167 protein-coding genes and 3 tRNA genes (1 of these 170 only partly in view) are annotated in these 217,251 nt (G+C 57.9%); 88 read left to right on the plus strand and 82 right to left on the minus strand.

The window, feature by feature from the left end:
* From ROI90_RS01430 to uxuA, 6 genes are all read right to left on the minus strand, one after another.
* Positions 1-1,563, minus strand: partial view of a sialate O-acetylesterase gene (locus tag ROI90_RS01430; RefSeq protein WP_315996557.1) — the 5' portion only. 429 nt of this gene lie to the left of the window's left edge; the window shows 1,563 of its 1,992 coding nt (coding positions 1-1,563); it begins with the start codon at positions 1,561-1,563; its stop codon lies beyond the left edge, outside the window.
* Positions 1,564-1,655: 92 nt separating this feature from the next.
* Complete coding sequence (locus tag ROI90_RS01435; protein WP_315996558.1) at positions 1,656-3,422, minus strand: RagB/SusD family nutrient uptake outer membrane protein; 1,767 nt, start codon at positions 3,420-3,422, stop codon at positions 1,656-1,658.
* A 43-nt stretch (positions 3,423-3,465) separates the two neighbouring features.
* Positions 3,466-6,624, minus strand: coding sequence for a SusC/RagA family TonB-linked outer membrane protein (locus tag ROI90_RS01440; protein WP_315996559.1), 3,159 nt, complete (start codon positions 6,622-6,624; stop codon positions 3,466-3,468).
* 55 nt (positions 6,625-6,679) lie between these two features.
* On the minus strand, positions 6,680-7,492 hold the full coding sequence (locus ROI90_RS01445) for an SDR family NAD(P)-dependent oxidoreductase (RefSeq protein ID WP_315996560.1): 813 nt from the start codon (positions 7,490-7,492) through the stop codon (positions 6,680-6,682).
* A 26-nt stretch (positions 7,493-7,518) separates the two neighbouring features.
* Positions 7,519-9,621: an alpha-glucuronidase family glycosyl hydrolase gene (locus ROI90_RS01450; protein ID WP_315996561.1), complete on the minus strand. Its 2,103-nt coding sequence runs from the start codon at positions 9,619-9,621 to the stop codon at positions 7,519-7,521.
* Positions 9,622-9,648: 27 nt separating this feature from the next.
* The gene (uxuA, locus tag ROI90_RS01455; protein ID WP_315996562.1) at positions 9,649-10,899 is read right to left on the minus strand and encodes a mannonate dehydratase; all 1,251 of its coding nucleotides are present in this window, start codon (positions 10,897-10,899) and stop codon (positions 9,649-9,651) included.
* Positions 10,900-11,237: 338 nt separating this feature from the next.
* Here uxuA and ROI90_RS01460 point away from each other — a divergent pair, with 338 nt between their 5' ends.
* Complete coding sequence (locus tag ROI90_RS01460; protein WP_315996563.1) at positions 11,238-12,431, plus strand: substrate-binding domain-containing protein; 1,194 nt, start codon at positions 11,238-11,240, stop codon at positions 12,429-12,431.
* A 188-nt stretch (positions 12,432-12,619) separates the two neighbouring features.
* Here the strand turns inward: ROI90_RS01460 and ROI90_RS01465 are convergent, their stop codons facing one another.
* The 4 genes from ROI90_RS01465 to ROI90_RS01480 form a co-directional block, all read right to left on the minus strand.
* Positions 12,620-13,735 (minus strand): glycoside hydrolase family 43 protein, encoded by a 1,116-nt coding sequence (locus tag ROI90_RS01465; protein WP_315996564.1) that lies wholly within the window; start codon positions 13,733-13,735, stop codon positions 12,620-12,622.
* A gap of 377 nt (positions 13,736-14,112) precedes the next feature.
* Positions 14,113-14,186, minus strand: a tRNA-Arg gene (locus ROI90_RS01470).
* 54 nt (positions 14,187-14,240) lie between these two features.
* Positions 14,241-14,314 (minus strand) — tRNA-Pro (locus tag ROI90_RS01475).
* Positions 14,315-14,393: 79 nt separating this feature from the next.
* Positions 14,394-14,481 (minus strand) — tRNA-Ser (locus ROI90_RS01480).
* A 273-nt stretch (positions 14,482-14,754) separates the two neighbouring features.
* Between ROI90_RS01480 and ROI90_RS01485 the strand changes: the two genes are divergently transcribed.
* The 4 genes from ROI90_RS01485 to ROI90_RS01500 all read left to right on the plus strand — a co-directional run bounded on the left by ROI90_RS01485 (position 14,755) and on the right by ROI90_RS01500 (position 19,479).
* Entirely contained in the window at positions 14,755-15,657 is a 903-nt protein-coding gene (locus ROI90_RS01485) for a VWA domain-containing protein (protein ID WP_315996565.1), read from the plus strand.
* Positions 15,654-16,610 carry a hypothetical protein gene (locus ROI90_RS01490; RefSeq protein ID WP_315996566.1) on the plus strand — a complete coding sequence of 319 codons (957 nt, stop codon included), beginning with the start codon at positions 15,654-15,656 and terminating at the stop codon, positions 16,608-16,610. The genes ROI90_RS01485 and ROI90_RS01490 overlap by 4 nt, the downstream gene beginning before the upstream one ends.
* 67 nt (positions 16,611-16,677) lie before the next feature.
* Entirely contained in the window at positions 16,678-17,859 is a 1,182-nt protein-coding gene (locus ROI90_RS01495; RefSeq protein WP_315996567.1) for an acetyl-CoA C-acyltransferase, read from the plus strand.
* Positions 17,860-18,018: 159 nt separating this feature from the next.
* On the plus strand, positions 18,019-19,479 hold the full coding sequence (locus ROI90_RS01500; protein ID WP_315996568.1) for a toxin-antitoxin system YwqK family antitoxin: 1,461 nt from the start codon (positions 18,019-18,021) through the stop codon (positions 19,477-19,479).
* 112 nt (positions 19,480-19,591) lie between these two features.
* On the opposite strand, the gene ROI90_RS01505 is transcribed toward ROI90_RS01500, so the two are convergent.
* The 10 genes from ROI90_RS01505 to ROI90_RS01550 all read right to left on the minus strand — a co-directional run bounded on the left by ROI90_RS01505 (position 19,592) and on the right by ROI90_RS01550 (position 32,280).
* Positions 19,592-20,890 carry a sensor histidine kinase gene (locus ROI90_RS01505; protein WP_315996569.1) on the minus strand — a complete coding sequence of 433 codons (1,299 nt, stop codon included), beginning with the start codon at positions 20,888-20,890 and terminating at the stop codon, positions 19,592-19,594.
* A gap of 151 nt (positions 20,891-21,041) precedes the next feature.
* Positions 21,042-22,424, minus strand: coding sequence for a sigma-54-dependent transcriptional regulator (locus tag ROI90_RS01510; protein ID WP_315996570.1), 1,383 nt, complete (start codon positions 22,422-22,424; stop codon positions 21,042-21,044).
* A gap of 103 nt (positions 22,425-22,527) precedes the next feature.
* On the minus strand, positions 22,528-23,718 hold the full coding sequence (locus ROI90_RS01515; RefSeq protein WP_315996571.1) for an ABC transporter permease: 1,191 nt from the start codon (positions 23,716-23,718) through the stop codon (positions 22,528-22,530).
* A 30-nt stretch (positions 23,719-23,748) separates the two neighbouring features.
* Positions 23,749-25,008: an ABC transporter permease gene (locus ROI90_RS01520; protein WP_315996572.1), complete on the minus strand. Its 1,260-nt coding sequence runs from the start codon at positions 25,006-25,008 to the stop codon at positions 23,749-23,751.
* Positions 24,998-25,585 (minus strand): RNA polymerase sigma factor, encoded by a 588-nt coding sequence (locus tag ROI90_RS01525; protein ID WP_315996573.1) that lies wholly within the window; start codon positions 25,583-25,585, stop codon positions 24,998-25,000. Before ROI90_RS01525 ends, ROI90_RS01520 begins: the two co-directional genes overlap by 11 nt.
* 59 nt (positions 25,586-25,644) lie before the next feature.
* Positions 25,645-26,388 (minus strand): ABC transporter ATP-binding protein, encoded by a 744-nt coding sequence (locus ROI90_RS01530; protein ID WP_315996574.1) that lies wholly within the window; start codon positions 26,386-26,388, stop codon positions 25,645-25,647.
* A 329-nt stretch (positions 26,389-26,717) separates the two neighbouring features.
* Positions 26,718-27,716, minus strand: coding sequence for a hypothetical protein (locus tag ROI90_RS01535; RefSeq protein WP_315996575.1), 999 nt, complete (start codon positions 27,714-27,716; stop codon positions 26,718-26,720).
* A gap of 257 nt (positions 27,717-27,973) precedes the next feature.
* The gene (locus tag ROI90_RS01540) at positions 27,974-29,431 is read right to left on the minus strand and encodes a TolC family protein (protein ID WP_315996576.1); all 1,458 of its coding nucleotides are present in this window, start codon (positions 29,429-29,431) and stop codon (positions 27,974-27,976) included.
* Between the two features lie 48 nt (positions 29,432-29,479).
* Complete coding sequence (locus tag ROI90_RS01545) at positions 29,480-31,012, minus strand: serine hydrolase domain-containing protein (protein ID WP_315996577.1); 1,533 nt, start codon at positions 31,010-31,012, stop codon at positions 29,480-29,482.
* 20 nt (positions 31,013-31,032) lie between these two features.
* On the minus strand, positions 31,033-32,280 hold the full coding sequence (locus ROI90_RS01550; RefSeq protein WP_315996578.1) for an efflux RND transporter periplasmic adaptor subunit: 1,248 nt from the start codon (positions 32,278-32,280) through the stop codon (positions 31,033-31,035).
* 884 nt (positions 32,281-33,164) lie between these two features.
* On the opposite strand from ROI90_RS01550, the gene ROI90_RS01555 reads away from it, so the two are divergent.
* From ROI90_RS01555 to ROI90_RS01615, 13 genes are all read left to right on the plus strand, one after another.
* Entirely contained in the window at positions 33,165-35,645 is a 2,481-nt protein-coding gene (locus tag ROI90_RS01555) for an outer membrane beta-barrel protein (protein ID WP_315996579.1), read from the plus strand.
* A 209-nt stretch (positions 35,646-35,854) separates the two neighbouring features.
* On the plus strand, positions 35,855-36,325 hold the full coding sequence (locus ROI90_RS01560; RefSeq protein WP_315996580.1) for a carboxypeptidase-like regulatory domain-containing protein: 471 nt from the start codon (positions 35,855-35,857) through the stop codon (positions 36,323-36,325).
* A 235-nt stretch (positions 36,326-36,560) separates the two neighbouring features.
* Positions 36,561-37,211: a DUF2459 domain-containing protein gene (locus tag ROI90_RS01565; protein ID WP_315996581.1), complete on the plus strand. Its 651-nt coding sequence runs from the start codon at positions 36,561-36,563 to the stop codon at positions 37,209-37,211.
* A 168-nt stretch (positions 37,212-37,379) separates the two neighbouring features.
* Positions 37,380-37,766: an STAS domain-containing protein gene (locus ROI90_RS01570; RefSeq protein ID WP_315996582.1), complete on the plus strand. Its 387-nt coding sequence runs from the start codon at positions 37,380-37,382 to the stop codon at positions 37,764-37,766.
* Between the two features lie 73 nt (positions 37,767-37,839).
* Entirely contained in the window at positions 37,840-39,255 is a 1,416-nt protein-coding gene (gene hisS, locus ROI90_RS01575) for a histidine--tRNA ligase (protein WP_315996583.1), read from the plus strand.
* A gap of 271 nt (positions 39,256-39,526) precedes the next feature.
* Positions 39,527-40,021, plus strand: a complete 495-nt coding sequence (locus tag ROI90_RS01580) for a YciE/YciF ferroxidase family protein (RefSeq protein ID WP_315996584.1) — start codon at positions 39,527-39,529, stop codon at positions 40,019-40,021.
* A 314-nt stretch (positions 40,022-40,335) separates the two neighbouring features.
* Complete coding sequence (locus ROI90_RS01585) at positions 40,336-40,725, plus strand: hypothetical protein (protein ID WP_315996585.1); 390 nt, start codon at positions 40,336-40,338, stop codon at positions 40,723-40,725.
* 166 nt (positions 40,726-40,891) lie between these two features.
* Positions 40,892-41,878 (plus strand): MBL fold metallo-hydrolase, encoded by a 987-nt coding sequence (locus tag ROI90_RS01590; RefSeq protein ID WP_315996586.1) that lies wholly within the window; start codon positions 40,892-40,894, stop codon positions 41,876-41,878.
* Between the two features lie 105 nt (positions 41,879-41,983).
* The gene (locus tag ROI90_RS01595) at positions 41,984-42,193 is read left to right on the plus strand and encodes a hypothetical protein (RefSeq protein WP_315996587.1); all 210 of its coding nucleotides are present in this window, start codon (positions 41,984-41,986) and stop codon (positions 42,191-42,193) included.
* A 153-nt stretch (positions 42,194-42,346) separates the two neighbouring features.
* A complete protein-coding gene (gene hutH, locus ROI90_RS01600) occupies positions 42,347-43,849 on the plus strand; it encodes a histidine ammonia-lyase (protein ID WP_315996588.1) in 1,503 nt (500 codons plus the stop codon).
* Between the two features lie 79 nt (positions 43,850-43,928).
* Positions 43,929-45,857 carry a T9SS type B sorting domain-containing protein gene (locus tag ROI90_RS01605; protein ID WP_315996589.1) on the plus strand — a complete coding sequence of 643 codons (1,929 nt, stop codon included), beginning with the start codon at positions 43,929-43,931 and terminating at the stop codon, positions 45,855-45,857.
* A gap of 107 nt (positions 45,858-45,964) precedes the next feature.
* Entirely contained in the window at positions 45,965-46,300 is a 336-nt protein-coding gene (locus ROI90_RS01610; RefSeq protein ID WP_125419077.1) for a YbaB/EbfC family nucleoid-associated protein, read from the plus strand.
* Positions 46,290-47,366 (plus strand): glycosyltransferase family 2 protein, encoded by a 1,077-nt coding sequence (locus ROI90_RS01615; RefSeq protein WP_315996590.1) that lies wholly within the window; start codon positions 46,290-46,292, stop codon positions 47,364-47,366. Before ROI90_RS01610 ends, ROI90_RS01615 begins: the two co-directional genes overlap by 11 nt.
* 71 nt (positions 47,367-47,437) lie before the next feature.
* Here the strand turns inward: ROI90_RS01615 and ROI90_RS01620 are convergent, their stop codons facing one another.
* Positions 47,438-47,656 (minus strand): PspC domain-containing protein, encoded by a 219-nt coding sequence (locus ROI90_RS01620; RefSeq protein WP_315996591.1) that lies wholly within the window; start codon positions 47,654-47,656, stop codon positions 47,438-47,440.
* 162 nt (positions 47,657-47,818) lie between these two features.
* Here ROI90_RS01620 and ROI90_RS01625 point away from each other — a divergent pair, with 162 nt between their 5' ends.
* Both ROI90_RS01625 and ROI90_RS01630 read left to right on the plus strand, forming a co-directional pair.
* Positions 47,819-49,633, plus strand: a complete 1,815-nt coding sequence (locus ROI90_RS01625) for a tetratricopeptide repeat protein (protein WP_315996592.1) — start codon at positions 47,819-47,821, stop codon at positions 49,631-49,633.
* A gap of 208 nt (positions 49,634-49,841) precedes the next feature.
* A complete protein-coding gene (locus ROI90_RS01630; protein ID WP_315996593.1) occupies positions 49,842-50,825 on the plus strand; it encodes a pyruvate dehydrogenase complex E1 component subunit beta in 984 nt (327 codons plus the stop codon).
* A 119-nt stretch (positions 50,826-50,944) separates the two neighbouring features.
* Here ROI90_RS01630 and ROI90_RS01635 read toward each other — a convergent pair whose 3' ends face one another.
* Positions 50,945-51,619, minus strand: a complete 675-nt coding sequence (locus tag ROI90_RS01635) for a nitroreductase family protein (protein WP_315996594.1) — start codon at positions 51,617-51,619, stop codon at positions 50,945-50,947.
* Between the two features lie 73 nt (positions 51,620-51,692).
* Between ROI90_RS01635 and ROI90_RS01640 the strand changes: the two genes are divergently transcribed.
* Complete coding sequence (locus ROI90_RS01640) at positions 51,693-52,229, plus strand: DinB family protein (protein ID WP_315996595.1); 537 nt, start codon at positions 51,693-51,695, stop codon at positions 52,227-52,229.
* Between the two features lie 79 nt (positions 52,230-52,308).
* On the opposite strand, the gene ROI90_RS01645 is transcribed toward ROI90_RS01640, so the two are convergent.
* Positions 52,309-52,758: an acyl-CoA thioesterase gene (locus tag ROI90_RS01645; RefSeq protein ID WP_315996596.1), complete on the minus strand. Its 450-nt coding sequence runs from the start codon at positions 52,756-52,758 to the stop codon at positions 52,309-52,311.
* Positions 52,759-52,814: 56 nt separating this feature from the next.
* Positions 52,815-53,549, minus strand: a complete 735-nt coding sequence (locus ROI90_RS01650) for a class I SAM-dependent methyltransferase (RefSeq protein WP_315996597.1) — start codon at positions 53,547-53,549, stop codon at positions 52,815-52,817.
* Between the two features lie 92 nt (positions 53,550-53,641).
* Between ROI90_RS01650 and ROI90_RS01655 the strand changes: the two genes are divergently transcribed.
* The 3 genes from ROI90_RS01655 (at position 53,642) to ROI90_RS01665 (ending at position 56,700) form a co-directional block, all read left to right on the plus strand.
* Positions 53,642-53,809 (plus strand): DUF2256 domain-containing protein, encoded by a 168-nt coding sequence (locus ROI90_RS01655; RefSeq protein WP_315996598.1) that lies wholly within the window; start codon positions 53,642-53,644, stop codon positions 53,807-53,809.
* A gap of 68 nt (positions 53,810-53,877) precedes the next feature.
* On the plus strand, positions 53,878-54,264 hold the full coding sequence (locus ROI90_RS01660) for a hypothetical protein (RefSeq protein WP_315996599.1): 387 nt from the start codon (positions 53,878-53,880) through the stop codon (positions 54,262-54,264).
* A gap of 876 nt (positions 54,265-55,140) precedes the next feature.
* The gene (locus tag ROI90_RS01665; RefSeq protein ID WP_315996600.1) at positions 55,141-56,700 is read left to right on the plus strand and encodes a tyrosine-type recombinase/integrase; all 1,560 of its coding nucleotides are present in this window, start codon (positions 55,141-55,143) and stop codon (positions 56,698-56,700) included.
* A 111-nt stretch (positions 56,701-56,811) separates the two neighbouring features.
* On the opposite strand, the gene ROI90_RS01670 is transcribed toward ROI90_RS01665, so the two are convergent.
* Positions 56,812-57,603 carry a DUF805 domain-containing protein gene (locus ROI90_RS01670; protein ID WP_315996601.1) on the minus strand — a complete coding sequence of 264 codons (792 nt, stop codon included), beginning with the start codon at positions 57,601-57,603 and terminating at the stop codon, positions 56,812-56,814.
* 51 nt (positions 57,604-57,654) lie between these two features.
* Positions 57,655-58,500, minus strand: a complete 846-nt coding sequence (locus tag ROI90_RS01675) for a toxin-antitoxin system YwqK family antitoxin (RefSeq protein ID WP_315996602.1) — start codon at positions 58,498-58,500, stop codon at positions 57,655-57,657.
* A gap of 400 nt (positions 58,501-58,900) precedes the next feature.
* Here ROI90_RS01675 and ROI90_RS01680 point away from each other — a divergent pair, with 400 nt between their 5' ends.
* Positions 58,901-59,617 (plus strand): tetratricopeptide repeat protein, encoded by a 717-nt coding sequence (locus tag ROI90_RS01680; RefSeq protein ID WP_315996603.1) that lies wholly within the window; start codon positions 58,901-58,903, stop codon positions 59,615-59,617.
* A gap of 49 nt (positions 59,618-59,666) precedes the next feature.
* Positions 59,667-59,942: a hypothetical protein gene (locus ROI90_RS01685; protein WP_315996604.1), complete on the plus strand. Its 276-nt coding sequence runs from the start codon at positions 59,667-59,669 to the stop codon at positions 59,940-59,942.
* Positions 59,943-59,998: 56 nt separating this feature from the next.
* Here the strand turns inward: ROI90_RS01685 and ROI90_RS01690 are convergent, their stop codons facing one another.
* The 3 genes from ROI90_RS01690 to ROI90_RS01700 form a co-directional block, all read right to left on the minus strand.
* Positions 59,999-61,222, minus strand: a complete 1,224-nt coding sequence (locus ROI90_RS01690; protein ID WP_315996605.1) for a hypothetical protein — start codon at positions 61,220-61,222, stop codon at positions 59,999-60,001.
* 743 nt (positions 61,223-61,965) lie between these two features.
* Positions 61,966-62,439: a hypothetical protein gene (locus ROI90_RS01695; protein WP_315996606.1), complete on the minus strand. Its 474-nt coding sequence runs from the start codon at positions 62,437-62,439 to the stop codon at positions 61,966-61,968.
* A gap of 52 nt (positions 62,440-62,491) precedes the next feature.
* On the minus strand, positions 62,492-63,517 hold the full coding sequence (locus tag ROI90_RS01700; RefSeq protein WP_315996607.1) for an ADP-ribosylglycohydrolase family protein: 1,026 nt from the start codon (positions 63,515-63,517) through the stop codon (positions 62,492-62,494).
* Between the two features lie 267 nt (positions 63,518-63,784).
* Here ROI90_RS01700 and ROI90_RS01705 point away from each other — a divergent pair, with 267 nt between their 5' ends.
* The 5 genes from ROI90_RS01705 to ROI90_RS01725 all read left to right on the plus strand — a co-directional run bounded on the left by ROI90_RS01705 (position 63,785) and on the right by ROI90_RS01725 (position 68,169).
* Positions 63,785-64,273 (plus strand): hypothetical protein, encoded by a 489-nt coding sequence (locus ROI90_RS01705; protein WP_315996608.1) that lies wholly within the window; start codon positions 63,785-63,787, stop codon positions 64,271-64,273.
* 597 nt (positions 64,274-64,870) lie between these two features.
* Complete coding sequence (locus ROI90_RS01710) at positions 64,871-66,034, plus strand: replication initiation protein (protein ID WP_315996609.1); 1,164 nt, start codon at positions 64,871-64,873, stop codon at positions 66,032-66,034.
* Positions 66,035-66,081: 47 nt separating this feature from the next.
* Positions 66,082-66,420 (plus strand): hypothetical protein, encoded by a 339-nt coding sequence (locus ROI90_RS01715; RefSeq protein ID WP_315996610.1) that lies wholly within the window; start codon positions 66,082-66,084, stop codon positions 66,418-66,420.
* Between the two features lie 321 nt (positions 66,421-66,741).
* On the plus strand, positions 66,742-67,368 hold the full coding sequence (locus ROI90_RS01720) for a tyrosine-type recombinase/integrase (protein ID WP_315996611.1): 627 nt from the start codon (positions 66,742-66,744) through the stop codon (positions 67,366-67,368).
* A gap of 285 nt (positions 67,369-67,653) precedes the next feature.
* Positions 67,654-68,169 (plus strand): hypothetical protein, encoded by a 516-nt coding sequence (locus ROI90_RS01725; protein WP_315996612.1) that lies wholly within the window; start codon positions 67,654-67,656, stop codon positions 68,167-68,169.
* 756 nt (positions 68,170-68,925) lie between these two features.
* Here the strand turns inward: ROI90_RS01725 and ROI90_RS01730 are convergent.
* A complete protein-coding gene (locus ROI90_RS01730) occupies positions 68,926-69,642 on the minus strand; it encodes a hypothetical protein (RefSeq protein WP_315996613.1) in 717 nt (238 codons plus the stop codon).
* A 520-nt stretch (positions 69,643-70,162) separates the two neighbouring features.
* On the opposite strand from ROI90_RS01730, the gene ROI90_RS01735 reads away from it, so the two are divergent.
* The 8 genes from ROI90_RS01735 to ROI90_RS01770 all read left to right on the plus strand — a co-directional run bounded on the left by ROI90_RS01735 (position 70,163) and on the right by ROI90_RS01770 (position 80,918).
* Positions 70,163-71,137 (plus strand): DNA-methyltransferase, encoded by a 975-nt coding sequence (locus ROI90_RS01735; RefSeq protein ID WP_315996614.1) that lies wholly within the window; start codon positions 70,163-70,165, stop codon positions 71,135-71,137.
* 26 nt (positions 71,138-71,163) lie between these two features.
* Positions 71,164-73,272 (plus strand): ATP-binding protein, encoded by a 2,109-nt coding sequence (locus ROI90_RS01740; protein WP_315996615.1) that lies wholly within the window; start codon positions 71,164-71,166, stop codon positions 73,270-73,272.
* 26 nt (positions 73,273-73,298) lie between these two features.
* Positions 73,299-74,621: a hypothetical protein gene (locus ROI90_RS01745; protein ID WP_315996616.1), complete on the plus strand. Its 1,323-nt coding sequence runs from the start codon at positions 73,299-73,301 to the stop codon at positions 74,619-74,621.
* A gap of 36 nt (positions 74,622-74,657) precedes the next feature.
* Positions 74,658-75,797, plus strand: coding sequence for an AAA family ATPase (locus ROI90_RS01750; RefSeq protein ID WP_315996617.1), 1,140 nt, complete (start codon positions 74,658-74,660; stop codon positions 75,795-75,797).
* A gap of 27 nt (positions 75,798-75,824) precedes the next feature.
* Positions 75,825-77,990, plus strand: a complete 2,166-nt coding sequence (locus tag ROI90_RS01755) for a hypothetical protein (protein WP_315996618.1) — start codon at positions 75,825-75,827, stop codon at positions 77,988-77,990.
* A gap of 18 nt (positions 77,991-78,008) precedes the next feature.
* On the plus strand, positions 78,009-79,547 hold the full coding sequence (locus tag ROI90_RS01760; protein ID WP_315996619.1) for a class I SAM-dependent methyltransferase: 1,539 nt from the start codon (positions 78,009-78,011) through the stop codon (positions 79,545-79,547).
* Positions 79,519-80,136, plus strand: coding sequence for an alpha-ketoglutarate-dependent dioxygenase AlkB (locus ROI90_RS01765; protein ID WP_315996620.1), 618 nt, complete (start codon positions 79,519-79,521; stop codon positions 80,134-80,136). Before ROI90_RS01760 ends, ROI90_RS01765 begins: the two co-directional genes overlap by 29 nt.
* Positions 80,137-80,411: 275 nt before the next feature.
* Positions 80,412-80,918, plus strand: a complete 507-nt coding sequence (locus ROI90_RS01770; RefSeq protein ID WP_315996621.1) for a hypothetical protein — start codon at positions 80,412-80,414, stop codon at positions 80,916-80,918.
* A gap of 130 nt (positions 80,919-81,048) precedes the next feature.
* On the opposite strand, the gene ROI90_RS01775 is transcribed toward ROI90_RS01770, so the two are convergent.
* Entirely contained in the window at positions 81,049-82,659 is a 1,611-nt protein-coding gene (locus ROI90_RS01775) for a competence protein CoiA family protein (RefSeq protein WP_315996622.1), read from the minus strand.
* A gap of 742 nt (positions 82,660-83,401) precedes the next feature.
* Here ROI90_RS01775 and ROI90_RS01780 point away from each other — a divergent pair.
* Positions 83,402-83,854 (plus strand): nucleoside deaminase, encoded by a 453-nt coding sequence (locus ROI90_RS01780; protein ID WP_315996623.1) that lies wholly within the window; start codon positions 83,402-83,404, stop codon positions 83,852-83,854.
* Between the two features lie 318 nt (positions 83,855-84,172).
* Here ROI90_RS01780 and ROI90_RS01785 read toward each other — a convergent pair whose 3' ends face one another.
* Positions 84,173-84,484: a DUF6686 family protein gene (locus ROI90_RS01785; protein ID WP_315996624.1), complete on the minus strand. Its 312-nt coding sequence runs from the start codon at positions 84,482-84,484 to the stop codon at positions 84,173-84,175.
* A 245-nt stretch (positions 84,485-84,729) separates the two neighbouring features.
* Between ROI90_RS01785 and ROI90_RS01790 the strand changes: the two genes are divergently transcribed.
* A complete protein-coding gene (locus ROI90_RS01790; RefSeq protein WP_315996625.1) occupies positions 84,730-87,990 on the plus strand; it encodes an AsmA-like C-terminal region-containing protein in 3,261 nt (1,086 codons plus the stop codon).
* Between the two features lie 20 nt (positions 87,991-88,010).
* Here ROI90_RS01790 and dgt read toward each other — a convergent pair whose 3' ends face one another.
* From dgt to ROI90_RS01810, 4 genes are all read right to left on the minus strand, one after another.
* Positions 88,011-89,435 carry a dGTP triphosphohydrolase gene (gene dgt, locus ROI90_RS01795; RefSeq protein WP_315996626.1) on the minus strand — a complete coding sequence of 475 codons (1,425 nt, stop codon included), beginning with the start codon at positions 89,433-89,435 and terminating at the stop codon, positions 88,011-88,013.
* Between the two features lie 143 nt (positions 89,436-89,578).
* Complete coding sequence (locus tag ROI90_RS01800) at positions 89,579-90,277, minus strand: DUF1361 domain-containing protein (RefSeq protein WP_315996627.1); 699 nt, start codon at positions 90,275-90,277, stop codon at positions 89,579-89,581.
* A 309-nt stretch (positions 90,278-90,586) separates the two neighbouring features.
* Positions 90,587-91,228 carry a response regulator transcription factor gene (locus ROI90_RS01805; protein WP_315996628.1) on the minus strand — a complete coding sequence of 214 codons (642 nt, stop codon included), beginning with the start codon at positions 91,226-91,228 and terminating at the stop codon, positions 90,587-90,589.
* Positions 91,225-97,218 carry a PAS domain-containing protein gene (locus ROI90_RS01810; RefSeq protein WP_315996629.1) on the minus strand — a complete coding sequence of 1,998 codons (5,994 nt, stop codon included), beginning with the start codon at positions 97,216-97,218 and terminating at the stop codon, positions 91,225-91,227. Before ROI90_RS01810 ends, ROI90_RS01805 begins: the two co-directional genes overlap by 4 nt.
* Positions 97,219-97,760: 542 nt before the next feature.
* On the opposite strand from ROI90_RS01810, the gene ROI90_RS01815 reads away from it, so the two are divergent.
* The 5 genes from ROI90_RS01815 to ROI90_RS01835 all read left to right on the plus strand — a co-directional run bounded on the left by ROI90_RS01815 (position 97,761) and on the right by ROI90_RS01835 (position 103,636).
* A complete protein-coding gene (locus ROI90_RS01815; protein WP_315996630.1) occupies positions 97,761-99,689 on the plus strand; it encodes an ABC transporter substrate-binding protein in 1,929 nt (642 codons plus the stop codon).
* A gap of 150 nt (positions 99,690-99,839) precedes the next feature.
* On the plus strand, positions 99,840-101,162 hold the full coding sequence (gene hemL / locus ROI90_RS01820; protein ID WP_315996631.1) for a glutamate-1-semialdehyde 2,1-aminomutase: 1,323 nt from the start codon (positions 99,840-99,842) through the stop codon (positions 101,160-101,162).
* Between the two features lie 206 nt (positions 101,163-101,368).
* Complete coding sequence (locus tag ROI90_RS01825; protein WP_315996632.1) at positions 101,369-102,208, plus strand: hypothetical protein; 840 nt, start codon at positions 101,369-101,371, stop codon at positions 102,206-102,208.
* A gap of 125 nt (positions 102,209-102,333) precedes the next feature.
* A complete protein-coding gene (gene dcd / locus ROI90_RS01830; protein ID WP_315996633.1) occupies positions 102,334-102,870 on the plus strand; it encodes a dCTP deaminase in 537 nt (178 codons plus the stop codon).
* A 244-nt stretch (positions 102,871-103,114) separates the two neighbouring features.
* Positions 103,115-103,636 carry a hypothetical protein gene (locus ROI90_RS01835; RefSeq protein WP_315996634.1) on the plus strand — a complete coding sequence of 174 codons (522 nt, stop codon included), beginning with the start codon at positions 103,115-103,117 and terminating at the stop codon, positions 103,634-103,636.
* Positions 103,637-103,790: 154 nt separating this feature from the next.
* Here the strand turns inward: ROI90_RS01835 and gldC are convergent, their stop codons facing one another.
* From gldC to ROI90_RS01880, 9 genes are all read right to left on the minus strand, one after another.
* Positions 103,791-104,129, minus strand: a complete 339-nt coding sequence (gldC, locus tag ROI90_RS01840; protein ID WP_315996635.1) for a gliding motility protein GldC — start codon at positions 104,127-104,129, stop codon at positions 103,791-103,793.
* A gap of 99 nt (positions 104,130-104,228) precedes the next feature.
* Positions 104,229-105,353 carry a DNA polymerase III subunit beta gene (dnaN, locus tag ROI90_RS01845; protein ID WP_315996636.1) on the minus strand — a complete coding sequence of 375 codons (1,125 nt, stop codon included), beginning with the start codon at positions 105,351-105,353 and terminating at the stop codon, positions 104,229-104,231.
* A gap of 214 nt (positions 105,354-105,567) precedes the next feature.
* Positions 105,568-106,101, minus strand: a complete 534-nt coding sequence (locus ROI90_RS01850) for a toxin-antitoxin system YwqK family antitoxin (protein WP_315996637.1) — start codon at positions 106,099-106,101, stop codon at positions 105,568-105,570.
* A gap of 38 nt (positions 106,102-106,139) precedes the next feature.
* Positions 106,140-107,879: a gliding motility-associated ABC transporter substrate-binding protein GldG gene (gene gldG, locus ROI90_RS01855; RefSeq protein WP_315996638.1), complete on the minus strand. Its 1,740-nt coding sequence runs from the start codon at positions 107,877-107,879 to the stop codon at positions 106,140-106,142.
* A gap of 111 nt (positions 107,880-107,990) precedes the next feature.
* Positions 107,991-108,716: a gliding motility-associated ABC transporter permease subunit GldF gene (gldF, locus tag ROI90_RS01860; RefSeq protein WP_315996639.1), complete on the minus strand. Its 726-nt coding sequence runs from the start codon at positions 108,714-108,716 to the stop codon at positions 107,991-107,993.
* 38 nt (positions 108,717-108,754) lie between these two features.
* Positions 108,755-109,069 carry a hypothetical protein gene (locus ROI90_RS01865; RefSeq protein ID WP_315996640.1) on the minus strand — a complete coding sequence of 105 codons (315 nt, stop codon included), beginning with the start codon at positions 109,067-109,069 and terminating at the stop codon, positions 108,755-108,757.
* Between the two features lie 6 nt (positions 109,070-109,075).
* Complete coding sequence (gldA, locus tag ROI90_RS01870; protein ID WP_315996641.1) at positions 109,076-109,984, minus strand: gliding motility-associated ABC transporter ATP-binding subunit GldA; 909 nt, start codon at positions 109,982-109,984, stop codon at positions 109,076-109,078.
* Positions 109,985-110,030: 46 nt separating this feature from the next.
* Entirely contained in the window at positions 110,031-110,402 is a 372-nt protein-coding gene (locus ROI90_RS01875) for a four helix bundle protein (protein ID WP_315996642.1), read from the minus strand.
* 52 nt (positions 110,403-110,454) lie between these two features.
* Positions 110,455-111,147, minus strand: a complete 693-nt coding sequence (locus ROI90_RS01880; RefSeq protein WP_315996643.1) for an SDR family oxidoreductase — start codon at positions 111,145-111,147, stop codon at positions 110,455-110,457.
* 14 nt (positions 111,148-111,161) lie between these two features.
* Here ROI90_RS01880 and ROI90_RS01885 point away from each other — a divergent pair, with 14 nt between their 5' ends.
* Positions 111,162-111,944 carry a GIN domain-containing protein gene (locus ROI90_RS01885; RefSeq protein ID WP_315996644.1) on the plus strand — a complete coding sequence of 261 codons (783 nt, stop codon included), beginning with the start codon at positions 111,162-111,164 and terminating at the stop codon, positions 111,942-111,944.
* 5 nt (positions 111,945-111,949) lie between these two features.
* Here ROI90_RS01885 and ROI90_RS01890 read toward each other — a convergent pair whose 3' ends face one another.
* The gene (locus tag ROI90_RS01890) at positions 111,950-112,660 is read right to left on the minus strand and encodes an SDR family oxidoreductase (RefSeq protein ID WP_315996645.1); all 711 of its coding nucleotides are present in this window, start codon (positions 112,658-112,660) and stop codon (positions 111,950-111,952) included.
* Positions 112,661-112,774: 114 nt separating this feature from the next.
* Here ROI90_RS01890 and ROI90_RS01895 point away from each other — a divergent pair, with 114 nt between their 5' ends.
* Both ROI90_RS01895 and ROI90_RS01900 read left to right on the plus strand, forming a co-directional pair.
* Positions 112,775-113,506: an MlaE family ABC transporter permease gene (locus tag ROI90_RS01895; RefSeq protein ID WP_315996646.1), complete on the plus strand. Its 732-nt coding sequence runs from the start codon at positions 112,775-112,777 to the stop codon at positions 113,504-113,506.
* A gap of 104 nt (positions 113,507-113,610) precedes the next feature.
* Entirely contained in the window at positions 113,611-114,420 is an 810-nt protein-coding gene (locus ROI90_RS01900; protein ID WP_315996647.1) for an ABC transporter ATP-binding protein, read from the plus strand.
* A gap of 94 nt (positions 114,421-114,514) precedes the next feature.
* On the opposite strand, the gene ROI90_RS01905 is transcribed toward ROI90_RS01900, so the two are convergent.
* From ROI90_RS01905 to ROI90_RS01920, 4 genes are all read right to left on the minus strand, one after another.
* Entirely contained in the window at positions 114,515-115,066 is a 552-nt protein-coding gene (locus tag ROI90_RS01905; RefSeq protein WP_315996648.1) for a YfiT family bacillithiol transferase, read from the minus strand.
* 303 nt (positions 115,067-115,369) lie between these two features.
* On the minus strand, positions 115,370-115,996 hold the full coding sequence (locus tag ROI90_RS01910) for a bifunctional nuclease family protein (RefSeq protein WP_315996649.1): 627 nt from the start codon (positions 115,994-115,996) through the stop codon (positions 115,370-115,372).
* A 100-nt stretch (positions 115,997-116,096) separates the two neighbouring features.
* Positions 116,097-117,074 (minus strand): electron transfer flavoprotein subunit alpha/FixB family protein, encoded by a 978-nt coding sequence (locus ROI90_RS01915; protein ID WP_315996650.1) that lies wholly within the window; start codon positions 117,072-117,074, stop codon positions 116,097-116,099.
* Between the two features lie 132 nt (positions 117,075-117,206).
* A complete protein-coding gene (locus ROI90_RS01920; protein ID WP_315996651.1) occupies positions 117,207-117,947 on the minus strand; it encodes an electron transfer flavoprotein subunit beta/FixA family protein in 741 nt (246 codons plus the stop codon).
* 74 nt (positions 117,948-118,021) lie between these two features.
* Between ROI90_RS01920 and ROI90_RS01925 the strand changes: the two genes are divergently transcribed.
* From ROI90_RS01925 to ROI90_RS01955, 7 genes are all read left to right on the plus strand, one after another.
* Positions 118,022-118,363 carry a tetratricopeptide repeat protein gene (locus tag ROI90_RS01925; protein WP_315996652.1) on the plus strand — a complete coding sequence of 114 codons (342 nt, stop codon included), beginning with the start codon at positions 118,022-118,024 and terminating at the stop codon, positions 118,361-118,363.
* Positions 118,364-118,655: 292 nt separating this feature from the next.
* Positions 118,656-119,333 (plus strand): response regulator, encoded by a 678-nt coding sequence (locus ROI90_RS01930; protein WP_125419799.1) that lies wholly within the window; start codon positions 118,656-118,658, stop codon positions 119,331-119,333.
* Between the two features lie 174 nt (positions 119,334-119,507).
* Positions 119,508-120,905 (plus strand): sensor histidine kinase, encoded by a 1,398-nt coding sequence (locus ROI90_RS01935; protein ID WP_315996653.1) that lies wholly within the window; start codon positions 119,508-119,510, stop codon positions 120,903-120,905.
* A 146-nt stretch (positions 120,906-121,051) separates the two neighbouring features.
* On the plus strand, positions 121,052-122,146 hold the full coding sequence (locus ROI90_RS01940; protein ID WP_315996654.1) for an efflux RND transporter periplasmic adaptor subunit: 1,095 nt from the start codon (positions 121,052-121,054) through the stop codon (positions 122,144-122,146).
* Positions 122,147-122,381: 235 nt separating this feature from the next.
* Positions 122,382-123,665 carry a TolC family protein gene (locus ROI90_RS01945; RefSeq protein WP_315996655.1) on the plus strand — a complete coding sequence of 428 codons (1,284 nt, stop codon included), beginning with the start codon at positions 122,382-122,384 and terminating at the stop codon, positions 123,663-123,665.
* A 53-nt stretch (positions 123,666-123,718) separates the two neighbouring features.
* A complete protein-coding gene (locus tag ROI90_RS01950; protein ID WP_315996656.1) occupies positions 123,719-124,822 on the plus strand; it encodes an efflux RND transporter periplasmic adaptor subunit in 1,104 nt (367 codons plus the stop codon).
* A gap of 203 nt (positions 124,823-125,025) precedes the next feature.
* Positions 125,026-128,190 carry an efflux RND transporter permease subunit gene (locus ROI90_RS01955; RefSeq protein ID WP_315996657.1) on the plus strand — a complete coding sequence of 1,055 codons (3,165 nt, stop codon included), beginning with the start codon at positions 125,026-125,028 and terminating at the stop codon, positions 128,188-128,190.
* Positions 128,191-128,487: 297 nt separating this feature from the next.
* On the opposite strand, the gene ROI90_RS01960 is transcribed toward ROI90_RS01955, so the two are convergent.
* Entirely contained in the window at positions 128,488-129,363 is an 876-nt protein-coding gene (locus ROI90_RS01960; RefSeq protein WP_315996658.1) for an alpha/beta hydrolase, read from the minus strand.
* Between the two features lie 421 nt (positions 129,364-129,784).
* Here ROI90_RS01960 and ROI90_RS01965 point away from each other — a divergent pair, with 421 nt between their 5' ends.
* Entirely contained in the window at positions 129,785-132,253 is a 2,469-nt protein-coding gene (locus ROI90_RS01965; protein ID WP_315996659.1) for a M1 family metallopeptidase, read from the plus strand.
* A 189-nt stretch (positions 132,254-132,442) separates the two neighbouring features.
* Complete coding sequence (locus ROI90_RS01970) at positions 132,443-133,294, plus strand: transporter (RefSeq protein WP_315996660.1); 852 nt, start codon at positions 132,443-132,445, stop codon at positions 133,292-133,294.
* 184 nt (positions 133,295-133,478) lie between these two features.
* Here the strand turns inward: ROI90_RS01970 and ROI90_RS01975 are convergent, their stop codons facing one another.
* Positions 133,479-134,441 (minus strand): formylglycine-generating enzyme family protein, encoded by a 963-nt coding sequence (locus ROI90_RS01975; RefSeq protein WP_315996661.1) that lies wholly within the window; start codon positions 134,439-134,441, stop codon positions 133,479-133,481.
* 167 nt (positions 134,442-134,608) lie between these two features.
* Between ROI90_RS01975 and ROI90_RS01980 the strand changes: the two genes are divergently transcribed.
* Complete coding sequence (locus ROI90_RS01980; protein ID WP_315996662.1) at positions 134,609-135,037, plus strand: EamA family transporter; 429 nt, start codon at positions 134,609-134,611, stop codon at positions 135,035-135,037.
* A 13-nt stretch (positions 135,038-135,050) separates the two neighbouring features.
* Here the strand turns inward: ROI90_RS01980 and ROI90_RS01985 are convergent, their stop codons facing one another.
* The 5 genes from ROI90_RS01985 to ROI90_RS02005 all read right to left on the minus strand — a co-directional run bounded on the left by ROI90_RS01985 (position 135,051) and on the right by ROI90_RS02005 (position 141,339).
* Complete coding sequence (locus ROI90_RS01985; protein WP_315996663.1) at positions 135,051-135,953, minus strand: NAD(P)/FAD-dependent oxidoreductase; 903 nt, start codon at positions 135,951-135,953, stop codon at positions 135,051-135,053.
* Positions 135,954-136,076: 123 nt separating this feature from the next.
* Positions 136,077-137,024, minus strand: a complete 948-nt coding sequence (locus ROI90_RS01990) for an NAD(P)-dependent alcohol dehydrogenase (RefSeq protein ID WP_315996664.1) — start codon at positions 137,022-137,024, stop codon at positions 136,077-136,079.
* Positions 137,025-137,320: 296 nt separating this feature from the next.
* Positions 137,321-138,928 carry a SulP family inorganic anion transporter gene (locus ROI90_RS01995; protein WP_315996665.1) on the minus strand — a complete coding sequence of 536 codons (1,608 nt, stop codon included), beginning with the start codon at positions 138,926-138,928 and terminating at the stop codon, positions 137,321-137,323.
* A 201-nt stretch (positions 138,929-139,129) separates the two neighbouring features.
* Entirely contained in the window at positions 139,130-140,533 is a 1,404-nt protein-coding gene (locus tag ROI90_RS02000; RefSeq protein ID WP_315996666.1) for a sensor histidine kinase, read from the minus strand.
* Positions 140,534-140,664: 131 nt separating this feature from the next.
* Complete coding sequence (locus tag ROI90_RS02005; RefSeq protein ID WP_315996667.1) at positions 140,665-141,339, minus strand: response regulator transcription factor; 675 nt, start codon at positions 141,337-141,339, stop codon at positions 140,665-140,667.
* A gap of 268 nt (positions 141,340-141,607) precedes the next feature.
* Here ROI90_RS02005 and ROI90_RS02010 point away from each other — a divergent pair, with 268 nt between their 5' ends.
* From ROI90_RS02010 to ROI90_RS02080, 15 genes are all read left to right on the plus strand, one after another.
* Positions 141,608-142,393, plus strand: coding sequence for a polysaccharide biosynthesis/export family protein (locus tag ROI90_RS02010; protein ID WP_315996668.1), 786 nt, complete (start codon positions 141,608-141,610; stop codon positions 142,391-142,393).
* A gap of 55 nt (positions 142,394-142,448) precedes the next feature.
* A complete protein-coding gene (locus tag ROI90_RS02015; RefSeq protein ID WP_315996669.1) occupies positions 142,449-144,845 on the plus strand; it encodes a polysaccharide biosynthesis tyrosine autokinase in 2,397 nt (798 codons plus the stop codon).
* A 150-nt stretch (positions 144,846-144,995) separates the two neighbouring features.
* Positions 144,996-146,618, plus strand: a complete 1,623-nt coding sequence (locus ROI90_RS02020; protein ID WP_315996670.1) for a lipopolysaccharide biosynthesis protein — start codon at positions 144,996-144,998, stop codon at positions 146,616-146,618.
* Between the two features lie 2 nt (positions 146,619-146,620).
* A complete protein-coding gene (locus ROI90_RS02025) occupies positions 146,621-147,778 on the plus strand; it encodes a glycosyltransferase family 4 protein (protein ID WP_315996671.1) in 1,158 nt (385 codons plus the stop codon).
* Positions 147,775-149,073, plus strand: a complete 1,299-nt coding sequence (locus ROI90_RS02030; protein ID WP_315996672.1) for an O-antigen ligase family protein — start codon at positions 147,775-147,777, stop codon at positions 149,071-149,073. Before ROI90_RS02025 ends, ROI90_RS02030 begins: the two co-directional genes overlap by 4 nt.
* A gap of 33 nt (positions 149,074-149,106) precedes the next feature.
* Positions 149,107-150,135: a nucleotide-diphospho-sugar transferase gene (locus ROI90_RS02035; protein WP_315996673.1), complete on the plus strand. Its 1,029-nt coding sequence runs from the start codon at positions 149,107-149,109 to the stop codon at positions 150,133-150,135.
* 5 nt (positions 150,136-150,140) lie between these two features.
* Positions 150,141-151,442, plus strand: coding sequence for a glycosyltransferase family 4 protein (locus ROI90_RS02040; RefSeq protein WP_315996674.1), 1,302 nt, complete (start codon positions 150,141-150,143; stop codon positions 151,440-151,442).
* A 66-nt stretch (positions 151,443-151,508) separates the two neighbouring features.
* On the plus strand, positions 151,509-152,807 hold the full coding sequence (locus ROI90_RS02045; protein ID WP_315996675.1) for a glycosyltransferase family 4 protein: 1,299 nt from the start codon (positions 151,509-151,511) through the stop codon (positions 152,805-152,807).
* A 30-nt stretch (positions 152,808-152,837) separates the two neighbouring features.
* On the plus strand, positions 152,838-153,677 hold the full coding sequence (locus ROI90_RS02050; protein ID WP_315996676.1) for a glycosyltransferase family 2 protein: 840 nt from the start codon (positions 152,838-152,840) through the stop codon (positions 153,675-153,677).
* Positions 153,678-153,714: 37 nt separating this feature from the next.
* Positions 153,715-154,896, plus strand: a complete 1,182-nt coding sequence (locus tag ROI90_RS02055; RefSeq protein ID WP_315996677.1) for a hypothetical protein — start codon at positions 153,715-153,717, stop codon at positions 154,894-154,896.
* Positions 154,897-155,523: 627 nt separating this feature from the next.
* On the plus strand, positions 155,524-158,190 hold the full coding sequence (locus ROI90_RS02060) for an Ig-like domain-containing protein (protein ID WP_315996678.1): 2,667 nt from the start codon (positions 155,524-155,526) through the stop codon (positions 158,188-158,190).
* A 235-nt stretch (positions 158,191-158,425) separates the two neighbouring features.
* Positions 158,426-159,538: a GDP-mannose 4,6-dehydratase gene (gmd, locus tag ROI90_RS02065; protein ID WP_315996679.1), complete on the plus strand. Its 1,113-nt coding sequence runs from the start codon at positions 158,426-158,428 to the stop codon at positions 159,536-159,538.
* A gap of 136 nt (positions 159,539-159,674) precedes the next feature.
* Complete coding sequence (locus ROI90_RS02070) at positions 159,675-160,631, plus strand: GDP-L-fucose synthase family protein (protein WP_315996680.1); 957 nt, start codon at positions 159,675-159,677, stop codon at positions 160,629-160,631.
* 38 nt (positions 160,632-160,669) lie between these two features.
* Positions 160,670-161,905, plus strand: a complete 1,236-nt coding sequence (locus ROI90_RS02075; protein WP_315996681.1) for a glycosyltransferase family 61 protein — start codon at positions 160,670-160,672, stop codon at positions 161,903-161,905.
* A gap of 28 nt (positions 161,906-161,933) precedes the next feature.
* Entirely contained in the window at positions 161,934-163,886 is a 1,953-nt protein-coding gene (locus ROI90_RS02080; RefSeq protein ID WP_315996682.1) for a glycosyltransferase, read from the plus strand.
* A 126-nt stretch (positions 163,887-164,012) separates the two neighbouring features.
* Here the strand turns inward: ROI90_RS02080 and ROI90_RS02085 are convergent, their stop codons facing one another.
* The 8 genes from ROI90_RS02085 to ROI90_RS02120 all read right to left on the minus strand — a co-directional run bounded on the left by ROI90_RS02085 (position 164,013) and on the right by ROI90_RS02120 (position 173,819).
* Positions 164,013-165,380, minus strand: coding sequence for a glutamate-1-semialdehyde 2,1-aminomutase (locus tag ROI90_RS02085; protein ID WP_315996683.1), 1,368 nt, complete (start codon positions 165,378-165,380; stop codon positions 164,013-164,015).
* 282 nt (positions 165,381-165,662) lie between these two features.
* A complete protein-coding gene (locus ROI90_RS02090; RefSeq protein WP_315996684.1) occupies positions 165,663-167,009 on the minus strand; it encodes a class I SAM-dependent methyltransferase in 1,347 nt (448 codons plus the stop codon).
* A 47-nt stretch (positions 167,010-167,056) separates the two neighbouring features.
* Positions 167,057-168,397 carry an NAD(P)H-dependent oxidoreductase gene (locus ROI90_RS02095; RefSeq protein WP_315996685.1) on the minus strand — a complete coding sequence of 447 codons (1,341 nt, stop codon included), beginning with the start codon at positions 168,395-168,397 and terminating at the stop codon, positions 167,057-167,059.
* Between the two features lie 140 nt (positions 168,398-168,537).
* Positions 168,538-169,089: a dTDP-4-dehydrorhamnose 3,5-epimerase gene (gene rfbC / locus ROI90_RS02100; RefSeq protein ID WP_315996686.1), complete on the minus strand. Its 552-nt coding sequence runs from the start codon at positions 169,087-169,089 to the stop codon at positions 168,538-168,540.
* A gap of 47 nt (positions 169,090-169,136) precedes the next feature.
* Positions 169,137-170,225, minus strand: a complete 1,089-nt coding sequence (locus ROI90_RS02105; RefSeq protein ID WP_315996687.1) for an NAD-dependent epimerase/dehydratase family protein — start codon at positions 170,223-170,225, stop codon at positions 169,137-169,139.
* A gap of 132 nt (positions 170,226-170,357) precedes the next feature.
* Positions 170,358-171,251, minus strand: coding sequence for a glucose-1-phosphate cytidylyltransferase (gene rfbF, locus ROI90_RS02110; protein WP_315996688.1), 894 nt, complete (start codon positions 171,249-171,251; stop codon positions 170,358-170,360).
* Positions 171,252-171,518: 267 nt separating this feature from the next.
* Positions 171,519-172,301, minus strand: a complete 783-nt coding sequence (locus tag ROI90_RS02115; protein ID WP_315996689.1) for a WecB/TagA/CpsF family glycosyltransferase — start codon at positions 172,299-172,301, stop codon at positions 171,519-171,521.
* Between the two features lie 114 nt (positions 172,302-172,415).
* Positions 172,416-173,819 carry an undecaprenyl-phosphate glucose phosphotransferase gene (locus tag ROI90_RS02120; RefSeq protein ID WP_315996690.1) on the minus strand — a complete coding sequence of 468 codons (1,404 nt, stop codon included), beginning with the start codon at positions 173,817-173,819 and terminating at the stop codon, positions 172,416-172,418.
* A gap of 672 nt (positions 173,820-174,491) precedes the next feature.
* On the opposite strand from ROI90_RS02120, the gene ROI90_RS02125 reads away from it, so the two are divergent.
* The 4 genes from ROI90_RS02125 (at position 174,492) to ROI90_RS02140 (ending at position 179,721) form a co-directional block, all read left to right on the plus strand.
* On the plus strand, positions 174,492-174,917 hold the full coding sequence (locus ROI90_RS02125) for a Fur family transcriptional regulator (RefSeq protein WP_315996691.1): 426 nt from the start codon (positions 174,492-174,494) through the stop codon (positions 174,915-174,917).
* A 338-nt stretch (positions 174,918-175,255) separates the two neighbouring features.
* Positions 175,256-176,050: an SDR family oxidoreductase gene (locus ROI90_RS02130; protein ID WP_315996692.1), complete on the plus strand. Its 795-nt coding sequence runs from the start codon at positions 175,256-175,258 to the stop codon at positions 176,048-176,050.
* A gap of 144 nt (positions 176,051-176,194) precedes the next feature.
* On the plus strand, positions 176,195-177,028 hold the full coding sequence (gene purU / locus ROI90_RS02135) for a formyltetrahydrofolate deformylase (RefSeq protein WP_315996693.1): 834 nt from the start codon (positions 176,195-176,197) through the stop codon (positions 177,026-177,028).
* A 140-nt stretch (positions 177,029-177,168) separates the two neighbouring features.
* The gene (locus tag ROI90_RS02140) at positions 177,169-179,721 is read left to right on the plus strand and encodes an alpha-amylase family glycosyl hydrolase (protein ID WP_315996694.1); all 2,553 of its coding nucleotides are present in this window, start codon (positions 177,169-177,171) and stop codon (positions 179,719-179,721) included.
* A gap of 292 nt (positions 179,722-180,013) precedes the next feature.
* On the opposite strand, the gene ROI90_RS02145 is transcribed toward ROI90_RS02140, so the two are convergent.
* The 5 genes from ROI90_RS02145 to msrB all read right to left on the minus strand — a co-directional run bounded on the left by ROI90_RS02145 (position 180,014) and on the right by msrB (position 184,337).
* Entirely contained in the window at positions 180,014-180,301 is a 288-nt protein-coding gene (locus ROI90_RS02145) for a hypothetical protein (protein WP_315996695.1), read from the minus strand.
* A 39-nt stretch (positions 180,302-180,340) separates the two neighbouring features.
* Positions 180,341-180,682 (minus strand): hypothetical protein, encoded by a 342-nt coding sequence (locus ROI90_RS02150; protein ID WP_315996696.1) that lies wholly within the window; start codon positions 180,680-180,682, stop codon positions 180,341-180,343.
* A 33-nt stretch (positions 180,683-180,715) separates the two neighbouring features.
* A complete protein-coding gene (locus ROI90_RS02155) occupies positions 180,716-180,982 on the minus strand; it encodes a hypothetical protein (RefSeq protein ID WP_315996697.1) in 267 nt (88 codons plus the stop codon).
* 225 nt (positions 180,983-181,207) lie between these two features.
* Positions 181,208-183,745, minus strand: a complete 2,538-nt coding sequence (gene uvrA / locus ROI90_RS02160; protein WP_315996698.1) for an excinuclease ABC subunit UvrA — start codon at positions 183,743-183,745, stop codon at positions 181,208-181,210.
* A 151-nt stretch (positions 183,746-183,896) separates the two neighbouring features.
* Positions 183,897-184,337 carry a peptide-methionine (R)-S-oxide reductase MsrB gene (msrB, locus tag ROI90_RS02165; RefSeq protein ID WP_315996699.1) on the minus strand — a complete coding sequence of 147 codons (441 nt, stop codon included), beginning with the start codon at positions 184,335-184,337 and terminating at the stop codon, positions 183,897-183,899.
* Positions 184,338-184,429: 92 nt separating this feature from the next.
* On the opposite strand from msrB, the gene ROI90_RS02170 reads away from it, so the two are divergent.
* On the plus strand, positions 184,430-184,822 hold the full coding sequence (locus ROI90_RS02170) for an STAS/SEC14 domain-containing protein (protein WP_315996700.1): 393 nt from the start codon (positions 184,430-184,432) through the stop codon (positions 184,820-184,822).
* Between the two features lie 86 nt (positions 184,823-184,908).
* Here the strand turns inward: ROI90_RS02170 and ROI90_RS02175 are convergent, their stop codons facing one another.
* Positions 184,909-186,516 (minus strand): protein adenylyltransferase SelO, encoded by a 1,608-nt coding sequence (locus tag ROI90_RS02175; RefSeq protein WP_315996701.1) that lies wholly within the window; start codon positions 186,514-186,516, stop codon positions 184,909-184,911.
* A 321-nt stretch (positions 186,517-186,837) separates the two neighbouring features.
* Here ROI90_RS02175 and ROI90_RS02180 point away from each other — a divergent pair, with 321 nt between their 5' ends.
* A complete protein-coding gene (locus ROI90_RS02180) occupies positions 186,838-187,683 on the plus strand; it encodes a universal stress protein (RefSeq protein WP_315996702.1) in 846 nt (281 codons plus the stop codon).
* A gap of 18 nt (positions 187,684-187,701) precedes the next feature.
* On the opposite strand, the gene ROI90_RS02185 is transcribed toward ROI90_RS02180, so the two are convergent.
* Entirely contained in the window at positions 187,702-188,994 is a 1,293-nt protein-coding gene (locus ROI90_RS02185) for a hypothetical protein (protein ID WP_315996703.1), read from the minus strand.
* A 363-nt stretch (positions 188,995-189,357) separates the two neighbouring features.
* Here ROI90_RS02185 and ROI90_RS02190 point away from each other — a divergent pair, with 363 nt between their 5' ends.
* The 4 genes from ROI90_RS02190 to ROI90_RS02205 all read left to right on the plus strand — a co-directional run bounded on the left by ROI90_RS02190 (position 189,358) and on the right by ROI90_RS02205 (position 195,633).
* The gene (locus tag ROI90_RS02190; RefSeq protein WP_315996704.1) at positions 189,358-190,893 is read left to right on the plus strand and encodes a SulP family inorganic anion transporter; all 1,536 of its coding nucleotides are present in this window, start codon (positions 189,358-189,360) and stop codon (positions 190,891-190,893) included.
* A gap of 323 nt (positions 190,894-191,216) precedes the next feature.
* On the plus strand, positions 191,217-192,239 hold the full coding sequence (locus tag ROI90_RS02195; protein WP_315996705.1) for a 2Fe-2S iron-sulfur cluster-binding protein: 1,023 nt from the start codon (positions 191,217-191,219) through the stop codon (positions 192,237-192,239).
* Between the two features lie 10 nt (positions 192,240-192,249).
* The gene (locus tag ROI90_RS02200) at positions 192,250-193,287 is read left to right on the plus strand and encodes an FAD binding domain-containing protein (RefSeq protein WP_315996706.1); all 1,038 of its coding nucleotides are present in this window, start codon (positions 192,250-192,252) and stop codon (positions 193,285-193,287) included.
* A gap of 93 nt (positions 193,288-193,380) precedes the next feature.
* Complete coding sequence (locus ROI90_RS02205) at positions 193,381-195,633, plus strand: xanthine dehydrogenase family protein molybdopterin-binding subunit (RefSeq protein WP_315996707.1); 2,253 nt, start codon at positions 193,381-193,383, stop codon at positions 195,631-195,633.
* A gap of 177 nt (positions 195,634-195,810) precedes the next feature.
* Here ROI90_RS02205 and ROI90_RS02210 read toward each other — a convergent pair whose 3' ends face one another.
* The 3 genes from ROI90_RS02210 to ROI90_RS02220 form a co-directional block, all read right to left on the minus strand.
* On the minus strand, positions 195,811-197,610 hold the full coding sequence (locus tag ROI90_RS02210; RefSeq protein WP_315996708.1) for a M61 family metallopeptidase: 1,800 nt from the start codon (positions 197,608-197,610) through the stop codon (positions 195,811-195,813).
* 96 nt (positions 197,611-197,706) lie between these two features.
* Positions 197,707-199,911, minus strand: coding sequence for a right-handed parallel beta-helix repeat-containing protein (locus ROI90_RS02215; RefSeq protein ID WP_315996709.1), 2,205 nt, complete (start codon positions 199,909-199,911; stop codon positions 197,707-197,709).
* Positions 199,912-200,174: 263 nt separating this feature from the next.
* Entirely contained in the window at positions 200,175-201,401 is a 1,227-nt protein-coding gene (locus ROI90_RS02220; protein ID WP_315996710.1) for a glycoside hydrolase family 2 TIM barrel-domain containing protein, read from the minus strand.
* A 371-nt stretch (positions 201,402-201,772) separates the two neighbouring features.
* Between ROI90_RS02220 and ROI90_RS02225 the strand changes: the two genes are divergently transcribed.
* Entirely contained in the window at positions 201,773-204,163 is a 2,391-nt protein-coding gene (locus tag ROI90_RS02225; RefSeq protein ID WP_315996711.1) for a glycosyltransferase, read from the plus strand.
* Between the two features lie 113 nt (positions 204,164-204,276).
* Here ROI90_RS02225 and ROI90_RS02230 read toward each other — a convergent pair whose 3' ends face one another.
* Positions 204,277-205,368: an SMP-30/gluconolactonase/LRE family protein gene (locus tag ROI90_RS02230; RefSeq protein WP_315996712.1), complete on the minus strand. Its 1,092-nt coding sequence runs from the start codon at positions 205,366-205,368 to the stop codon at positions 204,277-204,279.
* A gap of 140 nt (positions 205,369-205,508) precedes the next feature.
* Between ROI90_RS02230 and ROI90_RS02235 the strand changes: the two genes are divergently transcribed.
* From ROI90_RS02235 to ROI90_RS02245, 3 genes are all read left to right on the plus strand, one after another.
* The gene (locus ROI90_RS02235) at positions 205,509-206,522 is read left to right on the plus strand and encodes an SMP-30/gluconolactonase/LRE family protein (protein WP_315996713.1); all 1,014 of its coding nucleotides are present in this window, start codon (positions 205,509-205,511) and stop codon (positions 206,520-206,522) included.
* A 222-nt stretch (positions 206,523-206,744) separates the two neighbouring features.
* On the plus strand, positions 206,745-207,827 hold the full coding sequence (locus tag ROI90_RS02240) for a fatty acid desaturase family protein (protein ID WP_315996714.1): 1,083 nt from the start codon (positions 206,745-206,747) through the stop codon (positions 207,825-207,827).
* 269 nt (positions 207,828-208,096) lie between these two features.
* Positions 208,097-209,392, plus strand: a complete 1,296-nt coding sequence (locus tag ROI90_RS02245) for a flavin monoamine oxidase family protein (protein WP_315996715.1) — start codon at positions 208,097-208,099, stop codon at positions 209,390-209,392.
* Positions 209,393-209,474: 82 nt separating this feature from the next.
* Here ROI90_RS02245 and ROI90_RS02250 read toward each other — a convergent pair whose 3' ends face one another.
* The 6 genes from ROI90_RS02250 to ROI90_RS02275 all read right to left on the minus strand — a co-directional run bounded on the left by ROI90_RS02250 (position 209,475) and on the right by ROI90_RS02275 (position 217,036).
* A complete protein-coding gene (locus ROI90_RS02250) occupies positions 209,475-209,864 on the minus strand; it encodes a hypothetical protein (RefSeq protein ID WP_315996716.1) in 390 nt (129 codons plus the stop codon).
* Positions 209,865-210,142: 278 nt separating this feature from the next.
* The gene (asnA, locus tag ROI90_RS02255; protein WP_315996717.1) at positions 210,143-211,150 is read right to left on the minus strand and encodes an aspartate--ammonia ligase; all 1,008 of its coding nucleotides are present in this window, start codon (positions 211,148-211,150) and stop codon (positions 210,143-210,145) included.
* A 459-nt stretch (positions 211,151-211,609) separates the two neighbouring features.
* Positions 211,610-212,326, minus strand: coding sequence for a PD-(D/E)XK nuclease-like domain-containing protein (locus tag ROI90_RS02260; RefSeq protein WP_315996718.1), 717 nt, complete (start codon positions 212,324-212,326; stop codon positions 211,610-211,612).
* Positions 212,327-212,547: 221 nt separating this feature from the next.
* Entirely contained in the window at positions 212,548-213,543 is a 996-nt protein-coding gene (locus ROI90_RS02265) for an NADP(+)-dependent, decarboxylating phosphogluconate dehydrogenase (RefSeq protein WP_315996719.1), read from the minus strand.
* A gap of 119 nt (positions 213,544-213,662) precedes the next feature.
* Positions 213,663-214,280 (minus strand): cyclase family protein, encoded by a 618-nt coding sequence (locus ROI90_RS02270; protein ID WP_315996720.1) that lies wholly within the window; start codon positions 214,278-214,280, stop codon positions 213,663-213,665.
* Between the two features lie 110 nt (positions 214,281-214,390).
* Complete coding sequence (locus ROI90_RS02275; protein WP_315996721.1) at positions 214,391-217,036, minus strand: MGH1-like glycoside hydrolase domain-containing protein; 2,646 nt, start codon at positions 217,034-217,036, stop codon at positions 214,391-214,393.
* Between the last annotated feature and the right edge of the window lie 215 nt (positions 217,037-217,251).

Here is a 217,251-nt window from a genome sequence, read left to right on the forward strand (position 1 = left end):
GCCGGCGTCGGTAATTACGGCCATGCCGGTGTGGGGCACAGCCAAAGTGCGGCGCTGGGCGTCGCGCACGGCGGCCCAGCCACTCTCGCCGGGCTCCGGCTTTGTGGCCATGAAGTTGGCCAGCTGCACATACAGGAAGGGCAGCTTGGGTTGCTGGAAGTGAATGCGCCAATCGGCAATCAGGCTGGTCATGAGGGCCTGGTAGTCCTGGGGGCGGCCGGTGTTGCTTTCGCCCTGGTACCAGAGCACGCCCTTGATGGCGTAAGGCAGCACGGGCGCAATCATGCCGTTGAACAGGCCGCCGGGCTGGTACTGAAAGGTGGTGGTGCCGGGCGTGGGCGGCATGGTAGCGCCCAGCTTGTACTGCCAAGGCCCGCGCAAATCCAGGGTCTGGCCGCCGGCCGTGAGCTGGTAGTTCTTATCCAGCGTAAAGCCGCCGCGCCCGCCGTTGCTGATCAGGCGCACCGTAATGACGTTCTTGCCCGCCTTCAGCACGCCCGGTTTCACCTCGTACTTGCGGGGCGGATACTGATAGCCGGTAGTGCCCACCAACTGCCCGTTGATGTAGGTAGAGTCGGCATCCACCAACGTGCCCAGCTCCAGCCGGGCCGGTTGCCCCACCATAGCGGCCGGCACCTCCACTTCCTTGCGGAACCACACCACGCCGTTCACGGGGCCGAGGGGCGTCTGGCCGGCCCAGTAGCCGGGCACGTTCATGGTGGCCCAGACACTGGCGTCGTAGCCGGGGGCCGACCATTTTTGCTGGCCCCGGGCTTCGCCCTGGTCGGTTTGGTAGAGCTGCTTGTACCAGTTGGCTACGGCGGCACTTTCGCGCTGCTTGGTGCTGGCCACCAGCAGGCTGTCCTTGTATTTCGCGCCCTGCTGCTCGTAAGTGGGGAACTGGCGCAAGGCTTCCGCGCTCAGCCAGGCTTCGGCCGGAGAGCCGCCCACGGCGTCCTTGATCAGACCCACCGGCACTTGGTATTTGGCGTTGATTTCCTTGGCGAAGAAGTAGCCCACCCCCGAGAACTGCAGCACTGTTTGCGGGTCGGCGGCAATCCACTTGCCGCCCGTTACGTCGGCGCGGGGCTTCTGGAAGGCGTAGCTCATGGGCACCTCAAACTGCCGAATACGGGGGTTGGCAGCCTGGGCAATAACGGCCGGGTATTTGTCGCGCAGGCGGCTCATGGGCGTTTCCATGTTCGACTGGCCCGAGAGCAGCCACACGTCCCCCACCAGAATATCGGTCAGCTCCAGCTGGTTACTGGCCTTGATGCTCATAGTATGGGGGCCGCCGGCTTTCAGCGCGGGCAATTGCACCTGCCACTGGCCATTGGGGCCGGTGGTGGTGCGGTATGTCTTACCCCTGAAGCTTACCGTAACGGCTTCGGCCGGCTTGGCCCAGCCCCACACGCGCACCTCGGCGTCGCGCTGGAGCACCATGCCGCTGCTTACCAGGCGCGGCAGGCGCACCTGGGCCGTGGCACCATTGACGGCAGCCAGCAGGCCGGTCGTCAGCAGCGCGGAACGGAACAATGTGGTAAGCGGGAACGGGTGGTGCATTGGAGGGTAGGAATCAGGTAAGACGAAGGAACACCGCAGAACGGCCTGGGGGCCTCTCTCCCGAGCGGAAAGAGGCCCCGTCCGAGCCGGATCTAGTAGCCGGTGTTCTGGGTGATTTTGCCGCTGGTGCGGTCAATTTCCTGCTGTGGAATGGGCCGCAGCACGTGGAAAGACTGGATGTTACGGGCCGCGTTGGAGCCGTATTGGTCGGTGCCGCCGGGAATGGGCGAGGGTTTAGAGCCCACATAAGCCGGCACGTAAAGCTTTACGCGCTCCACCAGCTTGCCGGTGCGTACTAGGTCATACCAGCGCGTAAACTCGCCGCACAGCTCGCGGGTGCGCTCTTCCAAAATGAAGTCGATGTTCAGCTGCGCGGCCGTAATTTCCATCTGGGCGGTGCGGCCTGATGCTGCGGCCCGGCGGCGAATGATGTTGAGCTGGTTAACAGCCTCGGTAGTGCGGCCCAGGTACATATTGGCCTCGGCCGCAATGAGGTAGGTTTCCGACAGGCGGTAGAAAATCAGCGGTCGGTCGGAGCTGTTGTTGAGGGCTGGGCGGGTGGCGTCGTCGTACTTGTTGATGTAGGGCGAGAAGTTGGTGGTGTAGGTACTGGGCGTGCCCACCACGTAGCGGCCATTGGGGCGGGTATTGATGCGCGCCTGCTCAGCGGCCGTCAGCTCGCGGCCGGCGTACCAGGCGGCGGTGTCGCCCACCACGGCGCGGGGGTTGAAAGCCGTGCCGCCGTTGCCACCGGGCGAGTTTACCAGCCACAGTGTGGAAAACCACTTGGCGTAGCGGGTATCAGTAGTGCGCCACTGACGCGGGTTAGTTTCCGAGGCCAGCTTGTAAGAGTCGAGCAGGTAGGGCGTGGAGCCCAGACGGCCGAAGGGGCGGCCGTACTGGATGCTGCGGGTCATGTTCGGCAGCAGGTCGTAGCGGACGCGGAACAGGAAGTTGGTCTGGTTCTGGCCGGCCCCACCAGCCCCGTTGTCGGAAATGCCCGTGAACACGGGGTCGGCGTTGAACTGCACGTTCATCAGCACTTCCTTGCCGTTTTCATTGCCTTCGGCGAATACCTGGGCCGGGTCGGCTTCCAAACCTTTGCCGTACTTGGAGGCATCCCTAATCAGCTCCTCGGCAAACTGGGCGGCCTTGGCGTAGTCGTCGGCGGCGCGGGCCGTGGAGGTGGCGCGGGTCAGGTGCACTTTGGCCAGCAGGTGCAGGGCCGTGGCGCGCGTCACGCGGCCGGGCTGGGCCGCCGTATTGGCAATGCCGGTAGTGGGGTTCAGGGCGTCGTTCAGGTCCGTAATAATGGCGCTGTACACCTCAGCCAGCGGGGCCCGCGCAATGTCCTTGGTGGGCGTATCTACAAACTTGAGCATCAGCGGCACATCACCGAACGACTGCACCAGGTAGAAGTAGTTCCAAGCGCGCAGCACCTTGGTTTCGGCCACAATCTGGTTCACGGCGGCGGGAGCTAATCCCTGCACCGTGCCGGCGTACTGCAACACGCCATTGGCCGTGTTGATGTTGCCATAGAAGGCGTTCCAGAGGTTGGTAGCCGTGCCGTTGGTGGAGCTCATCTCGCCCGCGTTGTAGTCCTCAAAGCCGTTGGAGGCCCCGAAGCCGCGCATGAACTCATCGGTACCCTGCGACATGAAGTTCGAGCCGCCCTGGTCGGCGGTGATGTTGCGCAGACCCGAGTACACGCCCACCAGGCCGGCCTGAATGCCGTCGGGGGTACCAAAGAAGCTGGGCACCAGTACCGAGCGGGGCTCTTCCACCAGGGTGTCCTTATCGCAACCGGTAGCCGCCAGGAGCAACGCCAGGGCCGTGCCGGTAAATAGTATCTTTTTCATAGGAAAAGAGGCGCCGGAGCGCCGGAAAAGTTGAGGGAAGAAATTAGAAGCCCACGTTGACGCCCACGACGAAGGCGCGGGTGGTGGGGTAGTTCACGCCCCGGCCGGCCAGGCCGTTGTTCACACCGCTGTTCAGGTCGCCTTCGGCGAAGGCAATGCCGTTGTTGACGGAGGTGCTGCCGCTGAAGCGCGTGGAGTACGACAGGGCGTCGGGGTCGATGGCCTTGTTATTTTTGAAATACTCTTCCGGCGACCAGATCAGCGGGTTCTGCACCTGCACGTAAATGCGGGCCGTGCTCATCTTGGCCCGGCTCACGAGGCCTTTCGGCAGGGTGTAGCCCAGGTCGATACTGCGCACCTTGATGAAGGTGCCGCTCAGGTAGGCCAACGACTGCGCGTTGGGCACAAAATCACCAAAGTAGCTCTGGTTGGGCTGCGGGTAGCGGTTGGTGGGCGTAGCGGGCGTCCAGTACGGCAGGTTCACTTGGTTGCGGCGGCCGCTGTAGGTAGTGAAGTAGCCAGGCGAGTAGAGCACGGGGTCGATGATGGTGGCGCCCACCCGGGTCAGAGCCACGGCGTTCAGGTCGAAGCCCTTGAAGCGGAAGCGCTGCGTGGTACCGGCCTCAAACTTAGGCTGGCGCGAACCAATGATCTGCCGGTCGCCGGCGTCTACCAGGCCGTTGCCGTTCAGGTCCTGAATCTTTACCTGCCCGACTTTGGTACCGGCTTTGGTAGCGCCAGCAGCCTCATCGGCTTGCCAGATGCCGTCGTACTTATAGTCGTAAAATACGTAGAGGGGCTGGCCGATAAAGCGCTGGTTGCTGATGTCGCTGCGCTGGTTGCCATTTTCATCCTTGCCCAGCCCCAGGTCCAGCACCTCCTCGCGGTTGCGGGTAAAGTTCCAGTCCGACGACCACTCGAAGCCGCTTGCCGTGCGCACGTTCACCGTGGTCAGGCTTATTTCCAGGCCGCGGTTCTGGGTTTTGCCAATGTTGCGCGTGAACGAGCCGTAGCCGCTGGACGTGGGCAGCGCGTCGGGCAGCAGCAGGTCGTTGGTGCGCTGCTGGTACACCTCCACCGAGCCGCTCACGCGGTTGTCGAAGAATCCGAAATCGAGGCCGAAGTTGGTGGTGCCGGTGTATTCCCAGCCCAGATTGGGGTTCGGGATGCTGGCCGGGCGCACACCTGCCACGCCGGTAGCACCAAAGTTATAGTAGCCGTTGCCTAGGCCGGTGCCTAGGGAGCCCAGCGTCTGGTAGGGGTTCACGGCGGTGCTGCCGGTGCGGCCATAGCTGGCGCGCAACTTCAGGCCGCTGATCCAGCTCTGGCTTTGCATAAACGACTCATTGGCCAAGTTCCAGGCCACGGCCGCCGAGGGGAAAGCCCGGTAAATGTTGCTCGACAGGCGCGAGGAGCCATCCACGCGCACCGTAGCCGTGATGGAGTAGCGGTTGTCGTAGGCGTAGTTCAGGCGGCCCATGTAGGAAATAATATCCCAACGGCCCTCGAAGCTGGTGGCCGAGGTGGGGGTGCCAGTGCCCAGGTTGGAGGCCAGCTGGTAGTTGGCCAGCAGGTTCTGCGCACCAGTGCCGAAGCCGTCGTTGCGGAAGCCCTGCCAGCTGTAGAGGCCGGTAAAGTTCACGTCGTGCTTTTCGGCAAACGTGCGGTTGTAGAGCAGCAGGTTTTCGGCCAGCAGGTTGAAGGCAGTATTGGTGGAGCGCCCCGCCGCGCTTTGCTGGTTGCCACGGATGGTAGTACCATTGGCACCGAAATTCTCGTTGAACTCGGCGCGGGCATCCAGCCCCAGATTGAAGCGGTAGTCCAGGCCCTTGAGCAGGTTCACCTGCGCATACAGGCTGTTGAACGTGCGGATGCGCCGGCGCTGGTCCAGGCGGCCGTTGGGGATGTAGTTGGTCAGTGGGTTGGCGTAGGCGGTTTCACCATCCACCGGGTACAGCTTGGGCGTACCGTCGGCGTTGTAGGGCGTAGCCAGCGGACTGGAGGTCAATATGTTGTACATATTGTTCAGGCCCGGGTCTTTCTGCTGGGTGAAGGTATTGAGCGTGTTCAGGCCCACTTTCACCCGCTTGCCCACCTGCTGGTCGAGGGTGCCGCGCAAGGAGTAGCGCTTAATGCCTTGCACCGGCACAATGGCGGTTTCATCGTAGTAGCCCAGCGAGGCCGAGTACTGGGTTTGCTCGGTACCGCCGCTCAGGCCCAGCGCGTGGTTCTGGATGCGGCCGTTTTGGTACAGCAGGTCCTGATAATCGAAGTCGCGGCCGGCGGCGAGGTTGGCCTTTTCGTCGTCGGTGAGGAAGCCGGCGGCCGTATTCGGGTCCAGGCCGGCGGCCCGGTAGGCCTCCGAGCGGAAGTTGAAGTACTCCTGGCCGTTCTGCAGGTCGTACTGGCCGTATGCTTTCTTCACACCGTAATAGGCGCTGTACGTGGCGCGGGGGGCACCGGCCTTACCGCGCTTGGTGGTGATAAGGATAACGCCGTTGGCGCCACGCGCCCCGTAAATGGCCGTTGAGGAAGCATCTTTCAGCACTTCCAGCGAAGTGATATCGTCGGGGTTCAGGTCATTCAGGCTGCCGTCGAAGGGCACACCATCCACTACCAGCAGCGGGTCGTTGGAGCCGGCGAAGGAGCGGTTGCCCCGGATGCGAATAACCGGGGCCTGCCCAGGCGTGGTGTTGGCGCTGCTGATGTTCACGCCCGCCGCGCGGCCCTGCAGGGCCTGCCCGATGTTGGCCACCGGCACGTCGCGCAGGGCCTGCTCATTCACCGAGGAAATGGCCCCGGTTACCTGGCTTTTCTTCTGCACCCCGTACCCCACCACCTGCACCTCGTTCAGGGCGGTAGTGTTGGTGCTCAGACGCGCGTTGAGGGTGCTGCCCGTCACCGTCAGCTCCTGGCTGTTAAAGCCAATGGCGCTAATTACCAGCACGCTGCCCTGGGGGGCGGTCAGCGTAAAGCTGCCGTCAGCCCCCGTCGAAACGCCATTGGTAGTGCCCTTCTGCACAATCGTCACGCCCGGCAGTCCTTCCCCGGATTCCTGACTGGTAATTTTACCGGAAACGGTTTGCCCCGTTTGGGCAAATGCACTGCCCGCCGGCAGCACCGACGTGGCAAGGGGAAATCCTACGGCCGCAAGCAGCGGCCAGCTCAGGCCCAGGGCCGTTTTGCGTAGTGGTGTGTACATGGACTGTGGGAATTAAACTGTGGGAAGTATGCAGGTAGCCCGGTTAGAGCGGGCACTAAAAACCAATGGAGTTGCCGCCATCCACGGGCAGGGAGGCCCCGGTGATATAACGGGCGGCCTCGGAGGCCAGGAACACGGCGGCGTGGCCAATGTCCTGGGGCTGGCCGAACCGGCCCATGGGCGTGCGGCGCATGGCCCGGTCGCGGCGCTCGGGGTCGGAGTTCATGGCGGTGCGGCTCATCTCCGTTTCAATGAAGCCGGGAGCAATGGCGTTGATGCGCACGTTGTCCTTGGAAAACTCCGAGGCCAGCACCTTCACCATCCCCTCCACCGCCGACTTGGACGCGGCGTAGGCCACCACCCGATCAATGCCATAATAGGCGGCCATGGAGGAAATCATCAGAATCACGCCGCTTTTGCGGGCCACCATGCGCCGGGCGCAGGCGCGGGTGAGGGCGAATACGGCGTTCAGGTTGGTGTGCAGGATGCGACTGAAATCCTCATCCGTCACTTCCAGCGCCGGTTTCTTCATATTGATACCGGCGTTGTTCACCAGAATATCCAGCGGCCCAAAGGTGGTTTCGATGTGGGCTACCAACTCCTCCAGCCCGGCCAGGTCGCCCACGTCGTTGGTGAGGTAGTGCACCGAGTTACCGAGGTCGGCCACGGCCTCCTGCAGCACGGCCTCGCGGCGGCCGGTGATGACCACCGCAGCGCCGGCCACGCTCAGGCAGCGGGCAATTTCGAGGCCGATGCCGGTGCCGCCGCCCGTTACCAGGGCCAGCTTGCCGGCCAGGGAAAACGGGTTGGCCGAAGCCGGAGCAGTCTGCGGGTGAGCAGCGGGAAGAAGCGAATCAGGAGAAGCCATGCGGAAAGCGGAAAAGCGGCAGAGGATTAGCGGAGCTGGTAGATATCCACCAGAGTTTTGATTTCGGGGAGGGTGCGGGTGGGCGGGGCCAGCCCGGGCGGCAACGGACGCCGGGCAAACGTCTGGAAGTAGAGCACGCAGGCGTCGCGCCACCACAGGGCCTCGTGGTGCTGAATGCGCAGGCGGGCGGCCACGTCGGCGTGCAAAGCGGGGTCGAGGGCCGGCTTGGCCTGCTCCCACTGCTGCTGCATCCACTGCACCGAGTCGGTGCCGGTATAGTAGCGGGTAGTCAACTCATCCCAGAGGGTGCGGCCGGTGCTCAGCTGCTGCCCCCAGCCCACATGATGAAACCAGAGCAGATAATCGGGCGGGCAGGTGGCGGGGTTGGCCCAGCGCTGCCGCGCGCCGGGCGCGTACAGCGCCAGGGCATCGGAGCCGGCGGCAGTGCGGTCGAAACCCAGACCAGCGGCATCGGCCTTGTGGTAGTACACGGCCGTCCAGTCGGGGCGGGCGCTACGGGCAAGCCAGGGCTCCGGTCCGTAGTGAATATCCTGGCCCATGATGTGGTGCAAACCCAGCGGCGTGGTATAGCGCACGTAAATGCTGCGCGACTGATTAAGCACCGGCAGCACGGCGGCCAGCGCAACGGGCTCCCGGGTGAGGGTCATGCGCGCCCACTCCTGGGCAATATCCTCGGAGCGCAGGGTGTGGTCCCAGGCCAGCCGCCCGAAGGCGTACCAGTTGGCCTGCCCTACGAGGTGGCCGGTCCAGTTGCGGTCGGAGCCGATGTTGGCCACGCCCGCAATGCCGCTGATGCTATGTTTTTCGAGGGAGCCATCCACCACTTTCGCCACCGTAGAGCCGGGGCCCTGGCTGTGCGTATCGGCTTCCAGACACTCCTTAATAAGCGGCCCCAGGTACACGAGGTGAGTGGCGAAGCCCAGGTACTCCTGGGTGAGCTGCACTTCCAGCACCAGCGGGGTGCGCGGCATGGCTCCGAACAGCGGGTGAAATGGCTCCCGGGCCTGGAAGTCAATCGGACCGTTTTTTACCTGCACCAGCACCTTGTCGGCAAACTTGCCATCCAGCGGCTGGAACTCCTCGTAGGCCTGCCGAAACCGGTCACCGCTGCCGGCTTTGTACACGAAGGCGCGCCACATCACAATGCCGTCGTGCTCACCCAAAGCCCGGGCTAGCATGTTGGCCCCGTCGGCGTGGTTGCGGCCGTAGTCCTGGGGGCCGGGCTCACCCTCGGAGTTAGCCTTCACCAGAAAGCCGCCGAAGTCGGGAATAGCCTTATAGATTTCGTCGGTGCGGGCTTTCCACCAGGCTTGCACCTGCGGGTCGAGCGGGTCGGAGGTTTTCAGGCCTCCGATTACCTTGGGCGCGGCCCACAGCACCGAGAGGTACACCCGCTGGCCGTACGGCCGTAGCACACCGGCTACGGCCGCTACTTTGCGCAGGTACTCGGGCGTGAGGTAGCGGGCCGAGGCATTCACGTTATTCAGCACCACGCCATTGAGGCCGATGGAGGCGTTAGCGCGGGCGTAATCCTTGTAACGGGGGTCAATACGCTCGGGCAGCTCCAGCCACTTCCAGATACTAGAACCGGCGTAGCCCCTTTCCACGGTGCCATTGGGGTTGTCCCAGTGGTTGAGCATGCGGTACTGAATGCGGGGCTGGCTGCTAAGGTTGAGCTGACCGGGCAGCTGGCCGGTTTGCACCTGCCGCAGCAGGGTAAAGCAGCCGTAGAGTACGCCTACCTCAGTAGCAGCGGTAATTTCCAGCCCACCGTTCTGGCTGCTGATGCGGTAGCCTTCCCGGCCCAGCTCGGGCACGGCGGCCACCCGCAGACGAATGGAACCCTTGCCGCCCGGTGCCGCCCCTAACGGCACCGGGCGTCCCAGCAAACCCTGCAGCCCGAGTTGCAGCTCCTGGGCGGCGGTTTGCAGGGTGGGTCCCCCATTTTTATCAACGTTGATACTCTTAGCCCGCGTCAGCCACGCCTTGCGCAGTCCTGCTTCCGGCAGCTGGTCGTACTTCAGCCACAGGCGGTAGCCATCATCGGCCCGCGCCGCGGTTTGGAAACCGATAACCAACAGGAGCAGAAGAAAAGACCGAAGCAGCATGGGTGGAAGAGGCAGAAAGCGGAGCGGTTAAACGAAGCGAGTGGCGGTCATATCCCGGTAGTCGGCGGCCACGGGCGGCGTTTCGGCCAGAGCCCGGCGGATGCCCAGCTCTAGGCCCCGCAGCTCGGCCAGCCCCCGCAGCCGCCCGATGGCAGAGTAGCCGGGGTAGGTGCGCTTTTCCAGGTCGTCGAGCATCTGGTGGCCGTGGTCGGGGCGCATAGGCAGGTTGGCATTGCCCGCGCCACTGGCGGCGCGGCGCAGCTCTTCCTGCACCAGGGCCTGCACCACGGCGTACATGTCCACGTCGCCGGTCAGGTGGTCGGCCTCGTGGAAGTTGCGCGGGTTTTCCTCGCGCTTGGTGGCCCGCAGATGCACAAAGTGGATGCGGTGGCCCAGCCGCCGCACAATGCCGGCCAGGTCGTTATCGGGGCGCACGCCTAGGGAGCCGGTACAGTACGTGAGGCCGTTGGCGGGCGAGTCGTAGGCCTGCAGCAACCCCAACAGGTCGGCCTCGGTGCTCACAATGCGGGGCAGGCCCAGCAGCGGAAACGGCGGGTCGTCGGGGTGAATACACAGGTTAACGCCCACTTCCTCGGCTACCGGCCCCACCTCCCGCAGGAAGTGGTAAAGGTTCTCGCGCAGCGCGGCGGCATTCACGGTGGCGTACTCGTCCAGCACCCGCTGAAAATCGGCCAGCTTAAAGGTTTCCTCCGAGCCGGGCAGCCCCAACAGCACATTATTGGTGAGGCCGGCCACTTCTTCCGCCGACATAGCCGCAAACTGAGCGCGGGCAGCGGCGGCTACCTCGGCTTCGTAATCGGCCTCCGCGCCGGGGCGGCGCAGGATGCACAAGTCAAATACTGCGAAATCCTGCCACACGAAGCGCAGAGCCTTGGAGCCGTCGGGCATTTGGTAGCTCAGGTTGGTGCGTGACCAGTCCAGTACCGGCATAAAGTTGTAGCACACCGTGCGGATGCCGCAGGCGGCCAAATTGCGCACCGACTCCTTATAGTTGGCAATGTGCTGCGCCCGCTCGGGACGGCCCTTCTTGATGTCCTCGTGCACCGGCAGGCTTTCCACCACGGCCCAGTGCAAAGGCGCGTACTGCGCGTTGTCGGCCTCAATCAGCTGCTGCCGCGCCCGGATTTCCTCCTGGGGCCACACCGCGCCCACGGGCAGCTGGTGCAAGGCCGTAACCACGCCGGCGCAGCCGGCCTGGCGAATGGAGTGAAGCGAAACCGGGTCGTGGGGCCCGAACCAGCGCATGGTGTGCAGCATGGCAAACGCAGGAGTTTGGATTAAAAAAATTCAATTATATAGCCGACACCATCAGGCAGCTCGACGTTTTCGCTGCCTATTGCCTGTTGGCAGTTAGCAAGTACTTACTCCCGAAGATAGCACAACCTCTCCGATAGGTGGAAGCCGAAAAAGGCCTTCAAATCATTGCATTAGAAGAAAAAATACCGGAAACGTTTTCGAAAACGTTTCCGGTAGGTATTGATATTCGGTGCATCAGCAAAATATTTTCCGTAGATTATCCTGTAACACGAAAAACACCCTGGTCTTTGGGTTTTAGCGAGGATGTACTCACCTTTGGAATAATTCAATTCCTGGTTATGATCAAATGCACCAAATGCCACTTGGCCGATTCGGTGATGCGCGCGGGCTTCATTCGGGGGCGGCAGCGCTACCACTGCAAGGCCTGCAACTACCACTTCACCGATGATAAAGGCGTGGTGGTGCCGGAGAAAAAGCGCCGGCAAACTACTATCAGCGACGTGGCCCGGGAGTTGGGCGTGGCCCCCTCCACGGTATCAAGGGCGCTCAACGGCCATTCCGATATCAACATCAACACCCGTCGGGCCATTATGGAAGTGGCGCGGCAGCTTGATTACCAGCCCAACCTGCTGGCCCAGAGCCTAAAAAGCAGCGAGACCAAGACCATTGGGGTGGTAATTCCGGATATTGAGCGGCCGTTTTTTGCTACCGCCGTCAGCGGCATTCAGCAGGTAGTGGGCGAGGCCGGCTACCGCGTGATGATCTGCCAGTCAAAAGAATCCTACGACATCGAAGTCAGCAATGTGCAGGCCCTCATCGGGAGCCGCGTAGATGGGCTGCTGATCTGCCACTCGCGCGAGACGGAGAATTTCGACCACGTAAAACCGGCCGCCACGCGCGGTATTCCCATTGTGCACTTTGATAGGGTATGCAACGAGGTGGATTCGGCTAAGGTAATTCTCGACGACTGGAACGGAGCCTTCAATGTAACTGAACACCTCATTGAGCAGGGTGCGCGCCACATTGCCATTCTGGCCGGCCCCGAGGGATTACTCATCAGCCAGAACCGGCTGGCGGGTTACCGTAGTGCCCTCCTCAAGCATGGCTTGCCCCTACGCAATGAGCTGCGCGCCCACATCAACTTCCGGCCCGAGTCGGCGGTGGAGGCCCTGGATGCCTGGCTGGCCCTGCCCGAGCCGCCCGACGCTATTTTTGCCGTCAATTATACCAATGCCTTCGATTTGCTGGTGGCCCTGAAAGCTCGCCACATCCGGGTGCCCGAGGACGTGGCCGTGGTTGGGTTTGGCGACGAGTTTATGGCCTCCATGATTGAGCCCGGCCTGACCACCGTGAACCTCCACCCCTACCGCATCGGGCAGCAAGCGGCCCGGTTATTCTTGGAGCAGGTGCAGCAGAAAGAAGCTTTCCAGCCCCGCACCTTCGTCATCACCGGTGACCTAGTTATCCGCCAATCCTCTTTAAAGGCCAAAAGCGAGAAGCAGAAATCAGAGTTTTTTAAGCTGGATATTTGATTTTTCGGCAGGCGCAACGGCTTCGGGGACAGCGCGCCCGCTTGGCGGCAAGCCGTCGGTCCGCCTGCCGTAAGCTGATGGTGTTGCGCCATCGTGCGGATGCCCCAAATGACAACCGGCCCGACGGCTTTCAGCCGCCGGACCGGCAGGCCCGCTTCATTAATTGCGCAGAAGGTATAGCCTCTGTACTATGGATTGATGGTTTCAATACGGCCGTCGGGAGTGCGCTTGAGCTCGGTTACCTTCACGTTGCGCAGCCAGGTTTTGCCCGACAGTTGGGTATCGTGGTAGAAGATGTACCACTTACCTCCTACCTCCACAATGGAGTGGTGAGTGGTCCAGCCTTCTACCGGGTTCATGATGACGCCCTGGTAGGTGAAGGGGCCATAGGGCGAAGTGCCGGTGGCGTACACCAGCAGGTGGGTGTCGCCGGTGGAGTAGGAGAAGTAGTACTTCCCGTTGTATTTGTGTAGCCAGCCGCCCTCGAAGAAGCGGTGGGTGTTGTCACCGGAGAGAAAGGGCTTGCCATCCTGCCCCAGAATCTGCACTTCCTTCACGGGCTCCGCTAAGCGTAGCATATCGTCCGTGAGGCGGGCCATCTTAGGCCCCAGGGCCGTTTCCTTAGGCCCGGGCTCCTGCATTTTAGGGTTGCTGGCGTCGTACTGGCCGGTGCGCCACCGTTGCAGCTGCCCGCCCCAGATGCCCCCCATGTACATGTAGGTTTTGCCGTCAGTGTCGGTAAACACGGCCGGGTCGATGCTCAGGCTACCCGCCATGGGTTGGGGCTGGGCCTTGAACGGACCAGTGGGCGACTTGCTGGTGGCTACCCCAATGCGGAACACATCCTGCTTATCCTTGAGCGGGAAATACAGGTAGTACGTACCGTTTTTATAGGCCGCGTCCGGGGCCCAGAGCTGGCGGCCGGCCCAGGGAATATCCTTGGTATCGAGGGCCACGCCGTGGTCGGTTACCTTGCCGCCAATGCTGTCCATCGACAGGATGTGGTAGTCGCGCATGGCGAAATGGTCACCGTTGTCATTCTCCGGCATCTCCGTCTCAATATCATGGGAGGGGTAGATGTAGATTTTGCCGTTGAAGACGTGAGCCGAGGGGTCCGCGGTGTAAATATCCTTGATGAGCGGCTGGGCCAGATACTTGCTACCGGTGGAATCGGCGGCCGGCGCGGCGGTAGTGGTAGCGGCAGTTTCTGTTTCAGCGGTTTTGTTCTGGCAGGCGCTAAACAGGGCCACGGGCAATACGGCCACAGCCAAGGAGGCAGAAACGATGGATTTGTGGAGTAACAAGGGGCGGGAAATTTAAGGGTTAGCAGGCAGCAAGCCGCCCGGAGCGGCGGTGGAACTCAGAAGCAGTACGGATGTATGGTGGGCCTCGCAACCGGTAGCCGGCAGCGGCTTAATGTGCGTACTAAAGTGGCCCTGATGGCACCAAATATATGCTCTCCCGTACCGGCCTGCTAGCACCTACCCAGCCTTCCTCCGAAAATAATCTCTGTAAACGATTGTGGTAGGAGGCTATTCTAACAGCCCCGGCGCTACTCCTGCCCATTTTGCGCCAAGGCCAGAAAACCGCCAACAGCAAAACGACAATTATGGGCTCAGGGGGTAGGCACCAGACACAAAAAAACCACTCAGCGCGTGTGCCAAGTGGTTGATCCTGAAAGTGGCCCCGATGTGATTCGAACACATGACCGGCTGCTTAGAAGGCAGCTGCTCTATCCAGCTGAGCTACGGGGTCAAAAACACAAAAGCCGTCCACCCAAGAGGTGGGCAAACGGCTTCTTGTGCAACGTCGGGGTGGCAGGATTCGAACCTGCGGCCTCCTGCTCCCAAAGCAGGCGCGATACCGGGCTACGCTACACCCCGAAAAAATTTCTGAAGTATGAATGTGGGGCTATGAATAGCTGCTTCACAACTCATCATCTATACTTCAGAACAATACATGCGGAGAGGGGGGGATTCGAACCCCCGGAAAACTTTAGATCTTCGGCAGTTTAGCAAACTACTGGTTTAAGCCACTCACCCACCTCTCCAGGTGGCATACTTTCCGGCTGAAAGGTGTGCAAATATACAAGGAGAATGGAGAAACAAACCTTTTCAGTAAAAAAATATCTCTCATCTTGCCAGCCCAAATCACGCTTGGCAGGTGGTAGTGTGCCTGGGGGCACACTACCACCTGCCCCACGAAAAGCGGGTTGTATTTTGATCATGAAGAAGTTACCCTCGTGTTAAGTTGGGCTTACCAGCCTACCTGGTTTGAGGCCCTGGCAGCGCTACTTTTTTTTCTATTGTACCTCGGCTTCGGTTTGCGCACCCGCCGTTTGGCGGCTCCGCTGGGCCAGACCGGGTGGCCACTGGCCTGGAAGCTGCTGTTGCGGGTGCTGTACGTGGGACTGCTTGGCGTGGCCCTCTGGGGTCCGGCTTACGGCCTTACGCAAACTCCCGTGCGCACCGCCGGGAAGGATGTGTGGCTGCTGGTTGATTTGTCGCGCTCCATGGACGCCCCGGATGTAGCGCCTTCCCGCCTGCAAAAGGTGAAATCAGAACTAGCCACGCTCATTAGCCGGTTTCCGGCCGACCGGCTGGGCCTCATCGTATTTGCCGGAGAGGCTTACGTGCAGTGCCCGCTCACCTACGACCAGGCCGCACTGCAGCTCTTCACCAGTACCCTGCAAACCTCCCTGGTGCCTCCCGGCAGCACCGACCTTGTGCCGCCCCTGGAACTGGCCTTGGCCCGATTGGGCAACGCTACCGATACCAGCACCATTACCCCACCCCGGGCCACGGCCCTGGTGCTGGTAACGGACGGGGAAGATTTTGGCGAGAACCTGGAGCCAACCGTGCGGGTGCTGGCTCGCTCCGGGGCGCGGGTGTTTACGGTGGGTGTGGGCACCGCTGAGGGCAGCCGGATTCCGCAGACGGGGGGGCGCGGGTACGTGCGCGACGCCCGGGGCCGGGAAGCTGTGACCAAGCTGGTAGCGGCTCCTTTGCGTCAGCTGGCCGAACAAACCGGCGGGCAGTATTTTGAGTTATCGGATCAGCGCAACGAGTTTGCCTTATTACTGAATGCGCTGAACCGCGTGGAAGGCCTGATGCAACAGGTGCGGACGGTGTCGGTGGCTGATAACCGCTACCGTTACCCCTTGCTGCTGGCCCTCGTTTTGATTGCCCTGGATATTGTGCTGACCGTAAAAGTGATTCGACCATGAAAAGTGTGGTACTGGCAGGCGTTGTGCTGCTGAGCGCTTTTGGCGGCCTTACGCGCATCTACAACCACAACGCGGCCCTGCAGCGGGGAGCCACGGCTTACGCCCGCCAAGAGTGGAGCGTCGCGGCGGCAGCCTATAAACAAGCCGCCAACACCCTGAAAAACCCAGACGAAGCCGTGTGGCTGAACCTTGCGCACGCAACGCTACGGGCTGGTCGGCCGGCCGAGGCGCGTGGATACTACAGCCGCTTGAGCACTAGCCCAGCGGGCTCCATGCGAAGCGTGGCGTTTCAGCAACTGGCCATTATTGCCGCCCGCAAAGCCGACTATGCCCAAGCTATTGGCCTTTGCCGACAGGCCCTGCTGGCAGACCCAGCCAACGCGGCGGCCCGCTATAACTATGAGCTGCTCCGCACGATGATGGCCCAACCCGCTACCCCGCCGCCACCGGGCACCGATGGCGGGCCCGGCAATCAGCCACAGAACTCATTCGGCCCCGGAGCCAAGGCCGACACCGATAAACCCGGCCAAGTAGATGAAGAGCGCCCGACTTCCACCGCCGCAGCCCAAGCCCGGCCTAGCACCGCCGGACAATCCGACCCGAATCAGCCTTCTAACCAGCCGGGCGCTGCGGCGAGTGGGGGGTTCCGGCCGGGTGCGGGCGCGGAGCGTAACGTGGCTTTGGGCAACTCTCCGGGTAATGTGCGGGGCCTGAGCAGCCAGGAAGCCAACTTCGAAGGATTGGGAAGCAGCAGCCGGCGCGGTGGCACGGAAACCGCCACCAACGCCGAGGCCAACTTACAGACCCAGCAGGCCCGCCTAGAGCAAATGAACCTTAGCCCCGGCCAGGCGCGGCAGTTGCTGGAGGCTCTGCACGCCTCGGAGCAGCAATACATTCAGCAACTGCCCCGTAAAGCCACCAAACCCGCCACCAAAGGCCGGCCAGGCTGGTAAACGGCACCATCAGCCCAAACCTTGCTACCTTTAACCCTGATTTCACTCATTCCCACCCAACCCCATCATGCAAATCAAAGAAGTTGTTATTGTAGCCGCCGTACGCACGCCCATCGGGTCGTTCGGGGGTAGCCTCGCGTCGTTAACGGCCGTTGAGCTAGGTGCCATTGCCTTGAAGGGGGCCCTGGACAAGGCCGGCGTTGAGGCCAAGGAAGTAGAGCAGGTGATTATGGGCAACGTTATTTCGGCCAACCTGGGCCAGGCCCCGGCCCGGCAGGCGGCTAAAAAGGCCGGCTTGCCTGATACCGTAGAGTGCACTACCGTAAATAAAGTGTGTGCTTCGGGCACCAAGGCCATCATGTTCGGGGCCCAGGCCATTATGCTGGGCCAGGCCGAGGTGGTACTGGCGGGCGGCATGGAAAGCATGTCGAATGTGCCCTACTACCTTGATAAAGCTCGTTTCGGAGCCAAATACGGCCACGGCCAGATGATTGACGGCCTGATGAAGGACGGCCTCTGGGACCCGTACCACGACTTCGCTATGGGCGTAGCCGCCGACCGCACGGCCACGCATTACGGCATCACCCGTGAGGAGCAGGACCAGTTTGCCCAGCAAAGCTACGAGCGGAGCGCCGCCGCAGCCCAGGCCGGCAAAAAAAAGGATGAAATTGTACCCGTAACCATTTCGGTACGGGGCAAGGAAACTGTTATCAGCGACGACGAAGAGTACACCAAGGCTGATTTTGCCAAATTTGGTGGACTTAAGCCTGCTTTCGGTAAGGAGGGCACCGTAACGGCGGCCAACGCCTCTACCCTCAACGATGGCGCTGCCGCCGTGCTGCTCATGAGCCGCGAAAAGGCCGAGCAGCTGGGCGTGAAGCCGCTGGCGCGCATCCGGGGCTTTGCCGATGCTGAGCAGGCACCCGAGTGGTTCACGACAACCCCTGCCCTGGCCATTCCGAAGGCCCTGAAAAATGCCGGCGTAGATGCTTCGGAAGTCGATTTTTACGAAATCAACGAGGCTTTCTCGGTGGTATCCCTGGCCAACAACAAGTTGCTGAACCTGGAAGGCACCAAGGTAAACGTGTACGGCGGAGCCGTGAGCCTGGGCCACCCCCTGGGTGCCTCCGGAGCCCGCATTGTCACTACGCTGCTGAACGTGCTGCAAAATGAAGGCGGCAAAATTGGCGTAACCGGCATCTGCAACGGCGGCGGCGGCGCTAGCTCCCTGGTAGTGGAGAAGCTGTAAGGCCGGTTGCTGATGGCTACTCGTTGATTGTTTCGTTGTACAAACAATCAAATCAAAAGCCCTGCTGCACTAGTTGCGGCAGGGCTTTTGTGTGGGTGAGTATCTCAGGGCGAAACCCTGGGAGAATACTACTTGCTGATTTCCCCCGTTCTTGCACCCATGAAACGATTGACTTTTGCCCTGCTCCTGCTGTCGGCCGCCTCGGCCCAGGCCCAAAAGCTGCGGCGTTTTACCACCTACTACGATTCTACCACCGCCCAGCGGCGCGAAATCTACTCCGCCCTGGTGGGAGCCGATACGGTTATGCAGGGCACGTACAAGCGGTTCTACCGCTCGGGTAAATTAGAGTCGCAAACCAGCTTTCGGGAGGGGAAGCGTGATTCGGCGTACGTGGAGTTTCATCCGAACGGGGGACATCGGCTGGAAGTAACCTACCAGGATGGAGTGCGGCAAGGACCCTTCAAAACCTACTACGACAACGGCAAGCTGGCCCAGGAAGGCTCCTACGCCGACGACCAGCCCACTGGCCTGCTGCGCTACTTCCACCCCAATGGGGAAATCAAGCTGGAAACTACGCTCACCAACGGGCAGCCAGCCGGCACCATTCGGGAGCTGTACCCCTCGGGCAAGCCCCGGGCCGAAATTACCTACCAGAACGGGCAGGCCACCGGGCCAGTGAAAACCTACTACGAGAACGGCCAGCTGCAAAGTGAGGGCACCTTCAACAAAGGCCTGCTGGCCGGGCCGTACAAAACTTACTACGACAACGGCCAGGTAGAAACCGATGTGCAGGCCGATAAGAGCGGCAAGGGTAGCTACCGCAGCTACTACCGCTCGGGTAAGCTACGCACCGAGGGCACCTATGCCCCCGCCACGCTGGTAGGCCGGGCCGTGAGAAACCCCCTGGCCGACGACCTCACCAAGCAGGCCCGCAACCTAGCCGGCGGCACCAGCAACCTCGATGGTCCGGCCAAATCCTACTATGAAAGCGGAGCCCTGAAAAGCACCCAAACCTACCGGCAGGGTGTGCTGACGGGCACCCAGCAGGATTTCTACGAGAGCGGTAAGCAGGAGCAGAAAATCGAGTACAGCAACCAGGGCCGCGACCGGCGCATCACGCTGTACTACGAGGACGGCATGGCCAAAGGCGAACAGCAGTACAAGAACGGGCAACCGGCCGGCGTGTGGCGCACTTTCCATGTGGGCGGCAAGCAGGTGGCCACCCAGGAAACCTACGTGAACGGTAAGCTGGCCGGTGAGCAGCTGACCTATTACCCCACTGGCACGCTGCAAAGCAAGCTGCTGCACGAGGCCGGCAAACCCGTCGGGTTGGGCCAGGAGTTTTACCCCTCGGGCAAGCTAAAGGCGGAAACCACGTATCTGAAGGGCCTCAAAACTGGTGATTACCGCCGGCTCCGCGAAGATGGCACCGCCGAGGTGACCGGCACTTTCCGCAACGGCAAGGAAAGCGGGATATGGAGCTATTTCGAGCCGGATGGCAAAACCGTGCAGGACAAGAAAACTTTCCGCAACGGGCAGGTAGTACCCGCCGGGGCGCCTGCGCCGGCGGTTCGGCCCATGCCCAGCCGCAAACCCGCGGCCCCGATAAAGCGCAAGTAGCCGCCAGTGCAACCTGTGCTGGTTCGGGCTGGCGGGGCAGGTTGTTAGGCTGGCTTGGTTGGCCACTGTGGAGTTGATGAATCCGACCTCAGCCGGACTGGCCCAGGTGGCGCTACAACCAAATGGTGAAGGCGGTGCGGCCGTTTTCCTGGGTTGCCAGCTGAAACCGAAAGTTGTGCTGCAGCAGAATGTCGCGTATGAGCGTGAGGCCTATGCCCTGCCCGTCGCGCTTGGTGCTGAAAAAGGGCGTAAACAGGCGGCGCTGCACCTGTGGGTCAATCCCCGGGCCGTCGTTTTCGATGCAGATGCTGGGCGGGCTCAGGCTGGTATGCACCCACAGGTTACCATCCTGGCCAATGGCTTCCAGGGCATTTTTGCAGATGTTGAGCAGGGCCTGTTCCAGCTGCAGCGGGTCCAGGGTGGCTACCAGGGGCGCAGTAGCCAGCTCCTGCTGCCACTGAATGCGCCGGTGAGTTACCTGCACCTGCAAAAGCCGCTCAATGGACCGTAGCAACTCGTGCACATCGGTGGGCTGGAGCTGGGGAGGCGGCAGGCGTACCAGGTTGGCAAAGCTGGCCGTGAAGTTGGCCAGGTGAGTGTTGCGGGTGATGGCCACGTCCAGGGCCTCCCGAAAATCGGTTTGGTCGTCGGGCGTGAGCTGGGGGGCGTAGTAGTGAAAACTCTGCAACAGGGAGTTAATGGCCCCAATGGAGTTATTCACCTCGTGCGACATCATCCGGATCAACTTCTCATAAGCCTTTTTCTCCTGCTGAATCAGCTCCTGCGTCAGCTCTTCCAGCACAATAAACTGGCGCTGAAAACCCCGGTCGATGAAGTGGGAGCAGCTGGCCCGGTAGGTTTGGAGCCCGGAGAGCTGCACCACGCGCGGCTCCTGGCTGGTGAGAGTGGCCAGCGCCGGCCCCCAATCACCGGGCAGGTGGGCCGGCGGCTGCCCCAGCAATTTTCCCGCGGGCTGCGCCAAAATTCGCTCGGCAGCCGGATTAACGCCCTCAATCCGCCCCTCAAACGAGAGCAGCAGCACCCCGGCCGGCGAGGCCTGAATGAGGCTTTCGAGCAGGTAGCTTTTCTCGTGCTGGGTTACGCGCTCCTTGCGCAGCTCCTCAATCATGTGGTTGTACACGCCAATCAGCTGGTCCATTTCCTGTTGACCCACGGGCACGAATTTCATGGAGAAGTCCCGGGCCCGGATAGCCTCCGTACCCGCCGCAATGAGCTGAAACGGCCGCACAAAGCCGCGGTACAGCTGCACCGTCAGCCCGATACTAAGCAGCAGCAGTGCTTCCAGCCCCACGAACAACGGCGCATTCGTGCGCATCACCTGGGCCGCCAGCACTAGCAGCACGGCATGAATGATGACGACAAACAGCAGAAACTTAACGCGCAGGGTCATGCACTCTGAGGAGTTAGGAGCTGGAAGTTAGGAGTAAAAGAATGTCATGCAGAGCCGGAGGCGAAGCATCTCGCGCGCTGATGTTGCAGGACTAATCTGACAACCGCACGCGAGATGCTTCGCCTCCGGCTCTGCATGACGTTCACTTACATCATTCTGCATCAAAGGGAATGGCGTATTTCTCCAGCCGGCGGTACAGAGCGCCCCGGCTGAGGCCCAGGGCTTTGGCTACGCGGCTGATGTTGCCGTTGTAGTGCTCCAGACTTCGCCTAATCATGTGGGCCTCCAGCTCATCCAGGGTAATGGTGCCGGGCTCGGGCAGCTCTCCGGCCTCGGCGGGGCGCGCGGGCAGGCGCTGAAACTGGGCCTGGAAGTCGTCGGGGCCCAGCTCATCCTTCCCCGATACCAGCACGGCGCGCTCCACCAGGTTTTTCAGCTCCCGGATGTTGCCAGGCAGCGGCTGTTCCTGTAGCCAGTGCATGGCGCGGGTGTTTACCTTCAGGGCGGGGCGGTTGTAAGTGGCCCGCAGTCCATCCACGAAGTGCTGCACCAGCAGCGGAATATCCTGGGGCCGCTCCCGCAGGGCGGGCAGGCGCACCGTTATCAGGTTGATGCGGTAGAATAAGTCTTCGCGGAAGCGGCCCTGCTGCACCATTTCGGCCAGGTTGCGGTTGGTGGCGCAAATCACGCGGATATCCAGGCGGCGGGGCTTACTGTCGCCGAGCACCTCGTAGGTGCGGTCCTGCAACACCCGCAGCAGCTTCACCTGGGAGGCCAAGTCCAACTCCCCGATTTCGTCCAGAAAAATGGTGCCGCCGTTGGCCAGCTCGAAGCGGCCTACCCGGTCGGTTTTGGCGTCGGTGAAGGCTCCACGGCGGTGCCCAAACATTTCACTCTCAAATAAGGAAGCCGAAATGCCGCCCAAATTCACCTTCACAAAGGGCTGGCGGCGGCGCTGGCTGTTCTGGTGCACGGCCTCGGCAATCAGCTCCTTGCCCGTCCCCGATTCGCCCTCAATCAGCACCGACGCATCGGTGGCGGCTACCTGACCCACATTGCGCAGCACTTGCAGCAGGCGCGCATCCTGACCCACAATGCCGCGTAGCTCGTACTGCTTATCAAGCTGGCGGCGCGAGAGGGCGGCGGGGTCGGTTTCCACGTCGGGCTCGTGCAGGGCCAGAATGGTGCGGATGGTTTGCAGCAGGGAGTCGTTTTGCCAGGGTTTGGTCACGAACTCAGCGGCTCCGGCCTTCATGCCTTCCACGGCCAGGGTGATGCTACCCCAGCCGGTAATCAGAATAACGGGCACAACCGGGGCCAGGCGCTTCACCTGAGCCAGTAGCTGCAGGCCATCGTGCCCGCTGGTATCCAGGGAGAAGTTCATATCCATGAGCACCAGGCGCGGCAGGGCATCCTGCACCAGGCGGAGCGCCTCGGCGGGCGTGGCTACGCTTTTGGCCGCGTAGCCGGCCTGCTTCAGCAGCAGCCCCAGCGAAGTGCGGACTGCTATATCGTCGTCAATAATAAGGATCATAGCTCAGCGTGGGCGAAGGACGGAAAAGCGGCAGAGAAATCGAGGAATCTGGGATGATTTCTTCTGCATAAGTGGACGTACTGAGTGCGTCCGATCAGCAAAGCTACTCTTCGCGCAAGGATACGGCCGGCTGAATACTCGCTGCAATCCGGCTGGGCTGAAACGCGCAGATGGCCGTGAGCAGAAAAATAAGCACGGTAGCCACCAGCATAGCCACCAGATACACCGGCGCCGCTAGGCCAAACACGCCCATCAACGGAAACTGCACGGCCAGCAGTAGCCCACCGGCCACGCCCAGCGTGGTAACTACCAGCATTTCGCCCAGAAACTGACGGCTGATGGCATTACCGGTGGCCCCCAAGGCCCGGCGCAGCCCAATTTCGGCTTTACGCTGGTTGATGTTGTACCAGAGCACTCCAAACAGGCCCAGTGCCACATTGAGTATCAGAAACAGGCCCACCAGTCCCAGTGCAATCAGGGGCGTCATCATGAACTTGAGCTTGTCCTTGCGGTTCTCGGCCAGGGTGTTCACGTTGGCATCCCAACCCTTGGTCACCTGCTTGATTTTGCGCACCAGCTGCTGCTCCAGCACCGCTCCGCTGCCAGGCTGCACCCGCACCAATAGCGTGGGCTGCTCGGAGTTACCCAGCCGGGCCGTATCCTGCAGAGCCCGCCGGATGAAGATGGTCGGCTCGTTAGAGGCAAAGTCGCTGCCGGCCCGGAAGGCATTTACCACGCCCACAATCTGCCACTGCGCATCGTGTTTGTCGTTGGTCATCACCTTGCCCACGGCCGATTCTCCCCCGAACATTTCGTCGGCGAAGCGCTGGTTTACCACCACTGTGAAGCGCGTAGTGGCATCGTCGCGCCGGTCATACCAGCGGCCGGCGGTTACGTTCAGGCCCAGCACGCCCACCGTCTCATCATCAGTGTCGTAGATTTCAGTGACGGGGGCACCTTTGCCTTTGTAGCGGTACTCGTCCGTGTTGTTGTTGCTGAAGGAAAAGGGCGTATTGCTCATCCAGGTAACGGCGGCCACGCCGGGCGTGGCTTTCAGCTCCCGCACCAGCAGCTGCAGCGTTTCCCGGCGGTTGGTGGTATCCTGGCCGGGGTTGATGTTGAACTCCCACACGTTATCCGCTTTAAAGCCCATAGGCTGGCGGTAATTGTAGTAATTGCTCACCAGCAGCACGCTCACCACAAACAGCACGAAGAACGACAGCAGAATTTCAGCCATCAGCAGGAAGTTGGACCGCTTACGGTTCCAGATCAGGGTAAACAGGTGACGTATCATAAGGCTACTTTTCTATTCTTCGTGCTCGAGTTATTTGCTGTCACTGCCCCCTTTCAGGGCCAATACCGGCTGCAGGCGCGACATTTTAAAGGCCGGATACACGCCCGAGAGCACCCCAAAAATCAGGGTAATGAGCATGGCCCAGCCAAAAATCCGCCAGTTAAGCCCGAAATGGGCGTAGGCCAGTACCTCAGCTCCCCCAATCAGCTGCAGGGCCACGTAGGCCAGTAGCAGCCCCAACAAGCCACCAATGGCCGTGAGGAAGATATTCTCGACCAGGAATTGCCCGATGAGTGTGCGGCTGGTGGCCCCGAATGCCTTGCGCACCCCAATTTCGGAGGAGCGCTCCATGATGCGGCTCACATTGATGTTCACCAGGTTCAGGGCCGGCAGCAGCATAAACAGCAGCGCCAGACCCGACAGAATGGAAAGTAGCAGCGCCAGACCATCGGAAGTATAGTTGGTAAACGGATTCATGAGTTGCCGCGAAAACGAAGCCAGCAGCGAGTCGGCGTACATCTGCAGGTACTGCATATTCTTCGGGTCGGGCAGGGGCACGCGCTTTACCATCTGGTTGAACTCGGCCTGCACGGCCGGAATATCGGCCTCCGATTTTGCTAAAATAATGGCGCCGCAGTCACCGTTCAGCTGCGCATTCTGCAGGTCATTGGGGCTGGTGGTTAGGGGCACCCACACATCGGCGTAGGAACTGATGCGCATGACGGGCACATCCTCTACCACGCCCTGCACGCGGTAGTTGGTTTGGTTTACTGCAATGGTGCGGCCCACCACACCCTGGTCGGTACCGAAATACTTGCGGGCCGTGGTGCGGTTGATAACGGCCACGTGCGCGGCCGATTTTAACTCGGCAGGCCCAAAGGGTTTGCCCTCGTGGAACGAGAAGTTCAGTACCTGCCAGAAGACATCATCCGTGTACTTCAGGTCTAGGTCGATGCGCTGGTTGCCCACGTAGCTGGGCGTGGCGTGGAAGTTGATGTAAACGGCCACTTTCTCCGGCGTTTTGAGCGGGCGCACATACTTATCCAGCAGGTAGTAGCTGGGAAACGAGTTCTGGTTGCCGCCGCTCGTCCACCGGATGTGGATGAAGTTGACGAACAGCATGCGGTTGAGGCGGGTTTCGGGGGCGTGGGCACCCACCGCGTGGTCGAACAGGGCCGCCACCACCAGCAGTACCATCAGGGTAAACGAAATACCGAACAGGCTGATGAAGGTGAAGAACTTGCGGCGCAGCAGCACCTTCCAGGCAATTTTAAGGTAGCTAAGCAACATGAGCGTAGGCGTAGGAAGTGGGGAGAGAAGAGTGAAGCGCCGTTACCTGCCGTTGCAGCAGAGCCCGGGCCTTGCTAAGCTGCGACTTGCTGGTGCCTTCCGTGATACCCAGCAGCGCGGCCACTTCGGGATGGGTGTAGCCCTCCAGGGCGCAGAGGTTGAACACCGCGCGGTAGCCAGTGGGCAGCGCCTGCACAAGCCGGAGCAGGTCGGCGGCCTGCAACTCCACATCGGCGGAGGGTTGCGGGGCAGACAGGTGGCGCACGTCGGCGGCTTCCAGGCTAAGCGTAAGATTTTCGCGGCGGCGCAGGAAGCTCAGGCATTCGTGCACCAGTATGCGCCGTACCCACCCGGCTAAACTGCCGGTGCCCGCAAACTGGTGCAGCCCCCAAAACACTTTCACAAAGCCCCGGGCCAGCACGTCTTCGGCATCAAACTGGTGGCGGACGTAGCGCAGGCACAGGGCCAGCATGCGGGGCGCAAACCGCTGGTACAGCTGCTCCTGGGCCGCAGCATTACCCTGGCGGCAGGCGGCTACCAAAGCAGCATCAGATAAAGGAAAGGCAAGCGTTTTCATAGCCGAAGGGGAATCCTGAACAGACTGGCAACTCGAAACGGGCGACTGGTAACTCAAGCCTAGCTCACCTGGCTGCCGTCGAAGAAGCGGATGAGGCGCTGGGTTTTGTGGGCCTGCTGCTCGTCGTGGGTTACCATCACAATGGTGGTGCCCTCCTGGCGGTTAAGGCTGAGCAGCAGCTCCATAATCTCCTCTCCCATCACCGAGTCCAGGTTGCCGGTGGGCTCATCGGCCAGGATAATTTCGGGCCGGCCGGCCAGGGCCCGGGCAATGGCCACGCGCTGGCGCTGCCCTCCCGAGAGCTGGCTGGGAAAGTGGCCGGTACGGGCACTTAAGCCCACTTTATCGAGGGCGGCGTAGGCCCGTTCGCGCCGCTCCTTGCCGCCCACGCCGGGCCGGTACAGCAGCGGCAGCTCCACGTTATCCAGCACCGAGAGGTCGTTGATAAGGTGGTAGCTCTGAAATACAAACCCGATTTTTTGGTTGCGCAGCGAGGCCAGCTCTTTATCGGAGTACGACTGCACCGGGCGGCCATCCAACTCAAGCAGGCCACCCGTGGGTTCATCCAGCAGCCCCATAATGCTCAGCAGCGTTGATTTTCCGCAGCCCGAAGGCCCCATAATCGATACAAACTCGCCCTTGTTGATGGTCAGGTTTACGCGGTTCAGGGCTACCGTTTCAATGGTCTTGGTCTGGTAGATTTTCTCAATGTCGCGCAGCTGGATAACGGGCTGAGTGGTAGCTACCGGCGCGGTACCGTTGGCATGGGGCCGGGTTGCGGTTGGGGTCAGAATGTTTTCCATGAGAAGCAGAGGAAGAAAGCGTGGAGGGCTAGAGAAACAAGGGGGTGTCCGGTTTTGGGCAATCCGATACTGGGGTTACAGTAGTATTGCCAAGTCGCGTGCCATTTGTATAAACACTTGTATTTCAGATATTTATTTACAAATAACTTTCTAATCACTTCGCATAAGCTGTCCAATTCCGGACAATGTGTTCGGAATTGCCAGTTATGGGTGCTACACCTGATCATTTTCCACTGAAAATGCTGGAGCTGCATCTGCCGGACAGCAAAAAAGCCGGACCTAAGGCCCGGCTTTTTCCATGTGTTAGTTGCGTTGGTGCTGGTTGGCTTCTAGTTGCAGTGTCCCGGGCCAATGATGCCGTTATTGTACGAATCCAGCTTGCCGACCAGGCCGCTGGTTTGGTTGGGAGCCAAGCTACCCGTAAATAGGTTCTTACTACCAATCAGCGCATCGGCCGCCGCAACATCGGCCTGCACAACCGTACCACTGCTGCCGTTGGCAATGTTTAGCTTGGCCGCAATCAGCTGGTGCGCCAGCGAAATGAGCCCGTTGCCGCGTACCGGTGTGTTCAGCACCGTCAGCAGTTGGGCTTTCGTGTAGGTGGTGGCACCAATTTGCAGGCTGGCTACCGGCCAGCGCTCCGAATGATTTTTCCAGTACCCGATGGTGTAAGTGCAGCGGCTGGTGGTAGGCGGCGTAACGCAGAAAGCGAGGTTATCAATGCCAATTGACCCATCCAGCACAACTTCAATGTACCCGACTCCAGCTGTGTTCTTTAAATCCACAATGCCCACCCCATCCGCGCCGGTATCGGGGAAAGTCGCGCTGCCAAGCAGCGTTCCGCCCTTGGCAGTATACATATTTACTGTCCCAACCTCTTGCTCCGAGGCTGTTTCTACATCGATGACGGTTAAGGAAGTAGCCGTGATGGTACCCACGTTTTTAAAATCGAAGGTGATATTGCCCTTCACGTCGTCATCGTTCGGGGTCAGGCCCCAATCAATGAAGTTTTGAATCACCAGAATATTGCCCAGCGGAACGCTGTTGGAGAGCGTGCCGCCAGCACCTACCCCGGGGCCACCGAAGGCCTCATTCGGGGTGCCCAAATCCAGATCCTCCCAGTGCGGTACTGCCGAATTAAACACCATGGCCGCTATTGGCTCACTGGAAGAGCGGGAGTTGTAGCTGGTCATCAGGATGGGGCCGCGGCCACCGTCGCTATATACCTGGCTTAGCAGGCCGGTGGCTTTTGTGAAGCTAATTACATCACAGGCCGGTTCTGCAACGGCATCTGCGTGTTGCGCTTCTTCCAGTTGAGAGGTAGGCACAACCTCCTCCCGTTGACAGCCCACCATGAGTATACACGCGGTGGCAAAAGCAAGTAACTGGTTATTTTTCATAAGTGATGATTGAAAAATTGGTGGAAATACTGACTGTCCCCCCAGTCCTATTCTCAGCTCCGACACAACTGTAGCTAGGCCTATGACACACATAATATATAAATTATTTACTAAAAATTTATACTTTTCTACCAACAGCACTGTGTGCTATACGTACTGGGCTTTGCGCACATGGCAACATACTCTCACCGCGTGGCCAAGGGCTGCTGGCGCTCAAAATCGTAGAGGGTGAGGGCGCGGATGCGGTAGTGGGCTACCCAGGCTGCACGCAGGGCCTGAATGTAGGCGCGGCGGGCCTGGTCCTTTTCGGCCAGGGCAATGGTGAGGTCGGTGAGGCTGATGCGGCCCACTTTGTAGGTGGCCTGGGCAATGGCGTAGCGCTGCTGGGCCAGGGAGTCGGCGCGGGCAGCCAAATCTAGCTGCTCGCCCAGGGTTGCCAGTTGGGTGGCCTGTACTTGCACGCTTAGCTCGAAGCTGGTTTCCTCCTGGGCCACGTCCGTCTGCACCTGCCGGCGGGTCAGCTCGGCGGTTTTTGTGACGGATTTCTGCCGGCCCCAATCGAGTAGCGGCATGGCAAACGTGAGCTGCACCTGCTGCTGGTTCTGCAGGGCAAGGTAGGTGTCCCAGAGGTTGCCGGCCTGGTTTACGTAGCCCAGATTGGCCGACAGCATGGCCTGCAGCCCGGTGGTACCGCGGGCCAGAGCCACTTCTCGCTCGGCCTGCAACAGCCGCCGCCGGAAGGCCAGCACCACGCTCCGATTCTGGCGGGCTTGTACCAGCGCCTGCTCGGCGGGCACCACCAGCCGGGGCGTGGGGGCCGGCACCGCGAGGCGCAGGGCATCGGCGCGCAGCCCGGTGTAGCTCTGCAGGCTTACGGCGGCGTTCTGAGCATCCAGTTGGCCCTGGGCCCGGGCCTGGCGGGCGTTCAGCAGGTTGAGTTCCAGCCGCAGCAGGTCGCTCTGGGAAAGGCGGCCGAGCCGGTACCGCTCCTTGCCAATGCGCAGCAGCTCCTCGTTGGCCTGCACATTCTGGCCGGCAACCTCAGCGTTTACCTGCTGCTCCAACACATCAAAATACAGCTCCGTGATGCGCTGGGCAATGGTTTCGCGCTCCTCCGTGTACTGGCGCTGGCTTTCCTCGTAGCGTAGGGGCTCAATCTGCCGGTCCCATTTCAGGCTATTGAATTTGCCGATGGGCTGGGTGAGGCCAATGGACACGGGCTGGTTGTTGTAGCGCTTCAGCCGGCCATTGAAATCATCAAACCGCTGCACCTCCGAGGCCACAAATACCTGCCCGCCCGTGAGGCCAATGTTCTGACTGACCGTGAGGGCCAGGTTGGAGTTGTTGATGCGCACGGCCCGGAAGTCGGTGGTACCATCAGGCTGCACCACGGGCGTAATGACGCGGCTGAAGCCCGGCACCGTGCCCTGCAGCCCCAGCTGGGGCCGGTAATTGGCCTGGTAGGTGCGCCACTGCCAGTAGCTTTTGTCGCGGGTGGTTTGGGTTTGCTGGGCCGCCGCCGACTGCGTGAGGGCCAGCTCAATTACCTGGTGTAAGGATAGCGGCGCCGGCGGGGTTTGCGCGAAGGCTGGCTGGCAGAGCAGCCCCAGCAGGGGCGCAACCAGCCGCATGAAAGGTTTCATGGCGTTGAGGTAAGCATACAACATGGCAACTGCGGGGAAGTGCGCGGGCTACTGTCCCGGCGTTGGGCGGGTGGCGCGGGCCACCGAGGGCAGCTCCCGTTTCAGGCACTGCTCCAACTGGGTCAGGCGGCTCTGGCTGATGTTTTCGTTTACCAGCAGCACCACGGCCACGTCCTGGGCCGGGTAGAGCACACAGCGGGTGTTGAAGCCGATGGACTGCCCATCATGGTAAATCCGGCGCTGGCCTTCCGAATCGGTATCCAGCATCCAGCCCAGCCCCATCCCAAATCCGGTATCAGCCCCGTAGGTGCGCTGGTGGGCCAGGCGGACGGCCGGCTCCCGCTCCTTGAGATTGGCGGCGGCGTACTTCAGCAGGTCGGCGGCGGTGGAGCTCATGTTCGGACCACCCCAGTAGCCCGTGTAGTTGGGATGCTGCTGGGGCTGCCGGCGCTTGTCGTAGCCGGTAGCGAAGCGCGGGTGCTCGGTGGCGGAAAGCACCCGCTTGGTGTCGGGCATACCGAAACGAGTGCGCACATACTTCGTCACCAACTGCTCATAGGGCTGCTGGTACACGCGCTCCAGCACCAGCTGCAGCACCAGCATGGCCACGCCGTTGTAGCGGTAAGTAGTGCCGGGCTTGGTTTCCAGCTGGAACCGGTGCATATCCTGCAGTAGGCTGTCGGCGGTGTATTGGTTGTAATAAGCTGTTCTTTCTACCAGACTCATGTTGCCTTGCCACTCCTTGCGGGCGGGGCTGTACACCTGGGCCACGCCGGGCATGCCGGACGTATGGTTGGCCAGGTGCAGCACCTGAATCGGCTGCCCTTCAAACGCCAGGTTCGCATACTGGCCCGGCAGATACTGGCGGATATCATCGGTCAGCTTCAGCTTTTTGTCGAGCACCGCCTGGGCCAGCAGCGTCCCGACAACCGTTTTGGCTACCGAGCCTAAGTCGTAATACGTGGAGGAAGTGGGCAGCCGCCCCGCGCCTTTCTCCACCTCGCCGTAGTTGTAAAACGCCATCTTGCCGCCCTGATAGATACCAATGGAAAGGCCCGCCGCATCCGGGTGTTGCATATAGAGGGTGGCGGCGCGGTGCACAGCCTGGTCCAGCACGCTTTTCTGCTGGTTGTCCGTTAGCGCCGGGGTAGTACGGGCCGTGGGCTGGGCAATGAAGTCGGAAATAATATAATCATCCAGCACGCCCGGGGTGGCGGCCACCAGCGTCACGCGCAGGTTCTGCTTTTCGCCGCGCCACTCAAACTCGTGCTGCTTGCCCTGGTCGCGCAGCGGCACGATGGCCGTAATTTGGCCGGTTTGGGCTTTCAGCTTTGCCAGGAAGTTGCGCATGCTGCCGGCCGACTCCAGCTGCCGCAGGGCCGCGCTGCTATATGCCTCACTGGCGGTAAAGTCGCCCCGGTTGAATTGCGCCACCAGCGTGTCGTTGAATTGCTGGTGAGAAGTAAAGCCGGGAGCCTGGGCCTGGGCGGATACGTTAGCCAAAGCAGCCGCCGAGAAAACGAGAGCAGCGGAAAGGGAGCGAAGCAGTAGCATGGGATAAATGGAAATAGAAGGAGACATGAAATAAGTGAGTGAAGGGGTTAGTCTTGAATGGTGAGCTCCGGGGTATCGAGGTAGTCTTTCATATCCGACACCACAATTTTCTCCCCCACCCTTAGGCCGCCGGTTACCTGCACAAAATCAAAGTTACTGTCCCCGAACTGCACGGTGCGGCGCACGGCCTTCCCGTCCTTCACCACAAACACCGGCTGCTCCTTGCCACCCTGGTAGAAAGGCCCATTCTTCACCCGCACCACGTTGCGGTGGGCTTTCGTTACCACAAACACATCGGCCCGCAGGTTGGCGCGCAGGGCCGGGTGGTGGTCCTGCTGCAGCGTGGCGTAGAAGGTTACCACGCCCTTTTCCACGGCCGGGCTGATGGTGCTGATGGTGCCGCGCAAATCGGTACCGTTGATGCGGATAACCACAGCATCCTGCAGGTGCAGGGCGTCGGCGTAGGCATCCGATATAGTGGCCCGCACCCGGAAGCGGCTCAGGTCGGCTACGCGGGCCAGCGGGTCGCCGGCCTGCACGGTGGTGCCCAGGTCCTCGTTCACCCAGGTGAGCACGCCGGGCTGCTGGCTGCTGATGTTGGCCTGCTGCAGCTTGCCGGCCAGCTCGGCAATGCTGCGGTCCTGAATCTGCATGGTGAAGCCCAGTTCCCGCACGTCGGCGGCGTTGGCAGCCCGCTGGTTCCGGATTTGCTCGCCCAAGCGCCGCAGTTCCAGTTGGGCCACCCGCAGGTTCAGCTCAGCCTGGCGGACGCTTTCGGCGGTGCCGCCCCCAATTTTGAGCAGGTACTGCTCGTCGCGGAGAGCCGACTGCAGGCTGCGCACTTTCACCTGCTGCACCTGCTCCTGGGAGCGAAGGTCGTTGAGGGCTTTTTCTAGACTGAGCTGCAGCTGGCCGTTCTTGTTGCGGTTCTGCTGCTGCTCATCCTGGAGCTTGGCCAGGGCCGTATTGGTTAATTCCCGGTCCAACTCCAAAATCGTCTGGCCCGGCTGCACCTTGCTACCCACGGCCACGGCCACCCGCCGAATGGTGCTGGGGATGGGGCTGGTAATGACGGCTTCGTGGGCCGGAATAATTACGCCGGCTGCCGTGAGGGCCGCTTCTACGTCGCCGGTTTCGGTGCGGGCCGTCAGGATGCTGCTTCGGTCGAGGCTGGGCTTAAGCACGCTTCGGAAAGCCAGCAAGCCAGCTACCAGCGCCAGCAGAACACCCGCCCCGAGCAACCAGCGGCGGCGCTGACGGCGGTTTTGGGTAGAAGTAGGTATAGCTCTGTCCATTTTCGCACAGGTAGAAGGAAGGTTCTACCCAACGTAGCCAATGGCCGTGCCATTTTTGCAAACGCCTTATTATCATCAATATACAAGTTCGTATACCTTCACAGAAAGTTGAAAATCTGTCCATTTCCGAACAGGCTGTCCGGTACTGTCCGGGGCTGATGGCCTGCTGCGCAACTGCGCACAGATAAAGCCCCGCGCTGACGCAACGGCTCCGGAAGCAGTATCAACTGATTGCGGACTTTATGGGTAGCTGGCGGGCACTCGGCATTTCGGTCCTGGCACGTTCCCGTGATGAACAAGCGTGCGGGGGTTTGAAAGCCGCATTATCGGCCGTTAGTGCTCATGAAAGCGGTTTGGCTGGCGACCAGCTACCGCCAGGAAGAATATGGTAAAAAATATATACCGCCGGGCAACCCCTTGGAGTTGGCTATCATCTACCCCCCTGTCAGCCAGCAATTCCTGGTAGGCGGACTTTGATAACTGAGCGTTGTTTTCGAACAACTTCGAAGCACTAAAACACAAGACTTTCGAGGAAACATAAAATTAATTTCATCAGTACCTTGCGTTACATAGTACCTTTGCTTACCTTTGAAACGTTGATTAGATAAAGTACTGGCCGCGCCGCTGCTCCCTCACCGGGGCTAGACGCGACCCGCCCCGAAAACCACCTTGCGCCAACCGGGCCGGGTGTTGGGCCCCGGCCGGAAGCGCCTGCTTCCCTGCTGCCGCCCAGCGTTTTTCGGTTATCTGGCACCCGCTTTTCCGGCGGTTTGTGCCCCTGCTCATCACGCTTGAATTTCTGGCAACCATGCTACCTCCGGCGGAACCGCGGCCACCGGACCCAGCCTCTCCTTGCCCGATTTTTCCTCAACCACTCCCTTCCTATGACTTCCTTCCTGCCTTCTGGCCGGGCCCTGCGGGGCCTGGGGTTCCTTGCTATGCTCTTTCCGCTGGCTGCCGCGGCCCAGCAGCAACCCACTGGCACCGTAAGCGGTATCCTGCTCGACCAAGCCAACAGCCAGCCCCTGCCATTTACCAACGTTATCCTGCTCCGCGCTCAGGATTCCAGCTTTGTGGCCGGGGCCGAAACTCTCGAAAACGGCTCGTTTGCGCTGGAGAAGCTGGGGTTGGGCTCCTATCTGCTCAAGGCGTCGGCGGTGGGTTACCAGAACTGCCGCCGCTCGGTGCAGCTCACGGCCACCTCACCCGCCCTGCGCCTGGGCACCGTAAAGCTGGCTCCTATTGCTACTCAACTGAAAGGCGTGACGGTAACGGGGGAGCGAGCTACCGTGGAAAATGAGCCCGGTAAGCGCGTTATCAACGTGGAGAAAGACCTGGCCAGCGTGGGCGGCATGGCCACCGACGTGCTGCGCAACGTGCCCTCGGTGGCCGTGGATGCCAACGGCGCAGTGAGTCTGCGCGGCTCGGCCAACCTCACCATCCTCATTGATGGCAAGCCCTCGGGGGGCAGCAACGGCGGCACCGGCCTGCGCCTCGACCAGATTCCGGCTTCCCGCATCTCCCGCATTGAGGTAATTACCAACCCCTCGGCCAAGTACGATGCCCAGGGCACGGCCGTGCTGAACGTGATTCTTAAAAAGCAGACCAAAAACGGCGTAAATGGCCAAGCCAGCCTGCTGGGCGGCACCGGCGACAAGTACAACGCCAGCCTGAGCCTGAACAAGCACCAGGGCAAAAGCAATCTGAGCCTGAGCTACGACCGGCAGGATGAGTATTACCGCAACCGCAGCAACAACCGCCAGACCTCCGGCGACGTGACCACCCGCCAGGATGGCACCGGCCGGGAGCGGAACGACTCCCACTCCCTGCGCCTGGGCCTGGATTATGAATTGACGCCCGAGCAGAGCCTGAACCTGAGCGTGTCGCCGACCTGGCAGCACGAGCGGGACCTGAGCCTGCAGCAGCTCAGCACCGAGCGAACCGGCCAGCCCACCACCACCCAGCTAGGCCGCCAGGAGCTGAACGTGGATGTGCGGGTGCTGGAAAACGTGGGCAGCTACCGCCGCACCTGGGAAGCCCACAAAGGCCGCGAGCTAACGGCCGTGGGTGGAGCGGTTCTCATTGATGCCGAAGTGCCCGTAACTCAAACGCTGGAAGCTGGTGCCCTCAGCGGCTGGCGGCAGCAGATGGATGTGCAGGCCCGGGTGTATTTCGCCCAGCTCGACTACACCCACCCACTGGCCGGCAACAAGGGCAAGCTGGAAACCGGCCTGAAAGTGCAGCAGCAGCGCAGCAACGGCACCGCCGACCTGTTCGCCTTCCAGCCCGACGCCCCCGGCCAATACGTGCGGGACCCGGCCCGGTCCCTGGCCTACAATTTCCGCGAGACGGTGCCGGCTGCTTATGCCAACTTCCAGCGTGGCTGGAACGGCTGGAACACCCAGGCCGGCCTGCGCACCGAGTATACCAACACCAGCGGGGCCGTAAACGGCGGCCAAGGCAAGTTTCAGCTCGATTACCTGGGCCTGTTTCCCACCGCCAGCATCAGCCGGGGCCTGGGCCGCGCCGACTCCACCAAGGGCGGGGCGCAACCCCAGCAGATTTCCTTCAGTTACGCCCGCCGCCTCAACCGGCCCAACTTCATGCAGCAGCTGGCCGTGCCTCTGTACCAAGACCCGCGCTTCTACCGCCTCGGTAACCCGGCTTTGCGCGCCGAGTTTAGCCACAATCTGGAAGTGGGCCACCAGCTGAGCCTGCCCGGCGGGGCCGAAATTACCACTACCCTGTTCGGCCGCTTCACCAACAACGCCATTCAGCGCCTGCGCAACGTGGATACGGTGGCTACCAACCGCAACCCGGCCGCCGGGCTGGTGCTGGTAGAAACCTACCGCAACGCCGGCACCACCGCCAACGTGGGCCTTGAGCTAACCTGGGCCCAGCCCCTCACGGCCTGGTGGCGCGTGCAGGCCAGCGGCTCGCTCTACCGCACCCAGTTCCAGACCAACGCCGAAAACACCGTGGACCGCCGCGCATTGGCCGGCAACGTGCGCCTCAACCAAAACTTCACGCCCACGCCTTCCCTGGATGTGCAGCTGACCGGCCAGTACAACTCGGCCATCCTCACGGCCCAGGGCCGCCGCCTGGCCTATGGGGGCATTGATGTGGCCCTGCGCCAGCGCCTGTGGCAGAACCGCGCCGCCCTCACCCTACGCGTATCCGATGTGCTCAATACCCAGGTGCGCCGATCCATTGTCGATTCGCCAGAGCTTACCGCCAACCTCTACACCAAGCCCGAAACGCGGGTGGGCTGGTTGGGCTTCACCTGGTACGTGGGTGCCTCCAAAGCCAAAGCCGGCCGCATTGACGGCGCGCCCAAAGGCGGAGGAGGGGGCTTCGGTGGGTAATTCGTAAGCAGCCTGCGGTTGTACTCGCTCCTTGGTTTCCACTCGCTTTGTGGTGGAATTACGCCCCGAAAAGCACTACCTGGTATTGGCTTCGGGCTCGATTAACCTTGTTTTTTCAGACCGCCCTCGGGGCTTTCAGGCGTGCGTTGCGCCGGTTTCCCAGGCTTCGGCAGCGGCCATTTTTCGCCATCCTTTTTTTCCGTACTGCCATGAAAACGTCCTTTGCTTTCCGCGCCCTGCTGGGCTTCTCCCTCCTGCTGGCTACCGCCGCCCACTTGCCCGCTCAGGCCACCGATACCGCCCCGCGCCGGGGTACCGTATCGGGCCGCTTATTCGATGGGCAAACCCAGGAGCCCATTCCCCACTCCTACGTGGTAGTGCTGCGCGCCGCCGATGGCCGCTTTGTGAAGTCGGTAGAAACCGATGCCAACGGGCATTTCCGGGCCACCGGACTACCGCTGGGCACCTACACGGTGCGTACCACGGTGCTTGGCTACCACAAGGTTGGGCCGGTGCTGGCCTTGCGCGCCGGCCAGCCGGCTCACGCCCTGGGCACCGTGGTGATGGTGCCGCTTAACATGCCCCTGGTTGCCCGCGCCGACAAAAAAGCCTGGGCTAAGCGCAGTGCGCCGGTTGCGGAGCTGGAACCCCGCCGCCCCGCGGTGCGCGTGCGTTCCTAGCCAGTTAACGCTTCCGGTAGTCCCGGCCCGGTTATCTGCTTGCTCCCGGAGTAAGTAGGTAGCCGGGCCGGTTTTTATTGCCCGGAGTAGCACGAGCTTTGTAGTTCGCGTCCCTGCGCTGTTAGAGCATTAGCTTATAGGGTAATAACATCGTTCCGGGGCGCGAACTGCAAAGTTCGCGCTACTGCTCCGGCGTAGGCGCTTACCTTCGCAGCATTCTGCTTCCCGAATTTCTATGTCGGCTTTCGTTGCTTTTATTCTGCTGCTGATGAGCGGGACGCTGGTACCCGTTAACCGCCGGTTTCAGCAAACGCCGGGCGGGGTACGCATATTTGTGGTGTCCAACGGCTTCCATACCGACGTGGTGCTGCCGCTGCAAGAACCCCGCACCGGCCACAACTGGCTGGGTGCGCTCAGCCAGCCTACCCTTACAACGCAGTTTGCACGCTACCCCTACGTGGCGTTTGGCTGGGGCAATGAGCGGTTTTACCTGGGTTCCATGGGTGGTAAGTTTCCGGGACCCAGGGCCATTGCCGGAGCAGTTTTTCCCTCGAGGACGCTCATGCACGTCAATTTCTATCGGGCTGCGCCCGATTCTGGCTCTCACGTAGTGCCCCTGCGGATTTCGGTGGAGCAATACCGCCAACTCACCGCCTACGTGCAGCAGGGTTTCCGGCCCGATAGCCTGGGCCGGGTGCAGCTGCGCCAACCCGCTGGCTACACCCCCAAAGACTTCTTCTTTCTGGGCACCGGCCGCTACCATGCGCTGCGCACTTGCAACGACTGGACCAACCGGGGCCTGCGCCGGTCTGGGCTCCGGGCTGCCCTCAAAGCGCCGCTGGCAGGCTCCGTGTTGTTTCAGGTGCGGCGGGCGGCCCAGCGCTAATGGTTGGAACGGCTTTGAGTAGCCCGTAGCTATACTATCCGAAGAAGGGCTTGTAATACTCTAATAAAAATAGAAGTAGCCTCCTTTTACTACAATTTGGGCGCAACCCTCAGCTAGGTAGGCAGTGTATGCATCTCACTCGCTCCGCTCTGCCTAATCTGTGAAAACATGCTTGATGTCCACCGTGAAGTTTTACCAAACGGCTTCCTGTTAATTCTTTCCCCCGACGCTGCTTCCTCGGATGAGGTAAAGCTGACCCGGGCCCTGCACCGGGCCAGCCGCAGCGAAAAATCGGCCATTCTGGTTGACTTGAGTCTGGTTGATTCCTTGACAAGTGAAGCCATTGACCTGCTGCTGGCTTACGCCTTTATCCTGCACGCCCAGCACCGCCGCCTGATTTTGTGCCACGTACCGGAGCCGGCCCAGCACCATTTTCTGTACCTGGATGCTGCCTCCCAGCCCCTGCTAGTGCCCTCCTTGCTGGATGCCATCCAGGAAATTGACTTTGAATCGGGCCAGAATCGGGCGGGTACACCCAGCCTGTGGCCGAGTTAAGCAGCCAAGAGCCGAAAACTCGGCAGAATCCGCGAATTTTGCGGCCGTATTTCCGCATTTCGTTACCCTCCTGATGAGCGCCCAGAAACCCAGCATTCCGCAAGGCACCCGCGACTTTGGCCCGGCCGTAGTGGCCCGCCGCAACTATATTTTCGGTGTAATCCGCCGTGTGTTTGAGAAGTTCGGCTACGCTCCACTCGAAACGCCCACGCTCGAAAACCTCTCGGTGCTGACCGGCAAGTACGGGGAAGAGGGCGACCAGCTGCTGTTTAAAGTATTGAACTCGGGCAACTTCCTGAAAAAGCAGAAAGGCGAGGTTATCAAGGAAGAAGTGACCCCCGACGACCTGCTGGCCGGCCCCAAAAAGGTGCTGCCCAAAATTGCCGAAAAGGGCCTGCGCTACGACCTCACCGTGCCCTTCGCCCGCTACGTGGTGATGAACCGGGGCACCCTTACCTTCCCCTTCAAGCGCTACCAGATTCAGCCGGTGTGGCGCGCCGACCGGCCCCAGCGCGGTCGGTACCGGGAGTTTTACCAGTGCGACGCCGATGTGGTGGGCACCGACTCGCTGCTCTGCGAGGCTGAAATTGTGCTGATGATGTCGGAAGTGCTCAATACGCTGGGCCTCACCGACCACACCATCAAAATCAACCACCGGGGCGTGCTGGGCGCGTTCTACAAAGCCCTGGGCGGCGAAGGCACCGAAACCGACCTGTTTACGGCCATCGACAAGCTCGACAAAATTGGGCGGGAAGGTGTGGAAAAGGAGCTGCTGGAACGCGGCTTCTCGGCCGCCGCCACCGAGCGTTTGTTCGACCTGCTAAGTGTGGGCGGCGACTTTGAGGAGAAGCTGGAGCGGCTGCTGGCGGCTTTCGTCACGGCCGGCGTGGCGCCCGATAATGCCGACGGCTACAAGGGCCTGCAGGATTTGCAGCGGGTGCTGGCTTACCTGCGCGGCTTCGGCTTCGAGAAGTGGCAGAACCTGGAGTTTGATGTGACCCTGGCCCGGGGGCTGAGCTACTACACGGGCTGCATCTTCGAAATCAAAATTAACAACGTGAACATGGGCAGCGTGAGCGGCGGGGGCCGCTACGACAACCTCACTGGGGCCTTCGGGCTGCCGGGCGTGTCGGGGGTGGGCTTCTCCTTCGGGGTTGACCGCCTCTACGACTGCCTGGAGGAGCTGCAGCTGTTCCCCGAGGCCGTGGCCACCACCACCCGCTGCCTGCTGGCCAACTTTGATGCGGAGAGTGAGCTGGTTGTGCTGCCTGTGCTGCGCCACCTGCGGGAGGCGGGTGTTGCCAGTGAGCTGTACCCTGAGCCGGGCAAGCTGGGCCGGCAGTTCAAGTACGCCGATGGTAAGGGTATCCCCTACGTGCTCATTCAGGGTCCCGAGGAGCGCGCCGCCGGCCAGTTCAAGCTCAAGACGCTGGCTACCGGGCAGGAACAGGTGGTAACGCTGGCCGAGGCCACCCGCCTGCTGGCCTAGCTGCCCCCGCGGCCTAACGGCATGTTAATTGGTGCGTGAATTACGGATTTTCCTTTCCGTGATTCACGCACTTTTTGTTGCGCTGCAGGACAGGTATTGCACGCCCGTGGCGCCGCAGGAGGCAAATAGCGGTTGTGGGGGCTTGGGTTGGAACCGGGAAATAAGTACGCAGCGGCCGAAACTCGTCCTTAACTCCCAGTTAAACAGGCGCGTACGGAAACCGGGGCTGCTTAGCCTAGTTACCCGTACCACTCACCCAACTACTACCGCTATGTTTGACAAACTCGAAACCCTGGACGACCTGCTGGAAATGCAGCTCGAAGATCTGTACAGCGCCGAAAAACAGCTGGTAAAAGCACTACCCAAAATGGCTGCCAAAGCCAACGACCCGCAGTTGCGCCAGGGCTTTGAAACCCACCTGCAGGAAACCGAAAATCACGTAGCCCGCCTGGAGCAGATTGGCGAGGCGCTGGATATTAGCCTGGGCGGCCACACTTGCAAAGCCATGGAAGGCCTGATAGCCGAAGGCCAGGAAACGATGTCGGAGCGGGCCACCGATGAAGTGATGGATGCCGCCCTGATTGCCGCTGCCCAACGCGTGGAGCACTACGAAATTTCGGGCTACGGCACGGCGGCTCACTATGCTGAGCGCCTGGGTCACAGTGAGGCGGCTGCCCTCCTGCGCCAGACCCTGGCCGAGGAGCAGAACACCGATACCAAATTGAATACGCTGGCCAAGAGCTATATCAACGCAAAGGCGCTGTAAAACTGCCATAGGGGGCCTTATAACTCGGCCAAGTCCCTGCTTCTGACGGCAACTGCGTGGCCGGAGTGGATAGTCTACCTCCGGCCACGCAGCTTGCGGACTATCTCAGGGAATAGTAGAATAGCACTAAAGCAGCTCTACGTAGTAATCCGAAGGATGTACTCACGTAAAATCAGTATTTGTTTCTGCCCGAACAGCTTATCAAATACTTGTTGCACCCTAAAATAACATCATTACGCCTCTGAGCATGAATACTGGCCAGGGGCATAACCGCCTGGCGCATTCATCATTTCACCCCACTCACTTTCTTTCTTATGTACAATTACCGCATTCTTTTGCCCGTTCTGGGTGCCATAGCACTTAGCGCCTGCAACCCACAAAGCAATGACTCAGGTAGTGGCAATGGCTCCAGCTCTACTAATGGCTACGAATCTGGGGAAAACGGAGGCAACGAGGCTGGCAACAACTCCGGCACGGGCGCACCTTCCACCGGAGGCTCTGAAGATATGACGAGCGGCTCCGACTCAATGGGTGGCACGGGCACTGGTGCCGGCGGAACCGGCAGTGGAACTGGCACGGGTACCGGCTCTAATGGTAGTACTAGTGGTGGTACCGGCGGAACTGGTACTGGCACAGGCGGAACCGGCTCGGGCACGGGTGGTACGAGCGGAACCGGCTCGGGCACCAATGGCTCCAACCGCTAGCTTTTACGCTGGTACTGGGTCCCTCTTGCTGAGCTATCCGCGCACTTGAAACGGCGGCTACCTGGGTCCACCTTGCTGGTGCCGGGGAGCCGCCGTTTCGCCCTGTCGCTGGCCTAAACCCGCGCGGCCACTTTCCGGCCGCTAACGACTATCACATTACACGCCCATGGCCGTTTCCCCATTACCTTCTACCCCCAAGGCTACCCGCGCTAACACCTCTGCCCTGTTTGAGGTGCGGCCCGATATCTGGGGGCTCCGCAACGTGTTTGCCAATCTGTATTTCCTGCGCACCTCGGCTTCTTCGCGGCAGTGGGTGCTGCTGGATGCTGGCCTGCCGGGTTCAGCCAAGGAGGTGCAGAAGGCAGCAGAACAGCTGTTCGGCGCCGATAACCCACCCCAAGCCATTATCCTCACCCACGGCCACTTCGACCACGTTGGCGCGTTGGCGCACGTGCTGGCTCTCTGGCCACGGGTGCTGGTATATGCGCATGCATTGGAATTGCCCTACCTGACGGGAGCCTCCGCCTACCCCCCACCCGACCCCACGGTGGGTGGCGGAGCCATGGCCACCTTATCTTTCCTTTACCCCAAACAACCCATCAACCCGGGGGCCCGAGTGCAGACCCTGCCCGCCGATGGCTCAGTGCCCGCCTTGCCTGCCTGGCGCTGGGTAGCCACTCCGGGCCACACCCCCGGCCACGTATCCTTGTTTCGGGAGCAGGATAGCACCTTGCTGGCCGGCGACGCCTTCGTAACGGTGCTGGCCGAATCGGGACTGGCAACTTTAACCCAACGCCAAGAGGTACACGGCCCTCCCGCCTACTTCACGCCCGACTGGCAGGCCGCCCGACGGTCGGTGGCCCGGCTTGCTGCTTTGCAGCCGGAGCTGGCCGCCACCGGGCACGGCATTCCGATGCAGGGCCCCCTGTTGCAGCAGCAGCTAAACCGCTTAGTGCTGGATTTTACCGCGCTGGCCGTGCCCGCCCAGGGGCGCTACGTGCCCGAGCCCGCCGTGGCCGATGCTACTGGAGTAGTGTACGTGCCGCCCGCCCGGCGCCTGGTACCAGGCTGGGCCATTGGGGCCGGGTTGGTGCTGGTTGGGGCTCTGTTGTGGCAGCGCGCTACCCGCACTGTCGGCCCTCTTGCAACTTAGGTAATTGTCCCCTGAGCTATCAGGCAGGGCACTACCCAATTCTGATTACACACCGGGCAACTTTCTGCTGGAATTCAGCCCAGTATTCACCTTATACTTCTGCTCATGAAAACTTCCCGCTTCTCTACCTGGGCGGTAGCTGCTGTGCTGCTACTGGCTCTCACCCTCAGCTCCTGCGGACAAAACCGTGATACGGACTCTGGTAACGGCACTGGTTCCGGTGGCACCACTGAGATGTCGACCGATGATATGTCGGCTAGTGGTGATACTACGGATAGTATGATGGCCGCTGACACCACCAGTAATCTGGATTAGAACCGTTATGGCATAGGGCGCTAAAGGGCCGGAAGCTGTGGTTTCCGGCCTTTTTGCTTGGCAATCGGTACCGCTACACGGGCGGGTTTGCGGGCAAACCCTTAGCTTGGCACCCGTAAACGGCCGCAACCACCCTGGCACGCTTCCCCCTCCATGACTCAGGATTTTTCGCTCACGCCTTCCACCCAGCTTACCCTCGATACTCTGCGCCAGCTGGTGCGCTCCAAAGCTCATGTTGTTCTCAGTGAGGAGGCCCGCCAGCGCATAGCCGCGTGCTACCAGTACTTGCAGCAGCGGCTGGAGCGCACCCCGGAAGCGGCCATCTACGGCATCAACACCGGGTTTGGGGCACTCTGCGACAAGGCTATTCCGGCCAGCCAGCGGCAGCAGCTCCAACAAAACCTGATGATGTCGCACGCCTGTGGTACGGGGGAGGAAGTGCCCGCCGAGTTGGTGCGCTTGATGCTGCTTCTGAAAGCCCAAAGCCTGAGCTACGGCCACAGCGGCGTGCAAGTGGGTACCGTGCAGCGCCTCCTGGACTTTTACAACCGGGGCATGCTGCCAGTAGTGTACCAGCAGGGCTCCTTGGGTGCCAGTGGCGACCTGGCTCCGCTGGCGCACCTGTGCCTACCGCTGCTGGGCCTGGGCGAGGTACATTACGAGGGCTACCGCTTGGCCGCCGCCGACGCCATGAGCCTGTTCAGCTGGCAGCCGCTTACCCTGGAAGCCAAGGAAGGCCTGGCCCTGCTGAACGGCACCCAGTTTATGCTGGCCTACGCCGTGCATGGGCTCCTGCGGGCCCAACGGCTCCTGCGCGCCGCCGACTGCATCGGGGCGCTGTCGTTGGAGGCATTTGATGGGCGCAGTGAGCCGTTTGATGAGCGCCTGCACCGCATCAGGCCCCACGCCGGGCAGGTAGCAGTAGCGCGCCGCATTCGGGAGCTGCTGGCGGGCAGTGAGCTGCAAAGTCAGCCCAAAACCGCCGTGCAGGACCCCTATTCCTTCCGCTGCATGCCCCAGGTGCACGGCGCCTCCCACGATGCCCTGGCTTACGTGCAGCAGGTAGTGGAAACCGAGTGTAATGCCGTCACCGACAACCCCAACATCTTCCCCGACGACGACGCCATCCTGAGCGGAGGCAACTTTCACGGGCAGCCGCTGGCTTTGGCTTTAGACATGCTGGCCATTGCCACGGCCGAACTGGGCAGCATTTCCCAGCAGCGCACCACCCAGCTCATTAGCGGGCAGCGGGGCCTGCCGCCCTTCCTGGTAGCCGAGCCGGGCCTGAACTCGGGCCTGATGATTCCGCAGTACACGGCCGCAGGCATTGTCAGCCAGAACAAGCAGCTCTGCACGCCCGCCTCGGTGGACAGTGTAGTGAGCAGCAACGGCCAGGAAGACCACGTGAGCATGGGGGCCAACGCCGCCACCAAGGCCCTGCGCGTGGTGCAGAACGTGGAGCAGCTGCTGGGCATCGAGCTGCTGAATGCGGCCCAGGCCCTGGAATTCCGCCGCCCCGCCCGCACCTCCGCGCCGCTGGAGCAACTGGTGGCCGCCTTCCGCGAGAAAGTCGCCTTCGTGAGCCAGGACCGGGTGCTGTATCCCGATTTGCATGCCGCCGTCACCTTCGTGCGGGAGTATGAGTGGGAGCACTAAACCGCTAGCCTCTACCGGCCTTTCGTTACTTTAGCTCCGCCCGGGTACGCAACCGGGCAGGTGCTGCGTTATGGGGAATGTGAACCGACTATTACTGCTCGTATTGTTGCTGCTGGGCCTGCATCCGGAAATCTGGGCGCAGTGCACCCCTACTCCCAACTCGGGGGCCGATTTTAGAGCCTATGATGCTGCCACCGGACTGGAATTGCCATTTTACCTATGTGTAGGGCGCCCAGTACGGCTGCGCGACGTCAGCGGTAAAGGCCTGAATCCGGCGCAAATTTACTACCGCCAAGCTAGCACCATCGTTTGCACCGGCTTTGTTGATACCGTTACCACCTTCACGCCTACAGTTCCCGGAGTGCTGGTTGTTACCCAAAACACCCAGGGGGCCCAGGGTGGTACGCAAGGCATTATAGCATCTAAAACCTACGAAGTAAAAAGCACCCCAGCACCTACCTTCACCCTAACTACCTGCACGCCCGGCGTCGTGCAGGTAACCGTTACGGATACTAATTACGACCAGTATCTGGTACAAGTGGGCAACGCCGCGCCGGTGTCAGCCGCCCGCAATGCCACCGTCACGTTTCCGGCTCCCGGACCTTACACGGTGCGCGTAGAGGGGCGCTACAACCAGACCGGCATCTGTACTGGCACTGCCACTCAATCCTTCACGCCTGTTCCGGCCCCGCAGCGGCCACTTCTGCGCAGCCTCACGGTACAGGGTAACGCCGCAGAATTTCAGTTTGACGCGTTGCAGCCCGAGTACCAGTATAGCCTACAGGTGGCCGATGCCGCTGTCCCGGGCGGCTACCGCACCGTAGCTCCCATTGCCGGCACCTTCCGCAGCTTCACGCTAACTACTGCTACTCTACCCGGCTGCTACCGGCTGCTGCTTCAGGATAAATGCCAGCCGGCCGTGGTCAGCCTGGCTTCCCCCGACATCTGCTCTCTGACCTTAACCGGCACTTCCCCGAACGGTCGAAACCTGCTCACCTGGAGCCCCAACGAGCCCGGCAGCTATACCCTCACCCGCATCACCGGCACCACTACCACCACGCTGCCCGTGCCGGCCGGAACCACGCAGTACTTGGATACGGCCGTAACCTGCGGCACCACCTACCGCTACCGCCTCACCCGCACCGCCGGCGCTACCACCTCTATTTCCGAGGAAATCAGTGTAACCACCACCGCCGGCGCGGCCCCGGTGGCCCCGCTGCTCACGGCCACCTTCAACCTGCGCAACCAGGTGGAGCTGACGGCCGTGGTGCCGCGCAGCCCCGGCGGCGGGCAGCTCACGTACCTGCGCAACGGCCAGGAACTGCGCGCTACCACGGCCCGCTTCGTGCGCGACTCCCTGGTAACGCCCAACCTGACCGAGCCGCTATGCTACGCCGCCCGATTCCAGGATGCTTGCGGCAACCGCTCGGCCGACAGCGCGCCCGTGTGCCCCGTGCTGCTGGAAGCCCGCGCCGATAACGACGAAGGCACCAGAATCCGGTTGACTTGGACGGCTTTTCGTGGGCCGGCCGCTTCCGCGCCGGTTAGCTACCGCGTCATCACCCTTTCGCCCACGAATACCGAGCTGAGCCGCGTGCCGGTCAGCGGCCTTACCTACCTCGACTTGCAGCCGCCCCAGGACCAGCAGGCGGTGCGCTACCGCGTGGAAGCCACGGGTGGCGGGCTGCCTGCATCGTCCCCCAGCTACTCCAACGTAGTCTCGGTAGCCCGGCTGGTGAAGGTGTTCGTACCCACGGCCTTCACGCCCAATGGCGACGGCCTGAACGATGTACTGGAGTTGAAAGGCCGCTTTCTGGATAACTTTCGCTTCACTGTGCTTGACCGCAACGGGCAGCAGGTATTCCAGGCTACCACCCGCACCCAAACCTGGGACGGACGCATCGGCAGCGCGCCGCCGGTGCCGGGGGCTTACGCCTGGCGCTTCGAGGCCACCGACCAGGCTGGCAAGCGCCTGGTGCAGCACGGCACCGTGACCATCATCAAATAAGCTACGGAAAGCCGGCCGGCGGCGGTAAAGCCATAGTGGCAGCTTGCCGCTTGTGGCCTGAAGCTTGTAGCTTGCGGCTTCTTTACCACCCTAACTACCGCGTTCCGATGTTTGATATCATGGGCATGATGGGCAAAATGAAAGAGCTTCAGGAGAAAATGAAGCAGGCCCAGGACCAACTCCAGTACATTACCACCACCGCCGAATCGGGCGGCGGGCTGGTGCGCGCCACGGCCAATGGGCAGCGCCGCCTGCTCAAGCTGGAAATCGACGAGAGCCTGCTGCAACCCCAGGACCGGGACATGCTGGCCGACCTGGTAGTGGCCGCCGTGAACAAGGTGATGGAAGAAGCCGGCGACAAAGCCAAGGAAGAAATCAAGAGCAAAACCTCCGGCCTCATCCCCAACATCCCCGGCCTCGACCTCGGCGGCTTTGGCCTCTAGTACGCCCGCTGCCGCGCCCTGCGCCGATGTAGCCGTGGTTATCCTGAACTGGAACGGCCGGGCGTTTCTGCGGCAATTTCTGCCCTCGGTGCTGGCCTTTTCCGATGGCGCTACTGTATTCCTGGCCGATAACGCCTCCACCGACGATTCGGTGGCCGCAGTAGAGCAGGAGTTTCCGGCGGTGCGGATAATCCGTAACGCCGGAAACCTGGGCTTTTGCGAGGGTTATAACCAGGCGCTGGCACAGGTGGGGGCCGAGTTCCGGTACTACGTGCTGCTCAACTCCGACGTGGAAGTTACCGCTGGCTGGCTCCGGCCGCAACGGGAGCTGCTGGAAGGCAATCCGCGCATTGCCGCCTGTCAGCCCAAAATCCGGCAGTATAGCACCGTAGCCACCGGGCGGCGGCAGTTTGAGTACGCCGGGGCCGCCGGTGGCTACCTCGACCAGCTGGGCTACCCATTCTGTCGGGGCCGCCTCTTCGACACCCTGGAAACCGACCACGGCCAGTACGACGACCCGCGCCCCATTGCCTGGGCTACCGGTGCGTGTATGCTGGTGCGGACCGAAGCCTGGCACGCGCTGGGCGGGCTGGAACCAGTGTTTTTTGCCCACATGGAGGAAATTGACCTGTGCTGGCGGCTGCAGAACGCCGGCTGGCAGGTGTGGTACCACGGCGGTTGCACGGTGTTTCACGTGGGCGGCGGTACGCTGCATAAATCCAACCCCCGCAAAACCTACCTCAACTTCCACAACGGCCTCGCCTTGGTGTACAAAAACACGCATTCGGCTGAGCTGGCGTGGGTGCTGCCTACTCGCCTACTCCTCGACTGGGTGGCAGCCGTCCGGCTGTTTCTGCAAAACCACCGCGCCGACTACCGGGCCATCGTAAAGGCGCATGCCGATTTCTTTTTCCGGCGCTCCTACTGGCGGCAGCGGCGGCGGGAGCAGCCCACTAAACTCCGTAGCGCCGAGCGGGCGGGCGTGTACCAGGGCAGCTTGGTCTGGGCCTACTTCGGCCGAGGCCAGCGCAAATTCACTGATTTGCCGGCCAATAAGCTTACCTAACAGACTTGCTGAACACGTAAAAAAGCCTGCCCTTTTTCGGGGGCAGGCGGTAGTTGAGGAATCGGAGCGGCTTACAAATCCCAGACGGTGCGGCGCTGCTGGCGCAGGGCCCGGCGCATGTTCATCCAGAAGGCGAGGGCAAAGTAAAGAACAATGGGTGAGCCAAACGTAAAAAACGAGGCGTACACGAACGACAACCGCACGCTGCTGCTGCTGAAGCCCAGCCGGTTGCCCATGGCGTCGCACACGCCAAAACTTTGCTTTTCGATAAAGTCGGTTAGTCGTTTCATATCATCTGAATAACAGTTGCCAGCGAGGCTAACCAAGTTCAACTTACGATAATTAGTGGCCGTTGTCAAGCACTTACGCACGGAAGCCGCTCCAAGATACGTCGGTTCGGAAGGTTTTTCCGTTTGTTGTCTGAATTTAGCGCCACGCCTTGCCTATTGCCCATGCAGAATTCCACTTCCCGTTTTTTTTCCGGTACTATTCTACTTGGAGCCGTAGCGGGCCTCGTTGGTTGCTCACCTCTGTCTAAGGTGCTCAAGCAGGCGCAGGCCGGGCAGGAGCTGACGGTGGAGCCCACCGTGCTGGAAAGCAACGGCGAAAACGTGCTGTTTGAGGTAACGGCCAAAGTGCCTGCCAGCCACCTGCGCAAGGGCGCCGCTTACAACTTGGGCCTGGTATACCGCTACCAGAATGGCCTGCGCGAGGACACCGTGGGCCGCCTCACGTTTGTATCCGGTGAGTTTCTCTACGATGAGCAGCAGAAAGACAAGTTGGTTATCCGCAAGCAGTTCGCCTTTCCGTATGGCCCCCAGAAAAGTCCCGGCCAGCTGCTGGCCCTGACCGATGCCCGCGAAACCAAACCCAACGGCAAGCGGCTCAAGGGCCCGGAAATTCCGCTGGCCCGGGGCATTGTAACCACCAGCCGCCTGGTGGTGCGCCAGGATACGGCCATTACCCTGCTGCCCGAAACCGCCGACAACAATATGAGCGGCACCCGGGTATTGCCCTTCTTCTTTGACGCCGGCAAGGCCGAGGTGCGCAACTACTTGGGTACCAACGTGGCCGCGCTGGAAGATTTCATCGAGGCCAACCAGCACACCGAGAAGGTGATGATTGTGGCCGGCCACTCGCCCGACTCCCTGGACCGCCACGACCCGCGCCTGGCCGACAAGCGCGTGCAGGCCCTGCTGAAGTACTACAAAACGCGCGTCGATACGGACTCCTACCTCAACAAAGTCAGCAATATCGACTTCGAAACCGAGGCCTACCACCGCCGCTGGGACCTGTTCCTGAACAAGGTGCAGCAGTCGGCCCTGAAGCCGGCCCAGATTGACTCGGTGGTGCTGCTCATCAATGATGCGCCCGGTACCTATGCCCAGAAAGAGCAGAGCCTGCGCCGCCTGAGCTTCTACGATTACCTCGACCAGTACATTTACCCCGTCATGCGCTTCGGCACGGTGGCCGTGCGCTACTCCGCCCCCAAGCGCTACGACTCCGAGATTTACCTGCTGTCCAAGAAGATTGTGGAGAAGCAGACCGAGGCCGACGCCCTCACGCCCGAGGAGCTGCGCTACTCGGCCAACCTCACGCCCCTGCTGGCCGAGAAGCAGCGCATCTATGAAACGGCCGTGGCCACCACCGGCCTCTGGCAGGCCTACCACAACCTGGCCGTGGTGCTGCTGCTGCGCTCCGAGAAAGAAGTGAACCCCAAAGTGCAGAAAGCCTACCTGCGCCGGGCCGCCGTCAACTTCACGCTGGCCGCCCACCGCAACCCCACCGCCGAGCTGTTCTACCGCGTGGGCAGCGCCTACCACCGCGCCGGCGACAAGCTGGAAGCCCTCCAGAACTATGATTACGCCATCAAGCTGGGCGGCTCCCGCGCCATCCTCAGCAAGATATTCGCCGATAAAGCTGCCCTGGAAGTGGAAGCCGGCCAGCTGGATGATGCCCTGCGCAGCCTGAGCTACAGCTCCAAAACCTACCAGAACATCATGAACCGCGCCCTCATCTACGTGCTGAAGGGCAACTACACCGGCGCGGCCGATATTTATGCCCAGGCCATTGCCCTGCGCCCCCAGGACCCGCTGGTGTACTACTGCCTGGCCATTGTGGCCGCCCGCCAGCAGAATGAGCCCGCCATGGCCATGCACCTGCGCCGCGCCGTGAGCCTGGACCGCACCTTCGCCAACCGCGCCGTGGAGGACCTGGAGTTCCGCGAATACGCCAAAGGCAAGCAGTTTATGGAGTCACTGCGGTAGAAGGAGAAATTGCGAAGTGGTGAAATTGTGAGTTTGATGTTTTGCAGGCGCAGATTATAAAAATGGCGCTACCAGAATATCAAACTCACAATTTCACCACTTCACAATTTCACCGTTTGCCCGTCCCGGCTAGTCGTTGTAGCTTTACGGGCCGGACCTGCGCCGGCTTTTTGTTTCTGAGTTGACTTTTTGACTTTCCTTTTCGATTATGCGGACCATCCAATTCCGGGAAGCCCTGCGTGAAGCCATGTCTGAAGAAATGCGCCGCGACCCGCGCGTGTTTCTGATGGGCGAAGAAGTAGCCGAGTATAACGGCGCCTACAAAGTGAGCCAGGGCATGCTCGACGAATTCGGCCCGGAGCGCGTGATTGACACGCCCATTGCCGAGCTGGGCTTTGCCGGCATCGGCGTGGGCGCGGCCATCAACGGCCTGCTGCCCATCATTGAGTTCATGACCTTCAACTTCTCGTTGGTGGCCATTGACCAGGTGATTAACTCGGCCGCCAAAATCTACTCCATGTCGGGCGGGCAGTACAGCTGCCCCATCGTGTTCCGGGGGCCTACCGGCAACGCCGGCATGCTGTCGTCGCAGCACTCCCAGAACTTCGAGAACTGGTACGCCAACACCCCCGGCCTGAAAGTAGTAGTGCCTTCCACGCCCTATGACGCCAAAGGCCTGCTGAAATCCGCCATCCGCGACGCCGACCCGGTGATTTTCATGGAGTCGGAGCTGATGTACGGTGACAAGGGCGAGGTACCCGAGGAGGAATACCTCATCCCGATTGGCAAGGCTAACGTGGTGCGCCCCGGCGAGTCGGTAACCATCGTGAGCTTCGGCAAAATGATGAAAGTGGCCCTGGCCGCCGCCGATGAACTGGCCAAAGAAGGCATCAATGCCGAGGTAATCGACCTGCGTTCCGTGCGTCCTATCGACTACGACACGCTCATCGAATCGGTGAAGAAAACCAACCGCATGGTGGTAGTGGAAGAAGCCTGGCCCCTGGCCAGCATCAGCTCGGAGCTGGCCTACATGGTGCAGCGCCGCGCCTTCGATTTCCTGGATGCCCCCGTGCTGCGCATCACTTGCCAGGACGTGCCCCTGCCCTACGCCCCTACCCTCATTGAGGCTTCCCTGCCCAACATAGAGCGCACGGTAAAAGCGGTAAAAGAAGTGCTGTACGTTTCGAAGTAATCAACTTCCTAACCACGCAAAAGAGGTGCCCCTTGCAAAATGGGCACCTCTTTTCGTTTCAGTGCTAGGCTAGGGTCAGCTATGTTGCTTTTCCCTGGAGCAGGTTACTCACTTTCAATTTAGTACCACACGCTGATTTCGTCGAGCGGCTTACGGTGGATATCGGGAACGAGGGTATCGGAAACGGGGTAGCCGATAGGAATCAGCAGAAACGGCCGCTCATTTTTGGGCCGGTTCAGCAGCCGAGCCAGGAAGTTCATGGGGCTGGGTTTGTGAGTCAGGGCCACCAACCCGGCCTGGTGGGCCGCAGCCAGCAGAAACCCTACCGCCAGCCCCACCGATTCACTCACGTAGTAGTTGTTGTGCTGACTACCATCGGGCCGAAATTCGTACACGCGGCGAAACACGACCAGTAGCCAGGGCGCGGTTTCCAAGAACTCCTTATGCGTATCGGTGCCCAAGGGGGCCAAGTCCTCCAGCCACTCCGCCGACATCCGGTGAGCATACGATTCTATTTCCTCCTGCTCGGCCGCAACCCGAATCTGCTTTTTCAAAGACAAATTCTGCACCGCGCAGAACATCCAGGGCTGTTTGTTGGCCCCGCTAGGAGCCGTGCCAGCCGCTTTGATCAGGCTTTCGATAATAGAGCGGGGTACCGGGCGGCTGGAAAATTCTCGTACTGAACGCCGCTCGTTTAATTGCTCATACAGCTGAAGACTGCGGCGTTCTACTTCCTCTTCGGGCACGAGGGGCGGGCAATAGGGACGAAAGGGGTAGCTGAAGCGTAGAGGCATGGGGCGGGCGGAAAAACCCAAGATAGATTTTACGTACCTTTTGCCAACGCTCTTTCCTTACTCCCATCCTAGTATGAACCACCGGTTGCATCTTCGTCTTGAGCAGCTTGAATTAGCTACCACCCATTTATTAGACAGCGTAACGGCCCTGGGGCCCAAGGCAAACCAATCACCGGGGCCAGGGCAATGGTCGGCGGCGCAGGTAGTCCAGCACCTTATTGTGGCCGAAACGGGCATTGGGCAATACATGGAAAAAAAATTGCTGCAGTCGGATTCCTTGGCGAAGGCCGGCCTCGGCTCCTTTCTGAAGTCGCGGCTGCTGCGGGTGTTGCTGCGGTTGCCATTTACCCGGTTTAAAGCTCCCGGATATTTAGCCAAAGCCACGCCCACTGAACTGCCCCCTTTACCCGAAATGCAGGCTGAGTGGGCGGCAGTGCGCCGGCGGCTGGAGCGGCTGCTCAACGAGTTTCCGGGTAACCTGCTCAACCGTGCCATCTTCAAGCACCCGCGCTCCGGTATACTCACCATCTATCAAACCCTGGATTTTATGCTCGACCACATTCTGCACCATCAGAAGCAAGTGGAGCGCATCACCCGGGCCGTGAAGTAAGCTGTTTCATAAATAAAAAAAGTCCCTCGCACCATACGGCGCGAGGGACTTTTTTCGGGGCGGCAGCTTGCCTGACTTACTACCGGGGTTCCCGCACAATATCCTGGTAGGAGGCGTGCCGGGGCAAGGCACGCATAAGGGCCGTAATTTCGGCGGGTGGCACGGTGAGCTTGCGGGCCCGCAAATCCAGCCAGGCGCCTTCCACGGCCACCGTAGCCGCCGGGCGACCATCGGGCTTGTAGAGTGTGTGCACAATATTCCAGCGGGAGCCGTCCTCACTCAGTCCCGACAGCTCACCCGTTACGCGCAACTGCTCATTGATGTGCAGCTCCTTCAGGAACCGGGTGTCTTCGCGGAAAAGAATGGGCCCCAGGCCGGCTTTGGCAAAGAAGGGTAGCGTGAAGCCGTGCTCGGAGAGGTACTCAATACGGTGCTGGGCCGCATAGTCGGTGTAGGCGGAGTGGCGCATGTGGCCGTTGGGGTCCATATCAGCCCAGCGTACGGTATAGGTTCGTTCGAATGCAGACATACAAAAGCAGCGTAAGGAGAGGTAACCGCCAGCGGCGGCCCCAGGTTTGAGCGGGGTTAGGGAAGCGTGAGGCGTACTAAGTATTGCTGCTGGTCGTCCTCTTCCAGAAACTCTACTGCGTAGCCCGCCGCTTCGGCATAATCCTGCAGCAAAGCCGGGTCGGCAAAAATCCAGTGGAAAGCAGCACCGGTTTGGTTGGCGTAGTGCATGGTGTATTCTACCTCGCCGTAATAGGGGCCGTTCAGGTCAAATACCAGGGCCCCTTCCTCGTCCTCGTACAGGTAGCTGATGTCGGAGGAGGTAGCTAGGATCTGGCCGCCGGGGGCCAGCAGGGTTTTGGCGTGCTCCAGAAACCGCTCGAGGCCCGCCAGCGTGCCCGTGAGGCCGATACCGTTCATGAGCATGAGCAGCGTATCAAACTTTTCGCCTTGCGTGAGGGCCGCGTCAAAAATATCGTGGCAGGCAACCTCGCGTACGCCCCGCTCCTGCATTACTTCTACCGAGCCCGGCGAAATATCCACGGCTTTCACACTAAAGCCGCGCTGCTGCAGCTCCAGGGCGTGGCAGCCAGCTCCGGCACCCAGGTCTAGCACGCGGCCCCGGCACTCTTCCAGGGCGGTGCGCTCCATTTCGGGCATTTCCCACAGGGAGCGAAAAAAGTAGGCGGCGGGCAGTACCTCCTCGTCGGCTACGGAGCTGTGCACGGCCAGCGTGGCGCTTAGGTGGCCGTGCTGGTACGCTAACAAAGCCTGCCCCAGAGCATCGGGAGCGGCAGAAACAGATGTTGACATAGGGCAAAGATACAGCCGGCGCCGTAGCCATAGCTCCGGTGCAACATCTGGGCCGCGGCTCAGGTTAAAGAGCAGCTTCTGCTTCTTCGCCTATGAAACCTGCAACCCGGCTCGTAAAGGGCAACTTACCCACCAAAATCTGTCAGACCTGTGGCCGGCCCTTTGAGTATCGCAAAAAGTGGCGCAACAGCTGGGAGGAGGTAAAATACTGCGGCGAGAAGTGCCAGCGCAACAAGGCCAAAGGCGCGGCGGCTGAGTAGCGGTGCATCCTTCAGGCCAGGTTTTGCGTTCTGCCAAGCATTCTTTCTACCGTCTACCTCCTGCCCTCATGGCCAGTAACCTTGATTATCTCGACCCCGCATTGCTACCCCTGGAAGAAATGGTGCAGGCCTATCTGAAAGCGGAAAAACAAATGGCTCAGGCCGAAATTACGGCTACTACCATTGCGCATGCCCCGGCTGCTCCAACGCAGCCCTTTGAGCAACGCCCCCCCACCGGCAGCTACGCCCAGGAGGAGGACGAGGCACAGCAGAACGTTGAAAACCTGCGCAACGACCTGGCCCGGCTCCGTCAGCAAATTATAGAGCAACTCCCCGTCCGCGACGAATGGGTGAAAGTAAACCTGGGCTATGGCCCCAGCCGTGTTGGCGCTTTCCGGGTCGAAAATGCCTCAGATGCTGCCCCCGGTGGCTATGAGCTACGCGTGGTATTCTAACCTGCGCTTCACCCTCTGTAATAGCCTCAATTCCCCTTGGTAAGCAGGGCGGGTTGAGGCTATTTTGTGTACACCCGGATACGTTTGGCGCTGTGGTTGATGCAAGTACTTAGAGTGAACCGAAAGCCTGGGCTAACCGCCGGGGGCAGCCCTGACTACGGCAGATAGGCTGTTGCTGCGCAGTGATTGGCACGCACTCGTATGCGGGTAACACAACGACCCGGTTGAAAATCTGGCTGTTGACTTTATTAGGACAACTAGCTTACAACGCCTGTCCAAACTTGCCAGCATACGTACAGGCACTTTAGCCAGGCTGCGGGAGCTGCGCTGAGAATCAGGAGTAGTAAAATAGGTTGCTTATCCGTGGGCATTGGCACGGCCGATGTAGCACAACCCAGCGGCTGGTGCTTTCTGCCGTTGCTCCTTTACCAAGGAAAAGCGAGGTTGACCGGATAGCCTGTTTACATCCAGAAAGAAACCGGCTCGTTGAGTGTAGGCAGGTACAGCATATGCTTTTAGCACACTCGCGTAGCGGGCTGTCGGCACCGTATAGCTTTTTACAACTGTAACTTGACTTGCTGCAACCAAACCCCAGCTTGTTAGCAGCACGGTAACACTCCGCATAATCACCATACTAGCATAACCTGTTGCTTGCCAAGCATAAAAAAAGGCGCGGTAGTACCGCGCCCCTTTTCCACAACCAAAACACCTAAAAAACTATTCTTTCGTTTATCAGGCTTTTAAGGCATATTACCTTAGTTTTGGTATACACATTTAGCGTTTCTGTATACAGATTCTTTCATCCCTCCTATGGGTCATTGAATTGGATGCGAAATGTTGAAACACCTACATACAGCGTATTAGCAAAGCCCTATAATGCCTCGTCCTACCAATGAAAAACCCACTCTGACAGCATTCTGTAGAGGGAGCAAGCCTATTAAGCCTGTTTATATACGATATAGCTATCGTGGCATTAGGCATCAGGGAATAGCAGTTCCTGATACTGCTGTTGACCCTCAACATTTAAGCAAGGATAACTTTGTCAAAACCGGTAAACCCGGATACCTAGAAGCAAACAGAGCAATTGAAGAGGTACTAGATTGCATTCTACAGGCTCATGATACCCTTGTCGACAAAAAAGTCCCTTTTACGGCGGTTGCCTTGTCAGCCTTAGTATCTGAACTGCTGAATAAGATTAAAGAAACTAAGATTGCAAACGCAGCTGAGGAAGCAAGGAAAGCTCACAACGCAAGATTTAATAGCAGTCTGGACAGTGCAAAGAAGATTGTAGAGATAGGAAGTATACCAGAAGATGAATTAGCTATTGAGAAGCTGGAACGTGAATTAGCCAAGAAGAAAAGAGAGCTAGCAGCTATCAAGAAGAAGCATAGCGTTGACTATGGTGACAAGCTCACTGATTGGCTGCATAACTACATGAAGCGTAATGGTGTAGGCACAACTTTATCAGCCTCGACTATTCGTACACAGACCAGTTTTATCAATACAGTAGCTCAGTTTGATGCTGATGCTAGGATTGGTGATGTTGATGATCAGTGGCTGATCAAGTTCCAACAATGGTTGAACACTACTCCTTCTAGAACCCCCATCTATAAGCAGGTAGCAAACCCTATGACTGAGAAGAGAGAGAATGGTGAATTGATACGGTATCAGATTGGTAGAGTACGGTCTAATGACACTGTAGAGAATTATGTCTCTAAGATCAAGACAATGCTCAATTATTATGATGCATATTCCGATCTGCTACCCGAAGGCATAACGGTAAACCCTAAGTATAAGCGCTACAAATTCTCTCTTCAGAAGAAGAATGATCAGGTGTTTCCTCTGTCTGAAGCTGAGATTCTGGAAGTAATGCAGATGGAAGGGTTCTCTAAAGCAAAAGAACGGGCTAGATTAATGTTGTTATTCCTCTGCGCTACATCATTTCGCTTCTCTGATGGGTCTACCATTACGAGTGATGATATAGAGGACGGTTATATCAATAAATACACACAAAAGGGTAAAAAGCAGGGCGTACAGGTTTATGTTCCTTTGAATCCTGTATCAGAGTATGTGTTGAACCGTTGTAATTTCGACATACCTTCCATAGCTATGGAAGATGATGATACGAACAAGTATATAGCTGAAATATGTAAGGAATTATCGTCGATGCATAAGAAGGTAACGATTATTACACCTGTAGGTGGTGAAGAAATCAAGGAAACCCGGTGGAAATATGAATGTATCACTACTCATTGTGGAAGAAGGTCACATATTAACATTTTGCTAGACTACAGAACACCTCTACCTGTAGTTATGAGTATTACAGGACACACTAACTTGAAGACATTACAGAGTTACGTGGATAAACGCAAAAAGAAAGTGGTAGAACATACGCTTAATATCTTCAACTTACCTATCTACAACAAGTCATATTGAAGTAAACGTTACAAAGTGAAAGCTCCAAGATAGTTGCAAAAAGCCCCTCTTATCGTGTTAAGAGGGGCTTTTGATTCTCATATGCACCGCTGTATTGAAATACCAAGAGCATTACTTTGGACTTGCACCATATCGGTTTGCTCCTTCGTCGCTAGGCGCAAATGCCATCCACATGAAGTAAAACGGAATTAGTTGATACACTCCGCTATTTCCACGGTCATGGCACCTCTTAGTTGCTTGAGCTAGATTCATCCACCAAACCGGGGCTAAAACAGCAAAGGCTATTACTATACATATTACTATATCATTCGAATCTTGTGAGAGTCTATATATGACGAATGCAGACAAGCAAGCAGAGATTACCATAGTAAGTAGTATGGTGAGCCAGTATTCGGTGCGACGTATTCTACCCTTCAATGAGAAAGGGGCTGCAAACAATTTCTTCTTGCTATCCTCTTCGTCGTCCTCATCCTCTTCGCCGTCTTTCACGCCCTTTAATGATTTCTCGAAACCATTGGGCATATCCGACTTATCAAGTATATAAATCTCGTCATCATTCGTGAATAGACATTTAGTGCTGAAAAAAGAGGCATTCAGGTTAATTAATACTTCTACGGATTCTACATCTTTCTTATGTTCAGATAGATCGACTTCAACCTCATTACGTTCTCCATCAGTCAACTCAATTATAACTTGAGTCTTATTCTGTGTGAGTTCATTAAGATTTATTTCAACATCTACATCGCCATAAGCGAATAGATACTTACACTCCTCTGCTCTTACCTCTTTACTCATAAGTTCCCAATCTCCCCCCAGTGCAGGAAGATTTTCTACAGACATACGCGCTACAATCAGCGCGTGTGGAATATCCGTTTTGTGACGAAGACTTTTTACTTTAATCATACATTATATTAACTTTCAAAAAAACAACATGATTTTATCATCTACCCACCTTCACCTAGAGCTCAGCAACTCGTTAGACGATGAATAATAATCCACCGCATTAATATCAGCGCTCATGAGATTAAGTTGTCTCCCTTCAACTGAAGCGTTGCTAAATCTAAATCGAATGTATTTGACTGGATTATCAGGATGAGTATCGCTAACTGCTCGTTTCAGCTGGTCTAATTTTTCAGCTGATTCTGCTGTTAGCTCACGAACACCCGGTATACCAAGTACACACTGTGTACAGTGGCTTAGCGCTGTTCCAGACAGAAGCCCACCTTCACCAGTACCAGCAAGGTCTTCGCCATCCATCCCGAGGTATTTAGGATTCTTTTCAAAGTATTCAGCGATATTCCCTTCCCAACCTAATTTTATTTTGCTTTTTACCTCACCGTTGTAATCATAATTTATCTCCGTCTTTATTTTACCATTCCCGTAATATTCTTGCTCTTTTTCTTTATCACCATCATAAGAATAATATATCCATTCACCTATTGGCGTTCCTTCATTATACTCGCTCTTGAGTTCAACTCTTCCATTTCTGTGATAGTCATACACGACCCCATTTAATTTATTGTTTACCAATGAGAACCGTCTTTTGACAGTTGGTCCATTGCCATAATACTGGGTGAGGTGTTGAGTTGGCAAATCATCTTCGTCCGAAGCTTCAAACTGTTCTGTGGCTGTCGTGTCAGCACTTTCTGAGTACGCTTCGAGATCAGCATCTCGCTCTCCACCATCTTCATTGTTGCTTTGTTGGGAAGTCTCAGATAATTCTTTGACAGATGACTCAACATTGTCACACCCGAAGAGGACCACAAGGGATACTACGGCACTTAAAACCCTGTTTTTCATCAATATGGAGCTAATTATTAGCTATTGAATGTATTGCAAATCAACCCTGCGGCTTCTGTGCTCCTTCAGGACGATTTGCACCATCCGGATCATTCTTCGTGATATAATTCATCCAGAGGTAGGGTGATTTGCCCATAAACTCTTCATAGAGCCACTGGCGCAAGGAAACCCCTGCATACTCCTTCTCGCTTGTACATATAGCATCAAAGCGGCGATTTTATGAATTGCGATGATATAACACGAGTAGATTCTAGCATCTGATATGATGATATGCCTAGTCATATTATTGTTATAATAAGTTTCGCAGCAAGTATAGAGGAACATCGGCACAACTTCTACTTAGCACCATACTATTTTTACACTCGTTACTGTTAATGGCACTATGCCATAGACTCCCATTATGGATGATCAGCTAGTCGTACCTACTCATTCATCTATCATTTTGAAGTATCAGATCCAGAGCACTGCGTTACCATCGATATTGATTGCTTTTTCCATACTACTAGGTAGTTGTTCACACAATAGTCCTCTCCCACAACGTGAAGCCGTGTTGAGGGCACTTGCTGAAAAGCGCTACGAAGCAGCTAGTAACAAGCTGGATACCCTGATTGCTCACCAGCCGGACAGTATACAACACTACATACTCAGGGGATACGCTCAGGACGAGTTGCAGAACTATGCAGCGGGAATTGCCGATTTCACCGCTGCTATCCAGATAGATTCATCATCAGCTATAGCTTACAACAACCGGGGGTATGCATATTACCTGTCTAACCAGTTCAAGCTAGCTGAACAGGATTATACCTGCGCGATCCAACTAACCCCTAGCTTCTCCCCTGCTTTCGGTAACCGAGCTCTGTTGTATGTGGCTACAAGCAAATACCAGCAAGCTATTCAGGATGTTGATTGTGCGCTAGCACTTGGCGACACAACAAACTCAACATATTATAACTTAAAGGGTTACTCAGAATTGCAACTTGGCTATCCGAGTCTTGCTATACGCACTTTATCATGTGCATTACGGCTCGATTCTGCATACCGTGATGCTGCGACCCACCAGCGAGATGCCCGAAAGGCTTTGACTGATTCCATCAACAACCAGAGAGTAAACAGGTAGAAACCGTTCAATCACTCAATAACCAGTATTTAACCAATACATCCATAAGGTGCACACGCCCAGCAAGCAACCCCAAACTGCCCTTGACGAGCTATCGAAACTGCGGCGTTACCAACGCAAAGGGCAGTTCTGCTTCATTGCTGGTGTAAGTCTGGTATTGCTCGACCAGCTGGTCAGCAGCGAAATATCTACTTTCAGTGGCGTAGGGATCTTGTTCGCCTCACTAGGCAGCGTCGGCTACGTCCTTGTTCGTAAAGACATCGCCAATGAACAACAGCTAATGCAGGAAACAGAATTGCGAAAGCGTATGCGATTAGACGAATAGCAGAACTCCTGATCATCATCTAATTGCATACGCTTATTGCCACTACTTACTATTCTTCAGCTTACTACCTTGATTTCAGGATGCAGCCCTAAGCTCTGAAAGGTATCAAGCATCACCCTCTTAACGGCTGCAACGTCAGCTCGCCTGATAATACAGCAATCGTGCACGGTCACGACACAGTTGATGCCCCTATCGAGCAAAGCAGGTAACAAGCAGTCGAACATGATTGCAGATTCCAGCCTCTGTGCTAGTAGACAGTTATTAGCGTATTGTTTGTGCACTCCTTGTCTATTGACTGTGAAGGACCAGTACAACGACTTGATTTCCTTGAACGAACTGTAGACGGAAGGGAAAATATCCATAAACAGCCGGAAGAAGTTTTTCTTGAGTTTACTGTGTTCGGTGTAAGATACCCTGTTTAAACCGTTGACCGCCTTTGAGTAGTCGGAAAAAAACACACCATATACCAGTCCTTTAGTTACCTCCCTCGCATCATTGTCTGCTACTCCGTAGCTACACCCGTACCTATTCTCATATTGCTTGCTCAATTCTTCGTAGATCAATCCGTTACCACACAATTTACGAAACCAGATATAGTCTGCATTTGCTTCGTACCTACGGCATATAGCAACTGCAGCTGCGCATTCGGGAACGAAGGTATCGACAAGCACGGCGCTGAGTACAGACAAGAAAAACGGTTGGCTGTTTACGATATCAAGTTCGGCTACCGGCATGGTAGGATCGTCTATAAACCGTAAGCAACGACGTAACACTTTGGGCATATTAGTAACAACGCTATGTACGCGCTTACCAAACGCATCGACTCCGCACCCTTTAAGAGGGTTAGTATTCCAATAGTGAAAATACATTTCGGCTGTATTTGGATTGCTGGTGCTACTGAAGCAATTATCAACATAGTTTAGTGCTTCCCTATCGGGCTGCAACACTAGCTCAGCAGTCATATCAATCACATGTTGCCGACCTATGCCTATTGCATCATCAACGCATTTTGACAAGTTGGTCCTAGCAATGCGCTTAATCTTCTTATGCAATACTGCGCTTTTCTTGAATATCACTGTTAGCAAAGGTTTTGATTCATCCATCAACCTAGGATGAATAGCATATGACTTGCAGATATGCAGATGCTTGGAATAGTATGGATTAACTACGATATACTGCTCTTCTATCAATACATTGATGATCTTATTGTAGTTACTACCCAGAACATTTTGAATAATATCAGAATGAATGTATACGTAATTATCTTTCCTTTCTTCCAAGGCAAGATATGGCTCACATAGAATATGAAACAACAAGTAGTATGCACTGGAACCTATTTTAAAATCATGATATCTAGAATCAATCGAAAGTTCATTTACTGATAATAGATTGGGATATAGTAGAGTTATTGGGTTAATAGTTGTCTTACGTGGCACTTCATAGGATTATTTTTTTAAGGTTTAATTCTTTAATCTTATCATTGACCAATGTATCAATTACAGTTGATTGTGGCACATTCATAATATTATTACCGAGCGCACCGCACAGGATCATCAATGCTTGCTTGGTTTCAGGTCGGATGTTGACCTGAGTCCAATGATAGTTGTACTTTGTCTTCATGTTTCATCTCATATTTCTTATTATATCATAGGGTATATTAATAGTTTTAGTTCTTGTTAAACTATTTTCCATATTACTTCACATCTCACTCATTGGTAGTTATTTACGCTAGTATACACAGAACACCTGCACTCCTTATGGGTGCACCAATGATAAATCATTGTAAAATTACTTTCTTGAATAGGTGCAAAAAAGGACACATATGGTATACCATAGGTACTGACAGGAATAACACATTATATTATGTGTCCTTTTTTCCTCAGTTAATAATTTGGCTTTACGAAATACAATGCCAGTTACCGCAGAGGCTGCCCGTAAGGAAGCAGCCTTCATACGGGTATCAACAAGGACATATTCAGGTTGACTTACCTATACAATCTTAGTACTTACTCTAACTCAAAAACTAGTATCCGTAAAGCGTTGGGATCGGCTGAAAACGCACCACAAAGTATTTCTGGCTACAACTGACTGCCACTTTGTATTTTTCTACATCCTCCTGCGCTTCGCAATGCCCTTTAATTGAAGAGTTAAAAATATTCCAGATATACAGCGCAATCCTTTTAGGATCTTGTTGCAGATTGGATATTTCCGAACTCATCCCAATGAGTTCCACTGCTTGCGCTTGATCGGAATGATATAACTTGTCACGCTCTTCCATTGATCTATTGTGCAACACTGCGTCAGGTAATAGAGCAGCAGTGAACATGACCTTCTGAGCTTTGGGATTGAGCAACTTGCGTTTTGCTTCAAGCAGCTTGACATATTCGTCATTCAACCGTTTCAGGTCACACGCAGGCTTGTAAATGTGTTGGGGGTTTTGGCTGCGAGTTACTCCTGAGAACAAAAGGGCAGCAGATAGAAAATAATATTTGATCATAAAGTGGAAACGATGATTACACTTACAATCGTGGGTCTCTGCAAATCATTATCTACCTACACCAATCCATTCTTGTGATGAACCGATCTGCTAAGTCTTCAATCTCGGCTCGTTTGGCAAGCTTGTGACGCCACTCTACCGGAATACCCGACCTTTGCTGCTCAGCTAACAAAGCCAGAGGTCCAGCAACAGCCGCTGTTGTGTCCGTGTCGAAGCCTAAGTTTACCGCAGCTAGTACCGTATCGGCATAGCTATTGTGATTTAATACACACCATAAGGCTGCTGTTAGGGTATGCAGAACATATCCTGATGAATCAATAGCATCTTCCTCAAGCTGCTGTAGTTGACCACTCAGCACTTGCGTGAAATGCGGTACCTCCCGGCGCAAGTCTTGGGTTAGATCCTCGGTACCGTGTTCACACAGGTAAGCATAGGCTTCTTGTTTGCTCCTCCCGTGCAGTAGTTGATCAGCGAATTGCAGGTACAGGTAACACGCAAGTGCGGAACGCGAATGACGGTGGGTAACGCTGGAAAGCTCCTGCACAAGTTCTTGACGCTGCATTGAATCGGCTTGCTGATATAAAGGATGCAGCAGCAGTGGCAGGATGCGCATCAACGCGCCGTTTCCGTTATCAAATTCTTTAACTCCACCCGCTTCATAAGGATCACATCCCATTTCGATGCGTTCCAAAGCCATTTGGGTAGCAATGCCGATGTCAAACACCTGATTGACTGCCCAATAACCGTAGCGATACCAGTTGCAAAATCGGTTTCCAAGATCCTGAAGGTCTAGCTTACTCGGACCCGCCGCAATCATCGACTCGACGGTACATGCCACCAGCGCGAAATCGTCCGACCATGTTCCCGCAGGTTGCCGGAACGTCCCGTACCCGCGCATTCCCCGTACCGGATCGGCTCGTCGTTCATCTCGGTCCTCAAATTCAACTGGTACGCCTAACGCATCTGCAGCAGCAACAGCAAGAAATAAGTCTTTCGAGAGAGCTACAATCCGGTCTTTGATCATGCAAGAAGATTTGGTGAACAATTTCGGTTTCGGTTTAACCTGCTCAGGAAGCATATGATATCACGAAAAATGAACGGAAAGGAATGTTCCGTTCGTGATATATAGAGTAAACGAGCCGCACAATGGAATGCAAAATAACGCACTATTTCGATGGAAATGAATATGTTACCCGCAAGCAGATTACTCAACGTTATACTTTGCCTTCCTCCTGCTTACACCGCAGATTAGCAAAGGCACAGATTTCAAAAATTGTTGAAGGAACACGTTTTTACTTTTTACTAACGGACGTTCAGCACTTACTAGAAAAAACAGAATACAATCATGAGCAATAGTCAACCACCTTATCCCTACCCTGTCCTTCAACATTTAAAGTTTTACGAGCAATTTGACACTACGCTTCGTGACGATGCTACCCAATCAGCTGTGAATGCAGGTGATAATAAGCCCACTAGCACTATCAATTATGAAGCATTATTCTACCATTTGCATGACGTGTACCAGTTTAGAAGCGCAGATACACCGGGAGGAATCGGCTTTGAGCAACACGGCGCGAAGATTTCGCTGATCTGTGGCGGGGTTCCTCCAGTCAACACCCTGCTTGCAATTTTTGCTATGATTCAAACCAAGCTTACGGCGCTGGAACTGGAGGGCATTGCTAATGTCGTCTTCAACGCATCAACGAAAGACGAAGTCACATACTATAATGTATCATCCATCTTACAACCAAACGAAAACCTTATTCCTGCGATCCTCAGCCATGTGCAGCTGATTCACAGCAACGTGTTAACTAATACACCAAATGATCATTAATAGCAGTATGCAGACCAATTTATCTAATAGTGAGTGGCACAATCCTAATCTTGTTACCACTAGTTGATTTCATTGATAGCCAATAGTAATACGGAAGAGTGTATAGACAATGACAGCTATAAGTCGACATGAGTGGCACTAATAGAGTATTGTTCCCATCATCAGTATCCTTCTTCCAGTATAAAATCTTAAAACCGAACCGAAACCGTTTAGCGCTTATTCGTTTCGGTTTTTTATAAGTTATTTTATTGTATTCATCTTATTCACAACCCCGCAAATCATTAAAAACCAATACGCTACACCCATCACTCATTCCTATAACACAACCTATTTGTACTTATTCACAAGCATCAAGCTTTATTATACAACCAATAATACCTATTCATCAAGTTCTATCCACTAGCCACCACAACAAAAAAAACGGTGTCAAATATTTTGTTCACAAACAAATACACCTTACCTTTGCATTATAATTTTCTCATACTTTTTTTAACCAAGGAGAACACAGACCTACATACTACGTTTCCATCTAATCACGCTTATCATTAATCACCGTTGGCATTAGATCTGTGTGGCTTTCTACCATGAAACCACACAATGAACGCTCACGCTTCTCTTAGTAATTATTTTATCCGCCTTCCGCAAGCAACCATGAGCTTGTTGGAAACGCGCTTGTTTACTGCAGCGCTCCGTTGCTTGCATCGTTCTACCGAGACTCTGGACCAGACGTTCCACGTCAAGGTCGCATCGCTAGTTACGCCTTCTGGTAGCGCTTACACCGCGTTGCGGGTTGCCTGCCATGAGTTGAAAAACCGCTTGTGGGATGGCGAACACTTGTTCCTAGAACTGGCTATGGTTTGTGGAACAGGTGAAATAGACGTGCGTTTCAATCCAGCTTTAGCAGAGCACTTGCTCGGGTTGAATGCAAACTTTACTTGCTTAAACTTTAAAGATCTAAAGTTTTCAAGCCCTTACACGTACCGCCTGCTTTGGCTTTTACGCAGCTATTATAACCCCAACGCAGCGAAACACCAGAAGTTTGTAGCTCCCATAGAAGCAATTCACCGCTGGTTTTTTTCTGACCAGCGGAAGTATACAGACTATGCCCGGCTGAAGCGTTGTGTGATTGATCATGCTGTGGCAGAGTTATGCGCAGCAGGGCTCCATTGCACTGCCACAACTCGCAAACGAGGCAATAAGGCAACGCATATTGTCTTTACGATTCCGGCTGTGCAACTGGAAAAGCCTCGGATGAAACGTGCATCGGTTCCAGCGACACTTACGCAGGACCACTCGCCAGATGTTATAGTGAACGAGAATATCACGTCGATGGAAACCGACGAGCTTGCACTAGGTGCTGGTCCAACTAATCTACCTAAAATACCGCTTCAGCCCACATCCCACTGCACTCCACAGACGGTTAGCACTACACTGAACCGCGAGCAGCTCAACAAAACATGGTCTGAATTAGCCTCTTTTCAACTCACTAGTCAGCAAGCGACATACGTTGTGATGGCAGTGAAGGACAATCTTATTGCTTATAAGAAGCTGCGCGCCTGTATGGCACAGATTAAACATAAGTGGGAGCACGAAGGAAACATTCACAACTTAGGTGCATTCACCCTTGCGTGTCTTAAAAAGAGCCTTGGCATTTACCAAGTTAAATCCAAAGGCTCTGCTGGAAAAGTAGCTGAGCATCGAACCCATCAGCTTCATTCCTTAACGAACCTACTCACTCATAACTACAACATGCCATCCTAGTTGGCATACTCACTCATTTATTATTACACCTTTTAACACAATAAACGATGAATACTCCTGTAGAACCAATGATTTTGACTGCTAACACCTACTACATGAAAGGGTTTGGCGGAAGTGCTGGTCGATCTAACGAACGAAAAGTTATTAAGGAAGTAGCTGATTACTTCACCGAAATCGGCTTAACCGTTACTGTGGATGAAGGCGGCTGTACTGGCACAAACGGCATCGTAGAAGCGATCTGTACGTATAGCCAGAGTTGCAAAAACGTGTACAAAACACTCACGGTTTACAACAAAGGCAAGCGTAGCAACATCACGGCACTACGAAAGTTGTCTAATCAAGCTGCTGTGCGTCGCGCAAAAATCGATGGCTTATTAGCTGCGTAGTGGCTACACATACTCATAATCGTGCTTACTGAAATCATTTGCTGATATGCTCAACAGTCTCATTGAACACATAACGAATGTTCATATTGAGCTACCCCGAAAGTAGCTTGTGTTGCACTAGCTCACCGAGCGAAGTACAAACACCCAAAGTTGTCACCAACTCTCGACCGATTAAAGTTTTGATGCTGAGATTAATTAATAGGTTTCAGATTTATCAAAAGTGAAACCTTATTGCACAAACCCCTAATTAACAGCAATTTACAAATAAAGCAAAGTTGTCTTTATCCTTTTGGTTTCACTTATGATTATATTTAATTGTTAATGAAACACATTGATCATATGGCAGTGAGAGATCTAAAGACGGAAACAGCCCCCCTTGCTTGGAGTGATTTCGAATCACTCATGAGCAAGCTTACATACACGGCTCAAGTCGGAGGCGAAACTTCATTGTACCGGATGTTACTATTTGCAGCGGTAACTACTTATGGTGGCCTGCGAGCTGGAGATGTTCTAAAACTTAAGTGGGTTGATATATTAGATAAAAAGTGTATTACAATCAAAGAGGGCAAAACTGGAAAAGTGCGAGAAATTGCCTTGAACACTAATCTTCTTTGCATTATTCAACTCTCCTATCAACTCGCTATACCCAGTAGCAACGATCACTACATAATCCCTAGCGCCTCTTCTTATGGCCGAAATCCATTGTCACTTCAGTACATGAATCGTTGGCTTAAATCCATCTTTAAACGCTTTGGTATAACTACTCAGAATGGCTCGACTCATACTTTCCGTAAAACATTTGGACGCAGAGTATTCGAAATAAACAATCGTAGCGAAGAAGCATTGATTACACTATCTCAAGTATTTAATCACTCTTCTATTGCAATTACCCGTGCTTATATTGGATTAAAGAAAGAAAAGATAGCAGATGTGTATATGTCACTCTAAAGCTGTTAAGGTGAATTACTATTATCCAAACCTCTGCTGTTATTCTATATTAATGCGTAATCACCCGTTAATATTCGTATCCCTATGACTAACAATAGCGAATTTATCTTAGCAATGATATACGATAGTATCTTAAGTGAATGTTCTATGTAAAGTACTACTTAGTAGGTGTAAAATTTAATCCTTTTAGAAGAAACAGAATCTTTTGGTACCTTGTTGATGTATATAGGTCCTCTTTTTGGTGCTACCTTTGCACTCCCATTCTCAATACACTGACTTATCACTATGACGACTGTAAAAAAGCAAGGTGTGCGGAAGGCCATCCCTATTGCATGGCAGCCGACTGAAGTGGAGACAAAGTCATTCAATTCTGATGCTGTTATAGATGCCTACCTTAAAGGTAGAGAAGACGGATTTGCGCATGAAGTAAGCGAAATGGAGCGTCTCGCAGTGCAGATTCTGAAGGATAATGCTACCAAGGCGGCATTTTCAACCAATGCTGTACTAGCATTCCTTAAAGAGAACAAGCTTGCTGCTGTGGACGCTTATCTCAAAGTTTCTTCATGGGACGAGCTGAGTGTAATGGTACTTGTTAAGCACACAAGCTTCCTGAAACCATCATTTAAGCAGGTCTATAATCTAGTAAGTGAGCTTGAAACTGCTAGTGAGCAAGAAAACCTTGCTTTGTACTTTACTTTTGCTCCTTATTCAAAAGATTTTAACATCTCTTGCCTGAATGCCGATGGTTACGCCCTGCGGTTAAAACAACAGGAAAAACAAACTGGTGTAACTGCAGAGTAGGCTTGCTTAGATGTCAACAAAAGCTCACGCTCAGCATAATAAGGAAGCCTGCGAGTTCCTGCTGGCCAATACTAAATTTCATGATTGGGTTGTAACTACAGCGTTTTACTCAGCAATGCATTATGTGCAGAGTAGAATATTCCCTTACAGCGATGGTACTAATACTTTCCAAGACATAGATACTTACGTTGACCACGTAAATGCTGAAAACCGAAAAGCGAAGCGCAATTCGATCAGTAAGCATATAGCCGTCATAAGACTAGTACGAAGTCAATTGCCATCTATACAAGCTGAGTATCGCAAGCTATTTGACACATGCATGACTGCTCGCTACTCCATGTATAAGTTGCAGAAGGCATACGCTATAGATGCTCAACAGGAGTTGCTCATTATCGAGCGGCATTGTTATCCACCTGTTGCACCAAAATCTAAGAAATAGAAAAGGCCCCTTATCTGAGGGGCCTTTTCTATTTCTTACGGGGCTTTTTAGACTCCTTCGGTTCCTCGCAGTCTGGTCTGTCGCTTTTAGGCTCTTCGGAGATGGCGGAACATTGAGCAAGCCTGGGCAATATCACAATCAGCTTTTACGGCTTAGGCAGCTGTTCAGCATCGAAGTCGGTAGCCTGTGGGCCACACTTGTACTCAAAAAATCTCTAAATACCTTAAGCAACAGATCTTAGATAGCTTTGCTAGTCGGGTTTGGTGCCATTGATGTATTCGACTTCCGAACTTCAACCTTATTAGCTTGCTTCACCCCTATTCCTCCAATTCAAACATTAAAGGATATGCTTTTCTGACGTCTTCGTTTATTTTTCCTTGTATGCCATAGTGATATATGTATAAGCCGTATGGCGTGATATCCAGATGATTGCCCCAAACGGAAATTGTACCTGAGCTACTAAGGAGATGGTAGAGCTGCTTAGTATCATCATATATAGCTCCAAAAAAGGGTTTCTTAAACTTTGCCATATCATTAAATAACGATACACCGAACATATTCATTTGATTGAGGCATAAGCTAAGGTTAATGAAGTCATCCCAGCCATAAAACTCATTCAAGTGGGCTGCGAACAGGTTTGCTAATACTTTCGACTTCTCAACTTGAAGAAAGGTATCGTTGAACACCATGATTTGTTCCATCACCTTTGCACGATATTTTGCGTCACTAGTAAACTCTTGCTGAAACTTGTAGAACTTATCCTTAGGTAATTTCCCAGAGTGAAATTCCTTCATGAAGGTCAGTATCTTTTTAGCGAAGAATATTTCCTTCACCTTCAAGCCAGATTTGACTACACCTACCACCGTCTTGACAATAGGTATTTCCTTTAAAATTCCGTCGCTGACAAAAGCATCTAAGCCGATTTCAGCATAGTCCAGAGTATTGTCAAAATTGTTGGTCACCAGTGCTATCCCAACTTGCTTGCTGGTATCTTGATGCTCTGCGTATGATTCCTCTGTTTCTTTGTTTACCACGGATTTCAGTAATGAGGGAAAGTTCTTATCAAGAATAAGCTTTCAACATGGCTCAAGTCTAAATGAAGCTCATGTTTCTGATACTAACTCTTAGTGTCGGCTTCCTATCGAACCAACTTATTAGGAATGACAATACCCCTGTAGGCTACCTGTTGGAATCTTTTTGAGATGTGTACTCCGGGGTAGGCCGCCATCCGTTGCATGTGTTATTTTGATTAATATTAGCATTATATCTATACACGGTTTACGCAGGCCCTCTTGACTAGAAGCATCCATATCAATAATTGGTGGGCTGTTAATCTACGAATGGTCATTGAGGATTAGAGCTTCTTCCAATTGCCCAGCCTCCACTTGAATAGATTACAACCTTGGTGGATGAAGTGCCGACATATGTAAGCGACTAACCGCATGCCTTTTATCTTCCTATGCCTTTATCAACAACTGTCACCACGATTACTTGTCTTATCTTGGATTTGCCTTTCAACTACCCTCGCCTAAAACATTACTCAACAGCTTGACAATGAAATCATTTTTCAATACAAAATTAGGCAAATTATATCTTGGTGAATCTGAAAGCCTATTACGTGGTAGCGTTGGTAAGTCACTGAAGGGCAAAGTGAATCTCATTATGACTTCACCTCCATTTCCACTTAACCAAAAGAAAAGCTATGGAAATAAGGTGGGAGAGTTATATAAAGATTGGTTCGTAAGCTTAGCCCCTGTTTTCGCTGACCTCTTAGCCCCTGATGGATCGATTGTCATTGAAATAGGAAATGCTTGGGAATCTGAACGTCCAGTACAGTCACTCCTCCCCCTTCGGTGTTTACTTGACTTTGCGGAGCATCCAGATGCTGGTTTGCGCCTTTGTCAAGAGTCTGTATGCTATAACCCTGCTCGATTACCTTCCCCTGCACAGTGGGTAACTATAAATAGGGTTCGGATGACAGATTCTTATACCCATGTTTGGTGGCTAGCCAAGTCCGACTATCCCAAAGCCGATAACCGCCGAGCGCTGCGTCCTTACAGTGCTAGTATGGAGCGTTTGTTGAAACGTCAATCCTACAATGCTGGTAAACGCCCCTCAGAACATGTTCTGAGCGAAACTAGCTTTCTTACCGATCATGGTGGGTCTATTGCTCAAAATCTCTTTGAAATAGAGCCTATTCATCCCGGTGATGAGCCTCGCCTCCCTAATGCATTTCGCATTGCTAACACACGCTCATCCGATGCTTTTTCGCAGGCCTGTCGCCGTGAAGGGATTACACCTCATCCAGCTAGAATGCCTGAAGGTCTAGTTTCTTTCTATACTGAATTGCTGACTGAGCCAGGGGATTTGATACTAGATCCCTTCGCAGGCAGCTGTACCACTGGTGCGGTAGCTGAGCACTTAGGCCGCCGTTGGGTTGGTATCGAAATACAAGAGAGTTACGCAAACCAAGCCAAGCTTCGCTTTGAAGATGTTCTCAAGCCAAAAAAAGCGTCGACAATCAAATAATCCTAAATCTCTTTTACAACACTCTTATGAATACAGGTTTTACATCCATTCTCAACAAGCTAGCTAGTATAGATTTATTTGAACAAGATGCAGCAACACAGATGCCTAAAACGGGAACCTTCGTAGGCAACCCATTTTACATCGACTATGACAAGGCTCGGCTATTGGTTGCTGATGCGTGGAAGATGAAAGCTGGTGGCTTGCCACAGGGCTCTTTTTTATTAGCCTATTACACTAACTCGAATGATGCCGAGGTTCAAGAAGCTATTTTGCTACGCGTACTTGGGCCTACCTCGCTACCTACTGATTCAGATGTGGTATCCTCAATGGTAGAGTTTTACAAAGAGGGGCTATCATCTGAGGGACGTAAGGTAAATGTAGATGAGTTCACCCGGTATGAATTTTCATTTTCTGGAATTGAGTGTCGTGTACTTGGCACCTTTTACGCCGATCAGAAAGCAGAAACATGCTTTGGCGCCGATGTTGAGAACTTCATGAGCGCTCATCATTACAAGGTCATCAAGCCCAACGCCAAAGTGTTGGAGAAGATTGTCAATTTCCGAAAGGGAGAAATCACAGGCGCTGCCACTGATATTGAGCTAGGCACTGTTCGGTATAGCTCCACTCGGCGATTTCAAGAAGCTGCTGCGAATGTACCAGTCTATGTGACCCCAAAAGATTTCTTGGGTAAACGCACAGCAATGTTCGGTATGACGCGAACCGGTAAGTCTAATACCGTAAAAATAATTATTGAGGCAACTGAAAACATGAGCGGCCTAGCCATCAATAGAACTTTACCTAAACTGCGTCCGGAAGGGATGAAGATTACGGATGATGAGCTAATGGCACTTGAACCGTTTGAAGCCAGTAGACCTCGATATCGTGCAGGGCAAATAATATTTGACGTTAATGGGGAGTACGCTAACCCGAATATGCAGGATAAAGGCACTGCAATATTCGAAATATATTCCAATAAGACTCAGAGATATAGTGTAATTAACAAACCTGATTTCCGCGTTATGAAAGTCAACTTTTATAACGATGTAGATTCAGGGTTTGAACTCGTAAAAACATATTTATCAGATGAATCTGGTGACTATATCAAAAGCTTCTTAGCTGTCGATATGACCCGCCCTGATACTTACGATAAGGATAGATTTGGCTCACCAGCAACTCGATATGATCGAAGGAAAGCGGCATATCTATGTTGCCTTAAGAAGGCAGATTATCAGGAGCCAGATAACTTCAAAGTTTACTTTTCAGGTAATGCTGAGTTAGATGCTCTTGCTGGAGGTATTCATCCTGCGAAAGGCATTAAGTTGGACGATGCTATAAAGTGGTGGACAACTATTTGGGCTAACTATACTACACATCCCTTCTTCTCAAATTACTTAGCAGATGAAGGCCATGAATGGGCAGATGAAGGGCTGAAGGCAATGCTGGTCATGCTCACTCAAAAAAAGACACCAACATCTGCTATCGTAAGTGGATACCAGAAATTAAATGGTATTCGTAACCAACATACTGAACAGGATGGCAAGCCATTCGAAGAAGATATTGTCAGACACTTAAGGAGAGGGGGAATAGTAATAGCAGACTTGTCACAAGGTGATCCATCGTTACAGAGAATGTTTTCCGAGCGAATTTGCCGCAGAATATTTCAGGATGCAATGGCTCGCTTTATAGCTAACGAGCCTAACAACTTTATTCAATTTTACTTCGAGGAAGCTCATAACCTATTTCCTAAAAAAGACGACAAAGATCTAGCACAGATTTACAACCGTTTAGCAAAGGAAGGAGCGAAACTTAACCTTGGTATGACCTATGCTACTCAAGAAGTTTCGTCCATTAGCTCTAACATCCTAAAAAATACTCAAAACTGGTTTATAGCGCATCTTAACAACGAAGATGAGACGCGCGAACTCCGCAAATATTACGACTTCGGTGATTTCACGGAGGGCCTCGTTCGCTTTAGTTCAAGTAGCGACCAAGGCTTCGTAAGGATGAAAACTTACTCGAATCCATTTGTCGTACCTGTTCAGGTTAAGCTATTTGGCAAGAAGACAATAACTACTGCTACTTCGCCTGATGCAGTAGAGTCCACAGATTCAGTGTATCAAACGCCAGTTGCATAATGAGTTATTCAGCTGGTCGCCGCCCTATGGAGGGCGCTTCTAAAACATCTCACCGTCACGTTATCCAAGACGACAGTGTTAAGCAGTATTTGAGCGAGGTTTCCCCTCGCGTCAAACCAGGCGCCATTGATATGTCCCAGCACACACTCTTTGATTATCAAGAGTGTATAGATAATCCCATCAAAAGCTTCATGGCTTTCGACGGGGGTTATCAGGAGATAATTGTCGAGTCAGGCCATCCATCTGCTGCCCTATGTTTCTTCCAATTCGGCGCACTCTACTTTCGGCGTGACGACTTAGATACACTGAAAACAACGCCGTTTATTGACCCGGACGATATGGCTCGTCTTCGCCAGATGGAACGGTTAAAGTTGGTTTTGCCTCTACGTAACTATGTTTTAGCAGACGAGAGTAGTATAACACATTCTATTCGCCGGACTTTGCAGCGATTCTTTGCTGCGCCACGCGAAGGCGATGCAAAGTCAATGCTTGATACGCTTCGGTGGTTCATTTTTCGTCAATACCTACCGTCTGCACAACAGCATTCTACTTATATACTCTCACAATGCCCTCATTGCCAAGAGCGCACTGAATTATCATCAGCAAAACTACACCCGATTAACTTCTCGATGCCATGCACTAGCTGTGGTCAAGAGTTACTACTTATTGATGTATTACGCCTACACGAAGCTATTGACGACGAGCTTGGAGCAGGCCAAATAATGGGCTATGTCACAACTGCTGTGGAGCAGTTAGTATTAGTACATTTTATTCGCATCATCCTGACCAATAGTCCAGCCCTTCTCAAAGAAATATTTTTCTTCAAGGATGGACCATTGGGATTTTTTGGTCAAACAGCCAACATGCACAAGCCCATGTTGGACCTGATTACTTTTGTGCAGACATACCATCACTCATTGTTCTTAGTCGGTCTAGAGAAAAGTGGCGCTTTCGTTGAGCATGCCAAGGAGATTTCTCATTTACTAAAGCCTGGACAAGTATTGTTGCTAGACAATGACTATATCTATAAGTATATAACACCTGGTAAAGCAAACAATACTCACCCATATGCTTATACTTCTTATTACGGCCAAAAACTAATATTCAAGACACCAGAAGAAGCTCTTTATGTAGTGACTGTACCAGTACAGGCTTTAGCTGTCAAGCCAGTAGCTAGCTCTATCAAGGACTTGCAAATTCTCCTTACCAACGTAGCTAAACTACGTTGCGACATGTACGATAATGCGATAATGCCCATTGCACTGGCGAATAAACTGGTGTCACTCTCCAACCGCCCCAGCGCTGGCATTTTACAACGCTTTGCCCAAGGAAGGTCCGCCAACAAGTAACAGTTCAATACTAGCACTATCAATTTTACAGGTTGTATGCCTTTCAAGTTCAACACAATTACTGAAGAAGATATACTCAAATCACCGGGCGGCCTTAATATGCTTAGTGCCATTAAATATAATGGACCTCGCCATATGCTAGTTACAGGTCCTCCTGGTAGTGGCAAGACTACTGTAACGCTGATGCGCGCTACACGTCAGTTACTTAAGGAGAAATCTGTGAGACTGTTGACTTATCAACACTTGCTCCGGTACAGCCTCATCAGTATTGCTGACCCAATACTAAAGGATCATATCCATACTATTTACCGCTGGCTTTACGATTCTTTCGAAATTTATGCTGAAAGTCATGATAAGGCTGAAATGGTGGTTCGTATGGAGAAGTCAAAGCTGAGAGTCGATGAAATTCTCATAGATGAGGGCCAAGACTTGCCGAAAACAATATTTGAAGCACTACCTACAATTGCAGCTAGAATTGCTGTTGGCGCTGATAGCGGTCAAATGTTTTATGAGAAAGGAACACAGAGCGAAGTAATTGGCAAAGTTTTAGAATCTCACCTCGATTTAATGCCAATACCATTACAGTTTAATTACCGCAATTATTTTGAAACCTATGATTTTGCGCGGCAATTTATGCCACCTGACGCACGATCTACCGTACTTCTTGAGCACATGCCAAAAGGTAAAGGGGGGACTGATCAGCGGCCAATAATAATTCAAACAACCGATGACGATGCTACTCTTGAGCGCATCATTGATTTAATGCTAGACAATGAATTTGTAAATGTTGCTATCCTATTTTATTACCCTCACGAAGTCGATAGCTGGCACCGCCGTATTCGTGCACGGCTGGAAAAAGATCGACCAGACTTATATGTGAGCAGATTTCATAGCGATATGAGCATTTATCAGCGCGATAAAGAAGCAGAGAAAATGCAAAATTTTGTTATCACTACTTACAAATACATTAAAGGACTAGAATTTCAGGTAATTATAATGCCTAGCATGCAGTATGCTATGAATAAAGAAAATATAGAGACTCCTCAGCACTATTATGTTGCCTGTACTCGTGCAACACAGAAGCTATTTTTGCTTTACTCTACACAAGAAAAACCAAAATGGCTGATTGGTTTTCGACCGGAAACCTACATCCACCAAGTTTACAAACCTCTCTAGACCACTTCGGCTCAGGCCCTTTGAAACATGCCTAAATCCTCAACTTATCCCTTTTCAAAAGCCAACCCAGTACAAGCTGAAATTCACAACTTGTGCAAGGAGCGCGGTATTGATGTTCTCAATCATAAAGGGAAATCAAGAACAAATGCGGATTTAATAAAGGCAATTAGGCAGTATGAGCAGGATATTCTTGTCAAAGCAAACAATCCCGCTGACCTCTTTTTGCAAACAAATATAGTTGCAGATACAAGCCTCGAATTAAACCAGTCGAACAAAACTGAGGAACAATCAAGCCCTATATTTGTTTCTCACGATCCTGATGATAAATTAGATGATAGGCCCGTTTACTTTTCGTCTGGCGCAGAAATAGAACTTTCTGCTTCTGATACTGCCGGTAATTCAATAAAGGATGAATCAGAAGGAAAATCTAAATCAAGCAATAAATACTTTACAGAAAACAGTATAACAAACAAAGGTAAAAACTATAGCCACAGCAATCCTAAGTTAGAAATTAATTCTAAAGATCAAGATATATCTGATTCATTACTAGAAAGAGATTCGAATATCTTTTATCTTCAAATGCAATCCGTTAATCTAGGTACTTATTTGAGTCACGGTGTAATATATCCTTTTGAATTAGAGCTAGATCAAGAATATCAATCTGTTAGACCCAGAGATTTATTAACCCAGCATCGAAGCTATTTGCCACTACTTGGTGGCCGCTTAGCAAATTTCACTGAAAAGGATGTTCTAATTGAAATTTTGCTGCTGCCGAACGAAATCAGTAGGCTGAAGATAGTTGGTTCATTATATTGCTTTAGCGAGATAATACCAATATCGCGCATTAAACGGATACTATTCACTTCAGTTGAGGCTATTAGCGAATTTCGCGTTAATGCTGAACAATTTAAAAACTATTTCTTCCCAAAAAATTTAGTTGGTGTAGTAGACAATGATTTAAAGATCATCACAACCGCAGATACTACTGCTGCTGTATCTGAATCAGATCCTGTTCTTATTCATCAACTTCGGCAATTTGATCGTCAGTTAGGCATGTTTGGCTATCTCAAACATGCGCCCCTATTGCGTGCTAACACTGAGCAGTATATTCAAGATTTTCCAACTGAATTTCTAATTGGATTGCATGAAATTAACACTGCTGTTCATACAGAAGACGGCAATGCATGGGTGATGAACACTCTTCTTCGCAGGGGACCGCAAAAGGCTACTTCTGCTGGCCAAAAGTTGTTTACTGCTATCGTACAGGCTATCTACCAAGATGAAGAGGCCTCTTATGATTGGGGAATTAAGTTGTTACAAAGAATAGAATCACTTTGCCATCAACAGCCTGAACCACCGCGTGATCTTGCCCAACTACAAGTTGCTTTAGCTCAACTTAAGCATCTAGAGCAAGGTCAGACCAACTTTTCCAAGGCATTAACCGCCATAGCTAGTAGTGACGGAACCAAACGCGACATACCGCCACTACCATTTACAGCACTAGTTCTATTATGTAACAAACCAGGCAGAGCTCGTAGTTCTGAGGATAAACAGGCCGTTCTAATAAACCTTGCACAGTATACAAATCGAGGGCTATTCAACGCTCCAATGCTGCTTGAGCAGCTCTTGGCAGTATTAGGCCTGTACTATGGTTATGCTCAATTTACTCGTCAAGATCCAAACCTTAAAATTGAGCTGTCTGAACTAAATGACGCTGCAAAACCACTACATCGACTCCGCTTCGATATTGGCCTACCGTCTGATCGCGTAGTTATTGAATCTGTTTTTCGCTATTGTATTGAAGGACATTCAATCCATGATAGACTGACATACCTAGAAGTGGATGACTTACTTGTTTCAGATCAGTTGGTTCTTCCGCAACGTGCTTTCCATGCACCAAGCCTTAAAACGATACGCTATACGACTACTAATCAAAAAGTTGATCAAGCTTCAAAAGTCATCCGTGAGTATAATAGCAGCTCAACTCGTGATCTGGAGCAAAATTCCATTCCCACGCTGCCTCTTAAGGTACACGTACCTAGTGCGGTAGACTCAGCCATCCTTGAGAGCATTATTGTTAAAATGACACGTTGGTTTTCTCCTGCACATTTCGAGCAGCAGCTATTGTCTGCGTTTACCCCTGAAGAGCAAGAGGCTTTACGTTTAGTTATAGAATCAAGAAAAGCACGCTAGACGATAGATTTTTGAATAATGAAATTAACTGATTTCGTACCGCACTTTCAGGCTTGTGGTACACCCGCTGAATTAGATTTTGTTATAACCCACTATCGTCAAGAACTAACTAAGGCCCTGTTCGCCGTAGACGTAAAGACTCCAAACGGTTTACAGGAGGTTTTACAATGCTTCTATGCTTTCAAATTGTGCTCTGCATTTGAGGAATTAGAAAGTACCGAACGCTTTTCAAATCAGATTATTCAAACCCTCGTGCTGTTCGCTACAGCCTTTGAGCGTGCTGGTAGCTTTGCTTTAATAACTCCCATAAGAGCACTTCTTCCTACTAACTCGTCTATTAACTTACGATTCCGAGCTCAAGAGCTCATTCATGGACTGCTTGACATCCGCACAGGTTACGCAACCATTTTTCCACTGGTTATGGACTTGCTGCTACAAGCTCAATTTGAGGAAGATGAAGACTACACTTCATCTGTCGTTCAAGTAGCGTATAAGTTTTTAAAGGAAGGATGCATGCATTTGCGAATGCACAACTTCCTTGCTGAAGAAACTGCCTTTGCAGCACTTTTTGCAAATTCCAGTAATATCCATACCTACTCTTTTCTAGAGCATCCAGCTATTGAGTCATTAATTACTGGTAAGGTAGCTGGGAGCCTTATCATTGTTGCCGAACATCCTGATGAATTAACGCCTGTTTTGTATCCAACAGAAGCTATACAACGAATCTTTCGTCAGTACATCACGCTACCAGTCGATAATGACCCTCGTACTCGAGGAGGAGATTATCGTTTAGGTTATTCACACACGGATATACGAGAACGGATTTTGAATTACGGACGGGCCGATTTTCGAGAGCCTTGTCTTACAGTTAGGCCAGCTGCTCAACCAGCCGACCGCGTACTATTATATTGTTATTATAATCTACGTAAACACTTCTTCACCACGCGTTATGTGTTCGGGCAGGTTATTGATTCGCTGCCTAACCTGCTGACTAGTGAAGTGGCACGCCCTGTTTTCGTTGATCTAGGTTGTGGCCCAATGACTTCTGGGTTAGCTCTAGCTGACTTATATCAGGAAAGACATGGTCAGTTGTTAGCCGTAAACTATGTAGGCATCGACATCGCTCCAGCGATGCTTGATAAGGCTAAAGAGTTCGAGCGCAGTGGTTTATTTTCGCCAACTAGCCAGTTTGCATATTACAGTGCATGGGATGACGCATTAGCTCCTATCATTGATAATCTAGTCCAAGTCACCAACCCTATAATCTTTAATGCCTCATATCTTTTTGCTAGCGACTCGTTGAACGTCTCTGAGCTGGCTTTGTTTATCAATCAACTGCGCGGTCTGTGTCCAGAATCTAAAATGTATTTTGTTTTCCAGAACCCTAATCGTGCTGATCGAAATCTTAAGTATGTGCAGTGGAAAGATGAAGTTAGGTTTACTCGAAGCATTGTACAGTCAGCACGTAAGGTGCGCTATAAGAATAACCCGGCCAGTGTATATGAGCCTACCCCTGAGGAAGTAGCCTATGAACTTCTCGCTTTTCAACCCGACTGAGCCTATTGTATCATCTAAGCCAGTAGAGCTAATACCTGGTCTTCAGTATTTGCCTGACTACGTAGATACTCGACTCCAAAGTAGACTTCTTACTTGTATTGATGAATCCCCTTGGCAAGACGACTTAAAGCGTCGTGTACAACATTACGGCTACCGCTACGATTACAAGAGCAGGCGCATTGACAGGTCGCAGTTTCTCGGCGTTCTACCCTCGTGGTGTTTATACTATGCTCAGCAGTTTTTTGCTGCAGGATACTTCGCTGACGCACCTCCTGATCAAGTTATCGTCAATGAATATAAGCCAGGCCAAGGAATAGCTCCGCATGTTGATTGTACCCCTTGTTTTGATGATACTATTATTTCGATAAGCCTGGGGTCTGCTTGCGTGATGAACCTATCACGCATTGATGACCCAACTCTAGTATTTGATCAAATACTAATGCCTGGGAGTGCAATCATCTTACAAGGTGAAGCACGTTTTAAGTGGCGCCATGGGATCCGACCAGTGAAACATGACACCATCAACGGGCGACGTGTAACACGTCAACGTCGGGTTTCGCTAACCTTTCGCAAGGTGAGGCTAGGCTAAGAACGATAAAGCCTAGTTTTATCGTTGACACCGGGAGTAATTCAACGGTTCTTGGCCATTCTAGTAAATGCAGTCGTCTCAATAATAAATTAGATGCACGTCTAATTTATTATTGAGACGACTGCATTTACTCTTTAAATAAAATCTTTCACAACCAGTCAGTTACACGTAAGTTACATTTTTATACATTCATAGTTTCAAACTACTCTGAATGATTTTATACAATATATATATTTTAAATAGACCAGAAGCAAATGCAGAGGAATAACAGCACTGTGACAGATACAGATAATTCAGAATGGTATTACTATCATACAGATTCTATCCCAGAATCTGAGGATGAAATCTATTATTGTGAAGAAGGACGAACCACCGTCTTCCTGCCTTATGATGGAATCACAACAACATATAGCAATATATACTTGGACACGATTGGTGAAATACTAGAGCAACTATATCAGTTAAATAAGTTTGATCTATCGTTGATTATCAAGCCTGACCCTACTGATTTAAACACGTTCTGGAGTTTTCATCACTGGAACGCATGTGATATAAACGAAGTATATAGCATTAATGCTTATTGGTATAATAACTTATCTGTTATTGTAGAGTATAACTTATTTATGAACAAGGATAATTTTGAGACTTTAGCTCCATTCTTTACTATCGGAACTATACCTGGATGCTCAAATAGCTATGACGAGTTATTGACAAATGTTCGCGCAGTACAACTACAGCACAATCGCAACATGAAAATCGAGGGGCTCTTTGGTTCGTTTTAATTAGAGCTGAGCAAATAAATTTGCTCAGCTCATCTGTACAAGTACCATCCTTCCATTGTGTAGAATACCCATAAACAAGTTAGGGATCTACAATGCCGATTCATTAGCCTTATTTAAGAAGTCGTCGTAGTCAAGTCCAATTTTTGTAAGCTCGCGAGCCAAAAACATCTTTAGCCTTTCGCATTCTGATAAGATTAGGGATTTCTTCTTCGATAGAGTCGATAAGTCTCCTGCTATCCAGAGTTTCTCTAATTCTCCGGTGGATACTGGATGCTCCTTGAGAATCTCTGTTCTTAATAGAGTCAGTTGATTGTCTTCCAGCTCTTTCAAAGTCATTTCGCATTCCTGCTTCACTTGCTTCAGATTGTTGTTGAAGCCGTTCTGCATCTGACTTAAACGTGAGTTCAAGGTTGATCTCAATTTGTCGATACCGTTCAGGTAGTCCTGCTCTTTCTTGTTCAAGTCGCTCTGCTTCTTCTTGTTCTCTTCTCGCAGCGCTTTCAAAAGCTGATTGTTCGTTGTGAAGATCTTCTCTAATTCGAGCTTCTTCTCCTGCAATCTCTTCTTCTCGCTCTTCAAGTGTAGCGCTACCTGCTCCCAATTCTGCCAAGTCAGTTGTAACTCGTTCAATCTCTGCTTGGCACTCTGGTTGATAGCTTGCTTGTGTTGTGACAAGCTCTGCTCCTTTTCTAAGATATCTTTCCTCCAAATCGCTACGCTGCTCTGTAAGCTCTCTGTCTTGTTCTTCAAGTCTAGCTGCTTCTCGTGCAATTCGCTCTGCTTGTGGTCTAAGCTCCTCTGCAATTGCTGTTTCGTGTCTAGCCTGAACTGCTCGCACTTCTGCTCTAGCTCTTTCTGTGTTGAGCGTAACTCGCTGGATTTCTCCAACAAGTGATTGGTAAGCGGTTCGGTACTGCTCCGAGTCCACGCACTTTCCAATTGCTCGTAAAAGGTTTCCAATTTGCGACGCTCGGCAGTGGTAAGATTCGACTGACTTAAGAAGCTGTCTTTGGAACTCATCAAGAGGTGGTATTCCCTTTCCACCTCCCTCGGGAAGTTGTAGGTAGTCAGCTTGCTCTTGCTCATCGTTATAAAGCCACTTGGTGCGAAGGGTTCTGTAAAAGGTGCTTTGAATTTCAGTTGGGGAATCCTTAGGTACTGATACCTGCACGGTATCAATTCCTAGACGCCTAATCTTGATCAGCTTTTCTCGATCAACTTTGTGAGTTGCTACAATCTCAATCAAGAGAATAGGCTTACCAGAGGCATCAAAAAAGGCAACATCAGGCTGAATCAGTAGATGCCTGCCTTTATCTTCCCCTAGCTCAACATTTCGTCCCCACATTACCACCCCATCTTCATTCTCGAAGAAAGGAAGCTCGTTTTCAACTCGGTGAGCCGATACTACCCATGAATCCCTGATTTTCCTCGGCTTACCGTCTTGTTCTCTAACATACTTGTACAAAGCAGGTACTTTGATCTGCTTGATCATCTGTAGCACGTCTTTCGCTAACCCATGACGATAAGTCTCATCAGAAAACGTGCATTTGCCCTTGAGGGCGATATCCTTAGGGTCATGAGCAAAGTGTTGCGCATATACCTCTCCCTTCTTCGCTTGCATCTCACGCCCGCAACCCATGCAGTAGTAGCCTTTTCTGCCGCTTTCTACTTCGGAGATATGCTTGATGGCATTCCTTAAATCACGAGCATATACATTATTCTCGTGGGTATCATCTTTCATTGATAGCAATTCAGAGAGGTAGTACGATGCGGCTAAAATCTATCTTGCCAAACCAAAGCAGCCTCATGTCGGCTAAGGTCCATCAGTATAGGAGAGACAAAATTCCACCAAGATCAACTAAATCTTAAGCTAGACAAAGCGTACACCCTATCTTTAGAGCTAAAAGATTAATCCAGCAATACTTTCCTGCTAGCCAAGCAACATAAATAGTGCAATTCTATAACTGTATACCATAAACCATCTTTGAAGATCATCATTGAGATTCAGTAGCTTAGTCTGTATACAAGAATATGATATATTGTATACGATAACCATTCATTATTGTATACACCTACCCTATCCTGCTCACCCATCACAACCCGAAAACAGCCTCTATAGCTCAGAAAAGGCATAAAAAAAGGCGGTCCACAAGACCGCCCCTTTTCCACAACCAAAACACCTAAAAAACTATTCTTTCGGTTTTGCCTTTCACAACTATCAGGCCAACAATTCAGCCTCCAGCACGTTGGGCTACCGAAAGAAAGCCTCTATAGTGTCTACACAATATAGAGTCGGGTTGGGGGTAGTAAGGTTGCATGAGGCTGTAAAAAAAGATCTGGCGGAGGCGAGCCTGCAGTTGGCTGTAGCTCTGGCAAGCCAAGCAAAAGCCGTATTTTGCGCAGTTTTTTGGCCGGTAGGGCCTCAGTAGCTTTTCACTTAGCGTTGTTCCTCTGTTCTTATGGATGCTCCTAATCCAGAATTTATGCGCGAAGCAATTCGCCTTTCCATCGAAAAAATGCAGGCGGGTCACGGCGGACCATTTGGGGCTGTAGTAGTAAAGGACGGCCAAATCATTGCCCGGGGCTTTAACCAGGTCACCAGTACCAACGACCCCACCTGCCACGCCGAAGTCGATGCCATTCGGAAAGCCTGCTCTGAGCTAGGCACCTTTCAGTTGGATGGCTGCGACCTGTACACAAGCTGTGAGCCCTGCCCCATGTGCCTGGGGGCCATTTACTGGGCCCGGCCCCGGCGCGTATTCTACGGCAACACCAAACAGGATGCCGCCGCCATCGGCTTCGACGACCAATTCATCTACGAGGAACTGGATAAGCCCTTGGCCCAACGCCACGTCCCAATGATAGAATTACTCCGCGACGAAGCCTCAGCCGGCTTTCGGGCCTGGGAGCAGAAAGAAGGCCGCACCGACTACTAGGCTTTCCTGAAAAGGCCTGTTGCGCAGACTCCTGGTTTCTGAAATGCCCGCTCTGGTTTCGCAACAGGGCGGGCATCTGCTTTTGCAGCCTCAGTTGACAGGCCTACTAGAAAATCTGCTCCGGGAGCTACACTTTTTACCTCTACTTCATTGACTGCCCGAAAGTTTTCGCCTTTGCAATGGAGCCGTTTCATCCTGAACTCAGGAAGCTGCCGGAGCCGACTGGCAGGGGCCCTTGGTGCCATGCGGTTCCGTACCCGATTCTTCAGCGGCTGGCCGGGCAGCGGAAGGGGTGCCTGACTGAGGGCTCTAACCCACTTATTGCAGCAGCAGCTCTACTTCCAGCAGCAAGGCCGTGTTTTCCAGGATGTCGCGTAGCTGCGTGAGTTCAATCAGGGAGAATACCAGGGCCAGCCGGGGGGCGGGAGTGCGCAGGGCAATGCTGCGGGCATCGGGGTCCTGGGTGCTGAGGCAGTAGTGCTGCCAGGTTTCGTTCACGTAGCGGCGAAACTCCTGGAACTCATCGGCGGTGGCGGCCAGTGCTAGATTGCCAAAGCAAACGTGCAAATGCTGCGTGCGGGGGCAGCGCGCACAGTAGCCAAACTCATTGTGATGAAAGAACTGCGCCATTGGAGTAAGGAGGTTGTTTACACTGCAAGTATAGTTATTTAGAATTAATATAAATAGATGTACCCAGACAGTCATATTTATTTTCTATCGACTTGAAAGACCAAAATCAGGCAATACACGTAGCTGGACAGTAGTAGCACGCGGGTGCTGTTGGGTAAAGCGAAGCCGCCGCCCGGACGGAGCCGGCCGTGCAGTCCGTATCTTGCGTAGAACCCGTTATTCCAGTCCTATCCAGCTCTGCCTGCATGAAATTGCCTGCCCTTCGCCGCGTATTTGCTCTGGCTCTGCTGGGGCTCCTACTGGTGGTAGGAACCGGCACTTGGCTGCTGGGCACGCGCTGGGGCCGTCAGCAGCTGGAGCACCTGATTCGGGAGCGGCTGGCCCGGCAGTCGGATCTAGTGCTGGGGCCCATGCACATTGATTTTTCCCTGTGGCGGGACTTTCCTCATGTTACCGCTTCCGTCGAGCATCTTTCCCTTACTGATACCTCCTTTCACCGCCGCGTAAACGTGCTGCGCATTGGCCGGGCCGATATTCGGTTGGAGCTGCGTCAAATTTGGCGGGGAGAGTTTCGGGTGCGCCACCTGACGGTGCGTGACGCCGAGTTTCGGCAGCTAACTGACTCGGCGGGCCACGACTGGGGCCTGCGCGGCAAAGGCCCCCGCCGCCAGCAGCCCTCAGCCCCCCCCCATTTTGACCTGGACTCGCTGGTGCTGGTGAACGTGCGCGTAATTGACCGTAATGAGTTGCACAACAGCGGCTTTTCGGCTTACGTGCACCAAGGCCGCCTGACGGTGCGCACCCGCCAGGGACAAGCGCAGGTACGGGGCCGGTTGCGCGGACAGCTGGAATACTTGCGCAGCAGCCGGGGCAATTTGTTTGAGCAGGAACCGGTGGTGGCTCGCATCCGCTACCAGTACAATTTCCGGCAGCGCGAGGGCACATTCGCGCGTACCCAGGCCACTCTTAATGGCGACACTGTACTGGTAAACGGTACGCACCGCGCCGCGGGCCTCAATGAGCCGCGCGGCACCCGCCTCAACCTCACCTTTGCCGGCAATCAGCCCCTGCTGGAAATTCTGCATATGGCCTTACCGCCGGGCCTGGAGCGCTACCTGCGCGGGGCCAGCAGCCCCAGCCACGCGCACATCAATTACTCCATCAGGGGGCTGAGCGGCCCTACTACCCGGCCCCGCACCGTGCTGCATTTTGCCATGCGCAACGCCCAGCTGCAGTGGGCCGACTCCGCGCGGCGCATTAACCGCTGGGACGCGCGGGGCGTATTTGATAATGGCCCGGCGCACAACTCCCACACTACTTATCTGCGGTTCGACCAGTGCCGACTGTACTCAGATGCCGGGCAGCTAGATGCGGCCATTACGGTGCGGGATTTTACCAAGCCTCACTTGCAAGGCCATATTCAGGGAAGAACGGAGTTGCAGACGGTTGCGTCGGTGGTTATTCCCGAACTCTGGAAAGCCCGGGGCGGGCAGGCCTCCATTGATTTGCAACTCAACGGTAACCTACCCGACATTCCGGCCCGGGCTACCCGCCGCAGCCTGCTGGCCGACACGCTGCTGCCACCCATTGCGGCCCGGGGCACTGTGCGCCTGGAGCAGGCTGCGTTTGATATTCCGAGCCGGCGGGCCCGCATGACGGGGCTAAATGTGCTGGTACGCCTACAGGACAGCATGTGGCGGCTGGAAAACCTGGGTGGGCAACTCAACGGTATGCACGTGCAGGCCAACGCTACCACCCGCAACCTGCTGGCCTATTTCAGCGGGCAACGCCCCATCACCACGGTAGAAGGCACCTTTGCGGTGGATGAGCTGCGTCTGCCCGAACTGCGCCGCTTGCTGGCTGCCCCCGGCAGCAGCGCCGCCCGTGCCCGGCGCAAACCTGCCCGCCCGCTCCGCCCCGGCTCCACCCGCAACCAGATGCTGGCCAGCAAAGTGCTGAACGTATTGCCCTCGGGCTTGCGCCTGAACGTGCACCTGCGCTGCGGACGTCTGGTAATAGCCACGGATACGCTGCGGGCACTGGCCGCCACCGTACTGCACGATGGCCGCCGGGTGCAGCTGCGCGACCTGCGGGCCCGTATGTGGGGCGGGCAGCTACAGGGAGTGGTTAGTTGGCCCACCGATACGCTGAACCTGCAGCCGGTGGCCGCACAACTATCGGCGCACTTCCCGGTGCTTGGCTACCAGCAACTATTGCGGCGCATCATGCGCCCCAGTGCCCGCCCTAGGCCCCGCCGCCAACCCGACCCTACCTTACGTGATGTACTACTGGCGGCCAATGGTGAAGCCTCTATTACTATTGACCGCTTGGTACTGCCGGCCAATGATGAATTGACCCAACTCCGGCTTCGGCTGAAAAAGACGGCCGGAAATTTCCAGATTCCGGCTTTCACATTCCGGACGGGAATGGGTGGGCAGGGCCGCATTAGTGCCGAGGCTCAGCTTAGCAGCGGCCGGCTGCAGCGGGCCACCGGCCAACTCGATTTACAGTACCAAACCCTGGATGTGCAAAGCCTGCTGCAACTGCTGGCGGCCCTCAGCGCCCTGCCGGCTCCGGAGTTGGGCAAGGCGGGGCAGGCCCGAACGCCCCGGCGGGAAATCCGGCAAGTTTCGCCCTTCCTGGATGGCACCATTACCGGACAGGTGCGCGTAGCGGCCGAGCACATGCGCTACGGCGCCCTGCGTGGGCAAAATTTCAAGCTTCTGAGTCAGTTAAACGCCGGGCAGGCACTGGTAGAAAACTGCTCCCTGGATGCATTTGGCGGCCATGTGCAGTTGAAAGGAGTTCTGCACACTGACTCCGGCACCACCAATCATCCTTTGCACGCGCAGGTACAGGTACAGCAGGTGCAGCTGCCGGAAGTATTTGCTTTAGCCCAGCAGCTGGGTTTTGATGTGCTGGGGCCGAGCAACATCCGGGGTACTATGCAGGCAGAAGTAGAAATGCGGACTTCCCTCGGGGCCACTTTTTTGCCGGAACTCCGCAGCACGCAGGCCGTCTTGCGGACTGATATCCATAGCCTAGAATTGCTGGAAGTAGACGCTCTGATGCAGGCCCTGCGGCTGTTCAGCCCGCGCCGGACCGGGCACTTGTACTTTGAGCCGGTGCAGCCCCGCTTTATTCTCGACCGGGGCCGCCTGCTGATTCCGAGCCTGAACCTGAGCAGCAACCTGACCGATATGCAGGTTACGGGCGAGTATCACCTAAACGGCCAAGCCAATTTGTATGTGGGCTTTAGCCCGCTGCAGGCTCTGTTAGGCAACAATCAGAAACGCATAGCCCGTATCCGCAGTGGGGAGGCCACGCGCCGGGCCAGCAAGGGGTTGGTATTTGTGAATTTGACCCGCACGCCCGGCAACCCGCGCTACAAGGTGCGCCTGTTCAAAAAGAATGAGCAAGCTGAACAGCAGGCTCAGCTCCTGCAGGAATACAAGCTGCTACTGCGCCGTCACCTGGCCGATACCTCCTCCTATATGCTGCAGTAAGCCAGCCGCTGGTGCACCGCTTAGCGAGTAGCCGGCAAGGCAATGCCCCGGATGGAGCGGTACAGGCCCAACGCGTTCTGGTCGGTGAGGCCGCCGATGAAATCAGTTAGTAGCACGATTTGCTCGTAGGCGGTGGCCTCCTGCTGGGGCCCCACAGCCCGGAACTGCTCGGGCAAGAGCTGCACCAGCTTGCGGGAATGGGCACTGCTTTGGGGGTCGAAGGTGGCGTGCAGAAACGCATCCAGCAGCCCGGCCAGCACCTCAAACCCGGCGGCTTCGGTTTCCAGCACGGGGCGGCTGTGGTAGAGGTGCTTTTCGGTGAGGCGGTTCATTTCGGCCAGCTGGGGCCAGCTTTCCAGCTGCTGCACCAGGGGTTCATCGTAACGCCCCTGCAGCAAGCCCTCCGCGCGGTCGGCAAACAGGCGGGCAGTTTGCTGCACCAGCCGGTTGATGAGGCGGGCCCGCAGGTAGCCCAGCTCCTCCCGCCAGTCGCGCCACTCCACCGAGGCCTGCCGGCCGGGCACGTCGCTGAGCATGTCCCGCAGCAGGGCCAGGCCTTCCTGGCAGGGTATCAGCCCCAGCTTCAGCCCATCTTCAAAGTCGATGATGCGGTAGCACAGGTCGTCGGCAGCTTCCACCAGAAAGGCCAGCGGGTGCCGGTAATACCCGCCGCTTTCCTCGCTGGGTTCCGCCGTTTTGGCCAGCAGCCCCAGCTCCCGGGCTACTTCCTGAAAGCGGGGCCCTTCAGTCTGAAAATAGCCGTGTTTCTTCTCACTAATACCGCTGGCCCGGTCGGCTTCGGGCACCAACGATGGGCGCGGATATTTTGTAAAGGCCCCGAGCGTAGCATAGGTAAGTCCCAACCCGGCCGAGCCGCTGCTGTGGGCCGCGTAGGTATGCGTAAGCAGCCGAAACCCGGCGGCATTGCCCTCAAACTGCTGCAAATCGGCGCGCTGGGCGGCCGTGAGCATACGCACAAACGGCTCAGCGGCGGCTGAGCGGAAATAGGCGGAAATAGCATCCTCGCCGGCGTGCCCGAAAGGTGGGTTGCCAATATCATGGGCTAAACAGGCCGCAGCCACAATGTCGCCAAAATCAGCATCCAAATGAGGCAGCTCCTTGGCTAGTCCCTCCGTTTCTTCCAGCAGCAACCGGCCGCCCAACCGGCCCAGGGAGCGGCCCACGCAAGCCGTTTCCAAGGAGTGGGTGAGGCGGGTGTGCACAAAGTCGGTAGCGGGGAGGGGCATGATTTGGGTGCGGAGTTGCAGCCGCCGAAACGCCGAGCTGAACACCACCCGGTCGTAGTCCTGCACGAAGGCCCCGCGTACGGGTGGGGCATCCGTTACAACGTGCAGCTGGGGCTGCTCGGGGTAGCGGCGGCGGCTTAGCAGGCGCGGCCAGCTCATGGCCGAGGTAGCGGACGAATCGATTTGCAGGTGCATCATGGAGAAGGCAAGGTACTACGCTCCTTGCTTATTCGGGCAACTGGTCACTACGGTTCCGGGGGCTGGCGCGCAGGCGGCGCGGGCATGCGGGCTACCGGGTTATCAGCTCGTTCGTCAAGTCAGGTCAGGCTTGGTTTACTTGGCTATTCCTCCGCGTTTGCCGCCTCGTTCAGGCGGCCCAGCAGGCGCACCGTGGCGTAGCCCAGCAGCAGAAACACACCGTAGAGCAAGGTAACACCCCAGGTGTCGCGGTGGCTGGCCGGATGCAGCAGGCGGGTTGCAATGTCATAAAACAGGCTGGCCGGGTTGGTGAGAATATCCCAGCTGTTGAAGCGCAGGTAGCGGCCCAGGTAAATTCCGAAGCTACTAAGCAACAGGGCTACCGTGGCAAACCCCCACCCTATCAGCTGACCCAGGCGGCGCGCTACCAGCTGCTGCATATCTACCAGGGAGGCGTAGCCCAGCATCAGCCCGTTCCAGGCGCAGCTCAGTATCAGGGCCAGGTCATACCAGTAGGGCACGCCGGCCCGGGGCTCCAGGTGAAACAAATCGGTGAGAATGTAGGGTGCATTCGGGAAGAACAGCAGCCACGTGGCCCCTACTGGCAGCAGCACCCGCGCCTTGAGCCGCCCGGCCGAGAGGCCCAGCATGGTACTGAGCCCAAACGGAATAAGGGCCAGAAATAAATTCCAGAGCAGAAATACAAAGGAAATTTTGTGCGTCAGGAATACCCGGAACACTACCAGCACTACGCTTAGGGCCAAAGATGCCCCCAGAACAAGTAGCAGATGCAGGCGCTGCCGCAGCTGCGGCACGGAATACGTAGTAATAGATAGGGCCATGGGAAGTAAGTTCGGAATTTTCAGCGGCCGTGGTAACGCGCAATCCGGCGCGGTAGTATCCGGCTGGAAAACGGGGCGACCTGCCCACCGCCTAGCATTCCGGCCGCATGCCCGAGGAGGTGGCCGTGCCTGCTGTCAGAGGTAGCAGCAAGGTTTCACCCAACACGCCGGCCAAGTGCCGGTGCCATCTTGTTACGCATACCGTATCCACGGCGCGCTGATGCCGTTAGCCAAAGCAAACGGGCATTTACCTGAGCAAGATAGCACTGCTTCCAGTTATCTGACTGTGAAGGTCCAAGGGCAGGCAGCTCAGGCTAGCCACCCCCTGCTAACGGCGGTTTTCACCAGAGCCGCCGTGTTTTTGGCCCCGGTTTTCTCCATGATATTCTGGCGGTGGGTTTCCACGGTGCGGGGGCTGGTAAAAAGCTTGTCGGCAATCTGGGCGGTGGTCAGGCCATCGGCCACCAGGCGCAGAATTTCCTGCTCACGGGCCGAGAGCCCACTTGTAGGTTTGGCCGGAGGCTCCGGCGTACTCACCAGCACTTTATCCAGCATGCTCAGACCCAGCTCGGAGCACAGAAAGCGCCGGCCGGCGGCCACGGTCTGCACGCCCACAAGTATTTCGTTGTGGCCCGCATTTTTGAGCACGTAGCCGCTGGCCCCGGCCGCTAATGCCTGCCCGATGGCCCGCTCATTATCCACCATGGATAATACTAGCACCCGTACATCGGGGTATTCGGCGTGCAGACGTATGGTAGTAGCCAGTCCATCAAGGCCTGGCATATGCAGGTCCAGCAGCACCACGTCGCAGGGGGTAGTGGGCAGCTGGGCAAGCAGCTGTTCACCGTCTTCGGCTTCGCCAACCACCTGCACAGTAGCTTCCTGCTGAAAGAGGGCGCGCAGCCCGTGACGAAGTACGGTGTGGTCATCGACCAGGAAGATGCGGGTCATGCGGCAGGGATAAGGGGAAGAGGAATACGAATACGCACGTACGCTCCCCCGGCAGAGGGGGAGCCTATTTCGAGCTGCCCCTCGAGCAGGGCCACCCGGTCGCGAATACTGCGCAGACCTAAGCCGGGTTTTTTGCTTGCGTCCACCGCGAAGCCTGCCCCGTTGTCTTCTATCCGCAGCAGCACCCAACCGGGCATAGTTTCCAGCTCCAAGGTAGCCTCGGTGGCGCCTTTGGCGTGCTTGATGGTGTTCAGAGCCAGCTCCTGGGCTATGCGGTAGAGGGCCAGCTGCAGGGAGGGCGAAAGGGGGGCAACGGCCTCATCCAGGTCTACGTGGCTGCGCAGGTGCAGTTTCGGGGAGCTCATTTTGGTGCAGATATCTAGCAGGGCGGCCAGCCCAAACTCTTCCAGCACCAGCGACACCAGCTCGTGGGAGAGGGAGCGGGTCTGGCGAATAGCTTCGGCCAGGAGCTGGCCTGCCTCCTGCCGAACGGCCAGCAGAACGGGGTCGGTACCCAGGGCCGGGGCGTGCAGGCGGTCAAGGCGCAGCTTAGTAGCGTATAAAATCTGGTCAATGCCGTTGTGCAAGCCCTCGGCAATGCGCTTACGCTCGGCCTCCTGCGCTTCCTGCACGGCCTCGAACAGGGCCTGCTGCTGAACTAGACGCAGCCGCAGGTTGTCGGCTTCCAGGCGCTGCAACTCGCTAATATCCAAGTCCACACCCAACACCCGCTCGGGCTGGCCGGCCTCATTGCGCAGCACCACGGCTTTCAGGCGCACGGTTTTTATCTGTTCGCCCACCCGCAGGCGAAGGATTTGCTCCGCATTTTTGCCGCTGGTCAACTGGTGCACCAGCTGTTCGGCGCGGGGTCGGTCGTCCTTCACAACCAATTGCAGGTACACGTCCGGGCTCACGGGCTGCCCCTGGGGCAGGTTCACGAGGTGGTACATACCATCGGACCAGCGCATGTGGCCGGTGGCTAGGTCATAATCCCAGGAGCCCAGGCCGGCCACGGCCTCGGCCTGCTCCAGCAAGCGCAGGTTTTTGAGACGCTCCTGCTCGGCCGCTTTGCGCTCGGTAATATCCAGATTGGTGGCCACCAGGCCGTCGCCCATTTTCACAAACTGGCAGGTGTACCACCGGTTGAAGCCTTCATAGTCATAGAAGTACTCCAGAGTCTGGGGCTCGTCGGTAGCCAAGGCGCGCAGCATCAGGTCGAAGATACCCACCTGCCGGATGCCGGGATATTCCTGGGCGTAGAGCTTACCCACCAAGTCGGTGCGGCCGGTTTCGCGTTCCAGCTCTTTGTTCACCAGGCCCAGACGAAAATCCTGTACCTGCCCAGCCTCGTCGCGCACGGCGTAGAGCACCGACATAGAAATCAGGCTGGTATCGAGCACTGATTGCAGCAGGTCGCGGCTATCCTGTAGCTGCTGGGTGCGCCGAGCCACGCGCTGCTCCAGCTGGGTGTTGAGCTCCGCCAATTGTACTTCGCTGGCGAGCAGGGCTTCCTCAGTCTGTTTACGGGCCGTAATATCGTAGCTCACCACCAGCACCGCCTCGGGCTGGCCGGCGGCCCCCAGCAGCGGCACCCCGCGTGAAATGAACGTCCGGCCGTGGGCCGTGTGCTCCAGCGAGAAGGCCTGCCCGGCCAGTGCCTGCCGGTAGTGGGCTTCGTATTTGGGCACCAGCGCGGGCGGCATGGCCTCGCTTATCGTGCGGCCCAGCAGGTCGGCGGGTGAGAGGCTGGCCGCATCGAGAGCCTCGCCGCCGGCCAGCTGGTAGCGCAGATCGGGCCCCACCACGAAGGCAGCCGCGCCGGGCAGGTTGGCAATCAGGGCCCGCAGACGCTGCTCGCTGGCGGCCAGGGCTTCTTCGGCGCGGGCGCGTTCCAGGGCCACCCAGATGCGTTCAGCCGCTTCACTCGTCAGCGCCAGCTCGGCGGCGGTCCAGCGGCGGGGGGTGGCCTGGTTGATGCACAGCAGCGCCGTAAAGCGGCCCCCTTTCACCAGCGGCACGCCAATAGCGGCGCGCAGGCCAAAGGCCGCGTAGGTGGCACGGTCGGCAGCGCTAAAGGAAGGGTCGGTTTCGCTGTCGGCCACGCTGGACATTTGCCCGGCCTGCCATTGCGGCAGGCGCTTGAGTTGGAACTCCAACAGCGGGTAGCTGCCGGTGGCGCCCGGCAGCCCGGCGGTATATTCTTCGCGGACGCTCCAGGAGATGCCGTCGGCCTGCACAGTGGCCAGGAAAACCCGGTCGGCGCCCAGGGTTTCGCCCAGCACCTGCAGGGCGGCGCGCTCCAGGGCCGCGCTATCAGCCCCCGGGCGCAGCACGTCGCTCAGCTTCAGCAGAAACTCCTGATGCTGCTCCCGGTGCTTACGTTCCGTGATGTCGGTAAAAACGGTGGATAGCAGCCGGCTGCCCGCGCCGCCCAGGCGGGAATACTGAGACGTAATCCAGCGGTTGGTATCGGAGTTGTACGCTTCAAAATTCTGCGTCTCGCCCCAGTTATACGCCCGGGTCATGGCCTCCAGCCACACCGGTGCCAGGTTAGGCACAATTTCACTGACCTTCTTCCCCTGCGCATTCTTAATGCCGGTGTGTTGTTCAAACGCCGCATTTACTTCCTGCAAAATCACGTCAATCACCTGGCCGCTTTCATCCACAACAAGCTCATGCAGGGAGAAGCCCTGGTCGATATTCTCGAAGATTCGGCGGTATTTTTCTTCGCTCACGCGTAGGGCTTCTTCGGTTTTCGCCCGCTCCACGGCGGCCCAGGTGCGCTCGGCGGTTTCCTCCACCAGCGCCACTTGCTGCGAAGTCCAGGCGTGGGGAGCGTTTTGGTTAACGACCAGCGTGGCGGCCAGACGGCCCTGCTTGAGCAGGGGCACCACCACGGCGGCCCGAATGTCGTGGCCGCGGTAGTCGGTGCGCTGCGCGTCGGGTAGGGTGGGGTCGGTGTCCACGTCGCGGCACACCCAGGTCTGGCCGTTCAGCAGCCAGGGCATGGGCCAATTACTTAGGGCGTAGCGGCGGGCATGGCTGGGGGCACCCGGCCGGTGCCAGTCGCGGGCCACTATGAACTCCTGGGTATTGTAGTTCAGGTCGACGTAATAGGCGCGGTCTACTCCTAGGTGCTTGCCAAGCAGCGCGGCCGCCGTAGCTTGGATGTCGCCCGGAGTGGTGAGCGGGCGCAGCGCGTCGCTTAGCAACAGCAAAAATTCCTGCTCCTGCTCACGGCGCTTGCGCTCAGTGATGTCGTTGAACACCACCGCTATGTACTTGTTGCTGCCAGCCAGCATCGTGAGGTAGGTATCAAACCAGCGGTCCACGTCCTGGGCGTAGTTGATGAGCCGCACGGGCTCACCGGTGCGGGCTACCTGCGCGTACACGTCCTTCCAGTGCTGCTCCAGGTGGGGCAGCACTTCCTTAACGGATTTGCCCACCACGTTGGTGAGGCCGCCCTGCCGCTCGTAGGACCGGTTCACCTGGCGGAAGATGATGTCCTCAATTTCCCCGTTGGCGTCGTACACCAGCTCTTCCAGGGCGAAGCCTTCGTCAATGGAGTCGAACAGGGTGCGGTATTTCTCTTCGGATTCGCGCAGGGCCTCTTCGGCGCGGGCGCGCTCAATGCGTGGGAAGACGCGGGCGGCCACGTCCTGCACCAGCGCCGTCTCGGCGTCCGTCCACGGCCGGGGCCGGCTGTCGGCCACGGCGAAGTAGGCCTTCCACTGCCCGCCCAAGCTGTAGGGCACGGCAATGCAGGCCGCAATCTGCGGGGCCACGGCCCCGGTTGCCAGTACCGCGCCCGTTTCACTGTCTGAAGGAAGCATGCCCGGCCCGTCGGCCACCACCGCCGGTGCCCCGCCCCGCATGCGGGCCACGGCGGACGGCGACAAGAAGCCCGCAATAGGATAGGTACCCTGGATGGAAGGCACGTTCTGGGCGTGCCAGAAGTGCCGCAGGGTAACTTCCGCCCGGGCTTCGTCCACGTCCACGAAATACCAGCAGTTGAGGTCTAAGTGCCTGGTAAGATGCGCGCCCACGGCGGCCAGCATTTCCTTCTCGCCGGCAAGCCGGTTCAGGTCTTCACTGATGGCCACGAGCAGGGCCGCAGTGGTTTCGCGGCGCTTACGCTCAGTAATGTCGTTGAAAAGTACCGCTACATTGTGGGTTTCGGGCGAACCCACCCGGAAGGCGTGCACGTCGAACCAGCGGCCCACCGCTGGCACGTAGTGCTCCACCCGCAGGGGCTCGCCGGTGCGGGCCACTTGGCCGTAGCTCTCAAACCAGAAGGGCTCCAAGTCGGGCAGCAGCTCGCGGGCGGTGCGACCATGCGCGCCCTCCGGCATGCCGGATTCTCGCACGAACACCGGATTTAACTCCTGGTAGCGGAAATCCACGGCTTGGTTGCCCGCCTCATCAAAGAGCACCTCCAGCACCGCGAAGCCCTGGTCCATACTCTGAAACAGGGCGTGATACTTGTCGGTGACGTGCTGCGCAAGCTTCTGCTGTAGCTGCAGAATCTGCTGCTGAGCCTGCTGGCGCTCGGTCACGTCTTCCCAGGTGTGCACCAGCCGCTCACCGTCGAGCGGGGTGTTGGTAATGGCAAACCACACCGGCCGGCCCCGAAAATCGGCCTCCCGCAGGTAGCTGTTGCGCTGGCCCGTGTCCAGGACGTGACAGAGCTGTTGTAGTTGCAGGCGGCCGTTCTCGCCGTGGTCGGTGAAGCGCCGGCCGGTAAAGTCCTCACCCAGCATGTCCCGGCTGGCCCGGTTGATGTACTCGTGCACAAAATCCACTACGTCGCCCGCTTCGTTGCGCACGGCCCGGTACACGGCCAGGCCGATGTGGGGGGCGTCGATGATATCTTGCAAAAGGGTTTTGCTTTCGCGCAGCTCCTGCTCCAGGCGCTTGCGGGCGCTAATGTCGTGGGTGGTGGTGGTCACCCCGTCATCCTGCTTCACAGTAGACTGGTAGAACCAGCCGTCGAACTGCTCGTGCACGTAGTGACGCTCGGTTTGGTTGGGCACGCCGGTTTTGAGCACGTGGCAGAAAGTATTGAAGATGCCTTCTGCCATCACGCCGGGGTTCCGCTCACACAGCCGCTGACCGAGTACGCTGCCGTACACCTGCTCGGCCGCGACGTTGTTGAGCACCCAGACGAAATCCACCACCGTGCCCTGCTCGTCGCGCACGGCCTGGAACACCTGCACCAAATCCAGGGAGCTGTCAATGGTGCGTTGCAGCAGCTGGTGGCTCTGATGCAGCGCCTGCTCAGCCTGCACCCGCTCAGTCACATCCTGCACTAGGCCGCGCAGCTGCCCGGCGGTGCCAGCCGCGTTGGTGCGCACTGCGCCGTGGGCCTCCAGGGTGCGCCACTGGCCGTCGGGGCGGCAGATACGGCGGCGGTAGGTGTAGGGCTGCCGAGTGCGAATGGCCTCGGCAAGTATCTGCTGAATGGCTGCCGCGTCGTCGGGGTGCGAGCGGGCCTCAATGACCTCTGGCGTGGGCACAAACGTCCGGGGCAGCTCGCCAAACAGCCGGTACATACCATCGGAGAAGTAGAGGCTGCCGGTAGTCAGATCGGCCTCGTAGGAGCCAGTGTGGGCCACGGCCTCCATGTCGAGCAGGAGTTCCACGTTACGCTGCCGGTCGGTTTCGGCCTGGTGGCGCAACGTGGCGTCTTCCCAGAATACCCACTGCTGTCCGGCCGGGGCAGGGCCAAGGCGCAAGCTCACCCATTGCTGCACATGGGGCAGCCAACTATCGTGGGGGGCCGCCGCAGCGGATTTCAGCAGCTGGTGCAGCGTGGCGGTCAGGGCCGACGGCAGCCCGACTTGGGTTAGCAGATTACCCAGCAGGGCCTCGGGTGCGGCTCCGCACCACTTGGCGGCCTGCTGGTTAATGCGCCGGATAACGTTGTGCTCATCCAGTACCAGCACCCCCCAGGGCAACGCATCAAGCAGGGCCGCGCAGTCTGACGGCACACTTTGCGGGGATGAATGGAACGGAAGTAGTGGGGTCGGGTTCATGCCAGGCAAGCGGGATTACTGGCTCCGCCACCCAAGTGTACGACTCTTTTACCGGCTCAGGTAAACGCCACAGCAGCAAGCTGAACCGTAGTGAATCCTTATGGCAGCACTGCCGCATCCTCCGGGGTGGGTGTTAACTGCAGTAGGGCCCTATGCCAGCCAGGGCACCGCGCAGTTGCCGCACAACCACGGCCGGTATCTGCAAAGCACTTCGGCGGATGGCGGGGAGCCGGCTGCGGGCGGCACGTCAGTCGGCTCCCCGCCACCCGGTCATCCTCCCCTACCCGCCGGCCTGGCGCTGGGCTTACGCGTTGTTCAGCCTTGCCCCCCCCCCCCCCCCCCCGCTGCGCACAAAATTCCTGCCCCGGATATGACTTTTGGATCTAACTTATACCCAAGGATGACCTTCCCGGTAGCAACTGCGTACCTTTGCCCCATAAGCGGTGCTGGTCACGGCCCCTTCATTTCTCCCGCCTATTCTCCTGGCCCCTCGGTATATGAGGTTATCGAATTTCCTGACAACTACAGCACTGTGGGCTAGCCTGGGGCTATTCAGCCCGGTGCTGGCCCAGCAAACAACTGCTAAAAAACCAACTACCCCGGCTACCGCTCCGGTTAAGCCGGCCGCTGCTGCCGCTAAGCCGGGCACCGCTACGCCTACCCCAATGGCCGGCACCAGCAAATCCGCTACAACTGCCCCTAAGCCCACGGCCGGCAAACCGGCTACCAAGCCAGCGGCCGCCCCAAAACCGGCCGCGCCCAAACCCAATGGCCCGCCCCTGCCCACCAACCTGGGTTCTTCGGACCCTAACATCCGCTACAAAAACGGAAAAATTCTGCTGGACCAGACCCGCTACGACCTGGCCATGCAGGAGCTGGAGCCCCTAACGGCCCCGGCTGCTCGGTTTGCCAAGGCACCGGAGGCGGCTTATTTGTACGCTGTGGCCGCTAGCCGAGCCAAAAAATGGCCGGAAGCGGAGCAGATGCTAAACCTGCTCCGCAACGAGTATCCGCAGTGGATAGGGCTACCCGAAGCCTTTTTCCTGCAAGGGCAACTGTCCTTTGAGCAGGGTGACTTTGATAATGCGCTGCGCGTACTGGCTCAGATTCCGGCGGGCCGCCTGGCCACCGAGCAGGCTAACATGAAGGCCCAGTACCTGCCCCGCATCAAGGACAAAGCCGCCTTCCAGAGCCTGCTGAAAACTTACCCCCAGGAGCCCGCCCTGGCCCGGGCCTACGCCGATAAGCTGGCCAATGGTGGCTGGTATACCGAGGCGGACAAGGACCAGTTGACCCAGCTAATTCAACAGTTTCAGCTGGAGCCGGCCCGCTATACTCCCCGCCCCCGTCCGGCCCGCAAAAGCACGTATAATATTGGCGTGTTGCTGCCCTTCGAGTTTGATGATACGAGTTGGGAAAAACGCCGCAAAAACCAGTTCGTGACGGACTTGTACGCGGGTCTGCGCCTGGCCCAGGACTCGTTGCAACGGGAGGGCCACCCGGTGCAGCTGTTCACATACGATACTGGTGCCGACACCCTACAGCTCAAGCAGGTACTGGCCCTGCCCGAGCTGGCGGGCATGGACCTCTTGATTGGGCCGGTGTACAAATCGGGCTCCAAAATTCTGGCCCGCTACGCCCAGCAGCACCAGATTGCCGTGGTCAACCCCCTCTCCCAGGATGGCGACCTGGTGCTGGACAACCCCTGGCACTACCTGTTCGAGCCCAGCACCGTTACTCAGGCCCGGCAGGCCGCGCAGTTTGCCGCCAGCCGCCTGGGCGGCCCGCGCACGGCCGTGGTGCTCTACGAGGATACCAAGGATGAAGCCGCTTTTGGCCAGGCCTACAAGCAAGCCTATGAGGCCCTGGGTGGCAAAGTATTGCAACTGCGCCGCATCAACTCCGATGTGCAGGAAAGCCTCTCCGCTGCTCTAGCCGATGTAGACCTGAAAACCATCGGGCATTTGGTGGTGGCTTCCGATGGCAAAGGCGCGGGGCCCTACGTACTCAGCGCCCTCAAATTGCAGGCAGCCCGCACGCCCCTCATCACCTACGCCTCCTGGCTAGATAATAACCGTATTGGCCTGGGCCAGCTGGATGCCCGCGACGTGTACTTTGTGAACCCTAAATTCCTGGACAAAACCAGCCCTGGCGTGCGCCGCTTCCGCCAGCTCTACACCCAGCGCCAGAACCTGCCGCCTTCCGTGTTTGCCTTCACCGGCTTCGAGCTGCTGTACTACTTCGGCAATGTGCTGCACCAGAATGGACCGGCCTTCCAGCAGCAGCTGGCCAATGGCGGCCCTGTGTCGGGCGCGGTATTTCAGGGCATCGGCTACCCCGGCGGCACCCACGACAACCAGTACGTGCCCCTTACCAAGCTGGAGCGCCTGGAAGTGGAAGTGCTGAACCCCGTGGGCATCCGGTAGGTTATCCGTGTGTCTCAGGGTTGAAACTCTGGGACACACTGTGTAAGTCCTGACATGCTCCGCTGACTAGCCCTAGGAAGCCCGGAACGTCGAACCACGCAGAATTTTTCAACAACGCGAAGCCTGATGCTTCTTGCTACCATCTTTTCCATGCCCTCATCCTCCTCCGCCCACGACCTAAACCTCTCCACCTCTGACGCGCTGTTCACCCGCGCCAAAAACCACATTCCGGGCGGAGTAAACTCGCCGGTGCGGGCCTTCCGGGCCGTGGGCGGGCATCCGGTATTTATGCAGTCGGCCAAGGGCGCTTGGCTCACCGACGTAGACGGCAACCGGTACCTAGATTTCATTAACTCCTGGGGGCCCATGATTTTGGGCCACGCCCCGGAAATTGTGCTGGAGGCTGTGCAGCAGGCCATCGGCAATTCCCTGTCGTTTGGGGCTCCTACCCGCCGCGAGGTCGAAATGGCTGAGCTTATCAAGCAGATGGTGCCCAGCATTGAGAAAGTACGGCTGGTGAACTCCGGCACCGAGGCTACTATGTCGGCCATTCGGGTGGCGCGGGGCTACACCGGCCGCAACAAAATCATCAAGTTTGAGGGCTGTTACCATGGCCACGGCGACTCTTTCCTGATTGCGGCCGGCTCCGGCGCCCTCACCCTCGGCGCCCCCGACTCGCCGGGCGTCACCCAGGGCGTGGCCCAAGATACCCTCACGGTGCCCTACAACGACCTGCCCGCCGTGGAGCGCATCATTGCCGCCAACGACGGCCAGGTGGCCGCCCTTATTCTGGAGCCGGTGGTGGGCAACATGGGCCTGGTGGCGCCCGCCGAAGGCTACCTGCAAGGCCTGCGCGACCTGTGCACCCGCCACGGCATCGTGCTGATTTTTGACGAGGTAATGACTGGTTTCCGCCTGGCCCGGGGCGGGGCCCAGGAACTCTACGGCATCACCCCCGACATGACCACGCTAGGGAAAATCATCGGGGGCGGGATGCCGGTGGGCGCCTACGGGGGCCGTCAGGATATTATGGACCAAGTGGCTCCGGCCGGCAAGGTGTACCAAGCGGGCACGCTCTCGGGCAACCCCATTGCTACGGCTGCCGGCATTGCCCAGCTCACCTACCTGCAGCAGCACCCCGAGCTCTACGAAGAGCTAAACCGCACCACCACCCGCATTGCCGACGGCACCCGCCAGATTTGCCGGGAGCTGGGCCTGAACTATACGGTAAACCAGGTGGGCTCCATGTTCAGCGTGTTCTTCACCAGCCAGCCCGTCACCGACTTGGAATCGGCCAAAGCATCCGACACGGAAGCCTTTGGGCGCTACTTCCAGGCCATGCTGCACCGGGGCATCTACCTCGCACCGGCCCAATACGAGGCCCTGTTCGTGAGCACCGCCATGACCGACGACCTAGTTGACCACTACCTCACTGCCTGCCGCGAATCCATGCGGGAAGCGCACGGACTATAAGGGTCGGGAGCAATAAATCAACTGAATACGAACCTGTCATCCTGAGCAGCGCCTAGGATCTTGTTATATCAGCACGAGTCGTTAGTACGATAATCGTTCGGGTGTAATAAGATCCTTCGCGCTGCTCAGGATGACAGGTTCTTAGTTATAATTTCTACTTCATCTCCCCTAACTGCCTACCTTTGCGCGAAATTTCTGCCGCCCGTATGTTTCGATTTCGCCAGCTGCTCCCGCTTTTTCTGTTGCTGTGGCTCGTAATGCCCGGCAGTCTGCGGGCCCAAACCGAAACGCCCGCCGCCGCCAATAAGCGCCTGTTCGACCGCACCGTGGACGAATTGAATTTCCGGACTATGGAAACGGTGTACGACAAGTCGTTTGCCCGGGGCAAGTTTCCGGCTTCGCTGCGCACCTCCAAGGCCCGGCGCGAATTTGACAACTTTCCCGGCCGCGACGACCTAAAAAAGCTGTTCCAGAACTACAACGGCATTTCTGACCGGTTTAAAAGCCGCTTCGGCAAGGGCCGCACCGATTTGGTGGAGTTCGAAAAGCAGCTGAATACCTTGCTGGTAGACCGCAACTTTGAGTTTTTTATCCGGGTGCTGCCACGCGATGAGCGGGTAGCCCTCATCCATAGCCTGCAACGGGTTATTAAGCAGGGCGCGGCGCAGTTCAATGCTTCCGAGGACCCCGCGCCCGAAGACCTGGCCGCCGACGGTGCCGCCGTGCCCCCCGCCGATGCCGATGCGTCAGCCAGCACCAGTACTGCCACCGAAGACTTACAGCCCCGGCCGGAGGTAGCGGCAGTGCCCGTTTCCGAGTATACCCCGCCCCGCTCCCTGGACGTAGCCCCCCGCCACGACTGGATGGACTACCTGAACCTGATGCTTTCCGGCGGGTCGTTTCTGCTACTGCTTTACCTGATTACCAGCGTACTGCCCGAGTTGCGCCAACGCCTTGATACCCTGGAGGAAACTGAAGACCAACCCACGCCTCGCCCGCGCCGCCGCGCTGCCCTCCCCGAAGACACCTACGAAGACGAGGAGTAACTTTTTCAATTAAAAATTGAGAATTAAAAATCAAAAGTGCTCCACCTGCTGCTGTTCAATGGTTGAGATGCGCCCCATTTTAAATTCTCATCTCAATTTTTAATTCATAATTCTTAATTCACCCCATGATTCTCACCGATCAGCAGATTCTCGCCGAAATGGAGCGGGGCACCATCGTCATCGAACCTTACGACCGGAGCTGCCTCGGTACCAACTCCTACGATGTGCACCTGGGCCGCTACCTGGCCACCTACCGCGACGCGGTGCTGGACGCGCGCAAGCACAACGAAATCGACGTGTTTGAAATCCCGGAGGAAGGCTTCGTGCTGCAGCCTGGCACCTTGTACCTAGGCGTAACTGAGGAGTATACCGAGAGCCACGCGCACGTGCCGTTTCTGGAAGGCAAGAGCAGCGTGGGCCGCCTGGGCATCGATATTCACGCCACCGCTGGCAAGGGGGACATCGGCTTCTGCAACACCTGGACGCTGGAAATCAGCGTGTCCGTGCCCGTGCGGGTGTATCACCTCATGCCCGTGGGTCAGCTTATCTACTTCATGGTACAGGGCGACGTGGAAAACTTCTACAACCGCAAGCCCAACGCCAAGTACAATGAGCGCACCACCAAACCGGTAGAATCCATGATGTGGAAGAATAAATTCTAGCCCCGGCGCTATCTGCCATTTTGGGTAAAGTAAGCAACCTGGGTGAGGCGCTGTTGGCTCACTCAGGTTCTTTTTTCGCCCGGAATGGCTGTATGTATTAAGCCAGTAGCCCTGGTGCAATCCTGCTTACTTACCACTCAGGGTAAACTACTTGGCACAGTTTTTCGTTAGAAACTAACTACCAGCGGTTTTCTGATGCGTTGAAAAGCTGCCGGTCCTTTCCTGAACCGAACTGCCTGATATCATGACCAAGAAACTTGCCGCTGCGGCTGCTTTGCTCGTTGCTTCGCTCGGGGCCCACGCCCAGCAGAAGCCCGCCCTGGCCCCGCAGGATAAAACCCAGCCCTCGCCCCGCCTCAACCCAATGCAGGAGCACGCCAGCCGCCTTTCCGATCAGATGGCCCGCGACCTGCGCCTGAACGGCTACCAGAAAACGCGTCTGCAAGCCATCAACGAGGACAAGCAGGCCAAAATTATGGCTATCAACCAGAAAAACGCTGGTAATACCAAGCTTATCAAAGAGCAGTGTGATGCCGTGTGTAAAGAGCGTGATAAGGAGTTGCAGGCCGTGCTCAGCACCGACCAGTATAGCAGCTACTACGACTCGCGCCGCACCTACAACACCTACAGCATGGATTACGGCTCCAAAGCGGCCAATGCCATTTTCGTAAACTCGGTGCAAAACCCCTTGCCGGCCAGCAGCAATGGGGCCACCATCGGGCCGGCCCGTACCACGGCCGCCCCGGCTACCCGCACCCGGCAGTAACCTCCAATTCTGTTCACAAGAAAGCCCCGTCAGAAATTTCTGGCGGGGCTTTTCTTTGTCATTCCGACCGAAGGGATAAATCTGAGGTAAGTCGTTGAATCGATAAACTCAGATTCCTCCCTTTGGTTGGAATGATACAAACTTGAAATGCCTATTAACGCTGCTTGCTCTCCTCTTCCTCGATGTGGTCCATGAGCTGGCGGCACAGGTCGCGCATTTTGGTGGCCATTACCGAGTCGTTGGTGGCGGTGATGATGCTTTCGGCCATAGCGCCCATGGTGTCCACGTAGAAACGCTTCATCTCGTCCACGGGCATTTCCTTGGTCCAGAGGTCGATTTTCATCGTGCCCCGCTCATCCCGGTCCCAGAGGGCAATGTTGATGGCCTTGGCAAAGTGAATATCGGGGCCGGCATCAGTAGCTGTCCAGCTGATGGCCTCGGGCACTTTCTGGTCGTCGAGGGCAATGCTGAAGCGGATTTCAGACTTCTTCATAAATGTGAAAAATGTGGGGAATGTGCTGAATGTAAAAAATGTGCTGAACATGGTTTCGAGCCACATTCAGCACATTTTTCACATTCAGCACACTCAAGTTTATACGTAGTTATTGAGCATCACCGGCATCACCAGCATCAGGATGCTTTCGTTGTCGTCGGCGAGGGTGGGCATGAGCAGGCCGGCGCGGTTGGGGGTGCTCAGCTCCAGGGTGATTTCCTCGGAGTCGATGTTGCTGAGCATTTCCTGCAGGAACTTGGCGTTGAAGCCGATTTCCATGTCCTCACCGTCGTACTGGCAGGCCAGCTTCTCGTTGGCTTCGTTCGAGAAGTCGAGGTCTTCGGCCGAAACCGTCAGCTCCGAACCAGCTAGGCGCAGGCGCACTTGGTGGGTGGTTTTGTTGGAGTAGATGCTGATGCGCTTCACCGAGTTCAGGATTTCCTGGCGGCTGATGATGAGCTTGTTGGGGTTGCTCACCGGAATTACATTTTCGTAATCGGGGTAGCGCTCATCAATCAGGCGGCACACAAGGCGCATCTGGTTGAAGGAGAAGAAGGCGTTGGAATTGTTGAACTCCATGCGCACGGTGGTAGCCTCGGAGGGCAGTGCGCCCTTCAGCAGGTTAAACGCCTTGCGCGGGATGATGATGTTCGAGGTCTGACCCGCGCCCACATCGGAGCGGCGGTAGCGCAGCAGACGGTGGCCGTCGGTGGCTACAAAAGTTACCTGGTTATCAGCCAGCTGCACCAGAATGCCCGTCATGGCGGGACGCAGCTCGTCGGTGCTTACCGCGAAGATGGTTTTGTTGATGGCCCGGGCCAGGGAAGTAGAAGGAATTTCTACCGGAGCCGAGCCTTTTACCACCGGCACGCGGGGGAAATCGGTGGCGTTTTCGCCGGCCAGCTTGTAGCGGCCGTTGCTGCTGGCAATTTCGATGGTGTAGGTTTCCTCGTCCAGAGTGAAGGTCACGGGCTGGTCGGGCAGGTTTTTCAGGGTATCGAGCAGGATGCGGGCGGGCGCGGCAATGCGGCCACTTTCGCGGGCCTCCACTGGCAGCTCCGTCATCATGCTGGTCTCCAGGTCGGAGGCGGTAATCGTCAGCTTGCCGTCCTCAATTTCGAAGAGGAAGTTCTCCAGAATGGGCACCACGGGGTTGTTCGTAACCACGCCGTTGATGCTCTGGAGCTGCTTGAGCAGGGCGGAAGACGAGACGATAAATTTCATACGGAAGAGTCGTTTCGGGCTTGGTTGGGTAGAGGGCAAAGATACGCAACGGCCGTGGGGTTTTCTAGCGGGCGACCGGGAGGCTTTGCGGCTATTTGTTTTGCACAGCTGATGTTGGAGTAGGACAACCGCTACATGATTGAATTACTAGCATCTACTGATTCATATACATTACTATATGTTTTGTATTGTCGTACTCTTTTCAGTATAGCAATTAAAAATCCGGTGACCTATTAAGAATTCTACCTTTTTTATCATAAAACCAATGACTCTCCGGTATTCCGTTTTCAAACCAATAAACAGATTTTACAGCTCCCTTATCCCAAAAATTTACAATAAGCCGCAATTTGCTGTTTTCATAGTAATCAATAGAAGATACATATTTATGTGTATTATATATTACCCATATTCCATCCCTTACACCATTGACTTCAGAATTAAATATCCGACTGTTATTGGTCATATTGGTGTGTATATAAACTCTCTTTGTACCAATGCTCCCAGGTATCAGAACAAAGTTGTTTCCCTTAACTAACACTTCACACTCTATCAGACTTTTTTTGAGCACAATGCCTTTTTTGTGATTAAGTATATTTTCAAAACCTTTATAATGAATATGTTTATCATTTATTAATGTATCTACTATTCTCATCTTAGTCATTAGGCGTTTCTGTTGAGCCACTGCACTTCCATCAAACAAGCACAAACAGCTTACCGAAGTAATTATTGATAATACTAATGAATTCATATAGAGCAAATTTAATTACTGTTAAATAGCGTATCCTCCTAAAACCGCGCGTACCGCCGTTTCCGCCGCCAGGCCCGCACGGCGCCGAACAAGGCCAGCAGCAGCAGCGGCGCGCCCAGGTTCAGCAGCTGCCAGCGGCGGCGCTCCTCCACTACCCGCAGCTTATCGAGGGGGCGCAGGGTGATTTGCTTGCCGCGCACGGCAATCAGGCCCGATTCGTCGAGCATGTAGTCCACGGCGTTGAGCAGCAGCTCGCGGTTGGCAAACTCGGTGCTGGCGAGGCGGTCAAAGCCCAAGCGGAAGGGCCGGCCGGTTTTGGGGTCCACCTCGTTGCGCACGAAGTCGCCATCCGACACCACCAGAATTTTGGCGGGCTTGGCTCCGGCGGGCACGGCGGGCTGGAAGTTGGTGGTGCCGGGCTCAGCGCGGTTGGCGTAGAGGGAGCCGAACTGGCCTTCGAGCAGGTAGCCTACGGGCTTGAATTGCGAAGTGTAGAGCTTGGGGTTGGGCTCCAGACGGGCGTCGTTCAGATTCACGGGCACCGGCGAGGGCAGCACCCGGGTATAGCGGGAGGTGAATAGCAGCGGCGTTTTGCGGATGCCGGTGGCCTTCACCGTATCCATGCTGCTCACGAATTTGGTGTACACCGCATCGAGGTTACGGGTGATGGGGTGCGGGCTGAACTTGTTGATGAGCGGGTAGAACTGCCAGGGCATGGGCTCCACCTTTGGCTTGTTGCCGGTCATGCCCGTTACCAGTGGAATCACGCCGGAGTTGAGGTCGAGCAGCAGATCGGGGTTGATGCGCACGCCGTACTTGAACAGCAGGTCATCCAGGTTGTGCGACTGGGGGAAGGCCAGCATGCCGCCCCGGCTGGCGCTGTCGAGATTCACGCGCATGGCGTCCACGAAGAACAGCGCGTTGCCGCCCCGGGTGATAAACTGGTCGAGCTTGAACTTCTCGGGCTCGGTGTACGCCCCGGCCGGCTTGGCCACAATGATGGCGCTGAGCGTCTGCAGCGCCTCGAGCCTTGACTGGGCCAGGTTCACCCGGAACACATCGTAGTACTGGGTCAGGGAGCCGATCAGGTCGCCGGCTTCCACGTTGGTCAGCTCGCCGTGGCCCTCCACCACCCCAATGCGCTTGCGCTGGCCGGGGTTGAGTTTGCGGATGGCCGAGGCCAGCTCATATTCCAGCCCTTCGATGCTCTGGTTGAGGCGCACGTCGGAGGGGGCAGCCTGGTTGCCGCGCAGCAGCAGCACGTTCTGCTCCTTGCCGCCGGCCGATACCACGGCCCAGGGAAAGATGATTTTCTCCACGCGCTTGCCGTTCTCGTTGGCCCCCAGGTTGGTGGGGCTCAGGCCCTTCTTGAACAGCGTCTGGTAGTACTCATTGCGGGCCTTCTCGGTGCCGGCCGCTGAGGGGTCCACAAACACGTAGTGCAGGTTGGAGCCGCTGTGCACCTGCATTTCGTTCAGGGTTTCACGCACCGACTGCTGCAGGCGGCGGAAGGCCGGCGGGAAGTCGCCATCCAGGTACACCGTGACGGTGACGGGCTGCTTGAGGCCCGAAAGCAGCGTCTGGGTGGCGGTCGACATGGTGTAGCGCTTTTCCTCCGTGAGGTCGAGGCGGAAGAAGTACAGCCCCCCGAGGAAGTTGAGCAGCAGCAGCCCCAGCAGCACCGCCCCGAAGCGCGTCAGGTCGCGGCGTTTTCTGGCGGATGCCGAATTAGCTGGTAGCTGCTGGCTAGTAGCTGATGGCTGTTGTTCTGAACTCACTTGCAAATATCTTTTTAGGTCAGGTCGGCTCCCAAATTTGGCTACCAACCCCTCACTTTCTGTTAAGAAAAGCCAACAGCTAACCGCCATCAGCTAACAGCTAAAAAACTCTTACCAGTTACGGCTTTGCAGCACCAGGCGCGTGGCCAGCAGGCAGCCGGCAATCAGGCTCAGGAAATACAGCAGGTCGCGGGAGTCGATGAGGCCCTTGGCCAAGTCGCGGTAGTGGGCGGCAATGCCCAGCTGCCCGATGTAGTAGGCCAGGCCGCCATCAAACACCGAGGCCAGTGAATCGAAGCCCGAGTACACCAGAAAGCAGCCCACCACTGCCGCCAAAAAGGCCACAATCTGGTCCCGCGTGAGGGCCGAGGCCAGCACCCCGATGGCCGCAAACACGGCAGCCAGCAGCGCCAGCCCCAGGTAGGAGCCCACCGTCGCGGCCGAGTCGATGTTGCCCGAGGGGTTGCCCAGCTGGTACACCGAGTAATAGTAGAGCAGCGTGGGCACCAGTGCCAGTAACGCCAGCAGCAGGCAGGCCAGGTACTTGCCCCCGATGATCTGGCCGTCGGTGAGCGGGCGGGTGAGTAGTAGCTCCATGGTGCCGGCCTTTTTCTCCTCGGCAAACGTGCGCATGGTGAGAGCCGGAATCAGGAACAGAAAAATCCAGGGGGCAATGTTGAACAGCGTCTGCAAATCGGCAAACCCGTAGTCGAGCACCGAGCTGTCGGGGAACACCCACACGAACAGGCCGGTAGCCACCAGAAACACACCCATCACCACGTAGGCCACGGGCGAGTTCAGGAAGCTGTTAAATTCTTTGCGAAGTATTGCGAGCATGTTGGCAACCGTGGTAATTATCTTGAAAAGGCAAACGCCTAGTCGAGTGCTGGATTGAATATTTTTTGCCCCTTGATAGGAGCTAATTCAGCAAACTTGAATGGACTCAGCACACTAATCAAGTTCACAAGATTTTCAAATGACGTAACTCTGATTACCCCTTCTATGTCATAATAATCAAGGTCATTCATCTTGGTCTCATTAGCCTTAAATAAGTAGAGCTTATATTCATTATCCCATTTCTGTACTCCTATTGACAATAAATACCTCTCGTTCTCTTCGTTGAAATAATCAGATTTTCCAACCTGTTTTCCACCTTCTATCCACTCCTTTACTCTATCGAAACTTTCCATGAAAGATTACTTCGTCAGCTCCTGGAACACCTGTTCCAGCCGCTGCTCTTCCTGGCGCAGGCCCAGCAGCACCCAGCCCTGGGCGGCGGCCAGGCGCGAAATGGCTCCGCGTTGGTCGGCGCCGGCGCGGGCCCGAATGCGGTAGGTGTGGCCGGTTTCGGCCTCCACGGCCAGCACGCCCGGCAACGCCCGCAGCGGGGCCACGTCGATGGCCTGCTCGAACTCGGCGCGAATGATGGTTTCGCCGGCGGCGCGGGCTCCCAGCTCCGATACAGGCGAGTCGGCCACGAGGCGGCCCCGGTTGATGATGACGGCGCGGCTGCACAAAGCTTCCACCTCGGGCAGAATGTGGGTGCTGAAAATGACCGTTTTGTCCTGGCCCAATTCCCGGATCAGGCTGCGGATTTCGCCGATCTGGTTCGGGTCGAGGCCGGTGGTGGGCTCGTCGAGGATGAGCACGCCGGGGTCGTGAATGAGGGCCTGAGCCAGCCCCACGCGCTGGCGGTAGCCTTTCGAGAGGGCCCCGATTTGCTTGTTCTGCTCGCGTCCCAGCCCTACCCTATCCACCAGTTGGCGCACCCGCTGGCGCAGCGCGCTGCCGCCCAGCCCGTGCACTGAGCCGATAAATTCGAGGTACTCGTGCACGTACATGTCCAGATACAGCGGGTTGTGCTCGGGTAGGTAGCCCACCCGGCGGCGCACTTCCAGCGGAGCCGTCTGCACATCAAACCCATCTACCACCACCGTGCCCACCGAGGGCGGCAGGTAGCCGGTGGCAATTTTCATGGTGGTGGACTTACCGGCCCCGTTCGGCCCCAGAAACCCCAGGATTTCCCCCTTCCCAACCGAGAAGCTGACGTTATCCACGGCCGTTTGCGGACCGAAGGTTTTGGTGAGGTTGGTTATTTCTACCATAAGTTGAGTTGCCAGTTGTCAGTTGCCGGTTGCCAGTCAGCTTGTGCTAGTTGCCTCGGGCAGGAAGCTGTTGAAAGTAGGTGATAAAGCCACTGAGCATGCGGCGGCACTCGATTAGATGCTGGATGGTTTCGTCAAACTGCGGCGTGGTTAGGTACTGCTGATCAAGGGCCAGATATAACTGGGTTTCCAACTCATATAGAGAGCCTCTGGCAATGAAAAAGAATTGCAATGATTCCCGTGTATGGTTGCGGCCGCAGCCTTCAGCCAGATTTGACGGCACCGATATGGCACAACGCCGCATCTGATTCGACAACGCAAACAATTCCTCTTTGGGAAACCCTTTAATCAACTCGTACACTATGCTGGTTAATTGCCGGGGCTTTTGCCAAACGTTGAGCTGAGTGTACTCCTTCATGATTGTTTTAAGCTCATGCTACGAACATCACAGGCAACTCACAACTGGCAACTCACTTCACCAGCGTTGGGCGCATCTGAATTTCCGAGAGCATAACGGTTTGCGGGGCTTCCAACGCGTGCACGATGGCGGCGGCAATATCTTCGGGCTGCATTTTGTGTGGGTCAGGCTCCTGGCCGGGCTCGTTGCCATTGAAGTTGGTTTCCACCGAGCCGGGCATTACACAGGTGACGCGCACGCCCTGGGGGCGCACTTCCTTGAACAGCGCATCGGAGAAGCCGCGCACGGCGTACTTGGTGGCGCAGTAGCCGGCTAGGTTAGCCGTGCCCGCCGTACCGGCCAGAGACGCCACGTTGATAATATGGCCCAGCTGCTGCTTTTTCATGGCGGGCAGCACGGCGCGGGTGCAGTAAAACAGCCCGTGCACGTTGGTATCAAACATCTGGTGCCATTGCTCCGAGGAGAAACCATCAATGGGGCCGAAGTTGCCCAGACCGGCGTTGTTTACCAGTACATGAATTTCTGGACCGGCGGCTTTCACCGTAGCTTCGTAGGCTTTCTGCACCTCGGCTTCCTTGCGGATGTCGCACTTGATGAAGTGGAAGCGCGGGTGTTTGAAGTCGGGCGGAGCGGTGCGGCCCCAGCCGGCTACCTGCATACCTTTTGCCAGCAGCACCTCCACGGCAGCCCGGCCAATCCCTTTGCTGACGCCTGTGATAATGGCTACCTTGCCGTTGAGGTCCATAGGTCCGGGGTATTATGATGTGGTCAGATTTAAAGATGCAAGTTAGCGGGCCGGGCCGGGTTTTGCGCGCCCTGTTACTTACAGGCCTCACTACTCTGCTGCTCCCTGCCTGCACTAAGGAGAACGATGCTGGCTGCTTCACCAGTACCGGCGGCATCATTACGGAGCGCCGCAGCCTGCCGCCCTTCCGGGTACTCACCACCTACGACAACGTGCGGGTTACGTTGGTGCAGGATACGACAACCTACGCCGAAGTGCGGGCGGGCAAAAACCTGCAGGACGATATCCGACTGGAAATCAAAGGCGACGAGCTGATTATCCGCAACACCAGCCGCTGCAACTGGGTGCGCCGCTACAACACACCCCGGGAAGTACGGCTACACACCCCCCGCATTACCAGCACCTTCCTGCGCGGGCAGGCCGACGTCCGCACCGAAGGCTTGTTCAGCCAGGATACCATCTTCTTCCACCTCGTCGGCTCCGGCGACTACCGGCTCAACCTGCGCAGCCGGTACGTAGGCATGAGCCAATACGAGTTGGGCGACATTTACCTAACGGGCACTTCCCAGGAGCTGCACCACACGCTGGGCGGCAGCGGCAGCCTGCACGCGGCCGAATTTCCGGTTCAAAATCTGTATCTGCGCACCAACTTTGATAGCAACGGTAACCTGCACGCACGTGCTACGGGGCTGCTGGCGGGCACGCACGCGGGCACTGGCACCGTATTTTATGCCTCCCCCACCCCAACCCAGCTGGAGTTAAAAACCACCGGCAAGGGCAAGGTGCAGGCTGAATAGCGGACCTAAATATCCCCCAGCTGCGGCCGAATCAGCAGCTCCTCCACCACCGCCTGCGACGACAGGGAAAAGGCCCCAAAAATAGCATCGGCCACGTCCTCGGCCCGGATGAAACGCTCGGCGGGTAGGTCCACGCCTTCCCAGCTGGCGGTGAGGGTGGCGCCCGGCAGCACGGCCGTTACCCGGATACCGGCGTCTTTCAGCTCCTCGCGCAGGTTGCGGGTGAAGCCTAACAGGGCGTGCTTGGCAATGCCGTAGGAGCCGCCGTTGGGGTAGGCTGTGGTGCTGGCCGTGGAGCAGATGTTGAAGATGTAGCCGCTGCGCTGAGCCAGCAGCCCCGGCAGCAGAGCCTGCGTAACATCATAGGCGCTGAGCAGGTTTACATCCAGCATCCGGCGCAATTGCGAGCCGTCCAGGGGTTCGTCCTGCAACCTTCCGGGAATAAAAGAGCCCGTATTATTGATGAGCACTTCCACCGGGCCCAGGCTGTTCACCAACTCCGTAAAGCGCACCGTCTCGGAGCGCTGGCTCAGGTCGGCGGCGTGGGTGTGCAACACGGCCCCAGGAACCAGCTCGGCAGCAGCCGTTTGCAGGGCCTCTAGGTCGGCAGCGGAACGGGCGCAGGTAACTACCGGGTAGCCGGCCCGCAGAAACCGAAACACCAGGGCCCGCCCAATTCCTTTGGTACCTCCCGTAACAACGATATTTTTTTGCATTCCTTTGATTGCTGAAGCGGTTCTTACGTAAGCACAGCGGTTATGCAGGCTGGCCGGCTGACCGTTTCTGTGTAGAAGCCGCAAGTTTCGCTTTTCCTTTTGTTTTTCGTTTGTATGGTCAAATCATTCGGTGAATTCCTGCTCTTCATTCAGAGTATGCTCACGCGGAAAGAGCGCCTGGCGGTGCTCTGGCAACGCACCCTGGATGAGTGCATTATCATTGGCATCAACTCTATTTTTATTGTTGCCATTGTCTCGGCCTTTATTGGGGCGGTAACCTGCGTGCAGATTGCCTATAACCTCACCAACCCGCTTATCCCGAAAAGCACCATCGGGTACATGGTGCGCGAAATGACCATTCTGGAGCTGGCCCCTACCATCACCAGCATTGTGCTGGCCGGTAAAGTGGGCTCCAGCATTGCGGGCGGCCTGGGCACCATGCGCATCACCGAGCAGGTTTCGGCTCTGGAGGTAATGGGTATCAACTCGGCTTCTTACTTGGTGTTTCCGCGCATTCTGGCCTCCATGCTCATGTTTCCGCTGCTCGTGATTCTGGCCATGGCGCTGTCCATTATTGGGGGCTACCTGGCAGGCTCACTTACCGGGGCCCTATCGGCGCAGGAGTACATTGAAGGCATCCGCACCGATTTTATTCCCTATAACATCGTGTTTGCCCTCATCAAATCAGTGGTGTTTGCCTTTCTGGTGTCGGCCATTTCCTCCTTCAAGGGGTTTTATACCGAGGGTGGCGCCCTGGAAGTGGGCAATGCCAGCACCACGGCCGTAAACAACTCCATTATTGCCATTCTAGTGGCCGACTTTGCCCTGGCAGCTATTCTTCTGTAATGGAATAAGAACCCAAAGGATGGAGCCAGGGACGTAAGACAGCGCAACTTCTTTTACCTCCCGTTTCCTCCCTTCTGGCTTCTCTTTCCTAGCTCCTCCAAAAAATGATTGAAGTTCATAACGTTCAGAAGTCTTTCAACGGGAACCAAGTGCTGAAAGGCATCACCTGCACGTTTGAAACGGGCAAGTGCAACCTGCTGCTGGGCGGCTCCGGTACGGGTAAATCGGTGCTGCTGCAGTGCATTGTGGGCCTGATGAAGCCGGACTTGGGCAGCATCACCTTCGATGGCACCATGTTCACCAACAACAAGGTGCAGATCCGCCAGGAAATTCGCCGCAAGATTGGGATGCTGTTTCAGGGTTCAGCCCTGTTCGATTCGATGACGGTGTACGAAAACGTGGAGTTTCCGCTGAAAATGCTGACACCGGAAATGAGCCGGGAAGAACGCCGCGACCGGGTGGAGTTCTGCCTGAAGCGGGTGGGCCTGGAAAACGCCGGCACCAAAATGCCTTCCGAAATATCGGGCGGAATGAAGAAGCGAGTGGGTATTGCCCGGGCCATTGCGCCCAACTGCACCTACCTGTTCTGCGACGAACCCAACTCCGGCCTCGACCCGCTCACCAGCATTAAAATTGATGAGCTCATTCACGAAATAACCCACGAGTACGGCATCACCACCGTAGTTGTAACCCACGATATGAACTCCGTGGTTGAAATCGGGGACCATATCATCTTCCTCTACAAAGGCCAGAAACTCTGGGACGGCAACAAGGATGAGATTTTAAATGCCCAGGTTCCCGAGCTTAAGGAGTTCATCTTCAGTAGCAGCCTGGTACGCGCCGCCAAAAAAGTGGACGACGAAACCGATGGCGGCCTCGCCGCCGCCACCACCGACGAAGCCATTAATATTTAAAGCGCAAAGTAAAAGAGGTAAAGCCTCCGCCGTCATCTTGAGCGAAACTCATAATGACGGCGGAGGCTTTACCTCTTTTACTTTGCCTGCCAGCCTACCGCCGCCAGCCTTCCCGGTGCACTAGGTTAGCAATGTGGGCCAGGTGGTGGCGGCCATGCCAGGCGTATATTACCAGCGCCTGATCGAGGGTAGAGGTGCGCTTAGACTCCGGATGGTAAAACGTGCGTTGCCATTGGGCGTCGGTCAGGTTACGCAGCAGTTTCACCCAACGGATGTGCAGCGCCTCCAGTAGCGCCAACGATACGGCCGGGGGCGTGGCAGCCACGTCGGGCAGCTCAGCCCAGGCGGCTTCATCGTAGGGCTTAATGGTGGGGTTATCTTCCGTAAGAGCCAGCCGAAACCGCGTGTACGCGTTCAGGTGGGAGTCGGGCAAATGGTGGATAAGCTGGCGTACCGTCCAGCCGTCGGGGCGGTAAGGTGTATCAAGCTGCTCGGGCGTGAGGCCGGCTACGGCTGCCCGCACTTGGTCGGGGAGGGTGGCAATTTGGGCCATGTACGCAGTGCGGGCGCCGCGGTCCAGCGTTTCATCGGGCAGCACCGCGTGCCCGATGGGGTAGCGCAGGTCGGGCGTGGCAGAATTTTCCATAATGTAAGGAACAGCAACAAATGAGGGTGGCAAGGTACGGCGGCTTCAGCTTCTGGTGGTAGTAGGGCATTGCTGGTGCCCGTATTCAATGAAGCCCAAACATTGCTTGCTCAAAGACCCGCAGCCCTTCCTGGCATTTCCCAGAGTACTTGAGACTGCCAGGGCTAAAACAGCCCCAATCAACGGCTGAACATGAATGGGCCCGATAGTTACAAATAAAAACCCCAGCTGCTACTAGTAGCGGCCGGGGCTTTTGCTTGTTCAAGGCGGTTCAGTAACCAGTATTCCGACCTGCGGCCATGGTTAGCCGTTACGCTTGTTTAGTTCGTCGCGGATTTTAGCGGCTTTCTCGTAGTCCTCGCGCTCCAGAGCCTGAGCCAACATCTTGGTCAGCTCATCCAACGACACTTGGCCGCTGGGCTCCCGAGGTTCAGCGGGCGTCGGGGCCGGCCGGTCGCCGGCATCATCGTCCTCATCGTCGTCATCATCCTCATCCGAGTCCTCGGCGTTTTCATCCAGGTCTGACAGGATGATACCTGCTTCGCTCAGCACGCTTTCCACCGTAAAGATGGGCACGCCGAAGCGCAGGCCGATGGCAATGGCATCGGAAGGGCGGGAATCCAGCTCAAAGGTGGTAGCCCCATCGGAGCACACGATTTTGGAATAGAATACGCCTTCTTTCAGGTCGGAAATCAGCACTTCCAGCACGGCCACGTGCACCTGCTCGGCAAACGACTTGAACAGGTCGTGGGTAAGCGGGCGGTTCGGGTTGATTTTCTCGATCTGAATGGCAATGCTCTGCGCCTCAAACATGCCAATGATGATGGGCAGGCGCCGGTTACCCGTCTTCTCGCCCAGAATAAGCGCGAAGGAGCCCGACTGCGACTGGCTGGAGGAAAGGCCCAGGATTTCGAGCGGTATTTTTTTCACTAGAGTCTAGGTGAATGTGCGTAGGTGAAGGTTGTGAAAAATGTGCACACTACAGGAATTGCGTGGAAGCTTTTCCTACAGCATGCACATTTACATCACCTTAATTCAACTCTTTTACCGCCTGGGTCAATTTGGGCAACACGTCGAACACGTCACCTACAATACCATAGTCGGCGGCTTTGAAGAAGGGAGCCTCGGGGTCTTTGTTGATGACCACGATAACCTTACTCGAATTTACGCCGGCCAGGTGCTGGATGGCACCCGAAATACCGCAGGCAATGTACAGGTTCGGCGACACGGTAATACCCGTCTGGCCTACGTGCTCGTGGTGGGGGCGCCAATCCACGTCCGATACCGGCTTGGAGCAGGCCGTGGCCGCACCCAAGGCTTTGGCCAAATCCTCGATGAGGTTCCAGTTTTCGGGCCCTTTCATGCCGCGGCCACCCGATACCACTTTGTCGGCTTCAGGCAACAAGATGCCGCCGGCCTGGTCCTGCATTACCACCTGCTTGGGAGCATCGGCAAAGTCCGCATCCGAGAGTTGAGCCGAGAAGGCCTCTACCTGAGCGGTTTTGCCGGCTTCGTGCAGGGCTTCGATGGAGTTCTTTTTAACAGCAATGATTTTTCGCTCACCATCCAGCTTCACGTCGGCAAAGGCTTTGCCCGAGAAGGCGCCACGCTTCACCGTGAACGAACCGCCGTCGGTTTTAGGCAGCTCTACCACGTTGGTGGCAATGCTGGCCTGCAACCGAATTGACAGGCGCGAGCCTACCGAAGCCCCGATATTGGAGTTAGCCAGCACAATGACCTTGGCATCCTCTTTCTGAGCGGCGGCGGCAATCAGCTTGGTGTAGGCACCGTTCACAAAATCCTTGAGGCGGGGCTCGGCGTCGTGCAGCACTTTGGTGATACCCTGCTCGCCCAGCTTTGCCAGGTTGGCTTCGGTGGCTTCACCCACGGCCACGGCCGTAGCCGTGGTGCCCAGCATCTGGGCTACCTGGCTGCCGTAGGAAGCTACCTCCAACGAGGATTTCTTTACCTCGCCGCCGTCACATTCAACAACTACTAGTACAGACATTTTTTTAGTATTGAGAAGTGAGTAGTTGGTATTGAGACAGAAAAAAGTCCCGCATACTACTCAGCAGTTTTTGAAAATTGGTAGCAAAGTGAGTAGCAGTGCATCTAACTACTCAGTACTAGATACCAATTACTAAATCACCTTTGCTTCGTTGCGGAGCAGTTTGATAAGCTCACCGGCGCTTTCGGCCGGGATGAGCTTCACGCCTTGCTTAGCGGGGGGTAGCGCGTAGGCGGCTACCTCGGTGCGGGCCGCGTCGGCGGTAGGCTCCACCACTTTCAGGGGCTTGGTGCGGGCCGTCATGATGCCACGCATGTTGGGAATGCGGGGCTCACACATGGGCTGCTGGCAGGAAGCCACGAAGGGCGCGTTTACCTCCACGATTTCTTTGCCGCCTTCAATTTCGCGTTCCAGCGTGGCGGTGCTGCCGCTCATATCCAGCTTCATGGCCGGGGCCACCGTGGGAATGCCGAGCAGCTCACCTACCATGCCGTGCACCTGGAAGCCGTTATAGTCAATGCTTTCCTTGCCCATCAGAATCACGTCGTAGCCGCCATCCTTGGCAATGCTGGCAATCTGCTGGGCCACGAAGAAGGCATCCTTGGGGTGGGCGTTGACGCGGATGGCGTCGTCGGCTCCGATGGCCAGGGCCTTGCGGATGTTGGGCTCGGTGTCGGCTTCGCCTACGTTGAGCACCGTTACGGTGCCGCCACCCTGGGCCTCTTTCAATTCAATGGCGCGAGTGAGTGCATACTCATCCCACGGATTTATTACGAACTGTACGCCAGCCTTGTTAAACTCCTTGTTGTCAGGAGTAAACGTGATTTTGGTGGTCGTGTCGGGTACGTTGCTGATGCAAACGAGAAACTTCATCTACGGCTGCTTATATGGAAGATACTAGGAGAAAGTGTCAAATTTGGGGCGAAGATACTCAAAACTACCACCCCATGGAAACTGCGCCGAGCCGCCTGCAACAACTCCTGGCCTTCTACCAGGATGATCCTACCGACGCGTTTACCATCTACGCGCTGGCCACCGAATACCGCGCTACGGAGCCGGAACGGGCCATGACGTACTACCAGAAACTGCTCGACGAGCATCCGGACTACGTGGGTACGTACTACCACGCCGGCAAGATGCTGCAACAGCTGGAAAAGCCCGAAGAAGCCGAAAAAGTTTACCGCAAAGGCCTCACCGTGGCCCGCAAAGCCGGCCAGCTGCACGCCGCCAGCGAAATTCAACAAGCCCTCAACCAACTGCTGGGTCTGGATTACGAAGACGAGGATTAGGGTGGGTGGTTGACCTGTTGAATGGCTGAATGGGAAAATCTGTCATCCTGAGCATTCCGCGCATCAAGCGGCGACGAAGGACCTTACCACGTTTGCCTAGATCAGCATACCTTCCGTTCCGCCACCAGCCGTTCTGCTGTCATAAGGTCCTTCGTCGCCGCTTGATGCGCGGAATGCTCAGGATGACAGTCCAACTATTCCACAGCTCACCCCGACTGCCCTTGTAGCGCCTGCTCCAGCAGCCAGATAAGAACTCACCCATTCAACAGTTCACCCGTTCAACCATTTCCCCATGAAAATTCTGCTGGTTGAAGATGAGCCCAAGGTTTCGGCCTTTATAAAGCGCGGGTTGGAGGAAGAGGGTTTTGAAGTGGAGGTGGCCTACGATGGCCGTTTCGGGCGGCAGCTGGCCCTCTCCCACTCTTACGAGCTGATTATTCTGGACGTGATTCTGCCCTACTTCAGCGGGCTGGAAGTGCTGGAAGCCATCCGGGCGCAGGACCAGCAGACGCCGGTGCTGATGCTCACGGCTTTGGGCACCACCCAGGACAAGCTGCACGGCTTCGGCGGCGGGGCCGATGACTACCTGGTGAAGCCTTTCGATTTTCCGGAACTGGTGGCCCGGGTGCGGGCCCTCACCCGCCGCCGCGGCCAGCAGGCCAAAAGCGCCGTGCTCCAGTTCGAGGACCTGACGCTGGACTCGGGGGCTAAAACCGTGACGCGAGCCGGGCAGCCGCTCAAGCTCACGGCCCGCGAATTCGGACTGCTGGAGCTGCTGCTGCGCCACCCCGGCCGCGTGCTCAGCCGCGCCGAGCTGGCCGCCGACGTGTGGGAAGATTCCTTCGACGCCGGCTCCAACGTGGTGGACGTGTACGTGAACTACCTGCGCAACAAAGTCGACAAACCCTTCCCTCGCAAGCTCATTCACACAGTGGTAGGCATGGGCTACGTGCTACGGGCTCAGGAGTGAGAAGTGAGAAGTGAGAAGTGAGAAGTGAGAAAAAGAACGTCATTCTGAGCGAAGCCGGAGGTGAAGTCGAAGAATCTCTACCGCACTAGTAATTCTGGTCGTGAGGCAGCTAAGCGGTAGAGATTCTTCGACTTCGCCTCCGGCTTCGCTCAGAATGACGTTCTTTTAGGGCCTTTGCTTCCCCTTCACAATTTCACCTTTCACAACTTCACCACCCGCCCCATGACCATCCGGAACCGATTGACGTGGCTGTTTCTGGGGCTAGTGGCCGTGATTCTGCTGGCAGCCATGACCACCGTGTACATTCTGCTGGCCACCTACACCCACGAGGAGTTTCACCAGCGCCTGCGCGACCGGGCTGAGGTGACGGGCTACGTATTTCTGGAGCAGGATGAGCTGCGGGCCGAGGCGCTCCGGGAGTTTCAGCGCCGGTACCTGCGCACCCTTACCGGCGAGGTACTCCAGATCTACGACGACCAGCTCCGTCCTCGGTTTATCGAGCAGGACACCCGCGTGACCATTCCTGACCACATTCTGGCGCGTATTCTAACCGAGAAGCGGGTGTATTTCACGCTGGGTAGCCGGCAGGCCATCGGGCTGTTCTACACCGATAACCAGGGCCAGTTTATCATTGTAGCCGCCGCCGAAAACCACTCCGGCGCCGCCCGCCTGGATCATCTGATTATGATTCTGACCAGCATTTTTGTGGTGAGCCTGGTGGTGATTTACGTGGCCGGGCGCGTATTTGCGGGCAAGGCGCTGGCCCCCATTGCCGCCGTCAACGACCAGGTGGACCGCATCACCACCCAGGATCTGCACCTGCGCGTGAGTGAGGGTATCAGCCACGAGCAGGACGAAATAACCCGCCTGGCCCGCACCTTCAACCGCATGCTGGAGCGGCTGGAAGAGGGCTTCGAAACCCAGCGCACCTTCGTCAGCAATGCCTCCCACGAGCTACGCACGCCGCTTACGGCCACCATTGGGGAGTTGCAGGTGCTATTGAACCGGGAGCGGGACCCGGCCGCGTACCGGGAAGGCGTGGCCTCGGTGTTGCACGAGCTGCAACAGCTCAAGCTGCTCATCAACAACCTACTCGACCTGACGCAAACCAACACCGGAGCCCACGAGGAAATCCGGCTGGATGAATTGCTGTCGGAGGCCCGGGAGGCAGTGCTGCCCGACCAGCGACGCCGGGTGCAGCTGGCATTCGGGCAGCTGCCGGAGGATGCTGAGGCCCTGGAAATCAAGGGAAACCGCCAGCTGCTGAGCCGGGCCCTCACCAACCTGTTCGACAATGCCCTGAAATATTCACCTTCCGATAAACTCGTGGAAGTACAGCTGGAATACCGGGCCGGCCGGCGCTACATCCAGGTGCGGGATTACGGCATCGGCATCAGCGAAAAGGCTTTGCCGCAGGTGTTTCAGCCGTTTTTCCGGGCCGATAACGCCCGGCACGTAGTGGGGCACGGTGTGGGGCTGCCGCTGGCCCGCAAGATTGTGCAGCTGCACGGCGGCGAGGTGCACATCAGCTCCTGGCCGGGCCAGGGCACGGTGGTGGAAGTGGTATTATAAACGATAGTAAGCCGACATGCACCGGTTAATTTCAGGCGTTTTCGACCAAAAACTCATAGAAACTTCACTTTCTAATCGGTTTCTAATCTACCTCTAACCCGGGGCTAATACCGGGGGCGTAAGCTTGCATCTTACCAGTTACGCCCATGAACCGCCTATTCCATTTTTCCTCCCTGCTGCTGCTGCCTACCAGCCTGTGCCTGGGCAGCTGCACCGAAGAAGCTACCGAACAACTCCCCCGCCCCGACAACACCCGGCAGCTACCTGCTGCCACCGTGGCCGCTCTGCAAACCGATAGTGTGCAGCTGGCCCCCGTGCAAACGGAACTGCGCCTGGAAGGCCGCATAACGCCCAACGCCGACCGCCTGACGCCCGTGTATGCCTTGGCTGGCGGAGTGGTAGAGCAAGCGCCCGTAGCCCTCGGCGACGTGGTAACGGCTGGGCAGCCGCTGGCCGTTTTGCGTAGCGCTCAGATAGTGGGCCTGGCTCAGCAACGCACCGAAGCCACCGTAAACCTGGGCACGGCCCGCGTGCAGCTAGAGGCCATCAGCGAAATGCACGCCGACGGAATGGCTTCCGACCAGGATCTAAGCATGGCCCGCGCCGCCCTGCAAAAAGCCCAGGCCGAGCTAACCCGCCTGCGCAAGCAAACCGACGTGTACGGCACCGCCCCCGACCACTACACCCTGCGCGCCCCCCAAGCCGGCACCGTCGTTGAGAAGCACCTAACGGAGGGGCAGCAGTTCGAGCCCGGCCAAGTGGGCAGCCTGTTCACGGTAGCCAACCTCGATGAAGTGTGGGTGCTGGCCGATGTATTTCAGTCAGATATTGACAAGGTGAAGGCAGGCCTGCCGGTGGAAGTGCACACGCTGAGCTACCCCGACCGGCAGTTTGCGGGCCGCGTGGATAAGGTGTTCAACGTGCTGGACCCCGAACGCAAAACGCTCCAGGTCCGGGTGCGCCTCGCCAACCCCGACCACCTGCTCAAGCCCGGCATGTTTGCGCGCATCCACCTCACTGAAACCAGCACCACCCGGTTGCCGGCGGTGCCTTCGGCTAGCCTGGTGTTTGCCAATGGCCGCCGCTACGCGCTGGTAGTAAAAAACAACGCCGTGGAAACCCGCCCGGTAGCCGTGCAACACGCCGGCCAGGGCATGAGCTACGTAAGCAGCGGCCTAACGCCCGGCGAGCAGGTGGTAACCCGCAATGCGCTACTTTATTACAAGGAACTCAATGACTAGCCCGCGCGCCTCCCGGCACTGGGTCCGGCACGCCATGAGTACGGCGGAACGAGAACTGCTGAAGCCGTCCTCGGCAGCAATTTCTTTGCCTGTTGACAGCGTTAGAAAGGCGCTTTCAATAGAAAGAGCGGCCTTTCTGAAAAAAATATTTCATTCTAATCCGTTTCTAATTTACCTCTAATTCGCCCCTAATACGGGGGGCGTACTCTTGCATATCTCAACACCGAATCCGGATATGCAACGCCTCTTTTTCCTGCTACCGTTGGCCCTGCTGCTGCACTTCAGCACCCACGCTACTGCCGCGCCACTCAGCGGCGACACTCTGACGCTCACGCTGCCCCAGGCCGAGCAGCAGTTTGTACAAAACAACTTACTGCTGCTTGCCCAGCGCTACAATGTATCGGCGGCCGAGGCCCAGATACTACAGGCTCGGCTCTGGGACAACCCCACCATTTCCATCGAACAGAACACCTACAACCCGCAGACGCGCAAGGTGCTCGACGTGACCAAAACCGGCAACTCCATTGTGCAGGTGCAGCAGCTATTTGCCATTGCCGGCCGCCGCAAAGCCGCCGCCAACGTGGCCCAGCAGAACGCCTTGGTGGAACAGTTCACCTTCCAGGATTTGCTGCGCACCCTGCGCTACCAGCTCCGCAGCACCTTCTACGACCTGTACTACAAGCAGCAGAGCGTAGGCGTGTACGATAAGGAAGTGGCTAGTTTTCAGCGCACCGTAAGCCTATATCAGGGCCAGTACGAGAAAGGAAATATTGCCCTGAAAGAGGTAATTCGGCTGAAAGCCTTCCTGTTTCAGCTGCGCAACGAGCGGCAGGCCTTGCTCAACGACATTGCTGCCGAGCAAGCCGACCTCCGTACCCTGATGCGCGACACCAGCGGCGCCTACTACATGCCCACCGCCGACGGCAACCGCCTCAGGGCCCTCAGCTTAGCTGATCGCACCGAAGCGCAGCTCATCGACTCGGCGCAGGTGAACCGCGCCGACCTGAAAGCCCGCCAGGCCGCCGTGCAGCAGCAAACCCAGAACCTGCGCCTGCAACGCGCCCTGGCCACGCCTGACCTGGCCGTGGGCTACGTGTACGACCGGGCCGGCAACTACATCCAGAATTACAACGCCCTCACGCTGGGCGTGGCCGTGCCCATCTTCAACCGCAACCAGGGCAACATCCGCACCGCGCAAAACCAGATTGAGGTCAGCAAGGCGCAGCTCAGCCAGCAGCAGCTGCAAGTGCAGAACGACGTGCAGGAAGCCTGGCGCCTGGCCCGCCAAAACGACCAGCTCTACCAAGGCACCGCCCGCGAAACCTCTGACTTCGACCGCCTCATGAAGGGCATCGATGAGAGCTATGCCAAGCGCAATCTCACCATCGTGGAGTTTCTGGATTTCTATGAGAGCTACAAGAACAACCTGGTGCAGCTCAACAATCTGCGCGCCAACCGGGTGCGCGCCTTCGAACAACTCAACTACGCCGTGGGCCGCCCGGTGTTCAACGCCGAATAACCATGCAGCCGATTTCCAAACTCTCGTCCTCTCCCCTCAAACGTCCTTTTTCCATGACTCGCTTTGCCACTCTGGCCACCTCGTTGGCCCTCCCGCTTGCCCTGGGACTGGCGAGCTGCTCGAAATCCGAAGAAGCCGACGCACCCCAGAAAGCAGAGGCGGGCTTCACCATGTCCAACCAGATGCTGCGGGAGCTGAAGATTGATACGGTGCGCAACGAGCCCGTGCGCGACGAGCTAAGCCTCTCGGGCCAGATTGCCACCGACGGCGACAAAACTGTGAAAGTGTACCCGCTGGTGGGCGGCGTGGTGGAGCAGCTGAGCGTGGAGCTAGGCGACCATGTGACCAAGGGCCAGGTGCTGGCCGTCATCAAGAGCGGCGAAATTGCCGACCTCCAGAACCAAAGCAGCACTGCCGGCACCGACCTCGATATTGCCCGCAAAAACCTCTCGGTACTGGAAGACCAGTACAAGGCCGGCTTGGCCTCGGAGCGCGACGTAAGCCTAGCCCGCCAGGAGCTGCGCAAGGCCCAGAGCAACGTGGGCAAAAGCCGCAAACAGCTGGGCGTGTACGGCGTGTCGGCTGACGGCACTTACACGCTGCGGGCTCCCATTTCGGGCTTCATCACCGAAAAGAACGTGACCGACCACATGCAGTTCAACGCCGACAACGTAGGCAACCTATTCACGGTCAGCAACCTTGATGACGTGTGGATTATGGCCAACGTGTTTGAGTCGGATATCAGCAAGGTGAAGGAAGGCTACACCGCCGACGTCACAACCCTCTCCTACCCCGACAAGCACTTCACCGGCCGCATCGACAAGGTGTTCAACGTGCTCGACCCCGATTCCAAGGTGATGAAGGTGCGCGTGAAGCTCAACAACCCCGGCTACCTGCTTAAGCCCGAAATGTACGCCCAGGTGAAGGTGCTCAACACCGAAAACCAGCAGATGCTGGCCGTGCCCGCCAAATGCGTGGTGTTTGATAAGGACCGCAACTTCGTGATGGTGTTCAAGGACCGGCACCACGTGGAAACTCGGGAGGTCAAAATCGCCAAAACCGTCGGCGACGTGAGCTACGTGCAAACCGGCCTCAAAGACGGCGAGCACATCATCGCCCAAAACCAACTCCTGGTGTACGACGAGCTGAATGATTAAAGCTAGAAAGCTAGCTCCCCTCCTCATCTGAGGAGGGGTTGGGGGTGGTTGACCGGAGTGTCAGCCCATCTACTAATACTAATTCTAGGAACTACCCAAACGATTATCAACCACCCCCAACCCCTCCTCATCTGAGGAGGGGAGCTAGCCTAGCCTTGTCTTCTTCTAGCTCTAGTTGTTGCCTTCTAGCTTTTTGAAAAGCCATGAACAAATTCATCCAGGGCATTATTGCCTTTTCGCTCAAAAACCGGGGGTTCGTTTTTCTGATGACGTTTGTCGTCATTGTGGCCGGGGTGATGAGCTACCGGAACACGCCGATTGAAGCCTTTCCGGACGTCACAAACACCGAAATCACCATCATCACGCAATGGCCCGGCCGCTCGGCTGAGGAGATTGAGAAGTTCGTGACGGCGCCCATTGAAATTGCGCTGAACCCGGTGCAGAAGAAAACCAGTATCCGTAGCACCACCCTATTTGGGCTGTCGGTGGTGAAGGTGATTTTCGATGATGGCGTGGACGATGCCTTTGCCCGCGTGCAAGTCAACAACCTGCTCAGCCAGGCCGACCTGCCCGAAGGCGCCGACCCCGACGTGCAACCGCCCTACGGCCCCACCGGCGAAATCTTCCGCTACACCCTGCAAAGCAAGGAAAAAACCACCCGCGAACTGAAAACCCTGCAAGACTGGGTGGTGGAGCGCAACTTGAAAGCCGTGCCCGGCGTGGCCGACGTGAATAGCTTCGGCGGCGAGGTGAAGGATTACGAAATCAGCGTGAACCCCGGCAAGCTCCAGGACCTCGGCCTCACGCCTTTGGACCTCTACAACGCCATCCAGCGCAGCAACATCAACGTGGGCGGCGACGTGATAAACGAGGGCCAGCAGAACTACGTGGTGCGCGGCATTGGCCTGCTCAACAACATCGGCGACATCAACAACACGGTTATCAAGAACGTGAACGGTGCCCCCATCCTGGTAAAGGACGTGGCCATCGTGCACGAGTCGGCGCTGCCGCGGCTGGGCCGGGTGGGCCGCGGCCTGAACGACGACGTGCTGGAAGGCATTGTGGTGATGCGCAAAGGCGAAAACCCCTCCGAAGTCATTGCCCGCCTCAAAGACAAAGTGGCCGACCTCAACGACAAGATTCTGCCTTCCGACGTGAAGATCAAAACCTTCTACGACCGGCAGCAGCTCATCGACTTCAGCACCGAAACCGTGATTCACAACCTGCTGGAAGGCATTGTGCTGGTGACGGTAATTGTGTTCGTGTTCATGGCCGACTGGCGCACGACGGTGGTGGTAAGCGTGATTATCCCGCTGGCTTTGCTGTTTGCTTTCATCTGCTTGCGGCTGAAAGGCATGAGTGCAAACCTGCTCAGCATGGGCGCCATCGACTTCGGCATTATCATCGACGGGGCCGTGGTGATGGTGGAAGGGCTCTTTGTGGCCCTCGACCACAAGGCCCACAAAATGGGCATGGAGCGGTTCAACAAAGTTGCCAAGCTGGGCCTCATCAAGAAAACCGGCCGCGACATGGGCAAGGCCATCTTCTTCTCCAAGGCCATCATTATCACCGCGTTGCTCCCCATTTTCTCCTTCGAGAAAGTGGAAGGCAAGGTGTTCAGCCCGCTAGCTTGGACGCTGGGTTTTGCTTTGCTCGGCGCGCTCATCTTCACGCTCACGCTGGTGCCGGTGCTTACTTCGATTCTGCTGAAAAAGAACGTGGTAGAGAAAGACAACTTCTTCGTACGCGGCATCAATAAAGGCGCGCAACGGTTCTTTTCCTTCACCTACGCCCGCAAAACCGCCAGTTTGCTGGTGGCCACGGTGGCCGTGGTGCTGGGCATGGGCGCCTTCCACTTCCTGGGCTCCGAGTTCCTACCCGAGCTGAACGAAGGCTCTATCTACGTGCGGGCCCAGCTGCCGCTGAGCATCAGCCTGAATGAAAGCAACAAGCTCTGCAACGAGATGCGCCGGGTGTTCCTGAGCTTTCCCGAAGTGGGCGACGTAGTGAGCCAGACCGGCCGCCCCAACGACGGCACCGACCCCACCGGCTTCTACAACAACGAGTTTCTGGTGCAGCTCAAGCACACGCCCGAGGTGGAGGCCGAAATGAAGCACAAAGACAAGCGCGAAGCCCTGATTGAGCACATGAAGGAAAAGCTGAACCGCTTCCCCGGCGTGGATTTCAACTTCTCCCAGCCCATCACCGACAACGTGGAAGAAGCCGCCTCGGGCGTGAAAGGCTCCATTGCGGTGAAGATTTACGGTACTGACCTCAAGTTGATGGAGGAAAAAGGCCGGCAGGTGTACGGCATCCTCAAGAACATCAAAGGCATCGACGACCTGGGTGTACTACGCAACATCGGCCAGCCGGAACTGCACGTGGACCTGGATGAGCAGCGCATGGCCCAGTACGGCGTAAGCAAGGCCGACGCCAACGCGGTACTGGAAATGGCTGTGGGCGGCAAGCAAGCTTCCCAGATGTACGAGGGCGAGCGGAAATTCCCCATCCGGGTGCGCTACCAGGAACAGTTCCGCCAGACGCCCCAGGAAATTGCGGCCCTGATGGTACCTACCCAAAACGGCAACACCATCCCGCTATCCGAAATTGCCACCATCGGCGACGTAAACGGCCCCTCGCTCATCTACCGCGACGACAACCAGCGCTTCGCTGCCGTGAAGTTCAGCATCCGCGGCCGCGACATGGGCAGCACCATCGAAGAAGCCCAGAAAAAGGTGAATGCCGTAGTGAGCCTGCCCAAGGGCTACACCATGAAATGGACCGGCGACTTCGAGAACCAGCGCCGCGCCACCCAGCGCCTCACGCAGGTAGTACCCGTTTCGCTCGGCCTAATTTTCTTCATTCTGTTCATTTTGTTCGGCAACCTGAAAGATGCCGGGCTGGTGCTCCTGAATGTGCCGTTTGCCATTATCGGCGGCATTGCGGCCCTGCTAATTACGCATACCAACTTCAGCATTTCGGCTGGTATCGGGTTCATTGCCCTGTTTGGTATCTGCATCCAAAACGGCGTAATCCTAATATCGGTGTTCAAGCAGAATATGGTGCGCAAAATGAGCCTCGACCGTAGCATCCACGACGGCGTCACCAGCCGGGTCCGCCCCGTGGTTATGACGGCCCTCATGGCTACTATTGGCTTGCTGCCTGCTGCGCTCAGCACTGGCATCGGCAGTGAAACTTCTAAGCCCTTGGCTATTGTGGTAATTGGCGGCCTCATCACCGGCACCATTCTCACCTTGTTCATCTTCCCCCTGATTTTCGAGCGCGCCTACCGCGCCCAGCACACCCACTACGGCGACAACCCAGCGTTGCACCCCGAGCGGCATGAGCAGGCCATGCTGGTACATTAGGCACACAAAGCAAAACGCCCGGTCAATGACCGGACGTTTTGCTTTGTGCAGGCACGATGTAGAGGCGCAATATTTTGCGTCTCGTCATTGCTGATGTTGTTCAGCAGGCTCAGTTACGCGACGTTCAACGACGAGACGCAAAATATTGCGTCTCTACACTGTTCAGGAACTGCTCCTGCGCCTACCAAATTAGCCTACCGATATAGAGGCGCGACACTTCGCATCTCCTGTTAGAACGGCCGGAACTGGGTACTTGCCCCCGCGTTATCCAACAACAAGAAGCAAAATATTGCGTTTCTACTTCACTGCTACCCCACCCTGGGTCAGCACCTGCTGAAAGAACTGCACGTGGTAGGGCAACGCGTTTTGCCAGTACTCCCAGGTATGGGCGCCGGGCCGCTCGGTGTAGTCGTGGGGCGTGTGGTTGTACACGAGGCGGCGGTGCACTTCCCGGTTGATGTCGATGAGGAAATCATCCACGCCGCAGTCGATAATGAGGGGCAGGCCGTTGGTATAGAGCTTATCGGCCATATTCACTACTGAGTTGGCGCTGTACAGGCTGGGCGCGGGCGTTTCAGGGCCGAGGATAGGGTTGAATAACGACTGCCGCTGCTGAGCTTCCTGCGGATTGAGTTTCCGATTGGTCACGCTCATATCCAAGGCTCCGCTCATGCTACCGGCCGCCGCAAATAGCTCCGGATGCCGCCCTGAGAGGTACAGCGCCCCGTGCCCGCCCATGGAAAGGCCCGAAATAACCCGGCCTTCTTTGCGCGCTACGGTACGGTAGGTCTGGTCAATTTTGCCAATAACCTCCTTGGTAAGATAGGTTTCGAACTGGCTGGCCTTGTTCACCGGCGAGTCGAGGTAGAAGCTGAACGTCTCGCCCTCGGGCATCACAATGATGAGGTTGTACTGGTCGGCGAGGCGGTGAATAAGGGTTTTGTCGGGCGTTTTGCTGCTCCAGTCGGAGAAGTGGCCGTAGGCGCCGTGCAGCAGGTAGAGCACCGGGTAATTAGCCTTCTTGTTTTTGGCGTAGGAAGCCGGCAAGGCCACTGCGGCGCGGTACGTCCGTTGCATGGCGGCACTGGGAATATCCAGCGTATCCACTTTGGCGGCAAAGGCGGCGGGGCTTAGGAGCAGCAGAAAGATTAGTAGGCGAAGAGTGTTTTTCATAGTATGGAAGATGGTGTGTGGGTACAGACCCCGATTTAGCTGCATCGTTGCGGCTGTTTAGGATGCCCCTACCCTGTAGACTAGGTCAAGCTAAGAATAGGCTGCGCCCCGAACTACTAAGCGCAACGGCCTAGGCGCTGCCTTGCAACCTATCGAAAACGAGGCAAACACAATAGCCCCGGCACCAAACTACCATGAGAACATGTGGTTTGCCTCTTGTAAGTACACGTGTACCGGCTAGGCTATCGGGCAGCGTTTAACAGCTGTGTTAAATATTTCAAAAGGTACCTTGTTTTGCATAGTACCGCTTTATACATTTGGTCAACCTTCTGCCTTGTGCTAATCATTGTGGTAGTGACTGCGCAGCTGTGGCAAAAAGTTCGCAACTAGCATCCTCAAATCTATTTTCCCTCTTCCTGCTATGACAAAAGCTTTTCTACTAAGCCTGGGCCTGCTGGCTGCGGCTCCGGCCCTGGCCCAGCAAGCTGCTCCCGCCGATACAACCACCCTGAAGATGTACCGCGAATCGGCCCGCAAGGTCAACGCCCTGGTGCACACCAAGCTGGATGTACGCTTTGATTATGCCAAGCGCCAGCTCATCGGCAAGGAGTGGGTGACGCTGCAACCCGTGGGCTACGCTACCGACTCCCTGCGCCTCGATGCCAAGGGCATGGACATCAAATCGGTAACGATGGTGGACGGCTCGAACACCAAGACGCTGAAGTACCGCTACAACAACGAGCAGTTGGACATCGACCTGGATAAGCTCTACACGCCCGGCCAGCAGTACACCGTGTACCTGGAGTACGTGGCCAAGCCCAATGAGCTGAAAGTGAAAGGCTCGGCGGCCATCAACGATGCCAAAGGCCTGTACTTTATCAACCCCGACAGCACCGAGGCCGGCAAGCCCCGCCAGATCTGGACGCAGGGTGAGACGGAGGCTTCCTCGGCCTGGTTCCCCACCATCGACAAGCCCAATCAGAAAACCACCGCCGAAATCAGCATGACGGTACCCAGCCGCTACGTAACGCTGAGCAACGGCGCCCTGGTGAGCCAGACGCCCGCCGGCCCCGGCCTGCGCACCGACACCTGGAAGCAGGAGCTGCCCCACTCGCCTTACCTGTTTATGATGGCCGTGGGCGACTTCAAGATTTACAAGGATACCTGGCGCGGTAAGGAGGTGAGCTACTATCTGGAGCCCAAGTATGCACCCTACGCTAAGCAGATTTTCGGCAACACGCCCGAGATGCTGGAGTTTTTCTCCCGCCGCTTAGGGGTGGACTACGCCTGGAATAAGTATGCCCAGATTGTGGTGCGCGACTACGTGAGTGGGGCCATGGAAAATACCTCGGCCACCCTGCACGGCGAGTTTCTGCAAAAAGATGCCCGTGAAGCCCTGGATGCCGAGTATGCCAACGGCGAATCGGTTATTGCCCATGAGCTGTTCCACCAGTGGTTTGGGGATTTGGTAACGGCCGAAAGCTGGAGCAACCTGACGGTGAACGAGTCGTTTGCCGACTTCTCGGAAGCCCTCTGGGCCGAGTACAAGTACGGCCAGGACGCCGGCGACGCCCACGCCTACATGAATATGCGCAACTACCTGCGCAGTCCCCGCGACGCCCAGAAGCAGCTCGTGCGCTTCCACTACGCCGACAAGGAGGACATGTTTGACCTGGTGAGCTACCAGAAGGGCGGCCAGATTCTGAACATGCTGCGTAGCTACCTCACCGACGACGTATTCTTCGCCGGCCTGAAAAAGTACCTCACCGATAACAAGTTCGGCAACGGTGAGGCTCACCAGCTGCGCCTGGCCCTGGAGTCCGTATCGGGCCAGGATTTGAACTGGTTCTTCAACCAGTGGTACTTTGGCAGCGGCCACCCCGTGGTAACCATTGATTATGGCTACGACGCTGGGGCCAAGCAGCAGACCGTGACCATTAAGCAAACCCAGCCCGGCCAGCCCTTCCAGTTGCCATTGGCAGTGGATGTGTACGTGAACGGTAAACCCCAGCGCCACCAAGTGATGATGCGCCAGGCCACCGAAAACTTCCGTTTCCCGGCAGCCAGCAAGCCCACGCTGGTAAATGTGGATGCTGAAAAAGTGCTGCTGTGGCAGAAAACCGATAACAAGTCCCTGGAGGAGTTTGCCTATCAGTACAAGAACGGCCCGCGCTACGTTGACCGCCGCGAGGCCATTGCTGCTGCCGCTACCAAGCCAGCTACCGACGCCACCGCCCGCCAGCTCCTCCTTTCAGGCCTCAACGACAAGTACACCGGCATTCGAATGGCCTCCATTGCTGCCCTGAAGCTAGATGACAAGGCAGTGCAGAAAGCCGCCGCCCCTGCCCTTCGCAAGCAGTTTGCTCAGGAGAAAAATACCAACGTGCAGGCGGCGTTGCTTGGTGCCCTCGGCCAGGTGCAAGATAAAAAGGACGAAAAGACGTTTACTAAAGCCCTCGAAAGCCAGTCGTACGCGGTGCAGGGCGCGGCCCTGGAAGGCCTGGCCGAAGTGCAGCCCAAAGCCGCCCTCGCGCGCGCTAAGGCGCTGGAAGCTGGCGCCAAAGGCAACGTGGCAACTGCCATTGCCAACGTGTACGCCACCCAGGGCGACGCTAGCACCTGGACTTACGTGCGCAACCAGTTCGACACGGCCGGGCCCCAGGGGCAGTTTCAGATGCTGGAAAGCGTAGCTGGCTTCATGGCCCGCCTCAACGACGCAACGGTGCTGAAAGAAGGCACGGAGCGCCTGCAAAAACTGGCCGTGCAGTACAAGAAGTACGGCGTGGACGAGCCCATTCTGGCTATGCTGGAAAAGGCCAAGCAAGGCAAGCCCGCCGACCAGCAAGCTACGGTGCAGGCCGCTATTGAGGCTATTAAAAAAGCAGAATAGCTCATTCATTTCTTTATTATACACAAAAAAGGCCGGACTCATGTCCGGCCTTTTTTGCGGGAAACGGTATGAGGGTTTCGCCTTTTTTACCCTGTTATCACATCCAGCTAGGGCAACGCAGGAATTGAGCTTGGGTTACAGCATCTTTGAAAAATCGAACTATTCTTGACCACCGGATGTCGATACTGCATGCGAAAGACCACTCTGCTGACTGCCGGAGCCCTGCTGCTTGCGGGCCCGACCTGCACCCTGGCCCAGACCACTGACCCCGGCCTCAACAACGGCGAGTCGCCTTTTGTGCGGCTTATCCGCCCCGACCGGCCCGGGCAGACAATCACCACCAATATGCTCTACCCCGGCCAGTTTCAACTGGAAACCGGCCTTACCCGCTACGATGCGGGCAGCAACGTGGGCTACGCGGGCCGCTCGGCCTGGGGCAGTACCTTGCGGGTAGGCTTTTTCAACCACATTGAGCTGCGCGCCACCCAGCACTACCTGCTCACCCCAGCCGCGCAGCTGCTACCTTCCGACGGTGCGCCTACGCCTTACGCTGGCCCGGCCGGATTTGCGCCCCTGAACGTAGGCGCCAAGTTTCTGGCCTCTACCACTCAAAACGCCCGCTCCCAGGTGGTGGTACTGCTGGATATGAACCTGCGCAACGGGGATACCAGCTTCGGGGAAAAACAATTTGAACCCGGTGGCCGCTTGCTGGTGTCGCAGCAATTAGGGCAACGGTTTGGCCTGGAAGGCAACTTTGGCTTTCGGCAGCGCGGTTTCAAGGCCGAGGGCACCAAACAGGGCCAGTACCTGACCACCCTGGCCCTCAATGGCCCCATTGGCGCAGGCACGCACGTTGGCTTCCTGGCCGAAACCTACGCTACCTGGCAGCGGCAGCAGGGCTGGCGGCCCGGCCTCACTTCGGGCCTCTACTACCGCCCCGCCCCCGGCCTGCGTCTTGATGTTACGGCGAGCCACGGCCTTACGGCCAATGCGGGCGGCTTCACCGTTGGGGCCGGCCTAGCTTTCCGGTTTGGAAAGTGAATGAGGAGAACTGAATTACAAGAGCTACGCTGAAGGGGCCATCATCCTGAGTAGCGCAAAGAACCTTACTTCGCCGGAACAAGCCACTCTTATGAGCCCGGTTCCAGCGTGGTAAGGTTCTTTGCGCTACTTAGGACAACAGCGCCCCGGCTCTTAGCTCTCCCCGCTTGTCAGCTCTTCTACCTCATTTGCGCACCATGCGCACAGTGGCTATACACCGGAAGCCCAGCCAGTTTTGCGGGCCTTGGTAGGCCTGCCGGGCACTGAGAGTAAGGCCCTGCACCGAGGTTTTGAATGAGCCTCCTTTGGCCACGCCTTTTGTTGCCGTCATTTCGGCCACATTCCCAATGACATTCTGGAGGCCGAACCCATTGGGCGGCCCGATGGTAATGGGCTGCACGGGGAATTTTTCTTTGCCCGGCGCGCAGGCAAATACCTGGTTGCTACCCGCCAGATAGTAATTTTCCCGCAGGTTGTAGGGCAGTTCGTAGGCAGTTTCGGTGGCGGGATGAGCCAGCTGCTGAGCGTCCAGGCAGGCTACCAGCTCCTCCGACTCATTGAGCTTGCAGGGCTTGGGCTTGCGCACAGAGCGGGTTTGGACCAGCTCAAAGGGTCGTGTACCCGCTGGCAGTCCACCAGCAGCAGCCTGCTCCCACTCCGCTTCCGTAGGCAGGCGGTACTGCACCGTTACCTCATAGTCGCGTAGTTCAGGGTGCTGCTTGCGAAACTCCGCGCTCCGGAAATAGCTGCGGTTTACTACGGCGCTGCGCCAGCGACAATAGGCCTGCGCCTGCTCGTAGCTTACTCCCGTGGCCGGATGGTAGCGGTAAGCCGGTGCCCGGAAGTAGGATTGGGGCGGGGTGGTCTGCTCCGGGTCGGGCACGGGCTGCCAGCCGGTGGAGTCCGGCAGCTGCGCCCGAAAGAAGGCCAGGGTGGAGTCGCGGCGGATGAAGTGGAGATACTCCAGCCAGTGCAGGTTGGCCACCTCGGTTTCGTCCATGAACAGGTTGTCGGCCACGCGGGCGGTGCCGGGCGGCTCGGGTAGCCCAGGCACGGACGCCGCCTTTGCCTGCGCCTGGCTCGTTGCCGGCCAGAACACCGCCGAACTGCCCATGCCAAGCCAACACATCCAAACAAGCTTTTTCATATACTCCAGTAGCCTAAAAAGACCCGAAACGACTTGGGAAACCTACGCAAGATACTTCAGCCGCAAGTTAGCGCCGCTACGGGTCGGCACTGGGTTTCCGGAGCGGCAGTTCGGCTACAAACCAGCAAGCTGCGTACTGCCTACCACGCATTCTTTGGCAAGCCGTTATGTGGGTAGTTTTTTCGTTGTTGGCCGCTTTGTCGGCTGCCGTAGTAGTTACGCTTTCAAAAGTAGGCGTCAAGAATATTGAAGCCAGCGTGGCCTTCGCCATCCAGTCGGTCCTGATTGTATCGGTGGCCTGGGGCGTAGTGGCCTGGCAGGGGCACCTGGGGCAGGTTGCCGAAATTGACCGCCGCACCTGGGGCTTTCTGATTGCCGCCGGCATCATTACCTGCCTATCCTCCCTGTTTTCCTTTCAGGCCCTCAAAATGGGGCAAGCTTCGCGCACATCTTCCTTCGATAAAATCTCGCTGGTGTTTTCCATCCTGCTGGCTGTGTTTTTTCTGAAAGAGAAGGTTACCTGGCAGATAATTCTGGGTGCCGCCCTCATGGCCGGCGGGGCTCTACTCATTGCCTTCACGCGGGAAAGCAGCTAGTCAACCTACTTATTTACAGCGCCAGCAGCTCATGGTTGACGAAGGCCCCGGCCTTGGTGCCGGCCGCTACGGCTACGGCTACTGTGCGCATGGGCGTAGTGGCGTCTCCGGCCGCGTACACGCCGGGCACCGAGGTTTTCTGCCAGTCATCTACCTGCAGATGGCCGCTTTCCGTGAGGGTGCAGCCCAGCAGCAACGGCAGCTCGCAGTGCTGCCGGAAAGGCACATGCGCAAACAAGGCTGCCAAGGGTACCTGCCTGCCCCCATGCAGCACCACTTGCTGCAGTTGCCCCCGCTTATGGTGCAGGGCCTGCAGTGGGGCTTCCTCCGTGCGTATTCCGGCTTCCCGCAACTGCAGGGTTTGCTGCGGGCTGAGGGTGGAAGGGCCATTAGTGAACAGCGTGAGTTGGGGGGTCCAGTTCCTGATCAGGCGGGCCTGCAGGAAGCCGGTGTCGCCGTTGCCCAGCACGCCCAGGGGCTGGCCGTGCACCTCATACCCGTGGCAATACGGGCAGTGTAGCACGCTGATGCCCCAGCACTCCGCAAAGCCTGGCAGGGCGGGCATCAGGTCCTCAATTCCCGTCGCGAAAATCAGCTTCTGGGCCGCAACGAGCTGGCCGCTGGCAGAAGTGACCAAGAACCCAGCCGGCGTTTTTTCGGCTTGCACGGCTTGCTCCTCTACCACTTGCACAGTGGGGTAGTGCAGCACCTGGGCCAGGGCTTTGGCCCGAATTGCAGCCGGCGTTTCCCCGTCCTGAGTCAGGAAATTGTGCGAGTGGGGTGTTTGGTGGTTGCAGGGCTGCCCACTATCCAGCACCAGCACCGTGCGCAACGCCCGCCCCAACGACATGGCCGCCGCCAAACCCGCGTAGCTCCCGCCAATAATTACCACTTCCACACTGCTGTTTGGCTCCATTATCAAGTAGTTAACGAATCTTATTGCAGAGGAGCCTACCCTACTGGGCTGGCCATACAACGCACGAAGGTACACAAATGCAACTAAGTTGCATTTGTGTACCTTCGTTTTACGTTCCGTTGCTTACTCTACTGCAAGCACAATCTTACCAGCGGCGCGGCCGGTTTCGCTGTAGCGGTGAGCCTCGGCCGTTTCGCTGAGCGGGAAAGTTTTGTCAATTACCACGCGTATAGTGCCCGCCTGCAGCCAGGCCGAAATCAGGGCCAGATCTGTGCCGCGCTCCTTGGCGAAGAACATATGGGCCGATTTGGTGGTAAGGGCAGCGGCCAGCTTATCGGTGATGAGCAGGGCCGGCTCGGGCGTGGTGGTTACGTAGCGGCCGTTGCGGCGCAGGGCCAGCTGGCTGGCCGAAAAGCTACTTTTGCCCACGGCATCAAACACAATATCGTAGTGGCTGCGGTTTTTGGTGAAGTCCTGCTCCTCGTGGTTGAGCACCGTATCGGCCCCCAGGCTACGCACCAGTTCCTGGTTATCGGGGCCGCACACGCCAATTACCTCACCGGCCCCCAGGGCCTTGGCTATCTGCACCGCAAACATGCCCACGCCCCCCGAAGCGCCGTTTATGAGCACCCGGTCGCCGGAGAGCAGTTGCCCGTGGTCGTGGAGGCCCTGCAGAGCCGTGAGGGCGGCCAGCGGCACGGCTCCGGCTTCCTCAAAGCTGAGCTTTTCCGGAATAAACGCCGCCACCGACTCCGCCAGTACCGCGTATTCCGCATTGGCGTTGCCCACGCCCTCATTGGGCATTCCGTACACCCGGTCGCCCACCTTAAAGCGCGTTACGTGGTTGCCCACGGCGGCAACCTCCCCGGCCACATCCCGACCCGGAATTTTGGGAAAGCGCTGGCCCGTTACCAGCTTCATGTCGCCGTTGCGCACTTTCCAGTCGATGGGGTTGATGCTGCTGGCCCGCACCCGCACCAGAATCTGGTCGGATTTGGGCGTAGGGGTGGGTTGCTCGCCGTAGCGCAGCACATCGGCCGGGCCGTATTCAGTGAAATAAATGGCGTTCATAGGGGGCAAGTTCGATAGTTGAGCTTCTGCCTACGCAATAACAGCGCAAGGGGGCCGGCATTGGTCAGGGTTTTGGGCAGCGTTTTAGCTTATACCAAGGTGAAGCTACTTCCTGAGACGCAAAAAACCGCCCTATCCAATGAATAGGGCGGTTCCACACATCGAAAGCGCACTCCCCTCAGACTACGCCCGATGATAGTGTGCAGCGGTGGCGGTAACCCTCGCTGCGGTATCGTGATTCTTTAGTGTAATAACTCAAGTGAGAAAATGAACGGAACCAACTACACCATTTTGCCCTAATGCCCGAGCACCTGTACCTGCGGAATAGCTCGTAGCTCCAGCTGAATACCTCGCTCAGGGGCAGCCAGGCGAAAGTTTTCAATGGCTTCCAGCACGTCGTAGTCAATGAAGGAAGAATTGGAGCCATCAATTAGTACCTGCGTATCATCGGGCAGCTCATCCAGCACCTTCACGATGCTGGCTTTATTGAGAAAGGAAACCTGCTCGGATAACTTGAGGTGAATGGGGCCGGCCTGCATAGCGGCCGGTTTGCTCAGGAAGTAAGCCGACTCATAATTGGCCTTGAGGATGTAGAAGATGCCCACGGCTAGCCCAATGGATACTCCTTTCAGCAGATCGGTGAACAGAATGGCCACAATGGTGATGATGAAGGGCAGAAACTGCTGCCAGCCCAAGCGCCACTGGGTAATGTACAAAGCCGGTTTGGTGAGCTTGTAGCCCACAATCAGCAGCACGGCGGCCAGCGCCGAGTACGGTACCTGATTCAGGATTGACTCCAGAAACAGCAGGCTAACGAGCAGCAGAATACCGTGGCTGAAGGCTGCCATGCGCGTTTGACCACCCGCGTTGATGTTGGCTGAGCTCCGCACGATAACCGCCGTGATAGGCAAACCACCCAACAAGCCGCTGATGATGTTGCCGGTGCCCTGCGCTACCAGCTCCCGGTTGGTGGGTGTAATGCGCTTATGCGGGTCCAGCTTATCCACGGCTTTCACACTCAGCAATGACTCCAGGGACGCGACAATGGCAATGGTGAAAGCCACCACGAAAAAGCCCGGCCGCTGCAGGGCCGTCCAGTCGGGCTGGGTGAAGGAGCCAATGAAGTCTTGCCAGGAGGAGATGTTGGGAAGACTAACCAAGTGCTCTGGCCGGATACGCAGCACGGGCGCAGCCTGGTCGAGCAGGTTGTTCAGCCCAATGGAGAGCAGTACCACCACCAGCGCGCTGGGCACTAGCCGCAGAACCCGGAGGCGCTTGGCAATAACGTCGTCCCAGAGGAATAGCACACCCAAGGAAACCAACCCCACCAAAGCCGAACCGGCCCCAATTCCCCGCATGGCCCGCTCAATAGCCGAAAACGTATTCTGGCCATCAAACTGCAGAAAGGTCATATCCTCGAAATAGTCGGCGTCGGCGCCTACCAAGTGCGGAATCTGCTTCAGAATAAGGGTCAGGCCAATGGCGGCCAGCATACCCCGGATAACGGAGGTTGGAAAATACATGCCCACAATACCGGCCTTCACTACCCCCAGCACAACCTGAATGATACCAGCAATAACGACGGCAGCCAGCACAGCCTGAAACGACTGCAACGACTGCAGAGACGCCAGCACAATGCTCGTAAGCCCGGCCGCGGGTCCGCTCACGCTCAAAGGGGAATTGCTAACCCAGGAAACGACCAAGCCCCCTACGATGCCCGCAATAATGCCCGCTAGCAACGGGGCACCCGAGGCCAGCGAGATGCCCAAGCACAGCGGCAAGGCTACCAAAAAAACAACCAGCCCAGCCGGTAAATCTTTGCCAAGGTGCTTCCACGGCGAGGATGGCACACCAGAAGGCGTGCGGCCCGTGGAAGTTGCAGCGGAGGGAGCAACTTCAATCATACAAACGAGGGGAGGGAGAAAGAGCAGAAAGCCCGCCGCGCAACGTCTTTGCGTAGCGGATTTACTGCAAGTCTACAGCCACCTCGTTAAGACCTAATTAAAAGTGAATTAAAATCCAGTTAAAAACGGTATACTTTGTTGTTCAACGGCTTACGCGGCATCTTACTGGCGATTTTTCTCCCGTTAAACCTCCCTCCTTGGCTACAGAATAGAGGGCAGTTCTAGGCTAACGGCGGTGCCCTGTCCCAGCTGGCTTTCAATTCGGATTTCGCCCTCGTGCAGCTCCATTATTTTGGCCGTGAGCGGCAGCCCAATCCCGTGCCCGGGCACGGTGCGCACCGACTCGGCCCGGAAGAAGGGAACGAATACCTGCTGCCGGTCGGCCTCTGTCATGCCCATGCCTTGGTCGCGGACGGTTAGGCGCACCCGGGTGCGGGAGCAGAACAGGCTGGCTACTACCGGCTGAGCAGAGGCGGCCGAAAACTTGCAGGCATTTTCCAGAATGTTGAGGAAGGCCGAGAGCAGCAGCGCCTCATTGCCCAACACAGCAAAGGGCAGGCGGTTCGGTACTTCCGAGGACTCGGAAAACTCCAGGTCGATGCGGCAGGTGGGATGGCGGCGGTGCACCTCCTCGTGGGCCTGCAGCAGCAGCTCATCCAGGCGCACCAGGGAGCGGGGCACCTGGGAGGGGTCGTCGGAGGCGCGGGCAATTTGCAGCAGCCCGTTGGTGAGGTCCTTGAGCAGGCGGGCGGCATCCAGGGTATTTTGCAGCACCTGCCGGTATTCCTGCTGGCTTCGCTCCTGCTGCAGCAAGGCCACTTCCAACTGCCCGATGATGGCCGCCAGCGGCGTGCGGAGCTCGTGGGAAGCATCCCGCACAAAAGTGCGCTGCCCGGCAAACGCCGTTTCCAGGCGGTTGAGCAGGCTATTGAAGCGCTGGGCCAGCAGAGAAACCTCGTCCTGCCCATCGGCCTGGGAAAGGCGGCGGTGCAGGTCGGAGGCGGTGATACTGTCTACTTCCTGAATGATGCGCTGCATGGGCTTGAGGGCCTGGCCGGCAAAAAACCAGCCCCCAATGCCCACTATCACGAAGGAGGCCAGCAGCCCAAACGTGAGGACGGTGAGCAGATCCTGTAACTTCTGGCGGCTGTCGGCATCCACGGAGGAGGCCACCACCACAAAGTCGCCGCGCAGGGCGTCGCGGTAGAGCAGGCCCACGGTCTGGCGGTGGTCGTCTTCCAGCAGAATTTCGCGGCCATCTTCGCGCACGGCATTCAGCAGGGCCAGCGGTATAGCCACGCGGCCGGCCAAGCCTTCCTCAAATACCACCTGGTTGTCCGCATCAAACACGCGCACCTCCTCTTCGGGGAGGGTGCGGTAAAACTGCCGCAAATACAGGCGGTATGAGGCCCGGCTGGCTTCGTCGCTGCGGCGGGTGCCATCCAGGTATACGTGGGCCACAATGCGGGCCCGGGCAAACAGACTCTCGCTGAATGCCTCGCGCCGTGCCTGCTGGGTAAAAAAGTAAATGGCCGAGGAAAACAGCAGCAGCGTTACTCCCAGAATAGCCACAAACTGCAGCGTGAGGCGGGTGCGGATAGACATTGGGCAGTTTCTAGTTGCTGGTTGCTAGTTGTTAGTTATCGGTTGGTAATTGTTGGTTATGAGGGCTCTACGAAAGACTCTACCGGACTCTGGGCTAGCTAACAACCGTCAACTAGCAACCAGCAACTCATCTACTCCTCCTTCATCACGTAGCCCATGCCCACCAGCGTATGGATAAGCTTGGGCGTGAAGTCCTTATCAAGCTTTTTGCGCAGGAAGTTGATGTACACGTCGATGACGTTGGAGCCGGTATCGAAAGAGGTTTCCCAGACGTGCTCCAGAATATCTACCCTGGACACCACCCGGTTCTGGTTGCGCAGCAGGTACTCCAGCAGGGCAAATTCCCGGGCCGTAAGCTGCACCGTTTGGCCGGCGCGCTGTACCACCTTGCGGGAAGGGTCCAGGGTAAGGTCGGCCAGGCGCAGCACGGGGTCGGAGGGCAGCTCGTTACGGCGGCGGGTGAGGGCCCGGATGCGGGCCAGCAGCTCCTGGAACGCGAAGGGCTTCACCAGGTAGTCGTCGGCCCCGGCATCAAGACCCCGAATTTTATCGTCGGTTTCGCCGAGGGCCGTGAGCATCAGGATGGGCACGCTGGTATCCTGAGCCCGCACTTGCCGGCACACTTCCAACCCGCTCAGGCCGGGCAGCAGCGTGTCCAGCACAATCAAGTCGTAGTGCCCACCCAGGGCCAGGCGCAGGCCCAGCACGCCATCAGCCGCCAAATCAACGGTGTGGTGCTGCTCCGTGAGGCCTTGGTGCAGGAAGGAGGCCACCTTGGGTTCGTCTTCAACCAACAGGATTTTCATAGGCGGGCTATAGAATGCTTGGAAGCCCGAAGGTAGAACACGCGGCCGGCACTCTGACACTATCGGAAAGCAGCCTGGGAGCATGGCACAGCACTTCACTTATATCAATGCAAAAAAATACTAGAATAATTTAAAATTATCTTGACTTTACGGCTTCAATCCAATACATTTATGGAAATATTCAATACTAGTGCAAGTCGGCAAAATTCGGGCTCCGCTTACTTTTTGTCCTGCTCATTTACTCTTCTCCCTAGCTTTTTTCTACCGTATGCTCCTACTCTCACGCCTTCGTTACTTACTGCTTGTGCTGCCCTGGCTGGTGTTGTTGAATGGCTGTGTGTCCCAGAAAAACCTGCCCTACCTGCAGGGAAAAACCTATAACACCCGCACCCCGGTAACGGCCGACAATGTGCGGCAGCAGTACCGCCTGCAACCCGGCGACGTGCTCAGCATCCGGGTACAAAGCGTGCAGCCCCAGCTCAACGACATGTTTAACACGGTGGATGCGCGGGCCGTGTTTAACGGCGACCCGGGCAACCTGTACCTGACGGGCTATTCCGTGGATGAAAACGGCAACATTGCCCTGCCCACGGCCGGCGTGCTGAAGGTAGCAGGCCTGACCGTAGAGGAATCCCAGACGGCCGTGAAGCAGAAGGTAAGCACGTTTGTGCGGGATGCCAACGTACTGGTAAAGCTGCTTTCTTTTAAGATAACGGTGCTGGGTGAGGTGCGCAATCCGGGCCGCTACTTTGTGTACAACGCCCAGTGTACCGTGCTGGAGGGCCTGGGTCTGGCCAGCGACCTGACTGAGTTTGGTAACCGCCAGAACGTGAAGCTTATCCGCCAGACGGCCAAGGGCTCGGAGGTGGTGCTGCTGGACCTCACCGACCCGGGGCTACTGGCTTCCCCCTATTTCTACCTGCTGCCCAACGATGCCCTGTACGTGGAGCCCATGCAGGCCCGCACCTCCCGGGGCAATGCCGGCAACCTGGCCCTGGTATTCGCCGGCATTTCGGCGGTGGTACTGGTGCTCAATTACCTGAAAGTTTTATAGCCAGCGCAATCCGCTTGCTCTGTCGCCTTCCCTCACCCTGCTACTATCTATTGTAATGGAACAACGCCCACACTCCTCCGCCGACGAACTCGACCTGCACGAGCTATTTTTCCGTTTGCGGCACCGTTGGCCGCTGTTTCTGGTGGCCTTGGTGCTGGCCGGCCTGGCAGCTTTCTTGTATTTGCGGGTAAAGCAGCCGGTGTACGCCTTCCGCTCCACTATGCTGCTCGGCGACCAGGGCACGGGCTCCAAACAGGCCCAGGAACTGCTCAAGATTCTGGAGGTGAAGGAAAAGGGCACCAAGATGGAGGACGAAATCGGCCTGCTAACCTCGGCCGACATGGTGCAGCAGGCCCTGCGGCGGCTGCCGTTTGAAACCTCTTATTACGTAGCGCCTACCACCTGGCTAAATACGGTGAGTGATATGCAGCTGCAGGAGCGGCCGGTGGGTGCAGTGCCGTTCCGGCTGCGGCCCCTGGCCTCAGCCCCGCAGCTGACCGGGGTACGCATTTACGTGGAGCCCATGGCCGACGGGCGCTTCCAGGTGCGGGCCGATGCCGACAAGGGCCGGCTCTACAGCCTGCCCACCGGGGAAATGGTGCGCGAGGTGCTCAACCCCCACCTCAACGAAACGGTGCGCCCCGGCGACACCCTGCGCACTCCCCTGCTCACGGCCGTACTCCAGGCCGAGCCCGGTTACCCGGCCCAGAACGTGACGGAGCGCTACTTTGTGCTCCTGCACGACCGAACCAGCCTAACGGGCGAGTACCAGCAGCACCTGGCCGTCCGGCCCATCGACCGGGAGTCGCGCATTATTGAGCTGACCAGCAAAGGCACTGTACCCCAGAAGGAAATCCAGTTTCTGGATACGCTGATGCGGGTGTACGTGGAAAATGACCTGCATACCAAAAACCTCACCGGCCAGAAAACCGTGGCGTTCCTGGACAAGGAAATCGGGCACCTATCGGATTCGCTGCGCCGCTCCACGGCCGCGCTCAGCTCCTTCCGGGTGGCGCGGGGCGTAGTGGATGTGGGGGCGCAGTCGGCCAGCGGTATTCAGCAGCAGGGCGAGCTGCAAATGCTGCGGGCCAAGGTGGCCACCAACCGCAAGTACTACCAGAATATGCTCGGCTACCTCCGCTCCCACCAGCAGGCGGGGCAGCTGGCGGCTCCCAGCAGCATTGGCATTGAAGACCCGGTGGTCAACAACCTGATTATTCAGCTCACCGACCTGAACAGCCAGCGGGCGGCCCTGGGCGTGAATGCCTCCGTGGAAAACCCCATGGTCACGATTATGGATGAGCGGATTCGGGTGGCCAAGGAAAGCCTGGTGCAGACCCTGGCCAACATGACCCACGCCGCCGACATTGCCCTGCGCGACCTGGACAGCCAGCTGGGCCGGGTTCAGGGCACGATGAGCCTGCTACCCGAGAATGAGCGCCAGCTGGCCACGCTGAAAAGCAAAACCGACTTCAACGACAAAAACTACCAGTTTCTGATTGAGAAGCGGGCCGAAGCGGCCATTGCCCTGGCCACCAACGCCACCGATAAGAAAGTAGTGGACGTGGCCAGCATGAACGGCGACGGCCCCACGGCTCCCAAGCCCGGCCTGGTTGTTCTGATTGCGCTGCTGGGTGGGCTGGTGGTGCCAGTGGGTATCTCATTGATGCTGGATAAGGCCAACCGCCGCATTCAAAGCAAGGAAGACCTCTCGCGCATCACCAACATTCCGCTGCTGGGCGTGGTGGCCCACGGCAGCAAGCACGACAAGGAAGTGATGCTGACCGAACCGAAGGGCGCCATTGCCGAGTCGTTCCGGTCGATACGGGTAAACCTGCAGTATCTCTCCGCCGGCCTCGATAAGAAGGTCATCGGGGTTACCTCATCGGTGCCGGGGGAGGGCAAAACCTTTTGTGCGGTAAACCTGGCGGCCGAAATAGCCCACAGTGGCCGCAGGGTGCTGCTGCTGGAATGTGACCTGCGCCGCCCCACCGTGGCTGGCTACTTCAACCTGCAAGGTGCCTGCGCCGAACACGGCCTGAGCAGCTACCTGATGGGCCTGAGCACGTTTGAGGAGTGCCGCCACAGCACCACGCAAGTACGCAACCTGGATGTGCTGTGCTGCGGCCCTGTTCCGCCCAACCCCACCGAGCTGCTGGAAAGCGCCCGCATGGACGACCTGATGCAGCGCCTGCGTCAGGAGTACGATTACGTGTTGGTAGACACCCCGCCCACCGGCTACGTGGCCGAGTTTTTTATGCTGCTGCGCCACCTGGATGCCAACGTGTACGTGGTGCGCCAGAACTACACCGACAAGGGCCTCATCAGCCAGATCAACGAGCTGCACCACGAGCAGAAAATCAAGCAAATCTATATGATTATCAACGATATGCATTTCACAAAAACCTACGAGTACCGCCACAAGGAAAAGGCGTACTCCTACGGCTACTAGGCTCGAAACCCAGGAGCGGGCCACTTACTTTCTGCCGGTTCTCAATCAGCCGCGAGCTGCTGGCTTCTCGCTTTTCAACTCCACTCCTCCCCACCCTACCGCGCTGCTTTTCTCTGTCCGTTGCCCCTTTCACCCGGATAGTACCCCTACATGGCCTCCACTGCATCAAACCTGACTACTGCCGCCGTGCACGGCGTAAAATGGACCACTGGTGCCACCATCACTACGGCCCTGCTGCAAATTGGCTACACAGCCACCATGGCCCGGCTGCTCAGTCCGGCGGCGTTTGGGCTGGTGGCCCTGGCCGGGGTTATCCTGCGGTTTGGGTCTTACTTTGCCCAGATGGGCATGGAGCAGGCCATCATTCAGAAGGCCGAGCTGACCCGCGCCGATGTGCGGGCGGCGTTTACCTCCTCGGTGGTGCTGAGCCTGGTGTTTGCGGCATTGCTGGTGGCAGCGGCCCCGCTGGCCGCCAGTATTGTGCAGCAGCCCGAGGTGGTGCCCGTGGTGCGGGTGCTGGCGGCCGGCCTGCTGCTCACGGGCCTGAATGCCACGGCCCTTAGTCTGCTGCGCCGGCACATGCAGTTTCGCACCTTGGCCATCATAGAGGTGGTTTCCTACGTGCTCGGCTACGGCGGCCTGGGTATTGGGCTGGCGCTGCACGGGTACGGGGTCTGGAGCCTGGTAGCCGCAACGCTGGGGCAGAGCTTGCTGCTCACCATCCTGAGCTACCTGGCCGAGCGCCACGATATCCGGCCGTTGTTTGAGTGGGAAACGTACCGGCCGCTGGTGGCCTACGGCAGCCGCATGTCGGCCATTAGCTTTCTGGAGTTTGTAACCGGCTCCCTGGATACGCTGCTGATTGGCCGCCTGCTGGGAGCCGCCGCCCTCGGTATTTATAGCCGGGGCTGGATGCTGATTGGCTTGCCCGTGTACCTGCTTACTACCAGCGTGTCGAAGGTGGTTTTTCCTTCTTTCAGCCAAGTACAGGCCGACCGGCCCCGCCTCCGGGCCGTGTACCTGAGCAGCATTACCTTAGTTGGCGCGCTGGTAATTCCCATTTGTGCCGGGGCCGCCGTGGCTGCCCCCGAAATTGTGCGCGTGATGCTGGGGCCCGACTGGCTGGCAGCGGTACCCATTCTGCGGGTGGTGTGCGCGGCGTTTGCCCTGAGCATGGTGACCATGTTTGCCGGCGTGGTGTGTGATGCTACGGCCACGCTCACGCCCAAGCTCTGGCTGAACCTGCTGTACGTGGTGTTGCTAACCGGCCTGTTTATGGGTCTGAGCCGCTACGGGCTGCTGGGCGTAGCGGGGGCGGTGGTAGCCGGCGAGGTACTCCGGACGGTGCTGTACCTGGGCCTGATGCGCCGGGTACTGCAGGTTTCCGCAACGGATGTGCTGAGCACCTACGTGCCGGGTTTGCTGGCCGGAGTTCTGGTGGCAGCCGGTATTGCCGGTGTGCGGGAACTGCTGCCCCCTGGCTCGGTACCCGCTGCCGCGCTATTGCTCACTGAAATACTAACGGGTGGCTTGCTGCTGCTGGCCTTTGCAGTAGGCACCCCGCCCGCCCAACTGCGCCACGTGCTGCGCCGCATCCTCCAGCGCCTGCTGGAAGGCAACGCGGCATCCGGCCGGTTTGGGCACTTGCTGCTTGCTTTTTCGGCCCGGCTAGCCCATCTGGATAATGAGCCCGTAGCCACCCCGGTTGTCTCCTCCGCTCCTGTTCGTCCGCATCCCGCCCTGTTTCCCGATCCTGAAACCGAACTGGTATAACCATGCGTGTTCTGTACGATCATCAGGCGTTTACCCTCCAGGATTTTGGGGGCGTCTCCCGCTACCACCACGAGCTGCTCTGTCATGCCACCTGGGAGTCGGAGCTGGCGGTAGCGCTGAGCAACAACCTGTACCTGCGCGACGGGCACTACTCGCAGCACCGCACCTTCCTGCCCAACTCGCGGCTGCCGGCCCGCTGGCGGGTAATTGAGTTTTGCAATAACCGGGCTTCGCGGCGGGCCATTCGGCGGGGCGAGTTTGATGTATTGCACCCAACCTTGCTGGACGACAACTATTTTCTGGATCTGCTGCCGGCCGGCAAGCCCTTGGTTGTTACCATCCACGACATGATTCCGGCCCTGTTTCCGGAGCACTACCCCGACCGGGACGCCCGCCGCCTGGAACGGACAGTCCAGCGGGCCGACCGCATCATTGCCGTATCGGAGCACACCCGGGCCGACATCCTGCGGCTGCTTCCTGTGGCCCCGGAAAAAGTGCGGGTAGTGTACCACGGCTACACCGACCGGGAGTATCCCTCGGCCGGCCCCGCTTTGCCCGTGCCCGCACGCTATGTATTGTTCACGGGTAGCCGGGCGCTGTACAAAAATTTTGGCTGCGTGGTAGAGGCTCTGGCCCTGCTCCCGGCAACTCAGGCCCAAGGCTTGCACCTGGTATGCGCCGGGGGAGGGCCCTTTACCCCCACGGAGCATGCCCTGCTGCAGCGGGCTGGCTGGGCCGACCGGGCCCATCAGTTCGGGCCGGTTTCCGATGCTCAGCTCAACTTGCTGTACCGCCAGGCGCAGGCTTTTATTTTTCCTTCGGAGTACGAGGGGTTTGGGCTACCCATTCTGGAAGCCTACGGGCAGCAGTGCCCTGTATTGCTCAGCCAGGCCTCCTGCTTTCCCGAAATTGCCCGCGAGGCGGCTCTCTACTTCCCGCCTAACCAACCGGCCGCCCTGGCCGAGCAGCTGGGCCGCTTGCTCACCGACGCCCGCCTGCGCCGGGAGCTGGTGCAGCTAGGACAGCTGCGGCTGCTCGATTTTACCTGGCAGCACACGGCCCGGCGCACCCGCACCGTGTACGAGGAAGCCTGCCAGCCCCTGGGGGCACCCGGTGTGCGCATGCCTACGGGTAGTCCCATTCCTGCTTTGGAGTTATGAAAATCAGTCTTCGCTTCCGCCACGTGCTGCCTATTCTGTTGGTGTTGCTGACCGACCGCGCCTTCACGGAATTTGTTATTGCCTACCCCGATGACCCCAGACTGGGCCTGTACAACTACGCCATTACGGGCTTTTCCCTGCTGTTTATTGCCCTGTATTTCCGTCAGCTGAGTTCATTGATGCGGCGCTGGCTGCTGGTGCTGGTAGCCGCTGTGGGGTTGCTGGCCCTGGAGTCTTACAGTGGCTGGGGTACGCCCTTTGTGTACCTGCACGTATTTGCCAAGCTGCTGGCCCTGTTGCCTATTTTTGCTTTGTATGGCTATTATCGGCAGCACCCGCTGCCCATGGGCCTGCTAATGGTGCTGGTGCTGGTGGGGTTGGCTACCAGCCTGGCCCTTTTCCATCCGGATGCCCTCAGCCTCACGGCGTTTCTGGATACGGAGCGGGGCTTCGATGTAACTTCCGCCCTGCTGCTGCTGCTACCGGCGCTGTACTACTTCAACCAGTACCTGCTGCGGGGGGGCCTGCTGCGCCTGGCGGTGTTTTTTGGGATACTGGCGCTGATTGTGTTCTTGCAGCACCGCACGGTGTGGCTGACTACGGCCCTGGCTCTGGCCCTCAACCTGCTGCTGATTGTGACCCACCGTGTGGAGGGCCTGCGGCTTAGCACCCACCGCCTCACGCCCCTGCTGCTGCTGCCGGGGCTGGTGCTGGCCCTGGGGGGCACCGCCCTGGTGCTGGATAACCCGCTGGTACTGCGCAAGCTGGAAAGCAACGTGGCCGACATTACCAACGCCGACAAGCAGGGCACCGGTAGCTGGCGACTCAGGCAAATGGAGGCCTACCTGCCTTTTGTGGAAGAACACCCAGTGGCCGGCATGCGCCTGGAAGGGTTTGAGCTGCCCGTGCAGTTTTACGGCGACGGTGACCGGCCCGTGTGGGCCGACCGCACCGGCCACCACTTTCATAGCTTCTACTTCGACCGGCTGTTTTACTTCGGTATTCTGGGGGTGCTGCTGGTGCTGGCCGTTCCCATCTGGCAGCTGCTGAAACGGGCCCGCCAACCCGCGCCCCTCTCCCCCGATACGGCCGTGCTGCTCTGCTTTTCCGCCTGCGCCCTGCTCTACGGGTTTTCCTACGATTGGCCACCCTACCTCTACGGCATCATGGGGCTTACGCTGGCCGTGGCCCCGCCCCTGCGGATGCCGGCTCGCCACCCGGCGGGCTCCCTGCCCGCCCCGCTCCGGGTAGCCGATACGCCAGTACCCTCCCCAGCCCTCCCGCTGCCTGCTTAACCCGTGCTTTTGCCTGTACCTGCTGCTTTGGCCATGCTTACTTCTACTCCCCACTCCACTCCGGCAACGGCGCTTCGTACGGCGGTGCTGCTGCTCATCTTCAACCGCCCCGAAACAACCCGGCGCGTGTTTGAGGCCGTGCGCCGGGCCCGGCCGTCCCGCCTCTACATTGCCGCCGACGGCCCCCGCACCGCCCACCCCAACGACCCCGCACGCTGCGCCGAAGCCCGGGCCATTGTAGCCGCTATTGACTGGCCCTGCGAAGTATTTACCCTGTTCCGAACCACTAACCTGAACTGCGGCGTGGGGCCGGCCTCCGCCATCGACTGGTTTTTCCGGCAAGAGGAAGAGGGCATTATTCTGGAGGATGACTGCGTGCCGGCACCCAGCTTTTTCCGCTTTTGCGAGGAACTGCTGGCCCGCTACCGCCACGATGCCCGGGTGATGCACATTGGGGGCAACAACTTCAGCCGCGAAGCCCGCCGGCCCCGCCCCGATGGAGCCGAATCCTACTACTTCTCTACGCAGGTAAATAGCTGGGGCTGGGCTACCTGGCGGCGGGCCTGGCAGCACTACGATTTTCAGCTGAGCAGCTTCCGGGAGCTACACCGCCAGGGCAAGCTGCAAGGTCTGTATAGCACCCGCCTGGAAAACCGCTACCGGCTCAGCAAAATTGCCAGCGTACTGGACCTGCCCCAGCCCCCCGACGTGTGGGATTATCAGTGGCACTTTGCCATTGTGGCCAACTCGGGGCTGTGTATTGTGCCGGCTACCAACCTGGTGGGCAACATTGGCTTCGGCGAGCAGGGCACCCACACGCTCAACAGCACCGACGAGTTTGCCGATGTGCCCACCACCGATGCCTGCTTCCCCCTGCACCACCCCAGCACTATACTGGCGGACCGCCGCCGGGATAACCGCCGGTTTCGGGAGTTTTTGCGGGGTCGGGTGGTAGCCAAGCTCCGCCAGCTTCTGTCCCGCCGGCCGGCTCCTGCAGCCTCGGTATCTGCGCCGCCCTACTCCCCATCCATCCCTCTGCTCACTTCAGTTACTCACGCCTGACGTCTATGAAGATTCTACTTTCCGCCTATGGATGCCAGCCGGCTAGTGGCGGCGAAAATGGGAATGGCTTCAACTGTCTGTGGGAAACGGCCGCGCTGGGTCATGAGGTATGGTGCTTTACTACCCCGCTCAACAAGGGAGATTCGCTGGACAGCCATTTGCAGAAACTTGCCCATGAGCCCGCCGCCCAGCGCATTACCATTGTGTACGTGGCGGTACCGGCTTTGCTTACCTACTTGTACCGGTGGCAGTTTGGCGTGTACCTGCATTATATTTTCTGGCAGTTCAGGGCTTGGCGCAAAGCCCGGCAGCTGGATGCGGTAGTGGATTTCGATATGGTACACCATATCACCTACAACAGCCTGCAAATGGCCTCCTGGATGTGGCGCTTGGGCAAGCCCTTACTGCTGGGGCCCTTGGGGGGGGGCATTCATGCGCCGGCTTCGCTGCGCAGCTACTTACCCGATTGGTTTAAGACGGAAACCCTGCGCAACGTCATCAGCTGGCTGCTGATAAACTTCGACCCGAACGTCCGTCAGTCGTTGCGGCACGCCACGCTGGTGCTGGCTGCCAACCGCGAAACTGCCGACCTGGCCCGGCAGCTGGGCGCCACCCGCGTGGAACTGGCCATGAGCACCGGCCAGCCCCTCTCCTTCTACCCCGAAGCGTACACGCCCCGCGAGCCGGCCCCGAACGGGGAGCTGCGGATTCTGTGGCTGGCCCGACTATTTCCGCGCAAAGGCCTGCACTTGGTGCTTGATGCCCTGGGCCGGGTGCACCCCCGCGTCAAATTTCACCTGGATATTATGGGCGACGGGCCCGTGGCCCCCTACTTGCCGGAGTGGATTGCCGCGGCCGGTTTGGAGGGCCGGGTTACCTGGCATGGCGCGGTATCCTACGCCCGGGCCCGGGAGGCTTACCAGGAGCACGACCTGTTTATGCTCTGTAGCCTGCGCGACACCTATGCCGCCCAGTACATTGAGTCGATGGCAATGGGGTTGCCCATCCTGACGCTTGACCACCACGGCGCCACCGATTTTATTCCGGCTGAGGCCGGCCGTAAAGTGCCCGTGGGCACACCCGCTGCAACGGCCGAGGCCCTGGCCCGGGAAGTGGAGCACCTGTATGACCACCCTGCCGAACTGGAGCGCATGGGCCGGGCCAGCTTTGCCTACGCGCGCGCCCACAACTGGCCGGCGCTGGTTGCCCACCACCTGGGCCGCATGGCCGCCGCCAGCTCCGCCCTGCACGACTTGGCTACCCCACCTGCAGTAGTTGCCACTGCTGAGCTTTTCCCGGTTGCCTAAGCCGCGCCGCCTTTTCTCTCCCACCCAGGCAGACTCCCAACCCCTGCCCTACTTTCCGCCCTACCTATGAACGCCTTGGTTTCTGCCTACGCCTGCAATCCGGAATTTGGGGGTGAAGACGGTTTTGGCTTCAACTGGACCTGGCAGACTGCCCGCCAGGGGCACCGTGTGTGGTGCCTTACCAGTCCCTGCGGCCGGGCCGGCATTGAGGCGTTTATGGCGCAACACAGCCCCGAGCTGGGCTCCAACCAGCTGCAGTTTGTTTTCGTGACGGTGCCGGCCTGGGTACATTTTCTGCAGCGCTGGCAGTTTGGCGTGTACCTACACTACATGGTGTGGCAGTACCAAGCCTGGCGGGTAGCCCGGCAGCTCAGCCAGTCCGTGGCCTTCGACTACGTGCACCACGCCACCTATGGCAGCCTGCAGATGGGCTCCTGGCTGTGGCGCCTGGGTAAGCCGTTGGTATTTGGGCCCGTGGGGGGAGCCCAACGGGCGCCGGCCGCCTTCCGCCGGTTTATCCCGGACTGGTTTAAAACGGAAACCTTACGCAATGCCATTGGGTGGCTGCTGCTCACCTTCGACCCTAATGTGCGCCAAACCCTGCGCCGTGCCACCGTGGTGCTGGCCACCAACTCCGAAACGGCGGCCCTGGCCCGCAGGATGGGGGCCTGCCGGGTAGAGCTATTCCTGGATTCGGGTCTGCCCGATGCTTTTTTCTCTGAAACCTTGCCGGTTCGCGCCCCCCGGCCGGTGCTGCAGCTGTTATGGCTGGGCCGGCTGTTTCCGCGCAAGGCGCTGTTTCTGGTGCTGGAGGCCCTGGCTAAAGTAAATAAGCAGGTACCTTTCCATCTCACCATCATCGGCGACGGGCCATTGCGGCCACTCTTGCCCGCCCACATTGCCCGCTACGGCCTCCAAGACCGGGTAACCTGGCGGGGTGGCGTGCCCTGGCTGGAAGTGCGGGCGGCCTACCTCTCTCACGACGTGTTTGTGTTCGGCAGCCTGCGCGACTCCTTTGCCTCGCAGTTTCTGGAGGCCATGGCTACCGGGCTGCCCATCATTACCCTCGACCACCAGGGAGCCCACGACTTCATTCCGCCCACCGCCGCCATCAAAGTACCCCTCAGCACTCCGGCTGCTACCGCCCTGGGGCTGGCGCAGGCCGTGGAATATTTTTACCAACACCCCACGGCCCGCTTGGCGGCCGGCCGGGCAGGCTTTGCGTTTGCCACCACCCAAACCTGGGTGCTACGCACCCAGCGCCTGCTAAACCTGTTGCAGCAGCTTTTGCCCCTGCCCCTGGCGCTGCCTCCCTGGCCTTCTTGCCCGCCGCTTCACGCCTCACCCCAACCGGTGCGAGCGTAATTATTTACCTGGCTTCTACCGCTTTTCGTCATGCTGTACATCGTCATTCCCGTCTTCAACCGCAAAGAATTTACCCGGGCCTGCCTGCATTCTTTGCAGCAGCAAACCACGTTGGCTTTCACTATTGTGGTGGTAGATGATGGCTCCACGGATGGTACCGGGCAGATGCTACGCGAGGAGTTTCCGGCAGTGCTAATAGAAGAAGGCGACGGCAACCTGTTTTGGACGGCGGGCGTGAACCTGGGCATTCGGCGGGCTTTGCGCGAGGGGGCCACTCAGGTAATGACCCTGAACAACGATGTGCTGGCCGCCCCCGACTTTGTGGCCGATATGCTGGCTAAGGCGGCTCAGCACCCCACGGCCGTGCTGGGGGCTCTGGAGCTGGATGTGGCCACCGGCCAGCCCGTGTACGGGGGCGAAACCCTGGACTGGCGCACCAATACCCGCCACGACCTGCTGGCGCAGCTGCCCGCCACCCAACGCCACGGCCTGCACCCGGTTACCTACCTGCCGGGCCGGGGCCTGCTTATTCCGCGGGCGGTGCTGGAAACCATCGGCCTCTTCGATGAAAAGCACCTACCCCATTACCTGGCCGATTTCGACTATACCAGCGTGGCCCGCCGCCACGGCTTCCCGGTGTACTGCAACTACGACGCTCACCTGAGCACCTACCCCGAGGAAAGCGGCCAGGAAATTACGCGCCGCCGCCGCAGCATCCGGGGGTACTATCAGCACTTGTTTGGCATTCGGGGGGGCGGGAACCTACGCAATTTCACGTGGTTCAGCTTCAAAAACTGTCCCCGGCCTTACCTGCCCTATTTTCTGCTGAATGGCTATGCCCGGCGGCTGGTAGGGTACTTCCTGCACTAGCCCCCGCCTCAGCGGCCGGCTGTTTTTCTCCTGTATTATGCTACCTACCTTCTGGACCCGCTTAGTGGTAGCGGGGGCCCTGCTGGCTACCGGGGCCACCTGCGCCCTACGCTCCGCCCCCGATGCCGTACTGGTCATCCGGAAAGGGGGCACCTACACGGGCCGCTACCAGAGTACCAGCTCCGGGCAGGCCTGCATTCGCATTGCCACCACCGAGCCCGTAGTGCTGGAAGGCTGTGAGCTGCGCGGCCCGGGCCTGCTCATTGATGCCCGGGCCGGCGGGGCCAACCTGACGGTGCGCAACTGCCGGGGCTACGGCGAGCAGCCCACCACCGACAACCAGGCACGGGGCCGCTTTTTGGAAATCAATGATGGCACCCACCTACTAGCCGAACGAAACTACCTGGACCACACCAGCGGCTTGCTTGTATACCGCTGGCAGGGGGCGGGTACGGCGGCCCAGACCATTACGGTGCGCGCCAACCAAGCCCGTAATATTGATGGGCGCTACCGCAACGGTGGGGGGGCTCTGGTGAGCTTTCTGCAGCTAAACCAAGTACACGGGGTTGAGCATATTGATATTAGCTGGAACGAGGTAGTAAATACGCCCAACCACAGCCTGGTGGAGGATAACATCAACCTGCACAACTCCTCCGGCACGGCCCGCAGTCCGCTGCTCGTGCACCACAACTACATTCAGGGCGCTTACCCGCTGCCCGCTACGGCCCCTAAGTTTACCGGCTCCGGCATCACCACCGATGGCGACGCCTCCTCAGCCCTGACCACCACCGCCTACGTGGAGGCCTACCAGAATACGGTGGTGAGCACCTGTAATGCCGGCATGAACATAGCGGCCGGCCACCACAACTACTTCCACCACAACCGCATCATTACCAGTGGCCTGCTGCCCGATGGCAGCCGCTTACCGGCCACCTACGCCGGCACGGCCGTGTTTAACGGGTACGAGAAGCCAGGCACGGTATTTTTCGGCAACCGCATGCGCAGTAATACCATTGGGTTTGTGAGTTGGGGCCGGCAAAGCCCTTACCCCAACCGCCACGACCTGAGTACCGATGCCTGCGCCCCCTGCACCGACACGCGTCACCTGCCGGGTCCTATTACTCTGCAAACCGAAGCTCAGGAGCACGCTAGCTGGCAAGCCCAACTCCGCCAGGCTGGTCAGCAAGTAGGTTTAATCACCTCATTGGCAAGGAATTGACCAGACAACGTATATTTTTTTGTCATTTATGCTTAATACGAAAAAGGCCCGTCTGAAACAGACGGGCCTTTTTTGTTGCCTCCATTTCTATTGTCAATTAAAATAATACAATTCATCAACAAGCATCGGCTGCCTTCATATGTAAGTTGTTTTATACATTTGCAATGAACCTCAGGTATCGATTTGGTACTATTACCATAATCAAGTCGATCAGGCCTTGTTAAAACCTTTCTCTACTCCTTGAAAAAAAGGATTCGGATTGGATGGAAATAAGAGCCGACTGTTCAGCGGGTTTTTACAACCCCTGGTGGCTGCAGACAGGATTGTGCGGAAAGATAAACAGGTTTGCCACACGTTTTTAAGCTTTAATCACTTCAGCAGACTTCTCTCTACTGAAGCGGCAGGATAAGAACAAGCAGGAGCATCAGGTGCCAGATAACTCCTCATTTTCTACCCATTCTGCCTGAGCAATGCCTTCAAACAGCACCTTTTGCTAATAGTACGAATTCCATCCAGCTGCCTGGAACAAATTGACTCAGGAATGAATTTATCTAATCATTCCTATATAAATTTTTTCTTGCATAGGCTCGCAGAATGCAAAAAGCCCTCAGAACATCTTTTCACCTGATGACTCAACGCAACCGCTCTGGTGTCCGTTTGCTGTCCTTGACGGCAGCAGTAGTATCTTTCTTCAACCTGCAGCCCGCCGCCGTGCAGGCCCAAGGCCAGTACCCTACCAACATCACGTACTCGGCCCCCATTACCATCACCCAGGGCGGTACCTACACGGGCAACTTCCGCAGCACCGACTCCAACACGCCCTGCATCCGCATTCAAACAACTCAGCCCGTAACCATTACTGGGTGCGTATTGGTTGGTGCCGGCGACCTGATTGATGCCAAGAACGGGGGCTCCACCCTCATTATTACCAACAACAAAGGCTACGGCATTCAGCAGAGCGTGGATAACCGCCGCCACGGCCGTTTTGTGGAGGTGAATACCGGCCGCTCGGTGCGCGTGGAGAACAACTATTTCGAGCACACCTCGGGGGTTGCCCTTTACCAGTGGAGCGGCGACGGCTCGGCCTCGCAAACGCTAACGGTGCGCTACAACCAGGCCAAGAACATTGATGGGCGCTACCGCAACGGTGGGGGCCAGTACGTGCAGTTTCTGGGCCTGAACCAGGTACGCAACGTGGGCAACATGGAAATTGCCTGGAACCAGGTAATTAACGAGCCCAACAACAGCCTGGTAGAAGACAATATCAACTTTTTCAACTCCGGCGGGGTGCAGCAAAGCCCGGCCCGCGTGCACGATAACTTCGTGAAAGGGGCCTACCCCTACCCGGCCAATGGCACCAAATTCACCGGCACGGGCATGACTACGGACGGCGACGGGTCATCGGCTTCCGCTACGGCTGCCTTCATTGAAGCTTATAACAACCAGTTCATTAGCACCTGCAACGCGGCCATGAACATTGCCGCCGGCCACGACATCTACTTCCACGACAACCGCATGGTTACCAGCGGCCTGTTGCCCGATGGCTCGGCCATGAATGCCCACTACGCGGCTACGGCCGTGTTCAACGCCTATCAGCAGTCGGGCTCGGTATTCTATAACAACCGGATTCAGAACAACACCATTGGGTTTGTGAAGAACGGGTATAACGTGCCGTTTGCCAACCGCCACGACCTAAGCTCGGGGGCCTGCGCAACTTGCACCGGCACCAACCACTTGCCCAACCCCATCAACCTGCAAACGGAAGCGGGAGAACTGACCCTGTGGCAGCAGAAGCTGCAGCAGAACAACATTGCGCTGGGCGCGGGCGGCACCAATACGGGCACCAACACGGGCACTACTACGCCGGTGCCGGCCCCCGCTCCTACCACTACCACGCCGCCGGTAGCCACTACGCCGCCCGCCTCACCCTCGAACGCTACGTTTGTGCGCGCCATTAACGTGAACGGCAGCGCCACTACCATCGACGGTAAAAGCTGGGAGGCCAGCAACACCTCGGGCTTCCAAGTAAACGGCACCACCTTCGCCAACCAAGGCGTAACCCTGAATCCGGCCACCGATGCGGCCCGCGCCCAGATGATTCGTTCTTCCTCCTACGGTAATGCCCTGACGGCTAACGTAGCGGTAGTCAACGGCACCTACCTGGTGTACGCCTATGTGTGGGAAGACAACAATGCCGAAACTTTCAGCCTGGCCCTGGAAGGCCAAACGGTGCAGAGCAACTTCAATAGTGGCTCGGCAGGCAGCTGGAGCCGCCTGGGCCCCTTTACGGCTAACGTTGCGGATGGTACTGTTACCCTCACGTCTTCGGGCGGCACCATCAACCTGTCGGGTATTGAAATCTGGAAATCGGGCACCACGGCCCCGGCCAACCAGGCTCCTACGGTTAGCCTGGCGGCGGCCAGCACCAGCCTAACGGTAAACTCGGCCCTGGCTCTCACGGCTACTGCCGCCGATGCGGATGGCTCAGTGGCCAAAGTGGAGTTTTTCAATGGTGCTACCAAACTGGGTGAAGACACGTCGGCGCCTTACCAGCTGAGTTGGACGCCCACGGCTACCGGCACGGTTTCGCTCACGGCCAAGGCCACCGATAACGCGGGGGCCAGCACTACCTCCGGGGCAGTTAGCGTAGCAGTTACTGCGGCTCCGGTGGCGGCGGCAACTACCACGTTCTACCGGGCTATCAACCTCAACGGCGCAGCTACCACCCTGGATGGCAACGCCTGGCAGGCTAGCTCGGCCGGTGGCTACACCACCAACGGCACCACCTTTGCCAACCAGGGCGTGACCCTGACGCCGGCCACCGATGCGGCCCGCGCCCAGATGATTCGCTCCTCGGTGTACGCTCGTAACCTGACTTTCACGATGACCAGCGTACCCAACGGCACTTACGAGGTGTATGCCTATATATGGGAGGATAATGCCGCCCAAACCGTGAGCATTGCCCTAAACGGCCAGACGGTGCAGAGCAATCTGAACACGGGTGCAGCCGGTAGCTGGAAGAAGATTGGCCCTTTCACCACCAGCGTTACCAACGGCACGCTCACGCTCACCAGCTCCGGCGGCGACCTGAACCTGTCGGGGGTGGAAGTGTGGCGCAAGTCGTCGGGCACGGCCTTCCAGCTGCTGAACCCTTTCCAGTCCCCGGCTTCCACGTTGGCTACCACTCTCAGCCCTGCTACGGGTAAACCCGCCGCAGCTGCAGTACTACGCCCCGCGCTGCTCGCCCTGATACCAACCAGTTCGCGTCAGCGTATGGCAGCTCGCCTCGGCTGATTTAAAGCAGGAGTTTTCGGCCCTGGCCGATACCCAAACAAAAGCCCAATGCCTAGCCGGCGTTGGGCTTTTTGCTTGGGTACGCGTTTCATTTATTTACCTTAATCAATATTTAAAATAAATATTTTTATACAATAAGTTGGATATGCGGTTTATAATACAATAATTTGAAGCAAAAGTTCTACTACACCGCCTTACTGTTGACCTGTCTGTTCACTTCTCAATACGCATCTCTATGAAGCGCGCTCTAATTACTGGCATAACTGGCCAAGACGGCTCTTACCTGGCGGAACTCCTGCTAAGCAAAGGATATGAAGTACACGGCATTAAGCGGCGCTCCTCCATGTTCAACACCGAGCGGATTGACCACCTGTACCAGGACCCCCACGAGGACCACGTGCGCTTCAAGCTGCATTACGGCGACCTGACCGACTCTACCAACCTGATTCGGATTGTGCAGGAAGTGCAGCCCGATGAGATTTACAACCTCGGGGCCATGTCGCACGTGAAGGTGAGCTTTGATACGCCTGAGTACACGGCCGACGTGGACGGCATTGGTACGCTACGGCTCCTGGAAGCCATCCGGATTCTGGGCCTCACGCACAAAACGCGCATTTATCAGGCCAGCACTTCTGAGTTGTATGGGCTGGTGCAGGAAGTGCCCCAGCGCGAAACCACGCCCTTCTACCCCCGCTCCCCCTATGCCGTAGCCAAGCTCTACGGCTTCTGGATTACGGTGAACTACCGGGAGGCCTACGGCATGTATGCCTGCAACGGCATCCTCTTCAACCACGAAAGCCCCCAGCGCGGCGAAACCTTTGTGACGCGCAAGATTACCCGGGCCGCCGCCCGCATTGCGCTGGGCTTGCAGGATAAGCTGTATTTGGGCAACCTGGACGCCAAGCGCGACTGGGGCCACGCCAAGGACTACGTGGAAGCCATGTGGCGCATGCTCCAGCAGCAGCACCCCCGCGACTACGTGGTGGCTACCGGCGTAACCACCACCGTGCGCGAGTTTGTACGCCTGGCCTTTGCTGAGCTGGGTATTGAGGTTGGCTTCAGTGGCAACGGGGCCCAGGAAACCGGCTTCGTAGTGGCTTGCCACCACCCCGATTTCCAGCTGCCCATTGGCCAGGAGGTAGTGGCCGTTGACCCCACCTACTTCCGCCCCACTGAGGTTGAGCTGCTCATCGGCGACCCCACCCGGGCCAAAACCGAGCTGGGCTGGGAACCCCAGTACGATTTGCCGGCCCTGGTGCAGGATATGGTGCAAGCCGACCTGCGCCTGTTCCGCCGCGACGCCGTGCTGCTGGAAGCCGGCCACCAGATTATGTACCACGATGAGTAAGCGGTGAAATGGTGAGATGGTGAGTCTGACGGGCTGTTTGCGCCACTTGCGCAGCGTGCCCTGATTGACCGTCAGAACGTCAGACTCACCAATTCACCATCTCACCATTTCACCATTTCACCTATTCTCTCCCCCTATGGAACTCAACGCTAAAATATACGTGGCTGGCCATCGGGGCATGGTGGGCGCGGCTCTGGTGCGACGCCTGAAACAGGCCGGTTTTCAGAACTTGGTTACCCGCACCTCCCAGGAGCTGGACCTGCGCGACCAAGCGGCCGTGGAGGATTTCTTCGCCCTGGAAAACCCGGACTATGTGCTGCTGGCGGCCGCCAAAGTGGGGGGCATTCAGGCCAACAACACCTACCGCGCCGATTTTCTGTACGACAACCTGATGATGCAGAGCAACGTGCTGCGCGAGAGCCAGCGGCACGGGGTGCGCAAGCTGCTGTTTCTGGGCTCCTCCTGCATTTACCCCAAACTGGCGCCCCAGCCCATTCGGGAGGAGTACCTGCTCACGGGCCTGCTGGAGCCTACTAACGAGCCCTACGCCATTGCCAAAATTGCCGGCCTGAAGCTCTGCGAAGCCTACCGGGCCCAGTACGGCTGCAACTTCATCTCGGTGATGCCCACCAACCTCTACGGCCCCGGCGACAACTACGACCTACTGGGCTCCCACGTGCTGCCGGCCTTGCTGCGCAAGTTTTCGGAGGCGGTGGCCCTGGGCCTGCCCCGGGTGCAGGTGTGGGGTACCGGCACGCCCCGCCGCGAGTTTCTGCACGTGGATGACCTGGCCGATGCCTGCCTGCATCTGCTGCTGCACTACAACGGAGCCGAGCCGGTGAATATCGGGACCGGGCGCGACATCAGCATTCAGGAGCTGGCCGACCTGGTAGCGGAGCTGACTGGGTACGCCGGCGAAATTCTCTTTGATTTCTCCAAGCCCGATGGCACGCCCCGCAAGCTCTTGGACGTGAGCAAGCTGCACCACCTGGGCTGGCAGCATTCTATTGGTCTGCGGGCGGGCATTGAGTCCGTGCTGCAGTCGGCTGAATGGCGGCGGGCGGCCCAACTTCCTGTACCGCAGCTGGTCTAACTAGCTGGGATATAGCGTTCAACCAAACCGGTACGTGTATGCATGATGTTTTACTTCGGACGCAACGGAAGGCAGGCCGACTGCTGCGCGAGTGGCTTCCTTACAACCTACATTACCGCCCGGTGGGGGTGCACGCCAGCAGCAGGGAGCTAGCAGCCCGGCCTGGTAGCGGCGCCGCTTATTTTGGCGTGGTGCCGGCCTACACTTCCCGCCTGCACATTCCGGCAGAGTTTTACGCCCAGGCCTCCGAGTACGCCGGCCTCCATGATAAGCCCCACCCTACGGAAAATGTGCCGGCCTCTTTTGTGCTGGAGATTATTGACGGCCGCATTTACGCCGACAATTTCAACAGCGTGGCCATCATTGCGGCCGACAACCGGCTGGTGGGCGACGTCTCGTTTCAATACAGCAGCAAGCACTGGAACCTGACACCGCCCGAGGAGAACAACATCTTTCAGCAGCGCTACTTTGAGCCCCCGGTAGAGGTGCCGGGCACCATGTGCAGCCTGCTGGCGGGCGGGGGCGCAGCCAGCGGCAACTACTACCACTGGCTTATCGACTCCCTGCCCCGCCTGCACCTGATTCGGGAAGCTGGCCTGCTGGACGCCGTGGATTACTTTGTGGTGTATGATAAAACCAAGCGGTTTGTGCTGGATACCCTGGCTGCGCTGGGCATCGGGCCCGAGCGGCTGCTGGACGTGCAAACTACGCCCCACCTGCGGGCGCGCAGCCTGCTGGCTACCTCCGCCGTGCGGGGCCGCCTCACTCACACGCCCAACTGGGCCTGCGACTTTTTACGCAGTATTCTGCTGCCGCCCCCACCTGTAGCGCGCACCTTCAGCCCCTACATCTACATCAGCCGCCGCGACGCGCCGGGCCGCCACATCCTCAACGAGCCCGAGCTGGAAGCCATGCTGGCGGAGTACGGCTTTGAAACCCACGTGCTCACGCCCTACTCCCAAGCCGAAAAAATTGCCCTGTTTGCCCAGGCTCAGGTGGTCATTGCCTCCGTGGGCGCGGGCTTGGCCAATATTGTGGTGTCGCCGCCCGGGGCCCAGCTGATTGAGCTGTTCCCGCAGAGCTTCGTGGTGGCCGATTACCTGGAGTTTACCTCTCGCCTGAGCATAGGCTACCAGTTTCTGGTGTGCGGCTCACCCCACGCTAGCGCCGACCGCACCAACGCCCAGCGGGACGACCTGCGCGTGGACCTGGCCGCCCTGCGGCCCTTAGTGGAGGCCGCCCTCAACCGGCTGCCGCAAACTACGCCCGCCTAATCCTTTCGCCTCGCTTTTCCTGTTGCTTATGCCTGCCGTTTTACTTTCCGTGGTTACCTGGAACAGCGCCGCTACTATTGAGGCGTGTTTGCAGTCGGCCCTGCAGCAGACGTTCCGCGACTTTGAGCTGTGGGTTGTGGATAATGATTCGCACGATGACACCTGCGCCCGGGTGGCCGCCCTGGCTGTTCAGGATAACCGCATCCGACTGCATGCGCTGGGGCAGAATACAGGCTTCTGCGGCGGCCATAATTTCTCCCTCGACCGCACTGAGCACCCGTTTGTGCTGCTGGTAAACCCCGACGTGGAAATGGAGCCTGACTACTTAAGCCAGGCCGTGGCCACCATGCAACGTGACGCCCGCATTGGCACCGTGTGCGGCCTGCTGGTGCAAAGCACCGAGGCCGACCCGCGCATCGACAGCGCCGGCATGGTAGCCCTGCCCGATGGCCGCTACAGCCTGCGCCTGCACGGCCGGCGGCTAAGCGAAGTTGCGGACCTGGAGCCCACCTGCGTGGATGGGGCCGATGGCGCATTGCCCCTGTACCGCCGCACGTTTATTAATGATTTGCGCGTGCAGGGCGAGTTTTTCGATTCCCGCTTTTTTGCGCACAAGGAGGATTGGGACATTGCCTGGCGGGGCCAGCTGTTTGGCTGGCAGACGGTGTTTGAGCCCGCGTGCCGGGCCTTGCACCCCCGCGTATTTCAGCCCGCCAACCTGCAGCTGCGCCGCCGCCTGAATGGGGCCATCAAGGTAGATGCGGTGAAGAACCAGTGGCTGCTACTCATCAAAAACACCCCGCGCAAGCAGGCGCTGCGTACGTTGCTAAGGGCCCTGCCCCGCCAGCTGGCCATTGTGGGTTACGCCGCCGTAGCGGAGCGCAACTCATTGCGAGCAGTGAGCTACCTGTGGAAAAATTGGCGCAGCGTGTGGGCAACCCGGCAGTTGGTGCAGCACCGGGCCCGCCTGCCCTGGGAACCGGCTCTGGCTTCTCAGGAGCCCGTACTCAGCATCTGCGTGCCCACGTACCACCGCCCGGAGCTACTGGCCCGGGCATTACGCTCCATTGGTCCGTTGCCGGCCGATGTGGAGGTTATCGTTTCGGATAACTCTACCCAGAACGATGCCGGCCAACACATGACAACCCATGTACTGGCCGAGCAACCCGCCGCCCGCTGGCGCTACTACCGCAATGAGCCGGGCGGCACGGCTGCCACCAACTGGGCCGCCTGTGTGGAGCGGGCGCGCGGCCACTACATACTAATGCTGCACGACGATGATTACCTGCTGCCGGAGGCCCTGCCTACCATGCTACAAACGTTGCGTGTGGTACAGCACAAGCAGCACGCCGTGTTGTTTGGTGTGCGTGTGGTAGATGCCGCCCGCCACGAGCTGCAGCGGCAAGTGCCAGCCCGTACCGAGTACCTACCAAATCAACGGGCTGTTGGGGCCCTGCTTTCCAACTCAAGCATGGTGCGCATGCCGGCCCTGGTGGTGAGCAAGGAAGCCTACCTGCACACGGGTGGCCCCGACCCCGAGCAGCACGACACGGATGATACGGATTTGTGGCTGCGGGTATTTGCCTACGGTGGTGTACTGCAGGTGCCGGCCCTCACGGCCGCTTATTCCGTGCATGATGGAGCCCTTACCACCAGCGTTTTTCACGAGCAAAACATCCGGCTACTGCAGCGCATTTTCCGGAAAGCCCGCAGCCGCCAGCTACTACCCAAGCAGCAGCTGCAGCGCGCAGAAGCCCGGTTTTTTCACCAGTTTGTGCTGGCCGGCGCCTACCGGGCCCTGCGCCGCCACGATGTACAAGGGGCCCGCAAGGTATTAGCTCTGCTGCAACTTCCCCAGCTTCGGCACCTCTCTACTCCCCTGCCCTGGCTGCCCATCCGGCTGGGTATGCAGGTGCTGACTCGCCTCCAGCTCACGCCGCCACCGCTGAGCCGTGTTAGCTGGCTGCGTCCTTCGCTATAAGCAGGCTACCCGAACGTGGCCAGAAGCAGAAAACACTCATTAAACGACCCCTCATAAAACAGCACCAAGCCCCCGAACCCTGGCTAATCATGAAGTCAGGGTTCGGGGGCTTAGCGTTAATAAAAACTAGTTATACAGGCGGTACACTACTTTGAGCGGGCGCCCGGCCAGGTACTTCTCCACGCCCTCATCCAGGGCCCGGCGGTATATCTGCACTACTTCGTGCAGGCGGTCTACCGTCTGGTCGATAATGGCGTTGGTCATGGAGTAGTTGGTGATGAAGGATGGACAGATAAGACCGCGCCGCATGGTTTCCTGCAGAAACAAAGCCCGCAGCGCCTGCGAGGGTTGCCCGGCCGCGTCGCAGGTGGCGTAGGTGAGGCAGCAGGGCCGGCCCAGCAACTGCAGGTGGGCCTGCAGCCCCTGGTGGGCAATGGCCTGGTTGAAGCCAGTTGCCAGCCGCTCACCCAGCGCGTAGAGGCGCTCCACTACCGGTTCCTGCTGATACACGCGCATCACGGCGCGGGCGACAGCCAAAGCGTGGGTTTCGGCCCCGTAGGTAGTTGACAGCAGAAATACCCGCTCATGTGGGTGCTCCAAGCCGCCACGTTCCATCAGTTCCCGTTTCCCAGTTAGCGCCGCCAAGCTGAAGCCGTTGCCCATGGCCTTACCGAACGTGGACAGATCAGGGCGGATGCCGTGGCAGTGCTGGGCCCCTCGGTTGTGCCACCGGAACCCGGTAATGATTTCGTCGAAAATCAGCACTACTCCTTCGCGACGGCACAGGGCCTGCACTCCAGCCAGGTAGCCCGGCAGTGGGGGCTGGTCTTTTTCTACTTCCATGATTGCGCAGGCCACCTGCCCGGGGTGCTGCGCCAACAAGATTTCCAGGCTACCAAGGTCGTTGTAGCGGAAGCCAAGGCTGAGTTTTTGAACGGCAGCCGGAATACCGGCGTGCACGGGCGTGGTGGCCATAAACCAGTCATCAACCGAAAAAAACGGATGGTCCTGACACACGGCTACCAGGTCGCGGCCAGTATACGCCCGGGCCAGCTTAATAGCGGCGCTGGTTACGTCGGAGCCGTTTTTGGCAAACTTCACCATGTCCCCGGCCCCGGTAAATTTCAGAAACTCTTCTGCCGTTTCCAGCTCCAGCAAAGCCGGGCGGCCAAAGTTGGCGCCCAATTCCAGCTGGCGCTGGGCAGCCTGCACCACCGGCGCGTAGGCGTGGCCCAGGGTTACGGAGCGCAAACCGGCCCCAAACTCCACAAACTGGTTGCCATCCACGTCCCATACGTGCGTACCCTGGCCACGCACCAGGTAAGGCGCCATGCCCTCCGGAAACTGGTCGTCGCCTTTGGCGTAGGTGTGGCTACCTCCCGGAATTACAGCGTTGAAGCGTTTTTGCAGCAGCGTTGAGCGTGTAAAGCGGGGCCACCTTAGCCCTGGGTTGGCAGGCGGCGCTGGTGGCTGTGGCAGGTGTTCCAGCATCATGAGCAGAGTTGTGTTGCGACGCTTTTCAGTGGAAAAAGTACCCGAGCTGTTTGCTGGCCCAACCGCCGCCCTGCGGCCTTCCAGCTCAACGCCTCGGGTGAGCTAAATGGCTGGGGCATCCATATGGCCGCGCAACGCGCCATGTCTGGCTGTACCGGACACGGCCACCATGAGGAGACGAACGGCTGCGGAAACGAAAGGCAGAACTACTTGGCAGGAGGAAAACAGTGTACCCAAACTGCGTTAGGTGAGCAAAAGCGGTCCGCCGTTGCGCTTCGGGCGTCAATCAAACACCTGCACCGCCGGAATGGGTACCACAAAGCGCCCACCCCACTCCCTGATATCCTGCATCTGCTCCATAATCTCCTCGCGCAAGTTCCAGGGCAGAATCAAAACGTAGTCGGGGCGGGTTTGCCGGATGCGGTTGGGGTGGCAGACGGGAATGCGGGTGCCGGGCAGGAAATTGCCCTGCTTGTGCGGGCTCACATCCACGGTATAGTCCAGGAAGTCAGTACGAATGCCGCAGTAGTTCAGCAACGTATTGCCCTTGCCCGGCGCGCCGTAGCCCACTACTGTTTTGCCCGCCCGCTTCGCCTCCAGCAGAAATTCGAGCAGCTTACGCTTCGTCTCTTTGGCGTTTTCCTCGAAGTGAGCATAGTAGCTCAAGTCCGTAACGCCGGCCGCCAGCTCCAGCTCCCGCAGGCCGGCCACCCGGCTGGTTATTGGGTGACACTGGGAGGCCGTGTGCCGGGCATAAATGCGCAAAGAGCCGCCGTGCGTTGGTAGCTCCTCCACATCAAACAGCGTGAGCCCGTGGTGGGCAAAAATCTGCTCCACGGTATAGAACGACAGGTAGCTGAAATGCTCGTGGTAGATGGTATCAAACTGGTTGCCTTCCATCAGGCGCAGCAGGTGCGGAAACTCCATGGTAATCACACCATCGGGCTTGAGAAGCAGGTGCATGCCCTCCACAAAGTCGTTGATGTCGGGTACGTGGGCCAGTACGTTGTTGCCCAGCAGCAGATCGGCCTGCCCGTGTACCTGGGCCACGTAGCAGGCCGTATCGCGCCCAAAAAAGCGCACCAGCGTGTTGATGCCCTTGGCCTGGGCGTGGCGTGCTACGTTGGCCGCCGGCTCAATGCCTAGCGCCGGCACCCCCTTCTCCGTAAAGTACTGCAGCAGGTACCCATCGTTGGAGGCTACTTCTACCACCAGGCTGCTACTGGTGAGGCGGAACCGCTCGACGACCAGCTCGGTGTAGCGGCGGGCATGGCGGAGCCAGGAGGCGGAGTAAGAGGAAAAGTAGGCGTAATCGTGCTGAAAAATGCGTTCTGAGCTCACAAACTCATCCAGCTGCACCAGAAAACAGGACCGGCATACTCGCGCGTGCAGGGGATAAAACGCCTCGGCCCGGTTAAACTCATGGGGCCGCACGTGGTCCTGACACAAGGGCGAGGTACCCAGGTTGACGAAAGTAAAATCGAGGGGAGCCCCGCAAAAGCGGCAGGGGCTGGCGGGCGGCTCAATGGGTCCAAGCAGCGCATCAGCCTCCAACGATACGGCAGACGGCGCACTGAGGGGAGAAAAAGCCACCACGGGCAAGAACGGGGTAACCGGTTCCGTGGTCATACGAGGGGAGGAAGATAGAGAAAGGAGCCTAGGCCGCTGAGGGCAGCTTAGAGAACAGAGCGGACACCCGAGAGGATGGCAGTAGCGGAGTACGAGCGGAAGTATTCTTCCTGCTCACGGCGGAGCTGGTCAATCAAGCGGCCTTCGGGCAGCAGCACATCGTCGTAGGTAAGCACCTGGTCCTGGGGCACATCATGGCGCAGAATACAGCCTTCGGCTACACCTATCGGGAGCAGGTTTTCGCGCTGGGCTACGTCGGCGTTTTCGGCCAGGCCGTAGGTGTGATAGTGCCCGATACCGTCCAGCACCTGCCCGGCGTGCAGGGCAATTTTGGCCGCCGTTACCACCTCCACGCACATGGGGCCAGCCGGAGCAAGGGCGGCGTCCTGGAACAGCACGGCCCGGGCTACGGTAGTCGGGGTTTCAAAGTGGCAGAGATGGTAGGGCGTGTGGAAGCAGTATAGCGGCCCGGGGCCCAGCTTGTACAGCTTCAGATAATGTTGCTGCACGGGGTCATCAATAGTGCCCAGCACAAACACGCCGGGGCCCGGCTCTGCGCCCACTACGTAGTCTACAATACCGGGGCCGCCGCTCAGCAGCAACTCCTGCGGGTACCACTCGGCTGCTTGGGTAACGGGCGTGCCCGGCGCTACGGTGGGGCCCAGCATTCCGCGCCGGGCCACCTGCATGCCCAAGGCATTGGCAATTACGGCCTGCTCAAAACTGATTTTGCTGCCATCGGCGAAGCTGGTAACCATGCTCGGGTTCTGGCCCCACTGCCGGGCAAAACCCTCCTGAGTGGTGGGGTTGCGGTAGGGGTCGTGCAAGCCTTTGATGTTGCCGCACAGCACCGGCGTAACGCCCAAGCCCTTCACGAAGCGGGCCAGGTTGAGCGTAACGCCCGGCTGGTCGCCATCGGATACGGTGTACACCACGCCGGCGCGGTCGGCGTACACTTTCAGAATCGGGCCCACGGTGCCATCCAGCTCGGCGTTCAGTAGCACAATGTGCTTGCCGTGCCGAATGGCTTCCAGTACCACCCGAGCCCCGTGCTCTACGGCTCCGGTTACCTCAATAATGGCCTCAATGCCGCTGGCCCGGCTCAGCAGCAGGGCATCGTCCGTAATGGCGGGGCGGCCCTGTTCAATACAGGCTTCCAGCTGAGCCACGGTGCCCACTTCCGTCACATGGGGCACACCGGCCTCGGCGTAAATAGCGCGGGCCTTATCGGGGGTACGGTTGGCAATGGCTACCAGCTCCATCCCGGGTACGTAGCGGCAAATCTGGCGGGCTACTCCCCGGGCCATAAAGCCCGCGCCTACCATGGCCACGCGTATGGGCCGGCCTTCCCGCTGCCGTTTTTGCAAGGCAGTATCAATGATGAGCATATGCGAGCGTATCTGAGTGAGTAAGGAACTGAATAGCCGAATGGGAAAAGCAGCGGAAGCCCGGCGCGGCCCCGGCTCACTTGAAGCCGCGCCGGTATTCGCACCGGCGGGGTAAGCACGCCACCAGGGCGCGTACTGCATTATGCTACCGGCTCGGGCACCCGCAGCTGAAAATCGGGGTGGCATTGATCCTTCCCGGAAATCAGGGTGGGTGCAATGGGCCACTGAACGTTGATGGCGGGGTCGTTCCAGCGCAGGCCCCGCTCGTAGCCCGGCGCATACTTAGCCGATACCTGGTAGCTCACGTCGGTGTTATCCTGCAGTGTGAGGAAGCCGTGGGCAAAACGGCCGGGCACGAATAGCATCCGAAACGAGTCGGCGGTAAGCTCCACGCCCAACCACTGCCCGTACGTGGCCGACTCTTCCCGCAAATCCACGATGACATCGTAGATGGCGCCGCGGGTGCAGCGCACCAGCTTGGTTTCCTCGTGAGGGGGCAGCTGGAAATGCATGCCGCGCAGGGTGCCCCGTTGGGGGTTAGAGGAGACGTTGGACTGCAGCGGCGGCATCAGAATGCCGTGGGCGGCAAACTCGTCCTCGCACCAGGAGCGGGCAAAAAAGCCCCGCTCATCGGCCATGCGGTCAACATCAATAATAAAAGCCCCGGCAAGTTCCGTTTCGGTAAAAATCATGACAGTGGTGGTTGGTTGGAGTAGTTGAGCGGTAGAGCGCGGGGAGACTAGGCGAGCAGAGCAGCCGGCACAGGCCGAGTACTGCCCGCGCGGGCCCAGTTCAGGTCGTCGCCCAGCTCCTGCGTTTCGCGCAGGCGGGTGAGTACCCGCAGGCGCATCAGCTCCGAGGAGCGGAAGCTGGCGTCCCGGAAATTCATGGCCAGCAGTCCGTCGCGCAATTCGGCAATGGCATCTACCAATGTGCGGCGGGGCTGGTGGTTGGGGGCCAGCTCCTGGTATAGGCTGAAATCCACGCGGTAGGAGCGTTTGTCGGGTGGGGCATCGGCATTGAGGCTTACGCGGGTACCGGGCAGGGCATCGGCCACGGCGTAGGCCAGGTCGCGCACCTGGTAGTTCCAGTGGGCCGAGCCAGTGTTGATAGCCAGAAAGTTACCGCCCACCTCGGTGGGCCGGCCAATGGCCCACTCAATAGCCCGGGCCATATCCTGCACATGAATCAGGGGTCGCCAGGGCGTACCGTCACTCAAAATGCTGATTTCGCCCGCCGCTACGGCTCCGGCCACAAAGTCGTTCACCACCAAATCCAGGCGTAGCCGCTCACTCCAGCCGCAGGCCGTGGCAAAGCGCAGGCAGGTCACCACAAACTCATCATCGGCCAGGGGGCGTAGGTCCTGCTCACTCAATACCTTGGAGCGGGCGTAGGCCGTGAGCGGGTTGAGCTGGGAGCTTTCGGTTTTGGCCCCTTCGCCCCCGGCCCCGTACATGCTGCAGGAGGAAGCAAATACAAAGCTGCTTACCCCGGCGGCCTTGGCCTGGCGGGCCAGTTCAATGGTAGCGTGGTAGTTCACGTCCAGCGTTACCTGCTCATAGGTCTGGCCCATAGGGTCGTTGCTGATGGCGGCTAGGCTCACCACGGCATCAACGCCCTCTAGCAAACCCTCGGGCAGGTGGCGCACGTCCCCAAAAATCTGCCGGTCCAGGCGCGACTCCGGCAAGCGCGTGGCCCCCGTCAGGCAGTGGGCGAAGTAGCCCATGTCAAAGCCAATCAGCTCAGCGTGCGGAAACTGCTGACGCAGGTGGCGCACTACGCCAGGGCCCACATAGCCCATATTGCCCGTGATAAGAATGCGTTGCATGTTAAGTAGGGTGTGAGGGTATGAAGGTGTGAGGGTAGGAAGTGACGGTAGACAGTACAATGGATGCGGACGCCATGCATGTAAAGGCATCAACTCTTACCACCCTACCCGCACACCCTCTTTCCCGATGAATTAGTCGGCGGGCATAATGGTGGGGGCGGCCACCCGCTCACTGAGCGGGGCCACCAGCGGCGAGGCCAGAATTTCGGCCAGTACGGGGTCGGGTTCCAGGGGCTCGGGGGCGTTGTCCCACACCTTCCATTTGGCCCGGCCCTGCTGCCACATTTCCTCCAGCATGTTTTTGTCGCGCAGGGTGTCCATGGGCTGCCAGAAACCGGTGTGGCGGAAGGCCGCCAGGTTACCTTCCTGGGCCAGGCGCTCCAGTGGGGCCTTTTCCCACACGGTGTCGTCGTCGGGTATGTAGTCGAGCACGCCGGGCTCCAGCACAAAAAAGCCGCCGTTAATCCAAGGCGTTTCGCCGCCCTCCGGCTTTTCGGTGAAGGAGCCCACCAGGCTGTTTTCGTCGCTGAGGTTGAACACCCCGAAGCGGCCGGGCTGGCGCACGGCCGTAAGCGTGGCCAGTACGCCCTGCTGGCGGTGGTAGCGCACGGCGGCGCGCAGGTCAATATCCCCTACTCCGTCGCCGTAGGTCAGGCAGAAGGTTTCGCCCGGGGTGAGGTAGTCGCGCACCCGGCGCAGGCGGCCACCCGTCATGGTTTCCTGGCCGGTGTCTACCAGCGTCACGGTCCAGGGCTCGGCGTGGTTGCGGTGAATCTGCATCTCGTTGCGGTCCATGCGGAACGTCACGTCGGAGTTGTGCAGGAAGTAGTCGGAGAAGTACTGCTTGATCATGTGGCCCTTGTAGCCGCAGCACACCACAAAATCCCGAATGCCGTGGTGGGCGTATATTTTCATGATGTGCCACAGAATGGGCTTGCCCCCCACCTCCACCATGGGTTTGGGCCGCACGCCACTTTCCTCGCTGATGCGGGTGCCGTAGCCGCCCGCCAGAATGACTGCTTTCATAGAAGTAGAATTGAGAAATGCCGCACTAAAAAAAGACGCGCAAGAAGGCCCATCCACCGCTGCTTAAGCGTTTTACACGATGGGCTAAGGTTTCTGAAATATAGCGTTTATTATAATATTGTCAATATTTTTTATTACTATTTTTTATAATAAGTAAAATTTAAAGCAGAATAATCTACTCATACAGATACACCAGCTTGGCTTGCCCCGAATGCAGGCAGTAGCGGGTGGCACGCAGTACGGAGCGGGTGGGAAAGCCAGAACTGCTCAGGCAGTGGCGCGGGGCACGGGGCGGCCCACCAGTTGGGCCGTGGCCCGGCGGGCCAGCAGATACAGAAAGCGGGAGTTGGTAACCAGGTACCGGCGCCAGAGCCGGCGGGGCTCCAGCCACAGGCGGTACGCCCATTCCAGCCACAAGCGGCGGGCCCAGGCCGGCAGGCGCGGCTCCAAGCCGGCGTACACCGGAAACGCCTGGCCCACTCCCAGCATGCACGCCCTGATCTGGCCCCGGTGCGCGGCCATCCACCGCTCCTGCCGCGGGCAGCCCAAGGCCACAAACAGCAAATCGGGGTCAGCGGCGTTTATAGCGGCTATTTCGGCGGCATCCTCGGCAGGCGTGAGGGCTCGGAATGGCGGTGAGCAGGTACCCACAATGCGCAACGTGGGCAGCTCGTGTCGGGCCCGGGCTACCATGGCCGCCAGCACCGCTTCGGTAGTGCCGTAAAAGTAGACCGACTGTCCGCTTTCCGCTGCCGCTGCCAATAAAGCCGGCAACAAATCCATACCCGCTATACGGGGCTGGGGCGGTGTTCCTGGGTTCAGCCAACCTACCGAGGCCGCCACCGGACTGCCATCGGGGGCTACCAGGGCGGCTTCGCGCAGGATCTGCCGAAACCCAGCATCCTGCTGAGCCTCTACTACCATATGCACATTGGCAAAGCACACATAGGCAGATGCGCGCATGGCCCCCAGCCGCAGAATGGCCGCCACAAACTCAGCCGGGGTACCGGTGGAAATCCACGAATCCAGCAGGGGCAGCTTGGGCAGCATTAGTGAGATGGTGAATTTGTGAAGTGGTGAAGTGGTGAAATGAAGGCGGACTACTGGCGTCAGCTGTGCAGGTGCAACGGCAAACTCACCATTTCACCACTCACTATTTCACCGCTAGTAGGCGTTTTTCTCGCCGCGCAGCATGTTCCAGACGGTCAGGAAGATGATTTTCATATCCAGCCCGAATGACCAGTTCTCCACGTACTTCAAGTCGTACTCCACCCGTTTTTCCATGGTACCGGCTTCGCGGGTTTCGCCGCGGTAGCCGTTTACCTGGGCGTAGCCGGTGATGCCGGGCGTTACGGCGTGGCGCATCTGGTAAGTGCGGATGTGCTTGCTGTATTCCTCCAGTTGCGAAATCATGTTGGGCCGGGGCCCCACTACCGACATATGGCCCAGCAGCACGTTGAAAAACTGGGGCAGCTCATCGAGGTTGTACTTGCGCAGGTACTGGCCCACGCGGGTAATGCGCGCATCGCCTTTGGTGGCCTGCAGTTCTGTCTGGCCGTGGTCGGTGCGCATGGTGCGCAGCTTGTAGCACGGAAACAGTTGGTTGCGCTTGCCCGGCCGCATCTGCTTGAAAAATACCGGCCCCGGCGAATCAAGTTTAATTAGCACGGCCAAAGCCGTAAGCACCACCGGAAAAGCCAGCAGAATAACGGCCAATGAGAAGGCAATGTCAAACACCCGCTTCAGCGCCAGGTTGGTCCGGATGCCCAGCGGCTCGTGGCGGATGGTGAGGATGGGCAGGTGGTCGTAGAAATATACATTCACGTCTTTACGGACGGTGCCGCGAAAATCGGGTACAATACGGAACGCTAAAAAATGGTCGTCGGCGAAGCGGGACAAATCCTCAATCAGCTGCCGCCGGTCCAGGGGCATAGCAAAGTAGATTTCGTCAATCTGCTCCTGCAGGCAATAGTTTTTCAACTCGGCCAAACGCCCCTGCACCAGAGGGCGCAACTCCGTAGACAGCGAAGCGGGCGTATCCGTGAAGAAGCCCATGAACTGGTTGGCAATAGGGTCGTGCGACTCCAGGAAGCGGTACAGCTCCTGCCCGCTTGGGCCGGCACCCACTATTACAAAGCGGCTGTTTGGCCGGGCGAAGTGCTGGTGATAAGCCCGGTACAAAAACGTAAGCAGAAATCGACCGGCCACCACCGCCGTGGTTGATAGGCTATACACCGAAAACAGATACTCAGCCGGCGGCCAGTACAGGTGCAGCACTACCACTACTAGCAGGACCACGCTGGCGTGCAGCGCAAACGTGCGCATCAGGTACAGCAGCTTTTCCGGATAGGTAATGAGCCGGTCGGTGCGGTAGATGTTCGCAAACTGGCCCGACAAAATCCACCAGAGCAAGGCAAAAATGGCAAAGAATAGCGGGTAGTAGCCGTTGAAATGCCAGCTGCCCAGGTGCTGGTAGCCTGCCAAACGAAAGGCCCCGAAAATCAGCAGCACATCTACCACAGGTAGAATGATGCGGGAGGTATCAGTATAGTGCCGGTAACGTTCCATGGAGCAGGCAGTAGAGGTATGCGTAAAGTACTTAAGCAGACCGGGTGGGAACGGCTCAGAGCGAGGCAACCTTTGTTTCTACAAAGGAAGTATTATATATGTTTTAAACAATAATTTTTAGAACTTTTTAACATGAAGAGCATATAAATAATCAGAATGATTCAGTTAATGCCTTACTGTTTCCCAAACGGATGAGCACGTCTAAGGTTGGGAATGACGAGGTTGGCCAGCAGGCTCTTGCCCACGCCTGCTCTGCGGTAGCCAGGTACAAGTCGGTACGCTAGCTCACGTTTACCGCTCCCGTGCTTTCGAAAAGTCGGCTAACTGCTTTTTTGCCAGGAAGCTGGGCATTTGAATAGAGCAGAGCACCACCTTACCTAGTGCTATGCTGCAATGGCAGTATATACTGTGCACGCCTAACCAGTTGAAATACAGCAGATATAACACACAACCGCATATTTAACCTTCGTTTTTCAATACTTTATCGAGCTTTTTCGTAGTTTCGTCTTGCCAGGCAGTTACAGGTGTGTGTCTGTTGGCAAGAGCCTCCTATTGCAACACGAAGGCCTCAACTCAGTAGTTGAGGCCTTTTTTGCGGGCACTAATCCCGTAGTGGGCAGGTTGTTAGCTGAACGCACGCTAGCCTGTAAAACTGCCTATCTTTGTACCACCATGGCCATTCCCGACCGGATTTCTCAGACTCTTACCCGTCACAAGCTGCGCCACACGCCTGTGCGCCGCGCAGTGTTGCAGGTACTGTCGGTTTCGCCGTTTGCCTTGTCGGGCCACGAGGTAGAGCAGCAACTTGGCGGCGAGGTTGACCGCATCACCCTTTACCGTACCTTCAAGACCTTCGAGGAAAGCGGCCTGATTCACCGCGTAATTGATACCAGTGATACGGTGCGCTACGCAGCTTGCTCTTTGGAGTGCAATGCTCACGCCCACTCCGACGACCATGTGCATTTCAAATGCACCAACTGCCAGCACATTTACTGCCTCAACCAGGTGGCCATTCCGGCCGTAACGCTGCCAGCTAAATTTCAGGCCCAAACCCGCAACTATTTGCTGGCGGGCGTCTGCCAGGACTGCCAGCCGTAGCTAACCAGAGGCGGAGGCTTCTCCGCGAGTACTCCAGGCATCACATCTTTTCTCCTGTCTCCCAACCCGCGGGGCATTCCGTTTGGCTGCAGGCAGCAGCATGCGCTGTACAGAAGCTAGTTTTAGCTCGAAACCAGTTTCATCAGCTTATCTGGGAGTAGCTCATCTGCGGTTGAGGTTAGCTAACAATATTTTGTTTCTGCCAGTCCCCAGGCTTTTCCTTCCGTATTCCTTCTCAGATAAACTCCTGCGATATGAACACGGAATAGAACGAACCGCGCCCTACCAATAGCGAAATTAACCCCAAGCCCACCAGCTACCCCACCGCCGAGGGTAATATGCAACAGCAGCCCGACTGGGATATGTCGAGCTACCAGCCGGCGGGCAAGCTGCGCGGCAAAGTGGCCCTGATTACCGGCGGCGACTCTGGCATTGGGCGGGCGGTGGCACTGGCCTTCGCCATGGAAGGTGCCGATGTAGCCGTTATTTACCAGACCAACGCCGAAGACGCCGCCGTAGTGGGCCGGGCAGTGGAGGCCCAGGGCCGCCGGTTTCTGGCTATCCAGTGCGACGTCCGCTCCGCCACTGAGTGCCGGGAGGCGGTGCGCCGCACCTACCACGAGTTGGGTGGCTTCAACATTCTGGTTAATAACGCGGCCTACCAGATGGGCTACGAGAATTTTGAAACTATTCCGGAGGAGAATATTCACCGCACCTTCGATACCAACATCAAAGGATACATTTTTATGGCTCAGGCAGCCATTCCCTTTCTGAAAGAGGGTGACTCCATCATTAACACGGGTAGCATTGCCGGGCTGCTAGGCAACCCCCACCAGATTGACTACGCCAGCACCAAAGGCGCCATCCACACCTTCACCAAAGGCCTAGCCGCTTACCTGGGTGAAAAGAAAATCCGGGTAAATGCCGTGTTGCCTGGCCCCGTCTGGACGCCCCTGATTCCGGGTACCATGCTGGAGGAAGACCTCAAGAAATTTGGCGACGCTACCCATTTGGGCCGCCCCGGTCAGCCCGAAGAATTAGCACCAGCTTACGTGTATTTTGCCTCCCAGGATGGTAGTTATGCCACTGGGGCGCTGCTGGAAGTTACCGGCGGCATGCCCAAAGGCAGCTAACCAGTTCTTACTATCACTCTTGCAGGGGCTCCGCGCGCAGCGGGGCCCTTATCATTTGGGGTTTTAAGTTCCGGAGGACTGCTACGGGGGCCAGTTACCCCAACATTGCCCGTATCTTGCGAGTCGTATTTTTTGCCCAACCGCATGGTTCATTTTCTGCTGATTGACTGCCCCGACGAGCCGGGGCTGGTGTTTCGTATTACCGAAGTGCTGTACCGCCACGGCCTCAATGTGCTGCGTAACGGCGAGTTTGTGGAACGCGAGGATAACCACTTCTTTATGCGCACTGAGTTTGACGGGCAATGTGAGCCGGAGGTCTTGTTGCGTGATTTGACTGCGGCCCTGCCCGCCACGGCCCGCATCCGGCTGCGCGACAGCCGGGCTCGGCGCATTGTAGTGCTGGCTACCAAGGAACATCATTGCCTTTCCGAGTTGTTAGTGCGCCACTTCTTCGGGCAGCTGCAAGCTGAAATACTGGCCGTTATTAGCAACCACGACAACCTGCGCGAGCTGACGGAGCGCCTGAACGTACCCTATCACCACATCAGCGCCGAAGGAATTTCCCGGGAGGCGCACGAGGCCGCCGTACTCCAGCAAATTGCGCACTACGAGCCCGAGTTCGTGGTGCTGGCCCGCTACATGCGCATTCTGTCGCCGGAGTTCGTGACCCATTTCCCAGAGCGGCTCATCAACATTCACCACAGCTTTTTGCCCGCCTTTATTGGGGCCAGCCCCTACGCCCAGGCCTATGCCCGAGGGGTAAAAAGCATTGGAGCCACCGCGCACTTCGTCACGGATCAACTCGACCAAGGGCCCATCATTGCCCAGAGTGTCATCCCGACGGACCACACCCAGAATGCCCACGATATGGCCCAGGCCGGCCGCGACGTGGAGAAGCTCACTCTGGCCCGGGCCCTCACGCTGGTGTTCCGGGAGCAGGTGGCCGTGCACCGCAACAAAACCATTGTGTTTGAATAGAGGCGGCCTCTGTCTGCTACCTGTTCAGCTCGCCTGGTTCCAGCACCCTACTGGTTTCAGGCGAGCTTTTTTTACGGCCTGGCCACTTGCTTTCGTGGTATCTTTGAAGCCTTTTCCTTCGCCAACTTGCTCTTTACTGAATGAAATACTTCTGCCTGCTTTTACTACTGCTGAGTAGCCTGGGAGCCCGGGCCGTGCAGCTTACCTTCCGGGTAGATATGCGCCAGCAGACGGTGGCTGCCGGCGGCGTACACGTGGCCGGCAACTTTCAGGCCGCTGCTGGTTACCCCGCCGACTGGAACCCCGCTGCCACCCTGCTCACCGACCCGGATAACGACCGAATCTACGAGGTGACGGTTAACCTACCGGCCGGCACCTACCTCTACAAATTTGTGAACGGCAACGCCTGGGGCGGGGCCGAGCTGCCGCCTGCCGCCTGCGGCGTTACGGATGGCAGCGGCAACGTGAACCGGCAAGTGGTGGTGGGCAGCAGTGCGGTGCGCCTGCCGGTGCTAGCCTTTGGGGGCTGCAACACCCAGGTGCGCTTCGCCGTGAACATGCGCGGCCAAACCGTGGCCCGAACCGGCGTGCACGTTATTGGTAACTTTCAGCCGCTGGCCGGCTACGGCCTGGAAGGCGACGCTACCGCCCTGCCCCTCACCGACGACAATGGCGACGGAATTTACGAGGTGCAGATTTCCTTGCCCGCCCCCATCCGGTTTCAATACCGCTTCGTGAACGGCAACGCGCTCAGCGGCGTGGAAACCGTGCCCACCGCCTGCGGCACCGCCGATGCCAGCGGCACCCTGACCCGCGTGTTTGACGCCACGGCCGCCGTGAATACCATGCCGGCCGTGTGCTTTAGCACCTGCCAAACGTGCACGCCCTCCCTCACCGAGTACACCACGCACTGGTGGAACGATGCCGTGTTCTACGAGGTATTTGTGCGCAGCTTTTACGACAGCAACGGGGACGGCAAGGGTGACTTTACGGGCCTCACCCAGAAGCTCGACTACCTCAATGACGGCAACCCCGCCACCACCTCCGACCTGGGCATTACTGGCATCTGGCTGATGCCCATGATGGAAAGCCCCAGCTACCACGGTTACGACGTGACCAACTACAAAGCCACCGAGCCCGACTATGGCAGCATGGCCGAGTTTGAGACTTTCCTGACTGCGGCTCACCAGCGCGGTATCAAGGTAATTATCGACTTGGTGCTCAACCACTCCTCCGACCAGCACCCCTGGTTTCAGCAAGCCGCCAGCAGCCCCACCAATGCGTACCGGGACTGGTTCCGGTGGTCGAATACGGTGCTGGGTACGGGGCCGGGCAACGGCACGGTATGGCACCCGCGCAACGGCAGTTACTACTACGGCGTGTTCTGGAGCGGCATGCCCGATGTGAACTGGCGCAACCCCCAGCTGAAAGCCGCCATGTGGGATGCCTCCCGATTCTGGCTGCGCAAAGGCGTGGATGGCTACCGCCTGGATGCGGTGAAGTACCTGGTAGAAAATGGCAATACCCTAGAAAATACACCCGAAACCCTGAGCATCCTGGAGGAGTTTCATGACTCGGTACGGGCGGTAAACCCCAGTGCCTTTACCATTGGGGAAGCCTGGACAAACACGGCGGCCGTGGTGCCCTACGTGCTCAACCAGCGCCTCGACGCCTGCTTTGAGTTCGACCAGGCCGCTGCCATCATCAGCAGCCTGAACGCGGGCAACCCCGCCGCCCTGCGCACTCAGCTTGGTGTGGTGGACCGCTCTTACCCCAAGCTGCAGTATGGCACCTTCCTCACCAACCACGACCAGAACCGGGTACTTGACCAGTTGGGCGGCAACTTGGCCCGCATGAAGCAGGCCGCCGCCCTCTACCTCACGCTGCCCGGCGTGCCTTTTTTGTACTACGGGGAGGAAGTAGGCATGCAGGGTTCGGGGCCAGATGAGGACAAGCGCAAACCCATGCAGTGGACGGCTGGGGCGCAAGCGGGCTTTACCACCGGCTCGCCCTGGCGCGGCATCAACAGCAACTACGGCCAGTTCAACGTGGCTACCCAGCAGGCCGACCCCGCTTCTCTGCTCAACCACTACAAGCAGCTCATCCGGGTGCGCAATAGCCAGGAGGCCCTGCGCAAAGGTTACTTGCTGCCCCTTACCTCTCCGGCCAACTCGGTACTTAGCTATGCCCGCGTGCACCAGCAACGGGCGGTACTGACGGTAGCTAACATGGGCACCTCGACCAGTCCCGCACTTTCCCTGGCTTTATCAACGCTGCCGGCCGGCGTATACCAAGCTACGGAGCTGCTGACGGGGCAGGCAGCCGGCACCGTTACACTCGATGCCCAAGGCGGCTTCAGCAGCTGGGCCCCTAACCTGGCGACGCTGGGCACCAACCAAACCTGGGTACTGCAGCTGGTACCCACACAAATTACGGCTACCGCCGGCGCAAGCGGAGCGTTTGCATCCCAGCTCTACCCCAACCCCGCTACTCAGTTGGTGACGTTGGAGCTGCCTACCACCGCACCGGCGCAGCTGCTGGTATACACGGTGCAGGGCCAGTTGGTACGCACCGTTTCGCTCAATGGCCGCCGCCACACCCTCGATATAAGCACCTGGGCCAATGGCACCTACTTGCTGCGCATTCAGAGTGGCGCGGCCATAGTTGTGCAGCGGTTGGTGGTGGCGCACTAAAAGCTCCCCGCCCAAAACGCACCACGCCCACCGGCTGCTCAAGCTGGTGGGCGTGGTGCGTTTTAGGCGGGGGGTATTGTATCAGGCATTTTAACTCAGCAGCCCAATGTGCGCCAAGTGGTGGGCATTACCGGCTTGCCGATGGGGTATTGCAATGGATCGAGAGTAAGTTTCCATAGGCCGTGAGCTTACCCTGCCTACCAGGCTAGCGACCCGGCGCAATCCGGCTGGCTGGCAGCAGTAACTTCGCCTGGCACCCCGCAAGCAGAACAAGTCCGGAACCGAGGGCCCGTTACGAATGAGTAGCCGTGTAGTGCTCGTCAATGGCGTGGTCCATAGCTTCCCGAAAAGTAGTGAGAAGCCGGTTCCGCTCCTGCTCCGGCATGCTCTGCAGGGCCTGCTCAAACGTAAGCCGGTACACCCGCGCCATAAATACGGCGCCATAGGTAGTAAAAAACCCGTCGTGTACTTTAGTAAATGCCTCTTTCTCCGCCGAGGAGATAGAGAGAGACAGCGCCAGCCATTCCTTGGCATTGTTGGCCAAACTTATTTGCAAATCCTTATCCATCAGGTTTATCATGTAAGTATCAATTAACCGACCTGCACCGTGCCGCCTGTGTTACAACTGCCGCCGATACGGGCGAAATATGCTGGGGGTAGCCTGGGGTACCGCCTGGCCTACTCCGCCGTGCGCCGCAAAAAATGCTTGGATAGCCGCCTCCAGCCCGGCCCGGTCGTGCAGGCCTACCGTGGCTGCAACATCCTGCGCTGCCAACGGAGCCGCCAGCCGGCTCAACCGGCAGGCCGCAATACCCAGTGGGTGCTCAATGAAGAGGCGGGTACCATCCTGGGCCAGCATTGCGTGTTGGTAACGCCAGGCTTGGGCAAACGCCAGATGGGTTGAACCGTGCATATCGTCGGTAGTGGCAAAGCCAAGGCTTCGCAGGTAAGAATCAGTCATGGAAAATCCAGCAAAAGGATGAGTAAGTAACAATCAGGCGCTCTGCACCTCAGCGGGCCAGTTTACTTGGCGCAGCAGCACCCGAAACTCGGCTTCGGAAGCTACCCGACCCTGAAAACAGTAGAGTATCTGGCCGTTCACGGCCTCCAGCAACGTCATTTCCCCATCAGGGTAGAATACTACGGTTTCCTGCCCGCACTCACTGGCGCGGCTGTAGCGCGTCTGCCCGGTTGGGGAAGCAAAACGCGAGAAGCCAAACGCCTGCAAAAGCGCAGCTGTTGGCTGATAGAAGGAAGACATGAGAGGAACCCGTAAATGGGACGCCGGGCCGGAAGGCGGAGCGGAAAACAACAGGCTGAGCGTAACCTCAGCACCAAAATACTGCCAGCAGGAAACAGCAGGGAGATGGCACCGCCGGAAAACCAGGGGCCTGTCTTTAAAGGTACGCAAATTCTGCCCGGCAAGAGACAAGCGCGGAATGAAGAGCACCTGTTTCGGACAGTAGCTATCCGGAACAAGCCGGTCTTACGGGTTCAGGAACCGTTGCAGAAAGGGAGCCGTTTTGCTGCTTTTCGATCTGGCTACCTCCCGGGGCGGACCCACTGCTACCACCTGCCCCCCTTCGTCGCCGGCGCCGGGGCCCATGTCCAGCACCCAATCGGAGGCGGCCACCACGCGCATATCGTGTTCCACCACTACTACGGTGTTGCCCGCATCTACTAGCTTTTGCAACTGGGTGAGCAGGCGCTCTACGTCGGCGGGGTGCAGGCCGGTGGTAGGCTCATCCAGCACGTAGAGAGAGTTGCCGCGGCCGGTGCGCTGCAGTTCCGTTGCCAGCTTGATGCGCTGGGCCTCACCCCCGCTCAGCTCGGTAGCGGGCTGGCCCAGGCGCAGGTAACCCAGGCCCACGTCGCGCAGAACGGTGAGGGCCCGGTGCACGGTGGCATCATCCCGGAAAAACTCCCAGGCTGCATCCACCGTTAGGTTCAGCACCTCGGCAATATTCTTATTCTGGTAGTGAATTTCGAGGGTTTTGGCATTGTAGCGGCTCCCATGGCACACCGAGCAGGGCGCATACACGCTGGGCAGAAACAGCAGCTCCACCATCACGAACCCCTCCCCCTGGCAGTTCTCGCAGCGGCCCTTGGCCACGTTGAAGCTAAAGCGGCCAGCATCGTAGCGGCGTTTACGAGCCTCGGGGGTAGCAGCAAACAACTTCCGTACATGGTCGAACAGGCCGGTATACGTAGCCATGTTGGAGCGCGGCGTGCGGCCGATGGGCTTCTGATCCACCCGCACCAAGCGTTTGATGGTTTCCAGCCCGGCTGTAATACGGCCGCCGGTTTCAGGGGCAGCGGCGCGCTCCAGGGGGTCAGTTTCGGCTTCTTCCTCGGCTTCCACTGCCTGCCCCAGCTGCTCGGCTACCAGCTCCACCAGTACCTGGCTCACCAGGCTGGATTTGCCGGAGCCCGACACCCCCGTAACGGTTGTGAGTGCGCCCAGCGGGAATTCCACGGCCAGCCCAGCAAGATTATTGCGGTGTACGCCTTCCAGACGCAGCCAGCCCGTGGCCGTACGGGGTATGGTAGCCAAGGCGACCTTTGTAGCGGGGTACAGAAAGCGGCGGGTTTCCGAATGCGGCACGTCAGCCAGGCCCGTTGGCTCTCCGCTGTACAGGATTTCGCCACCCAGTTCCCCGGCGGCCGGGCCCACATCTACCAGCCAGTCGGCCTGCCGAATCACATCCAGGTTGTGCTCTACCACAAACAAGGAATTGCCAGCCTGCCGCAGGCTGGCCAGGGCTTTCAGCAGCGCCTGGGTATCGGAGGGGTGCAGGCCGGCTGAGGGCTCATCCAGCACATACACCACCCCAAACAGGTTGGAGTACAGCTGCGTGGCCAGGCGCAGCCGCTGCAGCTCACCCGGCGACAAGGTGGGTGTGCTGCGTTCCAGCGACAAATAGCCCAGCCCCAGGTCGAGCAGTACGGTGAGACGGGCGCACAAATCCTGGGTGATGCGGCGGGCTACTTCGGCCTGTTCCGGGTGCGCGGCGTCATGGGCCTGGGCGCGGGCTTTGCCCTCGGCGAAGGGCCGGATCAGAGCCTCCAGACGCTTGAGCGGCAGCCCCGAAAAATCGGCAATATCCAGCCCGGCAAACGTGACGCTCAATGACTCCCGGCGCAGGCGCTTGCCCCGGCAGGTAGGGCACTCCGTGCTGAGCATATACTGCAGGGCCCGTTTCTTCATGAGCGGGCTCTGGGTGGTAGCGAAGGTGTGCAGCACGTGGCGGCGGGCGCTGCTAAAGGTACCCATGTAGTTGGGCGGCTCCTGGCGCTTGAGGGCCCGTTGGGTTTCCTTGGGTGAGTAGCCGGGGTACACCGGCACCACCGGCTGCTCCTCCGTAAACAGAATCCAGTCGCGCTGCTGCTGGGGCAACTCCCGCCACGGAACGTCCACGTTGTAACCCAGGGTTACGAGGATGTCGCGCTGGTTTTGCCCGCCCCAGGCCTGGGGCCAGGCGGCAATGGCCCGCTCCCGGATGGTGAGCGAGGGGTCGGGCACCATGCTGTCCTCGGTTACCTCGTATATGCGGCCCAGGCCGTGGCAGGTGGGACAGGCACCTTCCGGGGTGTTCGAGGAAAACGCCTCGGCGTAAATGATACTCTGCCCCTTGGGGTAGTCGCCGGCCCGGGAATACAGCATACGCACCAAATTGGACAGCGTAGTGACGGAGCCGACCGAGGAGCGCGTAGTGGGCGTGCCGCGCTGCTGCTGCAGAGCTACGGCCGGCGGCAGCCCGTCAATAGACTGTACCTGGGGCACCGACATCTGGTGAAACAGCCGCCGCGCGTACGGCGACACCGACTCCAGGTAGCGGCGCTGGGCCTCGGCGTACAGGGTGCCAAATGCCAGGCTGCTTTTGCCCGAGCCCGACACACCCGTAAACACCACCAGCGCGTCGCGCGGGATGTCCACGTCCACGTTTTTGAGGTTGTGTTCCCGCGCCCCGCGCACCCGCACGAAGCCGTTGAAGTTGGTAGTCGATGGAGAGGAATCAGGCATGATGACGAAGCAAATTGGTGGCTTCGTATACGAGGCTGGCGGGGAAGTATCCACCTTACCCTTACGTTCGGGGGCCTTTACAGCCGAAGCTATCTGATGGCTTGGCGGTTAAGCCCCCAATATTCTGCAGGATGCCAGGTGCTCGAACCCGTTACCTCTGCTCCAGGCTCACGGAGTTGATGCAGTAGCGTAAGCCCGCCGGAGCGGGTCCATCGGGAAAAACGTGGCCGAGGTGGCCCTCACACACATTGCACACGGCCTCCATGCGCTGCATGTGGTGGCTGTCATCGAAGGCGTAGCGAATGGCGCTGCGGGCAGCCGGCTGGGTGAAGCTGGGCCAGCCGGATATGGCGTGGTACTTGGTGGCCGAGTCGAACAGAAGGCTGCCGCAACCGGCGCAGTGGTAGCGGCCAGGCTCGTAGCTGCGGCAGTAGGCGTTGCGGTAGGGTGGCTCGGTGCTCCGGTTGCGCATCACCTCGTAGCAGACCAAGGGCAGCCGGTAGCGCCATTCCGCTTCCGAAAGTACCACCCGGCGCAGCGGCTCGGGGTTACCGTATTTCGCGTACGTCAGTACGTCAATCCATCGGAGCATCGCCTTGCGTAGGTTTTGCGCTTTTTAGTTTAAATTCCGGTAACTATGTCCGCGTGGGTACATCTGCCCCAGCCTATTTACCGCCCCAGCATATGGAGCATTTGTACGATACCTCTCCCCTAAGTATCTCCTACGATTTTGCCAATAGTTGGCTGTTTGTGGAGTGGAAGGGCGCACACGATGCCCAATCATCCCGGGCGGGCGGCGAGCTAATTCTGCAGTACCTGCAGCAATACCCCTGCCGCAAAATGCTGAACGACAACAGCCAGGTAACCAGCGACTGGGAGCTGGGGGCCCGGTGGGTGGGCAGTGAGTACTACCAGCAGCTGGCCCGGCAGGGCATCCGGCACGTAGCCTGGGTATGCCCCCCCTATTGGCCGGCCCGCAAATCCATGGAAACAGCTATGCGCTTCGTTACCATTCCCACCGTGCTCCTCTTCGATGACGTGGCCGCGGCATACACCTGGCTGCTACGGCAGGTATGAGTGAGTTGCTGGCTGGTGGTTGTTTGGTATTCATGAACGAGCTTCTATTAATAACAAACAATTGACAACCAACAACTAATGCTTTACTAAGAGCTGCACGAAAGGGTGGCGCTGCCCGGTTTGGTGCGCGCCCACTCGGGGCGCTTGGCGGCCAGATCCTCGTAGGCGGGATGTTCCTCGAAGGGGCTTTTCAGCACATGGTAAAGTCGTTCCAGATCCGTTAGGTCACCGGCTTCCGCGGCTTCAATGGCTAGCTGCGCCAAGTAGTTGCGCAGCACGTATTTGGGGTTGACGGCCAGCATACCCTTTCGGATATCCTCGGGGGTGGCAGTTTCCAGCCTCAACCGCTCGGTGTAGCGCTGCAGCCACTCCAGCAGCAGGGTGTGCGGCGCACCCTGGGGGTTGTAGCTCACCTCTTCAATAAACGCCCGATGGGTAGACACGTTACCTTCGGGCGCGGCCAGCAGCTCAGGCACCAAATGCGACAGGCGCCGGAAAAACAACGTCATATCTGCCTCGGAGGCTTCCAGCGCCGTATCCAGCGCTTCGGCCAGGGCCAGATCGGGGGCGGCATCGGGCTGAGCAGTGAGGCCCAGCTTACCCAGCATCAGGGCTTGGCGGGTGTGGTTGAAGGTGGCAGCATACGTGTCTAGGCCGGGCCGCAGGGCTTCGTTGGGCGCGGTTACCAGCGGGGAAAGGGCCTGGCCCAGCTGCATCAGGTTCCAGAGCGCCACCCGGGGCTGTTGCCCGAAGGCGTAGCGGTAGGTGCTGAAGTCGGTGGTATTAGGGGTCCAGCCGGGCTCATAGGGCTCCAGCCAACCGTAAGGACCGTAGTCGATGGTCAGGCCCAGGATGCTCATGTTGTCGGTGTTCATCACCCCGTGCACGAAGCCCACCGTCATCCAGTGGGCTATCATCACGGCCGTGCGCCGACAGATTTCCGTGAACCACTGCTTGTATACTTCCTCCGAAGGCTCACCCAGCTCCGGAAAGTGGTGGCGAATCACGTAGTCGGCCAGCTGGCGCAGGTTGTCCAGCTCCTGGTGGGCCAGCAGAATCTGGAAGTTGCCGAAGCGCACAAACGAGGGCGCCACCCGGCACACAATGGCGCCGGCTTCGGGGCGGGCATTGCCATTGTAAAACATGTCGCGCACTACCTCGTCGCCGGTACTCACCAGGCTCAGGGCCCGGGTAGTGGGTACGCCCAGGTGGTACATGGCCTCCGAGCACAGAAACTCCCGGATGGAGGAGCGCAACACGGCCCGGCCATCGGCCCGGCGCGAATAGGGCGTGGGCCCCGCTCCTTTCAGCTGCAGCTCCCAGCGCGAGCCATCCACGGCTTGTAGCTCACCCAGAGAAATAGCCCGCCCGTCGCCGAGCTGCCCGGCCCAGTTGCCAAATTGGTGTCCCCCATAGCGGGCGGCATAGGGCTGCATAGTAGCGGCCACGCGGTTACCGGCCAGCAGCTCCACCGCCGGTCCTTGCTCCGGTGGCCGTGCTACGCCCAGAAACACTGCCAACTCCTCTGACCAGGCCAGTAGCCGGGGGGCTTGCACCGGCGTAGGCTGCACCGGCGAGTAGTGGTAGCCGGGTACTTGGCGCGGCACGTTTTCCCGGGAAACATCCCCCTGTAGCTCCTCCACAAAGGAATTGGTGAAGGTAGCCTGCTCGAGCGGTTGGCGTGAAGTTGTCATAGGCGGTTAACGTGCGGCCGGAGGAAATAATGCCGGTCGGCTGCGGGTAGCTACTAGCAAAGCGTTTCGATTGTTTTGGGTGGAGCCTGGAAACCTGCCCGTACTACCGAGCCTACACTCAGCGGTAATACACTGTTCATCAGCACACTACTTCTGCCTGCGTTTTTCCACATCATGGTCAGTTTCTCCACTCCTGAATTGTAATAATTCAATAACGGATAGTTGGTTTTCAGAATCAGAATCAGTATATTTTCCCACGTACTCCCCTGCAGACCATTCAGTTACCCTCCCGTTCAGCATCCATTTTTCAGCTCCCATCCCATGAAAAATCTGCTTGTTCCCACTGATTTCTCCCCGGAAGCCCATTATGCCCTTGAGGCAGCCCTGCAGTTGGCCCACCGCAGCGGTGGCCACATCACGCTGCTGCACGTGGTGGATGCGCCGCCGGCTTCGGGCATTGCTACTTCGGGTGGCATGCCGAGCGGAGACGGCCTCAACAACGTGTACATGCTCAAGCTGCTGCAGGCCACCAAGCGCCGCATGCACGAGTGGATGGCCGAGGCCCGCCAACTGATGCCCGATGTGCCAGTGCGCGACCTGGTGCTGACGGCCGAGTTTGAGCCGGCCGTGCTGAAAACCATTCAGGAGCACCACATTGACTTGGTGGTGATGGGAGCCCACGAGCACACTTCCTGGACGCGGTTTTTCCTGGACTCGCACACCGAGCGGATTATGCGGCTGGCGCCTTGCCCGGTGCTTACGGTGAAGCATCCAGCCAACGACTTCACGGTACAACACCTGGTTTTTGCCTCCGATTTTACGGCAGAAGCCGACCGCGCCGTGCCCGGTCTGAAGCAGCTACAGGCCCTGTTCCCGGAGGCCACGCTGCACCTGCTGGACGTAGTGCCCTCCGCCGACCGGCATGGGGCGGCCCTGCACTCTATTGAGCATTTTGCCCGCCGCCACCAGCTCATGCACTACGAGGCCGACGTGTTCGATGCTCCCCGGTTGAGTACCGGCATTCCGCGCTTCGCTGAGCAGGCCCACGCCGATTTGGTGGTGATGCTCACCCACGGCCGCTCCGCCCTCAGCCACCTATTCCAGAGCAGCACCTCCGAGGCCGTGGCCCTGCACGCCCGACAACCCGTAATGACGGTGCACGCCTGAGCGGAAACGAGCGGCCGTTCAGCGGCGCGTATGGTCCGGCACAAGCAGGAGCCGGTTGGCTCCTTGCTGCAGCGTTACGGCCTGCTGCCAAACCTTCAACTGACGAATATTCCGTAGCAGCGGCAGCGGTTCCCAGGTGGTGCCACTGTTACTAGTGGCCACTACCTGGCCGTCTTCGGTCAATAGGTAGCCGTTGCCAGTACCCGCCACAAAGGCTACCTGCCGGAAGCTGCGGGCCTCCGGCACGGCGTATGGCTGCCAGCGGCCCTGCGCAAAGCGCAGCAGCTGCCGGTTGGGCAAGGGCACGTACCGCAGTATGCCTTTGGAGAGGCGCGGCTTGCGGTTGTCCAGCGTGGCCCACAGCTCGCCGGTATCGGCCTGGGCCAGGGAAGTCACTTCCACGGTATCGGGCACATCGAGCAGGCGGTAGGGCGGGTGCAGCGCCAGGGGCAGCGCGTAGATGTTGCCGGCCGTGGCGCTGATTTCATCGGGCGGCAGCGTCGGCATCCGGTCACTGCCAAAAATGAACAGCTGCTCGCCGGCAGCCGAGAAGCTGAAGCCCCGAACAGCCCGGTGCACTGATAGCCCGTACGGATGCGCCGGGCTGTTTTGGGCCAGCTCGGGGCTGAAAGCGGAATCTTGGCCGTAGATCCAGACGTCACCATCGGCGTGCATGGGACTGCGGGTACCTTCGTAAGGGTTGGCATATGTGCCCACCAGAAAATTGCGGCCAATGGCGGTGAGAGCCGTGACGTAGAAATTGGTGGGTATCTGCTGAGTTTCCCAGCTGGCCCCGGCCGTTTGGGTCAAGGCAATAAAGGCCTGTTGCCCCTTGTTAGCAAAGTACGTATGCCCACCCGAAGATGCCTTCAATTTATTGCGACTAAGATGCGTCACGCCCTCTGAGGCCGGATCGGGCGTGCGGTACTGCTGCCATGCCCGGCTGCAGCCGAATACTAGGCTGCCCGTCAGCAGCACGCTTGCCAAACCGGCCCCGCGCCGCCACGCTGCACCGGAGCGACGCAGCAGCACCATCAGCCCTAAGAGCACCGGCAGCAGAGACACCACACCTGCGCTGCCCTGCTGCAACAGCACCGCCGCCGGCCGGAAGTTGCCCGCTACGGCCCCGTGCGTGGCACTGAGGAAATAAAACTGCGTTACAGTGAAGTTGGCCGGCGTCGGGACCAGCTCTGTATGGTTGCCCCGGAATCGGTAAAGTTGCCCGCCGTCCGCCAGCACGTAACCGGAGGAATCCGTGAGAAACTGAAAATCCTGAATCTGCCGGATAGCACCGAGTGTGAAAATGCGCATACAACTAACAATACATGACTTTGAGGTACACCAGCCGGCATAGTTGCGTTAAACAGATGGACCGCTTACGTTCGAAACTACCTGTTTCGCCCATAGGAGCCGCAGCCGACCAGGCTGGTTGCAGACCTTCTTCGTTCTATGTGAGGCCGAAGCCATGAGCGTTTTGCAGGCACTAAGACCAGTGCCCGCCAGAGCCGGCAACGGTCGGGTGCGTATCTTTGCCGGGCGTATGCGTTGCTTCTTTTCCGCTTTCTTCCGTACCGGCTCACCCACTCCACCCTGAGAAACTGGCCCGCTTACCCCCTGCCGCCGCTTCCTGCCCGAAGCGTGCGGCTTTTCTTTTGCCAATTTTCAGCGTGTTTGATGAGTACCCTTTCTGCTTATTTTTCTCAGTACCGCGTTAACGCGAAGAACGAAGTGCTGGCCGGCCTGACCACGGCCCTGGCCCTGGTGCCGGAGGTAGTGGCCTTTGCGCTACTGGCCCACATCAGCCCGCTGGTGGGCATTGGCTCAGCCTTTGTTATCTGCTTACTCACCAGCGTATTTGGCGGGCGGCCAGGCATGATTTCCGGGGCGGCCGGCTCGGTAGCGGTGGTGATTGTGGCTCTGGTGGAACAGCACGGCCCCGAGTACCTGTTTGCCGCCGTGGCCCTGATGGGCCTGCTTCAGATTGGCGTGGGCTTGCTCCGCTGGGGCAAGTTTATCCGGCTGGTGCCCCAGCCGGTGGTGTTCGGCTTCGTGAATGGGCTGGCCGTCATCATCTTCATGGCCCAGCTGGAGCAGTTTAAGGTAGCGGGCCCAGGTGGCGAGGAGCAGTGGCTCGGCGGCCCCCCGCTCCTGCTGATGCTGGCGCTGGTGGCCCTGACCATGGCCATTGTGTACCTGCTGCCCCGCCTCACCAAGGCCGTACCGGCTTCGCTGGTGGCCATTGCGGTGGTATCGGCCTTGGTTATCCTGGGCGGGCTCGATACCAAGTCGGTGGGCGATATTGCCTCCATTGCCGGGGGCCTGCCCCAGCCGCACTGGCCCCAGATTCCCTTCACCTGGGATACGCTGGTGCTGGTGCTGCCCTACTCCGTGATTATGGCGCTGGTGGGCCTCACCGAAAGTCTGCTGACCCTGACCGTAGTAGACGAAATCACCGATACCCGCGGCCAAAGCAATCAGGATTGCGTGGCCCAGGGCCTGGCCAACGTGGCCTCGGGCCTCACCGGCGGCATGGGCGGCTGCGCCATGATTGGCCAGACGATGGTGAATCTGGAGTCGCGGGGGCGGGGTCGTTTGTCGGGCGTGGTGGCGGCGCTGGCGCTGGCCCTGTTCGTGGTGGCCGGCTCCTCCGTTATCGAACGGTTGCCGCTGGCGGCGCTGGTGGGCGTGATGTTCACGGTGGTTATCAGCACGTTTGAGTGGGCCAGCCTGCGGATTCTGCGCCGCATGCCCCGCACCGATGTAGCCGTAATGGCCCTGGTAACGCTGGTTACGGCCGTGTCGCAGAACCTGGCACTGGCGGTATTGCTGGGCGTGGTGGTATCGGCCTTGGCCTTTGCCTGGGAAAATGCCCAGCGCATCCGGGCCCGCAAGCACCTGGATGCCGCGGGCGTGAAGCACTACGAGTTGTACGGGCCGCTGTTCTTCGGCTCGGTACAGGCATTCACCGAGAAGTTCGACCCCGCCGCCGATCCGGCCGAGGTGGTCATTGATTTCCGGGAAAGCCGGGTGGCCGATATGTCGGGCCTGGATGCTTTGCACAAGCTCACGGAGCGGTACCAGCGGGCCGGCAAAATCCTGCGCCTGCGCCACCTCAGCCCCGACTGCCGCCTGCTCGCCAATGCGGGCGCGCTCATCGAAGTCAACATTTTGGAAGACCCTGAATACGTGGTGGCCACTCCCCAGGGCTAGGCTGCTGCGCGTATGGGTTTCCTACCGCCCCGGTTGCCCTGGCAGCCGGGGCGGTGGTGCTTTTGGGCTGCCGCGTAGGTCACTTCCCTCAGATTCCGGCACGCGCAGCCGTGCAGAATTATGCCGCTGCCTGCACCGGAGCGACGGGGTCATCTGGCACCCGGAAATGAGTTTCCGGGCTAAAAAGGCCTATATAAGCTTTCTGCCGCCGGTTTTTCCTGCTCTTCTACAACGGCGGCTTAACCTGCACCCACAGGCTTACCTGAACAATGAGGCCACATTACGGGCCGGTTCGCGTATGGTAGAGTGAAATTGCTTCTACCATGTCCGACCCATTCCGGCTCCCGCTCGGCGCAGCTGCCCCGAACTGCCTGCTCCCCAACGGCCTTCACTTGCACGATTTGCGCGGCCAGCCCGTGCTGCTGGCCTTCGCCCCCGATGAGTGGAACCCGGCTCAGGCGTATCAAAGCACGATTTTCGCTCACTTACTGCGTGAATTTGAAGGCAGTAATTTCCCGCCCGACATTTCGCTTTCCTGCTGGCACTCTTTAAGCTGCAATGGTGTGGTGGCGGCGGAGTTTGGCGTAGCGGGCCAGCGGGCCCTGGTGCTGCTGGATGAGCAGGGACAGGTACGCTGGCAAACCACGGTGGCACCCAACCAGGAGCTGCGGACGGGCCAGGTGTTAGCAGCTCTGGAAGCCCTGCGTCCCTTAGCCTCGACCGGAACACCTCCTGCCCCAGCCATACCCGGCGGTTTGTCGCGCCGCACGTTTGTAACGGCCACGCTGGCCGCAGCGGCCCTGCTCCTGCTGGTGGGGCCCGTTGAGGCCGCCGAACCGGTTTCTCCCTCCGAAACTCAGCCGCCCATGCCTGCTTCCAACGTCGCCACCATACCCATTACCTTAACTATCAACGGCGAGGCGCACCGCCTGGAAGTGGAGCCCCGCGTGGCCCTGCTGGATGCGCTGCGCGAAAACCTGCACCTCACCGGTACCAAAAAAGGCTGCGACCATGGGCAGTGCGGCGCCTGCACCGTGCATATTGACGGGCAAAGCGCCTTATCCTGCCTCACGCTGGCCGTGATGAGCGAAGGTCGAAAAATCACCACCATTGAAGGGCTGGCCCAGGGCGAAGCGCTGCACCCTATGCAAGCCGCCTTCGTGAAGCACGACGCCTTCCAGTGCGGCTACTGCACGCCGGGGCAGATTATGGCGGCCACCGCGCTGGTGCAGGACAAGCAGCGCCGCTCGGCCGCCGAAATAAGGGAAGCCATGAGCGGCAACCTGTGCCGGTGCGCGGCCTACCCCAACATCATTGCCGCCATCCAGGAAACACAAACCGCCTAGCCGCTACCGTATGTACCCTTTTACCTACCAGCGGGCTACCACGCCCGCCCAGGCCGTGGCGGCCGTGGCTTCGGCGCCCGGCGCGGCCTTCATAGCCGGCGGCACCTCTCAGCTTGACTTAATGAAGGAAGACGTGTTGCGCCCCAGCCTCTTGGTGGACGTGACCCAGCTGCCTCTCAACACCATCAGTGCCCTGAACGGGGGGCTGCGGCTGGGTGCGGGCGTATCTAACACGGCGGCAGCGCTACACCCCGAGGTACTGGCCCGCTTCCCCGCCGTAAGCGAAGCTCTATTGGCCGGGGCTTCCACCCAAATCCGCAACATGGCCAGCCTGGGTGGCAACCCTTTGCAACGCACCCGCTGCCCCTACTTCCGTGACCTGGCCCAGCCCTGCAACAAGCGGGAGCCGGGCACGGGCTGCGCCGCGCTGCAGGGCATCAACAAAGTGCACGCCATCTTCGGGGCCTCGGCCGCCTGCGTAGCCACTCACCCCAGCGACCTGGCCGTGGCCCTGGCCGCCCTCAACGCCCAGGTGCAGGTAACCGGTCCTAATGGCGCCCGCACCATTGCCTTCCCCGACCTGCACCGCCTGCCCGGCGACACGCCCCAGCAGGACACCACCCTGACCCACGGCGAGCTGATTACCAGTATCGACCTGCCCGCTTTCAACGGCCGCTCCCACTATCTGAAAGTGCGCGAGCGGGCCAGCTACGCTTTTGCGCTGGTTTCGTGCGCGGTAGCATTGGAAATGGACGGCAAGAAAATCCGGCGGGCACGGGTGGCGCTGGGTGGCGTGGCCCACAAGCCTTGGCGGGTGCCCGCAGCCGAGGCGCTACTGGCTGGTAAAAAGCCTTCCGAAAAGCTATTTGAGGCCGCCGCCAAAGCAGCTTTTGCGGATGCCAAGCCCCTGGAACATAACGCCTACAAAATCCCGATGGGCCGCAACCTGTTAGTGAGGGCTTTGCTAGAAACCAGTGGACTGCAACCCATGCAGGGCCCGGCCGGCACGGCCTTCGCCGCCAGCGTAGGCGGTGTGGGCGGCGAATAGGATTTAGCTATTGGCTCTACGCTGCAGTCAACTGAAAAATAGATTCAAACTAAAAAGCTAACAGCCAACCGCACTAGCTAACAGCTCAATAAAATGGTAGAAGCAACCGGAAAACCGCTCGACCGAGTAGATGGGCGGCTGAAAGTAATGGGGGCGGCGCGCTTTAGCGCCGAGTGGGACGTGCCGGGCCTCGCCTACGGGGCCATTGTGAGCAGCAGTGTGGCCTCCGGCACGGTGCGCGCCATTGATAGCGCGGCGGCTTTGCGGGCACCCGGCGTACTGGCCGTACTCACCCACGAAAACGCCCCCCGCCTCCAGCCCATGCCCGAGAAGGTAAACGGCTCGTTGTTTCGGGGAGAGGGCGGTATCACGGAAACCCGCCAGCCTTTGCAGGATGCCACCGTGGAGTACGCTGGCCAGCCCCTGGCCGTGGTGGTGGCCGATACGCTGGAGCGGGCCCGCCACGCCGCCAGCCTGGTGCGCGTGACCTACGACGCGCGCCCGGCCGAGTTGAAAATGGACGCCTCCACCCGCCGCACTCTACCCGAAACCTTCACCGGCAACCAGGACGAAAAGCTGCAGGTAACCGTGGGTGACCCGAAAACCGCCCTGGCCGCCGCCCCCGTAAAGCTGACGCAGGTGTACGAATCGGGCATCACCCACCACAACCCCATCGAGCAGCTGGCCAGCATTGCCCGCTGGGAAACGCGCAACGGCGCCGAGTTCCTGACGCTCTACGACACTACCCGCGGCGTGGAGAACCTGCAGGAAGTGGTGTCGAATTCGCTTAGCGTACCCAAGGATAACGTGCACGTTATCTGCCCCTTTATTGGCGGCGCGTTTGGCTCCAAAGGCTGGATGTTTGCGCCCCCCCTGCTCACGGCCATGGCCGCGCGGGTGGTGAAACGACCCGTGAAGATAGAGTGGCGGCGGCAGGATATGTTTGCCGTGGCCGGGCAGCGCGCCGCCACCCGCCAAACCCTCAGCCTCGGCGCTACCCCCGACGGCAAGCTCACCGCCCTGCAGCACGATACCCAAACGCACGCCTCCCAGTCGAGCGGTTACACCGAGCCCTGCGCCCGGGTTTCGCGGATGATGTACGCGGTGCCCAACCTGGGTTTTGCGCACCAGCTCAACCACCTGCACCTGCCTTCGCCCTGCCCCATGCGCGGCCCCGGCGAAACCGTGGGCGGCTGGGCCCTGGAGTGCGCAATGGATGAGCTGGCTGCCAAGCTAAACCTGGACCCCGTGGAGCTACGCCTGCGCAACTATGCCGAGAAAAACCCCGAAACCGGCAAGCCCTGGAGCAGCAAGCACCTGCGCGAGTGCTACGCCCGGGGCCAGGAACTCATCGGCTGGAGCCAGCGCAACCCCAAACCCCGCTCCATGCGCGAGGGCAATAGCCTCATTGGCTACGGCATGGCCACCACCATGTACCCTGCCGCCCGCCGCCCCGGCCAGGCCAAGGCCACCCTGTTCGCCGATGGCCGCGCCCTCGTACAAAGCGCCACCCACGAAATGGGCAACGGAGCTTACACCATCTTCCGCCAAATCAGCGCCGATGGGCTGGGGCTGCCGGTGGAGCAGGTCCGTTTCGAGCTGGGCGACTCCGCCCTGCCGGCGGCGCCCACCAGCGGCGGCTCGGCTACTACGGCCACCATTGGGCCGGCCTCCTTGGCCGCCTGCCGCAACGTGCTGGCCGCCCTCAAGCGCCTGGCTATCCGGGATGCGAAGTCGCCGCTATACGGGGCTACCGAGGATGCGCTGGAGGCCCGCGACGGGCGTCTGGTACGCAAGGACAACCCCGCGCAGGGCGAGGAATACGGGACCATTCTGCGGCGGGCTAAGTTGCCTTCTCTGGAAGCCAGCGGCGAAGCCAAACCGGGTGAGGAGCGGGAGAAATATTCGTTCTACTCGTTCGGGGCCATATTTGTGAAGGTGCGGGTAGACGAGTTGACCGGTACCGTGCGGGTAGACAAGCTGTGCGCCGTGCTGGACGTGGGCCGGCTGATGAACCCTAAAACGGCGCACTCCCAAATAATCGGTGGCGTATCTATGGGCCTGGGCGCTGCCCTTATGGAAGAAACCCAGTACGACCCGCGCAACGGCCGCGCCGTGGTCCGCAACCTCGCCGATTATCACGTGCCCAGCATGGCTGACACGCCCGATATTCAGGTGGAGTGGCTGAATATTCCCGACCCGTACATCAGTGAGCTGGGAGCCCGGGGCATAGGCGAAATTGGCTGCGTGGGCACGCCGGCCGCCATTACCAACGCCGTATACCACGCTACCGGCCGCCGCTTCCGCTCTTTGCCTCTCACCCCCGATAAAATCGTGCAAGGGTAGGTTTGCACCAAACGCAGTAAAAACAGCCGGCCCCGACCTTCAATATTGAAGGTCGGGGCCGGCTGTTTTTACTACTAAGAAAGTGGCAGAACGTCATGTTTCATCTCCGGCTCTGCATGACGGGCCGTTGAGTTCACGAATTTCTACAGTACCTCAAGCCTTCAGTGTGCAGAAAGACTACAGGTTCTTCATCCAGGTTTCCCGCAGGGCCAGCTGGGCCGGCGTGGCGTTGGGGTTCTGGCTGAACATGTAGCGCTGCACTTCCTCGGTACTGCCCAGCTTCACGCGCACCGTTTGCTCCTGCCCGTTGCGCACAATGGTCAGCGGCAGCTCGGAGCCGGGGGCGCGGCTACCGGCGCGGCGCAGGCCGGTGAAGTCGTTGCGCACCCCATCCACGGCCACCAGCTGGTCGCCTACCTGTACGCCGGCGGCCTGCAAGGGGCCACCCACGCGGGTGAAGTACACGTTGGTTTCCCGCGGCGCCAGGCCCACCGGGCCCAGCGTGGCTACCTGTTTGCCAGTATGCACAATGGGCTGGTAGCTCACGCCTACTTTGGCATAATACTCGGCCAAGGGCAGCGGCTCGGCACCCTGCACGTAGCGCTTGAAGAAGTCCCCGATTTCGGGGTAGGTGAGCTTGGTGAAGTCTTCAAAGAAGGTTTTTTCGCTGAAGGGCTTGTTGGGACCGTACTGCTTGGCCAGCTGCAGCAGCACGTCGCGCAGGCCACGCTTGCCGCCGCTCAGCTCCAGCAGGCGTAAATCGAGCAGGCCGGCCGTGAGGGCCCCGCGCTGGTAGATGTTGCCGTACTGGCGCTGGCCTTCGTCGGAGAAGGAGTTGAGGCCCAGGCGGCTCAGGCTGTAGGTGGTATCGGTGCGGGTACGGTCGTACTGCACTTTGTCGTGCAGGGTGCTCAGGTAGTCATTCAAGGGCACCAAGCCGCCGCGCAACTGCATCATGTGGGAGGCCCACTCGGTGGTGCCCTCGTAGAGCCATAAATGCTCGGAGCCGGTGGGCTGCACGAAGTTAAACTGCTCAATCACCTCGGAGTGGATGTTGAGCGGAGTCATCACGTGGAAAAACTCATGGGCCGCAATATCCACCACGCCCTGCGCCGACTCGGGCGTGAGCGGCTGCTCGGGCAACACGTACTCGGAGCTGTAGGAATGCTCCCAGGCCCCGGCCGAGCGGTCGGCGAAGTGGTAGAGGAAGGCGTAACGGTTCACGGGCAGCTGCCCCCCGAAGAAACTCTGCGCGGCCGTCAGCATCTTTTGCATGTAGCCCAGCAGGGGCTCGGCCTGCACCTTATCGGTGGCGGAGTAGCAGTAAAGCGCCACATCGGCGTTGCCCAGCTTGGTGCTGGCTTCGGTGAGACGGCCCAGCAGAATGGGCGAATCGACGGCGTGGTCGTAGCTCTGCAGGTGGTAGTAGCCCTCTTTATCGGCCTGCAGCACTGAGCCGGCTTTCCAGCCGCTGGGGTACTGCAGCTTCAAGCGCAGGGGCTTGGCCTGCATGCCCTGGGGGAAGCCCAGCAGCGTCTGGCCGTTCAGCAGGGCGTGGTCCAGCTCCAGGGAGGAGCCGCACATGCGGTAGATATTGTGCTCCTTAACCGGCGTATCCCAGGTTTCAGCAATGGTGTAGCGGATTTCGCGGGTTTTCTCGGGCTGACTGAGTTGCCACTGGTTGGTGTTCAACTGCTTTACTTCCAGGGCCTTTCCCTTGTCATCAAATGCCTGGAAGTTGCTCACGAAGCGGCCCATATCCATCACCTGATAGGTACCGGGCGCGGTGGCCGCAAACTGGTAGATGGCCTGGTCTTTCTTGAGCTTGGGCAGTTCCAGCTTCACCTGAAAGGCGTTGCTGTTGGTGGCCGGGTCCATGCTCACGGTGTAGGTCAGCTCGCGGGGGGCTTTGGCCAGCGCCGGAGCCGTCAGAGCGGTCAGCAAGCCCAGGGCAGCTGAGCGGAATAAGAAAGGCATTGGGGAAAATGAAGTTGGTAGTAGCCCACAGACGCAGCTTCGCCGTCAGCCGTTGCCTCTACCGCATTATCTCCCAACAAGTGTAGTTTCTCCGCGTTAGTGCCTGAGCAGCTTGGTAACGATGCGCTGACTGCCCTGCTGCATTGAAAGCACGTATAACCCCTGGGGCAATTGGCTTACTTCAGGCAGCACCACCGAACTAGCTCCTTTTGCCAGCTGCAGCCTTCGCACCAGGTGCGTATGGCCCAGGGCATCTGTGCACAGTAGCGTTACCGCGCCGGCCTCGGGGCAGTACAGCTGCAGGCTTACTTCTCCCTGCGTAGGATTGGGCCAGGCCTGCATTGCCAAGCCAGAAGCCGGTGTACTGAGGACCGCCAGCGTCAGGACAGACGAGTACGTGGTTTCGCCGTTTGCGTCCACCTGCTTCAGCCGGTAATACACTACTGGTACTTGGTAACGACCCAAACTCTCCGACCAGGAATACGCCGTTTGCTGGGTGGTAGTGCCGCGGCCCTGCACCCGTCCTACCGTCTGGAAAGCGTGGCCATCGGAGCTGGACTGAATTTCAAAGTACGCGTTCTGAGTTTCAGTGGCCGTTGCCCAACGCAGCACAGCGCTACCAGCCCGTCGCTCAGCCGTGAAACTAACCAGCACTACCGGCAAGGGAGTGGCTTCTTTTTCAGCAGCGCCCGGGTTGCCGGCGGCTCCCGCCGCAGCCGGGGTTCTGACGCCAAAGAAGTCCCGGTCGCCGGGCTGCAGCCCAAACTCAGTGGCCAGGTTTAGCCCCTGCCCAATCAGCGCCGATGTGGTTTGCAGCTTATAGGCATTCCAGGAAGGCTGCAGGCGGCTACTCACTTTGCTATCCATGGTGCCGCCGCCGCCGGGACTCACAAAAGCCGGATTCTGGGCAAGGCCTGCCACCCGGCTGCCTAGCATTTCCTGCTGGGTGGCCGTGCGCCAAGCCGCCAGCTCAGTGTACGTAGCTCCTCCCCACCTGATTTGCAATGGTACCCCGGAGCCCCAGTAGCAGTTGCCCTGCAGCCGCACGTCTCCAGTAGGGACTACGCTAACCTGCGGCAGCTCGCTCGTAGTCTGAAAAATGTTGTTGCGAACCTCAATCTGGCTGACTCCGTGGCTGGATACATAGAAAGCCTTGGCCTCCGTACCATCGGTAGCGGGGGTCAGGTACACGGTATTGTTGTGAATGGAAGCCCGCTGGATTCCGCCATTGGCCCCCGACGACCAGAGCATAATGGCTCCCTGCCCGTAGCGGCGGGCGTCGTTTTCGCTGATGTTGTAGCGAATCGTCAGGTCGTGCATGGGTGGGGCCCCATCAAACTGGGCCAGCAGATAGCCAGCTCCGTCGTTGTCGTGGGAGTAGTTGTACTGCAGCACGGAATTGGTGCAGCCTCCATCCAAGTCGAAGCCGCCCCCATCGTGGGCCAGCCCCGAGCGGTTGTGGTGCGATTCGCAATCCTGAATAACCAAGTTGTTGCACAGCCAGCCCCAGATACCCACCGGCCCGCCGCCCGGGTTGCTGTTCAGCCAGCCATTGTTGTACGCCTCGCAATGCTCAACCAACGCCCCATCAATACCTGCCAGCACAATGCCGTTACCGGTATGAGTGGTGGTAACGTCTTGGCGGCCTGCGTTGTTATACGCTTCGCAGTTTGTCACCACCCAGTTCCGATGGCTTAGCTGCGGGTAGAACGAGTAAGAGGACAGTCCCGCCTCTCCGTTGTCGTGCACCTGGCAGCTATTGATGCGCACACCATCGTAACCACTGCCGGCGCTGGCGCTACCCAACACGATACCCGATTTCAGGTAGCCGCTCACCTCCAGGCTATCCAACACTAGGTGCTCCAGCCGCTCATTTGCCAGATCAGTGGTGAAGATGACGCCGGAGTTATTGGTGGTTAGCCGCCCGGAGCCCACAAAACGCAGCCGCCGTAGCTCCACACCGCCAGTATTCGGCGCCCAAAATCCGTAGTTGTTGCCGCTGCTGATGGTAGCGGCAGCCGGACCGTAGGAGCTGAACACGATAGGCCGGGCAGCAGTACCACGGCTTTGCAGCCAGATGGAGCCCACAAACGTAGTTCCTCCCTCAAACATAATTTTGTCGCCAGGCTGAAACTGCGCCGCGTTTACCCGCTCAATGCTGCGCCACGCCGAAGCCACCGTGGTACCCGGTGCCGAGTCGTGGCCAGCCGCGCTGATATAGTACGTTGTGGCAGAAGCCACCGGAGCCAGCAACAACGACCCTACAAATACAACCAAAAATAGTACAAGTTTCAATTTCATGCAGCACGTTTCTTTTTCGCACTGCAATACTACTGACAGTTAATAAATATAAAAATATAAATGTTTTATAAAGAAATATAATCCCATATAGGCCTTATTTACCAGGAACGGTGCTAATTGACAAAACAATGACCTCTAGGCCACTTCAATTCATTACCTTATCAAGGTCATCAGAAAAATCATAAAACAGTCACTCATATTCATAACCCTTCAAGTAGTCTTTTAACAAGATACGACTTTACTTGACTTGCTATAACGTAGCCTTATTCGGTCTTTTGCACGAAGAACGGCACATTGGCCGTGGCTACGCTACCTTTTCCATCAAACACACTCACGGTCAATCGGTAAGCTCCTGGCTTTGCTGGCGTGCGCACCACGGCCCTGCCCCCACCAGTGTTGTGCATTCCGGTTTTGATAGGCTCGGGTAATTCTTTGGCAAATTCAGCAAGGGTGCGGTCTGGGGTAAGCGTCCATACAAAGCGCAACGAGTCATTTTCGGGGTCATCGGCCGTTACCTCAGCCAGATACTCGGTTTCCGGCAGCAGATTATGCCCTTTATTGAGCAAGTAGTAGGCAAAGGATAGGTCCGTTATCTGCGGAGCCAGATTGGCCGGTTTTCGGTTTGACCATAGTTCCTGCATTACGTCTACGGTAGCCGTTTTCTCGCCAGTGGGCGCAAATAGGCTGTACCAGGTATTGGTGTATTCAAACTTGTTTCCCCAATAGAAAACGTAGGAGCCAATGCAGACGCCGGGATTTCCCAACACTGCCTGTTGGTAACGCTCCTTGGTAAAAGCCGCCTTCTCGGTGCTGCTCTGCTCGGCTGCCGCGCCCCATCTTCTCTTCGGCGACTCCCAATAGCCCCGGGCTCCAAACTCCGTTACCATGTAGGGCCCCGGCCAGTTGCTGTCTTTTAGGCGGCCAGCCAATGCGGGCAACTCCCCGAAGGAATTGATGCTAATAAAATCCAGGTCAGGACACTGCTGCCGAAAGCGAGTAAACGTATTGATATTACTCGTGAGCGTAGTGGTGACCGGATGGTAAGGGTCCAGTGTATGAATCATCTGGGCCAGATCATTCATACTGCGGAAGATTTGCGGGCTGGCAACCGGTAGATCCACTTCATTACCTATATCCCAGGCCAGCAGCGCGGGGTGGTGGCGGTAACGCAGCACCTGTTGGCGAATTCGCTCCTTTTGCTGCGCCACCTGCTTTTTGTCGTAGTAGTCGAATTGCTTTGACTCGTGTTCCATCCACAGGCCCAGCAGCACGGTAAGGCCCTGCCGCTGGGCTTCGTTCAGGCGGTCATCGGCATAGTCTGCCGACCAGAGCCGCACAGAGTTGGCCCCGGCGGCCCGGAGCTGATCGTAGTGCTGAAGCCCGGCTGCTCCTTTAACAAAGTACGGCCGGCCATTGCGCTGCAACTCAAACCCTTTGGCAGTACGCACTACCCGCACTGGTATTACCCCAGCGGGTACAACTCCAGACATATCCTGCTGCACATGAGCCGCTTGTCTCCATCTATGAGCAGCCAGGGCGCCCACTAGTACAATTAGGCAAGCGAAAAAGTAGGGTGTGGCAGAAGCAACAATCGAATGTTTGAACATTATCCAGAAATAATAAAATACAATCAATACCGGATTGAAAAATAGATTATATTTACCAAAAAAGTTTAATTTAAAATTAAAATGTGCCTATAAAATGAACTTTGCATATCTCGGCCTCCTTGTTGTGGTCGTTGTGCGCCTGATTTATCCTGACTGGTATGAAGAGAAGAGTTGTAGCAGAAGCACTACCCCTACCACCCGGGGCAGACAGAGTACATTCTGGCAAGGCAGCTCCTGCTTCTTCTACCCCTGGTTTGGTTGTAGAGCAGGTCGCTGGAGTAGCGCAAATGCGGCTGCTGGTGGTTTTGGGGCTTATCAGTCTTGCGTACTTCGTCGTCTGGTTTTCTGCCTCCGATCCTGTTGGATACGCCCCCCTGTTCTGGCTACTGACCATCTCACTGGGCTTTAAGCTGTTGCGCACCTTGCACGAGTGGTACCACTACGTGAGTGTGTCGGAGCCAGTACCACCGGCGGGGCAGGTGCCCTTGTTCAGCGTAGATATATTGACTACTGCCTGTCCCGGTGAGCCGCACGCCATGATTGTGCAAACGCTGGAAGCCATGCAGGTAATTACGTACCCGCACACCAGCTACCTCTGCGACGAAGGCGACGACCCGTACCTGCGGGCCGCATGTGAGCGGCTGGGCGTGGTGCACGTTACGCGCAAGCTAAAAGTTGACGCCAAAGCCGGCAACATCAACAACGCCCTCCGCCAAGCCACCGGGGAGCTGTGCGTAGTGCTGGACCCCGACCATGTGCCTGCGCCTGATTTTCTGGACCACGTAGTGCCGTATTTCACCAACTCCCAGGTGGGCTACGTGCAGGTAGTGCAGGCCTACGGCAACCAAGATGACAGCCTGGTGGCCCTGGGCGCAGCCGAGCAGACGTACCATTTCTACGGCCCCCTGATGATGGGCATGAATACGTACAACACCACCCAAGCTATAGGAGCCAACTGCACTTTCCGCCGGGCGGCCCTCAACTCCATTGGGGGCCACGCGGCGGGCCTCACCGAGGATATGCACACGGCCATGCGCCTGCACGCCGCCGGCTGGCAGTCGGTGTATGTGCCGCGGGTACTGAGCCGGGGGTTGGTGCCATCCACTTTAGGCGCCTTTTACGCCCAGCAGCTTAAGTGGGCCCGGGGGGCGTTTGAGTTATTATTTACCGTGTTTCCGCGCCTGCTAAGCCGGTTTAGCTGGCGCCAGCGGCTGCACTACCTCACGCTGCCGCTGTACTTTCTCTCGGGTCTGGTTACCCTCATCGACCTGGCAGTTCCTATAGCCTCCCTGGTGCTATCAGTATATCCCTGGCATATTTCCCTGCCCGATTTTGCCCTGCATCTTGCCCCCCTGCTGGGAATTGGTTTGCTGATCCGGCTTAAAGCCCAACAGTGGCTGCGTGAGCCGCATGAAGCGGGCCTGCACCTGGCCGGGGGCATTTTGCGGGTGGGCTCCTGGTGGATTTACCTGCTGGGCTTGGTGTACACTGTATTGCGGGTGCGGGTGCCGTACATTCCAACGCCCAAGGAAGGCAATACCCGTAACGAGTGGCGCATCTCGGTGCCCAACATCCTGGCCGTTGTTTTGTGTGCCGCTGCTGTCAAGTATGCCGGGTACGTCGACTGGAGTCCTTATTCGCGGCTGATGGCTTTTCTGGCAACCTGCAATGCGGCCATCCTAACGCTGGCCGTAGGCATGGGCCAGCATAGCTGGGTGCGTACTCTGGTAGCCGATTTTCAGGAGCGCCCCCTTGCCGGTTTGATGCAGGCTGGCCGCCGCGCAGTAGCTGGTGCTAGCACCCAAGCCCACACCCTTGGGGCTGCCTTGGCCATGAGCAGCCTGCTTATGGTAGGCGGCATAGATGTAACTACCTACGCAGTCAGGGAGTCGGGCAAATTTGCCTCGGCGGCTTGGTTGCTGGACGGGGGCACCAGGCTGCGGCTGGGTATTCAACAAAGCTATCCTTCGTTGGTGCTGCCGGTGAAATTATCTCCGTTTTCTACTTATCCCGTTCTGCCCAGCCAAGCCCCCGATGTGGTGGGGTTGCCCCTGCTGGGTAAAATACCGCTGGAAACTATAACGGCCCTGCAACGCCAGGGGGTTACTCCTTTGCTCACCTGGACGGTGCCTTCTTCCACCGTTGATTGGCAGCCGATGATATCTGCCTTGGGCGAGTTGAAAAAGCCCGTTTTGCTTCGTCCTGTTCTTGCCAGCAGTTCTCCGGCTACCTTCCGGCAGGACTGGCAAGCACTGGTACAGAAGTTTCGGGCGGCCGGGCTTAGCCATGTGGTATGGGTCTGGACTCCTCCCCGCGCTGCTGCCCTACCCGCCTATTTTCCCGGGGAAGAGTACGTTGATTGGGTAGCAGCTCCCTATGCCGGGGGCACCGACGAAGAAGGAGCCCATGCTGCCTCTTACGCTGCGTATCGCCACCAATTGGCCACCTGCATTGCGCTGCATCAAAAACCCGTTATGCTGTTGTCGTCGGCGGCTTCTCCCGGCAATAACCAGTTAGCGCGCCAGATCCGGCGGCGGTATCCTGAGGTGAAAGCCATTATTTTTCAACCACGGAGCCGCACCAGAAGCGTCCCTCTTCTCACTAGCCGAAAGCAATACACGCAGGTAGCCCTCAACAGCAATTAAACTGAGCAAGTAGTAAAATCCGGGGCCCTCACGCAAAATCTAGCGTGAGGGCCCCGGATTTTTTCCATGAACTGCCGCTGACAGCAGCTCCTCGCCAGCTTGGTGGCTGCTACCTACAATTTCATCCGATACAGCCGAAAGGGATATTCCACGCGGTCCTGTCCGTTATTCCACTTGGGGATGCGCTCAATCTGGGCAGCGGTGAGGTAGAGGTAGCCGTCGGCTCCTAACCCGAAGGAATCGGGCCAGAGCAGGCGCGCATCCTGCACTACGGTTTCCAGGCGGCCGGCGGGCGTTAGGCGGCGCACGGCGTGGCCCGGCGAGTCGGTGAGGTAGACGTTGCCGGCCGCGTCAGCCAGCATACCGTGCGAAATGCCTACTTCTCCCAAGTCCTCGACCTGCGCGGCCAGTTGTGGCGGGCTACTGGCCGGGTTGCGCAGCGCTTCAGTGGCAATGCGGTAGAGCCGGGTCTGGTTGATGGCGCGGTAGTAGAGGTAGCGGAAGTCGTGGGTGAGGGCAATGCCGTTTACGTTGCTACTGAAGGCCTTACCGTTCTTATCCTTTACTTCCTTGCCATCAATGCGCAGCACGAAGCCCGGCGCGGCCATTACCGATTTGTGGCCCTGCAACACCACCCGGCTACGGCCGCTGCGCAAATCCAGCACAACCAGAGCGGCTAGTTTAGGATCGGAGAGGTAGGCTACCTGGTGCTCGGTATCCACGCGCACATCGTTCAGGCCCGATCGTTCCCGGGGCAAATCCTCGAACCGGTAGATGCGCTCTACTTTATTGGTAGCCAGATTAATGTGCACCAGCTTCACCCCAGCTACCACGGGAGCCTCATCATCGGGGTTGGCGGGGTCCAGCACCCAAAGATGGTCGTTACGGTCCACAAACAGGGCTTGCACATTTACCCAGCGGCTGGCCGCCTGCGTGGAGTCCCACTGGTTCCAGGCGACATCCGGGAAGGGCCGACGCTGCCCGTTCACTACTTCTGCCAGGGCCATATCGTAGTCATTCTTCTTTTTAGGGAAGGTGACGAAGATGCGGTTCTGACGGGATACGGCCACGCCAATGGGTTGATGGCGCCCAAACTCAGCTACCGGCTCCAGAGTTGTCAGGGGCTGGCTGGGTTGGGCTGAAACGGTTAGGGCGCTACTACATGCTATTGCTGCCACTAGCAGCACCAAGCGGGATACAGGCATAATAAAACGCGGGGGTCAGGCTTCCGGTTGAGGTTGCCTACGCGGGCACTCGGCGCGGGGTTGACTGGCAGCGCCACAACCCTGCACCCAGTTGGCCGGTACATGAGCTACCGTCGTGTTGTATCACGCTGGCTCCGTATATGCGCTTTTTCTGCTTTCCCCTGGGCTTGCTGCTGCCCCTGCTGGCCCCGGCCCAAACGCCCCGGTTTACCACCACCGGGCAGTTGCGGCCTGTAACTCCGGCTTTTCATCAGCTTATTGCCCCAGGCACACCCATTGAAATTGTGGCTTCCGGCCTGGCCCACTCCGAGGGGCCGCTCTGGGTGCCAGACAGTACTATGCTGCTGTTTTCCGACTCGCCCACCCGCACTGTTTACCGCTGGTCGGAGAAAGCCGGGCTCAGCAAGTTTCTGGAGGGAAGCGGCTTTAGCGGGCGCATGCCCTACGGAAAGGAGCCGGGCACCAACGGCCTGGCCTTGGATCTGCAGGGGAATCTGCTGCTGGCTGAGCACGGCGACCGGCGCGTGGCGTTGCTGCCTTTTACCCAGCCTGGCGGCAAGCGCACCCTCACCGATGCCTTTGAGGGCCGGCGCTACAACAGCCCCAACGATGTAGTAGCGCACCCCAACGGCTCCCTGTACTTCACCGACCCTCCCTACGGCCTGCCCCAGCAAGGCCAAAGCCCATTGCGTGAGCAGCCCGGCAGCTACGTATACCGGCGCGGCGCCAGTGGCGCCGTTAGTCGGGAAGTAACCGACCTGACGCTACCCAACGGCTTGGCGCTGTCGGCAGATGGCAGTCAGCTGTTTGTAGCGCAATCCGACTCCATGCGGCCCGTTATTATGGTGTATCCGGTGCGCAGCAGTGGCAAACTAGGGCCGGGCAAGCTGTTTTTCGACATGCAGCCCCTGGCCCGCCGCCCCAAAGAAGTGCCCGATGGGCTGAAGCTAGACCGCGCCGGCAACGTGTGGGCCTCCGGGCACGGAGGGTTAGTAGTCATTTCGCCCCAGGGCCAGCACCTGGGTACTGTTGATGTGGGCCAAGTAATATCCAACTGCGCCTGGGGCGACGATGGCCGCACTCTGTATTTCACGGCGGGCTCCTTGGTGTGCCGCGTCAAAACGCTGGTACAGGGCACCACTGGCGGGCGGTAGGGCCCAGGAGTTGGTTGGTACAATGTTCCGGCATTTACTGAGCGCACGGAACGTGTACTACCCAAATGAAGTTGGCAGAGGAAGCGTAGGCTATCGGCTAGGTTTCTGGTATGCCAAGCGGCGGCCAGATGCACTCGTTAGTAGCCAAAGCCGTAGGTTTACGTTTTCTCTTTTTTCATAGCCGAAGCGGTCCGGACTGCTCTAGCGCAGCCCCCCTTCCTCATGCGTGCCACGCTCAAATTCACCAACGTAGCTCGTTCTACGTTCTTCTCCACCGTGCGTCAGCGGGCAGATGCTTACTTCACCAGCCAGCAACTCTCGCGCCATGCCAACGGGGCTATGTGGGCAAAGGCAGTGTTCTTTCTAAGCAGCTTTGTGGTCCTGTACTGCCTGATTCTGTTTGGCTCTTTCAGCCCCCTGACGATGCTGTGGCTGGCGGGCCTATTGGGGGCCTGTAGTGCGTTTATCGGCTTCAATATCTGTCATGATGCCCTACATAACGCCTTCTCAGCCAACAAGCGGGTAAATAAGGTATTCAGCTTACTTTTTAATCTGATTGGAGCCAATCCCTACGTCTGGACCATCACCCATAACGTGGTGCATCACACGTATACCAACATTCCCGGGCACGATGAAGACATTGAGGTAGCGCCCGGCCTGGTTCGCTTATCTTCCGAGGATCCGCTTCGGCCGTGGCAGCGCTTCCAGCAGGTGTACGCCTTTCCGCTGTACGGCCTAGCTTCCCTGTCGTGGGTGTTGCGCAAAGACTACGTGAAGTTTTTCCAGAATAAAATTGGGGAACACCCTACCCCTTCCCACCCACGCCGCGAGTACATCAACCTGTTTGCGTACAAGGCCCTGTACTACGCACTCTTCATTGTGGTGCCGCTGCTCGTGCTGGAGGTAAGCTGGTGGCAGTTTTTGCTTGGCTTTCTGTTTTTGCACTTTGTTGAAGGCTTGGTGCTGGGCCTGGTATTTCAATTGGCGCATGTGGTAGAGGGCACCGCGTTTCCCCAGCCCACTGCGGAGGGAGATATGCAGGAAGCCTGGGCCGTACACCAGCTGCGGACCACGGCCAACTTTGCGCCCCGTAGTGTGCTGGCTAGCTTTCTGTGCGGGGGGCTCAACCGGCAGATCGAGCATCATTTGTTTCCCAACGTTTGCCACATCCATTACCCGGCACTTTCCCGCATCGTTCGGCAAACTGCGCAGGAGTTTGGCTTGCCCTACCTGGAAAACCCTTCCTTCGCGGCTGCCCTACGCTCCCATTACCGGATTCTGCACAAAATGGGCCGCGCTGCCTAGCAACCGTAGCGTTCAGGCCCTGCAGAGCGCATACCAGCAAGCCCCCGCTTTTCTTCTCATTTAAGAGGAAGGGCGGGGGCTTGTCGGCAGAAAGCAATACAGGCTATGCAGGGCGCTTCCTTTATTTACCAGGCTGCTTTACTGAAGAAGTGCCAAGCCGCCGGTCGGTTTCTCCCAACGATATGCACTAGTAACTGTTATTAGCGGGCAGGGGAATTTGCCCTGGGTTTCGGGTGGGCTCTGGGGCCCAACCTCCCTGCTCTTGTCTTTTGGAAGATTACTTGATGCAACTAGATGTTTTGATATTGGGAGCCGGGGCAGCGGGCTTGCTGGCGGCCCGCGACCTGGCCCAGGCGGGCCGGCGTGTATTAGTGCTGGAGGCCCGCTCCCGGGTTGGGGGCCGTATCTACACCTTGCCCGCCGAAGCAGGTTTCAGCGCACCCACCGAGGCCGGGGCCGAGTTCCTGCACGGCGACGTGCCCCTGACGCGCCAGCTGCTTGACTCCTACGGCATTGGGTGGCAGGCCACGGCCGGCACTACCTACGCGGTAACCCAGGGCCAGGCCGAAGAAGCCGCAGCCTTTCTGGATGAGATGCCCTTGCTATTGGAACGGCTCCACCAGCTACCCCAGGATATGCCCTTGGCCGATTTCCTGACCCAGTACTTCCCAGGCTCCGAATACGCCCACCTGCGCCGCCAGGCCACCAGCTTTGCCGAGGGCTACGACGCGGCCGATGCCCGCCGGGTTAGCTCGTTTGCGTTGCGCGAAGAGTGGAGCGGCACCGGTGCCGAGGACTCGCCCCGCCCCGTGGGCGGCTACATCGGGCTGGTTGAGGGCTTGGTGCGGGAGGTGCAAGCGGCCGGTGGGCAGCTGGAGCTTACGACCCAGGCCGCCAGCATTGAGTGGCAGCCCGGCCGCGTGCAGGTCACCAGCCATGATGACCGCCTCTTTGAAGCTGCGCGCCTGCTCATTACCGTGCCCCTGGGCATATGGCAGGCCGAAGCCGCGCAGCCCGGCTACGTGGCTATCCACCCCGAGCTACCCGAGCACCGTGCTGCGGCCCGCGCCCTGGGCTACGGCCCCGTCATCAAAGTATTGCTGGAATTTCAACAGCCCATCTGGCAGCCGCTGCCGGGGGCCGGCTTCGTGTTTTCTGACGCTCCGGTGCCCACTTGGTGGAGCCAGCAGCCCGGCACGCAGCCCCTACTCACAGGGTGGCTGGCCGGCCCGGCTGCTGAGCAGCGCCGCCTTACCTCCGCAGCGGATCTGCTCACGGAAGCGGTGGAATCATTGGCTTACCTGCTAGACACTACTCCCGAATACCTACAACAACAGCTACGGGCGCACCAAGTAGTGAACTGGGCCGCCGACCCGCTGGCCCTGGGAGCCTATGCTTATCCCACGCTGGAGGCCATTGAAAACCGCGCCATCTTGGCTACTCCGGTAGCCGGTACGCTGTTTGTGGCCGGGGAGGGCGTGTACAGTGGCCCCTACACCGGCACCGTTGAGGCCGCCCTGGCTACCGGCAAGGCCGCTGCCCAGCAAATACTGCAGATTGAGTAGCAACCTGATTCGGCATGCAACAGCAGGCCCCCGTTCCCTTGGAGTGGAACGGGGGCCTGCTGTTGCCTAAGGAGACTGCCAACTAGCGCCGGCCATTGCGGTGCTGGGCTTCCCAGCGGGCTTTTTCACTGGGCGTTACGCGGTGGTTGTTGGAGTAGCCGTAGTTGAAATCTTTGCCCTGGCGGTAGTCCTGGTCGTTGCGGCGGTCCTTGTTGCGCTGTTCATCCCGACGGTCGTTGTCATGTCGGTCGTCGCGGCGGTCATTTTTACGGCGCAAGGCTTCCAGGCGGGCTTTTTCGGCAGAGCTCAGGCGCCGGTCGTTGTCGTTGCGCTTGTCGTAGTTGTTACGGCGCTTGTCGTCATCGTGGCTGGCAAGGCTGGTTTTGGCTGCTAGTGGGGCGGCTACCGTCAGGTTGCTGGCACTGCACAGAAGAACAAGGGCACTGGCAAAGGAAAGCAGGGAAGTTTTCATGATAGTGAAGGGAAAGAAGTGGAAGAGAATAGCCGTTTCCAGAATAGGAGCGGCGTTTTTACTCTGGATAAGCGCTTGATACTCCACTTGCAAGCCAAGTGCCGAACCTGCGCTCCAATGGCCCTATTACCGGGTTTTCTCTTCCGGCTCCGCACTTTCATCTACCAATCTGCTGTATTTTCCCTACTACACTACCGGGCACAAAAAAGGATGGGGAAGCTACGGCCGCCAAACCTGCTTCCCCACCCGGCTGCACGTCGCAGCATTTCGGACTTGCTTTACAGCAGCCCTACCCCGGCACCAGCCAGCTCTTTCCGCACTGCCTCGGGCCAGATACTTACCTGCACCTCCCCTATGTGACCCTTGCGCAGCATAAACATGCACACCCGGCTCTGCCCAATGCCGCCGCCGATGCTCTGGGGCAGTTCATCCTTCAGCAAGCGGGAGTGGAACGACAGTTCCTGCCGGTCCTGGCAGCCACGCAGGGCCAGCTGGCGCACCAGCGCGTGCTTATCCACCCGAATCCCCATCGACGACACCTCAAAGGACGTTTGCAGCACCGGGTGCCAGAGCAGAATATCCCCGTTGAGGCCGCGGTAGCCGCTTGCCGTTTCAGTGCTCCAGTCATCATAGTCGGGGGCACGGCCATCGTGGGGCTCTCCGTGGCTTAGCTCGTGCCCGATGCCTATCAGGAATACCGCGCCGTGTTGCTGTACTGCCGCGTGCTCCCGCTCCTTGGGCGTAAGCGTGGGGTATTGCTTTAGCAGGTCCTCGGCGTGCAGGAAGGTGATGGAGGTGGGCAGCACCGGCGTAATTTCGGGGTATTCAGCAGCCACCTGGGCCTCGGTGGTTTTCAGGGCGTCATAAATGCGCTCTACGGTAGCTTTCAGGAACTCCGGGGTGCGTTGCTCGGCGCTGATGTGCTTTTCCCAATCCCACTGGTCTACGTAAATAGAATGGATGGGTGAGTAGTCTTCATCGGGGCGCAGGGCGCGCATATCCGTGAGTAGGCCCCGGCCGGCCTCAATGCCCAACTCCTGCAGGCGCACCCGCTTCCACTTAGCCAGGGAGTGCACCACCACCGCCCGGCGCTCATCCAGGGCTTTAACAGGAAAGCCCACGGGACGCTCAACGCCGTTCAGGTCGTCGTTGATGCCGGTGCCATCCAGCACGGCTATTGGCGACGACACCTTGCTTAACTGCAGTTGAGCACTTAATTCCTTGGTGAAGATTTCTTTTACAAAGCCGATGGCTTCTTCCGTTTTTAATAATTCCTGCGCGGTCATGGCGGGTATTTATTTTGGGAGTTTATGAAAGGTTTTTATTTCGAAAAAGGCACATGAATTCCCCTCTCCCGCGGCGGGAGTTTTTAGAAATTCAATAAGTGTTTGTGCGCAGTTAGCACAATTAACTTCCGGCTCCTTCACGTGCTGGGCCGGGCCTTGGGCACAAAAAAAGCCTTCCGGGCTGCGGAAGGCTTTAAAAGAAAATCAAGTAGTGATTTTTCAGTTCTCCAATGGAGCAATAGCCTTCCAGTCCCGAATAAGATTATTATTCGAGTTATTATTCTGGAGATTATTGCGGAAATGACGCATGAACTAGGTCAGTTTTTGTCTGATGTATGCAAGTATAGAAAACTCATTTTAAAATTACAAGAACTGCCGCACTATTATTTTTATCAGCATTACTCATACACCCCTAATATATTCTCTTGTTTTCGTACCGTACGCAGCTGTACGCGGGCTTTATTCCACTTCCCCGGTCAAGGCATTGCGCACGTCGCGCACGGCTTGCACCACCGACAGCGGCACCGGTGCATCGGGCTTGAGCAGGCGCAGTAGCCGCATATATTTAGCCCGGCCTTCATTGCGTAGCAGCGGCGGCACTTCGTACGTGAACACCTTGAAGGGTTCCACCTTTTGCACGCCTACCAGCAAAAACCGCTCGGCCTGCAGGGCATCGGCGTAGAAGGCTGCCTGGCGGTCATAATCGTACTGCGAACATTGCTCCACAAAGTGGTTATGGTCGCGGGCCATGGTGGTTTTAAAGTCAATAATGGTGTAGGGCTGGCCGGGCTGATCCACCACCAGGTCGGCGCGGAGCTTGCAGAGCGTATCCGTGACGGGTTCCGTGAAAATGCAGCTGGGTTCTGGAATACCAACTTCCAGCAGGGCATTCACCTCCGGGTTCAGCTTCACCCCCTCCACCATCCACCACACCAGCGTATCGTTGATGCCGGGCTCGCCGGGCTGGTACAAATCGGGCTCCAACAGGGCCGTGTGGAAGGCCGTGCCCAACCCCAGGGCGCCGCCTACGCTGTTGTGAGGACGAGGCGGACGGCCATTTAACGCGTCGCGCAGGCGAGAAAGGTCGGAATTGGCAATGGCCGGCAGGGCACGGTAATCATCGTACGGAATGCGCAGCAGATCGGGGCGGGCGGGAGTAGTGGTTGGTTCAGTCACGTAAAAAGAACAGCGGAGTCCCGGAAAAGGCTCCGAAAAAGAAAGCAAAGTCGGTTTTGGTAAGGGAGTATACGGCTTTTTCCGGGAAGTGAGGCCGGTGCCTTTGCCCGCAGCACTTGGTAGTCCTGTTTGCCCGTAAGCCAGGCATTTCGGGCAGCTGGCCTGTTGCGCCACCTACCCGGAATGCTGGTATTGCGTAAGCATCACGCTCCCAGAGGGCTCTAGTGCGAACCGCTGGGTTCCTTATCGGCCCGCTCCCCGGTTTCCTCGGGCATTTCGTACTCGCCCACGCGGCCATACTGCCGCTCCCGCTGAATGCCTTTGTCCTCGCCGTAGGGGTGGCCGCCAAAACCGTGGCGCATCATGGCAATGGATTTGGCCCAGGTGGGCTCTTTGTCGCGGGAGGTGAACAGTTGCATCACCGACTGGGTGATAACCGGAATGGGCACCTCCATGTGCAGGGCATCGGCCACCAGCCAGTTTACCTCGCCGGTGTCCTCAATGTAGCTGGGCACGTTGAAGCCGCCTTCCTCGTCGTACATCTTCTTCATAAGCTCCACCAGCCAACTGCGCACCACCGAGCCATTGTTCCAGAGGCCCAGAATGGCACTGATGTCCAGCTTTTCGCGGAAGTGGGTGAGCATGCCCATCCCTTCGCCAATGGCCTGCAGCATGCCAAACTCAATGCCGTTGTGCACCAGCTTCACGTAGTGCCCGGTGCCGGCGGGGCCGGTGTGCAGAAAGCCGTTGGGTACGGCCGTTTCCACAAAAAACTCCTTTAGCTGACTCACAGCTGCTTCCTCGCCGCCTACCATGTAGCAGGCGCCGCTGCGGGCCCCACCAGGGCCACCGCTGGTACCGCAGTCAATAAAGTACAGGCCCTGCTCCTTAAGGCGGGCTGCGCGCCGGATGGAGTCGCCCCAGTAGGAGTTACCGCCATCCACAATAATGTCGCCTTGCTCCAGATGGGGCTGCAGCTGCTCAATCAGGCCATCAACGGCTACCCCGGCCGGAATGTAGAGAAACACCTTACGTGGGCGCTGCAGCTTCTGTACCAGCTCCTCGATACTGCCCACTACGTGCAGGTTTTCCGTTTCCAGGTCGGGGCGCGGGTGCAGGTCCATGCCGATGACGGGGTAGCCTTTTTCGGCCGCCTGCCGGGCCAGGCCAGCACCCATTTTGCCCAGACCGATAACGCCAATCTGTGTCTTGCTCATGCTATTGGTAGTGTTGAGGGGAGAAAAGGATGAAGGGAAGCAGAGTGATATAGGGACGGAGAATCGGCACGTCATACTACGCTTCCGGTTCTGCATGACGTGCTGGTTTTACTTTCTCATCACCTAACTCTGCGGGCAATAACCCGGGCGGGCGCGCCATCGGCGCCGGCAATTTTGAGAGGCAGGCAAATCAACTCGTACTCGCCGGGCTCGGCGTGCTGCAGAGCCAGGCCCTCAATTACGCTGATGCCGGCTTCCAGCAGGATATGGTGGGTATCGGCAGGGCCTACGGACAGGTAATCGACGCCCACGCACACCACGCCCTGGTCGCGGAGCCACTCGGCGGCGTCGGCGCGCACCCGCACAAAATCAGGATTAAAAGGTTGGCGGGCCCAGTCCTGCCGGGAGTTTTGGGTTTTGAACAGCACCCGGCTACCGCGCGGCAACGGCAGATGCTCAATTTCAGCCTTGGTAACAAACTGCGCATCCTGGATTTCCACCAGCAGCGCCGGGCCCATCAGGGTAGACAAGTCAAGCTGCGTAACGTCTGGCCCATCTTTGAGAAAATGCAGAGGCGCGTCTACGTGGGTGGCGGTGTGCACGCTCAGGCTCATTTCTGTCACGTTGGCCGCGTCGCCGCCCGCTATGCTCAGTGTTTTCCTGATGTGTACCGGCGCATTATCGGGCCAGTAGGCCATACCGTCGGAAATGGTGGTCGTGAAATCAAGCCAGGCCATATGTTTAGTTGTTAGTTGCTGGTTATCAGTTGTCAGTTGGATATTGCCCCTTACGTGTTAGCTGAATGAATAAGCTGACAACTGACAACCAGCAACTGACAACTACTGGCTCATTCATCGGGGTGGCGGGGCTGCAGCAGCTTGGCAACCAGGCCCGTCCAGCCGGTTTGGTGGCTGGCACCCAGGCCGCTGCCCGTGTCGCCGTGGAAATACTCGTGAAACAGCAGATGGTCGCGGAAGTGGGGGTCGTTCTGCAGCTGCTTGTCCTGTCCGAAGCAGGGCCGCTGCCCCTGCGCATTGCGCAGGAACAGGGCGGTAAGGCGCTCGGTGAGGGCCTGGGAAATTTCCAGCAGCGTGCAGTAGTGCCCGGTGCCGGTGGGGTATTCTACCTTAAAGTCGGGGCCGTAGTAGTGGTGAAACCGTTGCAGGGACTCAACCAGCAGGAAATTCATGGGCATCCAGATGGGGCCGCGCCAGTTGCTGTTGCCCCCAAAAAGCGAGGTAGTGGATTCGGCGGGCTCGTAGTTTACCACAGCTTTGTCGCCTTCATCCCGCTGAAACACGAAGGGGTGCTCCAAATGGTACTTGGATAAGGCCCGCACCCCGTAGTCCGACAAAAACTCGGCCTCATCCAGCATCCGGCGTAGCAGCAGTTTCATCCGGTGGCCGCGCAACAGGCTTAGCAAGTGACTCTGCCCTTTCCCCGGCTCGTGCCAGCGGCTGACCAGGGCCGCCAGCTCGGGGCGGTTGTCCAGAAACCAATTGAGGCGGCTAATGAAGCGCGGCACGTGCTGCAAGGTATCGGTATCCAGCACTTCCACGGCAAACAGCGGAATCAAGCCTACCATGGAGCGGACCCGCAGCGGGAAACGGCCGTGGTCGGGCGTACTGAGCACATCGTAATAAAATCCGTCCTCATCATCCCACATGTCTATCTGCTGGTCGCCCATGTTGCTCATGGCCGAGGCAATGTAGAGGAAGTGCTCGAAGAACTTGCTGGCTAAATCCTGGTACACAGGGTTGGTGCGCGACAACTCCAAGGCAATGCGCATCATGTTCAGGGCAAACATGGCCATCCAGGCGGTGCCGTCGGCCTGCTCCATGTGGCCACCGGTGGGCAGCGGGGCACTTCTATCGAACACGCCAATGTTATCCAGCCCCAGAAAGCCCCCTTCGAACACGTTGCGGTTGTGCTCGTCCTTGCGGTTCACCCACCAGGTAAAGTTCAGCAGCAGCCGGTGAAACACGCTTTCCAGAAACGCGGTGTCGCCCTGGCCCCGCTGCTTGCGCTCCATCTTGTACACCCGCCAGGTGGCCCAGGCATGCACGGGCGGGTTCACATCTTCCAGCTTCCACTCGTAGGCTGGCAGTTGCCCGTTGGGGTGCATGTACCAGTCATGGCACAGCAGGCGCAGCTGGTTTTTGGCAAAATCCACATCCACCATAGCCAGCGGAATGCAGTGGAAAGCCAAGTCCCAGGCCGCGTACCAGGGGTACTCCCACTTGTCCGGCATTGATATAACGTCGGCGTTGTTCAGGTGAGGCCAGGTGTGGTTTCGCTCGTGCAGGCGGCTCGCGGGCGGGGGCGGCAGGGCCGGGTCGCCGCGCAGCCACTCGGCCACATCGTAGTAGTAGAACTGCTTGTTCCAGAGCATGCCGGCTAGGGCCTGGCGCTGCACGTTGCGGGCATCGGGGTTGTCGAGGCCGGTTTGCAGCTCCTGGTAAAAAGCATCGGCTTCGGCCTTGCGCTGGCTGATGATGCCGGCAAAATCGGCAAACGGCTCCGCGAGGCCGGGGGCCGCCAGCCGCACGCGCACCGTGCGGCTTTCCCCGGCCGGCACCAGCAGCTGGTAATGCGCAGCCGCTTTAGTGCCTTCCCTCGCTGGGTTTACGGCGGCGGCTTCACCGTGCAGTAGGTAATCGTTGATGCCGTCCTTGCTAAAAGCAGAAGCTCCGGGAGCCCCGTACAGCCGCCGGGCGTTGGTTTCGTTGTCGCAGAACAGCAACTCTGCCGCCTGAGCCTCAAGCTGCTCACAGTACAGGTACAAGTCGGGCAGGTTGGCGTGCGCAACCCGAATGGCGCCCTCAGTTGCCGCTGTCAGTTGAGGCTTTTCCTCAGAATAGCCCCAAGCCCAGGTGTTGCGAAACCACAGCTGGGGCAGCACGTGCAGCGGGGCTTCCTGAGCGCCCCGGTTGTGCACGGTTATCTGCAGCAGCAAGTCCTCGGGGCCGGCTTTGGCGTATTCCAGAAAGATATCGAAGTAGCGGTTTTCCCGGAAAACGCAGGTATCCAGTAATTCAAATTCCGGTTTTTGCCGGTCGCGGCGGGCGTTTTCCTGCACCAGCCAGTCGTACGGGAAAGCGTGCTGCGGATACTTGTAGAGCATCCGCATATAGCTGTGCGTGGGCGTGTTGTCGAGGTAGTAGTACAACTCCTTCACATCCTCGCCGTGGTTGCCTTCGGGGCCGCTCAGACCAAAAAACCGTTCCTTCAGAATAGCATCGTGCCCGTTCCAGAAGGCCGGCGCCAGGCACAGGAGTTGCCGCTCATCACAGACTCCACCAATGCCCTCTTCACCCCACCGGTAGGCGTAGCTGCGGGCCATGTCGTGGGTGGTGTAAGTCCAGGGTTGGGAGTTGGCGGAGTAGTCCTCGCGCACCGTGCCCCACTGCCGATCCGACACGTAGGGCCCGAAGCGGTGCCACGTGGCGTTTCCTTCCCGGGCAGCCTGCTGCCGTTGTCGTTCCTCCGTCATGCTTTATCAGTTGCCAGTTATGAGTTGTTTGGTATTCGTTGCCGGTTGTCAGTTATCAGGGCTTTCCGAACAACTGACAACCGGCAACTGACAACTAGGAAGTGTTAACAGTGGCTAGTATGTTTGGGAATGGAGTACATGTTGACCGACGCGCAGTGGGCGCGCATCGCGCCGTTACTGCCGGGCCGGGAAGGCACGAGCGGCGGGCGGGGCCA

This window comes from Hymenobacter endophyticus (assembly GCF_032464715.1).
Lineage (GTDB): Bacteria > Bacteroidota > Bacteroidia > Cytophagales > Hymenobacteraceae > Hymenobacter > Hymenobacter endophyticus.

What these genes read in the sequence shown, in the direction of transcription:
- ROI90_RS01780 (WP_315996623.1), top strand. Translation starts at nt 83,402, where the DNA reads ATGCGCGAAGCAATTCGCCTTTCCATCGAAAAAATGCAGGCGGGTCAC.
- ROI90_RS02025 (WP_315996671.1), top strand. Translation starts at nt 146,621, where the DNA reads ATGCGTGTTCTGTACGATCATCAGGCGTTTACCCTCCAGGATTTTGGG.
- ROI90_RS01530 (WP_315996574.1), bottom strand. Translation starts at nt 26,388, where the DNA reads ATGGAAAACATTCTGACCCCAACCGCAACCCGGCCCCATGCCAACGGT.
- ROI90_RS01545 (WP_315996577.1), bottom strand. Translation starts at nt 31,012, where the DNA reads ATGTCTCCTTCTATTTCCATTTATCCCATGCTACTGCTTCGCTCCCTT.
- ROI90_RS02125 (WP_315996691.1), top strand. Translation starts at nt 174,492, where the DNA reads ATGGCCATTCCCGACCGGATTTCTCAGACTCTTACCCGTCACAAGCTG.
- ROI90_RS01850 (WP_315996637.1), bottom strand. Translation starts at nt 106,101, where the DNA reads ATGAATTCATTAGTATTATCAATAATTACTTCGGTAAGCTGTTTGTGC.
- ROI90_RS01985 (WP_315996663.1), bottom strand. Translation starts at nt 135,953, where the DNA reads ATGGAGCCAAACAGCAGTGTGGAAGTGGTAATTATTGGCGGGAGCTAC.
- ROI90_RS01445 (WP_315996560.1), bottom strand. Translation starts at nt 7,492, where the DNA reads ATGGCTTCTCCTGATTCGCTTCTTCCCGCTGCTCACCCGCAGACTGCT.
- ROI90_RS01920 (WP_315996651.1), bottom strand. Translation starts at nt 117,947, where the DNA reads ATGAAGTTTCTCGTTTGCATCAGCAACGTACCCGACACGACCACCAAA.
- ROI90_RS02140 (WP_315996694.1), top strand. Translation starts at nt 177,169, where the DNA reads ATGAAATACTTCTGCCTGCTTTTACTACTGCTGAGTAGCCTGGGAGCC.
- ROI90_RS01775 (WP_315996622.1), bottom strand. Translation starts at nt 82,659, where the DNA reads ATGAAAGATGATACCCACGAGAATAATGTATATGCTCGTGATTTAAGG.
- ROI90_RS01890 (WP_315996645.1), bottom strand. Translation starts at nt 112,660, where the DNA reads ATGCAAAAAAATATCGTTGTTACGGGAGGTACCAAAGGAATTGGGCGG.
- gmd (WP_315996679.1), top strand. Translation starts at nt 158,426, where the DNA reads ATGAAGCGCGCTCTAATTACTGGCATAACTGGCCAAGACGGCTCTTAC.
- ROI90_RS01960 (WP_315996658.1), bottom strand. Translation starts at nt 129,363, where the DNA reads ATGAAAAACACTCTTCGCCTACTAATCTTTCTGCTGCTCCTAAGCCCC.
- ROI90_RS01950 (WP_315996656.1), top strand. Translation starts at nt 123,719, where the DNA reads ATGACTCGCTTTGCCACTCTGGCCACCTCGTTGGCCCTCCCGCTTGCC.
- ROI90_RS02190 (WP_315996704.1), top strand. Translation starts at nt 189,358, where the DNA reads ATGAGTACCCTTTCTGCTTATTTTTCTCAGTACCGCGTTAACGCGAAG.
- ROI90_RS02040 (WP_315996674.1), top strand. Translation starts at nt 150,141, where the DNA reads ATGAAGATTCTACTTTCCGCCTATGGATGCCAGCCGGCTAGTGGCGGC.
- ROI90_RS01550 (WP_315996578.1), bottom strand. Translation starts at nt 32,280, where the DNA reads ATGGACAGAGCTATACCTACTTCTACCCAAAACCGCCGTCAGCGCCGC.
- ROI90_RS01785 (WP_315996624.1), bottom strand. Translation starts at nt 84,484, where the DNA reads ATGGCGCAGTTCTTTCATCACAATGAGTTTGGCTACTGTGCGCGCTGC.
- ROI90_RS02045 (WP_315996675.1), top strand. Translation starts at nt 151,509, where the DNA reads ATGAACGCCTTGGTTTCTGCCTACGCCTGCAATCCGGAATTTGGGGGT.
- ROI90_RS02000 (WP_315996666.1), bottom strand. Translation starts at nt 140,533, where the DNA reads ATGTCTATCCGCACCCGCCTCACGCTGCAGTTTGTGGCTATTCTGGGA.
- ROI90_RS01945 (WP_315996655.1), top strand. Translation starts at nt 122,382, where the DNA reads ATGCAACGCCTCTTTTTCCTGCTACCGTTGGCCCTGCTGCTGCACTTC.
- ROI90_RS01650 (WP_315996597.1), bottom strand. Translation starts at nt 53,549, where the DNA reads ATGTCAACATCTGTTTCTGCCGCTCCCGATGCTCTGGGGCAGGCTTTG.
- hemL (WP_315996631.1), top strand. Translation starts at nt 99,840, where the DNA reads ATGCCCTCATCCTCCTCCGCCCACGACCTAAACCTCTCCACCTCTGAC.
- ROI90_RS02195 (WP_315996705.1), top strand. Translation starts at nt 191,217, where the DNA reads ATGTCCGACCCATTCCGGCTCCCGCTCGGCGCAGCTGCCCCGAACTGC.
- ROI90_RS01835 (WP_315996634.1), top strand. Translation starts at nt 103,115, where the DNA reads ATGACCAAGAAACTTGCCGCTGCGGCTGCTTTGCTCGTTGCTTCGCTC.
- ROI90_RS01735 (WP_315996614.1), top strand. Translation starts at nt 70,163, where the DNA reads ATGAAATCATTTTTCAATACAAAATTAGGCAAATTATATCTTGGTGAA.
- ROI90_RS01490 (WP_315996566.1), top strand. Translation starts at nt 15,654, where the DNA reads ATGAAAAGTGTGGTACTGGCAGGCGTTGTGCTGCTGAGCGCTTTTGGC.
- ROI90_RS01925 (WP_315996652.1), top strand. Translation starts at nt 118,022, where the DNA reads ATGGAAACTGCGCCGAGCCGCCTGCAACAACTCCTGGCCTTCTACCAG.
- ROI90_RS01750 (WP_315996617.1), top strand. Translation starts at nt 74,658, where the DNA reads ATGCCTTTCAAGTTCAACACAATTACTGAAGAAGATATACTCAAATCA.
- ROI90_RS02085 (WP_315996683.1), bottom strand. Translation starts at nt 165,380, where the DNA reads ATGATGCTGGAACACCTGCCACAGCCACCAGCGCCGCCTGCCAACCCA.
- ROI90_RS02250 (WP_315996716.1), bottom strand. Translation starts at nt 209,864, where the DNA reads ATGAAAACTTCCCTGCTTTCCTTTGCCAGTGCCCTTGTTCTTCTGTGC.
- ROI90_RS01915 (WP_315996650.1), bottom strand. Translation starts at nt 117,074, where the DNA reads ATGTCTGTACTAGTAGTTGTTGAATGTGACGGCGGCGAGGTAAAGAAA.
- ROI90_RS01900 (WP_315996647.1), top strand. Translation starts at nt 113,611, where the DNA reads ATGATTGAAGTTCATAACGTTCAGAAGTCTTTCAACGGGAACCAAGTG.
- dnaN (WP_315996636.1), bottom strand. Translation starts at nt 105,353, where the DNA reads ATGAAATTTATCGTCTCGTCTTCCGCCCTGCTCAAGCAGCTCCAGAGC.
- ROI90_RS02005 (WP_315996667.1), bottom strand. Translation starts at nt 141,339, where the DNA reads ATGAAAATCCTGTTGGTTGAAGACGAACCCAAGGTGGCCTCCTTCCTG.
- ROI90_RS01505 (WP_315996569.1), bottom strand. Translation starts at nt 20,890, where the DNA reads ATGACCCTGCGCGTTAAGTTTCTGCTGTTTGTCGTCATCATTCATGCC.
- ROI90_RS01885 (WP_315996644.1), top strand. Translation starts at nt 111,162, where the DNA reads ATGATGTGGTCAGATTTAAAGATGCAAGTTAGCGGGCCGGGCCGGGTT.
- gldF (WP_315996639.1), bottom strand. Translation starts at nt 108,716, where the DNA reads ATGCTCGCAATACTTCGCAAAGAATTTAACAGCTTCCTGAACTCGCCC.
- ROI90_RS01905 (WP_315996648.1), bottom strand. Translation starts at nt 115,066, where the DNA reads ATGGAAAATTCTGCCACGCCCGACCTGCGCTACCCCATCGGGCACGCG.
- ROI90_RS01620 (WP_315996591.1), bottom strand. Translation starts at nt 47,656, where the DNA reads ATGAAACGACTAACCGACTTTATCGAAAAGCAAAGTTTTGGCGTGTGC.
- ROI90_RS02270 (WP_315996720.1), bottom strand. Translation starts at nt 214,280, where the DNA reads ATGGCCTGGCTTGATTTCACGACCACCATTTCCGACGGTATGGCCTAC.
- ROI90_RS02215 (WP_315996709.1), bottom strand. Translation starts at nt 199,911, where the DNA reads ATGAAATTGAAACTTGTACTATTTTTGGTTGTATTTGTAGGGTCGTTG.
- gldC (WP_315996635.1), bottom strand. Translation starts at nt 104,129, where the DNA reads ATGAAGAAGTCTGAAATCCGCTTCAGCATTGCCCTCGACGACCAGAAA.
- ROI90_RS01675 (WP_315996602.1), bottom strand. Translation starts at nt 58,500, where the DNA reads ATGAAAAACAGGGTTTTAAGTGCCGTAGTATCCCTTGTGGTCCTCTTC.
- ROI90_RS01995 (WP_315996665.1), bottom strand. Translation starts at nt 138,928, where the DNA reads ATGATTGAAGTTGCTCCCTCCGCTGCAACTTCCACGGGCCGCACGCCT.
- ROI90_RS01635 (WP_315996594.1), bottom strand. Translation starts at nt 51,619, where the DNA reads ATGCCTCTACGCTTCAGCTACCCCTTTCGTCCCTATTGCCCGCCCCTC.
- ROI90_RS01460 (WP_315996563.1), top strand. Translation starts at nt 11,238, where the DNA reads ATGATCAAATGCACCAAATGCCACTTGGCCGATTCGGTGATGCGCGCG.
- ROI90_RS01980 (WP_315996662.1), top strand. Translation starts at nt 134,609, where the DNA reads ATGTGGGTAGTTTTTTCGTTGTTGGCCGCTTTGTCGGCTGCCGTAGTA.
- ROI90_RS01655 (WP_315996598.1), top strand. Translation starts at nt 53,642, where the DNA reads ATGAAACCTGCAACCCGGCTCGTAAAGGGCAACTTACCCACCAAAATC.
- ROI90_RS02015 (WP_315996669.1), top strand. Translation starts at nt 142,449, where the DNA reads ATGGAACAACGCCCACACTCCTCCGCCGACGAACTCGACCTGCACGAG.
- ROI90_RS01745 (WP_315996616.1), top strand. Translation starts at nt 73,299, where the DNA reads ATGGAGGGCGCTTCTAAAACATCTCACCGTCACGTTATCCAAGACGAC.
- ROI90_RS01585 (WP_315996585.1), top strand. Translation starts at nt 40,336, where the DNA reads ATGTACAATTACCGCATTCTTTTGCCCGTTCTGGGTGCCATAGCACTT.
- ROI90_RS01805 (WP_315996628.1), bottom strand. Translation starts at nt 91,228, where the DNA reads ATGACCCGCATCTTCCTGGTCGATGACCACACCGTACTTCGTCACGGG.
- ROI90_RS01970 (WP_315996660.1), top strand. Translation starts at nt 132,443, where the DNA reads ATGCGAAAGACCACTCTGCTGACTGCCGGAGCCCTGCTGCTTGCGGGC.
- ROI90_RS02020 (WP_315996670.1), top strand. Translation starts at nt 144,996, where the DNA reads ATGGCCTCCACTGCATCAAACCTGACTACTGCCGCCGTGCACGGCGTA.
- ROI90_RS02095 (WP_315996685.1), bottom strand. Translation starts at nt 168,397, where the DNA reads ATGCTCATCATTGATACTGCCTTGCAAAAACGGCAGCGGGAAGGCCGG.
- ROI90_RS02175 (WP_315996701.1), bottom strand. Translation starts at nt 186,516, where the DNA reads ATGACAACTTCACGCCAACCGCTCGAGCAGGCTACCTTCACCAATTCC.
- ROI90_RS01645 (WP_315996596.1), bottom strand. Translation starts at nt 52,758, where the DNA reads ATGTCTGCATTCGAACGAACCTATACCGTACGCTGGGCTGATATGGAC.
- ROI90_RS01975 (WP_315996661.1), bottom strand. Translation starts at nt 134,441, where the DNA reads ATGAAAAAGCTTGTTTGGATGTGTTGGCTTGGCATGGGCAGTTCGGCG.
- ROI90_RS02070 (WP_315996680.1), top strand. Translation starts at nt 159,675, where the DNA reads ATGGAACTCAACGCTAAAATATACGTGGCTGGCCATCGGGGCATGGTG.
- ROI90_RS01715 (WP_315996610.1), top strand. Translation starts at nt 66,082, where the DNA reads ATGAATACTCCTGTAGAACCAATGATTTTGACTGCTAACACCTACTAC.
- ROI90_RS02150 (WP_315996696.1), bottom strand. Translation starts at nt 180,682, where the DNA reads ATGACTGATTCTTACCTGCGAAGCCTTGGCTTTGCCACTACCGACGAT.
- ROI90_RS01565 (WP_315996581.1), top strand. Translation starts at nt 36,561, where the DNA reads ATGTCGGCTTTCGTTGCTTTTATTCTGCTGCTGATGAGCGGGACGCTG.
- gldA (WP_315996641.1), bottom strand. Translation starts at nt 109,984, where the DNA reads ATGGTAGAAATAACCAACCTCACCAAAACCTTCGGTCCGCAAACGGCC.
- ROI90_RS02180 (WP_315996702.1), top strand. Translation starts at nt 186,838, where the DNA reads ATGAAAAATCTGCTTGTTCCCACTGATTTCTCCCCGGAAGCCCATTAT.
- uvrA (WP_315996698.1), bottom strand. Translation starts at nt 183,745, where the DNA reads ATGCCTGATTCCTCTCCATCGACTACCAACTTCAACGGCTTCGTGCGG.
- ROI90_RS01680 (WP_315996603.1), top strand. Translation starts at nt 58,901, where the DNA reads ATGGATGATCAGCTAGTCGTACCTACTCATTCATCTATCATTTTGAAG.
- ROI90_RS01435 (WP_315996558.1), bottom strand. Translation starts at nt 3,422, where the DNA reads ATGAAAAAGATACTATTTACCGGCACGGCCCTGGCGTTGCTCCTGGCG.
- ROI90_RS02265 (WP_315996719.1), bottom strand. Translation starts at nt 213,543, where the DNA reads ATGAGCAAGACACAGATTGGCGTTATCGGTCTGGGCAAAATGGGTGCT.
- ROI90_RS01625 (WP_315996592.1), top strand. Translation starts at nt 47,819, where the DNA reads ATGCAGAATTCCACTTCCCGTTTTTTTTCCGGTACTATTCTACTTGGA.
- ROI90_RS01825 (WP_315996632.1), top strand. Translation starts at nt 101,369, where the DNA reads ATGTTTCGATTTCGCCAGCTGCTCCCGCTTTTTCTGTTGCTGTGGCTC.
- ROI90_RS01815 (WP_315996630.1), top strand. Translation starts at nt 97,761, where the DNA reads ATGAGGTTATCGAATTTCCTGACAACTACAGCACTGTGGGCTAGCCTG.
- rfbF (WP_315996688.1), bottom strand. Translation starts at nt 171,251, where the DNA reads ATGAAAGCAGTCATTCTGGCGGGCGGCTACGGCACCCGCATCAGCGAG.
- ROI90_RS01720 (WP_315996611.1), top strand. Translation starts at nt 66,742, where the DNA reads ATGAAACACATTGATCATATGGCAGTGAGAGATCTAAAGACGGAAACA.
- ROI90_RS01520 (WP_315996572.1), bottom strand. Translation starts at nt 25,008, where the DNA reads ATGTTGCTTAGCTACCTTAAAATTGCCTGGAAGGTGCTGCTGCGCCGC.
- asnA (WP_315996717.1), bottom strand. Translation starts at nt 211,150, where the DNA reads ATGACCGCGCAGGAATTATTAAAAACGGAAGAAGCCATCGGCTTTGTA.
- ROI90_RS02210 (WP_315996708.1), bottom strand. Translation starts at nt 197,610, where the DNA reads ATGCCTTTCTTATTCCGCTCAGCTGCCCTGGGCTTGCTGACCGCTCTG.
- ROI90_RS02120 (WP_315996690.1), bottom strand. Translation starts at nt 173,819, where the DNA reads ATGGAACGTTACCGGCACTATACTGATACCTCCCGCATCATTCTACCT.
- ROI90_RS02240 (WP_315996714.1), top strand. Translation starts at nt 206,745, where the DNA reads ATGCGTGCCACGCTCAAATTCACCAACGTAGCTCGTTCTACGTTCTTC.
- ROI90_RS02130 (WP_315996692.1), top strand. Translation starts at nt 175,256, where the DNA reads ATGCAACAGCAGCCCGACTGGGATATGTCGAGCTACCAGCCGGCGGGC.
- ROI90_RS01760 (WP_315996619.1), top strand. Translation starts at nt 78,009, where the DNA reads ATGAAATTAACTGATTTCGTACCGCACTTTCAGGCTTGTGGTACACCC.
- ROI90_RS02090 (WP_315996684.1), bottom strand. Translation starts at nt 167,009, where the DNA reads ATGACCACGGAACCGGTTACCCCGTTCTTGCCCGTGGTGGCTTTTTCT.
- ROI90_RS02075 (WP_315996681.1), top strand. Translation starts at nt 160,670, where the DNA reads ATGCATGATGTTTTACTTCGGACGCAACGGAAGGCAGGCCGACTGCTG.
- ROI90_RS02220 (WP_315996710.1), bottom strand. Translation starts at nt 201,401, where the DNA reads ATGTCTGGAGTTGTACCCGCTGGGGTAATACCAGTGCGGGTAGTGCGT.
- ROI90_RS01555 (WP_315996579.1), top strand. Translation starts at nt 33,165, where the DNA reads ATGACTTCCTTCCTGCCTTCTGGCCGGGCCCTGCGGGGCCTGGGGTTC.
- ROI90_RS02145 (WP_315996695.1), bottom strand. Translation starts at nt 180,301, where the DNA reads ATGATAAACCTGATGGATAAGGATTTGCAAATAAGTTTGGCCAACAAT.
- ROI90_RS01695 (WP_315996606.1), bottom strand. Translation starts at nt 62,439, where the DNA reads ATGATCAAATATTATTTTCTATCTGCTGCCCTTTTGTTCTCAGGAGTA.
- rfbC (WP_315996686.1), bottom strand. Translation starts at nt 169,089, where the DNA reads ATGATTTTTACCGAAACGGAACTTGCCGGGGCTTTTATTATTGATGTT.
- ROI90_RS01990 (WP_315996664.1), bottom strand. Translation starts at nt 137,024, where the DNA reads ATGAACGCCATTTATTTCACTGAATACGGCCCGGCCGATGTGCTGCGC.
- ROI90_RS02050 (WP_315996676.1), top strand. Translation starts at nt 152,838, where the DNA reads ATGCTGTACATCGTCATTCCCGTCTTCAACCGCAAAGAATTTACCCGG.
- purU (WP_315996693.1), top strand. Translation starts at nt 176,195, where the DNA reads ATGGTTCATTTTCTGCTGATTGACTGCCCCGACGAGCCGGGGCTGGTG.
- ROI90_RS01640 (WP_315996595.1), top strand. Translation starts at nt 51,693, where the DNA reads ATGAACCACCGGTTGCATCTTCGTCTTGAGCAGCTTGAATTAGCTACC.
- ROI90_RS01440 (WP_315996559.1), bottom strand. Translation starts at nt 6,624, where the DNA reads ATGTACACACCACTACGCAAAACGGCCCTGGGCCTGAGCTGGCCGCTG.
- ROI90_RS01500 (WP_315996568.1), top strand. Translation starts at nt 18,019, where the DNA reads ATGAAACGATTGACTTTTGCCCTGCTCCTGCTGTCGGCCGCCTCGGCC.
- ROI90_RS01495 (WP_315996567.1), top strand. Translation starts at nt 16,678, where the DNA reads ATGCAAATCAAAGAAGTTGTTATTGTAGCCGCCGTACGCACGCCCATC.
- ROI90_RS01510 (WP_315996570.1), bottom strand. Translation starts at nt 22,424, where the DNA reads ATGATCCTTATTATTGACGACGATATAGCAGTCCGCACTTCGCTGGGG.
- ROI90_RS01940 (WP_315996654.1), top strand. Translation starts at nt 121,052, where the DNA reads ATGAACCGCCTATTCCATTTTTCCTCCCTGCTGCTGCTGCCTACCAGC.
- ROI90_RS01630 (WP_315996593.1), top strand. Translation starts at nt 49,842, where the DNA reads ATGCGGACCATCCAATTCCGGGAAGCCCTGCGTGAAGCCATGTCTGAA.
- ROI90_RS01895 (WP_315996646.1), top strand. Translation starts at nt 112,775, where the DNA reads ATGGTCAAATCATTCGGTGAATTCCTGCTCTTCATTCAGAGTATGCTC.
- ROI90_RS02010 (WP_315996668.1), top strand. Translation starts at nt 141,608, where the DNA reads ATGCTCCTACTCTCACGCCTTCGTTACTTACTGCTTGTGCTGCCCTGG.
- ROI90_RS02115 (WP_315996689.1), bottom strand. Translation starts at nt 172,301, where the DNA reads ATGCTGCCCAAGCTGCCCCTGCTGGATTCGTGGATTTCCACCGGTACC.
- ROI90_RS01725 (WP_315996612.1), top strand. Translation starts at nt 67,654, where the DNA reads ATGACGACTGTAAAAAAGCAAGGTGTGCGGAAGGCCATCCCTATTGCA.
- ROI90_RS01665 (WP_315996600.1), top strand. Translation starts at nt 55,141, where the DNA reads ATGCCTCGTCCTACCAATGAAAAACCCACTCTGACAGCATTCTGTAGA.
- ROI90_RS01790 (WP_315996625.1), top strand. Translation starts at nt 84,730, where the DNA reads ATGAAATTGCCTGCCCTTCGCCGCGTATTTGCTCTGGCTCTGCTGGGG.
- ROI90_RS01875 (WP_315996642.1), bottom strand. Translation starts at nt 110,402, where the DNA reads ATGAAGGAGTACACTCAGCTCAACGTTTGGCAAAAGCCCCGGCAATTA.
- ROI90_RS01610 (WP_125419077.1), top strand. Translation starts at nt 45,965, where the DNA reads ATGTTTGATATCATGGGCATGATGGGCAAAATGAAAGAGCTTCAGGAG.
- hisS (WP_315996583.1), top strand. Translation starts at nt 37,840, where the DNA reads ATGAGCGCCCAGAAACCCAGCATTCCGCAAGGCACCCGCGACTTTGGC.
- ROI90_RS02170 (WP_315996700.1), top strand. Translation starts at nt 184,430, where the DNA reads ATGGAGCATTTGTACGATACCTCTCCCCTAAGTATCTCCTACGATTTT.
- ROI90_RS02055 (WP_315996677.1), top strand. Translation starts at nt 153,715, where the DNA reads ATGCTACCTACCTTCTGGACCCGCTTAGTGGTAGCGGGGGCCCTGCTG.
- ROI90_RS01955 (WP_315996657.1), top strand. Translation starts at nt 125,026, where the DNA reads ATGAACAAATTCATCCAGGGCATTATTGCCTTTTCGCTCAAAAACCGG.
- ROI90_RS01710 (WP_315996609.1), top strand. Translation starts at nt 64,871, where the DNA reads ATGAACGCTCACGCTTCTCTTAGTAATTATTTTATCCGCCTTCCGCAA.
- ROI90_RS02235 (WP_315996713.1), top strand. Translation starts at nt 205,509, where the DNA reads ATGCGCTTTTTCTGCTTTCCCCTGGGCTTGCTGCTGCCCCTGCTGGCC.
- ROI90_RS02030 (WP_315996672.1), top strand. Translation starts at nt 147,775, where the DNA reads ATGAAAATCAGTCTTCGCTTCCGCCACGTGCTGCCTATTCTGTTGGTG.
- ROI90_RS01765 (WP_315996620.1), top strand. Translation starts at nt 79,519, where the DNA reads ATGAACTTCTCGCTTTTCAACCCGACTGAGCCTATTGTATCATCTAAG.
- ROI90_RS01865 (WP_315996640.1), bottom strand. Translation starts at nt 109,069, where the DNA reads ATGGAAAGTTTCGATAGAGTAAAGGAGTGGATAGAAGGTGGAAAACAG.
- ROI90_RS01965 (WP_315996659.1), top strand. Translation starts at nt 129,785, where the DNA reads ATGACAAAAGCTTTTCTACTAAGCCTGGGCCTGCTGGCTGCGGCTCCG.
- ROI90_RS02200 (WP_315996706.1), top strand. Translation starts at nt 192,250, where the DNA reads ATGTACCCTTTTACCTACCAGCGGGCTACCACGCCCGCCCAGGCCGTG.
- ROI90_RS02080 (WP_315996682.1), top strand. Translation starts at nt 161,934, where the DNA reads ATGCCTGCCGTTTTACTTTCCGTGGTTACCTGGAACAGCGCCGCTACT.
- ROI90_RS01740 (WP_315996615.1), top strand. Translation starts at nt 71,164, where the DNA reads ATGAATACAGGTTTTACATCCATTCTCAACAAGCTAGCTAGTATAGAT.
- ROI90_RS01880 (WP_315996643.1), bottom strand. Translation starts at nt 111,147, where the DNA reads ATGGACCTCAACGGCAAGGTAGCCATTATCACAGGCGTCAGCAAAGGG.
- ROI90_RS01595 (WP_315996587.1), top strand. Translation starts at nt 41,984, where the DNA reads ATGAAAACTTCCCGCTTCTCTACCTGGGCGGTAGCTGCTGTGCTGCTA.
- ROI90_RS02105 (WP_315996687.1), bottom strand. Translation starts at nt 170,225, where the DNA reads ATGCAACGCATTCTTATCACGGGCAATATGGGCTATGTGGGCCCTGGC.
- ROI90_RS01515 (WP_315996571.1), bottom strand. Translation starts at nt 23,718, where the DNA reads ATGATACGTCACCTGTTTACCCTGATCTGGAACCGTAAGCGGTCCAAC.
- hutH (WP_315996588.1), top strand. Translation starts at nt 42,347, where the DNA reads ATGACTCAGGATTTTTCGCTCACGCCTTCCACCCAGCTTACCCTCGAT.
- ROI90_RS01450 (WP_315996561.1), bottom strand. Translation starts at nt 9,621, where the DNA reads ATGCTGCTTCGGTCTTTTCTTCTGCTCCTGTTGGTTATCGGTTTCCAA.
- ROI90_RS01540 (WP_315996576.1), bottom strand. Translation starts at nt 29,431, where the DNA reads ATGAAACCTTTCATGCGGCTGGTTGCGCCCCTGCTGGGGCTGCTCTGC.
- ROI90_RS01930 (WP_125419799.1), top strand. Translation starts at nt 118,656, where the DNA reads ATGAAAATTCTGCTGGTTGAAGATGAGCCCAAGGTTTCGGCCTTTATA.
- ROI90_RS01580 (WP_315996584.1), top strand. Translation starts at nt 39,527, where the DNA reads ATGTTTGACAAACTCGAAACCCTGGACGACCTGCTGGAAATGCAGCTC.
- ROI90_RS01670 (WP_315996601.1), bottom strand. Translation starts at nt 57,603, where the DNA reads ATGATTAAAGTAAAAAGTCTTCGTCACAAAACGGATATTCCACACGCG.
- ROI90_RS01525 (WP_315996573.1), bottom strand. Translation starts at nt 25,585, where the DNA reads ATGAAAACGCTTGCCTTTCCTTTATCTGATGCTGCTTTGGTAGCCGCC.
- dgt (WP_315996626.1), bottom strand. Translation starts at nt 89,435, where the DNA reads ATGATGCACCTGCAAATCGATTCGTCCGCTACCTCGGCCATGAGCTGG.
- ROI90_RS01590 (WP_315996586.1), top strand. Translation starts at nt 40,892, where the DNA reads ATGGCCGTTTCCCCATTACCTTCTACCCCCAAGGCTACCCGCGCTAAC.
- ROI90_RS01700 (WP_315996607.1), bottom strand. Translation starts at nt 63,517, where the DNA reads ATGCTTCCTGAGCAGGTTAAACCGAAACCGAAATTGTTCACCAAATCT.
- ROI90_RS02205 (WP_315996707.1), top strand. Translation starts at nt 193,381, where the DNA reads ATGGTAGAAGCAACCGGAAAACCGCTCGACCGAGTAGATGGGCGGCTG.
- ROI90_RS01705 (WP_315996608.1), top strand. Translation starts at nt 63,785, where the DNA reads ATGAGCAATAGTCAACCACCTTATCCCTACCCTGTCCTTCAACATTTA.
- ROI90_RS02060 (WP_315996678.1), top strand. Translation starts at nt 155,524, where the DNA reads ATGACTCAACGCAACCGCTCTGGTGTCCGTTTGCTGTCCTTGACGGCA.
- ROI90_RS02230 (WP_315996712.1), bottom strand. Translation starts at nt 205,368, where the DNA reads ATGCCTGTATCCCGCTTGGTGCTGCTAGTGGCAGCAATAGCATGTAGT.
- uxuA (WP_315996562.1), bottom strand. Translation starts at nt 10,899, where the DNA reads ATGCTGCACACCATGCGCTGGTTCGGGCCCCACGACCCGGTTTCGCTT.
- msrB (WP_315996699.1), bottom strand. Translation starts at nt 184,337, where the DNA reads ATGCTCCGATGGATTGACGTACTGACGTACGCGAAATACGGTAACCCC.
- ROI90_RS01755 (WP_315996618.1), top strand. Translation starts at nt 75,825, where the DNA reads ATGCCTAAATCCTCAACTTATCCCTTTTCAAAAGCCAACCCAGTACAA.
- ROI90_RS01660 (WP_315996599.1), top strand. Translation starts at nt 53,878, where the DNA reads ATGGCCAGTAACCTTGATTATCTCGACCCCGCATTGCTACCCCTGGAA.
- ROI90_RS01800 (WP_315996627.1), bottom strand. Translation starts at nt 90,277, where the DNA reads ATGGCCCTATCTATTACTACGTATTCCGTGCCGCAGCTGCGGCAGCGC.
- ROI90_RS01560 (WP_315996580.1), top strand. Translation starts at nt 35,855, where the DNA reads ATGAAAACGTCCTTTGCTTTCCGCGCCCTGCTGGGCTTCTCCCTCCTG.
- ROI90_RS02275 (WP_315996721.1), bottom strand. Translation starts at nt 217,036, where the DNA reads ATGACGGAGGAACGACAACGGCAGCAGGCTGCCCGGGAAGGAAACGCC.
- ROI90_RS01570 (WP_315996582.1), top strand. Translation starts at nt 37,380, where the DNA reads ATGCTTGATGTCCACCGTGAAGTTTTACCAAACGGCTTCCTGTTAATT.
- ROI90_RS02185 (WP_315996703.1), bottom strand. Translation starts at nt 188,994, where the DNA reads ATGCGCATTTTCACACTCGGTGCTATCCGGCAGATTCAGGATTTTCAG.
- dcd (WP_315996633.1), top strand. Translation starts at nt 102,334, where the DNA reads ATGATTCTCACCGATCAGCAGATTCTCGCCGAAATGGAGCGGGGCACC.
- ROI90_RS02035 (WP_315996673.1), top strand. Translation starts at nt 149,107, where the DNA reads ATGCTTACTTCTACTCCCCACTCCACTCCGGCAACGGCGCTTCGTACG.
- ROI90_RS02155 (WP_315996697.1), bottom strand. Translation starts at nt 180,982, where the DNA reads ATGTCTTCCTTCTATCAGCCAACAGCTGCGCTTTTGCAGGCGTTTGGC.